Origin of the sequence: Burkholderia sp. TSV86 (assembly GCF_001522865.1) — a bacterium.
In the GTDB taxonomy this organism is placed as follows: domain Bacteria; phylum Pseudomonadota; class Gammaproteobacteria; order Burkholderiales; family Burkholderiaceae; genus Burkholderia.
The window spans coordinates 56,707-287,392 of record NZ_LOWB01000021.1; the positions used below are offsets into that span (position 1 = coordinate 56,707).

Consider the following 230,686-nt stretch of genomic DNA (forward strand, 5'->3'; position numbering starts at 1 on the left):
GGCGTCAGCGCCGCTGCGCGACCTCACAACCGGCTTGGTCTATCCAGCCAGCCGCGCATCCATCAAGAGATCACCAGATGCAGGGAAGCACATCCGGCGGCGGGCACTCGCGTGCGCCCGTCGTGACTCAACACGTCCATCGATCGCCAACGGGCGCGCGTGCCGCAACGGGCGCCGCGCTGACGGCCGTCGCACCGGCCACGGCGGGCCAGCGTGGCCGCGCCGCCGATGCGCGCGTCCCGCGTGCGCAAGCCGGCCGCACGACGTTCGCCGGGCTGCGCGTATGGCTCGCTGCGGCGGCCATGCTATGCGCGTACCTGCTGCCGGGCATCCTGGGTCATGACCCGTGGAAGCAGGACGAAACCTATACGTTCGGCATCATTCAGCACATGCTCGAAAGCGGCGACCTCGTCGTACCGACCAACGCCGGTCAGCCGTTCCTCGAAAAACCGCCGCTCTTCGATTGGGTCGCGACGGGCCTCGCGTGGCTGTTCGAACGCTATCTGCCATTGCACGACGCGGCGCGGCTCGCGAGCGCGCTGTTCGCCGCCCTCGCATTCGGCTTCGCCGCGCGCGCCGCCCGTGTCGCGACGGGCGAGCCACGCTGGCTTTCGCTGCCGGTCATCGGCGCCGTCGCGCTCGCCGCGGGCTCGCTCGTTGTCGTCAAACACTCGCACGATTTGATGACCGACGTCGCGCTGATGGCAGGCGCCGCGATCGGCTTTTGCGGGTTGCTCGAACTCGTGCACCGGCACGCAGGCGGCGCGGACGGTGCGCAAGACGGCCCGCGCCTGTCGAGCCAGCCGGGCCGCTCGAACGGCTTCGCGGCGGTGCTGTTCGGCGCGGGCGTCGGCATCTCGCTGATGTCGAAGGGATTATTCGTGCCGCTCGTGTTCGGCGCGACGACGGTCGCCATGCTCGCGCTGTACCCCGGTTGCCGCAGCCGTTCGTTCGCCCGCTCGCTCGGCATTGCCGCGCTCGCGTGCGCGCCGTTCGCGCTGATCTGGCCGATCGCGTTGTGGCTACGCTCCGAGTCGCTGTTCATGACTTGGTTTTGGGACAACAACGTCGGGCGCTTCTTCGGTTTTTCGGTGCCGACGCTCGGCGCCGAAAACGACAAGCCGCTGTTCATCTGGCGGGCGCTGCTGACAGTCGGCTTTCCGGCCGGCCCGCTCGCGCTCGCCGCGCTCGCGCTCGGCCTGTGGCGCGAATGGCGCGCTCCGCGCGTCGCGCTGCCGCTCATGTTCGCTGGCATCGGTCTCGTCGTGCTGCATCTGTCTGCCACCGCCCGGCAACTGTATATCCTGCCTTTCATCGCGCCGCTCGCGCTGGTCGCCGCGCAGGCGGTCGGGCGCCTGCCGCAGCGGCTTGCCACCGCGTGGGACTACGCGAGCCGGCTGCTGTTCGGCAGCGCGGCGGCGGCGGTGTGGATCGTTTGGTCGTTGATGTCCAGTCGCGACGCCTCGCATGCGGCCATCGCTTGGCTCGGGCGCTGGCTGCCACTGGACTGGACGATGCCGTTCGAGCCTGCGCTCGTACTGCCGGCGCTCGCGCTCACGATCGGCTGGCTCGCGCTGCTGCCGACGCTGCGGCTCGCGGGCAAGTGGCGCGGCGCGCTGTCATGGACGCTGGGCGTGATCGTCGGATGGGGGCTCGTGTTTACGTTGCTGCTGCCGTGGCTCGACGTCGCGAAGAGCTACCGGTCGGTATTCGACGATTTGAGCCAGCGGCTCGCGCTCGAATGGAACGACGGCGACTGCATGGCGAGCGTCGGCCTGGGCGAATCGGAAGCGCCGATGCTCTACTACTTCTCGGGCATCCTGCATCAGCCGGCCGATCAGCCCGACGCGAGCGCATGTACGTGGCTCATCGTGCAAGGCGCACGCGATCATCCGCCCAAACTCGACGACACCTGGCAGCCGTTCTGGTCGGGCGCGCGGCCGGCCGACACGCAGGAGATGTTGCGCGTGTACGTGCGCACGCCGCTTTTCGCGAAAACGGCAGCTGCGCAATCCGCGGCAGGCAACGGCCGGCCGTAGGCAGCGGCGGCGCTTCGGGCGCTTCGCAGCGGGCAACGAAGCGCCTGGGCATGTGCCAGCGGCGAATGGCGTATCCGCGCTGATTCAGCGCACGGCGCGGCGCGCCACGCGTGCCGCCCAGGCCTCGATCGAAGGCCGGAACGCTCGATTGCCCGCTTCAGTTCAACACCCGCGCCTCATCGCGCGAGCGCCCTGCCTGTCGGCTGCCATGATCGCGATGGCCGCGCCGCGACGGGCGCGGCATCGTCTCGATGAATGCCCGCCCGGCTCTGCCGGAAACACTGTTCGGTTTCTTCAGGCCCCGCCGCCGTTCACCGTTCGCCAGCCTGCCGAAATCCCTGTCGATCACGACACCGCCCGCCGTGCGAATACATCGCTTCAAAGCCTCACGGCGCAACCGGCGGTTGCCGGAAACGGCCTGCACCATCGCGCCCAGAGCCATCGATGGTTGAACCGCTCAGAATGACGAGTCCGGCGTCTTGAGAAACGAGATTTCGCCGTCGGTCGACGTGCGCCCGAGAATCGCGTTCCGATGCGGAAATCGCCCGAAGCGCTCGACCACGGCCGCGTGGCGCAGCGCATGGTCGTAATAGCTGCTGCATCCGGCCTCACGCCGGATCTGCGCGCACAGGCGCACCGCTTCGCGCTGACTGTCGAGCGATTCGTCGTGTTCGAACGGCAAATAGGCAAACGCGCGATGATGACCGGTCGGCAACGCGCGGTCGGCACCCGATGCGACAAGCACCTTCGCATGCGCAAGCGCGTGCCGGTCGGATGCGTATGCAAGCGGCGTGCCGCGATGGATGTTGCGCGAGAACTGATCGAGCACCAAGATCACCGCGAGCGCGCCGAGCGGACGTTGCGCCCAGGCATCGAGCGCGCCCGCCGTCGCGGCGCCGACCAGCGCGCCGTAGCGCTCGCGTATTTGCGCATCGAACGCCTCACCGCCGTTGAACCACTGTTTGCGCGCATGGCCGAATGCCGGATCGCCGGGGGCGCCGAACCAGAAATCGAGCACGTCGCGTGCGCGGGAATCGAGCGCCGCGTAATCATCCGGAGCGTCCGGCACGGCTTTGCCTGCGCGGCCGGGTATGCTGGCCTGCGCCGGCACGCCGCGCGCCGTGCATGCTTCGTCCGGCGAGTCTGGGCCGGGCGCTTCGAGATTGTCGGGTGATTGGGACATGGCGGCGTTCCGGGCTTGGGCGCGTCGAAATACTCGGCGCTTCAGACACTAAAGACCGATCGAACGCGTCAAACGTTCCATGCGCGCCGCACGCCCCGCGTATCCCACGCCCCCGGCACGGCGCGCCGCGTCATCCCAATTCCAGCACGAGACGGCGCGTGCGCGCGCTCTTCTTCTCGAGCTTCGCGACGCGCAACACGCCGATTTCCGCGGTATTGCGCACATGCGTGCCGCCGCACGGTTGCAGATCGACGCCTTCGATCCGCAGCAGCCGCACGCGTCCAAGCCCCATCGGCGGCTTCACGCTCATCGTGCGCACGAGTTCGGGGCGCGCGGCCAGTTCGTCGTCGGTGATCCATTCGGTGGACACCGCATGCGCACCGGCAACCAGCTCGGCCAAGCGCGCGTCGACCCATTCGCGCTCGATCGGCTCGGTCGTCGCGAAATCGATCCGCGCGTAATCGGCGCTCACGCTGCAACCGTCGACCGGATAAGGCAGCACCGCGCACAACAGATGGCTTGCGGTATGCAGCCTCATGCGCCGATGCCGCGGCGCCCAATCGATCGCGGCGACGATCCTGTCGCCCGGCTTCAGCGTCGCGGCGAGCGCGTGCTGCCCCGGCGCGGGCACATGCACGGCATCGTCGGGCGTCGCGCCGTCGAACTTGGCCTTGCGCGTGTCGGCGATCGCGAGCGTCGCGCCGCCCGGCAGCGTCAGCGTGCCGCTGTCGCCCGCCTGGCCGCCACCGAGCGGATAGAACACGGTCCGGTCGAGATGGATGCCGGCTTCATCGACGGCCGTCACGGTTGCGTCGCAATGGGTCAAATAGGCGTCTTCGCGAAACAAAGCATGGGTGGGCATCGGAAAACTCGGCTGGCGTATCGATGATGATCGGAGCGGGCAGTATGCAGCGCCGCGCATGCCGTTCGACAGAGGCGGTTGCGCCACGCGCGTGCTGCGGCGTACCGGCGTTTCAACCAGGACGGTTGCGCATCCAGTCGGCCGTATCGTAGAACGAATGCATCAACCGCTCGCGCAGCGGCTCGTCGATGCCGACGTCCTCCATCGCCCATGCGATGCAGCGCAGCCACTGGTCGCGCTCCGACGAGCCGATCGGAAACGGCAGATGCCGCGCGCGCAGCCGCGGATGGCCGAAGCGCTCGATGTAATGATCGGGCCCGCCCAGCCAGCCGCACAGAAACCAGAACAGCTTGTCGCGCGAGCCGTCGAGCGATGGCGGATGCAGTGCGCGAATCCCGGCGAACTCGGGCTCGAGATCCATCAGGTCGTAGAAGCGGTCGACAAGCTCGCGCACGCGCGCCTCGCCGCCCACCCGTTCGAACGCCGTCGGCTGCGACGGCGCATCATCGGTCACATCGGTCATGCAAACATCGATCCAGTCAAATGAAGGAAGAAAACCGGCCACCCATGGCCGGCCGAACGGCCCAGCGCGGCGTGCGGCTCAGCCGTCGCGCAACGATTGCAGCGCAGGCCGCCGCAGCACGCTGCGCAAACCGAGCCAGCCGGCCGCGCCCGCGCAGACAACGCCCGCCGCGATGCCGGCCGGCGCGAGCCACGGATTGAGCGCAAGCTGAAAATCGAACACGCGCGAGGCCAGCGCCGAGCCGATGCCCAGCGCGCCGCATGCCGCCATCGCGCCCGCCAACGCGCCGACGACAATGAACTCCGCGCGCTGCATCGCGGCGATCTGCGCACGGGAGGCACCGAGCGCACGCATCAGCGCCGCCTCGCGCATGCGTTCGTCGCGCGAGGCTGCCAGCGCCGTATACAGCACGAGCACGCCCGCGGCCAGCGTGAACGCGAACAGGAACTGCACCGCGCCGACCACTTGCAGCAGCACGCGCTCGAGCTGCGCGAGAATCGGCGCGACGTCGATCGCGGTCAGGTTCGGATAGCGGGCGATCAGCCCGTCGAGCACGCGCTGCCGGGCGGCCGGCAGGTGAAAGCTCGTGATGTAGGTCGCCGGAAAATCCGCGAGCGCGGCGCGCGGCATCAGCACGAAGAAGTTCACGCGGAACGTGCCCCAGTCGAGCTTGCGCACGCTCGTCACCGGCGCGTCGATCGTCAGGCCCGTCACGTCAAAGCGCAGCGTGTCGCCGGGCTTCACGCCGATGAGCTTCGCAAGCCCCGCCTCGATCGAGATCTGCGACGCGCTCGACGCGCCGTACCAGTCGCCCGCGACAATCCGGTTGTCATCGGGCAAGCGCGCCGTGTACGACAAGTTGAACTCGCGGTCGACGAGGCGGCGTGCGTCGTCGCTCTTGTAGTCGTCCGGATTCACCGGCTTGCCGTTCACCGCGATCAACCGGGCGCGCACCATCGGCGCCAGCGCCGGGTCCGCGATGCCGTTGGCCGCCAGATAGCGGATCACACCATCGCGCTGGTCGGGCTGAATATCGATCAGAAATTGGTTCGGCGCATCGGGCGGCGTCGATTGCCGCCAGCCGGCGACGAGATCATTGCGCGTGATCGCGATCAACAGCAGGCACATCAGGCCAAGCGCGAGCGCGGTGAGCTGAAGCGCGCTGGCCATGCCGCGCCGGTCGAGCGACGCGAGCGCATAGCGCCAGCCCAACCCTGCCGCGACGCGGCCGTCGCGCACGAGCCGCGCGGCCGCGAACAACACGAGCCGCGCGACGAGCGCAAACAGCACGAGGCTGCCCGCGAAGCCGCCCGCGACGATCGCGCCCAGCTTCAGCTCGCCAGCCGCGGCGACGATCAACGCCGCGAACAGCGCGATGCCCAACGCATAGCCGATCCATGCGACGCGCCCCGCGTCGCCCCAATCACGGCGCAGCACACGCACCGGCGGCACGCGCGTCAGCGGCGCGAGCGGCGGCAGCGCGAAGCCCAGCAGCAGCACGAGGCCGGTCGCGACGCCGATCGCCGCCGGCCATGCGGAAGGCGGCGGCAACGCCACGTCGATCAGGCTGCCGAGCGTGGCGAGCAGTGCCAGATGGCCGCCATAGCCGAGCACCGCGCCCGCGACGCCGCCCACCACGCCAACGAGCACGAACTCGATCGCGAACAGCGCGGACAGCGTGCGATGGCTCGCGCCGAGGCAGCGCATCGCCGCGCAGCCGTCGAGATGGCGCCGCATGTAACGCTGCGCGGCCATCGCGATCGCCACGGCCGCGAGCAGCGCGCTCAACAGCGCGACGAGGGTGAGGAAGTGGCGCGCGCGGTCGAGTGTCTGGCGCACCTGCGGCTGCCCCTGCTCGAGCGATTCGAGCGCGACGCCGCGCAGCTTGCCGCCGTCGACGCGCGTATGCGCGTAGCGCGCGAAGCGCGCTACAGCGGCAGCCTCGCCAGCGACGAGCAGCCGATACGTCACGCGGCTGCCGTAGCCGGTGAGGCCGGTCGATTCGAGTTCGTCGGCGCGCATCATCACGCGAGGCGAGAAGTTGACGAACGAAAAGCCGCGATCGAGTTCGCGCGTGATGACGGCGGCGATCGTGAACGTGCGGGTGCCGACGCGCAGCGTATCGCCGGTTTGCAGATGCAACGCGCCGAGCAGCGCCGGATCGGCCCAGACGGTGCCGGGGACCGGAATCGAACCGGCACGCTGGCCGGCCTCGTTCGCGCTGCGCGCGATCTGCACCGCGCCACGCAGCGGATAGCCGGCGGACACGGCCTTGAGCGCCGCGAGCCGCGACGCGGCCACGCTTGGCGTACCGGCCGGCGCGGCCGAAGCGCCCGCCGAGCTGGCAGCGGCGGCCGAACCGGCCGCCGCGCGACCTTGCCCCGCCACACCGACCATGCTCGGAAAAATCGCCGTCGTCGCGGTTTTCAGCCCGAGCGCCCGCGCCTCGTTGGCGAACGACGGATCGACCGGATGATCCGCCCTGACGACGAAATCCGCACCGAGCATCTGGCGGGCATCACGCTCGAGGCCCTGGCGCAGCCGGTCGGCAAGAAAGCCGACGCTCGTGAGCGCGGCCACGGCCAGCACGAGCGCGAGCGCGACGAGCGTCAGCTCGCCCGAGCGCCAATCGCGCAGCGTCATCCGCCCGGCCAGCCGCATGAGATCGCCGGCGCCGAAGCGGCGGCGGCCCGCCGGCGGCATGCCGTTACCCGCCGCCGTCAATCGCGCTTGCTCCCGATCGAGTTCAGCCGCGACACCATCTGGTTCGCCATCCCGCGAAAACCGCCCGACACGCCGCGCCAAAGGCGCGGCAGCGCCCAGGCCGCGCACACGAGAAAGCCGATCACCAGCACGATGAACGCGAGCGGCACGAAGAACGCAAGCGCGAGACCACCGACCGTGAGACCGTCCTCGGTGGTCGACGCGATCCAGTTCGAGATCGGCTCGGGCGACAAGTTGATCAGCGCGCGGGTGCCCGCCTTCGCGATGTGCGCGGAGCCGGCGAGCGTGCCGCCCGCGAGACCGGCGAGCGCGAGCAGCGTCGGATCGGCATGGCCGAGCGCGCCGGCTGCAAGCACCGCGCCCGCGGGAATCCGGATAAACGTGTGAACCGCGTCCCACAGCGAATCGAACGCGGGAATCTTGTCCGCGAGGAATTCGGCGAGCGCGAGCACGGCGGCCGCGCCGATTACCCACGACGACGTCAGCACGGCAAGCGTGTCGGGCAGCTGGATCAGGCCGATGCGCGCGCAAACGCCCGCGATCAGCACGGTCAGATAGAGGCGCAGGCCGCTCGCCCACGCGAGCCCCGCGCCGAGCGAAATGGCTTCAATCATAGCCGCCTCCTTGCGCGATACGCGCGGTTCGCGGGCGAGCGCCGCCCGGTGCCGGGCGGATCGGTCGATCGCCGCGGCGGTCCCGTCCGTTCGCTCGCGGCAGCGGGACATCGTCCGATGAATACCGCTCCATTATAGACGCGCGATACGCCGCCGCCGCGGCGCGTCAACCGGACAAACCGCGCCGCGCGGCCGCGGCGCTCAGCCGCCCGACGTCAGCTTCAGGCCGATCAGCCCGACGAGAATCAGCGCGGCGCTCGCGACGCGCGCCAACGTCACCGCCTCGCCGAGCATCACGATCCCGAACACGAACGCGCCGAGTGCGCCGATGCCCGTCCACACCGCATAAGCGGTGCCGAGCGGCAGCTCGCGCATCGCGACGGCGAGCAGCCCGAAGCTGCCGAGTGCGGTGACGATCGTGAAAACGGAAGGGCCGACGCGCGTGAAGCCTTCGGACGATTTGAGACCCGCCGCCCACGCGACTTCGAGCAGGCCGGCAATACAAAGCCACAACCAGGGCATGATGAGACGCTCCGCAAACCGATGGGGTCGTCCCCGTTGAATGTCGGCGGCCGGGGTCTGCGCACGCAGACAAAAGGCCAGGCTTGCGTGGGCCGCCCGCCCGGGGCCGTCCCCGGGCGGAGTCGATTATAACGAAACGCTTACGATACGGCCGGCCGCCCCTTACTTCGACGCGGGCTTCGCGCTGCGCGCCGCGATCGGCCAGCCTCGCGCGTCGAGCGGCACGCACCGGCCGTCGCGGTACAGCACCCATTCGTCGCACTCGCGGCCGTCCTTGAATACGCAAACGCCGTACTGGCCGTGCGCGCTGTCGTGAATCGCCACCTTGCCGCCGAGCTTCTCGCAATGAACCGATGCCGGATTCGCATGCGCGGCATCAGGCGCAGCCGGCTGCGGCTGCGCGAACGCCGGCGCGATGCCCGCGATCCACGCGAGGCGGCGCAATGAACGAGCGAACATGGCGGACCTCCTATCGGAATTGCCGAGTGTTCAGCATAGGCAAAAATCGGCGCAATGGCGCCCGGCGCGCTTGCCCCGCCGAGTCAGCCCCCGACACCGACGAGCCGATAACCGACCCCCGTCTCGGTGATGATGTGCTGCGGCTGCGCCGGATCGGTCTCGAGCTTCTGCCGAAGATGCGCCATGTAGATCCGCAAATAGTGATGGCTCTCGACATGCGACGGCCCCCATACGTCGCGCAGCAATTGCCGGTGCGTCAGCACGCGCCCCGCGTGGCGCACGAGCGTCGCAAGCAGCCGGTATTCGAGCGGCGTCAGATGGACGACCTCGCCCGCGCGCCACACGCGGCGCAGCGCGAGATCGACGCTCACGTCGCCGAAGCTCACCTGCGGCGTCTCGGCCGCGCCGCCTTGGTTGCGCCGCCGCAAATGCGCGCGTATCCGCGCGAGCAGCTCGGATACGCCGAACGGCTTGGTCAGGTAATCGTCGGCACCGGCGTCCAGCGCGGCCACCTTCTCCTCTTCGTGCGTGCGCGCCGACAGCACGATCACCGGCATTTCGGACCAGCCGCGCAGCTCGCGGATCACGTCCAGGCCGTCGCCGTCGGGCAGCCCGAGATCGACGATCGCGAGATCGGGCTTGCGCGTCGCCGCTTCGATCAGCCCCTGGCGGCCGGTCTCGGCGTCGAACACCGCGATTCCCTCTTCCTCGAGCGCGGTGCGCACGAAACGGCGGATTTGCTTTTCGTCTTCGATCAGAACGACAGTGATGGTCGGTTCACTCATGGGTATGCGGATGATCCGGAGAAACAGGCGCGGGCTCGGCGGCGCGGGATGCGGCCGCCGCGTCGGCGTCGGCGTCGGCGTCGGCAGCGTCGAGAGTACCGTCGTCCGCCGCGCCCGGCGCGGGCGGCGGCGCCTCGACGGGCAACGTAAACCAAAAGCGCGCGCCTTCGACCGCGCGCTCGGGCGAAAGCCGGTTGAGCGCGCCGATTTTACCGCCGTGCGCTTCGACGATCGCACGGCAAATCGCCAAGCCGAGTCCGATGCCGGGCTTGGCCGATTCCTTCTCGCCGCGCGTGAATTTCTCGAAGATCCGCGCCTCCATGCCTGCCGGCAGGCCAGGCCCGCGATCGTCGACGCACACGCGCACGAACGGCGCGCCATCATCGACAATGCGCTCGGCGCTGATCTCGATCGGCGTATCGGGCGGTGCGTACTTCGCGGCGTTCTCGAACAGGTTCGCGAACAGCCGCTCCATCAGCACCGCGTCCATCTGCAGCAGCGGCAGATCGGCCGGCAGCCGCACCTGCGCCGGATGGCGCGCCAGCACCCGCTTGCACGCGGCGAGCGCCGCGCCCACCGTCTCCTCGAGCAGCGACCACTGGCGCTTCAGTTGCAGGCTGCCCGCCTGCAACCGCGCCATGTCGAGCAGATTCGTGACGATTCCGGTCATGCGCAGCGCCTCGTCGTGGATCGATTCGACCAGCTCGTCCTCGCGCTCGCCCGCGTGGCCGGCGCCGCGCGCGGCCGCCGCACGCGCGTTCACGAGCATCGACGACAGCCCGACGATCGCCGTGAGCGGCGTGCGCAGATCATGCGAGATCGCCGACAGCAGCGAGTTGCGCAACCGCTCGGATTCCATATTGACGAGCGCGTCGCGCGCGATGTCGACATAGTGGACGCGTTCGAGCGCGAGCGCGATCTGCGCGGCGAATGCATCGAGCATGCGCTGCTGCTCCGGCACTTCGAGCTCGCGCGGATCTTTCGTGACGACGGCGAGCACGCCGCGCGTGCGCATCGGCGCCTTCAGCGGCAGATAGCGCGCGGCCGCGGCAGGCAGCGTGTCAGTGCCGTGGCCCGCGGGCTTTTGCTGGTCGTACACCCACTGACCGACGTCGACATCGAGCGCGCCGCCCGCGAGCGTTACTGCTTCGTCGGGGTTTTCGAGCTTCTGGCGGACCTTGTCCGCGCTGTCGGGCAGCAGCACCGCGACGCGCGCGCGAAACACCTCGGACACGTGGCGGCTGCCGATCTCGACGATCTGCTCGGTGGTGAGCGCCGCACCCAGCTCGCGCGCCATCGCATACATCGCGCCCGTGCGCCGCTCGCGGCGCTGCGCGATCTGCGCGCCGCGCGTAAGGCTCGACGTCAGATGGCTGATCACGAGCGACGTCAGCAGCATCCCGAAGAAGGTCAGCAGATATTGCGTATCGGATACCGAGAACGACATCCGCGGCGGCACGAAAAAGAAATCGAACGCGGCAACCGACAGGAACGACAGCAGCACGCCCGGCCCGCGCCCGAGGCGCACCGCCGAAAACACCACGCCGAGCAAATACAGCATCACGAGATTGGTCAGATCGAGACTGCCGTGCAGCAGATTCGCGACGCCGGTGACCGCCGCGCAGATCACCGCCGCGTATGCGTAGTTGCGCGGCGGCGAACGGCCGTCGATGACGGTGGACAGCGCGTCACGCCACGCGCGCGCGGCGGGATCGAGCATCGGGCGCGCGGCTTCGCCCGATGCGCCGCCGCCCGCGTGCGCGCGGATCAGCATCAGATCGATGTCGCCCGCGCGCTCGGCCAGCTCCTCGCCGAACGGGCGCGCAAGACGCCGCATCAGCCCCGTCTTCGACGAGCCGCCCGCGACGATCTTCGATGCATTGCGCACCTGCGCATAGCCGATCAGCGCGGCAACGGCGTCGGCGCCCGTGAGCGTCGCCGTCTGCGCGCCCAGTTCGGCCGCGAGCTTCAGCGCGTTCAACGTGCGCTGGCGCAGCGTGTCCGGCAGCCGCGCGAGGCGCGGCGTTTCGACGTATACCGCGAGCCAGTCCGCCTTCAGGCTCGCGGCAAGCCGCGCGGCCGCGCGCACGAGCGTCGGCGCCTCGGGGCCGGGGCCGACGCAGACGAGCAGCCGCTCGCGCGCCTGCCAGATCCGCTGGATCGAGCGGTCGGCGCGGTATTCACGCATCTGCGCGTCGACGCGATCGGCCGTGCGGCGCAGCGCCAGCTCGCGCAGCGCGATCAGATTGCCCTTGCGGAAAAAATTGCGCACCGCGCGCTCGGCCTGCTGCGCGATATAGACCTTGCCGTCGCGCAGCCGGCTCAACAGTTCCTCGGCGGGAAGATCGACGAGCGTGACTTCGTCGGCGGCGTCGAACACGCGATCGGGCACGGTCTCCCACACGCGGATGCCGGTAATCGCACCGACCACGTCGTTCAAGCTTTCCAGATGCTGGACGTTGACGGTCGTATAGACGTCGATGCCGGCATCGAGCAGTTCGTACACGTCCTGCCAGCGCTTCAAGTGCCGCGCGCCCGGCACGTTCGAATGCGCGAGCTCGTCGACCAGCACGAGCTGCGGCTTGCGCGCGAGCGCCGCATCGAGATCGAACTCGCCGATCGCGCGGCCGCGATAGACAATCTGCGCGAGCGGCAGCACGTCCAGGCCGTCGACGAGCGCGGCCGTCTCGCGGCGCCCGTGCGTCTCAACGATGCCGACCAGCACGTCGACGCCGTCTTGCCGGCGCGCACGCGCGGCTTGCAGCATCGCATAGGTCTTGCCGACGCCCGCCGACGCGCCGAAGAAGATCTTCAGCTTGCCGCGCTGCTGCTTTTCCTCTTCTCGCTGGATCTTGTCGAGAAGTTCATCGGGATCGGGGCGGTTCATGCGAGGCGGAAATTTCCGTAGCGCGGCGGACATTGAACCATTGTCGTTCCAAAACGCAAAAAAGGGAAAGGACGGCGCGAACACGCCGTCCTGACGTCATCGGACATGACGGAAGCGGCCGGTTCAGCCGTCCCTTCAATGGCCGACTGAGTGGCCGACCGAGCGGTCAACTCAGTGGCCAACCCAGCGGCCGGCGCGCCGCGAACGATGCGCGCGCCGCCCGCGCCGGTCAGTGCGCCGCCTGAGCGGCTTGAGCGGCGTCCAGCGCGAGGTTCAGCTTCAGCACATTCACGCGCGCCTCGCCGAGCACGCCGAACTGCCGGCCTGCGGTATGGTCGGCCACGAGCCGCCGCACGTCGGCTTCCCGCAGATGGCGCGCCTTCGCGACGCGCGCCACTTGGTAGTCGGCCGCGGCCGGGCTGATCTGCGGATCGAGGCCGCTGCCCGACGCCGTCACGAGATCGACGGGCACGGGCTTGGACAGATCGGTGCCGGCGGCCTTCAGCGCGTCGAGGCGCCCTTTCACCTGATCCTCCAGCGACGGGTTGAGCGGCCCCAGGTTCGAGCCGCCCGAATTGGCCGCGTTGTACGGCATCGGGCCCGTCGCCGACAAGCGGCCCCAGAAGTACTGCGGCGCGTCGAATTGCTGACCGATCAGCGCGGAGCCGACCACGCGGCCGTTCTTCTCGATCAGGCTGCCGTTCGCCTGCGACGCAAACACGGCCTGGCCGAAAGCCGTCATCACGGCCGGATACGCGAGCCCGGTCACGGCGCTCAGCACGGCGAACACGACGATGAGCGGACGAAACAATGATTTCATGGCGATATCCCTTTGAATTCCGACTTCAAACCCAGCCCAACGCGGCGAGCGCGACGTCGATCAGCTTGATGCCGACGAACGGCACGAGAATCCCGCCGAGGCCGTAGACCAGCAGGTTGCGGCGCAGCAGTGTCGCGGCGCCGAGCGGCCGGTATCTGACGCCCTTGAGCGCGAGCGGAATCAGCAGCACGATGATCAACGCGTTGAAGATCACCGCCGACATGATCGCCGACGCGGGCGTGGCCAGATGCATCACGTTCAGCGCGTTCAATTGCGGGTAGGTCGTCGCGAACGCGGCCGGGATGATCGCGAAGTACTTAGCGATGTCGTTGGCGATCGAGAACGTGGTCAGCGAGCCGCGCGTCATCAGCATCTGCTTGCCGATCTCGACGATCTCGATCAGCTTGGTCGGGTTCGAATCGAGGTCGACCATGTTGCCCGCCTCCTTCGCCGCCTGCGTGCCGGTGTTCATCGCGACCGCGACGTCGGCCTGCGCGAGCGCGGGCGCATCGTTGGTGCCGTCGCCCGTCATCGCGACCAGCCGCCCGGCCGACTGATGCTCGCGGATCGTCGCGAGCTTGGTCTCGGGCGTGGCCTCGGCGAGGAAATCGTCGACGCCCGCCTCGGCCGCGATCGCCGCTGCCGTCAGCCGGTTGTCGCCCGTCACCATCACGGTCTTGATGCCCATCTTGCGCAGCTCGGCAAAGCGCTCCTTGATGCCGCCCTTCACGATGTCCTTCAGCTCGATCACGCCGAGCACGCGCGCGGTGCGCGTAAGCGTCGCCACTGCGTCGCCCGCCGCCGCGTGCTCGCCGGCCGCGCGCTGCATCTCGGCGACCACGAGCGGCGTGCTGCCGCGCCGCGAGATGTCCGTCACCGCGCTCGTCACGTCGGCCGGAAAGCGCCCGCCGTGCGCCTCGACGTATTTCCTCACCGCGTCGGCCGCGCCCTTTCTGATTTCGCGGCCGGGCAGATCGACACCGCTCATGCGCGTCTGCGCGGAGAACGACAGGAACGTCGCGTGCAGCGCGCCCATGTCGCGCTGACGGATGTTGAAGCGCTCCTTCGCGAGCACGACGATGCTGCGGCCTTCGGGCGTCTCGTCGGCCAGCGACGAGAGCTGCGCGGCGTCGGCGAGCGCCTCCTCGGACACGCCCGGCGCGGGCACGAACGCCGACGCCTGACGGTTGCCGAGCGTGATCGTGCCGGTCTTGTCGAGCAGCAGCACGTCGACGTCGCCCGCGGCCTCGACCGCGCGGCCCGACGTCGCGATCACGTTCGCCTGCATCATCCGGCTCATCCCGGCCACGCCGATCGCGGACAGCAAACCGCCGATCGTCGTCGGAATCAGGCACACGAGCAGCGCGACGAGCGCGGTGATCGTCACCACGTGGCCCGCCTTCATCGCTGCCACCGAGAACATCGAGAACGGCAGCAGCGTCGCGGTGGCGAGCAGCATCACGATCGTCAGCGCGACGAGCAGGATCGTCAGCGCGATCTCGTTCGGCGTTTTCTTGCGCTTCGCGCCTTCGACCATCGCAATCATCCGGTCGAGGAACGCCTCGCCGGGATTGGCCGTCACCCGCACGACGATCCAGTCGGACAGCACGCGCGTGCCGCCCGTCACTGACGAAAAGTCCCCGCCCGATTCGCGGATCACCGGCGCGGATTCACCGGTGATCGCCGATTCGTCGACCGATGCGACGCCTTCGATCACCTCGCCGTCGGCCGGAATCGTGTCGCCCGTCTCGACGAGCACGATGTCGCCGCGGCGCAGGTCGCTCGCGGTCGTGATCCGCACCGACGCGTTCGGATTCGGCGCGGCGAGCTTCTTCGCGATCACGTCCCGCTTCGCGCTGCGCAGCGAAGCGGCCTGCGCCTTCGAACGCCCTTCGGCAAGCGCCTCGGCGAAGTTCGCGAACAGCACGGTGAACCACAGCCACAGCGACACCGCGAGAATGAACCCCGCGGGCGCTTCGGCCTGCCCCATCAGCGCGGCCGCCCACAGGATCGTGGTCAGGATGCTGCCGGCATACACACAGAACATCACCGGGTTGCGCAACTGCGTGCGCGGCGTGAGTTTCTTGAATGAATCGACGATCGCCGGGCGCACGAGCGCCGGGTCGAACATCGATCGCGTAGCGGAATGTTGAGTCATTGCGATCCTCAAACGCGCGGGTCCGGTTGTGGCGGACGCCGCGCCAAAATCCTCTTGTTTGCGCCGCGCACGCTCATCGCGCGCCGGCGAACATCATCAGCTGCTCGACGCCGGGGCCGAGCGCGAGCGCCGGCACGTAGGTCAGCGCGCCGACCAGCAGCACCGTGCCGAGCAACAGCACGACGAACAACGGCCCGTGCGTCGGCAGCGTGCCGGCCGTCGCGGCAATCCGCTTCTTCGCGGCGAGCGAGCCCGCGATCGCGAGCACCGGTACGATCGTGCCGAAGCGGCCGAACCACATCGCGATCGCCGTCAGCCAGTTGTAGAACGGCGTGCCGACCGACAGGCCCGCGAACGCGCTGCCATTGTTGTTCGCGGCCGAGCTGAGCGCGTACAGCACTTCCGAGAAGCCATGCGGGCCAGGATTGGCGATACCGGCGCGGCCCGCGACGGCAAGCACGGCGATCGACGTGCCGACCAGCACGAGCAGCGGCGTGAGCAGCACGACGATCGACACCATCTTCATCTCATACGATTCGATCTTCTTGCCGACATATTCGGGCGTGCGGCCGATCATCAGGCCCGCGACGAACACCGCGAGCAGCGCGAACACGAGCATCCCGTAGAGGCCGGAACCGACGCCGCCGAAGATCACCTCGCCCAATTGCATCAGCAGCATCGGCACGAGGCCGCCGACGGGCGTGAGCGAATCGTGCATCGCGTTGACCGCGCCGCACGACGCGGCCGTCGTCGCGACGACAAAGAGGCTCGTCTGCGCGATCCCGAAGCGAGTTTCCTTGCCTTCCATATTGCCGCCCGCCTGCTGCGCGCCCGCCGCCTGATCGACGTTGAGCGCCGCGAGCGCGGGCGTGCCCGCCTGCTCGGCGCCCGCCTCGACGCCGATCGCGGCCGCGAACGCGATCGTCATCGCCGCGAGCACCGCGAAACCCTGCTTGCGATCGCCGATCACGTGGCCGAACACGAGACAGAGCGCGGCAGGAATGATCAGGATCGCGAACATCTCCACGAAATTCGAGAACGGCGTCGGGTTTTCGAACGGATGCGTGGAATTGCCGTTGAAGAAGCCGCCGCCGTTGGTGCCGAGCATCTTGATCGCTTCCTGCGACGCCACCGGGCCCATCGCGAGCGTCTGCGACTTCGCCTGCGTCGGCACGCTCACCGGATTGCCCTGCGCGTCCTTGACCGGATTGCCCTGCGCGTCGAGCTTCGGCGCGGCGTAGGTGGTGGCCTGCAACGTCGGCACCTCCTGGTACGCCTTCAGGTTCTGAATCACGCCCTGGCTCATCAGAAGCGCGGCGATGATCGCCGCCATCGGCACCAACACGTACAGCGTCACGCGTGTCACGTCGACCCAGAAATTGCCGATTGTCTGCGCGCTGTGCCGCGCGAAGCCGCGAATCAGCGCGATCACGACGACGATGCCGGTCGCAGCCGACAGGAAGTTCTGCACGGTCAGGCCGAGCATCTGCGCGAGATAGCTGACGGTCTGCTCGGGCGCGTAATCCTGCCAGTTCGTGTTCGTGACGAACGACACGGCGGTATTGAACGCGCCGTCGGCCGTCATCGCGCCGAAGCCCTGCGGATTGCCCGGCAGCAGCCCCTGCACGCGCAGCAGCGCGTAAAGGAACAACACGCCGAGCACGTTGAACGCGATCGTCGCGATCGCATACTGCTTCCAGCCCATCTCCGCGGCCGGATCGACGCCCGCGAGCCGGTACAGCACGCGCTCGAGCGGGCCGAACACCCGCACGAGCGCCGACGAGCCGTCCATCACGCGCGTCAGGTAACGAGCGACCGGCACGGCCGCCGCCAATAAAACGGCGATGAACAGCGCCGCCTGCAGCCCATTGTTCGCGTTCATTCGATATCCTCCGCGCGCAGCAGCGCATAGACGAGATACGCGAACAGCAACGCGCTCGAGATCCCCGCCAGCCACAGCATCCAGCTCATGAGCGCCCCCCGCGACCGTATTGCGCAAGCTTTTCGCAACCGGCGATCAGCCCGAAGATCAGCACCGCGAAAAGTGCGAGACCCCCTATGTACACCGCATCCATTTCTTGTTTCTCCGTGCTCCAGATATAACCGGTCACACGTTAGAGGAATGCGCGTAAAGGGCGGGTCAAAGATTTCGAGATGGGTGTAAAAAACCCGTAAACGCAGACGGGGCGCGTGGCCTGCGGCCCGCGCCCCGTCGCTGGTTCGGCCCGGACTGGCGGCCGCCGGACGCTGCCCTAAGGGAGCAGAACCGTCGATCCCGTGGTGCGGCGCGCCTCGAGATCGCGATGTGCATCGGCCGCGCGCTCGAGCGCGTAACGCTGGCGGATACTCGTCTTCACGCGGCCCGAGGCGATCACGTCGAACAGCTCCGCCGCGCTGCGCTCGAGATCGTCGCGCTTCGCGATATACGAGAACAGCGTCGGCCGCGTGAAGAACAGCGAGCCGCGCGACGAAAATTCCTTCGAATCGATCAGCGGAAGCGGCCCCGACGCATTGCCGAAGCTGACGAACAGCCCGAGCGGGGCAACGCAGTCGAGCGAGCCGACGTAGGTGTCATGGCCAATCGAATCGTAGACGACGGGCACGCCCGCGCCGTTCGTGATCGCCTTCACGCGCTCGGCAAAGTTCTCGCGCGTGTAGACAATCGGATGGTCGCAGCCGTGCGCGGCCGCGAGTTCGGCCTTCTCGTCGGAGCCGACGGTGCCGATCACCGTCGCGCCGAGCGCCTTCGCCCATTGGCAGACGAGCAGGCCAACGCCGCCCGCCGCCGCGTGGATCAGGATCGTGTCGCCCGCCTTCACCGGATACGTGCGGCGCAACAAGTATTGCGCGGTCAGCCCTTGCAGCATCACCGACGCCGCGTCGTCGTAGCCGATCGCATCCGGCAGCTTGACGAGCTTGTCGGCGCTCAGCACGCGCTCCTGCGCATACGCGCCCGGCGGCTGCGTGACATACGCGACGCGATCGCCCGGCTTGAATCCCGCCACGCCGTCGCCGACGGCCGTCACCTCACCCGCTGCTTCCATTCCCAGCCCGCCCGGCAGCGGCTGCGGATACAAGCCGGTGCGGAAATAGACGTCGATGTAGTTGAGGCCGACCGCGTGCTGGCGGATACGAACCTCGCCCGGCCGCGGATCGCCGACGTCGACGTCGACCCACTTCATGACCTCCGGGCCGCCCGGCTGGTCGTATCGAATGGCTTTCGGCATGCTGTGCTCCTCTGTCGATCGGTGTATTGACGAATGCGACGGCCGGCGCGTGGCGAGGCAACCGCACTGCGCTGCATCGCAGCGCGCCGCACGATTATTGCGCGCGCCGCGTGTTCTTGCATCGCCCTGATTGCGTCAGGGATAACGGGAACAAGAGAGACGCGGCACCGGGCCGGCATGGCGCGATGCGATGCGATTGGATGCGGCGGCGCGGAGACGGGCGCTGTGATGTGATGCGGCGCGCCGCGATGCGGCAAAACACCGCCATACAGCCCGGCCATGCGGACGCACGCGGCATCGCAGCGGCTGCAATGCAATACGCCGCGCGCCACCTCGGCAAAACGCGGCGCAAAGCATCCGCCCCGCCAGCCGTCAGCCAGGCGTTCGCAGCCTGCGCGCCAACTCCGCGAGCAGCACGCGCGCGGTCGCGGCATTGGTTGCGCACGGCACGTCATGGACGTCGCAGGCCCGCACGAGCGCGGTGATATCCGGATCGTGCGGCTGCGCGGTCATCGGATCGCGCAGGAAGATCACGATGTCGACCTGCCCGTCGGCGAGTTCCGCACCGATCTGCAAATCGCCGCCGAGCGGCCCGGAACGCTTGCGCTCGACCTCAAGCCCGTGCGCGGCCGCGATCCGGCCGCCCGTCGTGCCGGTCGCGACGAGCCGGCATTGCGCGAGCGTGTCGCGGTATTCGCCCGCGAGCGCGACGATGTCGTCCTTCTTCGCGTCATGCGCGATCAGCGCGATGCGAGGTGTGCTCATCTCCAATCCTTCGGGTATTGCTTCGTTGCCATGTGCAATCGCCACGGCGCAACGCGGCGCCGGCGTCAGAACGTGCCGGGATACGCGCCGCCGTCGATCAGCCAGTTCTGCCCGGTGATGTAGCCCGCGTGCGCGCTGCACAGAAACGCGCACGCGGCGCCGAACTCGTCGGGCGTGCCGAGCCGCCGCGCGGGAATCTCGCTCGTGCGCCGCGCGCGCACCTCGTCGAGCGTCTTGCCGCTCGCTTTCGCCGCGGCGGCGAGCGTTGTCGCGATCCGGTCGGTATCGAAAAAGCCAGGCAGCAGGTTGTTGATCGTCACGTTGTGCTCGGCAACTTTGCGCGCGAGCCCCGCGACGAAGCCCGTCAGCCCCGAGCGCGCGCCGTTCGACAGTGCGAGCACGTCGATCGGCGCCTTCACCGCCGAACTCGTGATGTTGACGATGCGCCCGAAGCGGCGCGCGATCATCCCGTCGACGCTCGCGCGAATCAGCTCGATCGGCGTGAGCATGTTCGCGTCGAGCGCGCGAAGCCAGTCGTCGCGCGAGAAATCGCGAAAATCGCCGGGCGGCGGACCGCCCGCGTTCGTCACGAGGATATCGGGCTGCGGGCACGCGGCGAGCGCGGCCGCGCGGCCTTCGGGCGTCGTGATGTCGCACGCGACGGCCGTCACGTGCACGCCCGTTTTCGCGCGAATCTCGGCCGCGGTCGCGTCGAGCGTAGCCGCGGTCCGCGCGACGATCACAAGCTTCACGCCCTCGGCCGCAAGCGCCTGCGCGCACCCGCGTCCGAGCCCCTTGCTGGCCGCGCATACGAGCGCGGTCCGTCCTGCGATGCCGAAATCCATTGAATGGGCTCCTTGCCGACGTTTGACGAAAATCCGATGCAATCGGTGCCATCTGATGGCCAAACGCCGATAATATCCGGATCGCGCGGGCTCATTTCGGTAAACTTGCGGCTGTTTCGCGCGAGCGCCCAACCGGCCCGCGCGCCCCGGAATCCCCTTGAGCGCCGCCTTCATGAAACAGGACAGCCGTTTCCCGAATCTTTTCATCCTCGATCACCCGCTGATCCAGCACAAACTCACGCACATGCGCGACAAGGACACGTCGACGCGCACGTTCCGCGAGCTGCTGCGCGAAATCACGCTGCTGATGGGCTACGAGATCACCCGCAACCTGCCGATCACGACCAAGCGGGTCGAAACGCCGCTCGTCGAGATCGACGCGCCGGTGATCGCCGGCAAGAAGCTCGCGATCGTGCCGGTGCTGCGCGCGGGCGTCGGCATGTCGGACGGCCTGCTCGAGCTGATCCCGTCCGCGCGGGTCGGCCACATCGGCGTGTACCGCGCGGACGATCATCGCCCCGTCGAGTATCTGGTGCGGCTGCCGGACCTGGAAGACCGGATCTTCATCCTGTGCGACCCGATGGTGGCCACGGGCTACTCGGCCGCGCACGCGGTCGACGTGCTCAAGCGCCGCGGCGTGCCGGGCGAGCGGATCTCGTTTGTCGCGCTCGTCGCCGCGCCGGAGGGCGTGCAGGTGTTCCAGGACGCGCATCCGGACGTGAAGCTGTACGTCGCGTCGCTCGATTCGCATCTGAACGCCGACGCGTACATCATCCCCGGCCTGGGCGACGCGGGCGACCGCCTGTTCGGCACGAAAAACTGACCGCGGCCGGCACGCGCGGCACCTCGGCCACGCTCGCGCCGGTCACGCGCGTCTCAAGCGTCTCAAGCGTCTCAAGCGTCTCAAGCGGTGCAAGCCACCGCCCCCCAGCGCAGCCCGCTTCGCCGCGCAAAGGCAGCCGGCCTTCGCCCCGGCTTTGCGCACCGCGATCGTCATGGCACGGGCATCGGGCATCGGGCGTCGGGCGTCGGGCGTCGGGCATCGGGCGTCGGGCATCGGGCATCGGGCATCGGGCATCGGGCATCGGGCATCGGGCGTCGGGCGCTGAGCATCGGGCGCCAAGCACCAACGCGCCACGCGCTCGCGCAGCGCCGCCGTCAAAGCGGCAAGCGCCGCGTGATAAAATTTCGTTTTACTCGACGACGCGCGGCCCGCTCGATCTCGAAGCAGGCACTCGCCGCGCTTCGCGCGGCCGCCGACTCTCAACGACAGACACTTGGTTAAGCGCCGGCGCGCAACGCGCGCGGGCGAACGGAGAAAAGCATGGCTGGTCACTCGAAATGGGCCAACATCAAGCATAAAAAAGCAGCGGCCGACGCGAAGCGCGGCAAGATCTGGACGCGCCTCATCAAGGAAATCCAGGTGGCCGCGCGCCTGGGCGGCGGCGATCCTGGCTCGAACCCGCGCCTGCGTCTGGCGGTGGACAAAGCGGCCGACGCGAACATGCCGAAGGACAACGTCAAGCGCGCGATCGATCGCGGCGTCGGAGGCGCGGACGGCGCGAACTACGAGGAAATCCGCTACGAAGGCTACGGCATCGGCGGCGCGGCGATCATCGTCGACACGCTCACCGACAACCGCACCCGCACCGTCGCGGAAGTGCGCCACGCGTTCTCGAAATTCGGCGGCAACATGGGCACCGACGGCTCGGTCGCGTTCATGTTCGATCACGTCGGCCAGTTCCTGTTCGCGCCGGGCACGCCGGAGGAAAAGCTGATGGAAGCCGCGCTCGAGGCGGGCGCGAACGACGTCAACACGAACGACGACGGCTCGATCGAAGTGCTGAGCGACTGGCAGGAATTCTCGAAGGTGAAGGACGCGCTCGAAGCGGCGGGCTTCAAGGCGGAACTCGCCGAAGGCACGATGAAGCCGCAAAACGAAGTCGAATTCACCGGCGACGACGCCGTCAAGATGCAAAAGCTCCTCGACGCGCTCGAAAATCTCGATGACGTGCAGGAGGTCTACACCAACGCCGTGATCGTCGAGGCATAACGATGCCGCGCGGCCGCCCTTTCGCTGCGACCAGACGAAAGGCGGCCGCAGCCGTTTTTCGCAGCCGGCACGCGCATCGCGCGCCGGCCGCGCAAGCGGCCGCCCTATTTTCTAGTCTGCGGGGAATCCCATGAAATTACTCGTCGTCGGCTCCGGCGGCCGCGAACACGCGCTCGCCTGGAAGCTCGCCCAGTCGCCGCGCGTCCAGCTCGTCTACGTTGCGCCCGGCAACGGCGGCACCGCGCAGGACGAGCGCCTGAAGAACGTCGATCTGACTTCGCTCGACGATCTCGCCGATTTCGCCGAAGCCGAGCAGGTCGCGTTCACGCTGGTCGGCCCGGAAGCGCCGCTTGCCGCGGGCATCGTCAACCACTTCCGCTCGCGCGGCCTGAAGATCTTCGGCCCGACGAAGGAAGCCGCCCAGCTCGAAAGCTCGAAGGACTTCGCGAAGGCGTTCATGAAGCGCCACGGCATCCCCACGGCCGACTACGAAACGTTCACCGACGCGGCCGCCGCGCACGCATACATCGACGCGAAGGGCGCGCCGATCGTCGTGAAGGCCGACGGGCTCGCGGCCGGCAAGGGCGTCGTCGTCGCGACGACGCTGGACGAGGCGCATGCGGCCGTCGACATGATGCTGTCCGGCAACCAGCTCGGCGAAGCGGGCGCGCGCGTCGTGATCGAGGAATTCCTCGACGGCGAGGAAGCGACCTTCATCGTGATGGTCGACGGCAAGCACGCACTCGCGCTTGCCTCGAGCCAGGATCACAAGCGCCTGCTCGACGGCGACCGCGGCCCGAACACGGGCGGCATGGGCGCGTATTCGCCGGCGCCGATCGTCACGCCGCAAATGCATGCGCGCGTGATGCGCGAGATCATCATGCCGACCGTGCGCGGCATGGAGAACGACGGCATCCGCTTCACGGGCTTCCTGTACGCGGGCCTGATGATCGACCGCGACGGCAATCCGCGCACGCTTGAATTCAATTGCCGGATGGGCGACCCGGAGACACAGCCGATCATGTCGCGCCTGAAGAGCGATTTCTCGAAGGTCGTCGAGCAGGCGATCGCGGGCACGCTCGATACGGTCGAGCTTGACTGGGACCGGCGCACCGCGCTCGGCGTCGTGCTCGCCGCGCACGGCTATCCGAACGCGCCGAAAAAAGGCGACCGGATCAACGGCATCCCGGATGAAAACGCGCACGCGGTGACGTTCCATGCAGGCACGACGTTCGACGGCGACAAGCTCGTCACGTCGGGCGGCCGCGTGCTGTGCGTGGTGGGCCTCGCCGATTCGGTGCGCGGCGCGCAGCAGGCCGCATACGAAACGATCAACCAGATTCACTTCGAGGGCATGCAGTACCGCCGCGACATCGGCCACCGCGCGCTGAACCGCAAGCCGTGCTGAGCAATGCGCGCGCACGCCGGGCGTGTCGCGCGCCTGAAGCCTGCCCGCCGGCGGGCCGCGCCGCGGGCCGCATGCACGCCGCGCTGCGGCCCGCACGCCAGCCTGCCGTTGCGTTGCCCGCCGTTTGCCGTTACGCCGCACCGCGCCGCCGCTACGGACCGCTCCCGCACCGGGCGCTAAAATACCCGACAAGAAGCTATTTTTAGCGGCGTCCGCACGACGGAAGCCGCCTCTCATCCAATGACCGATTCGAACTACGACGTCAACCGTGTACGCGCGTATCTGCAAGGCTTGCAGACGCGCATCGCCGACGCGCTCGGCGCTTTCGACGGCACCGCGCTGTCCACCGACGCGTGGCGGCGCGGCCCCGGCGAGCGGCTGCGCGGCGGCGGCACGACGCGCATCCTCGAGGACGGCGGCTTCTTCGAGCGTGCGGGCATCGGCTTTTCCGACGTCGCGGGCGACGCGTTGCCGCCGTCGGCGAGCGCCGCGCGCCCGCAACTCGCCGGACGCGGCTTCGAGGCGCTCGGGGTGTCGCTCGTGCTGCACCCGCGCAATCCGCACTGCCCGACCGTGCACATGAACGTGCGGATGCTGATCGCGACGAAGCCGGGCGAGGAGCCGGTATTCTGGTTCGGCGGCGGCATGGACCTGACGCCGGTTTACGGCTACGAGGAGGACGCGCGGCATTTCCACCAGACCTGCCGCGCGGCGCTCGATCCGTTCGGCGCCGAGCTGTATCCGCGCTTCAAGAAATGGTGCGACGATTACTTTTATCTGAAGCACCGCGGCGAGGCGCGCGGCGTCGGCGGCATCTTCTTCGACGATTTCTCCGAGCCGGGCTTCGAGCGCGCGTTCGACCTGCTGCAAAGCGTCGGCAACGCGTTCCTGCCCGCGTATCTGCCGATCATCGAGCGCCGCCGCGACACGCGTTACGGCGAGCGCGAACGCGCATTCCAGGCGTACCGGCGCGGCCGCTACGTCGAATTCAACCTGGTGTTCGACCGCGGCACGCTGTTCGGCCTGCAAAGCGGCGGGCGCACCGAGTCGATTCTGCTGTCGATGCCGCCGACGGCAAACTGGCGCTACGATTGGCACCCCGAGCCGGGCACGCCGGAGGCGCGCCTCTACAGCGATTTTCTCGTACCGCGCGACTGGGCATGAACCGCTTCGCCGCCAGCCGCGACACCCGCGCCCAAGGACACGCGCGCCCCCCCGCCCCCCGCCTCGCCCCGCTGCCGCGCCGCATCGGCATTCTGGGCGGTACGTTCGATCCGATTCACGACGGACATCTCGCGCTCGCGCGCCGCTTCGCCGACGTGCTGCGGCTCACCGAACTCGTGCTGATGCCGGCGGGCCAGCCGTATCAGAAACAGGGCGTGTCGGCGGCCGGGCACCGGCTCGCGATGGCGCGCGCGGCGGCCGGCTCGCTCACGCTGCCGGGCGTGGCCGTATCGGTGGCGACCGACGAGATCGAGCACGCCGGCCCGACCTACACCGTCGAGACGCTCGCGCGCTGGCGCGCGCGTCTGGGCCCCAATGTGTCGCTGTCGCTGCTGATCGGCGCCGATCAGCTCGTGCGGCTCGACACGTGGCGCGACTGGCTGCGCCTGTTCGAGTTCGCGCACGTGTGCGCGGCGACGCGGCCGGGCTTCGATTTCGCCGCCGCGCCGCCCGCTGTCACCGCCGAGATCGCGCGCCGGCAAGCGAGCGCCGCCACGCTGCAGGCAACGCCCGCCGGCTGCCTGCTGATCGACACGGCGCTCGCGCTCGATGTCGCCGCCACCGATATCCGCGCGCACCTGCGCGAATGCATCGCGCGCCGCGCGCAGGTGCCCGACGCATCCGCCGAACACGTGCCCGCCGCCGTGTGGGCCTATATTCTTCAACATCGTCTCTACCATCCCTGACTCATGGATATCCGCAAACTCCAGCGCGTGATCGTCGACGCCCTCGAAGACGTCAAGGCGCAAGACATCAAAGTGTTCAACACGAGCCACCTGACCGAACTGTTCGACCGCGTGATCGTCGCATCCGGTACATCGAACCGCCAGACCAAGGCGCTTGCGTCGAACGTGCGCGACAAAGTCAAGGAAGCCGGCGGCGACGTCGTCAGCTCCGAAGGCGAGGACACGGGCGAATGGGTGCTCGTCGATTGCGGCGACGCGGTCGTCCATATCCTTCAGCCGGCGCTGCGCCAGTACTACAACCTCGAGGAAATTTGGGGCGACAAGCCGGTGCGCATGAAGCTCGGCGGCCCGGCCCCCCACGCGCGCGGCGCGAGCGCCGACGACGAAGCCGACGTGGACGACGATGAGGCCGACGAGCGCGGCGCCCCGCCGGCGCCCGTGCGCGCGCCGCGCAGGAGCGCCGTGCGGCGCCGCTGACGCGGCGCGGGCACGGCGTCGGCACCGTGCCGCGCGATCGTCTGCCTGCATTGCTTTCGCCCTCCTTTCAGCCTCTTCGCTCTTCATGAAACTGCATATCGTCGCGGTCGGCCACAAGATGCCGGACTGGATCGCGGCCGGCTTCGACGAATACGCGAAGCGCATGCCGCCCGAATTGCGCATCGAGCTGCGCGAAGTCAAGCCCGAGCTGCGCTCGGGCTCGCGCAGCGCCGACAGCGTGATGGCCGCCGAAAAGCAACGCATCGATGCTGCGCTGCCAAAAAACGCACGTGTCGTCGCGCTGGACGAACGCGGCCGCGACTGGACCACGATGCAGCTTGCGCAGGCGCTGCCCGCGTGGCAGCAGGACGGCCGCGACGTCGCGTTCGTGATCGGCGGCGCGGATGGCCTCGATGCGCAACTGAAGTCGCGCGCCGAACTGCTGCTGCGCGTCTCGAGCCTCACGCTGCCGCACGGCATGGTGCGCGTCCTGCTCGCCGAGCAGCTTTACCGCGCGTGGAGCATCACGCAGAATCATCCCTATCACCGTGCATGAGCGGGCGTCGTCCCGACGCGTCGCGCATGCGCTCGATAACACCAAGAACCATGCCCGAGCACGCTCCCCCACCCTACCTGTTCATTTACCTCGCATCGCAAAGCCCCCGGCGCCGCGAATTGCTCGATCAGCTCGGCGTGCGCCACGAACTGCTGCTGCCGCGCGCCGACGAGGACGCCGAAGCGCTCGAGGCCGAGCAGCCCGGCGAGGCGCCCGATCATTACGTGCTGCGCGTGTGCGTCGCGAAGGCGCACGCGGCGCGCGCGCGGCTCGTCGCGAGCGGCAAGCCGGCCGCGCCCGTGCTCGTCGCCGATACGACCGTGACGATCGACGGCGCGATTCTCGGCAAGCCCGACGACGCCGCGCACGCGCTCGCGATGCTCACGCGCCTTGCCGGGCGCACGCATCAGGTGCTGACCGCCGTGGCCGTGATCGACGCCGCAGGCGAACTGATGCCGCCCGCGCTGTCGCGCTCCGAGGTCTGCTTCGCCCCGGCAAACGCCGCCGCGCTCGAGCGCTACGTCGAAAGCCGCGAGCCGTTCGGCAAGGCGGGCGCGTATGCGATCCAGGGGCGCGCGGCCGAATTCATCGAGCGAATCGACGGTTCTCATTCAGGTATCATGGGTCTGCCCCTCTTTGAGACTGCGACGCTGCTGCGCGCCGCGCGCGTCGCCTTCTAAATTCATCATGAACGAAGAAATCCTGATCAACGTCACGCCGCAGGAAACGCGGGTCGCGCTCGTCCAGCAAGGCGCGGTGCAGGAGCTTCACGTCGAGCGCACGATGTCGCGCGGGCGCGTCGGCAACATCTATCTCGGCAAGGTGGTGCGCGTGCTGCCCGGCATGCAGTCGGCATTCATCGACATCGGCCTCGAACGCGCGGCGTTCCTGCACGTCGCCGATATCTGGCAGCCGCGCCCGGCGGGCGACGTGCCGTCGAACGCGCCGCACCAGCCGATCGAGAAGATCGTGTTCGAGGGGCAGACGCTGATGGTTCAGGTGATCAAGGACCCGATCGGCACGAAAGGCGCGCGGCTGTCGACGCAGATCAGCATCGCGGGCCGCACGCTCGTTTATCTGCCGCAGGAGCCGCATATCGGCATCTCGCAGAAAATCGAAAGCGAGGTCGAGCGCGAAGCGGTGCGCGCGCGGCTCACCGCCGTGATCCCCAGCGAGGAAAAAGGCGGCTACATCGTGCGCACGATCGCCGAGGACGCAACCGGCGAAGAACTCGCCGCCGACGTCGCCTATCTGCGCAAGACCTGGGCGACGATCGTCGCGCAAGGGCAGCGGCTGCCCGCGACGAGCCTGCTGTATCAGGATCTCGACCTCGCGCAGCGCGTGCTGCGCGATTTCGCGAATGACGATACGACGCGCATCCAGATCGATTCGCGCGAGACGCACGAACGGCTCGCCGAGTTTGCCGCCGCGTTCACCCCGGCCGTGAGCGTCAAGCTGCACCACTACACTGGCGAGCGGCCGCTGTTCGACCTGTACAACATCGAGACCGAAATCCAGCGCGCGCTGTCGCGGCGCGTCGATCTAAAGTCGGGCGGCTATCTGATGATCGATCAGACCGAGGCGATGACCACCATCGACGTGAACACCGGCGGCTACGTCGGCGCGCGCAACTTCGACGACACGATCTTCAAGACGAACCTCGAAGCCGCGCACACGATCGCGCGGCAGCTTCGGCTGCGCAACCTCGGCGGAATCATCATCATCGATTTCATCGACATGGAAAACGCCGAGCATCGCGACGCCGTGCTCGCCGAGTTGAAGAAGGCGCTCGCGCGCGACCGCACGCGCGTAACGGTCAACGGCTTTTCGCAGCTCGGGCTCGTCGAGATGACCAGAAAGCGCACGCGCGAATCGCTCGCGCACGTGCTCTGCGAGCCATGCCCGGTGTGCCAGGGCAAGGGACAGGTGAAAACCGCGCGCACCATCTGCTACGACGTGCTGCGCGAAATCCTGCGCGAATCGCGGCAATTCAATCCGCGCGAGTTTCGCGTGATCGCGTCGCAGCAAGTGATCGATCTCTTTCTCGACGAGGAATCACAGCATCTCGCGATGCTGATCGATTTCATCGGCAAGCCGGTGTCGCTGCAGGTGGAGTCGAATCTGAGTCAGGAGCAGTACGACATCGTGCTGATGTAGGGCCCGCGGCCTGCGCGATTCCGCAACGCCGCGCCGCCGACGCCGAGCGTGAAGACGTCGCCCACGCACACATCGCGCTCGGTGATGCCCGGCGTCGACAGGTTTTCGCCAAAGGCGCCCGGCCGGGCAAGCACATCGCGCAGGGCCGATCTGCGCGGCCCATCGCGGATAGTGGTCGGACGCATCGTCGGCGCGACGCAGGCGGAGGTGCTGGTCGTGGTGAGCAATGACGAAGGTATGCACGACGACGGCTCGCGATAGCGCGCGGAGGAAGCACGGCGGAATATACGCGCTCGCGATACGCGTCGCGCGCGGGCGTCCAGCATCGGCAGTGCCGCGCAGCACGCGTCATCCGGGGTTCGATCAGTCAGCCACGTGTGCCGTGCTGCCGCCAAAACCGGCCCGATCGATGAAAGCGGCCCCGCTCGGCCGTAAGCATTACAACAATCATAAAAAAATAGCGCTGCGCGCGTGCCGTGAAGCGGCATCACGAAATTTCCGAACGCAACTCGGATAACCCGCGAAGCCGCTTTCCGCCCCAGAAACCGGGCCGGTACATGCGGATTCAATCTTCTTCAATATTGATGCCCATTTGAATATTGATGCCCGCTGTCTGCCAGCGCGTCTCCTCTGCCGCTTCTGGGCTGATATAGCCCTCCCCGTCCCTTTGCAGCGTGGCGCGCATTACTTTTTCTTCGCGGGAAATCATCGATTCGGTAATCGAGCCCCTCCTGGCTCTGAACCCCCTTGGCGCAATGCTGGCGTCGCTCGGGGGTAATGCTTCGGCAGGCGGCATGGGTTGCGTCACGGACGGCGGCACACGATAGCTTGGGCTTGGGCCTGGGTTCGCGCCCGGCACCAGGAATGGATAATAGGCTGATTCCGGCAATGGCTGGGTGAATCTCGGGTTCGACGACGGTTCATACGATGCCTTTCTCCGCGCATGGAACTGAATGGACTCGGCCTCTTTTTCAGCATTGGCCCTCTCCAGCCGCGCTTGGTTTTCGGTTCCGATTTGATAAAAAAGCGACAATAAAGCACTCGTTACTGATACAGCGTCATTCGCCGCTTTAGAACCCATTGGCCGTTCGTTTGCATGCGCCGGCGCTGATGTGTGCGCGCCATTCGAGGCCCGGCCCTCGGCGGGCGCATCGCGCTCCGCCGCGAATGCCGCATCACTGGGCGGCTGGTTGTTGGTAGGCAACGGGAACGGCAGCGGCCATGCGTCTTTCGTCTTTTTTTTCCGGACCTGATCCGCAGCCTCGTCTTTTTTATCCTTTACCGGGGCCTTATCGATTAAAAACTTTCTAAGCCTTTCTTTCCTGATCTGCCCAGCCGATTTTTCCTGCCGCCCGAGAAGTTTATTCACCAACCCATACCTCGCGCTTGCCGCCGCCTCTCTTTCAGTGGCATCCCTCTCCATTTCCCTATTTATTTCCTTCACGGCATTCAAATTATTCAATTCCACGCGCTCATGAAAATCCATAATTTTTTCATGGGCAGTTTCCGTAAGGATCGGATTATTCTCCAAGGCCTTCCGATATTCGTTCATCACTCTTTTTTCAAATTCGTGAATCGGTAAATTTTTTTGACGATCAGGCATACCACGGAATTCGAATAAAACAAGTCCGTTTTCCTCGTCAACGCCTACCGCCCCCATTCCATAGTCTTTCTGATCTTTATTGCCGTTGTGCAGCCGATAGCCCCGCGGCGGCGACATCAGATCTTTAATCAATTCGCCTTCACCGCGACCATTTATAATGGACGCAAACCAATCCTTGATCGTGCTGCCCCGCTGCTTACTCTGGCCGTCCAGCGTTTCATATTCCATCGCGAAGACGCATTGCTCCGGGTTCTCGCACCCCAAAGCCTTCATCATGAGGGGTACTGTTTCGCCTTCACCCGGAAGAAGCAGCTTGCGCATGACACTTCGATCGCCGTCGTCCAGCAGCTTCGAAAATATCGAGCAAAAGTCGCTGCGCGCCTCCATCCTGAATCTCACATGAATCGTGCTGCCGGACGGAACTGCTTTACGCGACTGCGCCCTGGCCAAGTACATATTCAGCAGACTGACAAACCCTTCCGCCTTTTTGCTCAAAACCAAACCATGATGTTTGAGAACATAGTTTCTTACGTTCTCCGTCATGGCTTTGATGCCTCTGAAACGCGGGTCAATCTCATCGAAATCTTTCTGTACTTTTTTATATTTCGATCCACCGGCGTAATACAAGGGATCGACTTCCTCGATCATTTCCGGCAGTTTCTCGAGACTAACACCCCACGTCGTTTGCAGGACGGCCGTCATTTCCGTTTTCTTGGTCTGCAGCACGGGCAAATCGCGGCATCCGGTAGGTTGCAACGTATTCTGCGCCCCCGGCTTTTTGATCCGCAGTTGGCAATCGGCCACCAGATCCACGTTCATACCTTCAACCAATTTCTTGAGCTGTACCTCGACCGATTCGCGTTCTCTTTTCTTGTTGAGTTCTAATCCGCTCTGGCGGATTTTATTGCAGACGGCAGCGATTTCCTTTACGACCTCCCGCACCTCGTCCTTGCTCGCCAATGGCACTGTCACGAACTCGAGATCGAGCCCCGCCCTTGTCTCGTCACATACCAATTTCCATTTCTTATCCTTGGACTCGAGTAAAACGTCATGCTGGCGAAGCGGCCGACCGTCTCCGGTATTGCCCTCTACCAAGACGCTGTCGATTTCGATTTCCACTCCAAATCCAGCGCGGATCGGTTCGCTTGGCACTGGCGCAGCAGATATTGGCGCGCGAATCGACGAAGCGCCCGGCGTGGACCACTCCTTTCGCGGTAGCCCATTGAGAGACGCGAGTCCGCCCATCTGCGGCCAGCTTGCGCGCCTGACCACCTTGGTTGTGCACGACTGCTTATTGCTCGGTGAATCCGGTTCTCCGGACGGATGACTCGAAAGTGCGCAGGAAGCGCCATTAATCGAGGAGCTTTGCTTAGGCATCAGTGCGCTCCTCAAAGATCAATACAGAAAAATGCCGATACGATTGCGCAATCCGTTGCCGGAGGACGCCTGTCGGCCGAAGCCTCTGGCTTACCGACCTGAAGTGCCGGGCCGTGCGACGAAGCTGGCTCGTCACATTCCGATAGATTATCGAACGAATTCATTTACGTCTCCATTATTGTTGCTGGTTGCAGGTCGTTTCGAGCGTCACGCCGATATTTACGAAGTAATGATCCCACTCTCGTACCCGCCCGCCGGTCTTAACGTCGTCCGGCGCGCAGGATGCCGTTACTTTTAACCGACATCCGAGTTATTTCATAGGTCGCCGCCATCGCCCATACGGAAAATGCACGAAATAATATCCATACAAACGAAATAATCCGGCGAACCACTGTTTTCAAATCCCTCCATCTAAATAAATTAAGCGCCATCTCAATCGGAATAAGGCACGTATTTTTTCGCACGGCCCGGCCGCTTCGCCGTCGTTTCGAGTACCGCGTAACACCGGCGCGGCAGGTCTCGCCCCCGACCGATCATTCGTCGCCCGCAGCATTCCGCAGCGAGTCAAATGAATATTTTTTCGAAAAATTCAGGGATTTCGCGATGTATTTTTAAATCAAACCGAGATCCGATTACGGCAATGAATGCCATATCGATAAAAAATATTCGATGCTTGAAAACAAGGTTTGATTTCAAATCCACAAGAAAAACCACACATATGCCCCAATAATTCGGGGCATCGCATATCGATGCGAAGTCCGCCATGCAGTCAACACCGCCGCCGCCCATGTCGCCGAAGCCGGCGCGAGCCCGGCGCCGTTCGCGCGGGCGACGCTGTGCCGCCCGGCACGCGTGACGCTTCGCGCCGCGGACCATCCTTCCTCCGTCCCCTCCAGCGCAGACGCCGCAGGCACCTCAAACGCCGCCACCCCGCCCCCGTTTTCGCGGCCCTCATTCATCACAGGTTAAACTCTGGGCTCGCGCGAGGCCGCCGGGCCTGCGCCATCACCGACAGCAGCGCCGTGCCCGGCGGCCTGCCCCAGTCATGGAGTACGATCCCATGAGCGGCGGATTCCCGCGTTCAGCCCCCCGTCTCGTCCGTTGCACCGCTACCGCGGCCCCGTTGTTCATCGCGTTGCTCGCGCTGTCCGGCTGCGCCCTTTTTCGCGCGCCGCAAACGCCCGAGCCAATCGTCGAAGCCGTCGCCACTCCCGTCGAGCCGGCGAGCGAGCCCCCGGCCGCGCCGGAGCCCGCCAGCGCGCCCGAACCCGCCGAAGCGCCCGCGCCGAAAAAGCCGCACCGCGAGCCACCGCGTCCGCGCAAGCCCGCACGTGCCGCCGCGCCCCCGCCCGCGCCGCCCCCCGCGCCCGCGCCGCTGATCGCGACACGCGCGATCGACCGCGCCGCAGTACGCACGCTGCTCGACAGCGAGGTGCGGCGCGACAGCAAAACTGTCGGCCGCGCGGTCGACATGACCGCTGATGCAAGCGGCGCGCCGCGCGACGTGATCGTGAATCTGCAAGGCTTCATGGGCGTCGGCGACCGCAAGGTGATCCTGCCGTGGCGGCTGTTCCGCTTCACGCCGGGCGGCAAGGAAGCGCCGATCGCGCTCGACATGCCGAGCGCCGCGGCCCGCCCGAAGACGCTGCCGCTCACGGGCTCGGCCGACTTGCTGGCCGAAACCGGCCGCATGCGGATCATCGACGCCGATATCGAGCGCCCCGGCGGCGCGAGGATCGGCCGCGTCGTCGACGTGCTGATCGGCCGCGGCGGCAATCCGCAGGCCATCGTGCTGGAAGTCGGCGGCCTCGTCGATCCGAACCGGCGCACGATCGCCGCAAGCTGGTCGGCGCTGCGCTTCGCGCCGAAAGACAAACCGCCGCGCGCGTGGCTCGATATGAACGATGTGCAACTGAAGGCAGCGCCGCCGTATGCGGGCGACAAGCCGATCGTCGCCGTCTCGCCGCCCGTTGCTTCATCCACCGCGCCGCCTGCCGGCGCAAGCATGCCGGCCGCCGCCGCGTCGAGTGTGAAACGATGACGGTCCGGCATGTAGTCAGTGTACGAAGTCTGCGCGCCCTCGATTGGCTCAACTTCTTCGTCGCAAACGTTCAAACCGGTTTCGGCCCGTTCATCGCGTCGTATCTCGCGTCGCACAAATGGACGCAGGGCGAAATCGGCATGGCGCTTTCGGTCGGCACGATCAGCGCGATGGTCAGCCAGGTGCCGGGCGGTGCGGCCGTCGACGCGCTGAAGAACAAGAAAGGCGCGGCCGCGTGGGCGATCGTCGCAATCATCCTGTCCGCGGTGCTGCTCGCCGCGAGTCCGACCGTCGTGCCGGTGTTCGCCGCCGAAGTGTTCCACGGCTTCGCGAGCTGCATGCTGGTGCCGGCGATGGCCGCGATCTCGTTCGCGCTGGTCGGGCGCGAGAACCTCGGCGACCGGCTCGGCCGCAACGCGCGCTGGGCGTCGATCGGCAGCGCAATCGCGGCCGGGCTGATGGGGCTCACCGGCGAATATCTGTCCGCACGCGCGGTGTTCTGGCTGACGGCCGCGCTCGCGATGCCCGCGCTCGTCGCGCTCGCGATGATCGAATTGCCACGTCACGCCGCGCCGCCCCGCGCGCATGCGCCGCGCGCCGATGGCGGCGCGAATGCCGACGACAGCGAACAGCGCGAAACGCTGCGCGAACTGCTGCGTGACCGGCGCATGCTGATTTTCGCCGCGTGCGTCGTGCTGTTCCATCTATCGAACGCGGCGATGCTCAACCTCGCCGCAGGCGAAGTGACCGCCGGCATGGGCGAAAACGTCCAGCTCGTGATCGCCGCGTGCATCATCGTGCCGCAGGCGATCGTCGCGATGCTCTCGCCGTGGGTGGGCCGTTGCGCGCAGCGCTGGGGGCGCAGGCCGCTGCTGCTGCTCGGCTTCGCCGCGCTGCCCGCGCGTGCGCTGCTGTTCGCCGGCGTGTCGAGCCCTTACCTGCTCGTGCCGGTGCAGATGCTAGACGGCCTGAGCGCCGCGGTGTTCGGCGTGATGCTGCCGCTGATCGCGGCGGACGTCGCGGGCGGCAAAGGGCGCTACAACCTGTGCATCGGACTGTTCGGGCTCGCCGCGGGCATCGGCGCGACGCTCAGCACCACGCTCGCCGGCTTCGCCGCCGACCGCTTCGGCAACACCGCGAGCTTCTTCGGGCTGGCAGCCGCCGGCGCGCTCGCGACGCTGCTCGTCTGGCTCGCGATGCCCGAGACGCGCGACGCGGCGGCCGTCGGCGACGAGCAAGCCTCGTCCGCCGAACCGGTGCAATGACGACGGATTCGAATCAGATGGAAACGATCAAGTCCTTCAACAGCGCCCGCCAGCAGATCCAGCGCTCGGCGCTCGACCTGTTCAAGGGACTGCCGCTCGGCGAGCGTGCGCTGCAAGGGCTGCTGATGGCCGTGCAGGCGGCGAGCGGCGCGTGCCTCGCATACGGAATCGGCCGCGCGCTGCACACCGAACAGGCAGTATGGGCCGCGATCACCGCGATCGCGGTCACGCAGCATAGTTACGCGGATACGATCAGCCTGTCGCGCGACCAGTTCGTCGGCGCGATCGTCGGCGGCCTGGTGGGTTTTGCCGGCGCGGCGACGGGTATCGGACATGTCGCCGCCTATGCGATGACGATCGTGGCCGCGATCGTCTGCTGCTGGTGCCTGAACGTCGGCAGCGCGGCGCGGCTCGGCGCGATCACCGCGACGATCGTGCTGCTGTTTCCGGGCGGCGGCCCGCTGTGGGGCGTGCCGCTTGTCAGGCTCGGCGAGGTGACGCTCGGCACCGCGTGCGCGACCGTGGTGAGCTGGACGATTACGCAGATCGAGCGCCGCTGGCTGGCCAGGAATTGACGCGGGAAAGGGGAAGACTGGGCGGACGCTCCACGCAATCCTGCGGCAGGACTGGCGGCCGCCGCGCGCGGTGAACGGTGCGTCTGCGCCATGCGCCGCGCGCGACGAGCCATACGCGGCAAAGTCCGGCGAAAGCGTGCAATAAAGCAGCAAACATTGGTTGCGCTGCCGCGCAACCCGAACCCAGCGCCGTGCCGCTCAATGGCGGGCCCGCCGCATGCCGGCGCAGCGCACGCGTCGGCGGCGCCCCGGCGCGAGGCGGCGTCCACCCGCCGTGTCAAGCCGCCTGCTGCTGATACTGAATCCGATGCAGATGCGCGTAGAGGCCGCCGCGCTGCAGCAGCTCGCCATGGCTGCCCGCTTCGGCAATCCGGCCGCCTTCGAGCACGAGGATACGGTCGGCGCGCTCGATCGTGGACAGCCGGTGCGCGATCACGAGCGTTGTGCGCCCTTGCATCAGCCGCTCCAGCGCCGCCTGCACATGACGCTCCGATTCGGAATCGAGCGCCGAGGTCGCTTCGTCGAGAATCAGGATCGGCGCGTCCTTGTAGATCGCGCGCGCAATCGCAAGACGCTGGCGCTGGCCGCCCGACAGCCGCATCCCGTTGCCGCCGACGACGGTATCGATCCCGTCCGGCATCGCGGCCACCGCGTCCGCCAGGTTCGCCGCCTCGAGCGCCGCCTGCACGCGCGCACGCTCGGGCGTCTGCCCATAGGCGACGTTCGCCGCGATCGTGTCGTTGAACAGCACGACGTCCTGGCTCACCATCGCGATCTGAGCGCGCAGCGCATGCACGTCGTAATCCGAGGTCGGCACGCCGTCCAAATAAATCGCGCCGTCCGTCGGGTCGAAAAAGCGCGGCAGCAGGTTCACGAGCGTCGTCTTGCCGCTGCCGGACGGCCCGGCGAGCGCGACCATCTCGCCCGGCGCGACCTTGAACGAGATCCGGTCGAGCGTCGGCCGTTCGGTCGCGCCGTAATCGAACGACACGTCGCGGAACTCGATTTCGCCGCGCGCGCGCGCGAGCGGCCGGCCGCCGCCCTTGGGCTCGAGCGGCTCGTCGATCAAGCCGAAAATCAGCTCGGCCGCGGTCATCCCGCGCTGCAGCGGCTGGTTCACGTCGATCAGATGCTTGAGCGGCGAGATCACGAGCAGCATCGACGTGACGAACGCGACGAAACCGCCGACCGTGGTCTGATCGTTCGACGATTGCACGACCGCGATCGTGATCACGACGGCAAGCGCGATCGACGCGAGAAACTGCGTGAGCGGCTGCGCGAGGCCGCCGGACACCGCCATGCGCATCGCATAGCCGCGCAGGCGCTTGCTCATCGCGGCGAAGCGGTCGAGTTCGTAACGCTCGCCGTTATGCACCTTGACGACCTTGTAGCCGGCGACGGTCTCCTCGACCACGTAGGACAGCTCGTTCGTCAGCGTCTGATGCTCGCGGTTGAGTCGCCGCAGCCGCCGGTTGATCTTGCTGACGAGCCAGCCAATGCCGGGCAGGATCACCGCGACGATCAGCGTGAGCCGCCAATTCAAGTAAAACAGATAGCCGAGCAGGAAAATCACCGTCAACGAATCGCGCACGAGGGTGATCATCACGCCCGTCAGCACGTTGAGGATCTGGTTGACCTCGAAGACGATCGCGTTGATCACGGTACTGGCCGTCTCCCGCTGAAAAAACGACGCGCTCGTATGAATCATTCGCTCGAACATCGTCAACCGTAATTTCAGCAGGATCCGGTTCGACACGTAGTTCAGCAGGTAATTCGACGAATACTGCGCGAGGCCGCGCACGAGCGCCAGGCCGATCACGGCGGCAGGCACGTACCATTTCGCGCGGTCGCTGCCGTGCGAGCCGAAGCCATGATCGAGCAGCGGCTTGAGCAGCGCCGGAATCCCCGCCTCCGTCGCGGCGACGATGCCCATCGTCATGACGGCCAGCGCGATCGCGCCCAGCAGCGGCTTGATGTACGGCCACAGGCGCACGAGCACCGATTTCGCGGAGGTGCCCGCCGCGCTCGTCGGCTTGCGTAGAGTGTTCTGGGTTTCCAAGGCGATCCTTCTGAGGTTGCGGCCCGTGCTTTCTCATGCCGGCGCGCGGTCGTGCCGCAGGCGGGGAGCGCTGCCGGGGCCGCGCCACGCCACGCGCGGCGCCAATGCCGAAGCGGGCCGAATCCCGCATATCGGGATGGGCCACGGCGGCTGCCGGCGTGCGCCGGCGCGCGCATCGAGCCCAGGCCCGGCGGAAAACCCGCGGCGGCCGCCGGCATGCACACGGGGCCGCACATTATAGCCGCCCCGCCGTCACGGCCGACGAAGCGGCGGCCGGCCCGGCCGCCGCACAGGTATACTCTCGCGTCCGATACTCATCACGCAACGCGCACCCGTCCCGGCTTTCGATTCATGGCAGAACCCACCCTCGGCGTGGCCCTCATCGCCCTCAACGCATCGACTCGGCTCGCGCAGTGCCTCGACGCGCTGTCGTTCGCCGACGACGTCGTCGTCATCGACGGCGGCAGCACCGACGGCACCGCCGCCATCGCCCGCGCACACGGCGCACGCGTCATCGTGCAAACCGACTGGCCGGGATTCGGCCCGCAGAAAAACCGCGCGATCGCCGAGCTGTCGACCGACTGGATTCTGTCGATCGACACCGACGAAGTCGTATCGCCCGAGCTGGCCGCGTCGATCCGCGCGGCGCTCGCCGCGCCCGCCGCGTCCGTCTACGCGCTCGACCGGCTGTCGAGCTTTTGCGGCGCGTGGGTGCGCCACAGCGGCTGGTATCCGGACTGGGTGCCGCGGCTCTTTCGCCGCGGCGCGGCGCGCTTCTCCGACGATCTGGTCCACGAAAGGCTGATATTCGACGGCGCGCCGGCACGGCTGCCCGGTAAGCTGCTCCACTATTCATACGAGAATTTCGAGACGGTGCTGCGCAAGATCGACTCGTATTCGACCGCCGGCGCGCGCCAGCGGCACGCGGCGGGCCGGCGCGGCAGCCTCGCGCAGGCGCTTGCGCGCGGCGGCTGGGCGTTCGTGCGCACCTACGTGCTGCAACGCGGCTTTCTCGACGGGCGCACCGGCCTGATGCTTGCCGTATCGAACGCCGAAGGAACGTATTACCGCTATCTGAAGCTGATGCTGATGCACGACTCGCCGAGCGTGCCGCGCGAGGACCAGCCATGACCCGCGATCCGCTCATTACCGTGGTGATCACCACCTACAATCGTCCCGATGCGCTCGAACTGGTGCTGAACGGCTGCCTCGCGCAAACCGACCGCCACTTCGAGATCGTGATCGCCGACGACGGCTCGGGCGCGCCGACGCGCGAGACAATCGAACGGATTGCCGCGCGCGCTCCGGTGCCGATCGCGCACGTCTGGCAGCCCGACGAAGGCTTTCGCGCGGCGGCGAGCCGCAACCAGGGCATCGCCCGCGCGCGCGGCGACTACCTGATCTTTCTTGACGGCGACTGCGTGCCGCAGCGCGATTTCGTCGCGCGTCACCGCGCGCTCGCTGCGCCGCGCACCGTGGTGACGGGCAGCCGCATTCTGCTGTCGCCGCGCCTGACACAACAGGCGCTCGCCAGGCGCCTGCCGCTCGATGCCCAGCCCGCGTCGTTCTGGCTACGCGAGCGCGCGACGGGCGGAATCAACAAAGTGCTGCCGCTCGTCGTGAAGCTGCCCGATCTGCCGCAGCGACGCGTCAAGGGCTTCGTCTGGCGCGGTATCAAGACCTGCAATCTCGCCGTCTGGCGCAGCGACGCATTCGCCGTCAACGGCTTCGACGAAACGTTCACCGGCTGGGGCCACGAGGACGCGGACTTCGTCGCGCGGCTGCACAACGCGGGCGTCGCGCGCAAGCGCGGCTTCTGGGCAACCGAAGTGCTGCATCTTTGGCATCGCGAAGCCTCGCGCGAGCGCGAGGGTCCCAATCACGCGAAGGTGCTCGCGCGGCTCGCGAACGGCGGCGTCCGCGCGGAGTGCGGCCTCGATGAACTCGCGCCGACGCCATAACGCGCGTGCGTTGACCTACTCCCCCCTTTTTCCGGAGCGATGAATTGCAACTCTCGATGAAGCTCGCCCCTCACGACGCGTCATGGCGTCTGACGGCGGCGCGCGTCTGCGCGGTGGCCGCGCTGTGCAGCGTGCCGCTGTCGACGGCGCTTACCAACATCATGTGCGCGCTGTTCGTGCTCACGCTCGTCAGCTCGCCCGAATTCTGGCGCCGGCTGCCATCGCTACCGCGCCACCGGTCCGCGCTCGCCGCGCTGCTGCTGTTCGCCGCGCTCACCGCAAGCGTCGCCTATAGCGTCGCGCCGCAGCAGGAGGCGTGGTCATGGGTCGGTAAGTACGTGAAGCTGCTTGCATTGCCGCTCGCCGTCATCGCGTTCAAGGATTCGGGCTGGCAGAAGATCGCCTGCTGGAGCCTGTTCGTCACGCTCATCACGGTCACCGTGCTGTCGACGACCAATTATCTCGGGCTGACCGCGATCGGCCCCGCGCATATCGCGGGCGAGCCGCTCTCGCGTGCGTGGGTGTTCAAGAATCACATCGCCGCCGGCATGCTGGGCGCGCTGCTGTTCTATCAAGCCGCCGATTTCGCGCTCGCCGCCGGCAGCCGCCGCGCGCGCGCGATCTTCGCCGCGATCGCGCTGCTCACGCTCGTCAACGTGCTCGTGATGCTGCAAGGCCGCACCGGGCAAATCGTCGCGATTCTGTTCGTGTTCGCCATCGCCGCGCGCTATGCGCTGCAGCATCGCGACGCGCTGCGCCCCCGCCCGCTGCTGCTCGGCATCGGCATCGCCGCAGCGGCGGCGGCCGCGATCGTCGTCGCCTGCACGGTGCCCGGCGAGCGGATGATGAAGGTCGTCAGCGAAGTGCGCGAGTATCGCGAATCGAACGCGGTCACCTCGACCGGCCTGCGCGTCGAGTGGTATCGCAAGAGCCTGGAATTGATCGAGGCGCGGCCCGTGATCGGCTACGGCGCGGGCGGCCTCGGCACGGAATTCGAGAAATTGACGGCAGGCAAGACCGGCGCGCAAGGCGAACTCACGCACAACCCGCACAATGAATATCTACTGATGGCGGTGCAGCTCGGCGTGATTGGCACCGCGCTGTTCGTCTACCTGCTTGCCCGGATCGGGCGGGATGCGGCCACGCTCGAGCCGCGCTCGCGCCATCTGCTGCTCGCGTGGCTGTTCGCGTTCGCGCTCGGCTGTCTCGCGAATTCAATGCTCCTCGACTTCACCGAAGGGCATCTGCTCACGCTGCTCGCCGGCATCCTGCTCGGCTGCGGCTGGCGCGACCAGGCGGCCGGCGACCGCGATACGGTTACGGCGGGCACCCCAGCATCCGCGCCGCCACGCCAATGACGCGGCTCGCGGCCAGCTCCGTCAGGCACGCGCTCGGGCTGTCGAGACGGCGCTCGCACCCTTCGAGCTTGCACGGCACGCACGCGCCCTCGCCCTGCAACAGATAGACGTTGCCGTGCTGCGCTGAGCCGCGCAGCGGCCACGGATCGCTGCCGGGCGGCCAGCCGTTCGGCCAGGGCCCCCAGCGCACCGGGTCCGACGGGCCGAACAGCGCGATCGTCGGCACGCCCGTCGCGGCCGCGACATGCGTTGCGCCGGTATCCGGCCCGATAAAGAGCCGCGCGCGGCGATACAGCTCCGCGCTTTCGGCAAACGACAGCTTCCCGACCAGATTCAACACCGGCTCGCCCGCCATCTCGACGACGCGCGCCGCATAGTCGAGCTCGGCCTGCGCCGGCCCGCCCGACAGCGCAACCGCGAAGCCGCGCGCGCGCAGCCAGCGGATCAGCTCGGCCCAGCCGTCGATCCGCCAGCGCTTGTATTCGAACATCGGCACCGGATGCACGACGACGAGCGGCTGCCCCGCCTGCCGCGCGGCAGGCGCGACGAGACTCGCATCGAAGCGCGCATGCCGCGCCGGATCGTCGCCGAAACCGGGCGCGACAACCTGCGCATGTGGCTCGATGCCGAGCACGGCCGCGAGCGCCAGGCTGCTACTGACGGTATGCACCGACTCGTGCCGATTGACGGCGATGCGGTCGAGCATGAAGCGGTTGAGCAGCGTCACTCGGTCCGGATCGACGAGGCCGACGCGCTTCTTGCCGGCGAAAAAGCTATAAAAGCGCGGCCGGTCCGAACTGAGCGCCGCGCAGGCGAGATCGTAGCGGCGCCAGATCCTCGCCGCATCGCGCAAGCGCTCGCCGAACTTCGCACGCTGCGCGACGACAATCACCCGCCGCACGTCCGGATTGCCTTCGAGCACGCCTTCGGTGCCGCGAAACACCAGCATGTCGATCTGCGCGTCGGGCCAACGCGCCTTCAGCGAACGCACGAGCGGCGTGGTCAGCAAGACGTCGCCGATCCGGCGCGGGCTGCAAACGAGAATGGTACGGGGGGGACGATCGGGAGCAAACAAGGCGGCCAAGGGACGATCCATCAAGCAGGCGGTTGTGGCTGGCAATGTACCCGATTCCGCCACGCGGCGTGCAGCCGCGCGCGGAACCGGCGAATCGGATACGGCGCTGCGGACAGGCTTCGCGCCGCGCTCAGTACGCGATCTCGACCGTGCTCTCGCCGAACGCCGCGCGCAGTTCCGCGAGCAGCGTGTCGCTCGGCTTCACGCGCCACGCGTCGCTCAAACGCACTTCGCCCTGCGCGCGTTGATTACGGTAGATGATCTGCACCGCGAGGCCGTTCGGCAACGGCGGCTGCGCCCGCCGCCCGCCGTCGCCGTTGCGCGCACCTCGCGGCGGCGCGCTTGGCGCGCCCGGTTCGGCAGGCGCATCGGCCGTCGCGGCATGCGCTTCGAGCACGCGTTTGAGCGCGCCCGCATCCGCATTGCCGTTCATCGTCATCCGCACCGCCTGCGCATAGCGGCTGCGCGCGCGTTCGAGATCCATCACGCTGTCGGCGGTGAAACGGATGCCGCCCGTGAATGCGTCGTTGCGTGCCTGCCCCTGCACGATCAGCAGTTCGTCTTCCTTGAAGAGCGCACGGTTCGCATCGAACTGCTCGTTGAACACCGTCACTTCGCACTGGCCGGTGCCGTCGTCGAGCAGCGCGATCACCATCTTGCCGCGCTGGGTCATTTGCGTGCGCAGCGACGCGATCACGCCGGCCACGAGCTTATCGCGGCCTTCCTTCAATTCGCCGAGCTTGTGGCGCGCGAAGCGCCGCACCTCGTCGCGGTATGCATCGAACAGATGGCCGGACAGATAAAAACCGAGCGCGGTCTTCTCCTCCTGCAACCGGCGCTTGTCGTCCCACGCAGGCTCGTCGACGAGCGCGTGCGCATGCGCGGGCTCGTCGCCCATGTCGAAGAGCCCCGCCTGCAGCGCATTCGCTTCCGCCTGATCGGCCGCCTCCACCGCGAGCGGCACCGATGCGATCAGTTGCGCGCGATTCGCGTGCAGCGAATCGAACGCACCGGCGCGGATCAGCGCTTCGATCGTGCGACGATTGACCACACGCCGGTCGATCCGCGCGCAGAAATCGAACAGATCGATAAACGGCTTTTCTTCGCGCGCGCGCAGGATCTCCTCGATCGCGTTCTGCCCGCTGCCCTTCACCGCGCCCAGGCCGTAGCGGATCGTCTTCGAGCGCTTGCCGGACGCCTCCGCGACCGGCTCGAACCGGTAGCCGGAATGGTTGATGTCGGGCGGCAGCACCGCGAGGCCGTTCGCGAGACAGTCGTCGAACAGGATCTTCACCTTGTCGGTGTCGTCCATCGCGAGCGTCATGTTGGCGGCCATGAATTCGGCCGGATGATGCGCCTTCAGCCAAGCGGTGTAGTACGCGAGCAGCGCGTATGCGGCCGCATGCGACTTGTTGAAGCCGTAGCCCGCGAACTTCTCCATCAGGTCGAAGATCTCGTCGGACTTTTCGCGCGGCAGGCCGTTCTTCGCGGCGCCTTCGGCGAAAATCTCGCGGTGCTTGGCCATCTCCTCCGGCTTCTTCTTGCCCATCGCACGGCGCAACAAATCCGCGCCGCCGAGCGAGTAGCCGCCGATGATCTGCGCCATCTGCATCACCTGCTCCTGATAGACCATGATCCCGTAGGTCTCTTTCAGGACGGGCTCGACGCGCGGGTCCGGATAATCGACTTTCTCGCGCCCGTGCTTGCGCGCGCAAAAGCTCGGAATCAGGTCCATCGGCCCCGGCCGGTACAACGACACGAGCGCGATGATGTCCTCGAAGCGGTCGGGCTGCGCATCCTTCAACATCCCCTGCATCCCGCGGCTTTCAAGCTGGAACACCGCGACCGTGTTCGCTTTCTTGAGGATCTGGAAAGAAGCCGGATCGTCGAGCGGCACCTGCGCGAGCGACCAGTCGGCCTTTGCCGGATCGAGCCTGCGGATGTAGCGCTCGGCCCAATCGAGGATCGTCAGCGTCGTCAGGCCCAGAAAGTCGAACTTCACGAGGCCGACCGCCTCGACGTCATCCTTGTCGTACTGGCTGACCACGCCGCTGTCGTCGCCCTGCGTGTACAGCGGGCAGAAATCGGTGAGCTTGCCCGGCGCGATCAACACGCCGCCCGCATGCATCCCGACGTTGCGCGTCAAGCCCTCGACGCGCTGCGCGAGGTCGAGCAGCTGATGAACTTCGTCCTCGTTGTCGTAGCGCTCCTGCAAGAGCGGCTCTTCCTTCATCGCGTCGGCGATCGTCACGTGCTTGCCCGGCTTGAACGGGATCAGCTTCGCCACGCCGTCGGTGAACATATAGCCGAGATCGAGCACGCGGCCGATATCGCGCACGGCCGCCTTCGCGGCCATCGTGCCGAAGGTGGCGATCTGCGACACCGCGTCCGCGCCGTACTTCTCCTTCACGTATTGGATCACGCGGTCGCGGCCGTGCTGGCAGAAGTCGATATCGAAGTCGGGCATCGACACCCGCTCCGGATTCAGAAAGCGCTCGAACAGCAGGTTGTAGCGCAGCGGATCGAGATCGGTGATGCCAAGCGCATAGGCGACGAGCGAGCCCGCACCCGAGCCGCGGCCCGGCCCGACCGGCACACCATTGTTTTTCGCCCAGTTGATGAAGTCCGCGACGATCAGGAAGTAGCCGGGAAAGCCCATCTTCTTGATCGTTCCACACTCGAAATCGAGACGCCCGTAATACGTGGCGCGCTGCGCATCGCGTTCGGCCGGGTCCGGATAGAGCTGCGCGAGACGTTTCTCGAGCCCCTCCTTGGACAGTTGCACGAGATAATCGTCGAGCGACATCCCGTCGGGCGTCGGAAAGAGCGGCAGCTTCGGCTTGCCGAGTTCGAGCGTCAGGTTGCAGCGCTTGGCGATCTCGACCGTGTTCGCGAGCGCCGACGGCAGATCCGCGAACAACGCGGCCATCTCGTCCTGCGTGCGGAAATACTGGTCGGTCGTGAAGCGCTTTTGACGACGCGGATTCGCAAGGATGTCGCCTTCCGAGATGCACACGCGCGCCTCGTGCGCGGTGAAATCGTCGGCCGTCATGAATTGCAGCGGATGTGTCGCGACGACGGGTAGCTTCAGTTCGGCCGAGAGCGTCACGGCCTGCTCGATATATGTTTCGGCGCCCGGTTGGCCATAACGCTGCAGTTCGATGTAGAACCCGCCCGGAAACAGCTTCGCCCAGCGCTCCGCATGGCGGCGCGCGGCCGCGTCGTTACCGGCCGCGAACGCAATGCCGATGTCGCCCTGCTGCGCGCCCGACAGCGCGAGCAGCCCTTCGGCAAGGCCGCCTTCGAACCAACTCGCGTCAAGCTCCGCGCGGCCGCGGTATTGGTTCGTGAGCCATGCCTTGGACAGCAGTTCGCAAAGATTCAGGTAGCCGCGCTTGTTCTTGACGAGCAGCAGCAGACGCGACGGCTTGTCGCGATCGTCATGATTGGTAATCCAGACGTCGCAGCCGGCAATCGGCTTGATGCCCGCGCCGCGGGCTTCCTTATAGAAACGGACGAGACCGAACGCGTTGCCGAGGTCGGTCAGTGCGAGCGCGCCCTGAGCGTCGCTGGCCGCCGCCTTGACGATGTCGTCAAGGCGCACGATGCCGTCGGCGATCGAGAATTCGGAATGGACGCGAAGATGAACGAAGCGAGGATCTGACATGGCCGCTATTGTAGCCGCCCCATGACTGGACCATCGCGCACGCGGCGTAAAAATGCTGGCGTTGGCTATCCGGCCGAGGGTCGAAGCCGTATCGCGCGCGGCTGCGCAGCGCGCCAGCGCGCCGACGATCCCGCCCATTCGGCGTCGACGGTACGGCGCGCTGCGAGATCAAGCCGCCGGGCAGCCCTGGCGTGCCGGCCCCGTCCCGCGCGGCCGACGCGATACGAAAACGAAAGCGCGCGCCGCGGTCGCGCAACCGGCCGTTCGGCCGACTGCGGAAAGCCGCGCCATTTGCGGGATAATACGGTTTTTCCGTCTTCGTCTGCTCCGGCCCCGAGCGTCCCGCCGCGCGCGCACCGCACGGCGCGCCCGCACCGGCAAGCCGCAGCCGCTTTACCGTTTTCCGATCGACATGACCACCGTCAATCTCGCCGCCTACCGCTTCGTCTCGCTCGACTCGACCGAGCAATGGCGTCCGCTCGTGGCCGCGCGCTGCAACGAACTCGGCCTGCGCGGCACGATCCTGCTCGCGCCCGAAGGCATCAATCTTTTCATTGCGGGCTCGCGCGACGCCACCGACGCATTCGTGCACTACCTGCGTCACGATCCGCTGTTCGAAGGCAAGTTCGCCGACTTACAGTTCAAGGAAAGCCTGTCCGACTCTCAGCCGTTCAGGCGCATGCTGGTGCGGCTCAAGCGCGAAATCATCACGATGAAAAAGCCCGCGATCAAGCCGGAGCTGGGCCGCGCGCCGTCGGTCGACGCACGCACGCTCAAGGCGTGGCTCGACCAAGGCCACGACGACGCGGGCCGCCCCGTCGTGATGCTCGACACGCGCAACGCGTTCGAAGTCGACGTCGGCACGTTCGACGACGCGCTCGATTACCGGATCGACAAATTCAGCCAGTTCCCCGACGTGATCGAGGCGAACCGCGCGGATCTGGAAGGCAAGACCGTGGTGTCGTTCTGCACCGGCGGCATTCGCTGCGAAAAGGCGGCGATCCACATGAAGGAAATCGGCATCGATCACGTCTACCAGCTCGAAGGCGGAATTCTCAAATACTTCGAAGAAGTGGGCGGCGCGCACTATCACGGCGACTGCTTCGTGTTCGATTACCGCACCGCGCTCAACCCGAGCCTCGCACCGACGGCCGACGTCACCTGCTTCGCGTGCCGCGCGGTGGTGACGGCCGACGCGCAACGATCGCCGCTTTACGTGCCCGGCAAATCGTGCCCCGCATGCCATCCCGGTAAGCCCGCGAGCCCTTGCGCGCAACCGGCGCACGCCGCCTGAGGCCGCGCTGCGCCGCCTTTGCCGATCGCCGAGCAGGCCAGCCAGCGAATGACGAAAGCCTATCGAGGCCGCTTCGCGCCGTCGCCCACCGGGCCGTTGCACTTCGGCTCGCTCGTCGGCGCGCTCGCAAGCTGGCTCGATGCGCGTACATGGGGCGGCGCATGGCTCGTGCGAATCGAGGATATCGACGGGCCGCGCACCATGCCGGGCGCGGCCGACGCGATCCTCGCCACGCTGCGGCGCTTCGGTTTCGTCGCCGACGAGCCGCCCGTTTGGCAAAGCGCACGCGTCCCGCACTACGCGGCGGCGCTCGAGCGGCTCACGGCCGCGGGGTTGGTCTACCCATGCGGCTGCTCTCGCAAGGAAATCGCCGATTCGCTGCGCGCCGCTCACGAGCGGCACACGACACTCGCGTATCCCGGCACGTGCCGCACGGGCCTGCGGGGCAAACCCGCGCGCGCGTGGCGGCTGCGCGTGCCTGACGGCACGGCGGCCGTCGTCACGTTCGACGACCGTTGGCAGTGCGCGCAAACCCAGGATCTCGCAACCGAAGTCGGCGACTTCGTGCTCAAGCGTGCGGACGGCCAATGGGCGTATCAGCTCGCGGTCGTCGTCGACGACGGCGATGCCGGCATCACGCACGTCGTGCGCGGCGTCGACCTGCTCGACTCGACCGCGCGTCAGATCTACCTGCAACGCTGTCTCGGGCTGCCAACGCCGCGCTATCTGCACGTGCCCGTCGTCGTCGACGCGAACGGCGAAAAACTCAGCAAGCAAACCGGCGCGGCCGCGCTCGATGCCGCCGAGCCGCTGCCCGCGCTCGTCGCGGCCGCCGCGCATCTCGGGCTGGCGCTCGAACCGTCCGCGGGCCAATCGCTCGACACGTTCCATGCCGCCGCGATCGCCGCTTGGGCGGCGCGCTTCGGCCCTCACGCGCGCGGCTGACCGCGTCCGAGCGCCGGCGCTCAGCCGTAAGCGGCGGCGTCGAAACCGGCGGCCATCACCCGCGCAACGCCTGGCGCATCGGTACGCGCCGCGTAGCGCTCGCCGCCCCACTTCGCATGTGCGGCGCACGCCTTCCGCGGCCCGCGCGGCAGGCAAGCCACGCTTTGTGACCAAGCAAACGATTGAGTGATGTCGTCATGCCGGCATCCGAACGGTAATCGGTCGAATGCGGATATTGACTTGATGAGCCACGACGGCCGCATGGGCCGCGCCGAGTCATCCCCGCGCAAAGCGGCCCATTCGCGCCGATCAGCGCGCCGCGCCTCTGACCGGCGCCGAGCGGATCATCGTGCCGGACGCAGTGCTTTTCACGCGGAGAACCATTGGGCTTGCGCTCTCGAACCCGCGGCTGCTGCGGCGCTTGACGGAAAATTCGAGCGTATCCGCCGCCACGCCTGCGTGGGGCGCCCGGCCCATATCAAGACGACGTCTTGCGCGGCATCCCGAACCCGCCGAGCAGCGCGGCGAGCCGCTGCTTCGGCGCTTTCTTCTCCGGCTGCGCGGACTTCGTCTCTTCCGGCTGGCGCGCGGACGGCGACGGCTCGTATGGCTTCAGGAAGAACTCGTCGATCGGCGCTTCGCGGCGCGGATGATACGCGCGCTCGCCGCCCGCCACGCGGCGGCCGCCGATCGGCCCGCCGCGACGCTCGTCGCGCTCGCGCCGGCTGCTGCCGCCGCGATGATCATCGTGGCGATGGCGCGGCAAGTCGAGCGCCAGCGTCTCGAGCGGCAGCGTGCGCTTGATCAGCTTCTCGATGTCGGCGAGCTGCTTGCGCTCGTTCGGACTGCACAGCGACAGCGCGTCGCCCGACGCGCCCGCGCGGCCCGTGCGGCCGATCCGGTGCACGTAGTCTTCCGCGTTGAACGGCAAATCGAAGTTGATCACGGCCGGCAGCTCGGCGATGTCGAGCCCGCGCGCGGCAACGTCGGTTGCGACAAGCGCCTCGATCTCGCCGCGCTTGAACGCGTCGAGCGCCTGCATCCGCTCACTTTGCGAACGGTCGCCGTGGATCGCGGCCGCGACGATCCCGTCGCGCTCGATCTGCCGCGCGAGCCGGCTTGCGCCGAGCTTGCTGTTGCAGAACACGATCACCTGCTTCAGCCCGCGATCGCGGATCAGCTTGACGACAGCCGCCTGCTTGTCGCCCTCGGCGACGTCGTAGACGATCTGCGTGACCGTCGCGGCGGTCGCGTTGCTGCGCGCGACCTCGATCGTCTGCGGATCTCGCAGGTAGGTCGCCGCGAGCTTCTTGATCTCGGGCGAGAACGTCGCCGAGAACAGCAGCGTCTGACGTGCGTCGGGCAACAGATTCAGGATGCGCTGCAAATCGGGCAGAAAGCCCATGTCGAGCATCCGGTCGGCCTCGTCGAGCACGAGAATCTGCACCTGGCCGAGGTTCGCGGTCTTCTGCTGCACGTGATCGAGCAGCCGCCCCGGCGTCGCGATCAGGACCTCGACGCCGCGGCGCAGCTCGGCCATCTGCGGGTTCATGTCGACGCCGCCGAACACGACGGCGCTGCGCAGCGGCGTGTGTTTCGCATACGCATGCACGTTCGCGGCCACTTGGTCGGCCAGCTCGCGGGTCGGCGTGAGAATCAGCGCGCGCACCGGATGGCGCGCGGGCGACGCGCTCGTGTTCGCCTGCGGCAGCAGCCGCTGAATGATCGGCAGCGAGAAGCTCGCGGTCTTGCCGGTGCCGGTCTGCGCGGCGCCCATTACGTCGCGGCCGGACAGCACGACCGGAATCGCTTTCGCCTGAATCGGCGTCGGCGTCGTATAGCCCTGCTCGGCAATCGCTCTCAGAATCTCGGCGGCAAGGCCGAATTGGTCGAACGTCGCGTCGACAGGCTTGGCAACAGAATCGGACATAGTGGCGTTTCGCTCAAAAAGCGCGGCGGGACATCCAGCGCGGCCGGCTCGCCCGCGAGACGGGCCGCGCAAACCACTTCGGAATGAAGACGAAGCCGCGGCGCGCCGCGCGGCGCCGCCGGCGCCGGGCCCCGCAAAAAAGCAGGCGCGGCCGTGCGCGAGGCTTCGTCCGGCAGGCGTGCCGGCAGAAAGGGCAGTATTGTAGCATCGTTGCGGAGCAGCTTCGCCGGGGCGGGGCTAACGCCGTCGGCACGCAGGCCGCAGGCGGCCTGCGTGGGCAGGCGGGCGGCGGCGAGCCGCATCCGCTGATGAAATCGGACGGCCATCGCGCGGCGCGCGATGGCCTGAAACCGTTCGGTTTTCAGTTGCTTGCGGCCTTTTTCGGAATTTCGTTGCAATCGCCGAGCAACGGCGGCGCGTGATCGCCCGCGCTTTCATCGTATAAATTCGCGGTGCGCCCCTTCGTCCACCATACATATCGGCCCGCCTGATACCGCGCGCCCGATGCCGACACAGTGTCAACGAACAGCAAGCGCGCGCCATTGACGGGCACGAGCGCGAAGCTCTGCCCATTGCTCGCGTTCCAGTAGGACACGCGCAGCGGCCGCGGCTCGTTCGCGCATCGGTAAACGGCGGTCTGACGCGCGCCCGCGTCGATTTCCGCAACCGTCAGCCGCGCCGCATGCGCGGCGCCCGCGGCGAACGACAAACCGGCCACGCCGATCGCGATCCAGCTTGTATTGCGCTTCATCGATCATTCCTTTATTGAGCCGAGTCGAATCAAACCCGAACTTCGCGGCCTGGCTGCGCGCTCGCCATCAGGGGTCGATGACGTCCGCGCACGCGTCGGTGGGCGCCGCCGCGACATGGCCGACGACGGGCACGATCTTCAGCCCCGCCGAGGCCACCCGGCACGGTGCAGCCGCGAGCCCGCAGCCGGCGCTCGACAGGCACAACACGGCGATCAGCATCCACTTCATCGCAACCTCCTTTCTTCGCGCTCGCGCGCCGCGCGTGCTGAAACCGCGCGCCTGACGGCGCGCGATCCGGCGCGAAGCGCGCCGCCGGCACGCGCGGCATTGATGCAATGGACACACGCCGGCGCATTCCGTTCAGCGCGCGGACACCGGCCGCACCGCGCCGGCCGAGCGTTTCGCGCGCTCGCGCGCCTCGTCGACGCCTGCCGCGACCGCCACGGCCACGCCCATGCGGCGTTTCACGAAGCTCTCGGGCTTGCCGAACAGGCGCAGATCCGTGCCCGGCACCGCGAGCGCGTCGCGCACGCCTTCGAATGCGATGCCTGCCTCGTCGAGCCCGCCGTAGATCACCGCCGACGCGGCGGGCGTCGCAAGCGCCGTATCGACCGGCAAACCGAGAATCGCGCGCGCATGCAATTCGAATTCGGACTGACGCTGCGACGCAAGCGTGACGAGCCCCGTGTCGTGCGGACGCGGGCTCACTTCGGAAAACCACACGTCGTCACCGCGCACGAACAGCTCGACGCCGAACAGGCCGCGCCCCCCGAGAGCCGACGTCACGCGCTGCGCGATGTCGCGCGCGCGTTCGAGCGCCTTCGCGCTCATCGGCTGCGGCTGCCACGATTCCACATAATCGCCCGCCGCTTGCAGGTGGCCGATCGGCTCGCAGAAATAGGTGCCGATCTCGCCGGTGGCGGGATCGAGCGCGCGCACCGTGAGCTGCGTGATCTCGTAGTCGAAATGCACGAAGCCCTCGACGATCACGCGGCCGTGATTCACCCGGCCGCCCGCCATCGCATACCGCCATGCGGGCTCGATATCCGCTTCGGCGCGCACGACCGACTGCCCCTTGCCCGACGACGACATCACGGGCTTCACGACGCACGGCATGCCGATGCGCGCGACGGCTGCCGCGAATTCGTCGAACGATTGCGCGAACGCATACGCCGACGTCGGCAGCCCGAGTTCCTCGGCCGCGAGCCGGCGGATGCCTTCGCGATTCATCGTGAGCTGCGTGGCGCGCGCCGTGGGGATCACCTCGGCCACGCCGGCCGCCTCGATTTCGGCAAGCGCGCCGGTGGCGATCGCCTCGATTTCCGGCACCACGAGATGCGGCCGCTCGGCCTCGATGAGCGCGCGCAGCGCGGCCGGATCGGTCATGTCGATCACGTGCGCGCGATGCGCGACCTGATGGCCGGGCGCGTTCGGATAACGATCGACGGCAATCACCTCGACGCCGAGCCGCTGCAACGCAATGATGACTTCCTTGCCCAACTCGCCCGCGCCGAGCAGCATGACGCGCGTGGCGGACGGCGAAAGCGGCGTACCGAGCCGCTGACCGATCTGCATGAGATGTCCCGCTTCGTGGATGTGTGGTTGTGTGGATTCGATGGAGGATCGCGAAAGCGAGCTGCGATGTTAACACGCCCATACGCGGGGCCGTTGCGGCTGCGGTGAGGCTGCCGGCACGGCGCGCCAACGCCCAGGCGCCTCCCAGCCGGCAGGCGGCATATGGCGGCGCGTGATTGAAAGCTGAAAGCGCATGCCGATGTCGCAGCAAACGAGCGCCGCTCGATCTTGCCGGCCGCTGCGTATGTAGACGAATGTCACCAATGCGCCGCCCGAACGTGCGTCGATGGCCGGCACGGCAAAAAATAGGCGCGCGGCATGGAGAGCGCGACACGCCGAGCCCCGCTCGGCCATATCGAATCGAGCCAGCACGCCATCGCAGGCCGCCCCTTCCACTGCCCGCGCCACCGCATGCCGGCCATCGCAACCGGGCAACGAGCGCCGCCTCGAATTTATTTCTCACGCGAAGTATTTTCCTCCCTTATATTTCGCACACGAATTAAATGCGCGAGGAAGACGCGATGCAACCGGAGTCGATCGAATTCGCCGCCAGCGACGGCTATGCGCTACGCGGCACGCTCTGGCCCCCGGCGGGCGAAACGCATGCGGCCCTGCTCGTGCATCCGGCGACCGCCGTGCCGGAACGCCTGTACGCGGGCTTCGCGCAGTACGCCGCATCGCGCGGCTTCGCCGCGCTCACGTACAGCTATCGCGGCGTCGACGGATCGCGCCCGGCCGATCTGCGCGCGCTCGACGCACGCATGCGCGACTGGGCCGACTACGACGCCGAAGCGGCAACCGCCTGGGCCCAGCGGCGCTTCCCGCAGTTGCCGCTCGTCGCGGTGGGCCACAGCTTCGGCGGCCACGCGATCGGCCTCTGCGACGCGACGCGCCATTTACGCGCGGGCATACTCGTCGCATCGCACGCGGGCAGCACGCGCCTGATTCGCAGCCGTCTCGAACGGCTCCGGGTGCGAACGGTGCTCGGCGCGATCGCGCCCGTGGCTTGCGCGCTGTGCGGCTACGCGCCATGCCGGCGCTTACGCCTCGGCGAAGATCTGCCCGCCGGCGTGATGCGCGAGTGGGCCGGCTGGACCACGCTGCCCCGCTATTTCTTCGACGATCCGACGCTCGACGCCGCCGCGCGCTTCGCACGCGCGTCACTGCCCATCCTCGCGGTCGGCATCGACGACGATCCGTGGGCCACGCCCACCGCGATCGACCTGCTGGTCGGCTTCCTTACGCATGCGCGCATCGAGCGCCGCCAAATCGATCCGCGCGCGGCCGGTTGCGGACCGATCGGCCACATGGGCTTTTTCCGCAGCGCGCCGGGCAAGGTCTTATGGCCGGGCGTCGTCGATTGGCTCGCCTCAGCGCTGTCCGCCGCGCCCGATGCGGCCGCCGCAGCACCGTCGCCGAGCCTCGCGGGCCATGCCGGCTGAGCGTCGCTCGTCGCTCGTCGCTCGTCGCTCGTCGCTCGTCGCTCGTCGCTCGTCGCTCGTCGCTCGTCGCTCGTCGCTCGTTCTTCAATTATGCGGAAGCGTCCCGCCGTCTCGCGCAAGTCATTCCGCTCGTCGCCATCGAGGCGGTAAGCGCCCCATCGCTCGCGCCTCATGCCGGCGTGCCGCGCCGCCACGCGCGCCGCACAGCGTCCGGCAACGCACGCTGGCCGGACGGCAATTGGCGGGAACTGTCCCTCGTGCGTTACCCTTATGGCTTGTTCAGCCATATTGAAAAATTTGAAGAGGAACGAGGCCATGTTCATTTCATCCGCAACAGCACGCCAGCGCCTTCGTTTTGCCGGCTTGCTGCGCGCGCCGCTCGGCGCGCTGAGCGCCGCCGCGCTTCTCGCCGCTTGCACGATGCCGACCCATCCCGATTCAAACGCGCCCGCGCCCGATCCGTTCAACCCCGCGACGATCCAGCTCATCGACAACACGAGCTGGGAGCTCGTCAACTGGCGCAACGCCGACGGCTCGTCGCGCGAGATCCCGCACGGCGACAACGGCGAGCCGATCGCGCTCGCGCTGTCGTCCCAAACGGGCGTGCGGCGCGTTGCCGGCTTTTCGGGCTGCAACCGCTACATGGGCACCTACGACGTGAAGAACGGCGTGCTGAGCGTAGGTCCGCTCGCCGGCACGCGGATGGCTTGCATCGCGCCGGCGCGCGGCGCGCTCGAACGCGACTATCTCGCGGCGCTCGAGCACATCGCGAAGGCCGGCGTGCAGATGCGCGACCCGCAGCAGCTCATCATCGTCACCGACGAAGGCGCAACGCTGACGTTCGCGCGACGCAACGCCAAATAAGCGCCGCGCGGCGGCGAACCGGGTGCGCGGCCCCGCGCCCCGGCGCACCCGATACGGGCCGCCGGCCGCGCAACTGCGGCAACGGCGCGCGCGGCAGCGTGCGCCGTTCGCCAAACCTTCCTAGCCGACCGGTTAAACTCATCGGGATCGCGCATCGCGCGCCCACCCTTCTTCAGTTTCTGAGCTGTCTCTGAGCATGCAAACGGTAGTTCTCGGCTGGTTCGGCTTCTCGGCCGTCTGGTTCATTCCCCTTTTCTGGCGGCTCGTCAAGGCGATGCTGCCGGGCGGCAGCGGCCTCGCGGGCCCCGGCTCGATCCGGCTGTGGCTCGGCTTCGTATGCGTGCTTGCCGCGAGCTGCACGCTCGCGGCCGCGCTGCCCGGCGACGCGACGACGAACGCATTCGGCCATGCGCTCGCGGGCGGCTTCGAACACGTGCTCGGACGCATCGGCACGCCGCTCGCGATGATCGCGCTGTTTTTCGTCGGGCTGCCCTGGCTGCTCGACGTAAGCTGGCGGCAAGCGAGCGCGTGGCTCGACGCATCGCTCGGCATCCGCCTGACTCGCGAGCACGGCGCGGACGAACCGCGCAGTGCCGCCGAGTTGCCTCGCACCGCGCCGCATCGCGACGATGGCCGCGCCGATATGCAGCCGATGAGCGCGCATACGGTCAATTCGATGGCGCCGCGGCAAAACGGCCGGTACGCACGGCCCACGCCGTGGAAACCGAGCGACGCGCCGCACGAGCGCCGCGCGCAGGCCGCCGGCGCGCGAGCGGCAGCGCAGACAGCCGCGCCTGTCGGCTGGCCCAAGCCCGGCACGGCCGCACGCGGTGCAGCGGCAGCGGGCGCCGCGAGTGCAATCGCATCCGGTCACCTGGCCGTGGCGAAATCGGCAGGCCGGATGTCTTCCGCTGGTCTGCCCGCAACCGAAATCCGCCCGCCTGCGTTGACGAACGGTCCGGGCGAGCCGGCCATGATCGGCTCGCCCGGCGGTGCGCCGTCGACGCCCGCCATGCCAAATCCGCCATTCGCTTCCGGTCCGGCACGCCGGGCCTCGCCGGCCGGTTCAGCCCAATCTGTAACGGCAGCGGCCCGCGGCCCCTTTGCGACACGCTCGGCCACGGCCGAGCAGCGTTTCGCACCGCGCCGATCGCCGGCGCAGGCTGCCGTGGCCGCCGCACGCAATCGCCCGATGACGTTTACACCGTCGCGGCAAGCGGCCGCCGCGCCGCGCAATACCCTTGCGACGCCGCGTCCCTCCACTGCGCGCTCATCCGTCAAACCGGCCGCCGTCGAAGCCGCGCGCAAGCGGCCGGTGAACCCCGCTCGCGCGCCGCTCTATGCATGGTCGGAAAAGCCCGCGCAGCCGATCGAGCCCGCGCCGAGCGTGCACGAGACATTGCGTTCGATCGAAGCGAGCGCCGCGCAATGGGCGGCGCTCGCCGGCGCACCCTCCTCGGCGGCAAGAGAAGCGACGCGGGAGCTTGCCGCGCCAGCATCGGCATCGGCATCGGCACCTGCAGCGGCTGCGGCTGCGGCTGCGGAAACGGCTCCGGCATCGCCGTCGGCAGCCACATCGGCAACCGCCACGAACGCGAGCGAAGCCATCGGCACCGTGGCGGCCGTCACCGCGGATAGCGCATCGAACACAGGCGCTGCCGGACAGACAGATATCGAACGCCCGCGCGGCGGCGGCGTCGATGCGTCGGCGGCCAGTCCCGCTGCATCGGCGTGCGACGCCGTCGCCGGTATGCCACCGGCCGCGACAACCGAATCCGGCGCCCCTATCGATGATGCCGCCGGGATCGTGCCCACCGATGCGTCGGCCGGCATCGTTGCCCACGCGCAGGCCGACGCGCAAACCCAAGCCAGCGTCGAGACTGAAACGGAAATCGAGGCCGAAACCGGCACGGATCATTCGACCGTCTCCGAGGCAGCCGCCGTAGCTCAAGCCGCCGTCGGCGAGCGTAGCGACAAGCCCGCCGGCGAACCGACGCCAACTGCAATCCGCGCCACGGGCTCCGCCGCCGGCGCAACGGCGGCCCCTCTTGCCTCCTCGGCCGCGGCCACGGCGGCGGGCGCGCCCCGGCAAACGCTGCGTCAGTTCAGCGACGTGGCCGCCCCCGGCGCCATCGGTCCGAACGCCGGTGCGCACGCGGCCCCCGACGAAGCCGGCACGGCCGCATCCGCCGGCGAAACCGACGCACACGCCGAGCGAGCCGCTATCGACGCCGATACTGCCGGCCACGGCGCGCTCGCCGCGCAGGCCCGCGCAAGCACGGGCGGTCTGGTCACGCAAATCATCGCCGAACACAGCTTGCCTACTCGCGACGGCATCGCCATCCGAGCCCCCGCGTCCGCTCAGGCGGACGCCTCACTCATGCAACCGCCGGGCAACGATGCGCGCACCTCATGGGCCGCCGCAAGTGCGTCCATGCCGGGCATTGCCGTCCCTGTTTCAAATTTGGCGTCGAGCACGGCCCCATCCGCCGCTGCCGAGCGTGCCCACGGCGATCCGGTGCCGACGGCAGCCGCGCCCGCCGCGTCCACCGCCCAAGCCGCCGCGCCGGCTCAAGCGCCCCCGCACGCGCCTGCCGCACCGGCGGCCTCCGTAGCGCAGGCGGTCTCGGCAACGGCCCCGATAGCCCCGGCTGCTGCCGTAGTGCCGGCGCTCTCCGCCGCATCGGCACCTCGACCGGCATCGGCTCCGGCCACTGTCACGATTGCAACGGCGCAAGCGATGCCGGCCACTACGCCGCCACTGCCTGCCGCATCGAGTCCGCTCATCGCGCCAGCCCATTCAGCCGGCTCGGCGAACCTCGCGGCATCAGCCACGCCCGTTGTGTCAGCTCCTGTCGCCGCTGAGGCAATGCCCGTTGCGGCAACGCCCGCCGACGCCCCCGCTACCGAGCCCGCCCGTCCAGCCCGCCAGCCCGCCCCGAACGCGTTCGAGTTCCACGCGCCCGCCGCGTCGAACGTCGAGCTGCCGACGCTCGAACTGCTCGAACCCGCATCGGACGACGTCGAAACCATCTCCGACGCGCATCTCGCACAAACCGGCCAGGTCATCGAGCAGCGGCTGCAGGAGTTCAAGGTGCCGGTGACCGTGGTAGGCGCGTCGGCAGGCCCGGTGATCACGCGTTTCGAGATCGAGCCCGCGCTCGGCGTGCGCGGCAGCCAGATCGTCGGCCTGATGAAGGATCTGTCGCGCGGCCTCGGGCTGACGTCGATCCGCGTCGTCGAGACGATCCCCGGCAAGACCTGCATGGGCCTCGAGCTGCCGAACGCGAAGCGCCAGATGATCCGGCTGTCCGAAATTCTCGCGTCGCGCCAGTACCAGCATTCGGCATCGCATCTGACGCTCGCGATGGGCAAGGACATCACCGGCAATCCGGTCGTCACCGATCTCGCGAAGGCGCCGCACATGCTGGTGGCCGGCACGACCGGCTCGGGCAAGTCGGTCGCGGTCAACGCGATGATCGCGTCGCTGCTCTACAAGGCAACGCCCGAGGAAGTGCGGCTCATCATGATCGATCCGAAGATGCTGGAGCTATCGGTCTACGAAGGCATTCCCCATCTGCTCGCGCCCGTCGTCACCGATATGAAGCTCGCCGCGAACGCGCTCAACTGGTGCGTCGGCGAAATGGAAAAGCGCTACCGGCTGATGTCGGCGGTCGGCGTGCGCAATCTCGCGGGCTTCAACCAGAAGATCCGCGATGCCGCCGCCAAGGAAAAGAAGATCGGCAATCCGTTCTCGCTGACGCCCGACGATCCGGAGCCGCTCGCGCCGCTACCGCTCATCGTCGTCGTGATCGACGAACTCGCCGATCTGATGATGGTCGCCGGCAAGAAGATCGAGGAGCTGATCGCACGGCTCGCGCAAAAGGCGCGCGCGGCCGGCATTCATCTGATTCTCGCGACGCAGCGTCCGTCGGTCGACGTGATCACCGGCCTCATCAAGGCGAACATCCCGACGCGCGTTGCGTTTCAGGTGTCATCGAAAATCGACTCGCGCACGATTCTGGATCAGATGGGCGCCGAATCGCTGCTCGGCCAGGGCGACATGCTGTTCCTGCCGCCGGGCACCGGTTATCCACAGCGCGTGCACGGCGCGTTCGTCGCGGATGAGGAAGTGCACCGGATCGTCGAATATCTGAAGCAGTTCGGCGAGCCGCAGTACGAGGAAGGGATTCTCGACGGGCCGGCGGCCGAAGGCGGCGGCGCGCAGGATCTGTTCGGCGAGGCGCCCGATGCGGAAGCCGATCCGCTGTACGACGAAGCGGTTGCGTTCGTCGTGCGCACGCGGCGCGCGTCGATATCGTCGGTGCAGCGGCAGTTGCGGATCGGCTACAACCGCGCGGCGCGGCTCGTCGAGCAAATGGAGGCGGCGGGCCTGGTGTCGTCGATGGGCATCAACGGCAGCCGCGAAGTGCTCGCGCCGCCGCTGCCGGAGTAAGCGCGCCGATTCCGCGTGCGCGCGCCGCGGCGTCCGGTTTCGAGGCGGCACGGCGCGCGATTCGGCCGCCGGCCTTGCAAATCTCCACTCGGCGCACTCCGCCAAGCAGAGCAGGCCGGCCCCGCTCGTTGCCGCTGCGCTCGGGCGGCCCAGCCGTTGGGCGGCGCAATGGCGATCGAGGGCCAGTCGCAGCGCATTCGCATCCTGCACGCGTGCGCGCGGCCTGCGGCATTCGGCCCGCGTCGCATAGCCCGCCGCATTCACCCCGCCTCGCCCCGCCTATCGCGCGAGCGCCGCAACGCCGCTCGCGCGGCGGCGCCCCATCACCGCACCGGCACGAACTTGAAGTCGACCGGCTTGCTGAGCGTCAAGCGCGTCGGCTCCGGCATGAGCTTGCCGGTCGCGACGTCGCGCCGGAACACGATCACGCTGTCGCTATCCTGATTGCCGACGATCAGCCACTTGCCGCTCGGATCGATCGCGAACTCGCGCGGCGTCTTGCCGAGCGTCGACTGACGGCCGACCAGCGACAGTCTGCCGCTCGCCGCGTTCACCGTATAGATCACGATCTCGTTCGCATCGCCGCGATTGCTCGCGTACAAAAAGCGCCCGTCCGGCGACAAATGCAGCGCGGCGGCGCCGAGCTTGCCGGAAAAGCCCGGCGCCGCGAGGGCCACTGCCTCGATCGGCGTGAGCCGCCCGTCGTCGTAGCGATACGCCACGACCGTCGCATCCAGTTCGGTGATCGCATAGGCAAAGCGGCCGTTCGCACTGAAGATCAGATGGCGCGGCCCCGCGCCCGCTTGCGCGGCGGCGCGGCGCGTATCGTCCCGCGTGAACACCGTGGCGCCGCCATCCGGCGCGTAGCGGTAGCTCTCGATCCGGTCGCCGCCGAGATCCTGCACGAACAGGTACTTGTGATCCGGAGAAAACACGGCCGAATGGACATGCGCGCTATCCTGACGCCCCTTCACCGGCCCGGTGCCATCGTGACGCACGCTTTGCACGGCCGCGCCGAGCGCGCCCGTGCGCGCATCGACCGGAAACACCGAGAAGCTGCCGCCTGGGTCCGCCGCGACCGAATAGTTCGACGCGACGAGATACTTGCCGTCCGGCGACAAACTCAAATAACACGGATCGTTCCCTTCGGCCGGCACGCGATTGACGAACGTGAGCTTGCCCGTTTTCGCGTCGAAATCGAACGCGCTGACGCCGCCGTGCACATTCGCCGGCCCGTCGTCGCCCGGCAGTTCGTTGACCGCGTACACATGGCGGCCGTCGCGGCTCGCGACGAGATACGACGGGTTCTCGGTCTTCGCCGACGACAGCGGCGTGATGCGGCCGGTGCGGGTATCGAAGCGATAAACGTAAATGCCGTCGCTGCCCGCGCCCGTGTAGGTGCCGACGAGCAGATTGTAGAGGCCGCCCGCCGGCGCAGCGCCCGCTTCGTGCGCGAACGCATGAGCGCTCATCAGCGGCAGCGCCAGCGCGAAACCTTTCATCCAGTGACTGAGCCTAAGCGGGAACGCGAAAGGCGACAGCGCACGCATGCGATCGATCATCGGAATCTCCTCCTTGCATTGATTCGTCCCAAGTGTTGTGATGTGGCCAAGCGCGGGCGCACTGGCCGCCCGCGCCGCACCGTCCGCCGAGTATACCGGGCCGCCGCGTGCCGTCGTACAGCGCGGGAGGCGGTTGCTCGGATCGTGAACGACAAGCATTACGGAGATTGATCGCCCATGCCCGCCCTCATCGAAGACTACGCCCTCGTCGGCGACGGCCATACGGCCGCCCTGATTTCCCGCGAGGGCTCGGTCGACTGGCTATGCTGGCCCCGTTTCGATTCCGGCGCGTGCTTCGCCGCGCTCGTCGGCACGCCAGAGCATGGCCGCTGGCTCGTCGCGCCGGCCGACGGCGTGCGCGTAAGTTCGACGTCACGCCGCTACCGCGGCGACACGTTGATCCTCGAGACCGACTACGAAAGCGCCGAAGGCGCCGTCACCGTCATCGACTTCATGCCGCCCGGCAGCGGCTGGTCGGAACTGGTGCGCATCGTCGTCGGCCGGCGCGGCGAGATGCGCATGCAAATGGAACTCGTGCTGCGCTTCGACTACGGCTTCTCGGTACCATGGGTCACACGGCTGCCGCGCGAGGCGGGCGTGAAGGCGATCGCGGGCCCCGACACCGTCGTGCTGCGCACACCGGTGCCGCTCGCGGGCGAGAATCTGCACACGATTGCCGAATTCACCGTGAAGGCCGGCGAGCGCGTGCCGTTCTCGCTCAGCTACGCGCCGTCGCACCAGCGGCTGCCGCCCGCGCGCGAGCCGCTTTCGTTGCTCGCGCGCACCGAAAACCACTGGCTCGAATGGTCGGCGCGCTGCCCGGTGAGCGGCCGCTACGCGGCCGCCGTGCGGCGCTCGCTGATCACGCTGAAGGCGCTCGCCTACGAGCCGACGGGCGGCATCGTCGCCGCGCCGACAACGTCGCTGCCCGAACAACTTGGCGGCACGCGCAACTGGGATTATCGCTACTGCTGGCTGCGCGACGCGACGATCACGCTGCTCGCGCTGATGCGCGGCGGCTACTACGACGAGGCACGCGCGTGGCGCACATGGCTCGGCCGCGTGATGGCGGGCTCGCCGGAGCAGATCCAGATCATGTACGGCATCGCAGGCGAGCGCCGGCTGCCGGAAATGACGCTCGACTGGCTGCCCGGCTATCAGGATTCGAAGCCGGTGCGCATCGGCAACAACGCGGCGAACCAGCTGCAGCTCGATGTGTTCGGCGAGGTGATGGCGGCGCTGCATGTCGCGCGTGTGGGCGGCTTGCAGGCGGACGACACGGTCTGGTCTGTCCAGACCGCGCTGCTCACGCATCTCGAAAAAATCTGGCGCGAGCCGGACGAAGGAATCTGGGAGACGCGCGGCGGCCGCCAGCACTTTACGTTCTCGAAGGTGATGGCGTGGGTCGCGTTCGATCGCGCGATCAAATCGGCCGAGATGTTCCGGCTGCCAGCGCCGCTCGCGCGCTGGCGCGAAGTGCGCGACGAGATTCATGCGGACGTTTGCGAGCACGGCTGGAATCCCCGCGTGCGTGCGTTCACGCAGAGCTATGGCAGCGACGCGCTCGACGCGAGCGTGCTGATGCTGCCGCTCGTCGGCTTCCTGCCGCCGTCCGATCCGCGCATCGCGGACACGGTGAGCGCGATCGAGCACGGCCTGATGCATGACGGCCTCGTGCTGCGCTACCACACGACCGTATACGACGACGGCCTGCCGCCCGGCGAGGGCACGTTCCTCGCGTGCAGTTTCTGGCTCGTCGACAATCTTGCGCTGCTCGGCCGCATCGACGACGCGCACGCGCTGTTTCGCCGCCTGCTGTCGCTCGCGAACGATCTCGGGCTGCTCGCGGAGGAATACGATCCCGTCGCGCGGCGGCAGGTCGGTAATTTCCCTCAGGCGTTCTCGCACGTCGCGCTCGTTCACACGGCGTTCAATTTGATGCACCATGAAGAGGAAATGCTGCGCGCCGCCGGCCAGCCCGCGCCTGCCGATGCCGTCGCGGGACGCTGATCCGCACGGATCGCCGCCGAAGTGTCAGACAAGGTCAGACGCCGGTACACGAGATCGAAGCATGGTTATCTTGCAAACGTATGCTGCATTGCGGCACCCCTGATTGTTCGCTATGATCGGTCGCGGTTGATTCGATCCAGCGATCGAATCGGTTCGATTGCTGACAGATACGGTCCGTCGCGATGCATTCGCGCGCCGTCCTCCCAGGAGCACCCATGCTCTACCAACTGCACGAATTCCAGCGGGCCATGTTGAGCCCGCTGACCGCCTGGGCCCAGGCAGCCTCCAAGTCGTTCGCGAATCCGTCGAGTCCGCTGTCGCTGGTACCCGGCGCGACGCGGCTCGCCGCAGGCTATGAACTGCTGTACCGGCTCGGCAAGGACTACGAAAAACCCGAGTTCGGCATTCATCAGATCGTCAAGGACGGGCACAACATTCCGATCGTCGAGCAAACGATCATCGAAAAGCCGTTCTGCCGGCTGCTGCGCTTCAAACGCTACGCGGACGATTCGAGCGCCGTCGGTCAATTGAAGGACGAGCCTGTCGTGCTCGTGTGCGCGCCGCTGTCCGGCCATCACGCGACGCTATTGCGCGACACCGTGCGCACGCTGCTGCAGGATCACAAGGTCTACATCACCGATTGGATCGACGCGCGGATGGTGCCCACCGAAGTCGGGCCGTTCCATCTCGACGACTACATCGACTATATCCAGGCATTCATCCGGCACATCGGCGCACGCAACCTGCACGTGATTTCCGTGTGTCAGCCGACCGTGCCCGTGCTCGCGGCGATCTCGCTGATGGCGAGCCGCGGCGAGGACACGCCGCTCACGATGACGATGATGGGCGGCCCGATCGACGCGCGCCGAAGCCCGACGTCGGTGAATTCACTCGCGACGAACCGCTCGCACGCCTGGTTCGAGAACAACGTGATCCACACCGTGCCGGCGAACTATCCGGGCGAGGGGCGCAAGGTCTATCCGGGCTTCCTGCAACATACAGGCTTCGTCGCGATGAATCCGGAGCGTCACGCGCAATCGCACTGGGATTTCTACCAAAGCCTCGTGCGCGGCGACGAGGAAGATGCCGACGCGCACCGCCGCTTCTATGACGAGTACAACGCGGTGCTCGATATGGCGGCCGAATACTACCTGGACACGATCCGCATCGTGTTTCAGGAATTCCGTCTTGCCGAGGGCACGTGGGACGTGCATGGCGAACGCGTGGCGCCGGCCGACATCCGCACCACCGCGCTGATGACGATCGAAGGAGAACTCGACGACATTTCCGGCAGCGGCCAAACGCATGTCGCGCACGAACTCTGCACCGGCATTGCGCAAGCGCACCGCCGCAGCCTCACCGCCGAAAAATGCGGGCACTACGGCATTTTCTCGGGACGCCGCTGGCGCACGATCATCTACCCGCAGTTGCGCGACTTCATCCGCGAGCACAACATCGTGCAACCGCAGGAGCCGGCCCCGCAAGCAGCCGCGACGCCGACGTCCGCCCGTAGCGGCAAAGCCGCCGGCGGCAACGCGGCAGGCGCCGCTGCGGCAAAAGCCACGGCGCTCAGGCTGACCACGGCCAAACGCGCGGCACCGAAAGCGCGCGTGGCCAAAACGCTGCCGGCCAAAAGCGCGGCCGCCCAAGCAACGGCGAAACGCCCGGCGGCCAAAGCGGCCGCCGCGCGCCCGCCGCGCTCGCGCAAGGCTGCCTGACGCCCAGCGGCACTGCGCCGCTGCCGGCCCATTACCCCGCCTCGCTCCACGCGAAAACGGCGTAACGGCGCGCACGCAACTCAGCGCCTGAGCAGATACGCGAGCAGCAATTCGGTATTCGCCTTGATCATCTCGGCGCGCTCGTCGGGCGCGCTGAAATCGCGGTCGAAGATCGCCGACAGCGTGAAGCGATTCGATACGATGTAATAGCCGAGCCCCGAAAGCATCACGTAAAAACGCAGCGGATCGATGTCGGTGCGAAAAAGCCCGGCGTTGCGGCCACGCTCGAGCACACTGCTCAGCGTCGCGACGAACGGCGAGATCATCTCGCGAATGCGCGTCGATTTATGCAGATAGCGCGCCTGATGCAGATTCTCGTTATTGAGAAGCCGCAGCAATTCGGGATGGTCGCGGTAATAATCCCAAACGAAATGCGCAAGCCGCGTGATCGCCTCGACCGGCGCGACGCCATCGAGATTCATCGCGCGCTCGGCCTCCACCATCGCGGAAAAAGCATGCTCGAGCACGGCGGTGAAGAGTTGTTCCTTGCTGCCGAAGTAGTAATAGAGCATGCGCTCGTTGGTCTCGGCGCGCCGCGCGATCTGGTCGACCCTCGCGCCGAACAGCCCCCCGTTTGCAAATTCTTCCGCCGCCGCGAGCAAGATGCGGCGCCGGGTTCCCTCCGGATCTCTTTTGTTTTTGAGCTGATTCATGGTGGCGTTTTGCTTTGATATGCCGCACCGGCCCCACGCACCGACTGTATGACCGGGGCGCGCCATCGTTAAGGGACACCCTGCTATAGTCACGAAAAGGCGTTTTGATTATGGCACATGCATTGTTAAGCGCAATGCGAGAAATCAGCGATAATTATTGCTTGGCAAAAAATTCCGGCTGCCTTCGCGCGCGTGGCCATCGCGCCGCGCCCGCATGCTTCCTCACGTTGTCACTGTGACCGATTCCAAGACTCTCGCGGATCGTATCGAAGATCTGCTGCCCCAGACGCAATGCACGAAATGCGGCTACGACGGTTGCCGCCCTTATGCGGAAGCGATCGCGGCGGGCACCGCCGGCTATGACCAATGTCCGCCGGGCGGAGCCGAAGGCGTCGCGCGCCTCGCGAAGCTGCTCGGCAAGCCGGTGATTCCGCTCAATCCCGTGCATGGCGTGGAGCGACCGCGGCCCGTCGCGTTGATCGACGAGCAACTTTGCATCGGGTGCACACTTTGCATGCAAGCATGTCCAGTCGACGCAATCGTCGGTGCACCCAAGCAGATGCACACGATCGTCGCCGAGCTTTGCACCGGCTGCGACCTGTGCGTGCCGCCATGCCCCGTCGATTGCATCGCGATGATTCCTGTCACGGGTGAACGCACCGGCTGGGACGCGTGGTCGCAATCCCAAGCCGACGACGCGCGCGCCCGTCACGACGCGCGCACCGCGCGCCTGCGGCGCGCGCGCGAAGCAGCCGAAGCGCGCGCGGCGGCGCGGCGTGCGGGCAGCAGCCCGCCGGGCACGGCAGGCACCGCACCGGCCGCCGGCGCGAGCGCGGCGTCGCCGGCCGACGACCCCGAAGCGAAGAAGCGCGCAATCATCGCGGCCGCGCTCGAGCGCGCGCGGCAAAAAAAGGAAGCGCTCGCCGCCCAGGGCCTAGGGCCGAAAAATACCGAAGGCGTGAGCGCGGCCGTGCAGGCGCAGATCGACGCGGCCGACGCGCGCCGCCACCGTCTCGCCGAACGGCGCGATACGGCCGATCAGCCCGGCGACGCGGCCGATTCCGGCCAAACGCGCCACCCGGACGGCTCAACCGCACCGAATCACGCGAACGACGCAAACACGCCGCCGCCCCCGAAGCGATAACCGCATGAACGCCAATAAACGACGCGCAATCTACGAAACGCTGCAAAACCTCAATCCGCATCCGACTACCGAACTCGAATACACGACGCCGTTCGAATTGCTGATCGCGGTGATGCTCTCCGCGCAAGCAACCGACGTATCGGTCAACAAGGCGATGCGCAAGATGTTTCCGGTCGCGAACACGCCCGAGCAGATCGTCGCGCTCGGCGAGGAAGGCGTCGCCAACTATATCAAGACGATCGGCCTTTATCGGACGAAAGCGAAGAACGTCGTCGCGACCTGCAAGATCCTGCTCGAGCGCTACGGCGGTGAAGTGCCCGCCGAGCGCGAAGCGCTCGAAAGCCTGCCGGGCGTGGGCCGCAAGACCGCGAACGTTGTGCTCAACACCGCATTCGGCCATCCGACGATCGCCGTCGACACTCACATCTTCCGCGTCGCGAACCGCACCGGGCTCGCGCCCGGCAAGGACGTGCGCGCAGTCGAGGCCGCTCTCGAAAAGTTCACGCCGAAGGAGTTCCTGCACGACGCACATCATTGGCTGATCCTGCACGGGCGCTACGTATGCAAGGCGCGGCGGCCCGAGTGCTGGCACTGCGCAATCGAGCCGCTTTGCGAATTCAAGCCGAAGACTCCCCCGCCGATGCTGTAAAAGCGAAAGCGGTGCCCGCGCGCCAGCTCGGGCGGCCCGCGCCGCCTGTGCACGACCGCCGTCGATACCGGATGCAATCCCGCGCGGATGGCGGCCGAAAACTCGTCGTCGCCGTGCCCTCGGGAACCGCCGGCGCGCCGAGCACCCGGTAACGCGCGAGGTCGACCGGCAACGCCGCATGCCCGGCCAACAGCACGACGCACAACCTGCGGCATACAACAGGCACATGACGAGCGCGATTCGCGCAAGCGCATCGGCGGGTTTGGCGGACAAGCGCCGAACCCGCCGATGCGCTTGCGCGACAGCCCGCTCTGCCCACGCCGTATCGGCAAGCCTGCCTCAAGCGGCGTAAAATATGCCCTCACGTAGCCGCATCGCGGCCCGCCACCCGCCCCACGCTTTAATCATGTTCAATCCGAGCCGCGACGACGTGCGTCGCTTTTTCGTCGACACCTGGCGCAAGCAGCGTTCGGGCGAGATCCTCACACCGCTCGAAGCAATCGCGGCCGACTGGATCGTCGAACATCCCGAATACCATACGGCGCTCGCGGACGCCGATCATGCGCGTGCGCAAAACTACACGCCCGACGAAGGCCGCACGAACCCGTTCCTGCACCTGTCGATGCATCTTGCGATCAGCGAGCAATTGTCGATCGATCAACCGCCCGGCATCCGGGCCGCGCACGACAAGCTCGCCGCCCGCTTCGATTCCGCGCACGACGCGCAGCACGCGATCATGGAATGCCTCGGCGAGACGATCTGGGAAGCGCAACGCACGAACACGCCCCCCGATTCCGACGCGTATCTGCAGCGCATCCTGCAACGCGCGTCGCGCGGCTAAACGCGCGCCGCGCCCTGCCCGCGCCGCCGCCGAGCCTATCCCGCCGGCGCGGCAAGGCCGGCAAGACCAGCCCCGGCGGCGGCGCGCGTTGCCGGTCGTTCATCGCCGCACGGACAAAAAATACCCCGCACGAGGCGGGGCATGCTTGCGATTCGCACGCGGAGCGTGCCGCGCGCGACGCCGGCCGGCAAACCGGCCGTGCGTTATTTCTTGAACACGAGGCTGCCGGGCAGCGACTCGATATAGGCGGCGATGTCCTTCATATCGTTGACCGACAGGCTCTGCACCTGCGCCTGCATGATCGCGTTGTTGCGGCCGAGCAGCGGGTTCGCCAGCCCCATCTGATACTGGCGCATCGCCCAGACCAGATAGTCGGCGTGCTGGCCGGCAAGGCGCGGGTACTCGGCGTTGATCGGATTGTCGAGCTTCGCGCCGTGACAGGCCGCGCAATTATGCGACTCGGCGAGCGCCTTGCCCTTCGATGCGTCGGCCGCATGCGCGGTGCCGATCGCGAAGCCGGCCGCGAGCACGATCGCCGCCGCCGTCTTGAATGCCGTCTGAGACTTCTTCATGAATGCTCCTATCCCGGTGCTGATATCGACAAGCACACGCTTACTTGTAGGGATTGTTCTTCGAATCGGGCTTTTGCGCGGCATAGTAGGCCGCGAGATCGGCGATGTCCTGATCCGTCAGCGATTCCGCGATTGCGTTCATCGACGCGAAATGACGATCCTTTTTCCGATAAGCCTTCAGTGCGTTCTCGAGATAAGTCTGGTTCTGGCCGCCGAGGATCGGCACCCGGTAGACCTCCGGGTAGGCGACGCGATAACCGTCGATGCCGTGACAGCCGATGCACATCGCGGCCTTGCCTGCCCCGTCCTTCGGGTTGCCGACCACCCCGGCCGCCTGCGCGTTGGCCGCGAACACCGCGAGCGCCGCGACAACGATATGCTTGCCGACGAATTTGTTCATAGCTCTTGTAACCTAGCTTGAGGGGAAACTGGCGCGCGCATGGGCAAGCCAGCGTCGTTATACCGCCGTTTTATGCTGATGAGGCTGCCACGCAGGCCAAAAAAACCGGGGGATTGTACCGCGTCGCCGGGCCATGCGTCCACCACGCGGGCCGCGCCCCCATTTGGCACGGCCCGGGCCGGCCCGGCGGGCGGCCGCGCTTCTGACTTATACTGCCATTTTTCTTGCCGGAAGCTCGCCGCCATGCGTTTCGAAGGTTCCTCGCAATACGTCGCGACCGACGATCTCAAGCTCGCCGTCAACGCCGCCCTGACGCTGCAACGCCCGCTGCTCATCAAGGGCGAGCCCGGCACGGGCAAGACCATGCTCGCCGAGGAAGTCGCCACGGCGCTCGGCATGCCATTGCTGCAATGGCACATCAAATCGACGACGAAAGCGCAACAGGGACTCTACGAATACGACGCGGTATCGCGGCTGCGCGACTCGCAGCTCGGCGACGCGCGCGTGAAGGACATCTCGAACTACATCGTCAAGGGCGTGCTTTGGCAGGCGTTCGAGGCCGACCAGCCGACGGTGCTGCTGATCGACGAGATCGACAAGGCCGACATCGAATTCCCGAACGACCTGCTGCGCGAACTCGACCGAATGGAGTTCCACGTCTACGAGACCCGCGAGACGGTGCGCGCGAAACACCGGCCGCTCGTGATCATCACGTCGAACAACGAGAAGGAGCTGCCCGACGCGTTTCTGCGCCGCTGCTTCTTCCACTACATCCAGTTCCCCGACCCTTCGACGATGCAGAAGATCGTCGAGGTCCATCACCCCGGCATCAAGCAGACACTGCTGCGCGCGGCGCTCGAAAGCTTCTTCGAGCTGCGCGGCGTGTCGGGGCTGAAGAAGAAACCGTCGACGTCCGAGCTGCTCGACTGGCTGAAGCTGCTGCTCGCGGAAGACATCCCGCCCGACGCGCTGCGCTCGAAAGATCAGAAGCAGATCGTGCCGCCGCTCGCAGGCGCGCTGCTGAAGAATGAGCAGGACCTGAGCCTGTTCGAGCGGCTCGTCCAGATGAACCGCCACAACCGCTGAGCCCAACCCGGGCCCGCGAGGAGACGCCGACGATGAGCCGCTCGATCCATTGCGCCGCATTCGCGAGGGCCTGCTCATGCTGATCGATTTCTTTTACTCGCTGCGCGCGGCCAAGCTGCCGGTGTCGGTCAACGAATACCTGACGCTCGTCGAGGCGCTGAAGGCGCAGGTGATCGAGCCGTCGCTCGATGCGTTCTACTATCTCGCGCGCATGACGCTCGTGAAGGACGAGCAGTATTTCGATAAGTTCGACCGCGCGTTCGGCGCGTATTTTCATGGCGTATCCGCACTGCCCGCCGATGCGTTCGAAATCCCGCTCGATTGGCTCGAAAAGCGCCTGCAGCGCGAACTCACACCCGAGGAAAAAGCGCAGATTCAAGCGCTCGGCGGGCTCGACAAGCTGATGGAGCGCCTGAAGCAACTGTTCGACGAGCAGAAAGCGCGCCACGAAGGCGGCAACCGGTGGATCGGCACGGGCGGCACGTCGCCGTTCGGACACGGCGGCTACAATCCAGAAGGCGTCCGGATCGGCGGGCCATCGAACGGCAACCGGACCGCCGTCAAGGTGTGGGAAGCGCGCGCGTACCGCGACTACGACGATTCGGTCGAGATCGGCACGCGCAACATCAAGGTCGCGCTGCGGCGGCTGCGCCGCTTCGCGCGCGAAGGCGCGGCCGAGGAACTCGACCTGCCCGGCACGATTCGCAGCACCGCCGCGAACGCCGGCTGGCTCGACCTGCGGATGGTGCCCGAGCGACACAACAACGTGAAGGTGTTGATGCTGCTCGACGTCGGCGGCTCGATGGACGACCACATCAAGCGCACCGAGGAGCTTTTCTCCGCCGCGAAGGCCGAATTCAAGCATCTCGAGTTCTACTACTTCCACAACTGCGTGTACGACCATCTGTGGAAGAACAACCGCCGCCGCCACGCGGAGCGCACGCCGACCTGGGACGTGCTGCACAAGTTCACGCCCGACTACAAGCTGATTTTCGTCGGCGACGCGACGATGAGCCCATACGAAGTCCTGCAACCGGGCGGCTCGGTCGAGTACAACAACGCGGAAGCGGGCGCGGCGTGGCTGCGCCGGCTCGCCGACCAATTCCCGCGCCACGTGTGGCTCAATCCCGAGCCGCAGCGGCTGTGGGAATACCGGCAGTCGATCGCGATCATCCGCGACGTGCTCGGCGACCGGATGTATCCGCTCACGCTCGCGGGCCTGGAGACCGCGATGCGCGCGCTCAGCAAGTAGCCGGCCCGCCGCGGTCTGCGCATGCGCGCGTGCCGCGCGCGATGGCGCCGCCGCGTCAACCGCTTTCGTCTCCGAATCGCCCTCTCGCCGCTGCCAACGTTGCACCATGCATTGTCTGCACTGTCACTGTCCCGCTTCCAACGCACCGCCCCGCCGATGAGCCTTCCTCCGTCCGCCCCGAATCTGCCGCCCGCGATCGCCCGGCCGAACTTCTTCTCCGATACGTCCGCGTCCGCGCTCGTCGCCGGCTTCGTCGCGATGATGACCGGCTATACGAGTTCGCTCGTGCTGATGTTCCAAGCCGGCCGCGCCGCGCATCTGACCGATGCGCAGATCTCGTCGTGGATCTGGGCGCTGTCGATCGGCATGGCGGTGACGACGATCGGCTTGTCACTGCGCTTTCGCGCGCCGGTGGTCGTCGCGTGGTCGACACCCGGCGCGGCGCTGCTGGTCGCCTCGCTGCCAGGCGTCGCGTATCCGGAGGCGATCGGCGCGTTCGTCGTCGGTGCGCTGCTGCTCACCGCCATCGGCGCGAGCGGCCTGTTCGATACGCTGATGCGCAAGATTCCGTCTGGCATCGCCGCCGCGCTGCTTGCCGGCATCCTGTTCGAAATCGGCATCGAGATCTTTCGCGCCGCGCAGTTCCAAACCACGCTCGTGCTCGCGATGTTCTTCACGTACCTGATCGTCAAGCGCGCGGCGCCGCGCTATGCGATCGTCGCGACGCTCGTCGCGGGCGTCGCGCTTGCGCTCACGCTCGGCCTCGTCGATTTCAGCCGCTTCCATGTCGCGCTTGCGCGCCCGGTGTTCACGATGCCGTCGTTCTCGCTATCGGCGATCGTCAGCATCGGCATCCCGCTGTTCGTCGTCGCGATGGCTTCGCAGAACGTGCCGGGCATCGCGGTGCTGCGCGCGGACGGCTACGCGACGCCGTCGTCGCCGCTCGTCATGACGACGGGCGTCGCGTCGCTCGCGCTCGCGCCGTTCGGCTCGCACGGCATCAATCTTGCCGCGATCACGGCCGCGATCTGCACCGGCCCCGAAGCGCACGAGGATCGCGCGAAACGCTACACGGCAGCCGTCTGGTGCGGCGCGTTCTACCTCGTCGCCGGCGTGTTCGGCGCGACGATCGCGGCCCTTTTTGCCGCGCTGCCGAAGGCGCTCGTCGTATCGGTCGCGGCGCTCGCGCTGTTCGGCTCGATCGCCAGCGGCCTCGCCAACGCAATGCACGACGCCCGCCAGCGCGAAGCCGCGCTCGTCACGTTCATGGTGAGCGCCTCGGGCTTCACGCTGCTGTCGATCGGCCCGGCATTCTGGGGGCTCGTCGCAGGCGTGCTGACCCAGACGATTCTGAACGCGCGCCGGCCCGCATAAAACACTCGGTTCGGTACCGGTTCCCCGATTCGCGCCTAAAATAGCAAATTCCGGCGGTGCGCGCCGCAGCGCGCGCCGCCTCGCACAACCGCCGCGCGCCCCACGGCCCGGCCCTCGTTCACCGCATCCGGCGCGCCGCGCCACGCTCAAGACTCGACATGACTACCGCACTCGACCAGCTCAAGCAGTACACGACCGTCGTCGCCGATACGGGCGACTTCCAGCAACTCGCCCAGTATCAGCCGCGGGACGCGACGACGAATCCGTCGCTGATCCTCAAGGCCGTGCAAAAAGACGCGTACAAGCCGATTCTCGAGAAAACGGTACGCGATCACGCGGGCCAGCCGACTGGCTTCATCATCGATCGCCTGCTGATCGCGTTCGGCACCGAAATCCTGAAGCTGATTCCGGGGCGCGTATCGACCGAGGTCGACGCGCGCCTGTCGTTCGACGTGCAGCGCTCGATCGACAAGGGCCGCGAACTCATCAAGTTGTACGAAGCAGCCGGCATCGGCCGCGAGCGCGTGCTGATCAAGCTCGCCTCGACGTGGGAAGGCATCCGCGCGGCCGAGGTGCTGCAAAAGGAAGGCATCCGCTGCAACATGACGCTGCTGTTCTCGCTCGTGCAAGCCGCGGCGTGCGCGCACGCCGGCGCGCAGCTCATCTCGCCGTTCGTCGGCCGCATCTACGATTGGTACAAGAAGCAAGCGGGCGCCGATTGGGACGAAGCAAAAAATGGCGGCGCGAACGATCCGGGCGTGCAGTCGGTGCGCCGGATCTACGCGTACTACAAGCACTTCGGCTATCCGACCGAGGTGATGGGCGCGAGCTTCCGCACGACCAGCCAGATCACCGAGCTTGCCGGCAGCGATCTGCTGACGATCAGCCCCGAATTGCTGCAAAAACTCCAGGACAGCACCGAGACGGTCACACGCAAGCTGTCGCCGGAAACGGCGAAGGACGCGGCGCTCGAGCGCGTCGCGATCGACGAGCCGTCGTTCCGCTTCCAGTTGAACGATGATGCGATGGCCACCGAAAAGCTCGCCGAAGGCATCCGTCTGTTCTCGGCCGACGCGGTAAAGCTCGAAAAGATGATCGAAACCCTGCGCTGAGCGCGCACCGCATTCGCACGAGCGACGCCGGCGGGCGTCCTATCTGCGCCCGCCTTTTTTGGGATGCGAATCAACCGCCACCCACCCCGCTTTCTTTCGTTTCTTTCTGTCGATTTCCCGACATCCGTTGCGGCCCGGCCGATTATTCCTGCTGTCGCCACCCTGGCGCACTACAATCGTCGGCACGGGCGCATGATGCCCTGTTTCCGGTTGAAGAGATAAGGAGAAGACGATGCAAGTGCAAACGTATCTGCATTTCGGCGGGCGCTGCGACGAAGCGCTCAAATTCTATAGCGACGCACTCGGCGCGAAAGTGACGTTCCTGACCCGCTTCAGCGAAGCGCCGCCAAATCCCGAGCGGCCGATTCCGCCTGAGATGGCCGACAAGGTCATGCATGCGAGCTTCCAGATCGGCGAAACGACATTGATGGGTTCGGACGGCGGATGCGAATCCGGCAACGAGCAAGCGCACGAAGGCTATTCGCTGTCGATCAGCGCGGCGAGCGTCGAGGAAGGCAAGAAGCTGTTCGACGCGCTCGCCAATGGCGGCACGGTCACGATGCCGTTCGAGAAAACCTTCTGGGCGCTCGGCTTCGGCATGGTACGCGACCCCTTCGGCGTGCATTGGATGATCAACGTCGAAGATCCGAACATGAAGAAGTAGGCGCAGACGCTTCGGAAACCGAAATGGGCATGACGGCCCCCGAGCGTGGCGGCATGCGCAACGCCCGCGACGTGCGATGCGCCGCGGGCGTTTTCGTTCGGGACGGCCGCGCTCAACCCTCGACGACGTCGAGATAATCCTCCGGCCGCGTACGGTCTTCCGCATGCGCGCCTCCAAGCGCTCGCACGAGCACGCTTACGGCAACCGACACGACGAGATTCACGACGAGCGCCCACACCGCCGCATAGCCGGGAATCGCATAGCCAAACAGATGGATCGTGAAGATCGAACTGGCGAGCTTCAGCGAAACCGCCATCCACGTGCCGCAGACGAGCCCGGCGGCCCACCCCGCGAGCAGCCCCCGATAGTCGAGCACACGGGTATAGAGGCCGAGCACGATGGCGGGCAGCGTCTGGATGATCCAAATCCCGCCGAGCAACTGGAGTTGAATCGCATAGGTCAGCGGCAGCCCGAGAATGAATGCGATCGCGCCGACCTTGACGATCAGCGATACGAGCTTCGCAACGTGTGTCTCTTGATCGTGCGACATGTTGCGATTGATGAACTCGCGATGAATGTTGCGCGTATACAAGTTCGCGGCCGCAATCGACATGATCGCGGCCGGCACGAGCGCGCCGATCCCGATCGCGGCAAACGCGACGCCGACGAACCATGAAGGGAAGAAATGCAGGAACAGCGCGGGCACCGCGAAATTCGCGCCGTAAGCGTTGAAGTACGGCGCGAACTGCGGCATGTCCTTCACGCCGGAGGCGAGCGCCATGTAGCCCAGCAGCGCGAGCAGGCCGAGCACGAACGAATACGCCGGCAGCATCGCCATATTGCGGCGGATCGTGTTGCCCGACGCAGACGACAGGATCGCCGTCACCGAATGCGGATACAGGAACAGCGCGAGCGCCGAGCCGACCGCGAGCGTCGCATACGCGCTGTAGCCGTTCAGGCTCGATGCGTCCGGCGCCTTCAGCAGCAGCTTCGCAGGCGGCACCGAGCCGAAGATTTGCGCGAAGCCGCCGAGCTTGGCCGGGATAACGACGACCGCCGCCGCGATCGTCAGATAGATCAGGACGTCCTTGACGATCGCGATCATCGCTGGCGCGCGCAGCCCGGATGTATACGTGTACGCGGCCAGGATCGCGAACGCGATGATGAGCGGCAGATCGCCGACGAAACCCTTCGTATCGAAGCCCAGGCCGCCGATCACGACTTCGATGCCGACGAGTTGCAGCGCGATGTACGGCATCGTCGCGACGATGCCCGTCACCGCGATGGCGAGCGCGAGCGAGCGGCTGCCGTAGCGCGCGCCGACGAAATCGGCGGCCGTCACGTAGCCGTGGCGCTTCGCGATACTCCAGAGCTTCGGAAACACGACAAACGCGAACGGATAGACGAGGATCGTATATGGCAGCGCGAAGAAGCCCGTTGCGCCGGCGCCGAACACCAGCGCGGGCACCGCGACGAACGTGTACGCGGTGTAGAGATCGCCGCCGAGCAGAAACCACGTGACGATCGTGCCGAAACGGCGGCCGCCGAGCCCCCATTCGTCGAGATGCGCCAGATCGCCGCGCCGCCAGTGCGCGGCGAGAAAGCCCATGATCGTCACGCCGACGAACAGCAGCACGAAGACAAACGTCGCACTCAGATTCATTGACCGCTCCTCCGCGGGCCGCTCGTCCAGCAATGCTTCGTCTTCGTATAGACGAACGCGGTGATCACCGCGCTAATGAACACCCAGAGCAACTGATACCAGTAGAAGAATGGAAAACCGAGCCATTGCGGCTCGACACGGTTGTACGACGGCACCCAGGCCATCGCGACGAACGGCAGGACGAGCAACCAGAGCCATCGTTTGGCAGCGTGGTTCGCGGCCGGACTCGCGTTGGCATCGTGAGCCATGACGTCTCCTCTTCATTCGCGGTTGTCGACGTGTTCTGAACCGAAGGGTACGGCGCAGCGAAGGGAATCGCGGCGGCAGGCGTTCAGCGACGGCACGCCCCGGTGCGTGTGGATAGATCGGCCGCGGCTTGCCTGGCGTCAGTGAGTATAGAAGTCAGCCGTGCCCCGTCATACGAGGGCGAACCCGGAGCCGGCGGGCGCCAGCGAGTGGCGTGGCGCGGATTGAAACGCAACGGCCTGCTATCGGGACGACGAAGGGATGCGTTGTCCGGATGTCGGCCGCCGGAGAGGCCGGGCTGGTGGGTGGCGGCTCCCTCACGACAGGCGGCACTCGGCGCCTGATGCCCGAAGCGGGGCGTCGGGCGTCACGTGCCGAACGCCCGGCAATCAGATTTCGAAGAACTCGGCACGTTCGCCGACCGATGCTTTCAATGCTTTCACCCACGCACGGGCGGGCAGCCGCAGTTCGGTCTCGATCAGCTTCGCGCGCGCCGACAATTGCGCGAACGACACCCGCAGCGGCGGCCCGGAAAACGCAAGAGCGATCCGGTTGCCGTCATGCACTTCGGGCAGCGCAATCACACGTGCATCGAACGCGGCATTCAGATGCTTGATGTTGCGCACGAAGCTCGGGTGATCGCCGAACAGGTTGATCGTCGCGACCCCCGCATCGGCAAGGCATGCGCGCACCGCGCGATAGAACGCGACGCTGTCGAGCACCGGGCCGCGCGCGGTGGCGTCGTACAAATCGATCTGCAATGCGCCGGCCGTCCCGCGATTCTTAGGATCGTTAACGAAATCCCACGCGTCAGCTTCGTGAACCGCGAGGCGCGCGTCGTCAGGCGGAAGCTCGAACATCGAGCGCGCGGCAACGATCACGGCCGGATTCAATTCGACCGCCTCGACGCGCGCGCCCGGCAGGAAACGGTGTGCAAACTTCGTCAGCGCGCCGGTGCCGAGGCCGAGTTGCACGATCCGCTCGGGCGTCTGGAGAAACAGCAGCCACGCCATCATCTGCTGCGCGTATTCCAGCTCGATGTGATACGGCTTGGACAGACGCATCGCGCCTTGTACCCATTCGGTGCCGAAGTGCAGATAACGCACGCCCCGCTCTTCGGAAAACGTAACGGGCGCAAAGCGCGGCTTGCGCGGCGCGTCGAGGACGGGAACGTCGCGCGCATCGCCGTCGGGTTCGGCGCGATTGCGCACGGCCCGAGGCTGGCGGAATTTTTCGGTGCCGTCATACGACGACGGCCGGTTGCGCTTAAATGCGCGCGCCTCGGCAGACGCGCGCTTGATCAATCGAGTCATGGAGAAATATCGCGCTCGACGCGCGATGTCTAATCAAACGACGGGACCGAGAGCATAGCATTCGCCGGCACCGGCACGGCGAGGTTTGGCCGATGCGCTGGCTTGCCGGATCATTGCGGCATCGCTTGCGTGACGATCGGGATGGCGGCACCGGCGGCGGTGGCCGCTGCCGTCCGCCCCGCCGGCGCCTGACGAAAGAAATAAGGTGGAACGCCGTTCGCCCGCATGCGCACACACGCCAGACATCGGACGATATCGGTACCGACCGATACCTCAGCCGTCATGAAGCACATCGACGCGTGAACGGTCAACGCCCCAGCCGTCAAAGCGGCGCGTATGAGACGATCCAGGGCGCAATGCCTCCTGTCCTGGTAAGAATCGGCGATGGGTCAATCGGTAACGGCTTAGTTTCAAACGTACCAGGGCCAATCAACACGTTATCGACTCCACTCAGCCCAATGGAGCGGTTTCCATCGATGGCGATCCCCGCAATGCGGAAAACAACCGCGCTCGATTCGGACAGGCCAAGCGATGCGCTGCCCGTTGTTTGCAACATGCTGACATCTGCGAACAGGTTGAACGATCGACCGCTGACACTGTCGAGAAAACGTATGATCGAAATAAAATCCGGCCCTATATCATTGGCACTGGCAGGAAAGTTGTCGATCCGCCATATCGATGCCTGAGTACTGAAAATGGGCAGGAAACCACCCGCATCATCACCCTGAACCGAAAGAAAAAGTTGCGCACTCGGACTATAAAGATTAACCGCCGTCGACATATAGTTCCCCCGAATTACATCGCGCGACAATAATCGCACGCTCGATTTCAGATAAGCCATAAATCCACTGCTTTATGGCCGCAAATAATCCATCTCTTGAAAAATGACAATTGGGCACAGCGATTTTGAAAATACATCAAAATCGGCGATGGCGAAGATATTTCTTGAAATTAATCGAATCGACACTCACCAATTTCAACCATAGTGCAGCATCCTGAAATGACGAATACCATCGCCAACTGATGCGCATTCGCAAATAACGTTGTTCCGGGAAAATAGATTTTCGTGAATATTTCGGCAGCATTGCGCCAATGCCGATTTATTTATATCGAATGCCGTTTCGAGCCGCGCCTATTTCCGCGCCCGCCGCGCAGTTGCCGCGCAGTTGCCGCGCCCGCGCAAGCGCATCGCGCAGCGGCAACGCGCCGGAACAACCGCTCAGCCGACGATCCCCCGCCAGGCCGCCAGCTTCTGCTCGAACGACAGCATCGCATTCGCCGGGCTCGACGACGGCAGCACGAGCGTGTCGTAACCAGCCGCGGCAATTACTTTTTCGAAGCGCCCGGCCGTCTTGCCGTTGAAGCAGACCTTCGCGAGCTTGGGCGCGACTTCGCGCAGCGCGTCGAAATCGTTCGGCTGCGCATGGCGGATCGCCGCATCGAGGCTGCCCTCGCGCTGGCATGCGGCAAGCACGTCCCAAATGCCGAAGCCGTGCGCGAGCACACGCACAAGGCGCGCTTCGTATCGCAGATCATGCAGCCCGGGCTCGCCAAGCACCGCGCCGAGCAAACGCCAGAACTGATTGCGCGGATGCGCGTAATACTGCGCGGCGGCGAGCGACGCCTCGCCGGGAAAGCTGCCGAGAATCAGCGTATGCGTATCGGCAGACACGACTGGAGCAAACCCGCGCAGCATCAATCCGCCCTCGCGCCGCACGCACGCCGCTCGCCGTGCGCGTCGAGATGCCGCCACAACGCGGGCAACAGGCACTCCGTCACCATCAGCGCCGCGCCGTGTCGCTCGAATACCGAACGGCGCGCGGCGAACGCGTGCGGCGCCGCGACGATCGCGGCAGCCATCCCAGCGCTGCCGGCACGGTCGCAGACCGTGCCGGTCATGCGCTTGTCCGTGCCCGCGAGCGCACGCACCGACAGCATAAACAGCGGGTGCCGGGCGATCACGCGCCGGCTCACGAGCGGCGAGCGCGTCACCTCGGTATCGCTGTACAGCAGCTCCGCGAGCGGCCGCGTACGCAACCGGCGGATCGCCTGCCAGACACCTCTGCTCGCGGCAATCGGCGCGATGCTGTGCGCGGCGACGAACGGCACACCATCGACCGCGAGCACGACCTCGCGCACCCAAACGGGCACGCGCGCCGCGCACGCGAGCGCGGCATGCTCGTCGGCCCACGGCGTCGCGACGGCCTCGCGCGTCACGCGCACCGTCACGTCGCCGAGCCGCGCGAGATGCGCGGTCAGTGACCCGCCGCGCGTGAGCCAATCCTTCTGCGCGGCCGACGCGCCGGCGCGCGGCGTCTCGCGCCAATGCGCGTCGGCCGCATCGAACCGCACTCGCGCCATCAGAGCGCGCGCGACAACAGCAACGCGTTGGTCCGCTTGACGAAGCTCGCCGGGTCCTCAAGCGCGCCGCCCTCGGCAAGCATCGCCTGCTCGAACAACAGATGGCACCATTCGCCGAAATCGGCCGCATCGGTCTTCAGCGCCTTGACGAGCGGATGTTCGGGATTCACTTCGAGGATCGGCTGGAAGGTCGGCGCTTGCTGGCCGGCGGCCTTCAGCATCCGTTGCAGATAGCCGCTCATGTCGTTGTCGTCGGCGACGAGGCACGACGGCGAATCGGTCAGGCGGAACGTGACGCGCACGTCCTTGACCTTGTCGCCGAGCGTTTCCTTGATCTTGTCGACGACGGGCTTGAACGCCTCGCCGGTCTGCTCCTGGGCCTTCTTCTCCTCGTCGTTCAGCGCGCCGAGATCGAGATCGCCGCGCGCCACGCTCGCGAGCGGCTTGCCGTCGAACTCGTGCAGGAACGACAGCATCCACTCGTCGACGCGATCGGTAAGCAGCAGCACCTCGACGCCCTTCTTGCGGAACACTTCGAGATGCGGGCTGTTCTTCGCGGCCTGCCACGTATCGGCCGTCACGTAATAAATCTTGGTCTGCTCGGGCTTCATGCGCGCGACGTAATCGGCGAGCGACACGTTTTGCTCGTCGGTGTCGCCGTGCGTCGATGCGAAACGCAGCAGCTTCGCGACCCGCTCGCGGTTCGCGTGATCTTCGCCCACGCCCTCCTTGAGCACCTGGCCGAACTCACGCCAGAACGTGCGGTACTTTTCCCGACCGGCATCGTCTTGCGCATTCGCCAGCTCCTCGAGCATCGACAACGCGCGCTTGGTCACGCCTTCGCGAATCGCCTTCACGTCGCGGCTTTCCTGCAAAATTTCGCGCGACACGTTGAGCGGCAAATCGGACGAATCGACCACGCCCTTCACGAAACGCAGATATTGCGGCAACAATTGCTCGGCGTCGTCCATGATGAACACGCGCTTCACGTACAGCTTCAGGCCGCCGCGATAATCGCGGTTCCACAGATCGAACGGTGCATGCGACGGCACGTACAGCAGTTGCGTGTACTCGCTGCGGCCCTCGACACGGTTGTGCGTCCACGCGAGCGGGTCCTGATGGTCGTGCGCGAGATGCTGGTAAAACTGCTGATACTGCTCGTCGGTGATGTCGCTTTTCGCGCGGGTCCACAGCGCGCTGGCTTGATTGACGGTCTCGTCTTCGTCCTTCTGGACCATCTCGCCCTTTTCCTGATCCCACTCTTCCTTCTTCATCAGGATCGGCAGCGCGACGTGATCCGAGTATTTCTGCACGATCGACTTCAGCCGGTAGGCCGACAGCAGCTCGTCCTCGCCGTCGCGCAGATGCAGCGTGATCGTCGTGCCGCGCGCGGCGCGCTCGATCGTGTCGATCGAGAAGTCGCCCTCGCCCGCGCTTTCCCAGCGCACGCCGTCCGCCGCGGGCAGCCCCGCGCGGCGGGTCTCGACGGTGATCTTGTCGGCGACGATGAAGCCGGAGTAGAAGCCCACGCCGAACTGGCCGATCAGCGCGGCATCCTTCTGCTGGTCGCCGGAGAGCTTCGAGAAGAATTCCTTCGTACCCGAGCGCGCAATCGTGCCGAGGTTCGCGATCGCCTCGTCGCGGCTCATGCCGATGCCGTTGTCGTCGATCGTGATCGTCCGCGCGGCTTTGTCGAATGCGATGCGGATACGCAGGTTCGGATCGCTCTCGTACAGCGCGTTGTTTTCCAGAGCCTCGAAACGGAGCTTGTCAGCGGCGTCGGACGCGTTCGACACGAGTTCGCGCAGAAAGATTTCCTTGTTGCTGTAAAGCGAGTGGATCATCAGGTGGAGGAGTTGCTTGACCTCCGCCTGAAAGCTCATGGTTTGCTGAGTCATCTTGGTTTACCTGTTGATTGCGTCAGGGTGGACACGGTCTACATGGGTACGGCCGGTTAGGTACGGCCGGTTAGGCACGGCCGGCTTCGATGTAACGTTTTCGATTTACGACCCTATCGGGGCCGGCGCGCGGCGGCCCGCGCCGCTCGACCGCGAGCGCAGATAAGGGCGTTCGCGCGAATTTCAAGAGGCGCGCGCGCAATCTCACGGCGCACGGCGCCCTACGCTGTCCAGATAACGCGACAGGAACGCGGGCAGCGCCGGATCGCCGCAATTGGCCACATTGAAGCGCGTCCATGTCGACGGCGACTGCTTCGGCGAAAAAAGGCTGCCCGGCGTCAGCAGGAAGCCCGCCTCGTGCGCGGCCGCCGCGAGCGCGTCGGAATCGACGCCCGTGTCGGCCCACAGGAACATGCCGGCCGCCGGTGTCGCGAACAGCCGCATGCCGGCGCGCTCGATCATTCGCGCGGTCTTGTCGCGCACGCCGTCGAGCCGCGCGCGCAACCGCTCGACGTGACGCCGGTAATGCCCTTCGGTGAGCACCTTGTACAACACGCGCTCGTTCAACTCGGGCGTGGTCAGCCCGGCCAGCATCTTCTGATCGGTCAGCACCGTCGCACGCTCCGGCGCGCATGCGATATAGCCGACCCGCAGATTCGGCGCGAGCGTCTTCGAGTAGCTGCCCAGGAAAATCACGCGCTTCAACTGATCGAGGCTCGCCAGGCGCGTGGCCGAATAGTTCGGCGCGCATAGATCGCCATAGACATCGTCCTCGACGACGAGAAAATCATATGTTTCAGCAAGCTTGAGAATCCGGAACGCCTGCGCGGCCGACAGCGACGTGCCCGTCGGATTCTGCAACACGGAATTGATCACGAGCATCTTCGGGCGCCAAAGCTGCACGAGGTGCTCGAGCGCGTCGAGATCGGGGCCGTCGGGCGTATACGGCATCCCGACGAGCTGTGCGCCCTGCGACGCGAAACGGCCGAACATTTGGAACCACGCCGGGTCGCCGACAATCACCGCATCGCCGGCGCTGACATACTGACGCGCGATCAGATCGATCGCCTGCGTGATGCCGGACACGAGCACGATCTGCTCGGGCGTCGCGCCGATCTCGATTTCGGCAAGCCGCGTCTGCAATTGCTGGCGCAGCGGCAAAAAACCCTGCGCGGAGCCGAAGCCGAGCATCTGCGCGCCGGCCTGCCGGCCAAGCGCGCGCAACGCACCCCCGATCAATTCGCCGTCGAGCCAGCGGCTGGGCAGATAGCCCAGCCCCGGCCCCTTTTCCGGGCTGACCGTATGCAGCATGTTGCGCAGCAGCCAGACGACGTCGATCGTGTTATGCGCGGGCGGTGCATCCGCGCCGCCCGCGAGCGCGACGGCAGGCGGTCCGGCCACGCGCTCGCGCACGTAAAAGCCCGAGCCGCGGCGCGAATCGAGATAGCCCTGCGCGACGAGCCGCTCGTAAGCCTCGACGACCGTGAAGCGTGACACGCTCTTGTCGAGCGCGAGCTTGCGGATCGACGGCATGCGCATGCCGGGCCGGAACACGCGCTCGTCGATCCGGCGGCGCGCCCATTGAACCAACTGGTCGACAAGCGTGAGCGTCGCGGTATCGTGCGGCGCCGGGATCTGCTCAAGCGGGACGGTGGACATCGCGGCTCTCCAACCTGGAACTGTACAGAAAATTATTGCATCGATTGTACCGTTACTGTGCCGGTCAGCACGATTACAGTGTTTCGGGTCGATGGTATGCGCGGCCGCGGCCTGCTCACCCCAAAGACACCTGGAAGACGCGAGCCAAGCGCGGCACGGCGGGCTGACAAGATCGCGGCGCCGCGCCCGCAACGGCCTGGCAGACGCGACATCCGCCAAGCCGCGCGCCTATGCCGCGCGCATGTTCCAACCGGCATCCGCCAAACCGATTCCATTTTCCCGATTCCGTTTTCGACCCATGGCTGCTCATCCACTGACACTCGATCATCTCGTTGTCGCGGCGCGCACGCTCGACGAAGGCACCCGATATGTCGCCGACACGCTCGGCATCGAGCCCGCGGGCGGCGGCGCGCATGCGTCGATGCGCACGCACAACCGTCTGTTCGGCTTGTGGGGCGGCGCGTATCTCGAGGTGATCGCGCCCGATCCCGACGCACCGCCGCCCGCTGCCGGCGAAGCGCCGCGGCCCCGGCTCTTCGGTCTCGACGATCCGGGCACCCGCGCGCGGCTCGAGCACGGCCCGTATCTCGCGCACTGGGTGGCGCGCGTGGAGCGGCCATGCGAGCTGGGCCGGTGGCAGCGGCAATATCCTGCGCGCATTGCGCGCGTCGTGCCGATGTCGCGCGGCGATTTCCACTGGCGGCTGACGGTTCCCGACGACGGCGCGCTGCCCGCGTGGCAACACGCGGGCGACGGCGTGCTGCCGTCGCTGATCCAATGGCAAGACGCACGCCATCCGTCCGATACGCTGCCGCACGGCGGCATCGCGTTAAAGAAGCTCAACGGCGTGCACCCTCGGGCGCACGCGCTGCGCGAGCAACTCGCGTGGCTGCGCGCCGCGCATCTGATCGATATCGACGCGTGCGACACGCCCGCGCTCGTTGCCGAATTCGAAACCCCGGCAGGCATGCGCACGCTGCGCTGACGCGCGCCGCCCCGCAACCTGCCCGCCACAAGGACCCCGCCTCGATGGATTCACGCGAAACCCGCGGCATGCTGCTCGGCCTCATCGGCGTGATGATCTTCAGTCTCACGCTGCCGATGACGCGCATCGCCGTCACCGAACTCCACCCGCTTCTGAACGGCCTGGGCCGCGCGCTTGCCGCCGCCGTGCCGGCGGCGCTGCTGCTCGCGCTGCGCCGCGAAGCCCTGCCCACCCGCGCGCAGCTCAAAAGCCTGGGCATCACGTCGGCGGGCGTGATCATCGCGTTCCCGGTGCTGTCCGCGTGGGCGATGAAAACCGTGCCTGCATCGCACGGCGCGGTCGTCGGCGGGCTGCAGCCGCTCTTCGTCGCGGTGTATGCGGCGTGGCTGTCGCACGAGCGTGCGTCAAAAGCGTTCTGGGCATGCGCGCTCGCGGGCAGTGCGATCGTCGTCGCATTCGCGCTGCGCGACGGCAGCGGCACGTTCCAAGTGGGCGATCTGCTGATGCTCGGCGCGGTGGGCTTCGGCGCGCTCGGTTACGCGCAAGGCGCGCGGCTCGCGCGCGAGATGGGCGGCTGGCAGGTGATTTGCTGGGCGCTCGTCGTGTCCGCGCCGTTTCTCGCGCTGCCGGTCGGCTGGCTTGCGTGGACGCACCACGTCGCGCATCCGCAGCCCATATCGCCGCGCGTGTGGTTCGCGTTCGGCTACGTGACGCTGTTCTCGCAGCTCATCGGCTTCTTCGCGTGGTACGCGGCGCTCGCGATGGGCGGCACCGCGCGCGTGGGGCAAGTACAACTGCTGCAAATCTTCTTCACGATCGCGTTTTCGGCGCTCTGTTTCGGCGAAACCGTCGCGCCGTCGACGTGGCTGTTCGCCGCCGCCGTGATCGCAACCGTCATGCTCGGCCGACGCACCACGATCACCGCCGCACCGCTGCCGGCTCGCGCGGGCTGATCCGGCGAGCGATAATCGCTTCCTTGCATCCCATTCACTACGATACCGAACGAGGAGACACATGAATTCGAGCGATCTCAAGCCGCCCCGCTGGACCCTGTCCGAACGCGCACGCAAGCTCACCAGCTCGGCGATCCGCGAAATTCTGAAAGTAACCGAGCGTCCCGAGGTGATCTCGTTCGCAGGCGGCCTGCCCGCGCCCGCGACGTTCCCGGCTGAGCGCATGCGCGAGGCCGCCGATCGCGTGCTGCGCGACGCGCCCGGCGCCGCGCTGCAATACAGCGCGACCGAGGGCTTTCTGCCGCTGCGCGAGTGGATCGCGCAGCGCTACCGCGTGCGCACGACGCAAGTGCTCATCACGACGGGCTCGCAACAGGCGCTCGATCTGCTCGGCAAGGCGCTCGTCGATCCGGGCAGCCGCGTGCTCGTCGAGACGCCGACCTATCTCGGCGCGTTGCAATCGTTCTCGCTGTACGAGCCGGACTACGTGCAGGTGCCGACCGACGACGCCGGCCTGCTGCCCGACGCGCTGTCGCCCGAACTGACCCGCGGCGCGCGTCTTCTGTACGCGCAGCCGAACTTCCAGAACCCGACCGGCCGGCGGCTTCCCGTCGAGCGCCGCCGCGCGCTCGCCGCGCTCGCGCAGACAAGCCCGTTCCCGGTGCTCGAGGACGATCCCTACGGCGCGCTCAATTACGCGGGCGAGCCGCTGCCGACGATGCTATCGATGGCGCCCGAGCATGTCGTCCATCTCGGCACGTTCTCGAAGGTGCTCGCGCCGGGTTTGCGGATCGGCTATATCATTGCGCCCGAGGAGCTGCACTTCAAGCTCGTGCAGGCCAAGCAGGCGACGGACCTGCATACGCCGTCGCTCACGCAGCGCATCGCATACGAAGTGATCAAGGATGGCTTCCTCGACACGCACATCCCGGCCATCCGCCAGCTTTACGCCGCGCAGTGCGACGCGATGCTCGCGTCGCTCGCGCGGCATATGCCGCCAGGCGTGAGCTGGAACCGCCCGGAAGGCGGGATGTTCATCTGGGTGAAACTGCCTGCGCAGATCGACAGCATGCAGTTGCTCGACGCCGCGGTGGCCAATCATGTCGCCTTCGTGCCGGGCGCGCCGTTTTTCGCGAACGACGCGCAGCAGAACACGCTGCGGCTGTCGTTCGTCACGGTGCCGCCCGAGCGGATCGAAGAAGGCGTCGCGCGGCTCGGCAAGCTGCTGCGCGAACGCCTGTGACAGGCCGCTGGCGGCCGGCTTCACTCAGCCATTCACATTGTTACGATTGACAGAAAGGACAGCAACGCCATGGCGAACGTCTACGACAAACTGAAGGAACTCGAAATCGAACTGCCCGCCGCCGGCGCGCCGGCCGCCGCTTATGTGATGAGCGCGCAAAGCGGCAACACCGTGTATCTGTCCGGCCACATCGCGAAAAAGGATGGCAAGGTGTGGGCCGGCAAGCTCGGTCACGATCTGAGCACGGAAGACGGCAAGGCCGCCGCGCGCGCGGTCGCGATCGACCTGCTCGCGACGCTGCACGCGCACACGGGCGATCTGAACCGCGTGAAGCGGATCGTCAAGGTGATGAGCCTCGTGAATTCGACGCTCGAATTCACCGAACAGCATCTGGTCACGAACGGCGCGTCCGAGCTGATCGCCGAAGTGTTCGGCGACGCCGGCAAGCATGCGCGCTCGGCGTTCGGCGTCGCGCAGATCCCGCTTGGCGCGTGCGTCGAGATCGAGCTGATCGCCGAAGTCTCAGGCGACGCATAACGCGATGGCCGCGCGCACCGTCGCACCGGGCGCCATCGAGACGGTGCGCTTCAAGCAGGTCGATGTGTTCACGTCGACGCCGTTCAAGGGCAATCCGCTCGCCGTCGTGTTCGACGCCGATGCGCTCGACGATGCGGCCATGCGCGCGATCGCGCATTGGACCCACCTGTCCGAGACCACCTTCATCGTCGCGCCGACCGATCCCGGCGCCGACTATCGGGTACGGATCTTCACGCCGGGCGGCGAGCTGCCGTTCGCCGGCCATCCAACGCTCGGCACCGCGCATGCGTTCGTCGAAGCCGGCGGGCAACCGAAGACGCCCGGCAGGCTCGTCCAGCAATGTGGCGCGGGGCTCGTCGAGCTGGCCGAGCGCGACGGCGGCTGGGCATTCGCCGCACCGCCCGCGCGCGTCACGCCGCTGCCCGAGCGCGACTATCCGGCGCTCGCGGCCGCGTTGCGCACCGAGTCGGTCGATTACGCCGGCATGCCGCCGCAAGCGGTCGACAACGGCGCGCCATGGCTCGTCGTGCGGCTCGCATCGGCGGCCGATTGCTTGACGCTTGCTCCCGATTACGCGGCGCTCGCGCCGCTCGCCGCCGCGATGGACACGCACGGCGTCGCGGTATACGGGCCGCATCCGGCGGGCGGCCCTGCGACGTTCGAGGTACGCTGCTTGATGCTCGACGACGCATTCGGCACGGGCGAAGACCCCGTCACCGGCAGCGCGAACGCGGCGATCGCCGGCCTGCTCACCGATGCGGGGCGCCCGCCCGGCTCGCGCTACACGGCCCGCCAAGGCACCGCGATCGGACGAGACGGCCGTATCGGCGTCGCATACGAAGCCGGCAAGATCTGGATCGGCGGCGCGAGCGTGACGGTCATCGACGGCCGCATCCGCTTGCGTTGAAGCGCCGGCGCGCGCCGGCCGGCTAGCGATAGCTTGTCCGGGATAAATTCCAGCACGGTCATTCAGTAATATCGGACCTCATCGGCCATCTCAATTTTGGCCGTTCATCCCGTCATCCCGTCGAATCGACCATGCGCGAAAGGACACCTCCCGTCCGATGAGCCCGTTTCGGTCACATGCTTCCCGTACCGGGAGACCGGTACGCGTGCCGCGCATGTCGCGCCGCCGCGCGCTATTTGCGATTCCGTTGCTCGGCACGCTCGCGCTCGTGCTGCTGTGGGTCGTGATCATCGCGCGCCTGTCCGTCGAGAAAGACGGCGCCTATCGCGAGGCCACGGCGTCGGCCGCGATCCTGTCGGCCGCGCTCGAACAGCATACGGTCAAGGCAATCCATCAGGTTGACCAGATCACCCGCTTCGTCAAATACGAGTTCGAGAAATCGCCCACGCACTTCAATCTCGCGAACACGGTCGAAAAAGGCGTGGTGCCGAGCGACACGCTGATCCAGGTGTCGCTGATCGACGCACACGGAAAGCTCATCGCGAGTACGGCCGATGTGCACCCGAAACCCATCGACCTGTCCGATCGCGAGCACTTCAAATTCCACGCGCAACGCAACGACAATCAGCTCTATATCAGCCGCCCGGTGCTCGGCCGCGTGTCCGGCCGCTGGACGCTGCAGATGACGCGGCGCCTGAACCATCCGGACGGCACGTTCGCGGGAATCGTCGTTGTATCCGAGGATCCGAACTACTTCACGAGCGACTTCTATAACAACGCGGCAATCGGCAGGGATGGCGTGATCGCCGTGGTCTCCGACACCGGCGCCGTATTGGCGCGCCGCACCGGCACCAACGAGCGGGCGCTCGGCGCGTTCACGGCCTCGGGCGTGTATTCGTCGCCGGAGCGCGCGTCGGGCGCCTATGTCGATCCGATCGACGGCATCGCGCGAATCGTGTCGTATCGCCATCTCGACGGCTATCCGCTCGGCGTGCTGGTGGGGCTGTCGCAGGCCGAGGAATTCGCCGATTACCGCCACACGCGCAACATCTACCTGCTGATGACGGGCTTCATCACGCTCGCGATGCTGTCGTTCTTCGGCGTGGCGACCGGCTTGATCGGCAAGCTGCTCGGCCGCGAGCGCGAAATGACGCAACTGGCCGAATACGATCTGCTCACCGGCCTCGCGAACCGCTATGCGACGCTGCGCGGGTTGCGCAACGATGTCGCGCAGGCCTCGAGCTTGTCGCGGCTCGCGCTCCTCTTCATCGATCTCGACAACTTCAAAACCGTCAACGATACGCTCGGCCACAATGCCGGCGACATCGTGCTGCAAATGACGGCCGCGCGGTTATCCGACGCGGTCGGCAACGAAGGCGCGCTCGCGCGCATCGGCGGCGACGAGTTCGTCGTCGTGGTCAAGGGCGACCATGTCGAGCGGCGCGCCGAGCGCCTCGCAGCGGCGATCATCCAGATGTTCTCCGCGCCGTTCGACGTGCGCGGCAGCACGTTCGTACTGCACGCAAGCATCGGCATCGCGCTGCATTCGGTGGCGAACGAGAGCGAAATCGACCTGCTGAAAAAGGCCGACCTTGCGATGTACAGCGCGAAGGACTCAGGCAAGAACTGCTATCAGTTCTATGCGCCGCATCTGTCGCATCGCGCCGATCATTTGATGCGATGGGAGCAACAATTGCGCGTTGCGTTGTCGAATGAGCAACTCTTCCTCGCGTATCAGCCGAAGATCGATCTTGCGCAACGCTGTATAACCGGCTTCGAAGCGCTCGTGCGCTGGGATCATCCCGAGCACGGCGTGATTTCGGCGAATGAATTTATTTCGATTGCCGAATCAACCGGGCTCATCGTGCCGATCGGCGGTTTCGTGATCCAGAGCGCATGTGAGCAGCTCGCGCGCTGGCGCGACGAGGGCCTCGATACGCTGACGCTTGCCGTCAATATCTCGCCCGTCCAGTTCTGGCGCGGCGACCTGATCGAGACGATCGCGCACGCGCTCGCGCAGACGGGCATCGAAGCGCGACGCCTCGAAATCGAAATCACCGAGACCGCGATGATGGAATATCCGGAACTGGTATCGGAAAAAATCGCCGCGCTGAAAAAGCTCGGCATTCGCGTCGCACTCGACGATTTCGGCACCGGCTATTCGTCGCTGTCGTATCTGCAACGCTTCTCGGTCGATACGCTGAAGGTCGACCGCTCGTTCATTCAGGCGGTGCCGACCGACCGCAACGTCTGCGTCATGGTGTCGTCGATCGTGCATCTGGCGCACGCGCTCGGGCTCACGGTGGTTGTCGAAGGCACCGAGACGCAAGAGCAGATTGCGTGGCTCGCCGCGCTCGGCCAGATCGAGGCGCAAGGCTTTCTGTTCTCGCGCCCCGTGCCCGCGGACGGCATCGCCGCCCTGCTCGCGCGCTTCGGCGTCTGCGGCCGCACGACGCGGCGCGACGCGAGCACGGAAATGGCAAGCGTCGCTAAACAATCGATCGGTCGAAACTAAACAAACGATGCGCCGCGCGCCATGCGCGGTGATTGGCCAGGTAAACGGGCACCGCGGCCGTATCCGCCTAAAATTTTCGCGATCCTCAAAAATCCGAAAAAACGCGGCGTCCCGGTGGCACAATGACAGCCAAGTTTCGATGCATGCCAGGCCGGGCGTGCACGATCCATCCGAACATCATCATGCCAATGACAAACCTCAACGCCACGTTACGCGGCGAGCAGGAGCCGCTGTGGACACTGTTCAGGACCGTAGCCGGCGTGTCCGCCGTGTCCTGGGGCGGCTTGGCGATGATGGCCCAGCTCGAACGGCATTACGTCGAGCGGCAGCGGCGCATCGATGCGGCGTCGTTCGCGGATCTCGTCTCGCTTGCTTGGATGATCCCCGGCCCCGTCGGCTGCAATGTCGCGATTCAGGTCGGCCATGTGCTGCGCGGCCCTGCCGGCGCGTGGACCGCCGGCGCGGCGAGCGTGCTGCCGTTCTTCGCGGCGATGACGCTATTCGCGATTTTCTACCGGACGCCGTTCGTCCGCTCCCTCGCGTCGCCCGTGCTGCTTCATCACTTCGGCATGGTGCTCGCCGCGCTGATCGGGCTCACTTGGTTCAGGCAAGTTCGCACGCTCGTGCATGCGCCGCTCGAGCGCAGCATTGCCGCGCTCGCTACCGTACTGCTCGCGCTCGCGCATCGTCCCGCGGCGTTCGTCGCCATTCTCACCGCGGCATTCGCCACCGGCTGGCTTGCCACCGGGCGGTTGCACAGCGAGCCGATGCGGCTTGCGGTGCCCGCGCGCGAATTGCGGCTTCTGATCCTGTTCGCGATCCTGATTGCCCTCTTCGCACTGCCACTGCCCATCCGATATCAAATACCGCTGCTATGGCCGCGGCTGGCGGGCGCCGGCATGATGCTTTTCGGCGGCGGCTTCTCCGCGCTGCCGGTGCTGAAGTCGCTGTTCGTCACGAGCGCGACGGGCATCTCCGAGCAGGATTTCATGCTCGCGTTCACGCTGTCGCCGGTGTCGCCGGGGCCGCTGTTGAACGTCGTGCCGTTTCTCGGCTATCTCGAAGACGGCTGGCGCGGCGCGCTGCTGTCAACCATCGCGCTCTTCGTGCCGTCGGGCTGTCTGGTCGTGTTCGCGCGCCAGCACGTCGAGCGCCTGAAATGCCACCCGCGCTTCGCAAACGGCATGCGCGTGCTGCGCGCCGCCACCACGGCCTTTCTCGCGATCGCGTCCGCGCGCCTCATCGCGAAAACGCCCGCCGAGCCAATGTACTGGGCGACGGGCGCGCTCGCGTGGCTGTGCCTCGCGTGCTTCAAGATGCCCGTCTATGCCATATACGGCGCGGTTGCGGCTGGCTGCGGCGGCTGGCTGATTTTGTCCGCGCACGGCTGAGGCGGCCTGCGCCCTGCCGGCCGCGTTTTCACGGCAAAACACCGGCAGCCACGCCGAAAAAATCAGCGCACGAAGCATAAAAAAAGCCGGCAGTCACGCCGGCTTTTGTCTCGAACCCCTGCAATCGATTCGCTTCGCGTTCGTCATCAGGCCACCGCCCTTTGCGCAACCCAGCGCGTGCGCAGGCGATCGTAGCCCAGGTTGAACAGGAACGTGTACGGCAAGAAGAACAGCAGGATGCCGAGGTCGAGCAACAGTGCCTCGAACAAACTGATTTCGAGCCACCACGACGCAAGCGGCAGCGCCATCGCGATCAGGCCGAGTTCGAACACGATCGCATGAACCGCGCGCAACGCCAGCGTGCGCGTCAAGCGGTAACGACGCTCGATCCGCTCGAACAACGCGTTGAACCCCATGTTCCACGCCATCGCAATCAACGACACCACGGCAGTCAACGCACCGACATGCACGAGCGACAAGCCGAGCAACCAGCTCATGAACGGCGCACAGATGGCGATCGCGGTCGCTTCGAAGACGAGCGCGTGAATCAGGCGCTCGGTCAGGGTTTTTTGCGGGATTAGCTTTTGCATGAACATCTCCATCGGTCAACGACATGACACTATTTTTATCGGATTGACCGAAATTATCCAATTAAATAATATCGGTTTTTCCGATATAAAAAGGACGATGCGCCATGCGCCATTCCCCCGAAGCGCTGCTCGCGTTTGCCGAAGCGGCCGCCCTTGGGTCGTTCTCCGCCGCCGCGCGCAAGCTCGGCAAGCGGCAGTCGACCATCAGCGAGGCGATCGCGAATCTCGAAATCGACCTTGGCGTGACACTGTTCGACCGTTCGACCCGTCAGCCGACGCTGACCGACGCCGCCCGCGCGCTGCTTCCCGACGTGCATCGCGTGCTGGAGGCCAGCGAGGCGATCGATCAGGTCGCCGCCCGCTTGGCGGGCGGCGAGGAAGCGCGGCTGACGCTTGTCGTATCGGACACCTACCAATCGAGCCGGTACGAGCAAACGCTCGCGGAACTCGATCGCCGCTTTCCGACACTGGAATTCGAATGCCAGATCGCCGAACACGACGACGTGCTCGACCTGATCCAACAAGGGCGCGCGCAGCTCGGGCTGATGGCGGCACGCAGCACGTACCCGCCCGACATCGGCGCGGCGACGATCGCCGAACGCTCGGAAATCGGTCTCTACGTCGGCTTGCAGCATCCGTTCGCGGCGCACGGCAACGCCGAAGTGCCGCTTGCCGCGTTGCACGACGCCCGCGAGCTGCGGCTCAACACGTATGTGGCGCCACATGGCGAGCGCATCGAGACAGGGCTGGTTGCGGGCAGGCGCTACTGGTCGGCGCCGAGTTATCTGCTGCTGTTGGAAATGGCGGTCGCGGGATTCGGCTGGGCGGAACTGCCGCGTTGGATGGTCGAGCATTTCGCGCGCGAACGGCTCGTTGAACTCAATGCGCGCGGCTGGCCGCGGCGGGTGCCCGTCGACGCGGTATGGTCGCGCAGCAGGCCACTCGGGCCGGCCGGGTCATGGCTTTTGGACACGATGCTCGCTGCGTGACGCCCGGCGCATACCGGCCGTGCCCCAGCATTCGCGCGCGGCCCGAAGCGGCAACGAAGCGCGAAAGCCGGCGTGAAACCGGCTTGCCGTCGCGAATCGGCGATCAGAAGCCGCGCGACAACACTGCCGCCCCGGTCGTCACGACGCCGAGCACGAGATTCACGACGACGAGCAAACGCATCGCATTGACGGCGCGCGCGCCGTCCGGCCAGTTCTGCGCCTGCACCGCGCGGCGAATGCGCGGAAAAATCGCGAAGCGAACATGGCCGAAGATCAGCATCATCACGATGCCGAGTCCCGCCATCGCATGCAGCGGCCAACTCGCGTGCGCGCCGCCGAAGCTCATCAGCAAAACTCCGCCCGTCAGCAGGATCGCGATCACCGCGCCCGCAACCCAGTTGAAGAAGCGGCCGAACACCGCCTCGACGAGCGGCAGGCGAAGCTGCGGTGACAGATCGGACAACGCGGGACGTAGACAAAAGTGCGCGAACACCATGCCGCCGATCCATACCGCGACCGCGAGCAAATGGACGAACAAGGCGACGGCTATGGCGTGAGACATGTGAGGAACCCTGGTTGTTTTTCAGATTGCAGCGCCGCGCGGCGCGCGGCACGATGAGCGCGTTCGACAGCCGCAGCGCGCAACGGTTCAGCGCAATTGGCCACAATGACTCACGGTCGGCGCAAAACCCGCCGCGCCGCCGGCCCCCGAACCACCGCAGCCCCCGCTGGCGCCGAACGGCCACGGCCGAATAACCTCGTTGGCCATCCGAAGCCAGCCGCCGCCCGGCGCGAATGCGCATTCGCAATCCCAAACCGCCAGGCAAAGCCGGCCGCGCCGCTTGCCCTTCAGCCGAGCACCGGCCGCAACCCGGCGATCTTCAGCTTCGTATCCGGCGTGCGCCCTTTACGCGCGCGCTTGCCGATATGCGGCTCGAGCGCGCCGCCGGCGAGCGTTTCTTCCTGCACCTTGCCGCCGCGCCCCGTGCCGGTCAGCACCACGCCCGTCGCGCCGACGGCCAGCGCCTGCACGAGCGTCTCCTTCGGGTCGAGCGCCATCAGCGTCACGCCGCGCCCGCCGCCCGCGAGCGTCTTCATCTCGTCGATGCCGAACACGAGCAGACGCCCGCCGCTCGACAAACACGCGACCATCGCCGCATCTGGCGGCACCGGCATCGGCGCGAGCGGAGCCGCGCCATCGTCGATCGTCATGAACGCCTTGCCCGCCTTCACGCGGCTCACCATATCGCCGACCTTCGCGACGAAGCCGAAGCCGTTGCTCGATGCGAGCAGAAGCGGCTGTTCGGCCGGCGCGGCGAAGTAATGCAGCAGGTGCGAGCCCGATTCAAGCTCGATCAGCGACGTGACCGGCACGCCGTCGCCACGCCCGCCCGGCAACAACTGCACCGGCACCGAATAGACGCGGCCCGAGCTGCCCCATGCGATCAGCGTGTCCGGCGTGCGGCACTGGAACGCCGCGTACAGGCCGTCGCCCGCCTTGAACGAGAAGCTGGCCGGATCGAGCCCGTGGCCCTTCAGCGCACGCACCCAGCCTTTTTGCGAGACCACCACCGTCACCGGCTCGTCGACGACCTTCGCCTCGAACGTCGCGCGCTTTTCCTGCTGGATCAGCGTGCGGCGCTCGTCGCCGAATTGCTTCGCGTCAGCCTCGATCTCCTTGATCATCAGCCGCTTCATCGCGCTGTCGTTGGCGAGCAGTTCCTCGAGCTTGTCCTTCTCGGCGCGCAATTCGTCGAGTTCCTTCTCGATCTTGATCTTCTCGAGCCGCGCCAATTGGCGCAGACGAATTTCGAGAATGTCGTCGGCTTGCCGCTCGGTCAGCTCGAACGCTTTAATCAGCGCAGCCTTCGGTTCGTCCGATTCGCGAATGATGCGGATCACTTCGTCGATGTTCAAAAAGACGATCATCCGCCCTTCGAGGATGTGGATCCGGTCGTTCACCTTGCCGAGCCGATGGCGGCAGCGGCGCGTGACGGTGGCCTGACGGAACCGCACCCACTCGCCGAGAATCGACGCCAGCCCCTTCTGCGCGGGCCGCCCGTCCTCGCCGATCATCACCAGGTTCAGCGGCGCATTCGATTCGAGGCTCGTGTGCGCGAGCAGCGAGTTGACGAACTCGGTCTGGTCGATCGTGCGCGACTTCGGTTCGAACACGAGCCGCACGGGCGCATCCTTGCCCGATTCGTCGCGCACCGCGTCGAGCAAATCGAGCATCGCCTTCTTCGTATTGGCCTGCTCTTGCGTGAGCGTCTTCTTGCCGGCCTTGAGCTTCGGGTTCGTCAGCTCCTCGATTTCCTCGAGCACCTTCTGGCACGACGTGTTCGGCGGCAGTTCGGTGACGACCAGCTGCCACTGGCCGCGCGCGAGATCCTCGATCTTCCAGCGCGCGCGCACCTTGAGGCTGCCGCGGCCCGTCTCGTAAGCGGCCGAAATCTCGGCGTCGCTCGAGATGATCTGCCCGCCGCCCGGAAAATCCGGCCCCGGCACCAGTTGCATGAGTTCCGCGTGCGGCAACGCCGGCTGGCGGATCAGCGCGACGGCGGCGGCCGCGACCTCGCGCAGGTTGTGCGACGGAATCTCGGTCGCCAACCCGACCGCGATCCCGGACGCGCCGTTCAGCAGCACGAACGGCAGCCGGCTCGGCAGCAGCTTCGGCTCGTCGAACGAGCCGTCGTAGTTCGGCATGAAATCGACGGTGCCTTGGTCGATCTCGTCGAGCAGCAGCTTCGCGATCGGCGTGAGGCGCGCTTCGGTATAGCGCATCGCCGCCGCGCCGTCGCCGTCGCGCGAGCCGAAGTTGCCCTGGCCGTCGATCAGCGGATAGCGCATCGAGAAATCCTGCGCGAGCCGCACGAGCGCGTCATACGCGGACTGGTCGCCATGCGGGTGATACTTGCCGAGCACGTCGCCGACGACGCGCGCGGACTTCACGGGCTTCGCGCTGTCGCCGAGGCCCATCTCGTTCATCGCGTAGAGAATGCGCCGCTGCACGGGCTTCTGGCCGTCGCAGACGTCGGGCAGCGCGCGCCCCTTCACGACGCTCACCGCGTAGTCGAGATACTGGCGCTCCGCGTAGCGGCCGAGCGTCAGATAATCGCCCTCGGGCGCGGCCGGCTCGGCGAAAAGATCGGGAGTGTTGTCGTCCATCTAGATTCCGTGTCCGTATATGCGATGCGTGCAATGCCGGGCGCGCGCCCGGCTTCGCTCAGATATCCGCCTCGACTTCGTTGCCCTTTTCCTCGAGCCAGTTGCGGCGCGCGGCCGCCTCGCCCTTGCCCATCAGCATCGTCATCTGCCTGACGGTCGATTCGAAATCGAGCTCGCCGAGCGCGACGGGCATCAGGCGGCGCGTGTCGGGGTTCATCGTCGTGTCCCAGAGCTGCTCGGCGCTCATTTCGCCCAAGCCCTTGAAGCGGCTGATGCTCCACTGCGATTCGCGCACGCCATCCTTGCGCAGCTTGTCGAGGATCGCGTCGAGCTCGCCTTCGTCGAGCGCGTAGAGCTTCTGCGCGGGCTTCTTGCCGCGCGCGGGCGCGTCGACCCGAAACAGCGGCGGGCGCGCGACGAACACGTGGCCGCGCTCGATCAATTGCGGGAAATGCTTGAAGAACAGCGTGAGCAGCAACACCTGGATGTGCGCGCCGTCGACGTCCGCGTCCGACAGAATGCAGATCTTGCCGTAACGCAGGTTCGACAAATCGACGCTTTCGTCGGGGCTGTGCGGATCGACGCCGATCGCCACGGAAATGTCGTGCACCTCGTTGTTTGCGAACAGCCGGTCGCGCTCGGTTTCCCAAGTGTTCAACACCTTGCCGCGCAGCGGCAAAATCGCCTGGTATTCCTTGTCGCGGCCCATCTTCGCCGAGCCGCCCGCCGAATCGCCCTCGACGAGGAACAGCTCGTTGCGCGCGATGTCCTCGGTTTCGCAGTCGGTCAGCTTGCCGGGCAAAACGGCCACGCCCGAACTCTTCCTCTTCTCGACTTTCTGCCCCGCGCGCGTGCGCGCCTGCGCCTGCTTGATGACGAGATCGGCAAGCTTCTTGCCGTGCTCGACGTGCTGGTTGAGCCACAGCTCGAGCGCCGGGCGCGTATACGACGACACGAGCTTCACCGCGTCGCGGCTGTTCAGCCGTTCCTTGATCTGCCCCTGGAACTGCGGATCGAGCACCTTCGCCGACAGCACGAACGACACGCGCGCGAATACGTCCTCGGCGAGCAGCTTCACGCCCTTCGGCTGCAGGTTGTGCAGTTCGATGAAGCTCTTCACCGCCTGATAGAGGCCGTCGCGCAACCCCGATTCGTGCGTGCCGCCCGCGGGCGTCGGAATCAGGTTCACATACGATTCGCGCACGAGCGAGCCTTCCTCGCTCCATGCGACGACCCACGACGCGCCCTCGCCCTCGGCGAACGTGTCGTCGCCCGAGCGCGAATCGGCAAAGCGCTCGCCTTCGAACAGCGGAATCAGCAGCTCGCTGCCGTTCATCTCGTCGAGCAGATAGCCGCGCAGGCCATCGTCGTACTTCCAACTCTGCCGCTCGCCCGTCTTCTCGTTGACGAGCACGATCTCGACGCCGGGCAGCAGCACCGCCTTCGAGCGCAGCAGCCGCTGCAACTCGCCCATCGGCAGGTTCGGCGAATCGAAATATTTCGGGTTCGGCCAGACGGTCACGCGCGTGCCGGTTTTCTTGTCGCCGCGCGCGGCCGATTGCGTCGTCAGCGGCCGCACCACGTCGCCGTCGGCAAAACCGAGCGTGGCGAGCTTGCCGTCACGCCAGACGCTCACGTCGAGCCGCGTCGCGAGCGCGTTCGTCACCGACACGCCGACGCCGTGCAAGCCGCCGGAGAACGTGTACGCGCCACCCTTCGCCTTATCGAATTTGCCGCCCGCATGCAAGCGCGTAAACACGATCTCGACCACCGGCACGCCTTCGTCCGGATGCAGTCCAAACGGAATGCCGCGGCCGTCGTCCTCGACGGACACCGACTGGTCCGCATGCAGCGTAACCGTGATCAGCTTGCCGTAACCGCCCAACGCCTCGTCGGAGGCGTTGTCGATCACTTCCTGAATGATGTGCAGCGGGTTTTCCGTGCGCGTATACATGCCGGGCCGCTGCTTGACGGGCTCGAGGCCCTTCAGCACCTTGATCGATGCTTCGCTGTAGGCCGCTGCGGGCTTTTTCATGGACATAGATCAGTGTCGTCATTCACCGGGACCTTATCCCCAGCTCGTGTGGATAAGGTCGTGGACAAAACGTTGAATTCGATAAAAATTCGAGTCGAAACAAGAACGTGCGCGCCGTGCTCCGAAAGCGGGCGGCGCGCCGCGAACGGCCTGCCCGCGACGCGGCGTATTTTACTGGTTCCGCAACGCCGGATCACAAAGGCTTGCGTTTCGCCTCAAGCGCCTCCCAACGCTCGAGCGCCTCGAGCAGCGCGTCGTCGAGCGCGGCGAAGCGCTCGGTGAGCCGCGCGCCTTCCTGCGGGTCGGTCGCGAAAATCGCGCCGTCCTCGAGCCGCGCGCCGATCGCCTTCTGCTCGGCCTCCAGCGCGGCGATCTTGTCGGGCAGCGCGTCGAGTTCGCGCTGCTCGTTGAACGACAGCTTTACCGTGCGCTGCGCGTTGCGGCCTGCCGCGCTCTTCGGCGCATCGTCCTTCTGGTCTTTTTGATCCTTCGCGCCCGCGGGCTCCTTCGCCGCGTGCTTTGCCGCCTGTTCGTCGGCGAGCCGCTGCGCACGCTCGCGCTGCACCTGCCAGTCGGTGAAGCCGCCGACGTACTCGCGCCAACGGCCGCCGCCCTCGGCGGCGATCACCGACGTGACGACGTTGTCGAGAAACGCGCGGTCGTGGCTGACGAGCAGCACCGTGCCGTCGTAGTCGGTCAGCAGTTCCTCGAGCAGCTCGAGCGTGGGAATGTCGAGATCGTTGGTCGGCTCGTCGAGCACGAGCACATTCGCGGGCCGCGCGAACAACCGCGCGAGCAGCAGGCGGTTGCGCTCGCCACCCGACAGCGACTTGACCGGCGAGCGCGCGCGCTCGGGAGCAAACAGGAAATCGCCGAGATAGCTCATCACATGCTTTTTCGCGCCGCCGATCTCGACCCAGTCGCTGCCGGGGCTGATCGTGTCGGCCAGACTCTTTTCCGGATCGAGCTGCGCGCGCATTTGATCGAAATACGCGACCTGCAGGTTCGTGCCGGTGCGCACTACGCCTTCGTCGGGCGCCAACTCGCCGAGAATCAGCTTCAGCAGCGTCGTCTTGCCCGCGCCGTTCGGGCCGACGAAGCCGATCTTGTCGCCACGCATCACCGTCGACGAGAAACGCTCGACGACGGTGTGCGCACCGAAACGTTTCGTCACGTCGGTCAGTTCCGCAACGATCTTGCCGGACTTCTCGCCCTGCGCGACATCGAGCCGCACATTGCCTTGCGCGGCGCGGCGCTGCGCGCGCTCGCGGCGCATCTGCTCGAGCCGCGCAATGCGGCCGACGCTGCGCGTGCGCCGCGCCTCGACGCCCTTGCGAATCCAGACTTCCTCCTGCGCGAGCAACTTGTCGAATTTCTCGTTCTCGATGCGTTCGACTTCGAGCTGCTGCGCCTTGCGTGTTTGATACGCGGAGAAATTGCCCGGATACGACAGCAGGCGCCCGCGATCGAGTTCGACGATACGCGTCGCAACGCGGTCGAGAAACGCGCGATCGTGCGTGATGAACAGCAGCCCCGCGCGCTGCGCGACGAGCAACTCCTCCAGCCAGCGGATGCCGTCGAAGTCCAGGTGGTTGGTCGGCTCGTCGAGCAGCAGCACGTCGGGCTGCACGACGAGCGCCCGCGCGAGCGCCACGCGCTTTTGCATCCCGCCGGACAGCGCGCCGACCGGCAACTCCGCGTCGAGCCCGATTTGCGCGAGGGTCGTTGCAACGCGCGTGCGCCAATTCCACGCATCAGCCGCGTCGAGCGACGATTGCAGCGCGTTCATCCGCGCGAGCAGCGCATCGTGCTCCGCGCCTTCGGGCGTATCCGCGAGGCGATGCGCGATCGCATCGTAGTCGGCGAGCAGCCCGCGCGCGCCGGCAAGGCCGGATGCGACTGCGTCGAACACCGTCTGCCCCGCGTCGAATTCAGGCTCCTGCGGCACATAGACCGTCACGAGACCCTGCTGGCGCGTGACGAGGCCGTCGTCCGGCTTTGCCAGCTCCGCGACGATCTTGAGCAGCGACGATTTGCCCGCGCCATTGCGGCCGATGAGCCCAACACGTTCGCCGGCCTCGAGCGAAAAGTCCGCGTGATCGAGCAGCGCGACATGGCCGAACGCGAGTTGCGCGCCGGTGATCGAATAAAGCGACATGGGAAAGACAGCAAAGAGGAATCGGACGCACATTGTACCGGGGGCCGCACGCGCTGCCGACATGGCCGGACGGCCTGCCGTGCCGGCGCGCGCGGGGCCGGCGATTTTCCGATACGATCGGCCCGGCCGATTGGCCAGCGGCCGGCCCTGGAAAGGCCGGCCGCCGCGGCAGCCGCCAACACAGCGCGCCCGGGGGCCCGGCGGCTAGCGACTCGCGCGCGGCGTCAGGCCGCGCGCCGGGCGCTGGCTTACTTGACGTTGACCGTGATCGTCTGACTCAGCTCAGCCCCATATGAGCGGTGCATACCGTCGCCGAGCTGCAGCGTCAGCTTATGCGGGCCGGGCGGCAGCTTCACGTCGGCCTCGGTCTGTCCCTTGCCGTAGTGCAGCGAGTGTTCGTCCGCGGGGATCACGTCGCCCTTCGGAATCGGCTGTCCGTCGATCAAAAGATGATGGTGGCCGGTGTTCGCCGTCATGTCGCCCGCGGGCTTGATGGCCATATCGCCTTCGAGACCGAATTTCAGATGAACGGGGCTCGTGACCGTCGCACCATTGGCCGGCTCGACAAAATACACGTTGGCTTCCGCGTAAGCGGCGGCGGATGTGCCGAACGCGGCGGCCGCAAGCGCACCGGCCAGCCATTTGGTATTGAACATCGCTTTCTCCTATGGGGTTGAAAGGTTATCGAAGGATACACCGTGCGCCAAGCGCCGACGAACCTCTCCCGCAATTCCGGTACCATTGCGCCGTCCCGCCCCGATGCGCCGCGCGCCGGGCGGGCCGAATGCCATGTCATTTCCAGAGTGCAATATGAGTGAAGTCATCGAATACAAGAGCTGGGTCTGCCTGATTTGCGGCTGGATCTACCATGAAGCGGAGGGCTTGCCGGACGAAGGCATCGCGCCCGGTACGCGGTTCTCCGATATCCCGGACGACTGGCGATGCCCGCTGTGCGACGTCAGCAAGGAAGAGTTCGCGGCCGTGGAATTCTGAGCGTCGGACGCGCTGGCGGCGGCATTGGCCTATGTCGCCGCCAGCGCGCCCGCCCGAATCCGGCAAGAGGGCGCTGGCCGGCCCGCCTCGCCCGCCAGCGCCATGCGCTTCGCAACGCCCTTTCAACGAATGACGCGCTTCGACAGCGCCCCTCAACGGAGCGCAATGGAAGCGACCGTCGCCTCCGGCGCACGCCGGTTCGCGTAGCCGAGCACCTGCTTGCTCGGCTAACGCCGAAGTTCAAATTGGATAGGCGTCTTTGTTTCCGCCGAAATCACGCGGCCCGCGAAAAAAGTAGAAGGCCCGTCGACATGCGGCGATGCCCGTTTTGCTACGCGCGCAGACGCGCAGCGCAACTCCCGATGCGCGCGCGCCCGAGCTGATTTATTTAGGATAACTTGCACAGAAACGAACCGCGAGCAAGCCGCGCTCATGGCCGCGCGTCCGATTGGCGGTGGTCACGCCATTCGCGGCGGCTTAACGTGCTCTCGGCCCGCTCGCGGCGGCGTCGGTTCGCGCGGCGTCCGCGCCTCTCATCGAGCGGCGGTGCGTATGCCGTGGTCTTCACCGGGCCGCGGCGGGATACGCGATCGGCCCGCTCGGCGCTCCCGCGGGCGCATCCGCCCAAACCGCGGCAGCGCTTGGCAAACACGCTGCGCCGTTCAGCGCGGCGGCCGGCCGGTCACCGCTTTCGCGCCGCTCGCACCGCGTCTCACCCTCGGCGCATATGCGTACCGAAACCGCTCGCGCTTGTGCTCCTCATCGAAGTGCTTGAGCGCGGGCTTGACGAGATCGCTGCGCGATACGATGCCCACGACGCGCAAACTGCCGGAATCGGCCACCACCGGCAAGCGCTCCAGCTCACGCACGGCGAGCCGCGTCGCGACGAGCCGGCAGGTCTCGTGCGGCAGCGCATACGCGGGCGTGGGCGCGGCGGCGCGCACGGCTTCGCCGGCATTCGCGTGGCCGCCGAGGGGGGCGATCGCGCGCTCGAGCGCCGCCCGATCCAGCATGCCCACCAGCGTGCCGCCGTGCGTCACCGGATAAGCGCGATGACGCTGCGCGCTGCTGAAATATTCGGCTTGCACCTCCGCGAGTGCCGCATTTGCGTCAATCGTGACGGCCGGCTGCGCCATCACCTCATCGACATAGTGCCGCTCGAGCGGGTCGACACCGTACTCGCGGTAGATATGATGGCCCCGCCGCGCAATTTTCTCCGTCATGATCGAGCGCTTCATCACCGCAATCGAAAAACCGTGAGCGGCGAGCGTGGCGGCGAGCAGCGGCAATAGCGCGTTGACGTCGTGCGTGAGTTCGAGCGCGAACACAATCGCCGTGAGCGGCGCGCCCAGCGTGGCCCCGAGCGTCGCCGCCATGCAGACGAGCGGCCATAGCGCGGCCTCGCCGCCTGGCAGCACCGGCCCCAGCAACGTGCCGAGTCCGGCGCCAAGCATCAGCAGCGGCGCAAGCACCCCGCCCGACGTGCCCGAGCCGAGCGCGATGACCCAAATCACCGCCTTCACGAGCAGCAGCGCGAGCGCGATGCGCAGCGCCAGGTGACCGCGCAGCAGATCGCCGATCACGTCATAGCCGACGCCTAGCGCACGCGGCTCGATCAGCCCGCCGATGCCGACCGCGAGCGCGCCGAGCGCCGGCCACCACATCCAATGCACCGGCAGCTTTCCGAACCAGTCCTCGGTTTTGTAAAGCGCGGCCGACAGCCCGCACGCGAGCACGCCGGACAACAGCCCTGCGACGATGCATGAACCGAACGCAACCGGCGCCGGCGCGGCGCTCGTCAGTGGAAACAACGGCCCTGCGTCGAACCACGCCGCGCGCGCGAAACCGGCCGTCGCGCACGCGAGCGCGACCGGCAAGAAGCTGCGCGGACGCCATTCGAACAGCAGCAGTTCGACCGCGAGCAACACCGCCGCGACAGGCGAGCCGAACACCGCGGTCATGCCGGCGGCGGCGCCCGCGACGAGCAGGGTCTTGCGCTCGGCCGCGGTCAGTTTGACGAACTGTGCGATCAGCGAGCCGAGCGCGCCGCCTGTCATGATGATCGGCCCTTCCGCGCCGAACGGGCCACCGCTTCCGATCACGATTCCCGACGACAGCGGCTTCAGAATCGCGACTTTCGGCGACATCCGGCTCTTGCCGAACAGAATCGCCTCTATGGCCTCCGGAATGCCGTGCCCGCGGATCTTGTCCGAGCCGAAGCGCGCGATGCCCCCGACGATCAGCCCGCCCGCGACCGGCACCACGACCACCCACGCGCCAAGCGCATTCGTCGCGGGCGAGCGGTCCGCGAACGAAAACCGCTGGAAGAAAAACAGATTCGTGAACAGGTGAATCAGATTCAGCAGCACATAAGCGGCCAGCGTGCTCGTCAGGCCGATCACGAACGCCAGCGCGATGAGACGCGGCAGCCGCGCGCCCGGGGCGAAATCGCGCTTGTGCGAAACGGAAAGAGACATGATGGAGAAAAAGCGAGCGGTCAATAATCGATTTGAGGCACCTGGAATGCGCCGCGCAACGATTTCAGCTCCGCGCGATGCAACGCGGCGAGCCGCGCGAGCAGCTTCTCGCCGGTCTTCTCCAAATGGACTTCGACCTGCCGCCGATCGGCATCGCTCGTCTTGCGCTTGACGAGCCCGAGCTTCTCGCAACGCGACACCAGCGCGACGACGCCATGATGTTGCGCTTGCAACCGTTCGGCCAGCTCGCCGATCGTCGCCCACTCACGATCCGGATAGCCCTTGATATGCAGCAGCAGCAGATATTGCAGCGGCGTGACGCCTTCGCTTTGCGCGGCCTGTTCGGAAAAACGCTCGAAACGCCGCATCTGGTAGCGAAACTCCGAAAGCTGTTCGAAATCAGTTTTTTGTAGGACTCGGGAAGCGTCGGTCATCGAGATTCCATGGATCGGGGCACACACAAATATATCATAATGTGATGCAAATGCCGGAAAATGGTCCGTGCCTCGCAGGCCGGATCAAGCCACGCGCCGCATCCGCGTCTGCCGGTACAGGCCCGCGATCAGATCCGACTGCGTGACGATGCCGGCAAGCCGATGATCGGCGTCGACCACCGGAATATGGTGATGGCCTCGATCCGCGAACAGCGGCACGAGCGCCGCGATGGGCGTCGTCGTGCGAACCGTTTCGACGTGCTTGGCCATCAGCGAACGGATCTCCCGCGCAGAAGCGGGCCGGACGGCCCTGCGCCAGCGTGGGCGGCCGTGCGCGGCGAGGTCCGCGCGGGTGACGATGCCGACGACGCGCGACGCCGCATCGACGACCGGCAGCGCCTTGATCCGATGCCGGTTCAGCAGCGCGAGCGCGGCGGACGCCGGCGCTTCGGGCCGCACACTCAATGCGGGACGGGTCATCACGTCGGCGGCCGACAGCGTGTCGAATGTGCGCGCATACGCATGCATTTCGGCATCCTGAACCACCGCTTCGAGGTCGTCGGGCGCGATGTCGAGCCATTCGTCCCGTCGCCGCAGCGCCTCCTCGAGATCGGCCCGGGTGAAGCCCATCGCAACAGTCTGCGGGCCGCCGGGCTGCGCGCCCGGCTTCGCAAGCGCATTGCCATGCGGATAGCGGTGCCCGGTCAGCGCGTGATAGACGAGCGCTGCGCCAAGCAGCGCCATCGATTGCAACAGAATCGGGATGACGATGAAATGAAAACCCAGCGCATGAATCGCCGGCCCGCCAATGACAGCCGTCAGCGCAACCGCGCCCGATGGCGGATGAACGCAGCGAAGCGCGAACATTCCGGCGATGGCAACCGCGATCGCCACCGCCGCCGCGAACACCGGATCGCCAATCCACTGCGCGCATGCAACACCGACCGTCGCCGCAACGAAATTGCCGCCGATCAGCGACCAAGGCTGCGCGAGCGGACTGGCGGGCACCGCGAACAGCAGCACCGCGGACGCGCCCATCGGCGCGACGAGCAACGGCGCATGCGCGACCTCCCCCGGCATCACACGCATGATGCAACCAATAAATGCAATACCGACGAACGCGCCGATGCAGGAACGCAGCCGTTCACGCCGGCTCAGCGTGACCGGGAGCGGAACGAAATGGTGCAGCCACGTGCATAACTGCGCAAACGGGAAAGCGAAGCGAAACGGCATCGGAATGACGGAGTGATGGTCGACGTGCGCCGGCGAGCGGCGGGCGCGAAATTATATGTGATTGCGATATATTTTGCGACGACCTGCGGATGCGAAGACGTTTTCCGCCACGCGCTGGTTCGGTGTTGTGCGGTTTATGTTTTGTGCTTTGCGTCGCCTTAGTGTGGGGAAATCGGCAATCGCGTACTCGTCGGTGGCAACGCGCACCACACCCACATCTTTCGAACCCGGCGCATGCGACGATCAGCGTCCCAACTTCATCGATTCCCTTCGCTCATAACGCTTTGATATGCTCTGCCCTCGCTGGCGGACACCGAGTCGAGTCGGCCGGCATTTGCCGATCGGCAACATCGAAGCCTGCGTTGCTTCGTCTGCAAACTGTAGCCATGCAGCGGAGGCAATGCTGCGATACAGCCGGGACGAAGTCATGCGTCGCGCTTCATGACATATCAGCGCACGCTATTCACACACTCGCTGATATTCCGCCAAGGCAGTTGGAACAAAGCTTGGTTTGACCCGTTTTCATCAAGCGCCGCCCCATCCCACACCCTATCCGCTCCCCGTAGCTCAGGGGATGGAATGATAAGCGCAAGGCTTGTCCAGAAAGGCTCAATTTCGAGAGATAGCGACATAAATTGTATTTACTTACGCCGTTAAAGTCACAATCTAGCCTGTCTATCTCAATCCGCACTTTCGAGTTACCGCGCTCGCTCTGTGCGATGTAGTGCTATCCCTCATCGGCAGGGCGCCGGTGATGGTACCGACGGCGGGTCCGCCCGGTTCTGCCGCCTTGATGACCGCACCGGATGCCCTGGATGGTTACGGCCAGCAAGGCGGGCGTCTGGGCGATGTGCGACAGCATCCGTCTGGAGCTTCGCCATCTGGGAATCGGGGTTGGCAGCGCGCATCCGACGTTCTTCCCGACGCCCCTGATGGACGATGTCGTTGCCGATCCGGCAGGCCGGGCATTGTGGGGAGGCAACGATCAAGGCTTCTGGAAGATGATCCCGCGCGAGCAGGTCGTGCGGGACATCGTGGCAGGTATCGAGCGCCGCGCGGACATGATCGTCGTACCAAAGATCAACACGATCGTGGCCAAGGCACCCGGCTTCTTCAGGCGCTTCGTCGAGCGCACTGGCTTTCGCGGCGAGGACATTGAACGTGCCATCGGTCTGGCGTCGGCAACTGGCTGGAACGATTCGGCCGCGCACGCTCCGGCGAAATGAATGGCAATCGGTGGCCGCGGGAACCAATCGGCTTCGCATGATCAGCGGAGCCGATGGCCCGGCATCCATCGCGCCTTGTTTGCGCAGCAATGGAAATCCAATAGCAGAGGAGCAGTACAAAGTGGCTTACGATCTTCAGGGAAAAGTCGTGCTTATCACGGGTGCTGCAGGCGGCATTGGTGCTGCGACCGCGCGTGAGTTGCATGCATGTGGAGCACGAATCGTTCTAACCGATGTGACGCAGGCTTCAGTAGACCGCCTCGCCGCGGAGTTTGACCGCGAGCGCACGCTCGCCCTGGCGCTCGACGTCACTGATGCTGCCGCCACCAGGGCGGTCGTGCAACACGCCGTCGATAGATTCGGTCGCCTCGACATTGCGTTCGCCAATGCGGGCATCTCATGGCACGATGTGCCCGCCACCGTGTACAGCTGCGATGAACGGGAGTTCGAGCGAATCGTCGAGGTCGACCTGCTCGGTGTTTGGCGCACGATCAAGGCTGCATTGCCGGAGATCGTGCGCAATCGAGGCCAGGTCCTGGTCACCGCTTCGGTCTATGCGTTCGTGAACGGCATGGTCAACGCGCCTTACGCAGCGGCCAAAGCCGGAGTCGAGATGCTCGCGCGTTCACTGCGCGCCGAACTAGGCGGCACTGGGTCCACCGCGAGCGTGCTCTATCCGGGATGGGTGGCGACAGCAATTGCCAAGGTCGGCTTTGGCGGAAATGCGCTAGCGACGAAATTGATTGAAAAAGGGTTTCCTGCACCGTTGCGGCGACCGATACAACCGGATGACGTCGCTAAGGCCGTCATAAAAGGGCTGCGAACCCGCCAACCGCGCATCGTCGTCCCGTTCCGGTGGGTACCGCCTGCTCGCGCTCTGGATGCTCCGCGAACCACTCGAGAATCTTGATGATCTCATTGCGGGTTGGCCGTCGATCGCGATGCTTGCCGGGGCCAATGAGCTGCAGGGGACCAAGCGTCGGCCGTGCGATGCTCGGTGCATGCGGAAGGCAAAGAGCGAGCAGCGACGCCATATGCTTGAACACCGTGCCGAGCTTCGAGATGTCCATGTCGATCGTGTACTGGCCCGCGTCCTCTTTCTCTCTTGGGCGAACTGCACCAGTCGCTTTGTCGATAGCTTCGCCGCAACTTCGTCATCAAAGTAACTTTCCAGTCGGTTCAGCATGTAGTGCTTATTCGACTTGTCGACGACTGCCCGGCCCGAGTCTGCGCGAGCCTTGCGATACAGCCGGGTCAATTCGCCAACCGTGTCGTCTGCTCATCGACGGCGGCCTGCGCCTTGTCGATCCCGGCCTCGATTTCTCGCGCCCACGCGTCGGCCACCCCCTTGGTCCGAAATGTCTTTGATATACTCTCTCCCCGCTGGCGGACTTGTGCCCGCCAGCGCTCGCCGATCTTGAGGATCGAAGCCGTGCATTACCCCGTCTGTTGGCTGTAGCGATTCGGCCGCAACGCTCGCTGCTACAGGATCGATTTGTAGCAAGGTTGTAGCAGGCAGGGTATGAAACTATGCTTCACGGCCCGTCATTCCGCGTCATTCGCGAACGGGCTAGAATCCCGGAAAGGCAAGCGGGAAAAGGCTAAGAGCCTGATTCACAAAGGTTCGATCCATCCCGCTCACCCTATCCGCTCCCCGTAGTTCAATGGATAGAACAAGCGCCTCCTAAGCGCTAGATACAGGTTCGATTCCTGTCGGGGGGACCAGCCATGCCCCAAACCTCCCCCAAGATTCACAAGAAACTCCCCGCTCAAGCCCGTCTGGCGGCCTTCTCGCGCCCATCGTTACCCAACGTTGCTCAGTGACGGCCGGAGAAAGTGTTGGTATTTTTGTTGGTACCAGCAGATACCAACAATGCCTCTCACTGACATACAGGTACGGAACGCGAAGGCCAGCGCCACACCGTACAAACTCACGGACGGCAAGGTTTGCGCATTCGCCGGTAAAGCCCGCGCGCGTCACCGTGTTGACTGTCGCACCGCCATAGTTCGGCCCGAAGTACGCATCGCCGAGCGCGAGGTAGCGCAGATGAAACTTCGTGTTCATCAGATGCGGCTCCCACGCGAGAAACACGATCCACTTCCTGTCGCGCCCGGCGCGCTCGACCTGGGTCAGCATGCCGGTCTCACTCGACTCGACAATCGACCAGTTGCCGAGGCCAAATGCATTGTCGGCGATCATTTTCTTGATGTTCTGATTCGCGGGCGCGCCCGGCTCGATCCCGTAGATGCGGCGGCCGAACTGGTCCGCGTGCTTGGCAAGATCGGCGAAGGTTCGCACGCCCGCGTCCGCGACGTAATCGGGCACGGCGAGCGTAAACTTCGCGCCGCTCAGATTCGCATGCAGCACGTCGATCGCATGCTCGTCGGCGAACGGCTTCACGAGCGGGCCTTGCGCGGGCATCCAGTTGCCGAGGAACACGTCGATCTGCCCTTTTTTCAGGCCCTGGTACGTGATCGGCACGGACAGATTCGATACGTTCTGACGATAACCAAGCGCCTTCAGGATCACGCCGGCCACCGCGTTGGTCGCGTCGATGTCGGTCCATCCCGGCCCGGCCATGCGCACCGTCTCGCAGGTTTGCGGTTGCGCCGCGCGCGCGGGCCGCGCCTGCGCCAATGCCAGCATGCCTGCAAGCACGTACGTCAGCGCGGCAATCCAGCGGCTTTTCATCATGACCTCCGTATGGCGTGAGCGATCAGCGCGCCGCGCGCGGAAAACGTGCGAGCGCCTCCAGCGCATCGAGTTCGAGGTGATTGCGCATGTAGCGCTGGCTCGCATCGTTGAACGGCTGCCAGTCCCACGCGTGAATTCGCCCTTGCGTGGTCGCGGCGAAATGAAAGCGGCGCCGGCGCTGGCTCGCGATCACGTCGCGATGCAACGCGGGCAGATCCCAGCGGCGCGCGATCTCGGCGCGAAACGCATCTGCGAGCGGCGCGGCCTCGGGATCGGCCGCCAGATTGCGCAGTTCGTGCGGATCGCGCGAAAGATCGTAGAGTTGATCCGGATCGGCCGGCGAATGGATGAACTTGCATGCGCCGCGCCGAAGCATCACGATCGGCGCGACGGCCCCTTCCGCCAGATATTCGCCGATCGCCTCGTCATGCCCCGCGTCGCCCCGCAGATGCGCAACGAGGCTTTGCCCGTCGACCGGATCGGGCCACGCGGTGCGCCGCTCGCCCGTCGCAAGCTCGACGAGCGTAGGCAGCAGATCGACATGCGACACCGACGCCGCTACGCGGCGCGCGGCGAAGCGCCCCGGCGCATGCACGATCAGCGGCACGCGCACGCCGCCCTCGAAGAACGTCATCTTGTACCAGAGGCCGCGCTCGCCGAGCATATCGCCGTGGTCGGACGTGACGATCACGATCGTCTCGCCGGCCATGCCGGTTTGCGCGAGCGCATCGAGAATCGCGCCGAACTGCGCGTCGACATACGACAGCGCGCCGTAATACGCGCGGCGCGCGTGGCGGATCTGCTGCGTGCTCGGCGGCGTGCGGTCGGTCTCGCAAACGCGGCGCAGCCGTTGCGAGTGCGGATCGCTTTCGTCGAACGACAGCGACGTATGCGGCGGATCGATATCTTCGTCGCGATACCGGTCCCAGTATTCGCGGGTGATCGCATACGGATCGTGCGGATGGGTGAGCGAGGCGACCATGCAGAACGGCCGCTCGTCGCGGCCCGCGGCCCGCTCCCGTGCAAGGTCGAAAAGCTTCTGGCGCGACGTGAACGTGACCTCGTCGTCGAAATCGAGCTGATTGGTGCGCACGCAGGGGCCGGCATCGATTACCGAACTCATGTTGTGATACCAGCTAGGCCGGACGTCGGGACGCTCCCAATCGGGTACCCAGCCGAAATCGGCCGGATAGATGTCCGTCGTGAGCCGCTCCTCGAAGCCGTGGAGCTGATCGGCGCCGCAGAAATGCATCTTGCCGGACAGGATCGTCCGGTAGCCGGCCGCGCGCAGATAGTGCGCAAACGTCAGCGTTTGCGCCGGAAATTCCGCCGCGTTATCGTAAGCGCCGATGTGCGACGGCAGTTTGCCCGCCAGCATCGAGAAGCGCGCCGGCGCGCACAACGGGCTCGCGCAATAGGCGGAATCGAACACCACGCCTTCGCGCGCGAGCGCGTCGATGCGCGGAGTCGACGACACGCGGTGGCCGTATGCGCGCAACGCAAGCGGCGTCATCTGGTCGGCCATCAGAATAAGGATATTCGGCTTCTTGCTAAGGCTCATGGACCGGGGCGGCTAGAATCGTGACGGATTGCGCAGGAACGCCACGTTGTACGACACACCGCCCGCCACGCGATGAGCAATGCGCGGTGGACAGTTCTATGCGGGTAACCTGCGTGCGTTTCGTCGAGGAACCGACCCGCGTACTATCGCCGCTCGGATGTACCGTGTGAAGACGCCGGGCGCTTATGGAAACATAAGGTGAGCTTATGCTGGAACAGGATCGCCTGCCGCCGCTGCAAGCGCTGGCGGTATTCGAATCGGCCGCGCGCCTAGCCAGCTTCACGGCGGCCGCGCGCGAACTCGGCTCGACTCAGCCGGCGGTCAGTCAGCGGGTCGTTCAGCTCGAAACGGATCTGGGCGCACCGCTGTTCGAACGCGGATATCGCGGCGTCACGCTCACGCCCGAAGGCGAGCGGCTGTTCGAGGCGGTGCGGCACGGCCTCGATGCGATTCGCGTCGCGAGTGCCGATATTCGCGCACGCCGCGAGAGCGAAGCGCTGACGATCCTCACCGATTTCGGGTTCGCAACGTACTGGCTGATGCCTCGGCTAGCGCGGCTGAAAGCGGCGTTGCCCGATTTGAACGTGAAGATCGTCACGTCGCAGCATGCTTACGATCCACAGCACAACCGCGCCGATATCGCGATCGCGTTCGGCAACGGCGACTGGGCGCCATGCGCATCGACGCGGCTGTTTCAGGAAGCGGTAACGCCTGTCTGCTCGCCCACGTTTCGCGCCGCGCATCCGAACGCCGCGTCGCCGTCGGGCCTGGCCGGCCTGCCATTGCTGCATGTGCAGCCGACCGAACCCGAACGCTGGCTGTCATGGCGCGGCTGGTTCTCGGCCCAGTCGCTCGACGCCCCCGACGAGCGGTGCGGGATGATGTTCAACAGCTATGCGCTCGTCATCCATGCCGCGCTGATGAACCAGGGCGTCGCGCTCGGCTGGACGCCGCTCATCGACGAACTCGTCGCGGGCGGCCAGTTGGTCAGGCTGTTCGATGCGCCGGTCACCACATCGCGCGGATATTTTCTCGTCTGCCCGGCCGCGCGGCCCGAGGCGGCTGCGGCGCCGCGCTTCAGACGGTGGCTGCTTGCCGAATGCGGTTGATTGGCTCGGCTAATCGAAATGCCTGCAAGCGCGCCGACAGGCCGAGAAACCCGGCAAACCGCCCCGCAACGTCAGCATCGCATAGCGGCCCGATGAGGGCGCATCGCGCGGCTGAATCACACCGGCCGCTCACATACCGGCCACAGCCGCCCGGCACACACGCATCGCCTTCAATGCCGTCGCGGCATTCGGTCGGCATCACGACACGGCCAGCACCGTACCGGCACCGACCGACATACCGCCGTCGCCCGTCCAGCCCGGCGAAGCCGCCGGCACACGCGCCTGCCAATCAGCCGGATTTTGGCGTAGCCTGTTCCCGGCGGCGCGCTTTGCTGCGATGATCGGTATCGTGCTAAACCGCCGCAAGCGGCTTGCCGCATCCGACTCTTGCCCACCTTAGCGCGATGAACCCGAACCTGCCCGATCCGGTCAAGCCCAAACACCGGCGCCCTTCGAACCTTGCACTCAACGTGTTCGCCGTGCTGATCGGCATCGTCACGTTCGGCCTCGGCGCGGCCTGGGTGATTTATCGCTGGTACGTCGACCGTGAAGCGCCTTACTTCGCGATTCCGCTCGTCTTTTCAGTGCCGGTGATCGTCGCTGTCGCCGTGCGCGGCATCTGGGAGTGACGCGCATCCGGCCATGACGCCGCGCTCCGTTACGCGGTGCGCGGCCGAGGCCGTGCGGCACGGCGCGCGCAGCCCGAGCGGCCATGCCGCCCGGGCGATGCCTGCACCGGCTTGCGTGCCCGCCGACGGCATGCTTGCGCGCCGTCGTCCTGTATCGGCCGGCCGGAACGCCCGCGTCTATCGCTCGACGCCCCGCGCGACTTCATTCGATGCGTACCATAGCCGATAGCGCACGTCGAACCCGCTCGGCACATAGACGACGATCGGCAAACGGCTGTTGTAGCGCAGCAGATAACCGCTCCCCCTGACGGGCACGAAGTCCTCGCGCCCGGCCTGCGACGGACACGCCATCAGCGTGGCGGCCGGGCCCTTCGCATCGGCGAGGGAATAATACGAATAGCCCCAGCCTTGCACGGTCTCATGCTTGAGATCGCCGCCGAACCAGTGAGAATTGCAATCGACCTGCATCGTCTTGCCGACAATCAGCTCGACTCGGATGTCGTCCTCCTGACGCTCGGCCGGCAGCGCGATCACCACCCGCTTCTGGCCCGGCTTGGCAGCCGGAAACATCTTGATGTCGTTGGCCGACAGTTTCGGCGCCGATGCCGCATCGGCGGCCGTGTCGGGCGGCGGCTCACTCGCCGCGACCGCGAATCCGCAAAAGCCGGCGAATACCGCGGCGCAAGCCGCATTGGCGGCAAAACGAATGACTGACTTCATCCAGTACTCCCAAAAAAGTTGACCATGCGCGAAGCGGCACGCACGCCGCCTGCGTGCCCCAATTATCGCTTACGCGATTGTAATGTGCGGACACAATTCGTCTCGAACTTGGTATAGGCGTGAGCTTCCTAACTCAGTAAAACGACGGGGAAAACAGCAAACAGGGAGAACACCATGCTAAAACGGCTCACTGCGTTGGGGACCGCCGCACTGCTTGCCGGCTGCGTCGCCGTGCCGGACGGCGGCTACGGCTACGATTACGGACAGCCAGCCTACCCCGGCGGCTATGTGTATGACCAGGGCTACGCGCCCGTGTACGGGACAGTCAATATTTGGGGCGGCGGCGGCTGGCGTGACCGCGATCATTGGCGCGACGGCAACTGGCATGGCGATCGCGGTAACGGTTGGCAAGGCGGCCGTGGAAACGGCGGCGGCGGAAACAGCGGCGGCGATCGCGGCAACGTCTGGCAAGGCAACTGGCATAGCGATCGCGGTAACGGCTGGCAAGGCGGCCGTGGAAACGGCGGCGGCGGAAACGGCGGCGGCGATCGCGGCAACGTCTGGCAAGGCAACTGGCATAGCGATCGAGGCAACGGCTGGCAGGGCGGCCGCGGAAACGGCGGCAATGGAGCCGGCGGCGGCCGGCATTAAGGTCGCTCCGAGGGGTCAGTCCAAGAGGCCGGCCCGACGTCAATTTGCAACGAGTTGTATCGAAACGGCTGCCGATGCGCGCGATTCGAAACCGGCGATCGCGCGCCCCGCTACACCTCTGACGGAAGGCACCGATAAGCCGCGCATCGACGCCACCGTTGATGCGCCACATCCCTATTTCGGATGGCGAACCCTATTCATGCGCCGTTTCAGCATGTCCGTGCTACGATTTTTGGCATGAAGGAGACGCCCCGATGAGCCCGGACACCGCCTGCCGATTCGACACCGAGTTCGCCCCGCATATCGCGCGCACGATCGCCGGCTTGCTAGGCGAGCCGGTCAGCACCGAGGTCGTGCGCCACGGCGGACATGGTCATCCGACGCAAGTCAACATCGTCGCGCCGCGCGCCGAGCATCCGCGCGGCTATCCACACCCGCTGAACATCGTCCTGACATGGGACACCGACGAGATCGAGCAACTGATGGCCGCCGGCGGCACCGCGCGCTTCGAACACTATCTCGCGGCATTGCCGCGCAAACTGGCGGCATGGGAAAGCGCACGCGGCATCGATTTCGGCTCGCGCACGCAGGCCGATGCGCTCGTGCTACTCGGCGGACTCGACTTCGCCGCGTAACATCACCATCCCGCCCGCGCGCAAGCCGGCAACCACGGCCTGCCCCGGCCTGCGGCTGCGCCGTTTCCGGCCATCAATCCCGCCCGTTGCCTTTTCGCGGTCTACACGCACGCCGCATTGCCCTGCCGTAGAAAAACCCGCGCGCCACCAGTCTTCCTGTATCTCACACCGGGCACCGAGGTCCATGCATCAGCGTCGCGAGCGCTGCGCTTCCATAGTCGAGCCGCCATCTGCGCCGCGCTCGCCATGCTGTTCACCGCGGTGACGCTCGGGCTCGCCGACCACGCTCACACCGAACCGCCTCGTAAGATCGATCCGCCGAACCCGGTATGAAGCCCAAACGACATGCGATCGATACGACATACTCGCAAGGCAAACCGCACCGGCGCATGACAACGCCAACGCAGTCACGCCGTTGCGCCGCATCGACCATTCACTCGCCGGAAAAGCCGCGTCGATCGGCCCGGCCTCACACCCGCCCGACCACCTCGAGCACGAAGCGGCAGCGCTCGTCGACGCTCGTGCGCGGCAATTCGATCAGTCGATATCCATAGGCCGTATACGTGTGCACCATCGCCTCGTAAGTACGCACGGCCTGCGCGTAGTCCTGCCGTCGCTCGGCATCCTGTTCGTAGATCTGCGGCCAGGGCGGGGCGATGAACACGTCGCGGCAATAGCGGAACCGTTCTGCCGCAGCCGCGACATGCGCGGGCACATCGAGCGCCGTCAGCCGCAGATAGCCGATCACGTCCGGCACGCCGCGATCGAAGAAAACCGGCCCGCACGCGCGGCGCGCGACGCGATACGAGCGCATTTCCCAGCCGAGCATCTGCTCGGCAAACGCCAGCGAATCCAGCCACGGCAGCGCACGCCCGCCAATCGCGATTTGATCGCGGATCACGCCCCGCCCCGCTTCGTCCGAGCACGCATAGCCTCGCGCGTGCAGCGCATCGATCAACGTGCTCTTGCCCGAGCCGGGACCGCCGGTGAAGACGAACAAGCGCCCGACGTCCACGTCGACCTCGGCGCCGGCGCACAAGTCAGCGCTGCCCGCCGCGCAAGCGCCGCGCTCTTCACGCATTGGCGATGCGCCGCCCCGCGCGTTGCGTCACCGATGCCGCCGTCGCGACGCTGCGCAGATCGGTGAGGAACGACTCGCGCCATACCGACAGATCATTACCGCGCAGCCGCGCGATGTTGTCCGCGTGGCGCGCCTGCCGCTCGTCGAGCGGCATCGCGAGCGCGCGCTCGAGCGATTCCGCCATCTGCGACAGATCGTAGGGATTCACGAGCAACGCGCCCGGCAGTTCCGCCGCCGCGCCCGCGAACTCGGACAGCACGAGCACGCCCGGATTGTCGGCGTCCTGCGAGGCAACGTACTCCTTCGCGACGAGATTCATTCCGTCGCGCAACGGCGTCACGTAACCGACTTGCGACAGCCGGAACAACGCCATCAGCAAATTGCGCTCGTACTTGCGGTTCAGATACTGGATCGGCGTCCAGTCGAGCTGCGCGAAACGGCCATTGATGCGCCCCGCCTCGCCTTCGAGCGTCTGGCGAATGCGCTGATAGGTCTGCACGTCCGAACGCGTCGGCGGCGCGATCTGCACGAGCGATACGCGCCCCTGCCAGCCGGGCGCGTTCGCGAGCATCCGCTCGAACGCCTGAAAACGTTCGACGAGCCCCTTCGAGTAATCGAGGCGATCGACGCTGATCACGAGCTTGCGATCGCGCATCGAATCACGCAGCGCCTTGACCGCCTTGCGCGATCCATACTCGACGGCCGCCTTGCCGATTGCGTCCGGATAGATGCCGATCGGGTAGGCCGCGACCTTCACGACCCGGCCGTGCGCGTGCAGCATCCCGTCTTCGCTCGACGTGCCGAGCCCGCGCCGCTCGATGTAATCGACAAACGACTGCTTGTCGCCTTCCGTTTGAAAACCGACCACGTCATACGCGCACATGAATTTGATCAGTTCCTCGTGTGGCGGCACCGTGCGCAGGATTTCCGGCGTGGGGAACGGAATGTGCAGGAAAAAACCTATCGGATTTTTTATGCCGAGTTCGCGCAAGCAATGCGCAAACGGCAGCAGATGATAGTCGTGCACCCAAATGATGTCGTCGGGCTGAACGAGCGCGCTTAGCTGTTTGGCGAGCGCGGAATTCACGCGCAGATAGCCCGCATACTCCTGCCGGTCGAAACGCGCGAGATCGACCCGGTAGTGGAACACCGGCCAGAGCGTCGCGTTCGAGAACCCCCGATAGTACTGGTCGTAGTCACGCCGCGTAAGGCCGACGGTGGCGTAGGTGACCTTGCCGTCGCGCTCGATCACCGGCTCGCCAGCGTCCCCGACGATGTCGCCGCTCCAGCCAAACCAGATGCCGCCCGTTTCCTTCAGCGCGTCGAGCACCCCCACGGCGAGCCCGCCTGCTGTCGGACGCGCATCCTGGCCGGCCGCCACGCGATTCGATACCACGATCAATCTGCTCATTACGGCTACCCTCCTGTTTGCTGATTGCCCGGTCAACGGAAACCGCCTCCGTCGAAACGAGCAAGTCGCATGCCACTTGCGACATTTCAAACGTTAAACATGCAAACACATGTAACAACGACGCGTTCACGCATCCTGATCGATGCCCAAATCGCGTTGATAGTCGAGCCCTTCCGGGCGTGCGCCGCCCTGGTTGTGATCGCCGTCGGACGGATGTGCGGGTGCCGAGCCGGCGGGCGCGGGGGAAGTCGGTGCGTTGACCGGCTGCGACGAGCCGGTGCCGGCGTCGCGCACCCGTGGTTCGGGACGCTTGGAGCGGCGCATGGCAGGGTGTCTCATGATCAGAGCGGCGCGAAGCCGCTGTCGAAACAGTCCATGGTTAATTAGTGTAAAAGCCATTCAGTTAGTTCGCGGTAACAATGACATTCAATTTGTAACGATTCGACCCCTGCGCCCTGCTTTGCACCACAATGCCGAAGATTGCCCGCGCGATGCGCGCGGCATACGTTTGTCAATTTTTTGCATTTCTCGCCGGACAATTGCAGAACAATGGCGCTACGCTTGCGGGGCCTGCGCCGCAGCGCAGAAAGACAGGATCGCACTCAGGGATGAACCATCGCATCGCAACGCCCGCACGCAGTTGGGCGGTATGGGCCGCGCTTGGCGCCGCCGCATGCTCGGCACTCTTGTCGGGCTGTAACTCGCTGTATAGCGAAGGAGCGACGGCAGGCGCCGGCATCGCCGGCGCGGCCATCGCGTCGAAAGTCACCAACAACGCCTCCGTTGCAACCGGCATCGGCCTCGGAGCCGTCGCTGGCGCACGCGCGGGCGTCCAGTACACTCAGCGCGTCGCGCACCGCTACACGCAGGCGAAGATCGCCGAGGCGGCCGGACCTCTGGACGTCGGCGGCGTCGCCCCGTGGTCGGCGCATCATTCGTTCCCGATCGAAGACGACGAACACGGCCGCGTGACCGTCAGCCGGCTCATCAGCGTCGGGCCGCTCGACTGCAAGGAAATCGTTTTTTCGGTCGACACCAACGCGAAGCCGGGCGCGCCGACCCAATCGGGTTTCTATATCGCGACGCTTTGCCGGGACGGCCCAACGTGGAAATGGGCGTCGGCGGAGCCGGCAACCGAGCGCTGGGGAGCACTGCAATGAGCGCGGTCGCGCGCGCGGCGCTGCCGCTCGCGGCCGCCCTCGCGCTGGCCGCCGCAACGGCCGGGCTCACCGGCTGCGGCTCGGTCGGCGCGGCAAGCGGTGCGCTCGCGGGCACCGCGACGGGGCTGGTCACCGCGAACCCCGCGGTTGGCGTCGGCGTCGGCATCGCGGTGCAGGCCGCGACGGACGAAGCCGTCAATCGCACGATGAAGCAGTTGCACAAGAATCAGCAGGATGCGATCGCCCAGGCAGCGGCGGGCCTCGCGGTCGGCGAGACCCGCGCATGGCGGGTAAAGAACGTCGTGCCGCTCGAAAACGGCGAAGGCGAAGTACGCGTGACGCGCGCATTCACGACGCCGCTTGCACTCTGCAAGGAATTCGCGTTCTCGGTGAAGGATGGCGCACGAGCCGACTGGTATTTCGCGAGCGCATGTGAAAGCCAGCACGGCTGGCAATGGGCAGCGGCGGAGCCGGCGGTTGACCGCTGGGGCAATCTGCAATGATGCGGTGACCAAGGCGGTGCGGCCAAGGCGAGCCGCGCGCAAGCGCTACGATCCGAAGCCGCGCTCAGGTCCTTACCGGCCGACATCGCTGGCAGCGCCCACGCCCCGCCGCCAGCGGAAAACGTCACAACAAGCGGCGACAATCGGCAACAACCGGCGGCTGCGTCGCCCCCGCGCCGGATCAGGACTCAACGTCCTCGAGACTGAAGATCTCCGTTTGATCGTTGTACGAGAAGATCTCGCCATACCGGCCCCAGTCGATCACCGCGTCGAGCGTCTCCTCGGCCGCGCCGTCCGACAGGAAATCCTCGAGCTCCTGCTCGAAGCGCACGCGCGGCGCGCGATGCCCCGGCCGCTCGTTGAGCACCTTCTTGATCCGCGCGGCGAGCGGCACGTGGCGCAACAGATGCTCGGCGAACATGATCTTGCGCTCCTGTGTGCCGAACTCGGCGAACACGCGTCCGGGCGGCGTCAGGAACACGTCGCCCTCGCGCACGTCGGCAAACCCGAGATGCTGCAGCACCTCGGCGATCGGAAACAGATCGTCGACCTCCAGATGCAGCGTGCGCGCGATTTCCGGCATGTCCGCGCGGCCGTGGTACGGCGCCATCGCCAGCGTTTCGATCAAGCCGGCCATCAAGTTCGTCGACACTCGCGGCAGCCAGCTTCCAAGTTCCAGCCCCTTTTTCGTCGCCTCGCCGAGCTGGCGCGCGGTCATCTTCGCGTAGATGTCGTCGACGAGCCGGCGGAACGCCGGGTCGAGACGATTGCGCGGATGCTTGAACGGCACCTTGATCTCGGCGATCACGCGGCCCGGGTTCGACGACAGCACGAGAATCCGGTCGCACATGAACACCGCTTCCTCGATGTTGTGCGTGACGATCAGCACCGATTTGATCGGCATGCGGCCCTGCGTCCACAAATCGAGCAAGTCGGTGCGCAGCGTTTCGGCGGTCAGCACGTCAAGCGCGGAGAACGGCTCGTCCATCAAGAGCAGCGTCGGATCGACGACCAGCGCGCGCGCGAAACCCACGCGCTGGCGCATGCCGCCCGACAACTCGCGCGGATACGCGTTCTCGAAGCCGTCAAGACCGATCAGATCGATCGCGGCGAGCGCGCGCTCGCGCCGCTCGCGCGCGCCGACGCCGAGCGCCTCGAGCCCGGCCTCGACGTTCTGCAGCACGGTGAGCCAAGGAAACAACGCGAAGGTCTGGAACACCATCGCGACGCCCTCGGCCGGGCCAGACAACGGCTTGCCCAGATACGTGACCTCGCCGCCCGTCGGTTCGATCAGGCCGGCGATGATGCGCAACAGCGTCGACTTCCCGGAGCCCGAGCGGCCGAGCAAGCCGACGATCTCGCCCTCGCGCAGCGACAGGTTCGCGCCGTCGAGCACGAGCAGCTCGCCCTGGGTCTTGTTGAAGCCGCGACTCACGTTGTCGACGCGCAGGATTTCCTCGCCCAGGCGCGGCGGCGCACTCGGCGTCGGGGTCTGAACAGGGGCGTTCACAGCATTCGGGTTTTGCATCGCGTTTCGCTCTCGGTCGGTCTCGATAGGCAGACAGGCAGACAGGTTTCGAATCTCGCTCAATCGAGACGAAGCTTCGCTTCGGCGTACGCGTACAGCGGACGCCACAACAGACGGTTGAACAGCGTGACGAACAGGGACATCACGGCGATGCCGAGAATGATCTTCGGATAATCGCCCGCGGCCGTCGTCTGCGCAATGTACGCGCCGAGACCGTGCGCCTGGATCTTGGTATCGCCCCATTGGACGAACTCGGACACGATGCTCGCATTCCACGCGCCGCCCGACGCGGTGATCGCGCCCGTCACGTAATACGGGAAGATGCCCGGCAGGATCGCCTGGCGCCACCATTGCCAGCCGCGGATACGGAAATTGGTGGCCGCTTCGCGGTAATCGTTCGGGTACGAGGTCGCGCCCGCGATCACGTTGAACAGGATATACCACTGGGTGCCAAGCACGATGAGAGGCGACAGCCAGATGTCGGCGTTCAGGTGGTAGCGCGCGATCACGATCACGAACACCGGAAACAGCAGGTTCGCCGGAAACGCCGCGAGAAACTGCGCGAGCGGCTGCACCTTCTCGGCGAGCGCCGGCCGCAGGCCGATCCATACGCCGACCGGCACCCAGATCAGCGACGCGAGCGCGATCAGCAGCGTGACGCGCAACAGCGTGATGAGGCCCAGCACGAACACGCGACCCACTTCGTCGAGCGTCACCCCGGTTTTCACGTATGCGACCACGCGCCACACCACGTAGAGCGTGCCGGCGATCACGAGAATCGCCCAGCCGATATCGGCCAAGCGCGACGCCTTCTTCTCGACGCGCGGCATCGAGAAGCGGACCGCGTCGAGCGACGGCACGCGCAGCGGAATCCGCGCGGCCTTCGCGAAGAACCAGCCGGCCGGCACGAGAAGCTGATGGATCAGGCGCGTGCGGCGCACCAGATCGAGCAGCCACGATTCCGGCGCGTTGCCCGAACTCGTGTTTTCCATCCGGAACTTGTCCGCCCACGCGACGAGCGGACGGAACAGCAATTGATCGTAAGCGAGGATTACGACGGTCATCGCCAGAATCACCCAGCCGACCGAGCCCAGGCTCTTCTCGGCGATCGCCTGGGCGAGATACGCGCCGATCCCCGGCAGCGTGATCGTATGATTGCCGACCGTGATCGCCTCGGAGGCGACGACGAAAAACCAGCCGCCCGACATCGACATCATCATGTTCCAGATGAGACCCGGCATCGAGAATGGCACTTCGAGCTTCCAGAAGCGCTGCCATGCGGTGAGGTGAAAGCCGCGCGAGACCTCGTCGAGATCGCGCGGCACCGTGCGCAGCGACTGGTAGAAGCTGAACGTCATGTTCCACGCCTGGCTCGTGAAGATCGCGAAGATCGCGGCAAGCTCGGCGCCGAGCACGCGGCTCGGGAACAGCGCGAGGAAGAACGTGACCGTAAAAGAAATGTAGCCGAGCACGGGCACCGACTGCAGGATGTCGAGGATCGGCACGAGCACCATCCCCGCGCGGCGGCTCTTCGCGGCAAGCGTGCCGTAGACGAGCGTGAACACGAGCGAGGCGACCATCGCCGCGAGCATCCGCAGCGTCGTGCGCAGCGCGTACTCAGGCAGGTTCGCGGGATCGAGCGAGATCTTCTGCGTGTCGAGCGTCGTGATCGGCGCCATCGTCTCGTGAAAGCCGATCGACGCCATCGCGATCAGGCAGATGATCAGCGGAAACGCGACGAAATCCCAGCGGTTGGGCAATACGCGCCATGCGGACGCATTGGCGGTGCGGTTCGGATCGAAGAGTCCGAGATCCATCAGGCGCCCTCCCCGGCAAAGCCGTGCGAATCAATAAAAGAAGCCAGAAAGAGAATGTGACTCATGGCAAGGCGCACTTGCGCGGTAATTCATTTCGACTGCGACGACGCAAAAGCCGCTGCACGCGTACCGAGGCCGCCGGCTTTCACCCGCGAACGGAACCCGCCCGGTTTGGCGACGGCACGACACTACACCATCCGGTATTTCAGGCACAACCTTTTGGGCAACGAACCGAAAAAATCCGGCGCTGCCGCGCAACAATCGCTCGAAACCCGCGCACGGCAGGCGGACGACGAAACGGACGGCAAAGCGGACGACGGACGGATCGACGAGGAAGGGCGTGCGCCGGCTGACCGCGCTGCTGCGCCGCAACGCCGAATTATGCCGTGATCCGGTGCCGCCGTGAACCCGCACGGCAGGCGCCCGTGCGGCGGCGCGACGCATCCGGTGACACCTGACTGGCAGACGACGCGCCGAAGCAGGTTATGATGGGTGCTGGCTCCGAACGGAAGTGGCGGAAAACCGCGCGAGCCGGCAAGAGCCGATGGTCAATCAGCCGGAGGAAATGAATGGCAGGAAATCTGGTTATCGTATGCCGCGACCAGGACGCCGACGCGTTCGATCAACTGATGCACGAGTACGGCTCGTTCCAGACGCGGCTGTCGTCGACGGCTTGGTATCTGAACATGAACATCGTTCCCGAGACCCTTCAGGAGACGATCCTCGATCGGCTCGGCAAATACACGACGCTCTATATCTTCGAAGCAACGAGCGTGACCTACAACACGATCGACAGCAACGCCGCCGAAACACTCAGCACGCTATTCGGCGAATGACCGGCCCGCGGCGCCCGGCAAAGCCCGGGGGGCCGCCCCGCATGGCGCCCGGCCTTTGAGCCGCGGCGCGCATCAGGACGCCGCCGCCGGCTCCAACTTCGGCATCACGTCGAACGGGAACGTCATCACCACCCGCAGGCCGCCCTGCTCGCGGTTGCCGACCTCGCACGCACCGCCCGTGCGCGCCACCAGCCGATCGACTATCGCGAGCCCCAGCCCGCTATGTCCGTTGCCGCCGCGCGCCGGATCGAGACGCACGAATGGCCGGGTCGCATCGGCCAGATCGCGCGGCGCGATGCCCTTGCCGTGATCGCTGACCTCGAGGGTATAGCCGTCGGCGGTGCGCGCGGTCGAGATCACCACGGGCGGCGCGCCATACGCGTGTGCATTGTCGAGCAGATTCGACAGCACACGGTCGAGCGTCGCAGTGGGCAGCTTGAAGCCCGGCCCGGCCGCCAGCTCGGTCTGCACGGCCGGCGCATTCGGCGCGACCGCGCGGTAGGTGCGCGCGATCCGCTCGCACGTCTGATCGACGGGCACGATCTCGCTGCGATCGACGCCGCCGTGCGCGAATACGAGGAACTGGTCGACGATATGCGTCATCGAATCGACGTCGCGCACCACGCCATCGCGCAGCCGCGCGTCTTCCATCATCTCCGCGCGCAGCCGCATCCGCGCGAGCGGTGTGCGCAGATCATGCGCGACGCCCGCGAGCATCACGGCGCGATCGTTTTCCGCCCGCGACACCTGCTGCACCATCTGGTTGAAGCCCCGCGTGAGCTGGCGCAACTCGCGCGGCCCGCGCTCGGCAAGCGGCGGCGGCACCATCCCGCGGCCGAAACGCGCAACCGCGCGGGCGAGCGACCTCAGCGGCTGCTGCAATTGCCACGCGGCGAACAACGCGGCCATCACCGCGGCCGAAAAAATCATCGCGAGCCAAATCACCATTCGGTCGAACGAACGCGGCGGCCGCAACGGCTGTACCGGCACGACGATCCAGTTGCGGTCGTCCGGCTGCTTGACCCATACCACGGGCGGATGGCCGGGCGGGCCGACCCGCACTTGCGTGCCGGGCGGCAGACGCTCGCGCAGGTTTTCGGTAAAACGCTTGAGCGGCGACGGAAGATCGTCCTCGTTGCCGTCGGCCGGCACATCGCTGCTCTCCGGTGCGACGAGCCGCACGCGCGACGGCAACGGCTGATCCGGCGAGCGCTCGACATGCTGGCGCACCGCGTCGACAAGAAACGCGGCCTCCTCGACTGCATAGCGCGTCTGCACCCGGTTGCGCTCGAGCTTGATCGCGAAGAACCACGCGAAGTGCGACAGCAGCAGCACACAGACGACGAGCAGCGCAAGCCGGCCGAACAGCGAATCAATGGGCTTGCGCATGAGCCTCGCCGTTCGGCACGAACACGTAGCCGCGGCCTCGCACCGTCTGAATGAAACGCGGCGTCGACGGATCGGTTTCGAGAATCCGGCGCAAGCGCCACACCTGCACGTCGATCCCGCGATCGGTGCCGTCGTATTCGGGGCCGTGCAGCAATTCGAGCAGGCGCTCGCGGGTCAGCGTGCGCAGCGCGTGGCTGACGAAGATCTTCAGCAGGGCGAATTCGCTGCTCGACAGCGTCGCCGGCCGGCCGTCGACGGCAAGCGTGCGCGCCTGGAAATCGAGCACGAAACGGCCGAACGCGTAAGGCTCGCGCTGCTCCGGCGCGGCGGCCGACGGCGTCGCGCGGCGGCGGCGCAGCACCGCCTGCACGCGTGCGAGCAGCTCGCGTGGATTGAACGGCTTGCCGAGATAATCGTCCGCGCCGAGCTCGAGGCCGACGATGCGATCGACGTCGTCCGCGCGGGCCGTCAGCATGATGACCGGGATGTCGTCGCCCGCCGCGCGAAGCTGGCGCAGCGCGCTCAGGCCATCGACGCCCGGCATCATCAGATCGAGCACGATGAGATCGGGGCGCTCGCGTTCGAGGCGCTTTTCGAGCGTCGCGGCGTCGTGCAGCACCGATACCTCGATGCCTTGCCGGACGAGATAGTCGCGCAGCAAATCGCGTAGTTCTTGGTCGTCGTCGACGATGAGGATCTGGGTAGTCATGGCGTAAAGTTTACCGTGCAGGTGGGTGAGCGAACACGAAACAAATATCCAAAAGGGTTACTGCGGGTTACCGCGCAAGGCAAGCGTAATGCGGCGTAAACGCAGCTTGCTCATACGTAACACGACGGCGGCGGCGCTTGGCTACGCTGCAACTTACCGGATGCCGGCGGGCGATACGCCCCCAAGCCGGCCGCAATACCGGATTTCTCAGAATAGGAGTTGCTCGACATGCAGAAAAAGACTTCCCGCCTCGCTATTGCCGCCGCCGCGCTCGCGCTGTCGTTCAGCGCCGTGTCGCATGCCGCGCCTGCCGACGCGCCGGCGCCCGGCGGCCCTGGCGCGCACCACTCGATGGAGGGCGGCCCGTTCGGCGTGATCATGCGGCTGCACGACAAGCTGAATCTGACGGCCGCGCAAGAGCAGCAGTGGCAAACCGCCGTCAATACGATGAAACAGAACCGCGACGCGATGCGCAAGAGCCATGAAGCGCTGCGCGGGCAGTTCCAGGCACAGCAAAACCAGCCGATCCTCGACCTGAGCGCGCTGCACTCGGCGCGTCAGCAGGCCGAACAGCAAGATGCGCAACTGCGCGAGCAGACGGCATCCGCATGGCTCGCGTTCTACAACGGGCTGAACAATCAGCAGAAAACGACGGTCAGCACGGCGATCAAGCAGCAATTCGCGAAGATGGAGCAGCGTCGCGAAAAGATGAAGGAGCGCTGGGAGCAACGCCGCGCGGCGCAAGCCGCGTCGGCCCCCGACGCTGCGCCGCAACAGTGACCTGAGCCGGGCAACGGCGGCCCGGTGACGCGAACGGCGCGGCTGGCGCGGCCGGCCGCGTCGCCGCACGTTGAAGAAAAGCCGCGGGCGCACTTCTTATGTGCGCTCGCGGCGTTTCAGCTCCTGCCCGAAGCAACGGCCCGCGCGACGGACCGGCCCGCGCCGCCCGGTGCATCGCCCGGCCCGATATCACGCCAGATCGAACAACAGCACCTCCGCCGCGCTGCCGTGCTCGAACGTGACCGTCTCGACGTCGGCCAGCCGCGCGCCGTCCCCGGCGTCGAGCGCTTGGCCGTTTACCGTCACGCCGCCGCGCGCGACATGGACATATGCGCGCCGCCCGGGCGGTAACGCGAACTCGATGCGCTCGCCGCCATCGACGAGACCCGCATAGATCGACGCATCCGCGCGCATCGACACCGAGCCGTCGCGCCCGTCCGGCGATGCGACGAGCCGCAGCCGCCCGCGCTTGTCCGCATCGGTGAAGCGCACTTCCTCATAGCCGGGCTTGCCGCCGCGCTCGGTCGGAATCAACCAGATCTGCAACAGATGCAGCGTCGTGTCCCGCGACGCGTTGTACTCGCTATGAACGACTCCCGTGCCCGCGCTCATGCGCTGCACGTCGCCCGCCCGGATGATCGAGCCGTTACCCATGCTGTCGCGGTGCGCAAGCTCCCCGTCGAGCACATACGTGATGATCTCCATGTCGCGGTGCGGATGCATGCCGAAGCCGCGCGTCGGCGCGATGCGGTCGTCATTGAGCACGCGCAGCGGCCCGAAATGAACATGCTCGGCATCGTAGTACTCGGCGAACGAAAAGCTGTGCCGGGTATCAAGCCAGCCGTGGTTCGCATGACCACGATCGTTCGCGCGAAGGATCTGAAACATGGCGTCTCTCCCAGACAAAGTTGGCATGCCTTCAATATAAGGGCGCCACCCCCTCGCATCAATCGATCCGACCGCACCGATTTGTTGCATCTATCGCACCAATCGGCACGCAGACCATTTCCGCGAAATCACGGCCGACGTTCGGGTAAAATACCGCGCTTTTGGCCGCTCACGCCGAACACCGCCGCCGCGGCGGGCCGCATCAAGCCGACGAACGCGAATTTTGACCGCCTAGAATACGCCCGGCGCACGTGGCCCGACACCCGCGGCACGCCCCCGAAAGTCAGCAAGAGGAACGACATGAAGAAGCTCGCCCTGTGCGCGGCCCTCGCCTTCGCGGCGGGCGGCGCCTTCGCGAAAGAATGGAAGACCGTGCGGATCGGCGTCGACGCCAGCTATCCGCCGTTCGAATCGACCGCGCCGAATGGCGAGATCGTCGGGTTCGACGTGGATCTGACCAAGGAAATCTGCAAGCGGATCAACGTCAAGTGCGTTTGGATACCGCAGGATCTCGATGGCGTGATCCCCGCGCTCAAGGCGAAGAAGTTCGACGTGATCGTGTCGTCACTGACCGTCACCGACAAACGCCGCGAGCAGATCGATTTCTCCGACAAGCTGTACGACGCGCCCGCGCGGATGATCGCGAAGGCCGGCTCGCCGCTCGCGCCGAGCGTCGAGTCGCTAAAGGGCAAGCGCGTCGGCGTCGAGCAGGGTTCGACGCAGGAGACTTTCGTGAAGGCGCACTGGGAGCCCAAGGGCGTGACGATCGTGTCGTACCAGAATCAAGACCAGGTGTACGCGGATCTCGGCTCCGGCCGCCTCGACGCGACGCTGCAAGACGAGTTTCAAGCCGACTACGGCTTTCTGCGCACGCCGCGCGGCAAAGGCTTCGCGTGGGCGGGGCCGGCCGTGCAAGACCCGAAGACGCTCGGCGACGGCACGGCGATCGGCCTGCGCAAGGAAGACACCGAGCTGAAAGCGATGATCAACCGCGCGCTCGCGTCGATCCATCAGGACGGCACCTACGGCAAGCTGTCGCGCAAGTACTTCCCGTACAGCATCTATTCGGCGAAGTAACGGTCGATCGCGGCCGCAAGGCCGGCGCGGGCCGCACGGCGCAACCGGCGCGCGGCCCGCGCAGCAGCAACCGCCGGTCGCAGGACACCGCACGCCGCCCGTTGGGGCAGCGCATTACGCGAAAGCGAAAGCGGCGGGATATCGATATGCACGGCGCGCCGGGCGCAACACACGGTGCGCGCCCCCGTTGCGCCCGGCGCGTCGTCAAGGATTTCATATGTTTCTTCAAGGCTACGGCCCGCTGATACTTTCCGGCACCTGGCAAACCGTCAAGCTCGCGGTGCTGTCGCTCGCGCTGTCGTTTCTGCTCGGCCTCATCGGCGCGGCGGCGAAACTGTCGAAGAACCGGCTGTCGAACGGCGCCGCGACGCTCTACACGACACTGATCCGCGGCGTGCCCGATCTCGTGCTGATGCTGCTGCTCTTCTACAGCATCCAGATCTGGCTCAACCAGCTGACCGACGTGATGAACTGGGATCAGATCGACATCGATCCGTTCGCGGCGGGCGTGCTCGTGCTCGGCTTCATCTACGGCGCTTATTTCACCGAGACGTTCCGCGGCGCATTCCTGTCGGTGCCGCGCGGCCAGCTCGAAGCGGGCAGCGCGTATGGGATGACGAACTGGCAGGTGTTCTCGCGCATCATGTTTCCGCAGATGATGCGCTTCGCGCTGCCCGGCATCGGCAACAACTGGCAGGTGCTCGTCAAATCCACCGCGCTCGTGTCGATCATCGGCCTCGCCGACGTCGTGAAGGCATCGCAGGATGCAGGCAAGGGCACGCTGCGGTTCTTTTTCTTCACGCTGCTCGCGGGCGCAATCTATCTCGCGATCACGACGCTCTCGAACTTCGTGCTGATGTGGCTCGAGAAGCGCTATTCGACGGGTGTACGCAAGGCTGACCTATGATCGAGCTGATCCAAGAATACTGGCGCAACTACCTGTACACCGACGGGTATCGATTCACGGGCCTCACGATCACGCTGTGGCTGCTCGTCGTGTCGATCGGATTCGGTTTCTGCCTGTCGATCCCGCTCGCCGTCGCGCGGGTGTCCAAGCGCAAATGGCTCGCGGGCGCCGTGTGGCTCTACACCTACGTGTTTCGCGGCACGCCGCTGTACGTGCAGCTCCTGCTCTGCTACACCGGCCTCTATAGCTTGCAGATCGTGCGCGGCACGCCGATGCTCGACGCGTTCTTCCGCGACGGCATGCACTGCACGCTGCTCGCGTTCACGCTGAACACCTGCGCGTACACCACCGAGATCTTCGCCGGCGCGATCAAGGCGACATCTTACGGCGAGATCGAGGCCGCGCACGCCTATGGGATGTCGACGTTCACGCTGTATCGGCGCATCGTGCTGCCGTCGGCGCTGCGCCGCGCACTGCCGCTCTACAGCAACGAAGTGATCCTGATGCTGCATGCGACAACCGTCGCGTTCACGGCGACCGTGCCCGATATCCTGAAAATCGCGCGCGACGTCAATTCGGCGACCTATATGTCGTTCCACGCATTCGGCATCGCCGCCCTGCTCTACCTCGCGATCTCGTTTACGCTCGTGTGGCTGTTCCGCCGCGCCGAGCATCGCTGGCTCGCCTATCTGCGCCCGCAAGGCAAATGAACCCGGACCGCCTCGGATGAACTCCCAGATGCACAAGCTTTTCGTCGACGATCTCCACAAATGCTACGGCAACAATGAAGTCCTGAAGGGCGTATCGCTGCGCGCGCAAGCGGGCGACGTGATCAGCGTGATCGGCTCGTCCGGCTCGGGCAAGAGCACGATGCTGCGCTGTATCAATTTCCTCGAGCAGCCGAACGCGGGCCGCATCTTCGTCGACGGCGAGGAAGTGCGCACCGCGAAGGACAGGACGGGCGTGCTCAAGGCCGCCGATCCGAAACAGTTGCAGCGCGTGCGCACGAAGCTCGCGATGGTGTTCCAGCACTTCAATCTGTGGGCGCACATGAACGTGCTGGAAAACGTGATGGAAGCGCCGGTGCATGTGCTCGGGATTCCGAAGAAAGAAGCGCAGGAGCGCGCGCGCGAATATCTGGAGAAAGTTGGGCTCGCGCCGCGGGTGGAGAAGCAGTATCCGTCGCATCTGTCGGGCGGCCAACAGCAGCGCGTGGCGATCGCGCGCGCGTTGGCGATGCATCCGGACGTGATGCTGTTCGACGAGCCGACCTCGGCGCTGGACCCGGAGTTGGTGGGCGAAGTGCTGAAGGTGATGCAAAAGCTCGCGGACGAAGGGCGCACGATGATCGTGGTCACGCACGAGATGGGCTTCGCGCGCAACGTGTCGAATCACGTGATGTTCTTGCACCAAGGGCGCGTCGAGGAACAAGGCGCGCCCGCCGATGTATTCGGCGCGACCAAGAGCGAACGCCTCAAGCAGTTCCTGTCCGGCAGCCTCAAGTAATGCGCCGCGGGCGCCGTCCGGCGCCCGCCCAACCCTTCGTTTTCGTTACGCACTCGCCGCCCGATCCGCATCGGCGCGCTTTACCCCCACGCCTGCCCAGCGTCAATAGTGGCAATCCTTGACCCATCCCGCCCGAATCCTCAAATGCCTTGCACGGCAAGGGTTTCAGGTGCCTGTCCGAATGCCGGTGAGTGCGCTGCGGCACACGGCTATGGCAATTTGGCGACATGCGCTAGTCAAACAACGATTTCCATCGCCACAAAATTTTATTTTTGCTAAATTAGTAACCAAAGTAGCAAAACGAAAGCCATGAAATGTAGTTTTACTTCATGGCAACAGGAGACCCCGACAGGTCGCGTGCTTCGGCCGCACGGGTTCGCAAAACAGCGTTTTCACCCGCTCGCTCACGTGCGTGCCGCACCCTCGACCGGATGTGGTCTCCCTGGTTACCCCATTTTGCCCGGCCTGCAACGCCGGGCATGTCGCGTAGTTCCGGGTTAACTTTTTTGACAAAGGGTATGGAGGGGATGATGAAAAAAGCAATGCTCGCGGCGGTGCTGGCGACTGCCGGAGTGGCGGCTCACGCTCAAAGCAGCGTGACGCTGTATGGCCGTCTCGATGCCGGTATCGAGTACATCAACGGCCTCGCGGGCGCGAACGGCCAAAAGACCAGCCGCTGGCGCGCGGAAAGCGGCGATTGGGGCACGAGCCTCTGGGGCTTGAAGGGTACGGAAGACATCGGCGGCGGTAACAAGGTCGTGTTCCAGTTGGAAGGCAGTTTCAACACGATGGACGGTAGCGGCCCAGGCGGCGGCAGCATCTGGAATCGCTGGGCGACCGTCGGCCTCTCGAATGACGCATACGGTACGCTGCTGCTGGGCCGCGAACTCGCGATCGCGAACGGCGTGTGGGACTTCGACCCGTTCGGTCAATCCGCCTGGTCGACCGCCTCGCTCGTGCGCGGCCGTAACTGGAACAAGACGAGCAACAACATTTCGTATCAATCGCCGAAGTTCTACGGCTTCGACGTCTACGGCCAATATTCGCTGTCGAACGCGACGAACTGGAACGGCAACGGCACCACGGGCCAAGGCCGCAGCGCGGGCCTGCAACTCACCTACACGAACTCGCTGTTCCAGGTTCGCGGCATCTACGACGAAGCGCGTAATCCGGCAAACGGCAAGCTTGACGACGTGTTCAACTACTCGCGCGAATACTTCGCGGGCGTGAACGTGTTCCTCGGCCAATTCAAGCTGCAAGCGGCCTACCAGGCTTCGCACGCCGACGGCGCACCGCCGGCGAATCAAGGCATCACCGGCACCCAGCAAGTCTGGGGCGGCGTGACGTGGCAGGCAACGCCGGCCGCCGCGCTGATCGCTGCCGTCTATCACGTGAACGCGAACCACGGTGGGGGCAACGCGAACATCTACACGCTCGGCGGCACGTACAACCTGTCCAAGCGCACGCTGCTCGACTTCCAGGTCGCGACGGTACGCAACAGCAAGAACGCGAACTTCGGCCTCGAGGCGAACAACGCAGGCCCTGGCGGCCCGATCCAAGGCGGCGGCTACAACGACAATCCGCTGCCCGGCCACAGCCAGACGGGCTTCTATGCCGGCATCCAGCATCTGTTCTGATGCCGGGATGTCCGACAACTTGAATCGATAGTCTTTTACGCTGCTGCGAGAGGCGCGTACCGGCGCGTTGCCCACGGGCACCGCGCCGTTTTTTTGCCGGCCGCGAAACGGCTCTGCTTCTTCCGCACTCGCGCCTTGCCCGCGGCGGACACGATGCGGTACGACAAACCTGCCTGAGCGGGGCGACGAGATCAGCGCAAGCACGCAGCCGCCCCGCGCAGGCGGACGCGATGCGAAGCCGGATGAAGCGCGCGCCGCACGGCGCGCGCTTCATCCGCGGCCGCGACGGCCGTCGATCAGACTGCCGCCTCGTTTTCCTCGCCGGTGCGGATTCGTATCACGCGCTCGACGTCCGACACGAAGATTTTGCCGTCGCCTATCTTGCCCGTGCGCGCGGCGCCGATCACCGCGTCGATCACGCGATCGACGATATCGCTCGCGACCACCACCTCGATCTTGATCTTCGGCAGAAAGTCGACGACATATTCGGCACCGCGATAAAGCTCGGTATGGCCCTTCTGCCGGCCGAACCCTTTCACCTCGGTTACAGTCAGCCCCGTCAAGCCGACTTCGGCGAGCGCCTCGCGCACCTCGTCCAGCTTGAACGGTTTAATGATGGCAGTGATGCGTTTCATGGTGTCCCCCTTGCTTCGAATGAGTGGAAATCGCCGGTCGATTCTAGCCGCGCACCGCGTCAGTCGATACGCTCGGCGAAACGCGACGTGATCGGATAGCGCCAATCGCGCCCGAACGCGCGATGCGTGACGCGAATTCCGACGGGCGCCTGGCGACGCTTGTACTCGTTGATCTTGATGAGCCGCGTGACACGCTTGACGTCGTCCTGCGCATAGCCCGCCGCGACGATCTCCGAGAGCGGCCGGTCCTCCTCCATGTACATCCGCATGATCGCGTCGAGCACGTCGTATGGCGGCAGGCTGTCCTGGTCGGTCTGGTTCTCGCGCAGCTCGGCGGACGGCGCGCGGGTCAGGATCCGCTCGGGGATGACGTCGCGCACGCCATAATCGGCGCTCGCGTTCCGGTAGCGGCAAAGGCGGTACACGAGTGTCTTCGCGATGTCCTTGATGACCGCGAAACCGCCGGCCATGTCGCCGTACAGCGTACAGTAGCCGACTGCCATCTCGCTCTTGTTGCCAGTCGTCAGCACGATCGAGCCGAACTTGTTCGACAGCGCCATCAACAGCGTGCCGCGAATCCGCGCCTGGATATTCTCCTCGGTCGCATCCTCCGCAAGCCCCGCGAACTCGGCCGCAAGCGATGCGCGAAACGCATCGAACATTGGCGCGATCGCAATCTCGTCGTAGCGCACGCCGACGCGCCGCGCCATGTCGGCCGCATCGGTCGTCGAAATATCGGCCGTGTAGCGCGACGGCATCATCACCGCGCGCACGCGCTCGGGCCCGAGCGCATCGACCGCGATCGCCAACACGAGCGCCGAATCGACGCCGCCCGACAACCCGATGATCGCCCCCGGAAAGCCGTTCTTGCCGATGTAGTCGCGCACGCCAAGCACGAGCGCGCGATACACCTGCGCCTCGATCGGCAGTTCCGGCGCGATGCGCGCGGGCACCGGCCGCGCACCGTCGAATTCGACGATCGCATTGCCTTCGTCGAATTGCGGCATCTTCGCAACCAGCTCGCCGGCCCCGTCGAGCACGAACGAGCCGCCGTCGAACACCAGCTCGTCCTGCCCGCCCACCAGATTCACGTAGATCATCGGCAGGCCCGTTTCGCGAATCCGCGCGCGCAGAATGTCCACGCGCACCGCCTCCTTGTTCATGTGATATGGCGAGCCGTTCGGCACGATCAGCACCTGCGCGCCTGCCGCCTTCGCAAGCTGAGCGGCCGACGCATGCCACACGTCCTCGCAGATCACGACGCCGTACTTCACGCCGTTCAGCTCGAATACATACGGCGCTGCGTCGGTCGCAAAATAACGCTTTTCGTCAAACACCTCGGTGTTCGGCAAATCCTGTTTCCGGTACGTGCCGACCACTTCGCCGCCGACGATCAGCGACGCCGCGTTGTAGGTGTCGACCGGGTCGATGCCGCGCTCGATCGGGCGCTTTGCATTACCATCGGCGCTTGGCGCGCCCGCGCCGGCCGTGCGCAACGGATGGCCGACCAGCACCGCGAGCCCCGCGAGCGGCTTCAGTTGCGCGGCGAGATCGGCGAGCGCGTCGGCCGACGCCGCGTACAACGCCGGACGCAGCAGCAGATCCTCGGGCGGATAGCCCGACAGCGCAAGCTCCGGCGCGATCAGAAGCTGCGCGCCGGCGGCGTGCGCGGCACGCGCGGCGGCGACGATCTTGGCGACGTTGCCGGCGAAATCACCGACAGTGACGTTGAGTTGGGCAAGAGCAATACGGGTCTTCATCACGGAATCAACGCGGCCGGTTGGCCGCTGCACGAACGGCTTTGAGCAAACGTACCGGCTGGCGGCGCGCTACGGCGCGCGTGCCGGACGATACGAACGGGTACGAACAAGGTGCGAACGGGCACGAACGAGTACCGACGAAAAGGATTCAGATCGTTGAAACACGAACGTTGCGATTATCGCATGGGCCTCCTGTCATCACCGCTCGAGGCGAGCGCCGCCGAGTGGGACGCGCTCGTCGCGCGCGCCGCGCAGCCGACGCCCTTCCTGAAGCATGCGTTCCTGAGCGCGCTGCACCGCGCCCGCTGCGCGCTCGACGATACCGGCTGGGCGCCACGCTTCGTCACGCTGACCGACGCAAGCGGCGCGCTCGCCGCGGCCGCGCCCGTCTATCTGAAAGCTCATTCATACGGCGAATATGTATTCGACTGGGCGTGGGCCGACGCATACCAGCGCAACGGGCTGCCGTACTATCCGAAGCTCGTCTGCGCCACGCCGTTCACGCCGGTGCAAGGCAGCCGGCTGCTCGCCGTCGACGATCACGCGCGCCGCCGGCTGGCCGCGACGCTTATCGCGCTCGCGGAACAAAGCGACGTGTCGTCGCTGCATGTGCTATTTCCGACCGAAGACGAAGCGCGCATGCTCGCCGACATGGGAATGATGCAGCGCGAAGGCGTGCAGTTTCACTGGCTCAACGGCGGCTACCGCGATTTCGACGATTTCCTCGCGACGCTCGAACAAAAAAAGCGCAAGAACATTCGTGCGGAGCGCCGCAAGGTCGCCGACGCGGGCGTCACGTTCCGCCGCGTGCGGGGCGAGGACGCGACCGACGCCGATTGGCGTTTCTTCACGCGCTGCTATCGGCAAACCTACCGCGAGCATTTCTCGAGCCCGTACCTGAATCTCGACTTCTTCAAGGAAATCGGCGCGACGATGCCGCAGAACCTGCTGCTCGTGATCGCCGAGCGCGGCGGCAAGCCGATTGCGAGCGCGCTTGCGTTTTATCAACGCGACGCGGGGGCCGATGCGAGCGCGCATGCCGACAGCGATACCGGCGCGGCTCTCTCGAACAGGGGCGAAACGAAGCAGGACGCCACCGTCGGCCGTGCGCCGCGCGGCACGCTGTACGGCCGTTACTGGGGCGCGGTCGAACATGTGCAATGCCTGCATTTCGAAACCGCGTACTATCAATTGCTCGAATTCTGCATCGACGAGCGGCTCGCGACATTCGAAGGCGGCGCGCAAGGCGAGCACAAGCTGGCGCGCGGCTTTCTGCCGACCGTCACGCGCTCGGCGCACTGGCTCGCGCACCCGGCGTTCGCGGATGCGGTCGGCCGCTTCCTCGAGCACGAAACAAACCAAATCCACGCTTACGTCGACGAATTGCGCGAGCACGATCCGTTCAAGGCCGGCGGACGCTGACAGCAGCGGGCGCGCGCCAACGGCGCGCACCGTTGGACGGTACTGGCTGCGCCCCTCCCCCGAACATCGTACTGCGCAGCGCCGAAGCGCCCGCGCGTGAGCCAATCGAGAGCCGCCGGGGTACGAACCCGCACACGCGGCGGTCTTCCATGCCGCGAAGCAGCGTGCCGCTATCCGAGTTGCTTAACATACCGAATCATCCGGCGCTGTTTCGGATGGGGCGAGGTCATTTCGCGCCAGCACAATGTTATATCGGTGATTTGGATACCATTCATTCCCGTTTGGAAATCGAAAGATTATTCAGTTGCCATTTGGCAGGCAAATCCCTAGACTTTCGGTATGCTTAATAAAGTCTAATGAAACGGTTGAAATCAATTACATTCGGTTTCGGCCCTGTTTCCGGTTTCTCGAATTTCGGTTCGGGGAATTGAAATAAAAGCTTCATATTCCGAGGCGCATTTGCAGTTCCGTCCTTCGGTATACCGCGCGGCATGATTCATCGCGGCCGAAGAGGATGGGGAGACATTTTGATCTTTTGGTTGACGATCTCTTTTCAGATTATCAATTAGGAGTATTAAATGCATCTAATCTCTCCATTCACCGGAAATGGCAAAAATCGGCCGATTTCGCCAAATACTGCGCCGTTCAGTATCTGCCCGGATATGCGGCTCGAACCGGAAATTCCAGAAATAAAGCACAAATATCGGCCATTCGCGCCGCCACATCCGAGCAAGCCACCAGTTGCCCTCGCCAGGCATAGCCGTGGTTTGCCCATCACACGCGGCACGGCCCTCTCCCAATAAACCATGTTCTCCGCGAGCCCTGACCAGGGCTCGCGGGGCTTGCGTCGCGCGGCCACCCGCGACGCTCACTTTCAACGTCCGCGCCATGTCCAATACCACTTCTCGCACGACGCTGCTCTGGATCGTCGCCACGGCCTTTTTCATGCAGGCCGTCGATACGACCATCGTCAACACGGCGTTGCCGTCGATCGCTCACGCGCTGGGCCAAAACGCGCTCTCGATGCATAGCGTCGTCACCGCCTACACGCTGACGATGGCCACTCTCACCCCCGCGTCCGGCTGGCTCGCGGACCGCTTCGGCACGCGCCGCGTATTCTTCACCGCGATCGTCGTGTTCGCACTCGGCTCGCTGTGCTGCGCGGCTGCGCAAACCCCGACTCAACTCATCGTCGCCCGCGTGCTGCAAGGCATCGGCGGCTCGATGCTGCTGCCGATCGGACGGCTTGCGGTGCTGCGCGGCGTGCCCGGCGACGAATACGTAGCCGCGCTCGCGTTCGTATCGATCTTCGGCCAGATCGGGCCGATCCTGGGGCCCACGCTCGGCGGCTGGCTCACCCAATCGATGTCGTGGTACTGGATCTTTCTCGTCAATCTGCCGGTCTGCGCGATCGGCCTCGTGGCCGTTCACCGCTACATGCCGCAAGACAAACCGATCGATCCGCCGCCGTTCGACTACACCGGCTACACGCTGCTGTCGATCGCGATGATCGCCGGCTCGCTCGCGATTGATGCGTCATCGGACGGCAGCTACACGATATGGACGCTCGGCGTCGCCGCGATCGCGGCGGCCGCGGCGCTCGCCTACGTCGCGCATGCGCGCAAACGCGCGAATCCGCTCTTCCGGCTCGAACTCTTTCGCGAACCGAACTTTGCCGTCGGCCTGGCGGGCAATCTGGTCTCGCGCATCGGCATTGGCGCGACGCCGTTCCTGCTGCCGCTGATGATGCAGCTCGAGTTCGGCTATGCACCGCTGCGCTCGGGGCTGCTGCTCGTGCCGGCCGCAATCGCCGGCGTGGTCGCGAAGCCATGGATCACGCCGCTCGTTCGCCGTCACGGCTACCGGACTTTCCTGTTCGTCAACACGCTGATCGTCGGTGCGGTGATCACGTTGTTCGCGACGATCAGCCCCGACACGCCGCTCGTCTTCGAAATGGCGCTGATCGCGATCTTCGGTGCGACCAATTCGGTGCAGATCGCGGCGATGAACAGCGTCACGCTGAAAGGCCTGCCGCATCGCGATGCCGCGAGCGGCAACAGCCTCTATTCGATGGTGCAGATGCTGTCGATGGGGCTTGGCGCATCGGTGGGCAGCGGGCTGGCGGCGCTGTTTGGCACGCAAACCGGCTCGACGCTGCTCGGCTTCAAGCTGAGCTTTATTTGCGTGGGCGCGATCACGCTCGCGTCCGCGGCGATTTTCTGGCGCATTCATGAATCGCGCACGGCGCGCACCCCGCCCAATCACGCGGTCGCGCAGCGCTAGGCAGGCGCGCGCGGCGCGAACCCGGCGCGAACCGTACCGGCTTTCGCCGGCGGCTCGATCAGTTCGTTCGCACCGCGCGTTTTCTGCGACACTGGCGGCTTCGCATCACGCCGCCTCCCATGTCCTGGTATCTATATCTGATCGAATGCGCCGACGGCAGTGTCTACACGGGCATCACGACCGATGTTGCCGCCCGCTTCGCACAACACGTGCAAGGCAAGGGCGCGCGCTATACGCGCGCGCGCAAGCCGCGCGCCGTGCTCGCATCGTTCGAGCTGGCCGACCGGTCGAGCGCGTCGCGGGCCGAATATCGGGTCAAGCAACTGACGGCCGCGCAGAAGCGCGCGCTGGCGAGCGGCGCGCTGCCGCTCACGTCGGTGCTGCCGGCCACTGCGGGCGGCGGACGCGATGTCGATGCCGGGCATGCCGCAGGCGGAACGGATGCGGCTGAAAACGGCACGACGGCGGCGGCGGCCGATGAAGCTGCCGGCGGGGCTGCCGTAACACGGCGCACGCGCGCAAGGCAGGCTCGCCGTGCGTTGGAGCTATCGAAGCCGTCGAAGCCGTCGAAGCCGTCGAAGCACTCATCCGCCGCCAACGGAGCAAAACTCATCCGCGCCGCCGCCGCAAGCGAAACCGGAAACGAAAACGCACGCGCGGCCACCCCGCACCGCGTGCGCGCCAAACAAAACCGCGCGGCCTCATGACGAGGCACGCGCGGTTTCGGTGCAGCGAGCGGCGCATCGAGCGCCGCGACGGCGCTTACTTCTTGAAGTTCGCGACGCCTTCGGAAATTTCCTTATGCGCGGCGTCGATGCCGTCCCAGCCATCGACCTTCACCCACTTGCCCTTCTCGAGCGCCTTGTACTGTTCGAAGAAGTGTTTGATCTGGTCCTTCAGATAGCCAGGCACGTCGTCGAGCGACTGGATGCCGGCCGTCATCGGGCTGATCTTGTCGTGCGGCACGGCGATGAGCTTCGCGTCGACGCCCGACTCGTCGGTCATCTTCAGCATACCCAGCGCGCGCGCGCGCACGACCGAGCCTGCGAGCAGCGGGAACGGCGTGATGACGAGCACGTCGACCGGATCACCGTCGCCCGACAGCGTTTGCGGAATGAAGCCGTAGTTGACCGGATAGCGCATGCCGGTACCAATGAAGCGGTCGACCACGAGGAGGCCTAGCTCCTTGTCCGCTTCGTACTTGACCGGCTCGCTTTGCGCCGGGATTTCGATGATCACGTTGAAGTCGTGCGGCAGGTCCTTGCCCGCCGGGACATTGCTAAAGCTCATGAGCGTTCTCTTGCAGTGCGGATGGGAATCGGGACGGAAGGCGGCCCGCCGCCTGTCCGATGGAACGAGCATTATAGCCAATCGCCCGATGGCGCTCGCATCGCGATCGGCGCGATAATCCGGCAACGATGCAGCGCGGCGCATGCCGGCCCGGCCTCGATGGCGTATCGAGAGATCGCAGGCAATGCGCGCAACGAGCGGCCAAACGCCGGGAGCGAACATGGAAGAGGCGAAGCACTTCATCGCGGGCGCTTGGGCAGCGCCCGCCGGCGGGGAAACGATCACCGTCGTCGATCCGTCCGACGGCGAGCCATTCGCGCGGATCGCGCGCGGCACCGCGGCCGACGTCGACGCAGCGGTGCACGCGGCGCGCGCGGCATTCGACGGCCCATGGGGGGCGGCAAGCGCGGCCGAACGCGGACGCATGCTATACCGGCTGTCGATGCTCGTGGCCGCATGCCGCGACGAACTCGCGCTGATCGAATCGCGCGACACCGGCAAGCCGCTGTCGCAGGCCCGCGCGGACGCCGACGCGCTAGCCCGCTATTTCGAGTTTTACGCAGGCGCGGCGGACAAGCTGCACGGCAGCACGCTGCCGTACCGCGCGGGCTACACGGTGCTGACACTGCGCGAGCCGCACGGCGTTACCGGCCACATCGTGCCCTGGAACTACCCGATGCAGATCCTCGGGCGCAGCGTGGGCGCGGCGCTCGCGGCCGGTAATGCGTGCGTCGTGAAACCATCCGAGGACGCGTGCCTGTCGATCCTGCGGGTGGCGACGCTCGCCGCCGAAGCCGGGCTGCCCGCAGGCGCGCTCAATGTCGTGACAGGTTACGGCTTCGACGCAGGCGCAGCGCTCGCGCGTCATCCGGGCGTCAACCATCTGTCGTTCACGGGCTCCCCGGACACCGGCCGCGCCGTCGCGCAAATGGCGGCCGAGCACCACGCGCCGGTAACCCTGGAGCTAGGCGGTAAATCGCCACAGATCGTATTCGCCGATGCCGATCTCGACGCGGCCCTGCCCGTGCTCGTATCCGCGATCATCCAGAACAGCGGGCAAACCTGCTCGGCCGGCAGCCGCGTGCTGATCGAGCAGTCGATCTACGAGCCGCTCGTCGAGCGCCTGGCGGCCGCGTTCGGCGCGCTGAAGGTCGGCCCGGCCGGCGCCGATCTCGATTGCGGCCCGCTCATCAGCGCGAAACAGCAACAACGCGTCTGGGATTTCCTATCCGATGCACAGCACGACGGCGTCGCGATGGCCGCACATGGCGAAGTTGCGACGGATGCGCCCGAAACGGGTTTCTATCAGGCGCCCGTGCTGCTGCGCGACGTCCCGCATACGCACCGTCTCGCGCAGGAAGAAGTGTTCGGGCCCGTGCTCGCCGCGATGCGGTTTACAGACGAGGACGAGGCGCTCGCGCTTGCGAACGGCACGCGCTACGGGCTTGTCGCGGGCATATGGACGCGCGACGGCGCGCGCCAGTTGCGCCTCACGCGCAAGTTGCGCGCGGGGCAGGTTTTCGTCAACGATTACGGCGCGGGCGGCGGCGCGGAGTTGCCGTTCGGCGGCGTGGGCCGCTCCGGTCACGGCCGCGAAAAAGGCTTCGAGGCGCTGTACGGCTTCACCGTGCTCAAGACCATCGCGCTCAAACACGGCTGACGGGCGGCCGCGACACGTTTCGCCCTGTATCGCGGATCATGACACCCCACTCAGGAGACAACCGATGCGGCTGAGCGGCAAGACCGCCATCGTCACGGGCGCAGGCTCGGGATTCGGCGCAGGTATCGCGGCAACGTTCGCGCGCGAGGGCGCGAACGTCGTCGTCAACGATCTGAACGGCGCGGCCGCCGAGCGCGTCGCGAGCGAGATTGCGCTTGCCGGCGGGCGCGCGATCGCCGTCGCGGCCGACGTGTCGCGCGGCGACGACTGGCGCACGCTGGCGCACGCCGCATTCGACACGTTCGACAGCGTGCAGATCGTCGTCAACAACGCGGGCACCACCCACCGCAACCAGCCGGTGCTCGACGTGACCGAGGCCGAATACGACCGGGTGTACGCCGTCAATATGAAGAGCCTGTTTTTCTGCGTGCAAACTTTCGTGCCGCACTTTCGCCGCATAGGCGGCGGCGCGTTCGTCAACATCGCGTCGACGGCAGGCGTGCGGCCGCGTCCGGGCCTCGTCTGGTACAACAGCACGAAAGGCGCGATGATCACCGCGAGCAAGGCGCTTGCCGCCGAGCTGGGCGGCGACCGGATCCGCGTGAACTGCGTGAACCCGGTGCTCGGCGACACCGGGCTCACGGCCGAATTCATGGGGGCAGCCAATACGCCGGAAAACCGCGCGCGCTTCATTGCGACGATCCCGCTCGGGCGCCTGTCGACGCCGCAGGACGTCGCGAACGCCGCGCTTTACCTGGCATCCGACGAAGCGGCGTTCGTCACGGGCACGTGCATCGAAGTCGACGGCGGCCGCTGCGTCTGAGCGGCGCGGTGCGCGCCGCGCCGTTGCATCGGCCCGCATGCGGCGGCACCAGGCAGGCCATGGCGTGGCACGCTGCAAGCGCAGCCGCCCACGGCGCGCGGCACATGCGCAGCCCAGGCCGCGGCAAGCACGTTTGCGCACGGCGCACTGAAGTCCGAGGCACCGTCACTAGATAAGACACCAGAGGAGACATCATGGCAAGTCCGATACCGGCGATCACGCCGAACACGCCGTCCGCGTTCGAAGCGGCAACCTACCGCAAGGTCTCGTGGCGGCTCGCGCCGATGTTGCTGCTCTGCTACGTGGTCGCGTATCTCGACCGCGTAAACGTCGGTTTCGCGAAACTGCAAATGGCGGCCGATCTGCATTTGTCAGACGCTGTCTACGGGCTCGGCGCCGGGATTTTCTTCGTCGGCTATTTTCTGTTCGAAGTCCCGAGCAACATGATCCTGCACCGGGTCGGCGCACGGCTCTGGATCGCACGGATCATGATCACATGGGGCATCCTCTCGGCGCTCACGATGTTCGTGACCACGCCGGCCGCGTTCTACGCGATGCGTTTTCTACTGGGCGCGGCCGAGGCGGGTTTCTTCCCCGGCGTGATTCTCTATCTGACCTATTGGTATCCCGCGCATCGACGGGGCCGGATGACGACGCTGTTCATGACGGCCGTCGCGCTGTCGGGCATTGTCGGCGGACCGATCTCCGGCTACATCCTGAAAGCGTTCGACGGCGCGAACGGCTGGCATGGCTGGCAATGGCTGTTCCTGCTCGAAGGCATCCCGTCGATCGCCGTCGGAATGCTGCTGTTCGCCGCGCTCGACGACCGGATCGACGACGCGAGCTGGCTCGACGACGATGAAAAAGCGCTGCTTGCGCGCAACGTCGCGCTCGAAGCCGCGCGTAAGGAAGATCCGCCGCTCGCCGCCGTGTTCGCCAGCCCGCGCGTATGGCTGATGGGCGCGATCTATTTCTCGTTCGTGACGGGGCTGTACGGCGTCGGCTTCTGGCTGCCCACGCTGATCAAGTCGACGGGCGTGACCGACGCGTTCGCGATCGGGCTTCTATCGGCAATTCCTTATGCAGCGGCCGTCGTCGCGATGCTGGCCATCGCATCGAGCGCGGACCGCCGTCGCGAACGGCGCTGGCACATCGCGCTACCGGCCGCGGCAGGCGCGATCGGGCTCGTGCTGTCGGTCATCTGGGCGCACGATACACTGCTCGCAATGCTCGGCCTCACGCTTGCAACGATCGGCATCCTGAGCGCGCTGCCGCTCTTCTGGAGCCTGCCGACCGCGTTCCTCGGCGGCGGCGCGGCGGCGGCCGGCATTGCGATAATCAATTCGATCGGCAACCTCGCCGGCTTCCTGAGCCCTTATGCGATCGGCTGGCTCAAGCAGGCGACCGGAGCAAACGACGCGGGAATGATCATGCTCGCCGCATTCATGGTGCTGGGCGGCTTGCTGGTGCTATCGGTGCCGAAGGCGCTCGTCGATCGCTGAACCGCCGGCCGGCCGCTCAATGTAAAACGGCGGCCGCAAGGGCCGCCGTTTGCCGCGCCTGAATGCCAGCGCATCGAATAAACACAGCGCATCGAGCGCCGCGCATCGCAGCGATTCACACCACCGTGATCGCGAGCGCGCTTTCCCGATAGTGCTGCGCAGCCTTGTCGGTTTCACCCAACTGCTCGAACAGGCGCGCGAGCGCGCGGTGCGCGCGAATCTTCAGCGATTCCTCGTCGGCGAGCTTGAGCGCCGCCTCGAGGAACGACTGCGCCTTGCCCCACAGCTGCTGGCGCTGGCACAGGCGGCCAAGCGCGAACAGCAAATCCGCATCCTCCAGCCGATCCTTGCGCCACGCTTCGGCTTTCTGGATCAGTGGCAGCGCGTCGGCATCCGCGGTATCGGGATAGCGGCGCAACAGACGCGCATTCCAATTGTGCGCAAGCGCCTCTTCGACGATCCGCCGCGCCTCCTGCCTGCGCTCGAGCGCGATCAGCAGCTCCGCGGCAAGATCGGCAAGCCGCGGCGACTGCCGCTCGGCCACCGACAACGACTGCCACACCTCGAGCAACGCATCGGCATCGTGCCGACGTTCGCGCAACAGATGCTCGGCCGCCTGCTGACGCAGGCGCACCGCCGCGGCCGGATGCAGCGCCTCGCGCTTTTCGAGCGCCTTCGCCAGCTTGAGCACCTCGGGCCAGTTCTTCAATTGCTGCTGCGCGCGCAGCGCGATCTGCTGCGCATGAATCCGCTTGCCGCCCGACGCCTGCATTTCGGCAAGCGCGGCGAGCGCGCCTTGCGCATCGCGACCGTCCGCGCGCATGTCGGCGGTGGCGAGGAGCCGCGCGTCCTGCCAGTCCTGCCCGTCTACCTTCGCGAGCCATTCGTCGCGCCGCGCGTACTCGTGCATCCGGTGCGCGGCCGAGGCGGCGATGAGGCTCGCCGCGCTCTGGTTCGCATCGATCACAAGCGCGTCGCGCGCGGCCTTCTCGGCACGCGAGAAGCGGCCCGCGTACAGATTCGCGAGCGCGTCGCGCAGCGACGTCTGCGCCCGCTCCGCACGCATTTTCGCGCGATACGCGGCAACGCGCCGCGGCATCCGCCAGATATTGCGCACAATTCGCGTCAGCGCATACAGCGCGATGAAGACGACGATGATCGCCAGCACGAAGAAATTCAACGACAGGTCGATCCGGTAAGGCGGATAGACGATCAGCACCTGTCCGGTGTCGAAGCGGCCGAGCGTCGCGAGCGCTGCTGCGATCGCGAACAGCACGGCAAGCCAGATGATTCCACGCAACGTCATGTCGTCAACCCCGGCTCTTGAACTGTTGAACCGCGTTCAGGCTCGCGTTCAGGTTCGGCGTCGCGACCGCCAGCGACGCGGCATCCACCTGCTTGACGAGATCCTGAACGGTCTGGGTGTCCTTCGAGCTGCCGTCGAAGTAGCGGGAAAGCGCCGCCTGCGCCGCATGCAGATCGGATTTCATCGCGCTGTCGTTGCGCGCGAGCAGGGAAAGCCGCGCGCTCAGCAGCCGCAGCTTCACGTTCTCGCGCACGAAGTAGCCCTGCTCCGGCGACGCGAGCATCGCGTCCGCATGATCGATGCGGCGCACCTCGATGAGCGACTTCACCTGCTCGCCGATGCCCGCCGAAAAACCGCGCCACCACGCCTTCCAGCGCGGCTCGCCGGCCGCCTCGGCCGTGCGCAGCGCACTGAGCGCGGCGTCGGGGCGGGTGGATTCGTGCGGCGCGAGCACCTCGCCCGCCAGCGGCAGCCCGTCGATTTTCGCGATCGCATCGTCGAGCTTGATCGCGAGCCCCGTCAGATCGACGGACGGCGCAGCCTTCAATCGTTCGATATCCTGCGCAACCGCCTTGCGCACCGCGACCGCCTGCGCGCTCTGCGACGACGCAAGCCGCGAATCAGCGTTCTGCAGCGCGATCAGCGCGAGTTGCGTGTTGCCCGTCAGCAGAAGCTGCTGGCTCGCGCTCGACAGCATCTGGCCGACTTCCTCGATCATCCATGCGTCGCGGTTGCGCGACAGATCCTGGTATTGCTCTTGCAGCGCCTGCTGCGCGGCCCGCGCGTCGGCGAGCTTGCCGTCGAGCTGGGAAAGCTGCGCGCCGGTGTCGTGCACGCTCGCGAGCGCCTGGTCGGCCTTCGCGCGAAGCTCGGCCGTCTGCGCATCGAGCGTCTTTTGCCGTTCGGCCGCGTGCTGGTCGAGACGGTCGACCTTGCGGTTCAGCGCATAGCCTCCCGCGCCCGCCGCCGCCGCGATCGCGACCGTCACGAGCCACAGCGCCGCGGTCGAGCCCCCGCGCCGCGCCTTCGTTTCAAACGGCGTAAATGGCTGATTCGGTGGCGTGGCCGCCGTGGCCGGCCTGGAAGAAGTGTCTTTGGTATCGTTGGTGTCTGTCATGCGTGAAGGCATCGGTGCGGCGGTCGCCGGTTGATCGGCCTCTTCGGCCAACGTACGAAACGCGTGGACGATGCGCTCATCGCCCGCGCCGGACAGCGTAATCCTATCAAAACCGAGCGCCCTCGCGGTCTCGGCGATCCGCGGGTGCGGCGCAACGAACCGAGCGCGCGTCAGCGCGTCGATCTCCGCTTCGGTCAAATGCGCGTGCGCGAGTTCCTGCAGATTGCGCACGCCCTCCGAACTCGTCACGAGCCACGCGTGCGGCTCTCCCGACAGCAGCCCATGCACGCGTTCCCACGCGCGGATCGACGGCTCGGGCATGATGCGCCGGTACGCGGCGACCAGCTCGACTTCGGCGCCCGCTTCGCGCAACCGCTCGGCGAGCCACTCGCGGCCGCCGTCGCCGCGCACGATCAGCACGCGCTTGCCGGCAAGCGCGGCCGCGCCGCCGAACGCGCGCTCGATCTCCGCGAACAGGCTTTCGGAATCGTAGCGCGGCGTGCCGCCATTGCCTGGCTCGCGCGGCGCGATCACCCGGTGCGTGCCCGCGACGATCCCGTGCCGCGCAAGCGCGGCGACACTGCCCGGCCCGACGACGCCGATCGGCAGCGGATGCGGCCAGATCGCGTCGAGCCGCGCGAGCGCATGGTCGATCGCGTTCGGCGACACGAACACGACGAGGGCGTATGCATCGAGCCGCGCGAGCGCGCCGGCCAGCGGCGCATCATCGGCGAGCGGCGCGATGTCGATCAGAGGGAAGTCGAGCACGTCGATGCCCGCCGCCGCGAGCTGCGCGGCGAGCCCGGACGACTGGCCGTCGGGCCGCGTGAGCACCGCGGTGAACCCGCGCGGCGCGCGCGTCATTGCGCGCCGCCCTTTTGCGCGTTCGCCGCGACGAGCGCGTCGACGATTTCGCGTGCGCCCTGCTGCTCGAGCGCATCGGAGACCGTGCGCCCGAGCGCGAGCGCGTCGGCGGGCGTCGCGGCATGGGCGCTCGCGCTCGCGCGCAGCACGCGGCGGCCGTCCGTCGTCGATACGCTGCCCGTCAGATGCAGCGCGTCGCCGCGCCATACCGCATGCGCGGCGAGCGGCACCTCGCAACTGCCGCCAAGCGAACGCGACACCATCCGTTCGGCCTCGACCGCGAGCGCGGTGCGTGCATCGTGCAGCGGCACGAGCCAGCGGGCGACGTCCGCCCGGTGCGCGGCGATCTCGATGCCGAGCGCGCCCTGCCCGGCGGCGGGCAAGCTGTCGTCGACATCGAGGTGCGCGCGGATGCGCGCTTGCAGGCCAAGGCGCTTCAACCCCGCGGCGGCGAGAATGATCGCCGCGTAATCGCCGCGATCGAGCTTGGCAAGCCGCGTATCGAGATTGCCGCGCAGCGGCCGCACGTCGAGTTGCGCATAGCGTGCGCGCAGCATCGCCTCGCGGCGCAGGCTCGACGTGCCGACGATCGCGCCGGCCGGCAATTCGGCGAGCGACGCATACGTATTCGAGACGAACGCATCGCGCGGATCTTCGCGATGCAGCACGGCCGCGAGCGCGAAGCCGTCGGGCAGCACCATCGGCACGTCTTTCAGCGAATGCACGGCCAGATCGGCGCGGCCGTCGGCGAGCGCATGCTCGAGCTCTTTGACGAACAGCCCCTTGCCGCCCACTTTCGACAGCGCGCGATCGAGAATTTGATCGCCTCGTGTCGTCATCCCGAGGATATTTACGTCACAAGCTGGATATAATTTGCGCAGCGCATCACGCACGTGCTCGGCTTGCCACATGGCGAGGCGGCTCTCGCGCGAAGCGATCGTCAGCGTCGCGGGAAGCTCGGCCGAAAAGGTCTCGGAATTCATCTGACTGGCATATCACAGGTGGAACCAGGAGCAGGCAATGGTAGCACGCGGGCTTGGCCGGGGCGCTTGGTCAAGCGGGCGCGGCTTGGCTGGTTCGCTTGGCTGGTCTGATCGGCCGGTCCGCTCGGTTAGTCCGGCGGCTCGCAACCATCGCGAGGTTCGGCGTGCCAGCCAATCGCGCCCGCCCGCAGCATGGCCGCCGCGCCCGCGCATCGCCCGGCCGGGCTTGGCTGAGCACCGATCCATTGCGCGGGTCGCAACCGCCGGGCCAGTCGCACCGCCCGCCGGACAGCCCGCCCGTGCCGCGCGTCTGCGCGCCGCGGACGGATCGCGCATGACGAGACGAGCCGCGCGCCGATCGCGCTGTTGCAGGACCGCTGTTCCCGTTCACTCGTGCTTTCCCAAGGAAATCGATCGTGAAGTCTTCCGGATCGGCGCGCTCGACGCGCCGCAACGCAGTCTCGCCCTCCCCCGCGCCGGCATCCGCCGCCGTCCGCCCTCGCGGCCAGACGACCCCGCGCGAGCCGAAACGCGCGGCGCGCGCGAACGGCCATGCAAACGCCGCCGCCAAACCGAACGGCCGCACGCGCGAGGACAAGGACCGCCCGCTCTTCGAGGACATCCGCTATCTCGGCCGCCTGCTCGGCGACGTGGTTCGCGAGCAGGAAGGCGACGCCGTGTTCGAAGTAGTCGAGACGATCCGCCAGACCGCCGTCAAATTCCGCCGCGAAGACGACAACGCGGCAGCGCAAACGCTCGAGAAGATGCTGAGAAAGCTCACGCCCGAGCAAACCGTAAGCGTGGTGCGCGCGTTCAGCTATTTCTCGCATCTCGCGAACATCGCCGAGGACCGCCATCACAATCGCCGCCGCCGCATCCACGCACTCGCGGGCTCCGCGCCGCAGGCGGGCACCGTCTCGTATGCGCTCGCCAAACTGAAGGAAGCGGGCGGCGCGTCGTCGAAGGCCATCAAGCAATTCTTCGACGACGCGCTGATCGTGCCCGTGCTGACCGCGCACCCGACCGAAGTGCAGCGAAAGAGCATTCTCGACGCGCAGCACGACATCGCGCGCCTGCTGGCCGAGCGCGACCAGCCGCTCACCGCGCGCGAGCGCGCGCACAACGAGGCGCTGCTGCGCGCGCGCGTGACGACGCTCTGGCAGACCCGGATGCTGCGCGATGCGCGGCTGACGGTCGCCGACGAAATCGAGAACGCGCTGTCGTACTACCGCGCGACGTTCCTCGACGAGCTGCCCGCGCTCTACGCGGACATCGAGGAAGCGCTCGCCGAGCACGGCCTGCCCGCGCGCGTGCCGGCGTTTTTCCAGATGGGAAGCTGGATCGGCGGTGATCGCGACGGCAACCCGAACGTCACCGCCGCGACGCTCGACGAAGCGGTCAACCGCCAGGCCGCGGTGATCTTCGAGCATTATCTCGAGCAGGTGCACAAGCTGGGCGCGGAGTTATCGGTATCGAACCTGCTCGTCGGCGCGAGCGACGCGCTGAAGGCACTCGCGGCCGCATCGCCCGACCAGTCGCCGCACCGCGTCGACGAGCCGTACCGCCGCGCGCTGATCGGCGTCTACACGCGCGTGGCGGCGAGCGCGCGCGTGCGGCTCGGCGAAGGCGCGGTGCCGGTGCGCAGCGCGGGCCGCGGCGCGGCGCCCGTGCGCGCGACGCCTTATGCGGACGCCGAAGCGTTCGCCGCCGATCTGCGCGTGCTGATGGACTCGCTCGCCGAGCATCACGGCGAATCGCTCGCGGCGCCTCGCCTCGCGCCGCTCGTGCGCGCGGCCGAGGCGTTCGGCTTTCACCTCGCGAGCATCGACCTGCGGCAAAGCTCCGACATTCACGAAGCGGTGATCGCCGAGCTGTTCGCGCGCGCCGGCATCGAGCCCGACTACGCGGCGCTCGCCGAGCGCGACAAACTGCGCGTGCTGCTCGCCGCGCTCGCCGATCCGCGGCCGCTGCGCTCGCCGTATCTCGACTATTCGGATCTCGCGAAAAGCGAACTCGGCGTGCTCGAACGCGCGCGCGCGATCCGCGCGCAGTTCGGCCCGCGCGCGGTGCGCAACTACATCATTTCGCACACCGAGACGGTGAGCGATCTCGTCGAAGTCCTGCTGCTGCAGAAGGAAACCGGCCTGTTCGACGGCACGCTAGGCAGCCATGCGCGCAATGACCTGATGGTCATTCCGCTCTTCGAGACGATTGCCGACTTGCGCAACGCGCCCGACATCATGCGCGAATTCTTCGCACTGCCGGGCGTCGGCGATCTGCTCGCGCATCAGGACGACGAGCAGGAAGTGATGCTCGGCTATTCCGACAGCAACAAGGACGGCGGCTTCCTCACGTCGAACTGGGAGCTTTACCGCGCCGAACTCGCGCTCGTCGAGCTGTTCCGCGAGCGCGGGATCAGGCTGCGGCTATTCCACGGCCGCGGCGGCACGGTCGGCCGCGGCGGCGGCCCGACCTATCAGGCGATCCTGTCGCAGCCGCCCGGCACGGTCAACGGCCAGATCCGGCTCACCGAGCAGGGCGAAGTGATCGCAAGCAAGTTCGCGAACCCGGAGATCGGCCGGCGCAATCTCGAAACGGTGGTCGCCGCGACGCTCGAGGCGACGCTGCTGCCGCACACCAATGCGCCGAAGCAGCTTGCGGCGTTCGAGGCGGTGATGCAGACGCTGTCCGACGCCGCGATGGCCGCATATCGCGCGCTCGTCTACGAAACGCCCGGCTTCACCGACTATTTCTTCTCGTCGACGCCGATCACCGAGATCGCCGAACTCAACATCGGCAGCCGGCCCGCATCGCGCAAGCTGCAAGACCCGAAAAACCGCAAGATCGAGGATCTGCGCGCGATTCCGTGGGGCTTCTCGTGGGGTCAGTGCCGGCTGCTGCTGACGGGCTGGTACGGCTTCGGCAGCGCGGTCGCCGCGTACCTCGACGGCACGAAGGACGCAGCCGAGCGCAACCGGCGCGTCGCGCAGCTCAAGAAGATGAACAAGACCTGGCCGTTCTTCGCGCATCTGCTGTCGAACATGGACATGGTGCTCGCGAAAACCGATCTCGCGGTCGCGTCGCGCTACGCGCAGCTCGTCGCCGACAGGAAGCTGCGCAAGCACGTGTTCGAGCGGATCGTCGCCGAGTGGCATCGCACGTCGGGCGCGCTTGCCGAGATCACCGGCCACGGCGAGCGGCTCGCGGCGAATCCGCTTCTCGCGCGATCGATCAAGAACCGCTTCCCGTATCTCGATCCGCTCAACCACCTGCAAGTCGAGCTGATCAAGCGGCACCGCGCGGGCGACACGAACGCGCGGCTGCGGCGCGGGATTCATCTGACGATCAACGGAATCGCGGCTGGGCTGCGCAATACCGGTTGATCCGGCACGGCGCGGTGCGCGCGGTCAAGCCGCGTGCCGAGGCGGCGGGCGGCGGGCGGCAGCCGCTTGCCGGGGCCGCCGTTTCAATCGCGCATCGCCGCCGGCTCTTCGCCGGGCGGGGTCAGGCCGGGTCAGAAGTCGGAAACGAGACAAAAGGCCGCTGCGGCATTCACCGCAGCGGCCTTTTTGCATTGACCGAACGGCATTTGCTCCGCTGTCCTGCGCATGGCGCCGCGCCGACGGCCGCGGCCATCAACACGCGCCAATCATCAGCGCATCGAGCTTGAACGAACCGTCCCGCTGCACGTCGTAGTACGCCCTCACTTCGTCGGGCGCGCCGGCCCACAGCGCGCGAATCGCGTCCGCACGCACCTGCGGCGTGCGCATGCGCGCAATCCAGCCCGCGAATTCGATCGGCAAGCGCCAACGCTCGCGCACCTCGGCCGCCAAGCCCGCTTCGTCGAACATGCGCAGCCATTCATCGGCACGGTAATTGCGCACGTGCGACGCGTCGCGCAGCACCTCGGCCGCCTGCAAGTGCGTGTCGATGAGCGGATCGTCGGCACCCGCGACGTCGATGAACAACACCCGGCCACCCGGCTTCAGCACGCGGCGCACTTGCGCGAGCGCGCGCCGCACGTCGCGCCAGTGATGCGCGCTCATCCGGCTCACGACCCAGTCGAACGACGCATCGGCAAACGGCAAGCGTTCCGCCACACCCTGCTCGACGCGCACGCTGGACAAGCCGCGCTCGCGTGCGGCCGCCTCGACCGTGGCAAGCATCTGCGGCGCGAGATCGTATGCGATCACCTGCGCGGCGCCGCCGCGCGCCGCCGCGAAGCTCGCGTGCCCCGCGCCGCACCCGAGGTCCAGCACCTGCGCATTGGGCGTCGTGCCGATCTCGGCGGCGAGGGTATCGAGATCGGCGCCCGTCGCATGGACAGTGCTTGTCAAATAGGCAGCGGCCGTCGCGCCAAACGCGTCGGCGACCTTGTCGTGCTGTTTCATCGGCTGGGCTCCTTGTCGTGAAGCAAATGGCGCATCCAAATCGGGAATTCGTGGAAAAACCGCCGCCGCAACCGCGACGGCGCGGCGGCGGCAGCTACCGCGAACCGCTACAATAGAGCCCGACTTGTACCGGTACAAGTCAATCAATTATCCTGGTATCGGGTCCACCAGCCAGCCCGCTGCTTCGAACCCGCGCTTTACCCGCCACACCCGACGCAACATGAGCCATCCCGCCTCCCCGCCCCTGCTCGACACCACGCCGGCCCGCGCGCTCGGCGATTTCATCCGCGCCCACCGCGAGCGGCTGTCGCCACAAGCCGCGGGCCTGCCGCCCGGCCCGCGGCGCAGAACGCCGGGGCTGCGTCGCGAGGAGGTCGCGCAACTCTGCGGCGTGAGCGCCACTTGGTACACGTGGATCGAGCAGGGGCGCGAGGTGTCGGCATCCGCCGATGCGCTCGCGCGCATCGCGGTCGCCCTGCAACTGTCGCGCGCCGAGCGCGCGTATCTGTTCGAGCTGGCCGCGCAGCGCGACCCGGCCGAACCCGAACTCGCGGCCACCGACGTGCCCGCGACGCTCGTGGCCACCGTGAAGCTGCTCGCGACGCCCGCATACGTGCTCGATCGCCAGTGGAACGCGCTCACGTGGAACGACGCCGCGAGCACGCTGTTCGCCGGCTGGCTCGACGGCGAACGCGACGAGCGCAACCTGCTGCGCTTCACGTTCACGTCGCCTGCCGCGCGCGCGCTGATCGTCGACTGGCAGGCGCGCTCGCGCCGGCTCGTCGCCGAGTTCCGCGCCGACACGATCCGCCATCTGAGCGACGCGCCCACCCGCGCGCTGATCGACTCGCTCGTCGCCGCGAGCGACGCGTTCGCGCATTATTGGGCGTCGCAAGACGTGGTTGAACGGGAAGGCGGCGAGCGCGCGTTCGATCATCCACGCGACGGCCGCGTCGTCTATCAGCAGATGACGCTCAAGCCCGCTCAGCGCGACGATCTGAAGCTGGTGGTGCTGGTGCGCGAGTAACGCGGCGCGCAACGGGCGCACGGCACGCACGCGCCGGCGCGCCGCCGGCCGCAATCCGGGCGGGCTCGTGCGAATCGTTTGCCGGCCCGCCGTGGCGCTTCGCCACGCGCAACGCGACGCTGCGATCCGCGTCACGCACAACGCCACGGCGCTCCGCGCATGCGTCGGCAGGCAACGGCCCCCGGGCTCAGAACGCGATCGTCGCGGTAATCGTATCGCTGTAGCTGCCTGGCGCGGGCGTTGTCTGCGCGGGCACCTGCCCATAGATGGTCAACGTCTGCGCAACGCCGCTGCCTGTTCCGGTAGCCATCGACGTGCCGGCCGTGCCGTCGCCCCACGCCGCCGCATGGCCGGCATCCAGATAAAGCTGATAGCCGATCTGCGCGCCGCCGCCCGTGCGCTGCATCGCCCGCGCCGCCACGTTACCGCTCGCGCCGCCGTTCAACGCGATCCGGAACGCGTCGCCGTTCGTGCATTGCACCGTGAGCGTGCCCGTGGCCGTCAACGCGCCGCTAATCACGCCAGTCGCGCCGAACGCGACATTGGTCGCATTGATGAAGCAATCATTGACGACCGTGGCCGTCGCCGTGAACGCAAACGTGCCGGCCGATGTCTGCGATGCGCACGGCGTCGGCGCGAGCGTATAGAAGCTGTAGCTGAGCGAAGTCTGATTGCCGGCGAAGCTCTGCGCATACACGGTGTTCGCATTGCCTACCGTCGGCACGGTGGGCTGGTTCGCGGCGATCTGGCCATAGACCGTGACGGTCGCGTTCGCCGTCGTGCCGAGCAATGGCTTCACCAGCGTCGCGGAAATCGGCGTCGTGCCGGCGGAAACCGCTCCCCAGCTCTGCGTGTGGCCGGCATCCTGATACAGGTCGTACAGCATCGGGTTCGCGCCGTTCGTCAAATAGCGCGGCGTCGCGCCGCCGAGATTCAGGCAGACGAGCACGCTCGGCGTCAGCGTGATGGCCGACCACGTGCAGGTGATGGTCATCGTCGCGCTCGTCGGCACCGCCGTCAGCGCAATCGGATTCACCAGGCCGAAGTCCGGCGCGGGCGCGCTCACCGAACACGTCTCGGCGCGCGCGGCGACCCAGGGCCCCGCAAGCAGCAGCGCCGCGCATACCGCGAGCACGCATCGCCCGATGCGCCGCCATCTGATTTCGAATGTCATATTCGGTTTTGAAATCCTGATTGATTTCGCACGCGCACTTGCTCGCACGCGCCGGCGCCGGAAAAGCCAATGACTTATTGAAATTGAAACGCATCATGCTGCTTTTTATTCGATGCGCCCAATAAACGCAACTCGATGGCCCACGGCCGCGATTCCGCCTTCGCCCAATCCGGCCGCGACGCATCATTGCATTCACCGGCGCCGCATTGGCCCACCGGCATGTGAATTACACATGATCAAGCAACAAAGAATAGAGCCATTACTCTGATCAGGATTAACACTTAGGTTTATTTCCCCAGTGCATTCAGATATTTTCCCTTTGTTTCGCGCTGATTTATCGAGTAACTTTATTATCAAAAGCTAACGGACCCGGTCACCGTAAGCTCATCGGAAGCTGAGCCTCGGCAACTGTTCGGTATCCTGATCGTGCGGTCGCATAAAAAGCCCTCTACTACGGGAGTCACAACGCCATGCGCTTTCGCCTACGCATTCCGACGTCTGTTGCCGCCGCCCTGCTGCTCGCTGCCGCGCCGTCGTTCCGGCCCGCAGCGGCGGCCGTCTATTCGAACGGCACCGCCACGGCAACGTTCACCGTGTCGCTGACGATCCAGGCAAACTGCACGATTTCCGCGAACCCGCTGTCGTTCGGCACGAACGGCATACTCGCGTCCGCCGTCAACCAAACGACGACGCTGTCCGTCACGTGCTCGAATACGACGCCTTACAACGTCGGGCTCGACGCGGGCAACGTGAGCGGCTCGACCGTCGCCACCCGGCTGCTCGCCGGCACCTCGACCGGCAATACCGGCACGCTCGTCGACTTCCAGCTGTATCAGGACGCCGGCCACACGACAATCTGGGGCAACACCCAAGGCACCAACACGGTGGGCGGCACCGGCACCGGCTCGGCGCAGGCGCTGACCGTCTACGGCCAGGTGCCGCCGCAGGCAACGCCCAAGCCCGATCTCTATCAAACCACCGTTACCGCGACCGTCTATTTCTAAGCGGCCGTGACGACGATCCTCCGCCGACGCGTCGGCGCTCCTCTCGTCGCGCTCGTTGCCGTTGCCGCGCTGGCCGCTGCCGCGTGCGCCCGCGCCGCGACGCTGCAGATCTCGCCCGTCACCGTCGAGCTGAGCGCCGACACCCCGGCCGCCGGCATCACGCTGCGCAATCCCGGCGCACGGCCGATCTATGGGCAAGTGCGCACCTACCAGTGGAGCCAGGACCAGGGCGACGACGTGCTCACGCCCGCCCCCGGGCTCGCCGCGAGCCCGCCGCTCGTGCAGATCGGCGCGCACGGCGAGCAACTGGTGCGGCTCGTGCGGCTCGCGCGCGACAAGCCGCAGCGCGAAGAGAGCTATCGCGTGTTGATCGACGAATTGCCCACGCCCGATGCGCCCGTGGTCAACGGCATCGCGATCCGGTTGCGCTATTCGATTCCGGTATTCGCCGAGCCCGACGCCGCGCTCGCGCCGCCCAAGCTGACTTGGCACCTCATGCGCGGACCAGCCGGCTGGCTGCTGCGCGTGACCAACGACGGCGGGCGCCACGCGCAAATCGCAGCCGTGCAGCTCGTCGACGACGCGGGCCAGACCCACGACGTCGCGCCCGGCCTCCTCGGCTACGCGCTCGCGGGCAGCATGCGGCAATGGCCGTTGAGCGTCGACACGGCGCAGGCCGCGCCGCGCATTCGCCAGGTGCGGGCCACGGTCAACACGCAACCGACGCAGGCCGACGTGGACCCGCGCTGATTGACGCCGGCCCGGCCACGCGCACTCACCCGCCGCCCGAACGTGCCGACTGACCGCCCCGCGCACCGCTCGACGCAATCCGCACGGCATCGACGGCTCATCGAATTGGTGATCGCGCTCTGCACCATGGCGCCGGACCATGCGGCACGCGCGCAGAGCCGCAACGCGCCGCCGCAAGCGCGCGCACCGGACACAGCCGCCACGCGCGCCGCCTATGCGTATGCGTCGGGCGAATGGACGCCGCCAGCCGCGGCCGATACGCGACCCCGCGCGCAGCCGGACGCCCCGGCGCTCCCCCGTCGCACCGACGCCCCCGCTCCATCGCCGGCGAACGACCTGTATCTCGACGTATCGCTGAACGGCGAGCCGACGCATCTGATCGTCCATTTCGCGATCGTCGACGGCCGCGCCTTCGCGAGCGAGGACGACCTGAACGACCTCGGCATCGCAACGTCGCGCTTGCGGCAGCCGGCGAACGCACTCGTCGCACTCGATGCGCTGGACGGCCTGCGCTACCGCTACGACGCCACCCGGCAGACGATGGCGCTCGTCGTCCCCGATGCGCTGCGCATCCCGCACACGCTCGACACGCGCGCGCTCGCGCCAAGCGCGCCCGCGAGCGCCGGCCGAGGCGCCGTGCTGAACTACGATCTCTACACGCAGACGGCGGGCGGCGCGAGCGCCGCGCTCTGGCATGAGGCGCGCTACTTCGATCCCGCGGGCGTGTTCAGCAGCACGGGCGTCGCCGCGTTCCAGCACGCCGGGCAGCGCTATACACGCTACGACACGTCGTGGAGCCGGTCCGATCCGGCTTCGCTGAGCACGATGCAAATCGGCGACACGATCTAGTCGTCGCTCGCATGGACGCGCTCGCTGCGCATCGGCGGCTGGCAATGGCGCAGCAATTTCGCGCTGCGCCCGGATCTCGTGACGTTTCCGGTACCGGCCCTCGCGGGCACGGCCGTCGTGCCCTCGAGCGTCGATCTGTATGTGAACGGCGTGCGTCAATTCAGCGGCGACGTGCCGAGCGGCCCGTTCGTCATCAACAGCGTGCCCGGCGTCACCGGCGCGGGCAACGCGACCGTCATCACGCACGACTCGCTCGGGCGCACCATCGCGACGTCGCTGCCGCTTTACATCGATACGCGGCTGCTCGCTGCCGGCCTCGCCAGCTATTCGGTCGAGGCCGGCTTCCTGCGGCGCGCATGGGGGCTGCGCTCGTTCGACTACGCGAGCCGCCCGGCCGCGAGCGCCACCCTGCGCTACGGCGTGAACGACCGCCTGACGCTCGAAGCGTACATGCAAGCGACGCCCGGACTTTACAGCGCAGGCGCGGGCGTGCTCACGCGTGTGGGCGGCGCGGGTGTCGCGAGCGCGTCGCTCGCGCAGAGCACCGGGCGGCTCGCCGGCACACAGGTCGGCCTCGGCTATCAGCTCATCCAGCCGCGCTGGTCGATCGACGCCGCGACGCTGCGCGCGTTCGCGCACTACGGCGACCTCGCGGCGCGCGACGGCGCGCCGGTGCCGAGCGCGACCGATCGCGTCACGCTGTCGCTGCCGCTCGCGCATGCGCAGACTTTCGCGCTCAGCTACGTCGGCTTCAAGTATCCCGGCGCGCGGGCCTCGCGTATCGGCTCCGTAGCCTATTCGGCGAGCATCGGCGGCCTCTCGTCGATCAGCGTCAGCGCGTTTCGCGATTTCCGTCAGCACGACTCGAACGGCGTGTTCGTCAGCCTGAACGTGTCGCTCGGCAATCGCACATCGCTCAATGCGAACATGGGCCGGCAGAACGGCAAGGCCGCCTACAGCCTGAGCGCGACGCGCGCGCCCGACTATGGCGGCGGCTTCGGCTGGGCCGCGCAGGCAGGCGACGCGGGCGGCGCGCGCTACGCGCAAGCCCAGGCGCAGTACCTCGGCCGTGCCGGCGAAGTGACGGCGCTCGCGCAAACCGTCGCGGGCCAGCAAAATGCCGCGCTCGACGTAACGGGCGCGATCGTGCTGATGGACGGCAACGCACTTCTGTCGCGCCGCATCGACGACGGCTTCGCGCTCGTTTCGACCGACGCGTCAGCGGGCGTGCCGGTGCTGCACGAGAATCGCGTGATCGGCACGACGGACCGCAACGGCCATTTGCTGATTCCGGATCTGAACGCGTACCAGAACAACCGGATCGGCATCGATGCGCTCAAGCTGCCGCTCGATGCGCACGTATCCGCGACGACGCAAACCATCGTGCCGCAATCGCGCTCCGGCGTGCTCGCGCGTTTCGCGATCGCGCGCGAGCAGTCGGCGTCGATCGCGCTGCGCGATGCGGCCGGCGCGCCGCTGCCGCCGGGGCTCGCGGTCACACACCGGGAAAGCGCAACGCGCACGATCGTCGGCTATGACGGGCTCACGTTCGTCAGCGCTCTTGCGCCCGTCAATCATCTGGACATCGAGGCGGGCGGCAAGCGTTGCACGGTCTCGTTCGATTACACGCGCCCCGCCGACGGCGCGCCGCCGACGATCGGGCCGCTCACCTGTGAGCTGAAGTAGCGGCGCGGCCGCGCGCGCAGCCAAGCGCGCGATCCGTACCGGCCGCATGCGCGCCGCGCGCTCATGCCCCGGTCAGGCCGCGACGCGCATGCCGTGTGCAACGCGCACGCCATACACGCCACACGTGCTGCCCCCCTCGCGCACCGCGCCGCCGCGAGCGGCCACTGCGCCGCCAGGCCGCCGCCCGCGGCCGCTGCGCCGCCGCGCGAATGCTAGAATGGTCTATCGTTTTGTCTATCCAATCCCTGCGGCACGCGCCGTCTCATTCCGCTCTCTCACGATTCGCCATGACGTCCCAACTGCACAAAAAGGGCGAGGCCTGGTCGGCCCGCTTCTCGGAACCGATGTCCGAGCTCGTCAAGCGCTACACGTCGTCGGTGTTTTTCGACAAGCGTCTCGCGCTCGTCGATATCGCCGGCTCGCTCGCGCACGCCGGCATGCTCGCCGCGCAGAAGATCATCAGCACCGACGATCTCGCCGCGATCGAACGCGGCATGGCGCAGATCCGCGACGAAATCGAGCGCGGCGAATTCGAATGGCAGCTCGACCTCGAGGACGTCCATCTGAACATCGAGGCGCGCTTGACCGCGCTGATCGGCGACGCCGGCAAGCGGCTGCATACCGGCCGCTCGCGCAACGACCAGGTCGCAACCGACATCCGCCTGTGGCTGCGCGGCGAGATCGACCGGATCGGCGCATTGCTGACCGATCTGCGCCGCGCGCTGATCGATCTCGCCGAGCAGCACGCGGACACGATCCTGCCAGGCTTCACACACCTGCAGGTCGCGCAGCCCGTCACGTTCGGCCATCACCTGCTCGCGTATGTCGAGATGTTCTCGCGCGACGCCGAACGCATGCACGACTGCCGCGCGCGCGTGAACCGCCTGCCGCTCGGCGCGGCCGCGCTCGCGGGCACCAGCTATCCGATCGACCGCCACGCGGTCGCAAAAGCGCTCAGCTTCGACGGCATTTGCGCGAACTCGCTCGACGCCGTGTCCGACCGCGATTTCGCGATCGAATTCACGGCCGCGGCCGCACTCGTGATGACACATGTGTCGCGCTTTTCGGAAGAACTCGTGCTATGGATGAGCCCGCGCGTGGGCTTCATCGATCTCGCCGACCGCTTCTGCACCGGCAGCTCGATCATGCCGCAGAAGAAGAACCCGGACGTCGCCGAACTCGCGCGCGGCAAAACCGGCCGCGTGAACGGCCATCTGGTCGCGCTGCTCACGCTGATGAAGGGCCAGCCGCTCACGTACAACAAGGACAATCAGGAAGACAAGGCGCCGCTGTTCGACACGGTCGACACCATCGCGGACACGCTGCGGATCTTCGCGGAGATGGTGCCCGGCATCAAAGTGAAGCCGGACGCGATGCGCGCGGCCGCGCTGCAAGGCTTCGCGACCGCAACCGATCTGGCCGACTACCTCGTCAAGCGCGGGCTGCCGTTCCGCGACGCGCACGAGGCGGTCGCGCACGCGGTAAAGGTGTGCGAAGCGCGCGGTTGCGACCTCGCCGATCTGTCGCTCGACGAGATGAAGCGCGAGTTGCCGAACGTCGCGCATCTGATCGGCGACGACGTATTCGGCTATCTGACGCTCGAAGGCTCGGTCGCGAGCCGCAACCATCCGGGCGGCACCGCGCCGGATCAGGTGCGCACGGCGGCGAAGGCGGCGCGCGCGGCGCTCGGCGCGACCGGCGCAGTCGGCAAGTAGCCGGCACGGCCGCCGTCGCGGAGCCCCCCGCCTTTGTCGTTTATTGGTGCGCTTATTTTGTCTCTAATGCCGCCGGCCGACGCCGCGCTCACCGCATCGCGCAACGAACGCGCATCGCCGCGGAACCTCCGGCGTGCGTCGCCAAGATCATCTTGCCCGCCCCCGGCCGCGCCGACATAATTGACGCCGCCTCATCCACCAGCACAGAGACGCCATTCGCATCGAGCGTCCGGCATCCAACCACATCAAAGACCAGACGGGGCGCCATTGGCCAAACCACAACCCACGCCGCAGGAACTCGCTTGCGCGTTCATCAGCCTGCTTCTGATTCTCATCCTCTTCCCACTGGCCGAAACGATCCGCATTCACGCACCGGTCTGGGTCTACCGGGCTGTCGCGGGATTCCTGCTCGGCACCGTCGGCGCGTTCTCGTGGGCAACGTTGCAAAGCCTCTACGTCAAGGTCAAGCAAGGCGGGCTCGCGGCGATCGAAGACAATCCATGGCTGCGGATATTCTCGATCGTGCTTTACGTGATCATCGCGTTGCTGGGCGCCATCACCTGGGTTGCCGCGTGGGAGGGCACGACCGGCGTGGCCTACGGCGCCGGCGTATTCATCGGCGCCGGATTGATGGAGCTCGGCGCCGGCGAGATCATCAAGAAAGGGCTTTAAGCGCCGGGCGCGCCGCCCGGTCCCGCACTGGCCGGCGCCGACCGGTTGTTCACCGTCTCCGACAACCGCTTAAGCGTCGCGACGCGCGCGCCGATCAGATCGACGCGCTCGTCCGCGCCGATGAGCGGCGTCGTCGCATCGCGAAACGCGGCCCACGCGCGCTGCGCCGCCCCGAGCGTCGGCAGCGACGCGGCGGGCATCCGCGTGCGCAGCTTCGCGTAATAGCGGTTCATATCGAACAGCGCATGCTCGCACGCCGCATCGCGCGAGCACGGCTGCATGCGCCGCACGCCACGCTTGCCGCTGCCCGCTTGCGCGTGCCGGCTGGCCGCCTGCTGCGCGTAGCGCTCGGCCGCGTCGCGCAGCGCGAGCGCGCGGTCGCGTACCGGCTGTAACCGCATGTCGGCGCTCGCCATCAGGTACGCCGTGCCTTGCGTCGTCTCGTAGACGGCATGCACCAGATGCGATTCGTCCTTGCGCCATTCGAGCCAGCGGCGCTGGCTCTCCTGCCAGCCGCGCCGCTTGCCGGCAGGCGCGAGCTTCTCGACGCGAGCGTAAGCGTTATCGACTTCGACGAGCCATTTCTGCTGTGCGTCGTCCATGCATTGAATTTGACCGGCCGTCGACGAGCGATCGCGGCGCGCGAGACACTGCCGCATCGCGACGTCGATCGGATCGGCCGCGCTGACCTCCGCGCGCGCCGCGCCCGCCCCCGCGAGCAGCCATCCGGCCAGCGCGGCGGCGGCCCAGCGCGCCCATGTCCTGCCGATCCGGGCCATCATCAGGGGCGCACGCAGTCGACGTAGTACTCGGTGCGTGCGTTGACCTCTTCCGCAACGAGCCCGTGGATGTCGGTATGGAACCCTGGGAAGCGCGCGTTGAAATCGCGTGCGAAGCGCAGGTAGTCGACGATCGTCCGATTGAAGCGCTCGCCCGGAATCAGCAACGGGATGCCGGGCGGATACGGCGTGAGCAGAATGCTCGTCACGCGGCCTTCGAGTTCGTCGAGCGGCACGCGGTCGATCTCGCGGTGCGCGAGCTTCGCGAACGCGTCGGACGGCTTCATCGCCGGCTCCATGTCCGACAGGTACATCTCGGTCGTCAGGCGCGCGATATCGTTGGTGCGATATACGTCGTGAATCTGCGTGCACAGATCGCGCAGGCCGACGCGCTCGTAGATCGGATACTGCGCGACGAACTCCGGCAATACGCGCCAGAGCGGCTGGTTGTTGTCGTAATCGTCCTTGAACTGCTGCAGCTCGGTGACCATCGAGTTCCAGCGGCCCTTCGTGATGCCGATCGTAAACATGATGAAGAACGAGTACAGCCCGGTCTTCTCGACGATGATCCCGTGCTCGGCCAGATACTTGGTGACGATCGCGGCCGGAATGCCCGTCTCGCCGAACTCGCCGTCGACGTTCAGGCCCGGCGTGATGATCGTCGCCTTGATCGGGTCGAGCATGTTGAAGCCTTCGGCGAGCGTGCCGAAGCCATGCCAATGGTCGTCCGGGCGCAGCAGCCACGCCTCGCGCGAGCCGATCCCCTCTTCTGCGAGATCGTCCGGGCCCCAGACCTGGAAGAACCAGTCGTCGCCGTACTCGGCGTCGACCTTGCGCATCGCGCGGCGAAAGTCGATCGCCTCCGCGATCGATTCCTCGACGAGCGCGGTGCCGCCGGGCGGCTCCATCATCGCCGCGGCGACGTCGCACGACGCAATGATCGCGTACTGCGGGCTCGTCGACGTGTGCATCAGGTACGCCTCGTTGAAGCGGTGCTTGTCGAACGTGCGGTGCTCGGAATCCTGCACGACGATCTGCGACGCCTGCGAGATGCCCGCGAGCAGCTTGTGCGTCGAATGTGTCGCGAACACGAGCGCGCCGGTGCGCGGCCGGTCCGCGCCGATCGCGTGCATATCGCGGTAGAACGGATGGAATTCGGCGTGCGGCAGCCACGCCTCGTCGAAATGCAGCGTATCGACGAGATCGCCAAGCAGATCCTTGATCATCTCGACGTTGTAGACCACGCCGTCATACGTGCTCTGCGTGATCGTCAGGATGCGCGGCTTGGCGTTCGGATTCTGCCTGAGCGCCTCGCGCGCAAACGGATTCGCCTCGATCTTCTTGCGGATGTTCTCGGGCTTGAACTCGTCGCGCGGAATCGGGCCGATGATCCCGAAGTGATTGCGCGTCGGCGTGAGGAATACGGGAATCGCGTGCGTCATCGTGATCGCGTGCAGGATCGACTTATGGCAATTGCGATCGACGAGCACGATGTCGCCCGGCGCGACCGTCGCGTGCCAGACGATCTTGTTCGACGTCGACGTGCCGTTCGTCACGAAGAACAGATGATCGGCGCTGAAGATGCGCGCCGCGTTGCGCTCGGACGCCGCGACAGGCCCGATGTGATCGAGCAGTTGGCCAAGCTCGTCGACCGCGTTGCACACGTCCGCGCGCAGCATGTTCTCGCCGAAGAACTGGTGGAACATCTGGCCGAGCGGGCTCTTCAGAAACGCGACGCCGCCCGAGTGGCCGGGGCAGTGCCACGAATACGAGCCTTCGTCCGCGTACTTGACCAGCTCCTTGAAGAATGGCGGCGCGAGCGAATCGAGATACACCTTCGCCTCGCGGATGATGTGGCGCGCGACGAACTCCGGCGTGTCCTCGAACATGTGGATGAAGCCGTGCAGCTCGCGCAGGATGTCGTTCGGCAAATGGCGCGACGTGCGCGTCTCGCCGTACAGAAAGATCGGGATGTCCGCATTGCGGCGGCGCACTTCGGTCACGAACGCGCGCAGCGCGATGATCGCGCTCGCAAGCTCGGGCAGCTCGCCGTCCGGGCCGAGTTCGCCGAGCATCAGCTCGTCGTCGTCGAGCGACAGGATGAAGCACGACGCGCGGCTCGACTGCTGCGCAAACGACGTCAGATCGCCATAGCTCGTGAGGCCCAACACCTCGACGCCTTCTTTCTCGATCGCCTCGGCCAGCGCCCGGATGCCGGAGCCCGAAATGTTCTCGGAGCGGAAATCTTCGTCAATGATGACGACGGGAAAACGAAACTTCATCGGCGAATCTCCAAAAAGAACGACCGCGGCGCGATTGCGCAGCGGTCACCCGGTCACTGACTGACAGTAGGTAGGCGGTATCGAAACAGATCAGGTTTTCGGCAGCGTGACACCGCGCTGCCCTTGATACTTGCCGCCGCGATCGGCATACGACACGTCGCAGACCTCGTCGCTCTCGAAGAACAGCACTTGCGCGACGCCCTCGTTCGCATAGATCTTCGCGGGCAGCGGCGTCGTGTTCGAGAACTCGAGCGTCACGTAGCCCTCCCATTCGGGTTCGAACGGCGTCACGTTGACGATGATTCCGCAGCGCGCATAAGTGGACTTGCCGAGGCAGACGGTCAGCACGGTGCGCGGAATGCGGAAATACTCGACGGTGCGCGCGAGCGCGAACGAGTTCGGCGGAATGATGCAGACGTCGCCCTTGAAATCGACGAACGAGCCTTCGTCGAAGTTCTTCGGATCGACGATCGTCGAATTGATGTTCGTGAAGATCTTGAATTCGTCGGCGCAGCGGATGTCGTAGCCGTAGCTCGACGTCCCGTAGCTGACGATCCTGCGACCGTCCTCGGACGCGCGAACCTGATCGGGCACGAACGGCTCGATCATCTTGTGCTCTTCGGCCATGCGCCGAATCCACTTATCGGACTTGATGCTCATAAAAAGGCGCCGGAAACGCTGCGTAACAGGAAAAAACGTGGAAAAAGCGCGGGGAGTGCGCGGAACAAACGCCAAACGCCGCCGAACCCGCACGACGCCACGAAAGGCGCACATTTTACGCGATCGCGACCGGCCGCGCGCCTACTGCCTAACCACTCCGCACGCGAGTCCTGGCCCCGCGCCGTGCTGTGGGAACGCCGGATCGCCCGGATCGCGATGCACGAGCACCGAGCGGCCGAGCACCGAGCGCACGCCGTCAAGCGCGACGTCGGGCGCGACGATAAAGCCCGCGGCAACGCCGTTCGCGTCAGCGTGGATATTGCCGAGATCGCCGCCGACGCGCGCGCCCGCGCGCAACCGGTCGGCCGCGGGCGCGAACACGGGACCCGCGCTCGAGCCGTCGGTGGCGTTGCAGTCGCCGCGCTCGTGGATCTGCAACGCGTGATCGCTATTGGGCGGCAGGCCCGAGAAGTTGTACGTGACCTGCACGCCGTCCGGCCGCTCGACGAGCGTGACGGTGCCGCGCGCCTGGCTGCCGACCGCCGGCAAAAGCAACGCGTCGGCGCGCTTGTCGCGCGGCGAGCCAAAGGAGGTACAACCGGCCAGCAGGCCGCAAGCGACCAGGACAAGCGGCGCATTCAGCGCAAACCAGCCTGGCCCGCCGTCGAATCGTCGTTTCATGCGCTCCTCATGCCGGGCGGCATGCATCGACTGGCAAGACGCCGGACAGAAAAGGGGACCATCGGGAAAGCCGTCATCATACCGTGACTCGTCACGCTGCCAACATCCCCGGCCCCCAATCAGCCGGGCATTTTACGTATTTTGAACAACGATCGTCGGAAATTTCGACGTCATGTCGCGTGCCCGGTCGGCGATCGCGATCGCCACGCCCCGCGCGATCGCGCGGTAGCGCTCGGCGAGCTTGCCGTGCGGGTCCGCGGCGACGGTCGGCGCGCCGCGGTCCGCGTGCTCGCGAATCCGGATGTCGAGCGGCAGACTGCCGAGCACGGTCACGCCGTATTGCGCCGCCATCCGCTCGGCGCCGCCCGCGCCGAACACGTGTTCCTCGTGTCCACAATTCGAACACACATGAATGCTCATGTTCTCGACGATGCCGAGAATCGGAATGTTGACCTTCTCGAACATCTTGAGGCCCTTTTTCGCATCGACGAGCGCGATGTCCTGCGGCGTCGTGACGATCACCGCGCCCGTCACCGGCACGCGCTGCGCGAGCGTCAACTGAATGTCGCCCGTGCCGGGCGGCATGTCGACGACGAGATAGTCGAGATCGCGCCATGCAGTCTGGCGCAGCAGTTGCTCGAGCGCCGACGTCGCCATCGGGCCGCGCCAGACCATCGGATTGTCCTCGTCGACCAGAAAGCCGATCGAGTTGGCCTGCAGGCCGTGGCCGACGAGCGGGTTCATCGATTTGCCGTCGGGCGATTCGGGGCGCTCATGCACGCCCAGCATCGTCGGCAGCGACGGGCCATAGATGTCGGCGTCGAGAATGCCAACCGATGCGCCCTCCGCCGCGAGCGCAAGCGCGAGATTCACGGCGGTCGTGCTCTTGCCAACGCCGCCCTTGCCAGACGCGACGGCCACGATGTTCTTCACGTTCGGTAAAAGTTGCACGCCGCGCTGCACCGCATGCGCAACAATTTCCTGCGACACGCCGACGCGCGTGTCGCGCACGCCCGGCACCGCGGCAAGCGCGGCGGCAATGCGCGCGCGCGCATCGTCGAACTGGCTTTTCGCCGGATAGCCGAGCACGACATCGGCGGCGAGCACGTCGCCGTCGATCGTGACGTTGCGGATACCGCGGTGGGCCGCATACGGCCGACCGGTGTTCGGGTCGACGACTGCCGCGAGTGCGGCGTCGACGAGCGCCCTGTCGATACTCATCAAAACTCCGTGAAAATAACGCTTGAAGTGTCTTGAATGTAAAGAATATTCAAATAGCGGGGACGAAAGCGGAAAAAGTGAAAAAATTTATTGCCTGCCATTGCGTAAAGCCGGCTTGCGGCGCAATCTTCGCGGGCAGCACACTTCGGGGCCACATCGGCTTTATACCGCCTATATTGTAGAGGCTGGGGCGGACATGGTTCGAACAGCCATCCTGGCGAACGGGGCATGCCGCGAAAGCGGCCCGCCGCCGCGCCAAATGCCTGACCAACCATGGGACTCGCATGCTGCGCAGTTGGCAGGAACCGTCCCGCCGAAAGAGCAGTTCTTTTTTTGTTCTTGTCGAATCAATACAGAGAGGAAATCAACATGAATACCAAAATCGCGACGCGCTTGTCCGTCTTCGCCATCGCCGGCGCCTTGCTGGCAGGCTGCGCATCCCAGCAGGGCACTAACACGGCAGTCGGCACGGGCACCGGCGCGGCAGTCGGCGCGGGTATCGGCGCACTGGCGGGCGGCGGCAAGGGCGCGGCGATCGGTGCCGGCGTCGGGGCGCTCGTCGGCGGCGTGACCGGCTACAACTGGCAAGCGATCAAGAACAAGCTCGCGCCGTCCGCGCAGCAGACGGGCACGCAGGTCACCGAGCAGCCGGACGGCTCGCTCAAGCTGAACGTGCCGAGTTCGGTCACGTTCGCGACCAATCAGTACGCCGTGACGCCCGCGTTCACGCCGCTGCTGAACGACCTCGCGTCGACGCTGAACCAGAACCCGCAGATCACTGCGTCGGTCGTCGGCTATACCGACAGCACCGGCTCGGCCGCGTATAACCAAACGCTGTCGCAAAATCGTGCGCAGAGCGTCGTAACCGCGCTCGCGCAGCGCGGCGTCGCGGCGGGCCGTCTGTCGGCGCAAGGCATGGGCGCGTCGAACCCGATCGCGGACAACGCGACCGAAGCCGGCCGGGCGCAAAACCGTCGCGTCGAGATCTATCTGCGCGCGCCGCAAGCCCAGCAGTAAGCACGAACCCCGGAGAATGGCGCTCGAGGCCCGCCGGCCAAGGCGCTCGCGGCGCCCGGTAACAAATCGAAAAATTTTTCGAACTTCCTGGGCGTCGCGCAGTCTGTCTTTACGGTACGCGGCTGGTGCTGCCGGCGCGTCACCATTCTCCTCTTGTCGTTGTTGCTCCGGGGCCGCATTCGCCCCGGTTTTTTTTGTCCGCCGTTTTCACGGTGCCCACGGTGGCCCGCCGCTTGACCCGCGCGGCGCAATGGAGCCGCTGTATTCGTGCGGGTACCGCCGAACCGACGCTATCTTCTTGCATTCGTCCCGCTTTTCCGTTTCCATCACACATCGGCTGTCCGGTGCTGGCGCCGCTCCGCTTCATTACGCGCTTTATTACGCTTCGTAAGCGCATGGCAGTGCGCGGTCAGGCGTGCGCTGTTCAATGGCGGTTCGTTCCTGGCGGTTCGTTCCGGCCGATTATTGCGTCTCTTCCAACTCTATCTATCGACCGATTGCGATCGGCCGTGCCGCGCCGCTTATGCGTCACCGCTGAATGAAATCAATACCGGCTCGAGCATCGAAATCCAGCGCCCGAACCCAACGCGAGCCGGGCGTGTTCCGGACCTTCCGGAATACGATCTGATTGGAATCCGATCGCAGCCGGTACGCCACGCGGTCTCATTAGGCCGCCAGGACATGGCATCGCCCGTATCCACAACGGGTTCGCCCGCCGGCCGCCGGATGCGGCGCGCCGGTATCCGCTCCCGACGCTCCCGCCTCCCGCTCTCCGCCCCCCCGCCCTGCCAAACCACCAAACCGAGACTACGCACCAAAGCCGGCCCGCGCGCCCTCCCCCGCCATCGCGCCGCGCGCAGCCCGCGATGCGCCGGCCGCCACCCTGCTAGAATCGCTGCTTCCCGACGTTTTCCTCGCAGTCCTTTTACAGCCCCTATGTCCGCATCCGATCTCACTTCCGTGCAGGCCGGCGCGCCGCAACGCCGCCGCCAGATCCTCGTCACGTCCGCGCTGCCCTATGCGAACGGGCAACTCCACCTCGGCCATTTCGTCGAGTACATCCAGACCGATATCTGGGTGCGGGCGCTGCGAATGCACGGCCACGAGGTGTACTACATCGGCGCGGACGACACGCACGGCACGCCCATCATGCTGAGCGCGGAGAAGGCGGGCGTCACGCCGAAGCAGCTGATCGAACGCGCTTGGCAAGAGCACAAGCGCGATCTCGACAGCTTCGCGATCTCGTTCGACAATTTCTACACGACCGATTCGCAAGAAAACCGCGAACTCAGCGAAAAGATTTATCTTGCATTGAAGGACGCGGGCCTGATCGCCGAGCGTGAAATCGAGCAGGCATACGATCCCGTCAAGGAAATGTTCCTGCCGGATCGCTTCATCAAAGGCGAATGCCCGAAGTGCCACGCGAAGGATCAATACGGCGATAGCTGCGAGGTATGCGGCAGCACCTATCAGCCGACTGAATTGCTGAACCCGTACTCGGTCGTCTCGGGCGCGACGCCCGTGCGCAAGAGTTCCATTCATCACTTCTTCAGCCTGTCCGATTCGCGCTGCGAAACGTTCCTGCGCAAATGGGTGAGCGGGCTCGCTCAGCCCGAGGCGATCAACAAGATGCGCGAATGGCTCGGCGAGGCGGGCGACGCGAAGCTCGCCGACTGGGACATCTCGCGCGACGCGCCGTACTTCGGCTTCGAGATTCCCGGCGCGCCCGGCAAGTACTTCTACGTGTGGCTCGACGCGCCCGTCGGCTACTACGCGAGCTTCAAGCATCTGTGCGCGCAGCGCGGCATCGATTTCGACACGTGGGTGAGCAAGGGCGCGACGGCCGAGCAGTACCATTTCATCGGCAAGGACATCCTGTATTTCCACACGCTGTTCTGGCCCGCGATGCTCGAATTCTCCGGCTACCGCACGCCGACCAACGTGTTCGCGCACGGCTTCCTGACGGTCGACGGCGCGAAGATGTCGAAGTCGCGCGGCACGTTCATCACCGCGCAAAGCTACATCGACACAGGCCTGAACCCCGAATGGCTGCGCTACTACTTCGCGGCGAAACTCAACGCGACGATGGAAGATCTCGACCTGAACCTCGAGGATTTCCAGGCGCGCGTGAACAGCGATCTCGTCGGCAAGTACGTGAACATCGCAAGCCGCGCGGCGGGCTTCCTGATCAAGCGCTTCGATGGACGCGTGCAGGACAGCGCGATGAATCATCCGCTCGTCGCAACGCTGCGCGCGGCGATTCCTCACATCGCCGCGCACTACGAGGCACGCGAGTACGGCCGTGCGCTGCGCCAAACGATGGAGCTTGCCGACGCGGTCAACAGCTATGTCGATACCGCGAAACCGTGGGATCTCGCGAAGGACCCGGCGAACGCCGTCGCACTGCACGAGACTTGCAGCGTGAGCCTCGAAGCGTTCCGGCTGTTGTCGCTTGCGCTCAAGCCGGTGCTGCCGCGCGTCGCGGAAAATGTCGAGGCGTTCTTCGGCATCGCGCCGCTTGCGTGGGCCGATGCGCACAAACCGCTGTCGTCGGCGCAGCCGATCCGCGCGTATCAGCATCTGATGACTCGCGTCGATCCGAAGCAGATCGATGCGCTGCTTGCCGCGAACCGCGGCTCGCTGGACAGCGCCAACGCGGCAGCAGCGGTGGCGAGCGCAGCTGGCGCGAAAGGCAGCGCGAAAAGCGCGAAGGATGCCAAAGCCGCATCCGCCGGCGATGCATCGCCCTTCATCGCGATCGACGATTTCGCGAAAATCGATCTGCGGATCGCGAAGATCGTCGCGTGCGAAGCGGTCGACGGCTCGGACAAGCTGCTGCGCCTCACGCTCGACGTCGGCGAGGAAAAAACGCGTAACGTGTTCTCTGGAATCAAATCCGCGTACCGGCCGGAGGATCTCGTCGGCAAGCTGACGGTGATGGTCGCGAATCTCGCGCCTCGCAAGATGAAGTTCGGCGTGTCCGAAGGGATGGTGCTCGCCGCGTCGGCGGCCGACGAGAAGGCCGAGCCGGGCCTGTATATCCTCGAGCCGCATAGCGGCGCGAAGCCTGGCATGCGCGTGAGTTGAGCATCGGCGGCGGCCGCATCGCCGCGCCGGAAATAAAAAAAGAAGGGCCGCGCAAGCGCGGCCCTTCGCGTTTTTACGCGTCGGCACGCAAATACGCGCGCCTATCCTGTGCCATCACCGCTTCACACCGGTCACGAGGCTATAGTGGCCGAAGCTCGGAATCGTTTCGATCGATACGAAGCCCGCATCGGCAAGCATCGCTGACAATGCATGCGACGTGTACTGCTCGCCCTCCGCCCAACTGATCATCATCAGGCTGAATGCGGCGGCGGCGGGCGGCCCGCTCTTGTCGTCGCGATACAGCACCTCGTGCAATACGATGCGCCCACCCGACGGCAATGCATCGAAGCTTTTGCGAGCAAGGAACGCGTTCTTGTCGGCCGGCCAATCGTGAAAGACGTTCGAGTAGAAGTGCAGATCCGCGCGCGGAAACGGATCGCGCCACATATCGCCAGGATGAAATGCGACGCGCGCACGACACGATTCGTCGACGAGCGCGCGCCCTTGCTCGCAGACGGCGGGCAAATCGAAGATCGTTGCGCGCAGCGACGGCCAAATCGACAGCGCGCCAAGCGCCTGCGTGCCGGGGCCGCCACCAATGTCGAGCATCATGCGATGCGCGGCGAGATCGAGCTTGGCCGGCCAAACAGGCGCATGCGCGGCGCTGATGCTTTGCATCGCGTACATGAAACGCATGCCGAGTGCCGCGTCCTGTTGGTGCAGGTGAAAAATCCCGCCCTCCTCGCCATAGACACGCGGGGCATTGCGCTCCAACGCCGCATCGAGCCCGGCGATCGAAAACGTGCCGCTGTTGTCGTACATCAAATCCCAGAACGCGCCAAAGTATGTCGGACTGCCCGGCAGCAACAAATCCTCGCCGAGCGCCGTCAACGTGAAGCGCTCGGCATCGCGGCGCACGAAGCCCAATGCGACCGATGCGCTGACGAGCGCCTCGGCCGGCCGCCGTGCCAGCCCTAGCGACGCGCCGATTTCGTCGAGCGTGCACGCGCGCGCGGCGAGCTTGCGAAAAAGCCCGCGCCGATGTGCGATCAGCATTGCCGGATAGAGGAACAGATTGAGCGTGACGTCGAATGCGGCCGTATCGTCACGGCCTGAGCTTGCCGTCGTCATTAAAGGCCCCCTGCATGAAGCGGCGCATCTGCCGGCGCCGGTTGCTCACGCGACATGGCGCGCTCGATATGCCGTTGCGCCTCATGCGTCCAAGCGGCGAACAGGTCGAAAACATAATCGACGAGTTCGATGCAGCGCGCCCGTTTGTCATCGCTCAGCTCGATCGCGCCAAGCGCCGCGTGCTCACCGTGTTGCAGATGGCCGGATTCGAGCGCGAGGTGGTGCAGCCCCATGTAACGCAGTTCCCGATCGACGTCACCCTGCATACCTTGCGCGATGTGTGTCGTCAACGTGAACAATACATTGCCGGTTTCCTCCACTGCCTCGACGATCGCGAGCCGTTCGATGCCATCGGCCGCGCGCACGAGCGCGCAGAGGTCGTACATCAGCATGCGGCAGCGGCACGTATCGTCACGCCACAACGCACGCAGCGCGTCGGTTGCAGTGGTCGAGCCGCTCCAGCCAAGCGTTTCGATATCCTCAAGAAACCAGGACCAATGATGGTCATCCTCATACGTGTGCGCGTTCACTTGAGCTTGATGCGGATCGTCAGCGGGCTCTTTGCGCAGCACGTAGCGGTTCAGATCGCCGAAGGCCATGACGAAGAACGCGAATTCGGGCATGAAGCTGAGCCTCACGCGTGGTGGCAGATCGTCGTCGCGCAGCCGCTCGAACAGCGGCAGCCTCGCATATGCCCGCTTTCTGCGATTGATGCAAGCCAATACGGTTTTCATAGCACGACACTCCTCGTGAAAAACGCATAACGAAGGCGAAAGCGTATGCCCTGTATTTCCGGACAGGGGATATGCGTTCGATTCGAACTGCATGGAACGAGACAAGTGAAGCCCGCTTGCCGTTGCGGTGTGCGCAACATCGCCATGCTTTATCTCACATGCCCGAGTTGCAACGCCCGCAAGGTCTAGATCAATCTAGAACGCGCGAAAAGAATGTCAATGCCAATATATTTCTGGAGTCCTGCATCACCACCATCGATCAAAACGCCGCGTGTAGTTCAGATCGACGCCCTGGAACGTACCGCCGTATGCGGACACCGCCCAGAAACGCGTCAAGTTGATCGTCACCTTGAACGCATTGCTCGCCGACTGCAGCCCCTGCTCGTAACCGAGCACAAAGCGTTCGTTGATCGCCTTCGAGATCTGCACCACTTGCGGATCGGTCAAACCGACATCGCTGCGACCGATCGAGATTTCGTCAAGCCCGACGCTTTGCGCGACGCGCTTGCCGGTCGCGCTGCCGAGCAGCGCGAGCGCCGTCGTCATCGCGCTCTGCTGGCCGAGGTTGTTGCCCTGATCGGTGCCGTGGCCGAACAGCAACCACGACAGCTTCTCGTTGTCGGTCACGTTCGGCTCCGATACGAGCTTCACGCTCGGCGACTGCACCGTGCCCGTCACCTGCACGCCCGCCTCGACCTCCTGATTGCGTCGCATCGCGAGAATGTTGATGCCCGGGTTCGACACCGGCCCGTTGAACGTGAAAAAGCCGTTCTCGATGGCGAGCTTGCGGCCGAACGACGTATAGGTCGAACCCTCGGTCACGCGCACGTTGCCGACCGCGCGCAGCAGCGCGCCGGGCGCGCTCATCACCGTAACCGTGCCGCGCAGCCTGAGGTCCGCGCCGTGCCCCTTGAAACGGAAATCGTCGCCGAGCGAAATATCGATGTTCGCGCGCGGCGCGAGCGACGGCGCGGGCTTGTCGGCCGCCGATGCGGACTTCGCCGCCGCAGTGCCGGACTTCACGTCGCCGCGCTCGATGCTGCCCGGCCGCACGATCACCACGTCGTCGGACAGATGTGGCGCCGCGGCCTCCGGCAAGTCGAACAGTGCATGATCGACGGTGAACTTGCCGTTGATCGCGATGCCGCCGCGCGGCGCGTCGTTCCCGACGGTCGCATTGCCCGACAGCGACAGCTTGCGGTCGGGCGCCGCGAACAGCTCGAGCTTGTCGGCGACGATGCTCGCCGTCAGATCGGGTTCGCTGCCGTCGAGCCGCACGCGGCCGAGCGCGCGCAGCGTGCCGTTGCCGCCATGAAACTCCACCTGCTGGAACTCGACGAGATTCTCGGTCAGCTTCACGCGCACGATCCCGTCCTTCAACTGCACGCCCTGATCGACCAGCGTGGCCGACAGGTTGTCGCCCGTGAGCATGCCCGACAGATTCGGCTTGGCCGGCGTGCCGGCAAGCGTGAGCCGGAGCGACGCGCGCCCGTCGAGCAGATAGCTCGGCCCGAACAGGCCGCCCGTGACCTTGAGCGCGGGAATATCGGCATCGACGCGCCCCCCGAGCGGCGCGTCCTGCGCGACGCCGAACACGCCGTCGCGCAGCGCGAAAGGCACCGCGACGTTCGCATCGAGCGTGCCGATCCGGGTGGCCTGCGCATGCGCCGTCACGTTGAGCCGATTGCCCGGCGCGAACGCCGCGCGCGCCGATAGATCGGCAATGCCGAGCGCTGCGATCCCCCGGCCGGTTTCGAGCGTCACGTCGCCGCTCCTGCGCTTGATCTGCAGATGGCCGGACGCGGCGTCGGCGAGCGCGATATCCCAGTCGCCGTCGAGGATCAAATCGGTGCGCAACGGCGAGCGCTGGCCCGTCAGCTCCGCGCGGATTTCGAGCGCGCGCGCAACCGACAGGTTGGTGATCGAGCCGGCCGTGCGCAGCCTGCCGTGCTCGAGCGCGAACGACTTCAGATCGAGCAGCGCGCCCTCGATCGACAGCTTCGCCGCGGACAGCATCACGCGCTGCGCACCCGCCGACACCGTGACCGGCGCGTCGAGCGACACCGACGGCGTGCCACGGTTCGACAAGCGCGTGACGGCGCCGTCCCAGCGCACGCCGTCGCGCGTATCGACGAGGCCGCCGTTGGCCGCGACGGTGAGGTTGATCGCACGGCCGTCCGCGCTGCCGAGCGCGGACGCATCGAACGTGTGCTTCGCGCGCGTGCCATTGAGGCGCGCGGACAGCGTCTTCAGACCGATACCGCCGAATGCGAGATCGCTTGCGTCGGTGGTAAACACGAGTGCGCCTTGCGCGCCGTCGCGGATGTCCGCGCGGCCCTGCGCGGCGCCGATCCGGTTCGAGCCGAACACGACGCCGCTTGCCGTGTACTCCGCGCTCACGTTCGGGTGTGCGAACGAGCCGGTGAGATCGCCGTGCGCGCGCGCGAGGCCGGCAAGGCCGAAGCCGAGACGATCGAGCTGCGGCGCGTCGACGTCAAAGCGCAGCCGGTCGCCCGGCGCGCCGAAGCTGCCGCGCAGATCGACCTGGTTGCCCGCGATCGACAGATTCGCGTTGCTCGGCAGGATGCGCTCGCCTGCCACCTGCACCGTGCCCTCGCCCGTCATCGGCAAGCCGTCATAGACGCTATCGCCGAGCTTGAACTGCGCTTTCGTCGAGAAGCCGGGCGCAAGCGCGCCCGTCGCGGCAAGCGTGCCGTTCACGCGCGCGTGGCCCGCGCGCGAGCCGGCCGCGGCCTGCACGGGCCGGCTGCCGCGCCCCGCATCGCGCGCGCCCGCGGCCGGATTCGATCCGCGCGCGCTGCTGCTTGCGCTGCCGCTGCCGCGCGTCGCACCCGACGCCGGGCCTGCCGCGGCAAGCGCGAGCGGATCGAAATCGACGAGCTTCGCCTTCAGGTCATACGCCGAGCGCGCATCGTGCTTGAGCACGCCCGCGAGTTCGACGCGCCCCTTGCCGGCCGTTACGCGCGCATCGGAAATCGTGGTCTGCCGCGCGTCGAGCGCGACCTTCGCCTTTGCGCCGAGCGCGAGCTTCGCGTCGGCAAGATCGAAATCGATGTTCTGCTTGCCCGGCTCGAGCGCAACGCCGACCGGCCCCGCGAGCCGCATCGGCCTGAGCGCGGCGACGAACGCGTTCAGATCGAGATTGGCGACCTTCAGATCGAACCGCCCGCGGCCGTGCGCGAGCGCGCCGCCGCCCGTCACGCTGCCATCGCGGATTGTGCGCACGGCAAGCGCGTCGATGCGCTGCGCATTCGCGTCGAGCCGCAGGTTCGCGTGCGCGTCGACGAGCGGCAGCAGGCCGTCGCCAAGCGTGCCAGGCTTTGCATTGACGATCGACACCGGTCCGGCGACGGCAAACGCGTTCGGCGCCTTCGGATCGGGCGTCGCGGGCTCGAGCTGGGCCCGCACCGCGAGATCGGCAACGGGCGCGCCCGGCGACAGCGCGCGCGGGTTCACGTGATCGAACGCGGCGCTCGCGCGCTTGAGCGGCACGTCGGCGAACGGCGCGGCTTCGACATGCGCACGCCCCGCGAGCTTCATGCCCGACGCGTCAAGCTCGGCGACGAGCGCCTCGAGCGAGCCTGACACGCGTGCACGCACATCCACCGGCTCGCCCGCGAGCTTGCCGGCATAAGTTGCGTCGCCATCGATCGGGAACGGCCGCACACCGTCGAGCCGGGCCCGCGCGCTCAGCGCGCCGAACGGCGTATCGAGGCGCTCGAGCGTCGCGTCGTGGATGCGGCCGTCACTCCTGCCGTGCAGGATCAACCGGTCCAGTTCGGTCGTCGAGCCGGCGTCGTGGATCAACAGCTTGTCGAAGCGCAGATCGTCGATCGCGAGTTGCAGCGGCAGGCGCAGATCGCGCGGCGTGGCGGCGGGCGACGGCGGCGACGGCGCGATCCGCACGTCGATCGTGCCCGCGCGCAGCGACGCGATCGCGAGCCGCAACGGTGCGCGCGTGAGCGCCCAGCGGCCCGCGATCCGGTCGATCCGCACTTCGGTGCCCGAACCGTCCGGGCTCGTCCACGCGAATTGCGACAGCCTTACGCCGGTGGCAAGCGCGCCGCCGTCGAGCGTGCCCGACAGGCGCCCGCCGAGCAGCTTCACGGCCGCGTGCCACGCAAGCTGCGTGCCGCGCTCCGTCGTCGCGGCGGCAACGAGCGCCCCCGCTGCCGCGACGATGAGCGCGAGCGCGACGAGCGCCGTCCAGCCGAGCGCGGCGCACGCGCGGCGCGCGCGCGAGCGCTTCGGCCGCGGCGCGCGCGGGCCGCGGCCGCCGTCGGGCGTTTGCGCGTCGGGCGTCGAGCCGGCTGGAGCGCCGCTCGGCGCGTGGTCGGGAGTCGGTTCGGACACGTCCTTCGTCATGCGAAATCAAAAAATCAGAATGCGATGCCAAGCGTCAAATACGGACGCACGCTCTTGTTTTTCAGCCCATAGGCGAGATCGAAATTGACCGGGCCGACCGGGCTGCGCCAGCGCACGCCAACGCCCGCGCCCGGATAGAACACCTTCTCGCCCCATGCGTCGGTGGCGGTGCCGATGTCGAAGAACGTCGCGGCGCCCCAGTCGCGGTTGAACCAGTGCTGGTATTCGGCCGTGCCCGTCATCAGATATTTGGTCGGCAGCGTCGAGCCGTTGACGATGTTGCCGATGCTCTGATAGCCATAGCCGCGCACCGAGTTCGAGCCGCCCGCGCGAAACAGCAGCGACGCCGGCACGCCAGACGAGCTGCCGCTCGTAAACACGCCGCCCAGCTCCGCGCGGAACACGAACAGGTCGCGCTTGCCGATCGGCACGTATTGCTGGCCGCGCGCGTAGCCGCGGATGAACGTCTGATCGGCGAGCACGCCCTTCACCGCGAAGCCCGCTTCCGCGTGCAGCAGGTTGCCCGAGCGCGGAAACAGCGGATCGTCGACGTTGCGCCGCGTCCATGCCCACTGCGGCACGAGCGCGCGGCTCGTGGTTGGGCTGGCGCCGTTGCGGTCAAGCCGGTCCTGGTAGAACATCAGCGAATACGAATAATCGATGAACTGACCGTTGCGGGTGCGTTGCAGGCCCGCCCGCGCGCTGTAGATCCGCGTGTCCGACACATTGGTGTTCGTATACGACGCGAGCGCGCTGTTCGTCCACCCGCGCGCGCTCGGCGGCATCGACAGTTGGATCTGCCCGTACTGCTGGATCTGGTCGACCCGCCCCGAGAACGACAGCGGCCACGCGGCGCCGAACGTGTTCAGGTACGTGTACGAGCCTTGAACATGCGGGCCCGTGTCGGTCGCGTAGCCAATCCCGCCGCGCACGTTGTTGTACGGATATTCGCTGACCTTCACGTGAACCGGCGAATGTTGCGGATGCTCCACGTCGCTCGACACGTCGATCGCGACGCTCGCGTAATACGGCGTGTTCTGCACCTGCCGCTGCAGCTCGGCGATGCGCCGCGCATCGTAAATCTCGCCGGCCGCGAGCGGATTCACGTTGTGCACGATCTTCTCCGGATAACGGCGCGCACCGGACACGTCCAGTTCGCCGAGCGTAAACGTCGGGCCGCTGTCGAATGTCACCGCGAGCTTCGCGCTGCGCGTGCGCGGATCGATCCGTGCTTCGGACGAAGCAATCTTCGCGCCGAGATAGCGGCGCGACTGCAGTTGCTTGAGCGCCGCCTCCTTCGCGTCGTCCCAGCCGGATTGCGTGAACGCATCGCCCTGTCTCAGCGAAAACGCCCCGCGCGCCGCCGTCTCCTGCTTCGGGTCTTCTTGTTCGACGGGCCCGGCAAATGTCAAATCGACCGCCGACACGCTCGTCTGCGGCCCCGGATCGACCGCCACCGTCACCTTGCGCTTGCCGTCCGTGGTGCGCACGTCAGTACGCACCACGGGCGAAAAATAGCCGGCCGTCGCAGTGAGATCGCGCACTTGCTGCGGCGCGGCCGTCACGAGGAATTCGAACTGGTCCTCGCTCAAGTCGTCGCGTTTCGCGAAGCGGGCGATGTCGAGATGCTGCTTGAGCAAACGCTTGACCGAGCGCGGCGCATCGATTTCGACTGTGTATTTCGCGCAAGCCGGCATGGCGAAAGACACGGCCGCGCAGCCGGCGAAAAACACCCGCAGGCCGAGCCGCGCGAGCGGGCGCGGCGCGAAACGAAGCGCGAGGCCGCCGCCGGCGCGCCCCGCGAAATCCCGCCCCGGCACGCCGCGTGCGGCGCGCGAGAGCGCTTGCTGCCGTGATACCCGCCCAGCCAAACATGACCTCCGTGACAAGAATATTTCTTCGGACCCACCGCCATTTGACCACACTGCGACGCCCGCGAACCGTATGGCCGGCCGCGTTGCACCGCATCGCGAAATACGGCGGCCGCGCTTTCGACGCCGTTTTGCCGCCGACCGTTCCCCGCGTTGCGGTAGAATTCGACCGATCGTATTCGCGGGCGCCTGCCCGCCTTGAACGCCTGCCTTGAACGGAAAGCCAGCCATGCCGTACCAGTCCGACATCACGCAATTCCTGAATCAGTTGAAACAGCAAAAGCCGACGCTCGAAGAAGAGCAGCGCAAGGGGCGCGCGCTCCTGTGGGACAAGCAGCCGATCGATCTCGACGAGCGCGCCGAGCAGCAGCAATCGCGCGTGCGGCAGACCCCTTACGTCTACTATCAAAACTTCTGACGCCGTGAGCGCCGCCGACGAGGCCAGCGCGGGCGCGCCGCCCGAAGACGCGCTCACCGCGCCCGCGGGCGCCGATTCGACGCCGGACACGGTCGACGGCGTCGCGGCGTTCGCGCGCCTGTACGGCGAGCCGCTCTTCAAGCTGCCGCAGGATCTGTACATTCCGCCCGACGCGCTCGAAGTCTTTCTCGAGACGTTCGAAGGGCCGCTCGACCTGCTGCTGTACCTGATCCGCAAGCAGAATTTCAACGTGCTCGACATTCCGATGGCGGAAGTCACCGCGCAATATCTCGGCTATGTCGACCAGATCCGCGAGTCGAATCTCGAACTCGCGGCCGAATATCTGCTGATGGCGGCAATGCTGATCGAAATCAAGTCGCGCATGCTGCTGCCGGTGAAGAAGGCGGACACCGGCGAGGACGCGGAAGACCCGCGCGCCGAACTCGTGCGGCGCCTGCTCGAATACGAGCAGATGAAGCTCGCCGCTCAGCGGCTCGACCAACTCCCGCAGCTCGGCCGCGATTTCCTGCGCGCCGAGGTATACATCGAGCAGAGCATCACGCCGCGCTTTCCCGACGTGAACGCCGACGATTTGCGCGCCGCATGGGCCGATGTGCTCAAACGCGCGAAGCTCGTTCAGCATCACAAAATTTCGCGCGAGGAGCTGTCGGTGCGCGAACATATGAGCCTCATTCTGCGCAGGCTGCAGAACGCGCGCTTCATGGAGTTCGCCGATCTGTTCGATACGTCGCGCGGCGTGCCCGTCGTCGTCGTCAACTTCATCGCGATGCTCGAGCTCGCGCGCGAATCGCTCGTCGAAATCACGCAAGCCGAGCCGTTCGCGCCGATCTACGTGCGGCTCGCGTATCTGCCTGCCTGAGTGGGGTTCGGACGTCGGGCGCGGCGCGCGCGGCGTATGGCATGTGGCATGCCGCATACGGTCGCCCCGGAATGCCGATCGCCATCATTTGACGTGACGCAGTTGCCCGCCGCGTTTATCGTCGCGGCCATCCGCCTTGGTCCGTCGCCCTTTCTTTCGCCAATTTCCGCTCGCTGCCGCCGTTTGCCGTAGCCGTAGCCGTAGCCGTAGCCGTGGCCATAGCCGCTGCCGTTTGCCGCTTTCGTCTCGCGCGCCCGCCGCCGTCCGCTTGGCGGTTCGAAACGCGTCCTTCGTCACCGGCTCGCGCGCGATCCGCCCTGCGTCTACCGCCGCCGCAGGCCATTGCGCTAAGCGCCGAGCCGGACAGACGGTTTGGGCTCTTTCAATTCAACCCCATTTTCCATTCGCCGACCGCCATTGCCGCGCTCATCCATCCGATTAAAATGAACGATCGTGCTTTTATCGATGCGCTAAAACGGCAAATCCTCTACAATCGCCCACGCCCGACGCCCCGCCGGCGTCGCGCGACGTTTACCCTGCCTTGCCGCTCCCACGCGGCGCACGCACCGACCGCGCGAGGAACCGCGAACTCATGAAAGTCATCAGCTCGATCCAGGAACTGCGCGACCAGTTGCGCGGCCAGAACCGCACGGCCTTCGTGCCGACGATGGGCAACCTGCACGAAGGCCATCTGTCGTTGATGCGGCTCGCGCGCCAGCACGGCGACCCCGTCGTCGCGAGCATCTTCGTGAACCGCCTGCAATTCGGCCCGAACGAGGATTTCGACAAATATCCGCGCACGCTGCAGGACGACATCGAGAAACTGCAAAGGGAAAACGTCTACGTGCTGTTCGCGCCGACCGAGCGCGACATGTATCCCGAACCGCAGGAATACCGGGTGCAGCCGCCGCACGATCTCGGCGACATCCTCGAGGGCGAATTCCGCCCCGGGTTCTTCACCGGCGTATGCACGGTCGTCACGAAGCTGATGGCATGCGTGCAGCCGCGCGTCGCGGTATTCGGCAAAAAGGATTATCAGCAGCTCATGATCGTGCGCCGTATGTGCCAGCAGCTTGCGCTGCCCGTCGAGATCATCGCGGCCGAAACCGTGCGCGACGCCGACGGGCTCGCCTTGTCGTCGCGCAACCGCTATCTGAGCCCTGCCGAGCGCGCGCAAGCACCCGAGTTGCAGAAGACGCTCACGCGCGTGCGCGAAGCGGTGCTCGGCGGCGCGCGCGATCTCGCGACACTCGAACGCGCCGCGCACGATACACTTGCCGCGCGCGGCTGGCAGCCCGATTACGTGTCGATCCGCCGGCGCGCGAACCTCGTCGCGCCGACAGCCGCCGAAATCGACGCCGGCGAGCCGCTCGTCGTGCTCGCGGCGGCCAAGCTTGGCGCGACGCGCCTCATCGACAATCTCGAGATCTGACGCGCGCCTGCGCGAGCCCAGCCCAACGTTATATTGAGTGAGTTGCACCCAGGAGCCATCATGCAGCGCCACATGCTGAAATCGAAGATCCACCGCGCGGCAGTCACGCATTGCGAACTGCATTACGAAGGCTCGTGCGCGATCGACGAGGATCTGCTCGAAGCCGCGAACATCCTTGAAAACGAGCGGATCGACATCTGGAACATCAACAACGGCGAGCGCTTTTCGACTTATGCGATCAAGGGTGAGCGCGGCAGCGGAATGATCTCGCTGAACGGCTCGGCCGCGCGTCGCGCGCAACTCGGCGATCTCGTCATCATCGCGGCGTTCGCGATGATCGATGACGCGGAATTGAAAGCGGGCTGGAAACCGAATCTGGTGTTCGTCGACGAGCGCAACAAGATCAAGGGCAGCCGCGATCACGTGCCGACGCAAAGCTGGACGTAAGCATGCTGCCGCGCTCGGCGCGGCACGGGCCGATACCCGCCTTCGGGATAGCGCGCTTTTTGCGCTACACGGCACGCGGAGCGCCGCCCGCCGGTCCGCCGTTCGGGCGACGCGCAACGCGCCGCCGCGCATCCGGAGCAAACAAGCGCTGCTTTTCCCGGCGCCCGCCCGCACTGGCTGAGCGCCCCCGCGATCGCGCGGCGACTACGCGCTGATCGAACGCCCGAACGGGCATGCCGCATTCGATCCGTCCGCCCATCCCGCACCGCCGGCATGCCGCCCCGAATACGCCGCTATCGCGCCTTTTTCCGCTCCGCCCACTCGACGATCGGCAGCCACTGCTCGAGATCCTTGTCGACGCGGCTTTTTGCAACATCCCAAAGCGTCAGCCCATGTGCGGCAAGCTGGACATAATTCTGCGTGTCGCGAAGGTAGCCGAGCACGGGCAAATCGAGCCCTCCGACGAAACGATGAAGCTGCTCGGCCGAGCGCGTGCGTGCATCGACCCGCATCCCGACGACCCCGACTTCGATCGCCCCCTTTTTTACCGCCTTCTCGCTGGCGAGCCGCTGGAGGAATTGCTGCGTCGCGAGAATATCGAACATCGAAGGCTGTAGCGGCACGATCACCTTATCGGCAAACTCGAGCGCGACGTTCAAGCGGTTGCCGTGCAAGCCGGCCGGCGTGTCGACGATCGCGTATTCGAGGCCGCGCGGCGGCTTGGACGGAGTATCGGGATCGAGCGACCACGTCTCGATCACGGGCAGCGCCGCCGGGCGCAGGTCGAGCCACGTATGCGCGGATTGCTGCCGGTCAAGATCGGCCAGCGCGGTCCACGCGCCCTGCGCCGCGAAATACCCAGCCAGATTGGTGGACAGCGTGCTCTTGCCAACGCCGCCCTTCGGATTCGCCACCACGATCACCGTCATGAATTCCCCCGAGAAAACCGCGCGGCGCGGCGGCAAGCGTGCGCCGCCGCGCCGCGAAAAAAAACGGATACAGGGAGCGATGATATCGGCAAATGGCTCCATCCTGAAACCAGGCGCGGTCAAGCGCCGGAGACGATCGCCGACAACGCCGCTGCCGTCATGGCAGTTTTTTGCTCACGATAAAAGCGGTCCAGCATTAGAAAATTCCCTCCAATTAAAAGACGGATACCCTGCGATTAATTTCCCATCAAAATAGAAAGTCATGAAAAATAATTTGCAAGCATGAAATCTCCGCTGATCACAAATTAAAATTTAAACAAATCAGCATGCTCAGACTTTCCCATACCCTCAAAGAGATCCAACGGAAGATATGTATGCAATCGCTCGAGCAATTAAAATTTCCATCGCCAGCGGAAACCATTCAAATTTCCCAAAAATTCAATACACCAGCTTTCGTCCACGACGAGAATATAATCAAAAAATTATCTTTATTTTTCGGAAATCCCGAATGCCTATGGTCTGGATATTCGTTATTCCGTTAAAGCGAATCCAAACTGTGCAATCTTGAAGATTTTCGACCGCCTCGGCGCGCATTTCGACGTCAGTCCCACATGGGAGGCAAAACGAGCGATCCGAGCCGGTGCCTCGCCGTCAAAAATTCTAATGACCGCACAAGAAGCCGCAGACGGTTGGCAGGAATTATGCGCGGCCGGCATGGGTTTCGATGCCGGCTCATTACACCAACTCGACATGTACGGCCGTTTATTTCCCGGAACCGAGGTCTCGATCCGTATCAATCCAGGATTCGGCTCGGGGCTCGTGAAAAAATTGACGAGCGGCGGCAATCATTCCAGCTTCGGCATATGGCACGAGTATGTTGATCAGGCGCTGGAAATCATAGGCCGGCATCGGTTGAATCCAATTCGATTGCACTTCCATATCGGGTCGGGACACGAAACCACGGTGCTGGAAAAAACCGTCACGCTTGGACTCGCACTCAGCGAACACATTCCAAGTATCGAGATACTTGACCTCGGCGGCGGCTATCGCCTGGCGGCATTTGCTGATGAAACGCCCTACGATCATCACGCGATGGATGCGCGGATAAGCGAACAACTCGAGGGCTTCTATTCCCGCACGGGGCGGCGCCTGAAACTCGAGCTAGAACCCGGTACATACCAGATGGCACTGGCCAGCTCGCTGGTAACCCGGGTGATCGACATAACAGATACCGGCAGCGATGGTTTCCGTTTCATCAAGATCGACGGCGGTCTGACTGAGTTGATGCGGCCGCCGTATTACGGCGCGCGGCATCCGCTCGTCGTCGCCGCAAACGGCACATTGCGCTCGGAAACCGTGCCGTACATCGTATGCGGCCATTGCTGCATTGCAGGCGACAACCTCACCCCGGTCGCCGGCAATAGCGAAGATTTCACGCCCCAGCCACTCGCGCATGCGGAAATCGGCGACTTTCCAGAATCTCGATTCATGGCTCGGGTTCGCACGCTCGTTCTTTGCTCTCAGTCGTTATCGACGGATCGCGCGATTATCGTGGCTGTCGCTTGCATGGCGGCCGTTGCCCAACATCGACAAACGCAAATACAACCGAGATACCAAGCAGGAATATCTACTGAACCTCGCGGTGCTTGTAGCCAGCATCGGCTATACGATCCAGAGCGGATCGATGTTGGTTGCATTGGCATGGTGGATTCCAACCCTGCTGGTTGCGGAAGGCGTGCATTTCATGATTGGAATGCCCGAGCATTTTGGTCTCAATACGCAAACCGACCCGAATGTGTTGACTAATACACGCGTGATCCATACGTCGAAGTTCTTTGCCTGGTTTGTCAACGGCAACGATCTGCACACCGCCCATCATTATCATCATGGCGTGCCCATGTGCAATATCCGCCAATTGAACGATTTAATCGAACTTATACAACGGTCATCGAATCTTCTTACCTTTCTTTCTATCGACGGGTCATTAATGGAAATATCCGCCAATCGATCGATACTTCGTCGATGAAACGTTGACCCCACGCACACCGTGCTTTCCGCTTCACTCGACTCGACAAAAATACTGAAGCAAGCTATAAGCCTTTCATTGCCAAAATATTAAATACAGGGACAGGAGCAACGCATGAAAAAAGTGGGCTTGATCGGCTGGCGCGGCATGGTGGGCTCGGTGCTGGTCAAACGGATGCTCGACGAAGGGGATTTCAAGCGCGTTTCGCCTTATTACTTCAGCACGTCGTCGGCCGGCGCCGAGCACGTCGACGCGCTCGGCGTCCGGCGCACGTTGCTCGATGCCACGTCGATCCCGCAACTCGCCGACATGGACGTCATCGTCAGTTGCCAGGGCGGCGATTATACGAAGGCGGTCCACAACGATCTGCGCGGCGGCGGCTGGAGCGGCTACTGGATCGACGCCGCGTCGGCGAAGCGGATGGACGCGGATTCGATCATCGTGCTCGACCCGCTCAATCACGAGCAGATCCACGCGGGGCTCGACTCCGGCATCAAGAACTTCATCGGCGGCAACTGCTCGATCACGCTGACGCTGCTCGGCTTGGCGGGCCTATTCCGGGAAGGCCTCGTCGACTGGCTCAGCACGATGACCTATCAGGCCGCGTCCGGCGCGGGCGCCGCGAACGTGCGCGAATTGCTGTCGCAGATGGCGCATCTGTCGGACAAGGTGCGAAGCGCGCTCGACGATCCGGGCACGCCCGTCATCGACATCGTCGCGCAGGCGCGCGACGCGCTCGCCGATCCCGCGTTGCCGCGCGACGCGTTCGGCGGCGTCGCGCTGGCGGGCAGCCTGATTCCGTGGATCGACGCGGATCTCGGCAACGGCATCAGCCGCGAGGAGTGGAAAGGCGAAGTCGAAACCAACAAGATCCTCGGCCTGCCGCCCGGCACGATCGGCGTCGACGGCCTGTGCATCCGCGTGCCCGTGCTGCAAAGCCATGCGGCGGCCGTCACGCTGAAGCTGAAGGAGGATCTGCCCGTTCATCGGCTCGAGTCGATCATCCAAAACGCGCACGAATGGGTCGAGTACGTGCCGAACCTCAGGGCGGATACGTTGCGGCGGCTGTCGCCCGCGGCCGTGAGCGGCACGCTGAAGGTCGGCGTCGGGCGCCTGCGCAAGCTCGGGCTCGCTGACAATCTGTACAGCGTGTTTACCGTCGGAGATCAGCTTTTGTGGGGCGCCGCCGAGCCGCTGCGGCGAATGCTGGGCATTTTGCTCGAACGCTGAAATCGCGCTCGTTACCCGTGCGGCTCTGGCGGACACGCGCTCGCGCGCGAGCGGTGTCCGCCGCAATTGACGCATGGCCGAACACTGTACGACCTGCGTCGACTATCACCGATGAATTCGAATCAGCCTTCCATCGCGATCCCCTCGTCGATTTCCGGCACCGCGGCCGCCCTCATCACCGTCCTGCTCTGGGCCAGCGCATTCCCGTTCATCCGGATCGGTCTGCGCGGATTCGAGCCGATTCCGCTGGCCGCATTGCGCTTTAGCGTCGCCGCCGTGCTGATGCTTGCGTGGATCGCGTGGCGCAGGCCGCCTCTGCCAAGCGGCCGGCACATTCTGCGGCTCGTCGCCTGTGCGGCGTTCGGCGTCGCCGCCTACAACATGCTGCTCAACATTGGCCAGCAAACCGTATCGGCAGGAGCAGCGAGCTTCATCGTCAACACGGTTCCCGTCATCACCGCGTTGCTTGCGATTCTGTTTCTCGGCGAGCGTTTCCGGTTCTGGGCATGGGCCGGCACCGCGATCAGCTTTGCCGGCATTGCGGTAATCGCGTCCGGGCAACCCGGCGGGCTTCGCTTCGGCAACGGCGCGACGCTCGTGCTGGCTGCAGCCGCCTGTCAAGCGGTGTTCTTCATCTTGCAGCGTCCAGTCGCCATTGCGTACGGCGGGCCGGTCTGCGCAGCGCTGGTCGTATGCTTCGGCGCGGTCTGTCTCGCGCCATGGCTGCCCGTAGCACTGCGTCAAGCAGCAGCCGCGCCGACAAACGTCACGCTGGCCGTGGTCTACCTCGGCATCTTTCCGGCTGCAATCGGCTATGCGACCTGGGACAGCGCACAAGCGCACTTCGGCGCGAGCCGTGGCGAACTTGCTCTATTTGGTGCCACCGGTCGCAACCGGACTGGCCGTCGCGCTGACAGGCGAAACGCCGGGCTGGCTCACGCTCGCGGGAGGCGCGCTCGCGATCGCCGGCGTGGCGCTCGTCAATACGCTCGGTCGCCGCTGACGCATTCGTTCGGCCGTGCCGTCGCCGCCAGCGTCGGAACTCGGCTCAACGCCGCCGCGCCGATACCGCCGACTGTCGATACGACCGCCATCGCCAACGCCTCGCAGCAGCCATTGCGTCACTCAGGCCAGGAACGCATCGAAATTGCTGGCGTCGCGACGCCATGCCCGCTCGCCGCCTCGATGGCACTCAACCGCCTTCGCCCATCACGTCATGCCTGGCGCTGCACACTCGGCGGCTCAAACCGCCGGCCTTGAACTCACCATCGTCGACGTTACGGGATGCGGCGGCGTCCCCCGAGATCGCCCGTCCGGGTCGCCGTCCGACCCTGCGCTGCACCCTATCGGCTCGCCGCGCCCCGCCCTCACGCGAACGCGCCAAACACTCGCTCGATATCCAAATGCTCGGCAAGCGTATCCGCCAGCCGCTCCAGCGATGCGTCGCGCAGCGCCGGATAATCGACCGGCTCCGCGCCGCCCAGCCCCGCCCATTCGGCCAGCGCCGCGCACGCGTCGGGCGTGTCAAACAGGCCGTGCACGTAGGTCGCGAAAATCTGCCCGTCCGCCGACACCGCGCCGTCCGGCCGCTCGCCGCCGGGCCCGGCAAGCATGAGGGCGGGCGACGCGAGCGCCGGCCCGCGGGTCTGTCCCATGTGGATCTCGTAGCCCGCGACGCGCGCGGGCGCGCCGCCTAATGCAAGCCGCCCCGTCACGTTGACGAGCGTCTTCTCGCGCGTGAGCGTCGTTGCATAATCGAGCAAGCCGAAGCCCGCGCCCGTTACACCCGCCGCGCCCTCGACGCCGTGCGGATCGTCGAGCGTCGCGCCGAGCATCTGCATGCCGCCGCAGATGCCGATCAGCTTGCCGCCGTAGCGCAGATGGCGCTTGACGACGGTCTCCCACCCCGCCTCGCGCAACCACGCGAGATCGGCGAGCACGTGCTTCGAGCCGGGCAGGATCAGCAGGTCGGCGGCCGGCACCGGGCCGCTCTTCCAATACGTGAAGTCGATGCGCGGATGCGCGCGCAGCGGATCGAAATCAGTATGGTTGCTGATTCGCGGCAGCGCGGGCACGACGACGCGCAGCACGCCGGCGTCGCCGCACGCGGCGGCCGAGCGCGCGGCCTTCGGCAGCATGTCCTCCGCGTCGAGCATCAGCCCGTGCAGATACGGCAACACGCCGAGCACGGGCTTGCCCGTGCGCTGCTCGAGCCAGCGCAGCCCCGGTTCGAGCAGCGCGGGATCGCCGCGAAACCGGTTGATCACGAAACCGCGCACGCGCGCGCGCTCGCTCGCCGACAAGCACGCGAGCGTGCCCACGAGATGCGCGAACACGCCGCCGCGATCGATGTCCGCGACCAGCACGACCGGACAATCGACGGCTTCGGCAAACCCCATGTTCGCGATGTCGCCTTCGCGCAAATTGATTTCGGCGGGACTGCCCGCGCCCTCGACGATCAACGCGTCATAGCCGCGTTGCAGCCGGCGGTACGATTCGAGCACGGCTTGCATCGCGACGGGCTTGTAGCGGTGATACGCGCGCGCGTCGAGGTTCATGCGCGCCTTGCCGTGGATGATGACCTGCGCGCCGCGATCGCCGGTGGGCTTGAGCAGCACCGGGTTCAGGTCGGTATGCGCGTCGATGCCGGCCGCAAGCGCCTGCAACGCCTGGGCGCGGCCGATCTCACCGCCGTCGGCGGTAACCGCGCTGTTGAGCGCCATATTTTGCGGCTTGAACGGCGCGACGCGCACGCCCGCGCGGCGCGCGAGCCGGCACAGGCCCGCGACCAGCGTGCTCTTGCCCGCGTCGGACGTCGTGCCTTGGATCATCAGCGTGCCGCGCGGGCGCGCAAGCGAAGCGAAAGCGTGAGCGGTCATCGTATCGGTGCGGATGAAATGGGAATCGGCAAAATCGGTCGGTGAATCGGGTTGCGAAACAGGTTGACGAAACAGGTTGGTAAAACAGCGCGGCGAGCCGGGCCGCGGCCCCGGAACCGTCCGAACGGCATGCCGGTTCGATGCGCGGCGCTCGGGCGCGGGTTGCGCACGATCCGAGTGTGATCCGGGGCGATCGGGAGCAATCCACGTGCGGCCCAAGTGTGACCCAAGCGCGATTCGCCCACCGGTTGGGCGCGGATAGGGCTCGGCTTGAGCGCGACTTCGAGCATGGTTCGAACATAAACCAAGCGCCCACCAAGCGCGAATCGAAACGATCGACGCCTGCGTCAAAACATCACTCGACGATGGCGTCTGCCACCGCCTCGATCCAAGCGCACCCCGCAACCTCACCCGAAACGCCCCTCCGGCACGCCGCGCAAAGCGCCCTCGAACCCGTCCGCCTTCGTGCACGCCACATCGCGCAAGCCGCATTATCGCGCGGCCCGCTACAATCACGCGATGACTCCGCGCGACCTCACCTTCGTTCTCGGCGGCGCGCGCTCGGGCAAGAGCGCGCATGCCGAACGGCTCGCCGCCGAAAGCGGCCGGCCCGTCACCTATATCGCGACCGCCCGCATCGGCGACGACGAGTTCGCCGCGCGCGTCGCGCATCATCGCGCGCGCCGGCCGGCCAACTGGGCGCTCGTCGAAGCCCCCGTCGAACTCGCGCTGGCGATCGCGCAGCTCGACGCGCCGGATGCGTGCGTGCTCATCGACTGCCTGACGCTTTGGCTCACGAACCTGCTGTGCCCCGCCGACGGCCCAGGCGTCGACGACGCGCTCGCCGACGCGCGCATTGCCGAACTCGAATCGGCACTGCGCACGACACGCGCGCGGGTGATCGTCGTCAGCAACGAGATCGGTCTGGGCGTCGTGCCGCTCGGCGCGCAAACGCGGCGCTTCGTCGATACGCTCGGCCGCGTCAATCAGCGCATCGCCGCGCTCGCGACGCGCGTGACGCTGCTCGTCGCCGGGCTGCCGGTGTGCGTCAAGCCGGCGGGCGGTGCGCGATGCTGATGCTGTCGCCCGTTGCCGTCGCGCTGTTCGCGCTGGCCGGCTGCATCGTCGACCGGCTCGTCGGCGAGCCGCGCGCCGCGCATCCGCTCGTCGGCTTCGGCCGGCTCGCCGTACGCGTCGAACGCGCGCTGAACACCGGGCGGCGCGGCCGGCTTGCCGGCGCCGCCGCGTGGCTCGCGGCCGTCGCGCCGCCCGTCGCGCTCGCGGCCGCGCTCGTCACGATCCTGCCGTGGCCAATTGCCGCCGCGCTGCATGTCGCGCTGCTGTGGTTCGCGCTCGGCGCGCGCAGCCTTGCCGAGCACGTCGCGCCGATCGCCGCCGCGCTTGCACGGCGCGACCTCGCCGCCGCGCGAGCGTTGACCGCGCGCATCGTGTCGCGCGATACGAGCGCCGCCGACGAAGCGGCGCTGTCGCGCGCGGCAGTCGAATCGGCGCTGGAGAACGGTAACGACGCAATCTTCGGCGCGCTGTTCTGGTTCGCCGTCGCGGGCGGCCCCGGCGCGCTCCTCTTCCGGCTCGCGAACACGCTCGATGCGATGTGGGGCTACCGGACACCGCGTTTCGCCCGCTTCGGCTGGGCCGCGGCGCGCATCGACGACGCGCTCAACTGGCTGCCCGCGCGCCTGACCGCAGCGAGCTACGCGCTGCTCGGCGACACCGCGAACGCGTGGCGCTGCTGGCGCCGCCAAGCGCGGCTCTGGGACAGCCCGAACGCCGGCCCCGTGATGGCAGCCGGCGCGGGCAGCCTGAACGTCGTGATCGGCGGGCCCGCCGTCTATCACGGCCAGCTCGAAACCCGCCCGCTGCTCGGCGCGGGCGCACCCGCCGCACCCGCGCACATCGCCGCCGCACTGTCGCTCGTCACCCGCACGATGGCGCTCTGGCTCGCGTTGCTGATTATCGGCGCGGCGCTGTCGAACACGTTCAACCATGTCTGACACCCGGCCCGCGATCGTTCACGGCGGCAACCTGCACGAGGCCGCGCAGCGCTACGGCATCGCGCGCGACGCGTGGCTCGACTTGTCGACCGGCATCAATCCGCTCGGCTATCCCGTGCCGCCCGTGCCCGCTGACGCATGGCGCCGGCTGCCCGAGGACGACGGCGTGCTTGCCGCGCACGCGGCGCGCTACTACGGCGCGCCGAGCGCCGCGCACGTGCTGCCCGTCGCCGGCAGTCAGGCCGCGATCCGCGCGTTGCCCGCGCTGTTCGCGTGCGGCGTCGCGGGCGTCGCGCCGCTGACATACAGCGAATACGCGCCGGCATTCGAGCGTCACGGCCACGCGCTCACGCCGCTCGATTGCCGCGGCGACGCGCTGCCCGAATCGCTCACCTATGCGATCGTCGCCAATCCGAACAACCCGAGCGCCGAGCGCATCGAGCGCGCGCGGCTGCTGCGCTGGCGCGCGCAACTCGCCACGCGCGGCGGCGCGCTGATCGTCGATGAAGCATTCGCGGACGCCGATGCCGGCGCGCCCGTGTCGCTTGCCGCCGACACCGATATGCACGGCCTCGTCGTGCTGCGCTCGGTCGGCAAATTCTTCGGGCTCGCGGGAGTACGCGCGGGCTTCGTGCTTGCCGCGCCCGCGCTGCTGCACCGGTTGCGCGACGCGCTCGGCGCGTGGACGGTTGGCGGCCCCGCCCGTCACGCAGTGCTCGCGGCATTCTCCGACCGCGCGTGGCAGCATGCGGCGCGCGAGCGGCTCGCAACCGACGGCGCGCGGCTCGCGTCGTTGCTGCGCGCGCACGGCTTCGCGGTCCGCGCGACGCCGCTGTTCAGTTGGACCGACGATCCGCGCGCCCGCGCGCTGCACGAAGCGCTCGCCGCGCACGGCATCTGGACGCGCTTGTTCGCGCACGCGCCGAGCGTCAGAATCGGGCTGCCCGCGCACGAAAACGAATGGCGGCGGCTCGAAGACGCACTCGATGCCTGCGCGCCCACGCTGACAGCAGGAACTTCGACATGACCATGCCTGTGCGCGGCCGCACCGCCGCGCTGCGTATCGCCGCCGCGTGCGCGTGCGCCGGCGCAATCGCCGCTGCGCACGCGAGCATCACCGTCACCGACGATGCCGGCCGCGCCGTCACGCTCGCCGCGCCCGCGCGGCGCGTCGTGAGCCTCGCGCCGCACGTGACCGAGCTGATCTACGCAGCCGGCGGCGGCACGGCGCTCGTCGGCGCGGTGTCGTACAGCGACTATCCGCCCGCCGCGAAAGCGCTGCCGCGCGTCGGCTCGAATCAAGCGCTCGACCTCGAACGCATCGCGGCGCTCAAGCCCGATCTGGTCGTGGTCTGGCGGCACGGCAATGCCGAGCGCGAAACCGAGCGGCTGCGCGCGCTCGGCATTCCGCTTTTTTTCAGCGCGCCGCATCATCTCGACGATGTCGCGACATCGCTCGAAAAACTCGGCACGCTCCTCGGTACGCGCGACACGGCGTCGGCCGCCGCCGCCGACTATCGGCGGCAGATCGGCCAACTGCGTGCGCGCTACGCGGGCAAGCCGCCCGTTGCCGTGTTCTTCCAGATTTGGGATCGGCCGCTGATGACGTTGAGCGGCGCGCACATCGCAAGCGACGTGATCACGCTGTGCGGCGGGCGCAACGTGTTCGCGCAACTACAGCCGATCGCGCCCGCCGTCACCGACGAAGCGGTGCTTGCCGCCAACCCCGAAGCGATCTTGACGACCGCGCCCGGCGCGACCTCGACGCGCGACGCGCTGCCCGATTTCACCCGCTGGCGCGCGTGGCCCGCGCTCACCGCGGTCGCACGAGGCAATTTGTTTGCGATCAACGGCGATCTGCTGACGCGGCCCACTCCGCGTCTCGCGCAAGGCGCCGAACAACTGTGCCGCGATCTCGATATCGCGCGCTCGCGACGGCCGAAGCCGTGATGCACCACGGCATCGCGCCCGAGCAAAAGCGGCGCTGAGCCCGCCAATTTCCCCGGATGCCTGCCGCTGCGACGCACCCGACAATGGCGCACCGGCATCCAAGATGGCAACCCAGCAAAACAATGACCGATTTCGAAAGCAAACTTCTGCTGAACATCGCATCGGCCGTGTTCTCGTTCATTCTGGTGGAGTCCAGACATTTCCTGTCGAACAGGAAAAACGGCGGCGGCTTGAAGCGCGTCAGATACAGCGTCTGGAAACCGAATATCCCGCCGCAAAAAGCCAACGGCCACGCGTGGCTGCGCTCGGCATGGCGGCGCGTCGCGCGCAAGCCGGAGCACGGCGCGCCATGCGATCAGATCAAAATATTCTTCTGGAACAGCGGCTCCCAACCGATTATCCGCGACGATCTCGTCAAGAAAAAACCGCTCACGCTGCAATTGGTTCCGCCCGCCGCGATCACGAGCGTCGCGCTCGTCGAGAGCGCCCACGCGATAGGCGTGAAATTGACCGACGAGCGGCTCTTCAACCGCGACAAGAGCAAGAAAATCATCACGTTCGACCGGCTCGACCCTGGGCACGGCTTTGTCGCCACGCTCGGATTCGCGAGCGGGCACGAGCCGGCCGCGCGAATTTCCGGCCCGGTGCTCGGCTCGGCCGGCTTGGAATACGCGGGCCCGGTGTGGGCAATCGACCTCGCCGACACAACGCGGATCGGCAAGCAGCGATCGCGCGCGATCTGGGTGCGCAGGCTCAGCGGCCTGTCGTGCGCCGCCGGGGTCGCCGGACAATTCATCCCGATCGCCGGCCCCGCGCCGCTGGTCACGCACAGCCTGCTTTATTGGCTGTTCTTTGCCGTATTCGCGATCTCGTGGATGGTGTTTCTGATGAGTAACAACGTCTGCGAGCAATTCAAAAAGAAAATTCCGCCATCGCTGCATTACTGGGACGACAGCAAGAATTAGCCGGCCGGAGGTTTCGGTTTCGGTTTCGGTTTCGCATCATGCGTCCCAATGCGCGAGCCGCCAGCCGCATGCGCCATCGCCGCCTTCATCGCGGCGCAGCCACACGACGCCGCCCATTGCGATCGGCCGCGCGAGCAGCGTATCGAGCGGCACATCCAGCGCCTGCGCCGCGAGCACGCGTATCACCCCCGCGTGGGTCACCGCCCAGCTCGTCTGCGTCTGCGTCTGCGCCTGCAACTGCGAAGCAAACGCCGGAAATGCCGACAGCGCCGCCAGCATCGGCCGCACACGCGCGGCGAACTGCGCGGCGCTTTCGCCGCCATGCTCGCGCGCACCCATCGGATCGGCGCTCCAGCGTTCGATCGCGTCGCGCCCGATCGCGTCCCAGCTCCGCATCTCCCATGCGCCGAAGTCAATCTCGCGCAAGCGCGGATCGATTTCGACCGACGCGCGCACATTACGCGCAAGCACGCGCGCGACATCCGCGCAACGCGCGAGCGGGCTCGACCAGACCGCGCGTGCGCTGCCCACGCCGAGCGAGCGCAACCGCCGCAGGATATCGGCCGCGCCCAACGCCGCATCGGCCGCCAGCGGCACGTCGCTGCCGCCATAGCAAACGTGCGGATCGACAGCCACGGCCGGATGGCGGATCAGAACGAGATCCATCCGAGCACCGCCAGATAAATCGCCAACTCGAACACCTGCTGCGCGAAGCCGAGACAATCGCCGGTATAGCCGCCGATGCGCTTTACCAAATAACGCGCGATGCCGGCGCGCAGCACGAGCGTCACGGCAAGCGCCAGCGCGCCGGCGCGCCAATCCGGCCAAAACAGCCACGGCAGGCCGCACGCCGCCGCGAATGCGAACGCGCGCGCGCGCATGCGCTGCGCGACGGGCCGCGCACGGCCTTCGGCGCGCACGTAGTCGAGCGTCACGAGCAGGCTCGCCGCGAGCGCGCGGCTGCCCGCGTGCGCGGCGATCATCGTCCAGGCCGCGCGCGCGGGCGGCATCGCGGCGAGCGCCTGCCACTTCAACGCGAGCGCGACGACGAGCGCTGCCGCCCCGAACGTGCCGATCCGCGAATCGCGCATGATCCGCAGCACGTCGTCGCGCGTGTAGCCGCCGCCGAACGCGTCGCAACTATCGGCCAGCCCGTCCTCGTGCAGCGCGCCCGTTGCGGCAAGCGTCGCCGCGATCGACAGCAGCGCCGCGATGCCCGGCGGCCACACGCGCGACGCGGCCAGATGCACGAGCGCCGCGAGTACGCCCACGCACACGCCGACGAGCGGAAAATAGCGCGCCGCCTGCGCAAGCTCGACGCTCGCGCTGCTGATCGAGCGCGGCACCGGCACGCGCGTGAAATACCCGAGCGCGACGACGAAGTAGCGAAATTCGGCAAACGGATTCATCGCGCGTCACGCATCGCGGTTCGCGACGCCGGCCGCTTCGAAGCTCGCCATCTCGTTGACGAACGCGGCCGCCGCGCGCACCAGCGGCAGCGCGAGCGCGGCGCCCGTGCCTTCGCCGACGCGCAGATCGAGCGACAGCAGCGCGTGCGCGCCGAAATGCTCGAGCATCCGCCGATGCCCCGCCTCGTTCGATACATGCGAGAACACGCAGTATTCGCGCACCGCAGGCGCGAGCGCATCGGCGATCAACAGCGCGGACGTGGCGATGAACCCGTCGACGAGAATCGTCATGCGCGCACGCGCGGCCTCGACGAACGCGCCCGCCATCATCGCGATTTCGAAGCCGCCGAACGTCGCGAGCACGTCGAGCGGCTCGCGCGCATCCGGATGCCGCGCGAGCGCGCGTTCGAGCACCGCGCGCTTGCGCGCGAGCCCCGCGTCGTCGAGCCCCGTGCCGCGGCCGACGCACGCGTCGAGCGGCACGTTCAGCATGCGGCTCATCAAGCACGCGGCCGCCGACGTGTTCGCGATCCCCATCTCGCCGAAGCCGATCACATTGGTGCCGAGCGCCGCATGATGCGCGACGCGCGCGGCGCCCGCCTCAAGCGCCGCGCATACCTCGCCGCGCGTCATCGCGCGCTCGCGCGTGAAGTTGCGCGTGCCGCGCCCGATCGCCGCGCGCACGAGCGGCAGCGCGTCGGCCAACGGCGACGCGACGCCTGCGTCGACAATCTCCAGCACGAGCCCCGCGACGCCCGAAAACGCGTTGATCGCCGCGCCGCCCGCGATGAAATTCGCGACCATCTGCGCGGTCACCGCCTGCGGATACGGGCTCACGCCTTCGGCGGCGATGCCGTGATCGGCCGTGAACACGATCATCGCCGGGCGCACGATGCGCGGCGCGACGGTACGCTGAACGAGGCCGAGTTGCAACGCGAGCGCTTCGAGCCGGCCGAGGCTGCCGGGCGGCTTGGTTTTCTGGTCGATGACGCGCGCGAGCGTCGCGCGCAGTTCGGCATCGTCGAGCGGGGCGACATACGGCACGCAATAGGAACTCATCGGTTCACTCTGTCGAGTCTCAAGGGTGGAATGATGCGGCGCGCAACGCAACGCCGGCCGAAGATCGCGATCAACGCGCGCGGCTCCCGCCGTCGCGCGCATCGGGCCATGCGGGCACCAGCGCCTCGTGGCCATCACGCTCGATCAGCACGAGCGGATAGCCGAATGCGCGGCTCGCGAGCGCGGGCGTCAGCACATCGCGCGCCGGGCCCGCGTGCGCAAGGCCACGGCCGTCGAGCAGCAGCGCATGAGTGGCGAAGCGGCGCGCGAGGTTCAGATCGTGGCACGAGAAAATGACCGTGCGCTCGCCGGCGCGCAGCCAATCGGCAAGCGCGGCGAGGCAATCGATCTGATGATGCAAGTCCAGGTGCGCGAGCGGCTCGTCGAGCAACAACAGCGGCGCATCCTGGCACAGCGCGGCGGCCAGCGCGACGCGCTGCCGCTCGCCGCCCGACAGCGACAGTACGTCGCGCGTCGCGAACGCGGCCAGTCCGAGCCGCTCGAGCGCCGCCCATGCCGCCTCGCGATCGTCCGCGCGCTCCCATCCCCATCCTGTCAGATACGGGAAGCGGCCAAGCAGCACGGTATCGAACACGCTGGCGCTGAAGGCGTCGTGCAGCGTCTGCGCCATCCACGCACGCCGCCGCGCGAGCGCCTGCGGCCGCCATTCGGCGAGCGGCACACCGTCGGCATCGACCACGCCCGACGCGGGCGCCGCGAGCCCCGCGAGCGTCGTCATCAGCGTGGTCTTGCCCGCGCCGTTCGGCCCGGCGATACACCAAAGCTCGCCCGGACGGAACGTATGCGTGAAATCGTCGAGCAGCGTGCGCGCGCCCGCTCTCAGCACGAGGCGTTGCACGCCGTAGCGCGCAGCGTGCGCCCGCCGTGCGTCGATCCGAACGTTCGTCATCGCCCCGCCCTGCGCAACAGCATCCACAGGAACAGCGGCACGCCGATCAGCGCGGTCATCACGCCGACCGGCAGCTGCGCGGGCGCGATCGCCGTGCGCGCGAGCAGATCGGCGGCCATCACGCCCGCGCCGCCCGCGAGCATCGCCGCGGGCAACAGCATCCGTTGATCGTTGCCGAACGCAAGCCGCAACGCATGCGGCACGACGAGGCCGACAAAGCCGATCGTGCCCGCCGTCGTGACGGCCGCGGCGGCCGCGAGCGAAGCGATCAGATAAACCCGCAGCCGCAGCCGCTCGACCGGCACGCCGAGCGCGGCGGCGGCCGCGTCGCCGCGCAACAGCACGTTCAGTTGCGGCGCGGCCGGCAGTGCGGCAAGCGCGGCCACCGCGAGCGCGGCGAGCGCGAACCCCGGCGACGCCGCGCCGCCCAGATCGCCCGACAGCCAAAACAGGATGCCGCGCAGCCGCTCTTGCGGCGCGATCGACAGCAACAGCGTGATGAGCGCGAACCATCCGGCGGAAATCACAACGCCCGTGAGCAGCAGGCGCGGCGATGCGTCGCGCGGCTCGCCGCGCCACAGCTCCCGGCGCGCGAGCCCGAGCACGAACACGATCGACACCAGCGCGCCCGCGAACGACGCCGCATCGACGAGCCACCACGCGCCGCCCGCGATCATCGCGACGAGCGCGAACGCAGCCGCGCCGCCCGACACGCCGAGCACATACGGCTCGGCAAGCGGATTGCGCAGCAGCACTTGCAGCAGCGCGCCCGCGAGCGCGAGCAGCGCGCCGCAGCCGAAGCCCGCGAGCGCGCGCGGCAGCCTCAGCGTGCGGACGATGTCGGCCGCGAGCGGCGCATCGCCCGCGCGATGTGCGAGGGCCGCGAGCGCATCGGCGGGCGTCATCGGCACGCTGCCGAGCGTCAGCGACGCGACGAACACCGCGCCGGCGGCAGCCGCGAGCGCCGCCCAAATCGCCGCCGCGCGCCCCGCGCGCATGCCGGCGCCGCGCACGCCGCCCTTTCCGGCCGACGATGCCATCAAGCCGCCTCCCGCGCGCCGCACCCTTCAGCGCTGCTGCCAGCCGAGCGTGACATAGGCGCCGCGGCGCGGCGTGTTGTACGCATACGCAAGCTCATAGTCCTTGTCGAGCAGATTGTCGATGCGCGCGCTCACGTACCACGATTTCGTGATGTCGTAGCGCGCGGACACATTCACGATTCCATAGCCGCCGAGCCGGCTGCCGAAATCGGTGCGCGACCCGCTGACCAGCCACTCGCCGCCGACCCGCCAGCCGCCCATCGTGCGATGCGCGGCAAACGACGCGAAGCGCCGCGCGCGCCGGTTCAGATCCTGATGGGCGATTTCGTCGACCGGATTCTGCACCGTCGCCGAAATCCGCACGTCGGTCTTGCCGACCCGCCCCTGCCACGAGCCTTCGACGCCCTGCACCTTGGCGCGGCCGACGTTCTGCGCAACATAGAAAAACCCGCTCGCACCCGGCCGGTAATCGATCAAGTTCGTGTAGCGGGTCTGGAACGCGGTAACTCGCACGACGCCGATCGCCTCCGACGCGTACTGCACGGCGGCGTCGACCGAGTGGCTGCGCTCGGGCTGGATCGACAGATTACCCGAGTTGGGAAAGTACAGATCGTTGAAGCTGGGCGCGCGAAACGCGTCCGAGTAGCTCGCCGTCACCTTCCAGTGCTCGGTGACGTCCAATCCATAACCGAAATAGTAGCTGTTCGCGCCGCCGAAATCGGAATACTGATCGCGCCGCAAGTTCGCCTGGAACTGGCTCGAGCCGAGGCGGCCGGTATAGCCGAGCCAGCCGGAATTCACGTGGCGCGTGGGCGCCGCGTAGCTGTTCGAGTCGAACGACTGGTCGAGCCGCTCGTAGCCGGCCTGCAATTGGTGGCCGCGCGCGAGCGCGAAGTCGTTCTGCCAGGTGTACTGACGGTTGTCGGTGTTGAAGTGGTCGGTGTACGCGCCATTCAACGCCGACTGGTTGCGATCCTTGCCGCTCGACACGTTGACGTGCGTCGTCCACCAGCCGGTGATTCTGCCGTTCGCGAATGCCGAAATCTGCTGCACCCGGCTGTACAGATCGTTCAGATCGGTGGGCTTGCCGTATGCGTTGTCATAGCTGTTCCGGCCTGCGGTGTCGAAGTACGTGACGCCCGCGTCCCAGCCGCCGCCGAACCGATGCTTGAGCGATGCCGACACGCTCTCGCTCAGGTTGCCGTTCGCGTTCGAATTCGCCTGCGGCTTGCGCGCGGAATCGATCGACGAAAAGCCGCCGGTCTTCGCGCGCGCAAGCGACACGCTGAACGTCGTCCTGCCGTCCTGATCGAGCCGCCCCGACACGCCCGCGCTCTGCGTCTGCGTGTGATAGCTGCCGTAGCCCGCGGAGAAATCGAAGCGCGGCGGGTGATCGCCGCCGCGCTTCGTGAACACTTGCACGACACCGCCGATCGCGCCGGACCCATACAGCGACGATACGTTGCCGTTCACGACCTCGACCCGCTCGATCTGATCGAGCGGAATCCGGCCGATCTGCGCCTGCCCGAGGCTCGCCGAATCGACTCGCACGCCGTCGATCAGCACGAGCGATTGGGTCGGCTGCGCACCGCGCAGAAAAAGGCTCGCGCTCGCGCCCGGGCCGCCGTTGCGCACGATCTGCGCGCCCGGCGCGAGCGCGAGCAGGCCGGGCAGATCGGTCGCGCCGCTGTCGGCGATGTCCTGCGCATCGAAGCGGCTGGTTTGAGGAATGGCATCGGCAAGCTTCTGCGGACCGCGCTGCGCGGTGACGACGATCGGCTCGAGCTGCATGCCGGCGACGCCGGCGGCAGGCGCGGACGGCGCCGCGCCGGTTTGCGCGAACGACGCGCAAGGCAATCCGGACAAGGCGACGAGCGCCGCGCGGACGAATGAGGTTGGCATCGAGACGAAAATCCTGTGGCGCTACGGCGCCTGCTTCCCCGCGGGCGCCGCGTCATGAAGGCGGCCAAGCCGCCTCCCCGCCTCGGCCGGTATCCGGGCTGCGAAATCGCCGCCTCGCCTTCCCGCGCAATGCGCAGTGGCTTGCCGCGCACCGGCGGCCGGTCGATCACGACCAGCCGCCGGTGCGCGAAGAGGACGGCTTGCATCGAATGCGATGCGCTTCGCTTACCGTTGCGGGGGCAGCGCAGGTTGGCTCGATCCTGGCGGACCTCACACCCTGCTTCCCGTTTAACCGCGCGTGAAACGCGCGAGCACCGAGGCGGCGCCAGTTTAGGAGCGCGGCCGGCCGCGCGTCAAGAATGGCGGCGGCGCGCGGCGCGCGCGCATCGCGCGTGAGGCGGCACGCGAAAACATGCGCCGGCGCCGATGCCCGTCCGATAGTTCGCGGTGAGAAGCGTAGGTGTTACGTCTGGAAACGTTACAGATATCGGAATAACGGGTATTCCGCGCTAAAATGCTGGGTCTTTAGAGGACGCAGCAGATGCTCAACGAACTCGAAACCCTATCTCAAAACATTGGCCGTTTGATCGCGCTCAATCAGCGCTATCAAACGGAACGGCTCGCGCTCGAGGAGCAAGTCGCGCAATTGCGAACGGAAATGGACACACTGCGCACCGATCTCGCGCAGTTGCGTGACGAGCGCAATGCGCTCGCGGCGGAGCGCGATTCGCTGTCGGCGAAAATCGACGACGCGCAAGTCAAGCTCAACGCGATCCTCGAAAAATTGCCGCGCACGAAAAGCGTGCCGGATACGGAAAACCAGCTTGATCTGCTCGCTGCGCAGGCGAACGACGAAAGCCCGCGTGAAGGTGACGATGGCACGGCGAGCCACGGAGAACACGCATGAGCACGAAGCAGATCGAAGTCTCGATTCTCGGCCAGACATATCGGCTCGCCTGCTCGCCGGAAACGGAAGCGGCACTGCTCGAAGCCGTCGCGCGTGTCGATACCGAAATGTCGAACATCCGCGCGAACAGTTCGGTGCGCGGCACCGATCGCATCGCGGTGATGGCCGCGCTGTCGCTCGCATCGGAACTGCTGCGGCTGCAACAAAGCGTGCGTCACGGTGAAGCGTTCCCCGCGGAAGAAATCCGGCGTACAATGCGCCAAATGAATGAACAGCTCGGTGCGGTGCTCACACAGCACGAGCTGCAGTAAGTTAAAACAGTCGATTCGTTTCACCCGGTTCGGGCCATGCTTAGCCTTCCTGCCAAAGTGATTCGAACCGTTTAGTCAGCTTCCCTGCCTGGTTCGCCAAGGTCATATATTCCTTGAACCAATGCCATGTGCACGGTTGCGGAAATTTGTAGCACGGGCGCGCGCGTCACTCTGTCTGATGTACCCGAAGTGCTGCTAACTGCGACCAATTCTGAACCTCAGGTTCAGGATGCCGGCCTAGCGGCCAAGGCGGGGGCCTATTCCACGGCATCGGGTTCGTCCCGGTGCCGTTTCCTTATCCGCAGCCTTTTCATTGCGTCGATTCGATCCGATCCATGCGCTATTGGCTGATGAAATCCGAACCGGACGAGGCGAGCATCGACGATCTCGCCGCCGCACCCGGACAAACGTTGCCGTGGACCGGCGTGCGCAACTATCAAGCGCGCAACTTCATGCGCGACGCGATGCAGATTGGCGACGGCGTGCTGTTCTACCATTCGAGCTGCCCGGAGCCCGGCATCGCGGGGCTCGCCGAAGTGTGCTCGACGCCCTACCCCGATCCCACGCAGTTCGATCCGCAAAGTCCGTACCACGATCCGAAGGCGATGCCCGACACGCCGCGCTGGGTGCTCGTCGACGTGCGCTTCGTGAAGAAGACGCCGCTCATCGCGCTTGGCACATTGCGCGAACATGACGCGCTCGCCGGCATGCGCGTGCTCGCAAAGGGCAACCGGCTGTCGATCACGCCCGTCACGCCGGACGAATGGCGCTTCATCACGAAGCGGCTGATGAAGTAATCCGGCATCGGCCGTCAAACAATGTCAGATGCACGCGCGGCAGCCGGAACCTCGCAACGCTTTCATCTGCCTAACGGGCGCGCAACGGATGCGGCGCCCACTATGCTTGTATCCGTTGCTCGATCATTCAACGCGGCTCGCATCCGCGCCCCGCACGCCGAACGATGCGTGCGCGTTCTCGCTCAAGGAGTCAACAATGACGAAAAAATCCGCTCTGACTGCCGCCGTCGCCCTCGCGGCGGCGCTGCCCATCGCTATCGCGCTTGCGCCGTCCGCTGCGCGCGCGCAAAGCATTGGCGTGATGCCGCCGCCGTCGGGCGTGCTGTCGCTGTCCGCGCAAGCAAGCGCCGACGTTCCGCAGGACATTATCGACATTACACTGTTCTACGAACAGCAAGCGAAAGATCCCGGCAACCTGACCAGCGAGCTCAACAAGCGCGCGGATTCGGCGCTCGCGCAGGCGCGCGGCGTCGCGGGCGTGACAGCGCACACGGGCCAGTTTTCGGTATCGCCGAGCTTCGATCGCGACGGCAAGATTTCGGCATGGCGCGGGCGCACCGAGGTCGTGCTCGAATCGCGCGATTTCTCCGCTGCGTCGAAGCTCGCGGGCCAACTGAGTTCGATCATGCAGATCGGCAACGTGTCGTTCTCGCTGTCGCCGGACGCGCAGCGCGCGACCGAGCAGAAGCTCACGGCCGAAGCGATCAAGGCATTCCGCGCACGCGCCGAGGAAGCGACGAAGGCGTTCGGCTATAGCAGCTATTCAATCCGTGACGTGAACGTCGGCGGCGGCCACAGCGTGCAGCCGTTCCAGCCGAAGATGATGGCAATGGCTGCCGCGCCTGTCGGGGCAGACGCCGCGCCGATCGCGGTCGAAGGCGGCAAGGCGACCGTGACCGTCAACGTGAACGGCTCGGTGCAGATGAAGTGACGAAATCATCGCCGGCAGCGGCGTGTCGCAGCGCCGCCCGCCGCCGATAATCGCCAGACAAAACGCCGGCCGCGAGCCGGCGTTTTTGATGTGCGCCGCGCTCAGTTGCGCGGCGCCCGTTTTGCTTCGGTCCATGCATGCGGGCGACGCAAACGGCCTCGAATAGGAATGGCGCACCTTTGTTGCATCACACGCATCGCCGTTGCGGCGCGCGCCGAATTGCGAAATGCGCCACACCGGCCTCACGCGACGCCCAAGCCCGCGCGCGAGCGCATCCACCGCACCGGCCACCCGATCGCGCCACGCGCCGCGCTGCGCGCGACGCCAATCTCCGGCACGCATCGCCCGTGCCGGCCACACGGGTCGCGGCATCCGCCAAGCCGGCATGCCGGCGACGCCGCTTTTCATTCGATCGATGCGTGGCGGCCACGCGGCGCGATGCGCGAACGCTCAAGCCGTTTTCACCCCGCCGCGCCGGTATGCCCAAACCATCATCAGCACGCCGGCAACGATCATCGGCAGCGACAGCCACTGCCCCATCGACAACCCAAACGTCAGCAGCCCGAGAAAGTCGTCCGGCTCGCGCGCGAACTCGACCGTGAAACGCGCGAGCCCGTAGCCGATCAGGAACAGCGCCGACACCGCGCCCATCGGCCGGGGCTTGCGCGAGAAGAACCACAGCACGATAAAAAGCGCGATGCCTTCGAGCGCGATTTCATAAAGCTGCGACGGATGGCGCGGCAGCATCTGATGCGCGAGGAACACCTCGTTGAGATCCCACTTCGCGGCAATATCCTGATGCGCGGCAAGCCACGCGGCATCGTCGCGGGCCGCGCCCGGAAACAGCATCGCCCAAGGCGCGTCGGGGCTGGTCACGCGCCCCCACAGCTCGCCGTTGATGAAGTTGCCGAGCCGCCCGGTCGCGAGGCCCGTCGGCACCATCGGCGCGACGAAATCGGTCACCTGCAGCCAGTGGCGCTTGCGCTGCCACGCGAACAGCGCCATCGCGAGCGTCACGCCGAGAAAGCCGCCGTGAAACGACATGCCCCCTTCCCACACCTTGAAGATATCGAGCGGGTGCGACAGGTAGAAGCCCGCCTTGTAGAACAGCACGTAGCCGAGCCGGCCGCCCAACACGACGCCGAGCACGCCGTAGAACATCATGTCGTCGATGTCCTTCGCGCTCCAGCCTTGCGCGGCGACGTGCGGCAGCTTCAGCCGCACACGGCCGATGACGATCGCCGCGATGAAGCCGACGAGGTACATGAGCCCATACCAGCGCACGGCGAGCGGGCCGATGTGGATCGCGACGGGATCGAAATTCGGATGAATGATCATGGATTAGCGTTGAAGGTTTGAATCGAAGCGGCGCTCGCGCCGCGAAACGCGTTTCGACGGACGCGCCGCGCGAACGTTCACGGCCGCGCGCGCTGGCGCGGCGCCGCGCCGGCTTCCTCGCCCGCGTGCGCGCCGCAGGCATGGGCGCGCACGACGTCGATGAAGCCCGAGAGCACCGGGCTCACGTCGGCCGTGCGCCACACGAGCCCCGTTTCGACGACGGGCGCCGCCGTATCGGCAAGCGGCCGGTAGACGACGCCCGTGCGCCGCAGGTTGCGCAGCGATTGCGGCACGAGCGCGACGCCCAAACCCGCGGACACGAGGCTCACGATCGTCTGCATCTGGATCGCTTCCTGGCCGATACGTGGTGCAACGCCCGCCGCGCCGTAGCAGCCCGTAATGATGTCATAAAAGCCGGGCGCCAGACGGCGGGGAAAGATCACGAGCGGCAGCGACGCGATGTCCGCGATCCGCACCGGCGCGTCGGCGGCGACGCCGCGCGCGGCAAACGCAGCGGCCGCATCGGCCGACATCGCGACGACGAGCGGCTCGCGCAGCACCGGCAGATACGACAGCGACGCCGCGTGACGCGGCGGCACGGGCGCAATCACGAGCCCCGCGTCGATCCGGCCGGCCGCCAGTTCGTCGAGTTGCACGTCGCTCGTCGCCTCGGTCAACTGCAGGCGCACGTGCGGATGGCGCGTGCCGAACTCGCGCAACAACCGCGGCAGCAGCCCGTAATCGGCCGTCGAGACGAACGCGAGCGCGAGCGAGCCCGATTCGCCGCGCGCCAGGCGCTGCGCGAGCGGCGGCAGCGCGTCGGCGGCGGCAAGCAGCCGCCGCACGTCGGGCAGCAGCGCGGCGCCCACCGCGGTCAGCTCGACCGAGCGCTTCGTGCGCGCGAACAGCGCGACGCCGAGCGCGTCCTCGAGCGCGCGAACCGCCTGCGACAGCGGCGGCTGCGTCATCGCCAGGCGCGCCGCCGCCCGCCCGAAATGCCGCTCGTCGGCCACGGTCACGAAATAGCGCCACTGGCGCAGATCCGGGGTCACATCGGGTTCCTCGTTCGACTCGTCATTGATATGTCTTTCGACCTAATAGACGACGAATAATATATTGGACATTCTTGAACGGAAACTGCATTCTTGCCCACCTGAGCCGGCCTGCGCCCATGCAGCGCGCCGCCCCGCAATCAACCAGCCGATGGATGGAGTCCCCATGTCGTACAACCGCCGCTCGAAGAACATCACGCAGGGCGTGGCCCGCTCGCCGAACCGCTCGATGTATTACGCGCTCGGCTACCAGCAGGAAGATTTCGACAAGCCGATGATCGGCATCGCCAACGGCCACTCGACGATCACGCCGTGCAACGCGGGCCTGCAGCGCCTGTCGGACGCGGCCGTCGAGGCCGTCGAGCACGCCGGCGCGAATCCGCAGATCTTCGGCACGCCAACCATTTCGGACGGCATGTCGATGGGCACCGAAGGGATGAAGTATTCGCTCGTGTCGCGCGAAGTGATCGCCGACTGCATCGAGACCTGCGTGCAGGGCCAATGGATGGACGGCGTGGTGGTCGTCGGCGGCTGCGACAAGAACATGCCGGGTGGAATGATCGCGCTCGCGCGCCTGAACGTGCCGGGCATTTATGTGTACGGCGGCACGATCCGCCCCGGCCGCTGGAAGGGCCGCGATCTGACGATCGTGTCGTCGTTCGAGGCGGTCGGCGAATTCACAGCCGGGCGGATGACGCAGGAGGATTTCGAAGGGGTCGAAAAGAACGCGTGCCCGACCACGGGCTCGTGCGGCGGCATGTACACCGCGAACACGATGAGTTCGTCGTTCGAGGCGCTTGGCATGTCGCTGCTGTATTCGTCGACGATGGCCAACCCGGATCAGGAGAAGGTCGACTCGGCGGCCGAATCGGCGCGCGTGCTCGTCGAAGCCGTGAAGCGCGACCTGAAGCCGCGCGACATCATCACGAAGCAATCGATCGAGAATGCGGTGTCGGTCATCATGGCCACGGGCGGCTCGACGAACGCGGTGCTGCATTACCTCGCGATCGCGCACGCGGCCGAGATCGACTGGTCGATCGACGATTTCGAACGGATTCGCAAGCGCGTGCCGGTGATTTGCGATCTGAAGCCGTCGGGCCAGTACGTCGCGACCGATCTGCACGCGGCGGGCGGCATCCCGCAGGTGATGAAGATCCTGCTCGACGCGGGCCTCTTGCACGGCGATTGCATGACGATCACCGGCCGCACGCTCGCCGACGAACTGAAGGACGTGCCGAGCACGCCGCGCGCCGACCAGAAGGTGATCTACCCGATCGACCAAGCGCTGTACAAGGAAGGCCATCTCGCGATCCTGAAGGGCAATCTCGCGGAAAACGGCGCGGTCGCGAAGATCACCGGCCTGAAAAATCCGGTCATCACCGGCCCCGCGCGCGTATTCGACGACGAGCAAAGCGCATTGCAGGCGATCCTCGACGATAAGATCAACGCGGGTGACGTGGTCGTGCTGCGTTATCTCGGCCCGCAAGGCGGCCCCGGCATGCCCGAGATGCTCGCGCCGACGTCCGCGATCATCGGCAAGGGGCTGGGGGAATCGGTCGGCCTCATCACCGATGGCCGCTTCTCGGGCGGCACGTGGGGAATGGTGGTGGGCCACGTCGCGCCGGAGGCGTTCGTGGGCGGCACGATCGCGCTGGTGCAGGAAGGCGACTCGATCACGATCGACGCGCACAAGCTGCTTCTGCAGCTCAACATCGACGACGCCGAGCTTGCGCGCCGCCGCGCCGCATGGAAGCAGCCTGCGCCGCGTTACACGCGCGGAGTGCTCGCCAAGTACGCGGCGCTCGCCCGCCCTGCGGACCAGGGCGCGGTCACTGGCTAACGCCCGGCATCGGGCGGCAGCCGCGCCGGGTGGCGATCCGGCGCGGCTGCCGTGCGCGCATGTGTGCGTATGTGCACGTAGCGACAAAAAACCACAAGATCGCCGGCGGGCGCCACCTGTGCGGGCGCCCTTTGCTTTTATAATGCGCGCAACGCCAAACCGGACACCGCACCGGCGGAGACCAGCATGAACCGAATGACCTGGTGCGCGGTGCGTATTCGCACGGCGTGCCTGCGCGTGATGATCGTTTCGTTGACGGCCGCGAGCACAAGCTTGCATGCGCAGCCAGCCGACGGACTGTCGCTCGCGCAACGCAAGAACTGCATGGCATGCCATGCGACCGACAATACGCTGATGGGCCCATCGTTCCGCGCAATCGCCGACAAGTACGCCGCGCGCGGCGACGCCGTCAGCTATCTCGCGCAAACCATCGTGAAAGGCAGCGTCGGAGTCTGGGGCAACGTGCCGATGCCCGCGAACACGCAATTGACGAATGCCGAAGCGAGCACGCTCGCGCACTGGATTCTGTCGCGCAAATAAGGCCGCACCCAGCACCCGCAGCGCCTGCCGGCGCGACGCACCGAAAACGCAGCGGCGCGTCCGCAGCGCTATTTCGAGCCTTGCGAGCCGCCGCTCGAATCCGCTTGGCGATGGTGCGCCAGCGCCGCATCGATTTCTCGCGCCGCCCACCCTGCAATCTCGGTTTCGAGCGTACGCGAGACCTCGTCCGCGATCTGGCCGGCGAGCCGCGCAGTATGCGCTTGCAGCGCGTCGCGGCAACGTGCTTCGACGAGTTCGCGCCCGTCGCCCGCCAGATATGCGTGCAACCGGTCCCGCAGCCGCTCGGCGATGCGCTGCGCATCGGCGCTCGCCGCAGGCGGCTGCCGTGACGCGCCGGCGGCAGGCGGCCGCGCAAGCGCCGGATTGCCCGGCACGAGCACGTCGCTCAGAACGGGAATCGGCGCTTCGCCGGCTGGATCGACTTCGTTCGCTTCGGACACGCTGTTCTCCGTCCGGGCTCACGCCCCCTGCTTGTAATTGTTGAGCGCGTAGCCGCGATCGCGATAGAAACGATAACGCTCGCGCCCCGCCGTCAGCTCGTCGGGCGCATTGCCGACCACTTCGAGCAGGCGCTCGAAGCGCGCGAACTGCGCGGGCACATCGTCGCCCAGATTCAGCAGAATGCCGTGATGCGGTGCGCGCTCGAGATCCGCGGTCAGCACGATCGGCGTGGCGGCCGCGTGCGGACTGTCGAGCGCGCAGTGCGGAATGAAGTCGAGCGGCGAAAACGTCCAGAGCCGCTCGTCGAGCGTGCGCAGCCGCGCGGGCGAAGCGCGCACGACGACCGGCTGCCCCGCCTGATACGCCTTGCGCAGCAGCCGGCAAGCGTAGGCGAGCGAGTCGCCGACGTTCGTGTGGAAATCGATCCGCGTCATCGCGCGCCGCGCCCCGCCGGATTCGCCATCGAGCACCGCGCCATCACGCGCCGGCGCGATCGATCAGGAACTGCGCGAGCAGCGGCACGGGACGCCCCGTCGCTCCCTTCGCCGCGCCGCTCTTCCATGCGGTGCCCGCGATGTCGAGGTGCGCCCACGGATAGCTGTCGGTGAAACGCGACAGGAAGCACGCCGCCGTGATACTGCCACCGGGCCGTCCGCCGATGTTTGCGAGATCCGCGAAATTCGACTTCAGCTGCTCCTGATACTCGTCGTCGAGCGGCATCCGCCAGGCCGGGTCGGCCGCCTCGCGCGACGCGTCGAGCAACTCGCCCGCGAGCGCGTCGTCCTTCGAGAAGAGGCCGGTGTTGTGATGGCCAAGCGCAATCACGCACGCGCCGGTCAGTGTCGCGACGTCGATCACGGCCGCCGGCTTGAAGCGTTCCGCATACGTGAGCGCATCACAAAGTATCAAGCGCCCTTCCGCATCGGTGTTCAACACCTCGATCGTCAGCCCCTTCATGCTCGTGACGATGTCACCCGGCTTCGTCGCGTTGCCGGCCGGCATATTCTCGCAGGTCGGCACGATCGCCACGACGTTGAGCTTCAGCCCCATCTCGGCAACCGCGCGCATCGTGCCAAGCACGGCGCCCGCGCCGCACATGTCGTACTTCATCTCGTCCATCGCTTCGCCAGGCTTGAGCGAAATGCCGCCCGTGTCGAACGTGATGCCCTTGCCGACCAGCACGACGGGCGCCGCCTTCGCGGCCGTCCCCTGATAATGCAGCACGATGAACTGCGGCGGCTCGACGGAGCCCTTCGCGACCGCGAGAAACGAGCCCATCTTGAGCGCCTGGATCTGTTTCAGACCGAGCACATCGGCCTTCAGCCCCCAATCCTTCGCGAGTTGCTTCGCGACATTCGCGAGATAAGCCGGCGTGCAGACGTTGCCCGGCAGATTGCCGAGATCGCGCGTGAGATCCATTCCGTTCGCAAGCGCGCTCGCCTGTTTCACCGCAAGCTTCGCTGCCTTCTCGTCGGCCGGATCGACGCTGAACACGACGCGCTTCAACGCGCGCGCGGGCGCCTCCGGCTTGCTCTTCATCTGCGTGAATTGATACGTTTCGTTGCGCAGCGCGAGAATCGCCGCGCGCACGCCCCAATCAGAGCCGCGATCGGGCACCGGCGTCTGCGCGAGCGTGAATGTGACCTGGACTATTTTCGTGCCGAGCAGCGCGCGCCACGCGGCCTTGAGCGCGTCGTGATAGGCTTTCTGGCTGAAAGCATCCTGCTTGCCCAGCCCGACGAGCAGCACGCGCGACGCCCCGATGCCGGAAACCTCATGCAAAAACAAGGTTTTGCCGAGCTTGCCGTCCATGTCTCCCGCCTTGACCACGCGCGACACGAGGCCCTTGGCCGCCTCGTCGATATCGAGCGCCGCGCCGGACAAGGTTTGCGCTTCGAACACACCCAGCACGATGCAGTCGGATTTCCCGGTCAGGAAACCCTTCGCCGCGCCTTTGCTCCAATCACAGCCTTTTATGCTAAAGTCCATCGCGCTTGTCCTCGGGTAAAATCTGGGCTAAGGATGAAAGCCGCAATTATCCGCTATTTTTCCTGCGCGGCGTGAGCGCCCCCGCTCGTGCGCTCGTTCCCGCCCCGCAGTCTCACCCCGCAGTTTTGCCTGCTTCGCATCAATAATGATCTTCGAACGCTCCCTCCAACGCGAGCTTGCGTATACCGCCGGCGCCGTTTTCATGGTGCTGCTCACGATCATGCTGACATCGATGATGATCCGCATCGTCGGTTACGCCGCGTCCGGTGAGGTCAACCCGAAAGACGTGCTCGTGCTGATCGGCCTCACCGTGATCGGCTACTTGGCGATGATCCTCGTCGGCACGCTGTTCGTGTCGATCCTGTTCGTGCTCACGCGCTGGTACAAGGATTCCGAGATGGTCGTCTGGCTCGCCTCCGGCGTGAGTCTCACCCGCCTCATCAAGCCGATCGGCGTGTTCGCGACGCCGATCGTGATCCTGATCGCGTTTTTCGCGTTCGTCGGCTGGCCATGGTCGAACCAGCAAAGCAAGCTGATCCGCGCGCGCTTTCAGCAGCGCGACGAGGTATCGTTGCTCGCGCCCGGCCAGTTCCGCGAATCCGCCGCGAACAACCGCGTGTTCTTCATCGAGAAAATGTCGCCCGACCAGAGCAAGGTGCAAAACGTGTTCGTCACGACTACCGAACAGGGCAAGGTGAACGTCGTCGTATCGCAGACGGGCCACACCGAGACGATGAAGAACGGCGATCGCTTCATCGTGCTCGATAACGGCCGCCGCTATGACGGCGTGCCGGGCCAGCCGAACTTCAAGATCATGGAATTCGAGCGCTACGGCGTAAAGATCCAGAGCAAGCAGGTGGTCAGCCAGCCGAGCACGACAGGCACGCCGACGATCGACCTGCTGCGCAACCCGACCAACCAAAACCTTGCCGAATTCGCGTGGCGCGCCGGCCTGCCGCTGATCGCGATCAACCTGATGGTGCTCGCGATTCCTCTGTCATATCAGAACCCGCGCCGCGGCCGGACCGTGAACCTCGTGATGGCCGTGCTGATCTACCTGACCTACTCGAACCTGCTGAACGTCGTCCAGTCGCAAATGGAACGGGGCAAGATCCCGTTCGGCGTCGGCCTGATCGGCTTGCATTTGCTGATTGCCGCGATCGTCGCATTCCTGTTCTGGCTGCGCGTGCGCAACCGGCCGCTGTTTTCGCGCGCCGCGCTCGGCCGCTCGCAAGGAGCGTAAGCGATGCGGCTTTACGAAAAATACTTCGCGCGCCAGATCTATGTGACGTTTGCCTTCGTGCTGTTCGCGTTCTCCGGCCTGTTCTTCTTCTTCGACCTGATCAGCGAACTGAACTCGGTCGGCCACGGCAATTACAAGTTCGGCTATGCGGTGCTGCGCGTCGCGCTGCAAACGCCGTCGCGCTTTTACGAAATCATTCCGGTCGCCATGCTGATCAGCTCGATCTACGTGTTCGCGCAGATGGCCGCGAACTCGGAGTTCACGATCTTCCGCGTCTCTGGCCTCGCAACCAACCAGGCACTGCGTTCGCTGCTGAAGATCGGCGTGCCGATCGTCGTCGCGACCTACTTGATCGGCGAATTCGTCGGCCCGTACACCGATCAGTTGTCGGAGCGCGTGCGGCTCGAGGCGCTCGGCTCGTCGGTGTCGTCGAACTTCGCATCGGGCGTGTGGGTCAAGGACACGCTGACCGCGCGCGAGACGGGCGAGCCCGTGACACGCTTCGTCAACGTCGGCACGCTGTCGCCGGATTCGACGATCAGCGACGTGCGGATCTACGAGTTCGACTCGAAATTCAATCTGCAAAACGTGCGGATCGCCAAACGCGGCCGCTATCAGCCGCCCGGCCATTGGCTGCTGACCGACGTCACCGACACGCAATTGACGAACCTCTCAGGCCAGCCCAGCCAGCCGGCCGACGCGCTGAACCCGGTCTACCGCTCGCAGCAGGTCACGATGCCGCAATACTCGCTGCGCTCGGACCTAACGCCGCAGATCCTGTCGGTGCTGCTCGTATCGCCGGAGCGGATGTCGCTCTTCAACCTGTTCCGCTACATCCAGCATTTGAAGGAGAACCAGCAGGATACGCAGCGCTATGACATCGCGCTGTGGCGCAAGCTGCTGTATCCGTTCGCGGTGTTCGTGATGCTCGTGCTGTCGCTGCCGTTCGCGTATCTGCATACGCGCGCGGGTGTCGTCGGCGTAAAGGTGTTCGGCGGGATCATGCTCGGGATGAGCTTCCAGCTTTTCAACACGCTGTTCTCGCATATCGGCACGCTGAACACGTGGCCCGCGCCGCTGACGGCGGCGCTGCCCGGCTGCCTCTATCTGGCGCTCGGCCTGCTGTCGCTGAAGTGGGTTGACCGGCACTGAGCGCACCATCCTCGAAGGAACGAGCGATGAATCGTCGATCCGGCATCATTCTGTTCGGCCATGGCGCGCGCGATGCGCGCTGGGCCGAGCCGTTCGAGCGGCTGGCCGCGAAGCTGCGCGCGGCGCGCGGCGCGCATGCGCCCGTCGCGCTCGCGTTTCTCGAACTGATGGAGCCGTCGCTCGCGACGGCTGCGGCCGCGCTCGCCGCGCAATGCGACGTGATCACCGTGATACCGGTTTTCTTCGGCCAGGGCGGCCACGTGCGCCGCGACCTGCCCCAGCTCGTCGAGGCATGCCGCATCGCGCATCCGGGGATCGACATCCGCTGCGCGGCGGCGGCGGGCGAGGACGATGCGGTGCTCGACGCGATCGTCGAGTATTGCCTGCGCCAAGGCGGCGAGCCGATGCGGTGAGTGCCTGCGCGATGCCGCGGCAGGCCCGCGCCGCGTTCGTCGGCGCGCCGTCGCACAGCGGCGTGCCGACGGATCGTCCGAAATACAAAACGCCGGCTCATCGCCGGCGTTTTCGTCTATCCATACGCGTGTCGGCCCAAACCGGCCACCAACGGCACCGGATCAAGCCGCATCCCGCATCCCCGCGTTGCCTTCGGCCGGCTTTTCTCCGTCCTCCCGCTCGCGGGTGGCGAACGCATCGCCGATCATCAGCAAGCTCGGCTGAAGCGGATCGAGCCACGCATACGCCGCGCCCGCCGCCATCTCCGCGAGTGTCAGCGTGAGCGTGCGCTCACGCGGTGTGCTGCAAGCCTCGACAATCGCCACCGGGGTCGAACCGGCGCGGCCCGCGTCGATCAACCGTTGCGCGATGCCGGGCGCGCTGTCGCGGCCCATGTAATAGACGAGCGAATCGGCGCTGACCTGCTCGCGAATCTCTCCGCTGCCCGGCGCGCGGCTGTGCGTGGCGAATGCGACGCTGCGCGCGACGCCGCGCAGCGTCAGCGAGCGCTTGAGCGCGGCGGCCCCCGCGAGCGCGGCGGTAATACCGGGGACGATCTCGTAGTCGATCCCGGCCGCCTCGAGCGCGCGCATCTCTTCGTCCGCACGGCCGAACAGCATCGGATCGCCGCCCTTCAGGCGCACGACGAGCGCATGCTCGCGCGCCGCGTCGACGAGCTGCTTGTTGATGAAATGCTGCGCGCTCGAGCGCTGCCCGCAGCGCTTGCCGACCGCGATCTTGCGCGCACGCGGCGCGTGGTCGAGCATCGCCGGCTCGACGAGCGCGTCGTGCAGCACCACGTCCGCGCTGGCGAGCAGGCGCGCGCCGCGCACCGTGATCAGGTCCGCCGCGCCCGGCCCCGCGCCGATCAGATACACCTTGCCCATATGCGTCGATCCTCTTGTCGCGCACTCGCGCCGCGGGTGCGGCGCGATCCGTCACGCGGAAAACGCCCGAATCATACCCGCTGCGACCGTATGGTGGGTGGCCTCGTCGATCAGCACGAACGCGCCCGTGCCCGGATGCGCGTCATAGGTGTCGCAGACGATCGGTTTTTGCAGCGTCAGCGCGACGCGGCCGATGTCGTTCATCTTCAGTTCGTGGCGGTCGGTCGCATGCGACAGCGTATGCACGTCGAGCACCTGCTGGACCGCGCCGATCTTCGTGAACACCGTGTTCGTGGTCTGCTTGAGCAAATACTTGCGCTGCGGCGACAGCGGCGTCTCGTCGAACCAGCACAGGTCCGCTTCGAGCTTCTTGGCCGGCTCGACGGGCTGCGCGCTCGCCACGAACGTATCGCCGCGCGACACGTCGACGTCCTCGGCCAGCCGGATCGTCACGGTTTGCCCCGCAAACGCGCGCTCGACGGCCGCGGTGCCGCCCGGCACCGGCGCGATGATCTCGGCGACCGTCGCGACGCGGTTCGACGGCAGCACGGCAATCTCGTCGCCGACCGTCACCGCGCCCGCCTCGATACGGCCCATGTAGCCGCGGAAATCGTCGGCCGAGCTGCCGTCCTGGCGCGCGACCCATTGCACCGGAAAGCGCAGCGCGTCGCCCGCCTGCGTCTCCACGGGCAGCGCCTCGAGCACGTCGAGCAGCGGCTCGCCCGCATACCACGGCATGCGCTCGCTCGGCGCGACGATGTTATCGCCCTTGAGCGCCGACACCGGCACGAAGCGCACGTCGGCGAGCCCCAGTTGCTGCGCGAGCTTCACGTATGCGTCGCGGATCTCGTTGAAGCGCGCCTCGCTATAGTCGACGAGATCCATCTTGTTGATCGCGACGATCACGTGCTGCAGCGCGAGCAGCTTGACGATCGCGCTGTGGCGCTTGGTCTGCGGCAGCAATTGCGCCACGCCGTTCTCGAGCGTCACGCGCGTCGCGTCGATCAGGATGATCGCCGCATGCGCGGTCGACGCGCCCGTCACCATGTTGCGCGTGTACTGCTCGTGGCCCGGCGTGTCGGCGATGATGAACTTGCGCTTGGCCGTCGCGAAGTAGCGGTATGCGACGTCGATCGTGATGCCCTGCTCACGCTCGGCTTCCAGCCCATCGGTCAGCAGCGCGAGGTCGAGCTCGTCGCCGACCGTGCGCTTGTTCTTCGCGCGCGACAGCGCGGACAGTTGGTCCGACAGCACGGCCTTGCTGTCGTACAACAGGCGGCCGATCAGCGTGCTCTTGCCGTCGTCGACGCTGCCCGCGGTGATGAAGCGCAGCACGCCGAGGTCTTCGGTGGTGTCGATGGTGCTCATGTTGCTCGTGTCCTCGTCTGCGGTGCGTCAGAAATAACCTTGCTTCTTGCGCTGCTCCATCGCGGCCTCGGAGGTCTGGTCGTCCATCCGCGTCGCGCCGCGCTCGGTGATCTCGGTCACCGCCGTCTCGGCGATGATCTTCTCGATATCGTCCGCGTCGCTCTCGACCGGGCACGTGCACGAGATATCGCCGACCGTGCGAAAGCGCACCAGCGCGTGCTCGCTGGTTTCGCCATCGCGCATCGGCGTGAGCGGCGTCACGGGCACGAGCAGGCCGTTGCGGCGCACGATCTCGCGACGGTGCGCATAATAGATCGACGGCAATTCGAGCTGCTCGCGCGCGATGTATTGCCACACGTCGAGTTCGGTCCAGTTCGAGATCGGGAACACGCGCAGATGCTCGCCGCGGTGCAGACGCGCGTTGTAGAGGCTCCACAGTTCGGGGCGCTGCGATTTCGGGTCCCACTGGCCGAACTCGTCGCGAAACGAGAAGATGCGCTCCTTCGCGCGCGCTTTCTCCTCGTCGCGGCGCGCGCCGCCGATCATCGCGGTGAAGCCGTGCTGCTCGATCGTCTCGAGCAGCGTGACCGCCTGCGCGGCGTTGCGCGAATCGGTCTCGCGGCGCAGCACGACGGTGCCGCGCTTGATCGAATCCTCGACGTGCCCAACGATCAGCTCCGCGCCGATCTCGCTCACGCGACGGTCGCGGAAATCGATCACCTCGCCGTAGTTATGGCCGGTGTCGATATGCACGAGCGGGAACGGCAGCGTCGTCTTGCGGTTCGCGCCGAGCCCGAACGCCTTGAGCGCGAGATGCAGCACGACGACCGAATCCTTGCCGCCGGAGAACAACAGCGCGGGCTTGCTGCACTCGGCGACCAGCTCGCGCAGGATGTGGATCGACTCGGCCTCGAGCCAGTCGAGATGGCCCATCCGGCCGGACGCCGTGCCGGCGGGCGGTGCAAACGCGGATTGTTCGAGCGTCGTGCTCATGGTTTCGATCCTTCTTCTGGGTTCGTGCCGCCCAGCCCCCGGGCGGCACCATAGACAGTCTTGTTATCGACGATCACGACGCGGACGGCGTATTGGCCGGCAACGGCGTGATCGCAATGTGCAGCCCGCATTCCTTGGAGTCGCGCGACTCCCACCACCAGCGCCCGGCGCGGCTGTCCTCGCCGGGGCGGATCGCGCGCGTGCACGGCTCGCAGCCGATGCTCGGATAGCCGCGCGCGTGCAGCGGATTGACGGGTACGTCGAATGCGCTCAGATACGCCCAGACGTCGGCTTGCGTCCAATCGGCCAGCGGATTGTATTTCGCGATGCCGCGCGCGGCATCGCGCTCCTCGACGTGCAGTTCCGCGCGCGTGACCGACTGCTCGCGACGCTGCCCGGTCACCCATGCGTCGACATGCGCGAGCGCGCGATCGAGCGGCTCGACCTTGCGGATATGACAGCACCGCTTGCGCAATTCGACGCTGTCGTAAAACGCATTGAGCCCGTGCTCGGCGACATACGCGTCCACCGCATCCTGCCGCGGATGGAACTGCTCGATCTCGTAGCCATAACGCTCGCGCACGCGCTCGATCATGTCGAGCGTCTGCACATGCAGACGGCCCGTGTTCAACGAAAAAATGCCGATCGGCACGCCCTTCGACAGAATCGCGTGCGTGACGAGCATATCTTCCGCCGCGAGGCTGCTTGCGAACTTCACTTTCGAATGGCGCGCGGCGATCTGCGCGAGCAGCGCGTCGAGTTGCGCGATCTTCGCGGCAAGCTCAGGAGACAGCGCGTTGGCAGCGGCGGCGCTCATGCGCTCACCTTTGCGTCAGCCGCGCCCGCGCGCCGGCGAAACAGCGGCGACGGATTGTCGACCGCGCCCTGATAGCGCTGCGAGAATTCGCCGAACGCGTTCAGCGCGTCGCGAATGTCCTTGTCCGCGCGCACGGCGAACGCATCGAAGCCGCAACGCTCCATGTAATACAACTGATCGCGCAGCACGTCGCCGATCGCGCGCAGCTCGCCCTTCCAACCATATCGCTCGCGCAGCAGGCGCGCGATGCTGTAACCGCGGCCATCGGCAAAGCGCGGGAAATCGACGCCGATCAACGCAACTCGTTCGAAATCGGCGACCAGATCCGCGGGCTCGCTATCCGGCGCGAGCCACACGCCGAGTTCGTCGCGGCGCCTCGCGGCGACGAGTGCGTCGCGCGAGGCCCGCCACAGCGCGAGCGGCACGAGCACATTGCCGGCCGGCAGCGCGCCGACTTCGGGCAGCGCGCCGTCCTGGGCCGCGCGCACGACTTGCCATGCGTCGTCGATCACCACGCGATTCTTGATAATCAAAGCCATCTGCTGATTCCTTCTACGCTTGAGTTACGCGTGCGCGGTCTGGCGCGCCGCGTAGACGCGCTCCTTGAACGGCGCGATGCCGATACGGTCGTATGTGTCGATGAAGCGCTCGCCTTCGATGCGCGCATCGACATAAGTGTCGATCAGCTTCGCGATCACGTCCGGCACCTCGTGCGCGGAGAACGACGGGCCGATCACGCGGCCGAGCCGCGCGCCGTTCGCGCCCGTGCTCTGCTCGCCGCCGAGCGACACCTGGTACCACTCGGCGCCGTCCTTGTCGACGCCGAGGATGCCGATGTTGCCGACATGATGATGCCCGCACGAATTCATGCAGCCCGAGATGTTCAGCGACAGATCGCCCAGGTCGTACACGTAGTCGAGATCGTCGAAGCGCGCCTGGATCGCGGTGGCGATCGGAATCGACTTCGCGTTTGCGAGCGAGCAGAAATCGCCGCCGGGGCACGCGATGATGTCGGTCAGCAGGCCGATGTTCGGCGTCGCGAAGCCGACCGCCTTCGCCTTTTCCCACAGCTCGAACAGATCGCGCTTCTTCACGTTCGCGAGAATCAGGTTCTGCTCGTGCGACACGCGCAGCTCGCCGAACGAATACGCGTCGGCCCAGTCGGCGACCTGCTCCATCTGCGCATCGGTCGCATCGCCCGGCGCGACGCCGTGCTTTTTCAGCGACAGCGTGACGGCCGCGTAGCCCGGCACCTTGTGCGGCGCCACGTTGCGCTCGACCCAGCGCGCGAATGCCTTGTTCTCCAGCAGATGCTGCTCGAACGACGCGTCGGTATCCGGCAGTTTCTCGTAGACGGGCGGCAAGAAGCACCGCGACACGCGATCGACTTCCGCCTGCGTGAGCGTCGACGGGCCGTCCTTCAAGTGCTGCCATTCTTCGTCGACCTGCTGCGCGAACTTCGCCGGCGACAGCGCCTTCACGAGAATCTTGATCCGCGCCTTGTACAGATTGTCGCGGCGGCCATAGCGGTTATAGACGCGCAGCACCGCTTCGCAATAGGTCAGCAGATGCTGCCACGGCAGGTTCTCACGGATGAGCGCGCCGACGATCGGCGTGCGGCCGAGCCCGCCGCCCGCGAGAATGCTCGCGACCACTTCGCCGTGCTCGTTCTTCTTCAGATAGACACCGAGATCGTGGATCTGCACAGCGGCACGATCGACCTTCGCGCCCGACACGGCGATCTTGAACTTGCGCGGCAGCCACGCGAATTCGGGATGGAACGTCGACCATTGACGCAGAATCTCGGCCCACGGACGCGGGTCGACTTCCTCGTCTTGCGCGACGCCCGCGAACTGGTCGGCGGTGATGTTGCGGATGCAGTTGCCCGATGTCTGGATGCCGTGCATCTGCACGGACGCAAGCTTCGCGAGAATGTCGGGCGTCTCTTCGAGCTTGATCCAGTTGTACTGGATGTTCGAGCGCGTCGAAAAGTGTCCGTAGCCGCGGTCGTGCTCGCGTGCGATCCGCGCGAGCATGCGCAACTGGTCGCTGCGCAGATTGCCGTATGGAATCGCGATCCGGTGCATGTACGCGTGGCGCTGCATGTACAGGCCGTTTTGCAGGCGCAGCGGGCGGAATTCGTCTTCGCTCAATTCGCCGGACAAGCGGCGGCGGACCTGGTCGCGGTACTGCGCGACGCGCTCGTCGACGATCGTCTGATCGTACTGGTCGTACTGATACATTCGGGGACCCCAGGGTTGCTCAACGTGACCGCGCGACGTCCTAGCCACGCCGCGCCAGAATCTGCACCGCCCGCCGGATGCGGCCATCCGCCCGGCCGCTGCTTTGCTAATGACGATTACAGATATCGATATTTGAAAAACACGGGCAAATCGTAATAAACTCTCTTTATATTTCAAACGACTAAAAAATTCTGTCGATATGCACAGGGGTTATAAATGAACCTGCATCAGTTCCGCTTCGTGCGCGAGGCCGTGCGCCAGAATTTCAACCTCACCGAAGCGGCGAAGGCTCTGTACACATCACAGCCAGGGGTCTCGAAAGCCATCATCGAGCTGGAGGACGAACTTGGCGTCGAAATCTTCACGCGCCACGGCAAGCGCGTGCGCTCGCTGACCGAGCCGGGGCGCATCATTCTCGCGTCGGTCGAGCGGATTTTGCAGGAAGTCGAAAGCCTGAAAAGGGTCGGAAAAGACTATGCGGCACAGGATCAGGGCAACCTGACGATCGCGGCCACGCATACGCAGGCCCGCTACTCGCTGCCCGCCGCGATCGCCGAGTTCAAGAAACGCTTTCCTAAGGTCCATCTGTCGATCCTGCAAGGCAGCCCGACTCAGGTTGCCGAAATGGTGATCCACGATCAGGCCGATCTGGCCATCGCGACCGAGGCCATCGCCGACTACAAGGAACTCGTGTCGCTGCCGTGCTTTCAGTGGCACCACGCGGCCGTCGTCCCGGCCGACCATCCGCTTCTCGAACGCAAGCAGCCGTCGCTCGACGATCTGGCGCAATACCCGCTCATCACATACGACGATGCATTTGCCGGCCGCAAGAAGATCAACCAGGCGTTCGCGCTGCGCGGGCTGTCGCCCGACATCGTGCTCGAGGCGATCGACGCGGACGTGATCAAGACCTACGTCGAGCTTGGGCTCGGCGTCGGGATCATGGCCGACATCGCGTTCAACACCGAGCGCGACCGCAGCCTGCGCGCGATTCCGGTCGGGCATTTGTTCGGCAGCAACATCACGCGCGTCGCGCTCAAGCAAGGGGCATATCTGCGCGGCTACGTGTACACGCTCGTGGAGCTGCTGTCGCCGACGCTCAATCGCAAGCTCGTCGAAACCGCGCTCAAGGGCGTGGCCGAGAGCTACGAGCTGTGACGGGCAACGGTTATCGCGGCACTTGCCCGGCTGAGGGATTTCAGTGATAATCCTCGTTTCGCTAAGCGCTAACGGTTCGAATTGGTGAGCCATGTTAGCGGCGAGCGGATCAGTGCGGTTTGCCCAGGTGGTGAAATTGGTAGACGCAGGGGACTCAAAATCCCCCGCCGCAAGGCGTGCCGGTTCGATTCCGGCCCTGGGCACCAACCAAGCACAACGCAACACACTGCGCGCATTACGTTAAGTCGCCCTCCAAACGACCTCGTCATCTGCAGCGCCGCCAACCGGCCTTCGTGCGCAAAAAGCCGCCCCAACTGGTCCAACTCAGTATGGGGCTTTTTTATTTGCGCCTCGCCACTCGACACTGCCCCACACTCCTGCTGAAACCGCGGCCAACCCGCGCGCGCATGCGCGGACGCGCCGCGATCCAGATTAAATTGTTCGTTCGCAGCGCAACGTCCGGCTTGCATCACAGGCGCGTGCGATGCGTTGCTTCTCAGTACGCGGGCCGTCATCGCGCCGGATGACATGTGTGCTGCCCCCGTCTCAATCGCCTTATTCGCGCGGCCGCTCGAGCCGCCTCGTCAAAACGCTTGGCGAACCGCCCGCGCCAGCAAACCAATCCATTCCGATCAACCGGCGCGACGAGTTCAACCGCGCAGCGGCGTCCGTGTTTCAGCCTGCTTCGCCACAACGCCGATGCGCCCAACATCGAAGCGTTTGCATTTCATCACGCATGGCTTTTTCTCGTCCAAGCATCGCCGAAAACTCGCTTTCATCGCGGTCCGGCTTTAGAAATTTCATCTACCGCTTTTAAATTACCGCTCTCGCCCTCCGTTAATAATCGAATTGGCCAGGCGCCGACCGGTAATCGGCAATCGCGCAGCCGATACAGCCTTTACAACAAGCAGCACCTTCATCAGACCATCTTTCGATACCGATTGCGCCATGCGAATATCAAATTCGCAATCGGCGCATGCCGCCCGATCGATTTGGCACAGACTAATCATCAGCACGATTGAGGCGGTTCAATTTTTCAAAGAAAACCGCAACTCATTCAATAGACATTGAAATTCAATATCACCAGAAAATTTACGGCCAACCATCAACCCCAAAAAAATAACAATAAATAAATCAAATTTATAAATCCACAAAAATCCGCCACAAAACCAAAACCAAGCAATCAACCGCAAATCGATTACGGAGTTAATGCGAGTTCGTCCCGATGAAAAGTTGAATTTTTATTCCTCGAAAATATGAAAGAAATAACCCTTTCTCGGCCGCCCGGCGCGCTGCGCCGGAACTTCGCGCCGCCCAACGGCACGCTCTACCCGCGGCCGCACCGGCCGTCAGCCTCGGTGCGCTCAGCCGATCACTCGCCCGGCGCGCATCCGGCCGGCTAGCTCATTCGATGCGCTCGCTCGCGACTCTGCGCCGGCTATGCGCCGTTGCGCTCACCTGCGTCGTGTTGCCCTGCGCCACACAAGCCGCCACGCAGCCGCAGCGCTGCACCTCGGCGTTCGACACATATCGGCTCGGCCTCGCGGCAGCAGGTGTCGCGGACAAGCATTTGCCGTTCATGATCCTCCAGCCCGACGGCCGCACGGACACAGCCGTCTTATTGATTCACGGGCTGTACGAATCGCCGTACTTCCTGCGCGGCGCCGCGGCGCGCTTCGCGGCGGCTGGCTACAATGTCGTGTCGCTGCTGCTGCCGGGGCATTGGGACGCTGGTTGGCGCTCGATCGACACCGTCACGTATCGCGACTGGCTCGCCACGGCTGATTTCGGTCTGGACATCGCGCACTGTCTCGGCCAGCACGTGATCATCGCCGGGCATTCACTCGGCGGCACGCTCGCGCTGTACGCGGCGCTCGCGCGCCCGCGCGACGTCGATGCGCTCGTTCTATGGGCGCCCGCAACCGAACTACGTGCGCTGCCCACGCTCGGCGGCGTGATCGGCAAGGCGTCCGGCATTGCAGGCAACACGTTTACGCGCAAGCGCGCGGATGCGGACGAAAGCGCGAGGCTGTCCGGCAACCCGGCATTTCAGTTATACGAGATGATTCAATATCTCGGCCGCACTTACGGCGACGCGGTTCCACTCGACAACGGCAGGCGCCGCGATCTGCCGCTGTCTTACGTGCGGCTCGGCGCGCAAGTGCGTGCGCCGGTATTCGCGATCGTGCCGCAGCGCGATCCCGCCGTCGACGAACGCGAAACGCTGAGTCTGCTCGCGCAGATGCCGCAAATGTCCGAACTGATCGTCTATCCGGAGCAGAGCGCCGTGTGGCACGCGAACGTCGCGAAATCGTCCATGGATACCTACCGTTCCCAACCTGGCGACTACAACCCGTCATTCGACTGGATGATGGATCGGATTCTCGCATTCGCCGCCCGCGTTGCGCCAGCCAATCGCGCGATATCGGCCGAACGATGAAACCGCGCGCATTCGTTGCCGCGATCGCCACCGCGATTGCAATCGCCGCCTGGTCCGCGAGCGCCGCCGCGCAGTGCGTCGACTGGATCGCGCCCATCGACGACGGCACGCTGCAGCGCACGCGCGCCGACCTCGTTCGCGCGGCCATGCCGTCGGATGGCATTCGCATTCTTGCTTACATTTTCGATACCGACCGCGCGGGCCTCGACATGCTGCGCCGGCTCGTGCAGGCCGCGCAACGCGGCGTGCCGGTGCGCCTGCTGATCGACGGCATCGGCCCCGGAGCCGCTCTGCCGATCGAAGACGAGTTGATCGCCGCGCTGCACGACATCGCGCCGCGTTTCGAAATACGCGTGTTCCATCCGAAAGCCGATTTCACGAAACTCACGCGGCGCATGCACGACAAACTGTTCCTCGTCGGCGACACCGGCATCATCGGCAGCAGCTCGACGTGGAATGCAAGCGTCGACGGGTGGCTCATCGAGCGCGACTTGCTGGTGCGCGGCGATCCCGGCCGCCGCAATTCGGCGCTGCATGCGATGCGCGCGCACTTCGATGCATTCTGGCGCAGCAGCGCGGCCGTCGCGCAGCGCCCGGCGGAGATATTCACGCTCGCCTCGCCGTACCAGAGCGCACGCGGCTTCAAGACGCTCGAGCCGGCGCTCATCGAGCGCTGGCGCCGTGCGCTGTCCGCCGCGTCCGGCGACGAGCAAGGCAACAGCGCCGGCGCTTCGTCGATCGACGAAGCGCGGCCAGCCACCGCCTGGCTTGCGCTCGCGTGCGACCGCCTGCGCTACGTGCACGACGCGCCGGACAAACGCGCGCCCGGCACGCTCGGCGACATGCTCGCCGCGCTTGCCCGCGCGCGCGCGGAAATCGTCGTCGTGAATCCGTACCTGATTCTCGTGCCCGAGATGCGCGCGCTGCTCGAGCGCAAGCGGCGCGAAGGCGTGCGCGTCGTGCTGGTCAGCGCATCGCTCGAGCGGCTCGCCGCCGAGTTGCCGGCGATCGGCCGCGCCTACGCGAACGACTTGCCGGCGCTCGCGCGCGCGGGCCTCGAAATACGCGAATATCACGACGACGCAAACCGGATGCTGCACGCGAAGCTCGTTCGGATCGATAGCCGCCGCTATTATGTCGGCAGCTTCAATTTCGATCCGCTCTCAGCCTATTCGAATACTGAAAACGGCCTGTGGATCGATCCCGCCGACGAAACGGGCATCCCCCCGCTCGCGCAAACGGTGGCGCTCGCTCTCGCGCGTTCAGCCGCGGTAACCGACGGCAACGGTGGCCTGCTCGCCCCGCCCGATGCGCGTTGCGATGCGGCCGGGTGCGGCGGGGTCTGGCGATGGCTGACACCACTTTTGCGGCGGTTTCTATAATCGCGCGGCATTGCCGCGCACCGGCGCTGGCGCCGGATTAATTCCGTCCAATATATTAATCATATTTACACAATGCAATTTCCAGGATTCGAATTGCAATTTAATTAATCTAATTAAAATTTAAAAATAATCGTATGTCGTTAAATGTCAACAAGTGCGAAATGCGGGAAAATGCCATTGATAGTTTTTTCCGCCTTTGAGATGATGAAACGGCTGCGCGAATGCGAGTCAAGCGCAGCATGCGTGGTTCTGCGAAAAAGCGGAACTTTGAGCGTGCCGGCTTTACCCTGGGCCGGCACGCCTTTTTATTCACCGCGATGATGCGCATCAATTAATGCGCACATCTTTCCGATAGTTTGCGGCGATTTTCCGATTCGCGACGTAAATGACCGAAAGCCGGATCATTGATATACGGCTGGGCGCCGAACGGCTGAATATGCAGCCGTATTCAGCCAACCACGCGAGAGATGACCATGAAAATTCTGCTCAATATTGCGCTAATCGCCGTCTGCGGCAGCATTGTCTCGGCATGCGAAGATGGCGACAACGTGATCCCTAACGCAAATGGTGCCAATGTGTCATCGATTTCGGTTGCGCAACGCTTGAACGACGAACTCAGGGCCGTCGGCGTCGAACGGTTCACCGCATCGGATTACAAGCCGGGCGTCGTGCGTCACATCGTGCTGTTCCGCTATCAAGATTCGGTGACGGCCGCGCAAAGGCAGGAAATCACTCAGCGCTTTCTGTCGCTACAGAAAAGCCAGCGCAACGGTGCGCGTTATATCGCATCCATCGAGGAAGGCATGCAAAGCAGCGGCGAAAAAGCCGATCAGCAGCTACAGCAAGCATTCCTCGTGACGTTCCGCTCGGAAGGCGACCGTAACTTCTATGTCGGGCAACCGATCGTCACCGATCCGAATTTCTATGATGCGAATCATCAGGCTTTCAAGGATTTCGTCGGTCCGTTGCTAGCGCGCCAAGGCGTTCTGGTGTTCGACTATACCGTCGACCGGACTGCGTCCGGCGCATGAGCCGGCCGGCGGGCGCGGCATGACCGGCCGCGCCCGCCGGCAAACGGACCGGCGCGCCGGGCAAGCGCCGCGCCGCCGGTCCGAACGATGCTGAAGCATCGCCCGTGCGCCGTCACTTCGGCTGGAACGCGGGCTGGCCCATTTGCCACAGCGCGAACGCCCATTCGTCGGCGAGCAGATTCGCCCGCTGCGACACACTCGAGCCGATGCCGTGGCCGGCGTCGTAATCGATGCGCAGCAGCACCGGACGTGCGCTCGCCGTCGCCGCCTGCACCCGCGCCGCCATCTTCAGCATGTGCCACGGCGACACGCGTGGATCGTTCGCGCCGGTGGTGAACATTACCGCCGGATAGGGCGTGCCGTCATGAATGTGCGCATACGCGCTCATCGCATACAGCCCGTGAAAGCCCGCCTCGTCCGAACTCGAACCCATCTCGGGCACGTTCGGCGGCCCGTTCGGTTCGGTTTCGAAGCGCAGCGCGTCGGACAGGCCGACGTCGTCGAGCACTACGCGAAAGAGCCCTGGATCGACGCTCATCGCGCCTCCCATCACGATCCCGCCCGCGCTCGCGCTATTCGCGGCCAGATATTTCCGCTGCGTATAGCGCCGGTCGATCAGATGCTGCGCGGCCGCGACGAAATCGAGCATCGTATTGATCTTCCATTGCTTCTGGCCCGCGCGATGCCACGCGTCGCCATACTCGCCGCCGCCGCGCAGGTGCGCAACCGCGACGATGCCGCCCTGGTCGAGCCAAGCCTGCCACGACGGCCGGTAGACCGGGTCCATCGATACGCCGTAGCTGCCGTAGCCGGTCACGATGGCAGGATGCGAACCATCGCGCGCCGCGCCCTTCTTCGCGATGATCGATACCGGAATGCGCGTGCCATCGTAGCTCGTCGCGAACTCGTCGTGTGCTTCATAGGCGTCGGACTCGAGCTTCGACGGCGCGACGAGGCCGGTATCGACCGCGGCATTGCCCTGGCCGCGCGGATCGAACGCGATCACGCGCGGCGCCTTGACCCAGTTTTGCAGGGTGAACATCACGCCCGGCTCGCGCGGATCCGCGCTCAGATCACGCACGGCGCCTGCGAACGGCAGCGTGAGCGTTGTGTTGTCGCGCCCGTCGAACGACACCCGCCTGAGCTGAAAGCTCGCACCCGCGCGCTCGCCGGCATAGATCGCATCCTGCGCGATCGTGAACGCGTCGAGCACGTTCGGCCCCTGCGGCACGAGCGCAGCCGCATGCGCGATATCCGGCCGCGCCGCCGGTGTCGACAGGATCTGAAAGCGCGGCGCATCCTTTTCGGACAGCAAATATAAGCGCTCGCCGCGCAGCTTCACGTCGGTCACGCCGTCCCGAGGCTCGGCGAATTTCTGCCACGGCGTATCGGCGCCACTCACGCGCTCGAGCGGCGCGACGTAGAACGTATTCGGATTGTCGTCCATGTTGCGGTTGGCTACCGCAACCGCATACGGCGAATCGGGCGACACCAGCACGTAGGTGCCCTGCCCTTCAGGCACGTCGAGCTTGGCCGACACGCCGCGGCCGAACACGGCCTCGTCGCCGTCGGGATGCTCGCCGAGCGTGTGCACGAACGTCACCGCGTTGTACTCGGTGAGCGCAGGCGGCGTGTCAGGGCCGGCCTTCGGGTAGCGCAGATAGAAGAACGAACGGTTGTCGTTGCGCCACGACACGACGCAGCCGCTGGTGCGATCGATCGATTCGGCAAGCTGCGTGCCCGTGCTCAAATCGATCACGTGCAGCACGCTCTTTTCCGAGCCACCTTCGGATACGCCATACGCCACATAGCGGCCGTCCCAGGACGGCGAATACCAGTCGAGTGCGTAATGATGCGCGCTGCCGGGCGCGAGCTTCGCCGGATCGACGATCACATGCTCCGCGCCATTCACGCCGTCGCGCCACGCGAGCTTCGGCAAATTGCTGCCCGGCTCCATCAGCCGATAAAACAGGCGCTCGCCACGGCGCGTGAATTCGCCGCGCATCAGATCGCCCGCCATCAGGCGCTGAATCTGCTGGGCGAGCGCGGCGCGCCCGGCAATGCGATCGAGCGTGCGGCGCGTATAGTCGGCCTGCGCCTTCATCCAGGTCTGGACTTCAGGATCTTTCAGATTCTCCATGTAGCGATAGTTGTCGACGACCGGCGTGCCGAAATAGGTCGTCGTGACGGGGCGCACCGGTGCGACGGGCGGCCCGTCGGCCGCGAACGACGCGGCTGCCGCCACGCTCAAGCTCGTGGCAAGCGTCACGGTCGAAACGGCTTTCGTTGTTTTCATCTGGGAGTTCCCGGTAAGGAGGCGCGGCAAGCGTACTCCGGGTCCTCCCGACCGACAACGTCGCCAAAAATGTGATGCGCCAAACGAAGTTGCGGCGCCCGAAAAAATCGCTAAACGATCGATTCCAGACGCCGCGGCAACGCCCGGCATCGGCTCGAAACCGCGCCGGATCGCCGGCGCACGCGCTCGCTCATGTGCGCCGCGCGCAATGTTTCAACCGCCGCCAGCTTTCACACGGCCTTTCGAATGCCGCATCGTCGTGCCAGCCGCTTATGCCGACCGCTCACGCGCAGAATTTCAGAATCGCACCGGCTACCTGCGCCGGCGCCTCGCGCTGCGGAAAATGCCCGATTCCGTCGAGTACGATTCGCTCGTAACGCGCGGCGAACAGCGCTTCGCGTCCGGCGGAGCTGTCCGGATGCGTACAGGCGTCCGCGCCGCCGTGCAACACGAGCGTCGGCACCGACAGCACAGGCGCGGGAACCAGCCGCGCGTCATCGTCCGCGTAGGCCGGATCGCCGTGCGCAAGATTCCAGCGCTGCCGGTAGGAGTGCAGCACCACATCGGCCCAATCGGGCGAGTCAAACGCTTCGGCCGCCTCGTCGAACTCATGCGGGGCATACCAGCCGGCGGGCGACCAGGTGTCCCACATGAAGCGCGCAACCTCGCGACGCTCGTCGCGCACCGCGCGTTCGCCGCGCGGCGTCGCCATCCACCAGTGATACCAGTAGTTGCGCGTTTGCTGCAGCGACATCGTCTGATTCGGATCGTTGGTGCCATACCCGACCGACATCATCACGAGATGCGACGCGGCGCGCTCGCGCAACGCGCACGCGTTCGCCACCGCCCGCGCGCCCCAGTCGTGCCCGACGAGCACCGGCGCATCGAGCCGCAACGCGTCGATGAAATCCAGCAAATCGCGCGCCAGCGCGGCGAGCTGCCCGCTGCGCGGCGTCGCGGGATCGCGAAAACGGGTCGGCGCAAAGCCGCGCAGCGCCGGCGCCAGCACGCGGTAACCGGCGCCGGCAAGCGCCGGCGCGAGCGCCTTCCAGCAAGCCGGACTGTCCGGCCAGCCGTGCAGCAGAACGGCCGTGCGCACGCCGGCCGGGTTCCATTCGAGATAGGCCACGTCCAGCAACGGCGTCGCCACATATGCGTATGCAGACATCGGAATCTCCGTCGATCAATACGTTGCCGATGGTAGAGCGTCAGCCCATCGCGATTCATGAAGAATCATCGATTATTATTGGAGAATCTCGTTTAATCGCGGGAGCGGATCGCAATGGATACGCTGCTGGAGCCGTCGTCCGCGCCGCTCGACATCGGGCTGCTGCGCACATTTCTCGCCGTCGTCGAAAGCAACGGCTTCGCACTCGCCGCGGAGCGGCTCGCGCTGACGCCATCCGCGGTCAGCGGCCACATCAAGCGGCTCGAACGGGCCGCGGGCGTGACGCTGCTCGCCCGCACCACGCGCCGCGTCGAGCTGACGCCGGCCGGACAGACGCTCCACACGTATGCGCGCAATATCGTCGAATTGGAGCGCGATGCGCGCGCGCGGCTGCGCGGCTCACCGCTCGACGCACGGCTGCGCATCGGCGCATCGGAAGATTTCGCCGGCACGTGGCTGCCGCAGGTACTGCATGCGTTTGGCCGCCGGCATCGCCGCACGGCGATCGAACTGAAGGTCGGCATCACCGTGGATCTGCTGCGCGAGCAGGCGCGCGGCAAGATCGACGTCGTGCTCGGCAAGGCATGCGAGCGCGTCGACGCAGCCGGCGAATTGCTGTGGGAGGAGCCGCTCGTGTGGGCCTACACGTCCGCCGCCAGGCTCGAGCCGGCCGATACGTTGCCGCTCGCGCTCTTTCCCGAGCCGTGCGTCTATCGAGAGGCGGCAATGCGCGCGCTGAGCAGCGCGCAGCGGCCATGGCGCATCGTGTTCGAGAGCGCCAGCATGGCGGGCTGCGTGTCGGCGGCGCTCGCCGGATTCGCGCTCACGGTGCTCGCGCGCAGCCAGTTGCGCGACGGCCTGCGCGAATACGGGCCGAACGACGGCTTGCCCGCGCTGCCCGCGGCGCGCTTCTACGCGTTCGCACACCGGCCGACGCCCGCGAGCGAGGCGTTGATCGACGCGGTTCGCGACAGCGGCGCGCGCCGTCGATTCGGAACATGACGCGCTGACGCGCTGCGCGCGCATGCCTGGAGCAGCTGCGCGCGGCCCAGGCGCGCCGGACCTGCCCGACGCGGCCGGCCGCCTGCCGACATATCCCGCGCGCGGCCGACCGGCCGCGCC

The 230,686-nt window shown here is 66.3% G+C and carries 192 protein-coding genes, 2 tRNA genes, 1 other RNA gene, 8 pseudogenes and 1 riboswitch; of the genes and pseudogenes, 103 read left to right on the plus strand and 100 right to left on the minus strand.

Annotated elements, in window-relative coordinates; all coding sequences use genetic code 11:
* Positions 1-77: 77 nt before the first annotated feature.
* Positions 78-2,039, plus strand: a complete 1,962-nt coding sequence (locus WS68_RS02380) for an ArnT family glycosyltransferase (protein WP_059569276.1) — start codon at positions 78-80, stop codon at positions 2,037-2,039.
* 157 nt (positions 2,040-2,196) lie between these two features.
* On the opposite strand, the gene WS68_RS02385 is transcribed toward WS68_RS02380, so the two are convergent.
* From WS68_RS02385 to WS68_RS02470, 17 genes are all read right to left on the minus strand, one after another.
* Complete coding sequence (locus WS68_RS02385; protein ID WP_059569277.1) at positions 2,197-2,466, minus strand: hypothetical protein; 270 nt, start codon at positions 2,464-2,466, stop codon at positions 2,197-2,199.
* Between the two features lie 30 nt (positions 2,467-2,496).
* On the minus strand, positions 2,497-3,222 hold the full coding sequence (locus WS68_RS02390; protein WP_082709768.1) for a DUF924 family protein: 726 nt from the start codon (positions 3,220-3,222) through the stop codon (positions 2,497-2,499).
* A 130-nt stretch (positions 3,223-3,352) separates the two neighbouring features.
* Entirely contained in the window at positions 3,353-4,084 is a 732-nt protein-coding gene (locus WS68_RS02395; RefSeq protein WP_059569278.1) for an alanyl-tRNA editing protein, read from the minus strand.
* Positions 4,085-4,196: 112 nt separating this feature from the next.
* On the minus strand, positions 4,197-4,607 hold the full coding sequence (locus tag WS68_RS02400; RefSeq protein WP_059569279.1) for a group II truncated hemoglobin: 411 nt from the start codon (positions 4,605-4,607) through the stop codon (positions 4,197-4,199).
* A 78-nt stretch (positions 4,608-4,685) separates the two neighbouring features.
* Entirely contained in the window at positions 4,686-7,331 is a 2,646-nt protein-coding gene (locus WS68_RS02405) for an ABC transporter permease (protein ID WP_059569280.1), read from the minus strand.
* A complete protein-coding gene (locus WS68_RS02410; protein WP_059569555.1) occupies positions 7,328-7,945 on the minus strand; it encodes a DUF4126 domain-containing protein in 618 nt (205 codons plus the stop codon). Before WS68_RS02410 ends, WS68_RS02405 begins: the two co-directional genes overlap by 4 nt.
* A 201-nt stretch (positions 7,946-8,146) precedes the next feature.
* The gene (gene sugE / locus WS68_RS02415; RefSeq protein WP_059569281.1) at positions 8,147-8,467 is read right to left on the minus strand and encodes a quaternary ammonium compound efflux SMR transporter SugE; all 321 of its coding nucleotides are present in this window, start codon (positions 8,465-8,467) and stop codon (positions 8,147-8,149) included.
* A 162-nt stretch (positions 8,468-8,629) separates the two neighbouring features.
* Positions 8,630-8,926, minus strand: a complete 297-nt coding sequence (locus WS68_RS02420; protein WP_059569282.1) for a putative hemolysin — start codon at positions 8,924-8,926, stop codon at positions 8,630-8,632.
* 83 nt (positions 8,927-9,009) lie between these two features.
* Positions 9,010-9,711 (minus strand): two-component system response regulator KdpE, encoded by a 702-nt coding sequence (gene kdpE / locus WS68_RS02425; RefSeq protein WP_059569283.1) that lies wholly within the window; start codon positions 9,709-9,711, stop codon positions 9,010-9,012.
* Positions 9,704-12,598: a DUF4118 domain-containing protein gene (locus WS68_RS02430; RefSeq protein WP_082709769.1), complete on the minus strand. Its 2,895-nt coding sequence runs from the start codon at positions 12,596-12,598 to the stop codon at positions 9,704-9,706. The genes kdpE and WS68_RS02430 overlap by 8 nt, the downstream gene beginning before the upstream one ends.
* Before the next feature lie 229 nt (positions 12,599-12,827).
* A complete protein-coding gene (kdpC, locus tag WS68_RS02435) occupies positions 12,828-13,418 on the minus strand; it encodes a potassium-transporting ATPase subunit KdpC (protein ID WP_059569284.1) in 591 nt (196 codons plus the stop codon).
* A 25-nt stretch (positions 13,419-13,443) separates the two neighbouring features.
* Positions 13,444-15,576 (minus strand): potassium-transporting ATPase subunit KdpB, encoded by a 2,133-nt coding sequence (gene kdpB / locus WS68_RS02440; protein ID WP_059569285.1) that lies wholly within the window; start codon positions 15,574-15,576, stop codon positions 13,444-13,446.
* Positions 15,577-15,649: 73 nt separating this feature from the next.
* On the minus strand, positions 15,650-17,458 hold the full coding sequence (gene kdpA / locus WS68_RS02445) for a potassium-transporting ATPase subunit KdpA (RefSeq protein WP_059569286.1): 1,809 nt from the start codon (positions 17,456-17,458) through the stop codon (positions 15,650-15,652).
* Complete coding sequence (gene kdpF, locus WS68_RS02450) at positions 17,455-17,547, minus strand: K(+)-transporting ATPase subunit F (protein ID WP_059513110.1); 93 nt, start codon at positions 17,545-17,547, stop codon at positions 17,455-17,457. The genes kdpA and kdpF overlap by 4 nt, the downstream gene beginning before the upstream one ends.
* 281 nt (positions 17,548-17,828) lie before the next feature.
* Complete coding sequence (locus WS68_RS02460; protein WP_059569287.1) at positions 17,829-18,803, minus strand: quinone oxidoreductase family protein; 975 nt, start codon at positions 18,801-18,803, stop codon at positions 17,829-17,831.
* 372 nt (positions 18,804-19,175) lie between these two features.
* Positions 19,176-19,568, minus strand: a complete 393-nt coding sequence (locus tag WS68_RS02465) for a methylglyoxal synthase (protein ID WP_059569288.1) — start codon at positions 19,566-19,568, stop codon at positions 19,176-19,178.
* A gap of 65 nt (positions 19,569-19,633) precedes the next feature.
* Positions 19,634-20,413 (minus strand): SDR family oxidoreductase, encoded by a 780-nt coding sequence (locus WS68_RS02470; RefSeq protein ID WP_059569289.1) that lies wholly within the window; start codon positions 20,411-20,413, stop codon positions 19,634-19,636.
* Between the two features lie 172 nt (positions 20,414-20,585).
* Between WS68_RS02470 and upp the strand changes: the two genes are divergently transcribed.
* The 9 genes from upp to rng all read left to right on the plus strand — a co-directional run bounded on the left by upp (position 20,586) and on the right by rng (position 28,974).
* Positions 20,586-21,236, plus strand: a complete 651-nt coding sequence (upp, locus tag WS68_RS02475) for a uracil phosphoribosyltransferase (RefSeq protein ID WP_059513099.1) — start codon at positions 20,586-20,588, stop codon at positions 21,234-21,236.
* A 501-nt stretch (positions 21,237-21,737) separates the two neighbouring features.
* Positions 21,738-22,466: a YebC/PmpR family DNA-binding transcriptional regulator gene (locus tag WS68_RS02485; protein WP_059569290.1), complete on the plus strand. Its 729-nt coding sequence runs from the start codon at positions 21,738-21,740 to the stop codon at positions 22,464-22,466.
* Between the two features lie 130 nt (positions 22,467-22,596).
* Positions 22,597-23,874, plus strand: coding sequence for a phosphoribosylamine--glycine ligase (purD, locus tag WS68_RS02490; protein WP_059569291.1), 1,278 nt, complete (start codon positions 22,597-22,599; stop codon positions 23,872-23,874).
* A 240-nt stretch (positions 23,875-24,114) separates the two neighbouring features.
* Positions 24,115-25,038, plus strand: a complete 924-nt coding sequence (gene hemF, locus WS68_RS02495; RefSeq protein ID WP_059569292.1) for an oxygen-dependent coproporphyrinogen oxidase — start codon at positions 24,115-24,117, stop codon at positions 25,036-25,038.
* Positions 25,035-25,784, plus strand: a complete 750-nt coding sequence (locus WS68_RS02500; RefSeq protein WP_059569293.1) for a nicotinate-nucleotide adenylyltransferase — start codon at positions 25,035-25,037, stop codon at positions 25,782-25,784. The genes hemF and WS68_RS02500 overlap by 4 nt, the downstream gene beginning before the upstream one ends.
* 3 nt (positions 25,785-25,787) lie before the next feature.
* A complete protein-coding gene (rsfS, locus tag WS68_RS02505) occupies positions 25,788-26,261 on the plus strand; it encodes a ribosome silencing factor (RefSeq protein WP_059569294.1) in 474 nt (157 codons plus the stop codon).
* 85 nt (positions 26,262-26,346) lie between these two features.
* Positions 26,347-26,817, plus strand: a complete 471-nt coding sequence (gene rlmH, locus WS68_RS02510) for a 23S rRNA (pseudouridine(1915)-N(3))-methyltransferase RlmH (RefSeq protein ID WP_059569295.1) — start codon at positions 26,347-26,349, stop codon at positions 26,815-26,817.
* 50 nt (positions 26,818-26,867) lie between these two features.
* On the plus strand, positions 26,868-27,497 hold the full coding sequence (locus WS68_RS02515; protein WP_059569296.1) for a Maf family protein: 630 nt from the start codon (positions 26,868-26,870) through the stop codon (positions 27,495-27,497).
* Between the two features lie 7 nt (positions 27,498-27,504).
* Entirely contained in the window at positions 27,505-28,974 is a 1,470-nt protein-coding gene (rng, locus tag WS68_RS02520; protein WP_059569297.1) for a ribonuclease G, read from the plus strand.
* On the opposite strand, the pseudogene WS68_RS25600 reads toward rng, so the two are convergent.
* The 3 genes and pseudogenes from WS68_RS25600 to WS68_RS27180 all read right to left on the minus strand — a co-directional run.
* A pseudogene (locus tag WS68_RS25600) lies at positions 28,974-29,157 on the minus strand (MOSC domain-containing protein); the annotation flags it as partial. The gene rng and the pseudogene WS68_RS25600 overlap by 1 nt on opposite strands.
* 382 nt (positions 29,158-29,539) lie before the next feature.
* Complete coding sequence (locus tag WS68_RS02525) at positions 29,540-31,696, minus strand: hypothetical protein (protein WP_059569298.1); 2,157 nt, start codon at positions 31,694-31,696, stop codon at positions 29,540-29,542.
* 822 nt (positions 31,697-32,518) lie between these two features.
* Entirely contained in the window at positions 32,519-32,830 is a 312-nt protein-coding gene (locus WS68_RS27180) for a hypothetical protein (protein ID WP_156429316.1), read from the minus strand.
* 184 nt (positions 32,831-33,014) lie between these two features.
* Between WS68_RS27180 and WS68_RS02535 the strand changes: the two genes are divergently transcribed.
* The 3 genes from WS68_RS02535 to WS68_RS02545 are packed head-to-tail and all read left to right on the plus strand — an operon-like array spanning position 33,015 to position 35,835.
* Entirely contained in the window at positions 33,015-33,995 is a 981-nt protein-coding gene (locus WS68_RS02535) for a hypothetical protein (RefSeq protein WP_059569300.1), read from the plus strand.
* Positions 33,992-35,260 (plus strand): MFS transporter, encoded by a 1,269-nt coding sequence (locus WS68_RS02540; RefSeq protein WP_059569301.1) that lies wholly within the window; start codon positions 33,992-33,994, stop codon positions 35,258-35,260. Before WS68_RS02535 ends, WS68_RS02540 begins: the two co-directional genes overlap by 4 nt.
* Positions 35,261-35,277: 17 nt before the next feature.
* Complete coding sequence (locus WS68_RS02545; RefSeq protein WP_059569302.1) at positions 35,278-35,835, plus strand: FUSC family protein; 558 nt, start codon at positions 35,278-35,280, stop codon at positions 35,833-35,835.
* 277 nt (positions 35,836-36,112) lie between these two features.
* On the opposite strand, the gene msbA is transcribed toward WS68_RS02545, so the two are convergent.
* A complete protein-coding gene (gene msbA / locus WS68_RS02550; protein WP_059569303.1) occupies positions 36,113-37,894 on the minus strand; it encodes a lipid A export permease/ATP-binding protein MsbA in 1,782 nt (593 codons plus the stop codon).
* Between the two features lie 351 nt (positions 37,895-38,245).
* Between msbA and WS68_RS02555 the strand changes: the two genes are divergently transcribed.
* From WS68_RS02555 to WS68_RS02565, 3 genes are read left to right on the plus strand one after another with little or no spacing between them, the layout of a single operon-like run.
* Positions 38,246-39,025, plus strand: coding sequence for a glycosyltransferase family 2 protein (locus WS68_RS02555; protein ID WP_059569304.1), 780 nt, complete (start codon positions 38,246-38,248; stop codon positions 39,023-39,025).
* Complete coding sequence (locus WS68_RS02560; protein ID WP_059569305.1) at positions 39,022-39,855, plus strand: glycosyltransferase family 2 protein; 834 nt, start codon at positions 39,022-39,024, stop codon at positions 39,853-39,855. Before WS68_RS02555 ends, WS68_RS02560 begins: the two co-directional genes overlap by 4 nt.
* Positions 39,856-39,911: 56 nt before the next feature.
* A complete protein-coding gene (locus WS68_RS02565; RefSeq protein ID WP_059569306.1) occupies positions 39,912-41,213 on the plus strand; it encodes an O-antigen ligase family protein in 1,302 nt (433 codons plus the stop codon).
* Here WS68_RS02565 and WS68_RS02570 read toward each other — a convergent pair.
* Together WS68_RS02570 and dnaE are read right to left on the minus strand one after the other, a co-directional pair.
* Positions 41,173-42,309 carry a glycosyltransferase family 9 protein gene (locus tag WS68_RS02570; RefSeq protein ID WP_059569307.1) on the minus strand — a complete coding sequence of 379 codons (1,137 nt, stop codon included), beginning with the start codon at positions 42,307-42,309 and terminating at the stop codon, positions 41,173-41,175. The genes WS68_RS02565 and WS68_RS02570 overlap by 41 nt on opposite strands.
* Before the next feature lie 109 nt (positions 42,310-42,418).
* Positions 42,419-45,955: a DNA polymerase III subunit alpha gene (gene dnaE / locus WS68_RS02575; RefSeq protein WP_059569308.1), complete on the minus strand. Its 3,537-nt coding sequence runs from the start codon at positions 45,953-45,955 to the stop codon at positions 42,419-42,421.
* Positions 45,956-46,367: 412 nt separating this feature from the next.
* Between dnaE and WS68_RS02580 the strand changes: the two genes are divergently transcribed.
* Positions 46,368-47,249: a sulfurtransferase gene (locus WS68_RS02580; RefSeq protein WP_059569556.1), complete on the plus strand. Its 882-nt coding sequence runs from the start codon at positions 46,368-46,370 to the stop codon at positions 47,247-47,249.
* A gap of 48 nt (positions 47,250-47,297) precedes the next feature.
* The gene (gene gluQRS, locus WS68_RS02585; protein WP_059569309.1) at positions 47,298-48,194 is read left to right on the plus strand and encodes a tRNA glutamyl-Q(34) synthetase GluQRS; all 897 of its coding nucleotides are present in this window, start codon (positions 47,298-47,300) and stop codon (positions 48,192-48,194) included.
* Between the two features lie 478 nt (positions 48,195-48,672).
* Here the strand turns inward: gluQRS and WS68_RS02595 are convergent, their stop codons facing one another.
* From WS68_RS02595 to purT, 5 genes are all read right to left on the minus strand, one after another.
* The gene (locus WS68_RS02595) at positions 48,673-50,124 is read right to left on the minus strand and encodes a DEAD/DEAH box helicase (protein ID WP_059569311.1); all 1,452 of its coding nucleotides are present in this window, start codon (positions 50,122-50,124) and stop codon (positions 48,673-48,675) included.
* Positions 50,055-50,450, minus strand: coding sequence for a hypothetical protein (locus tag WS68_RS28200; protein ID WP_197419511.1), 396 nt, complete (start codon positions 50,448-50,450; stop codon positions 50,055-50,057). The genes WS68_RS02595 and WS68_RS28200 overlap by 70 nt, the downstream gene beginning before the upstream one ends.
* 35 nt (positions 50,451-50,485) lie before the next feature.
* Positions 50,486-50,875, minus strand: a complete 390-nt coding sequence (locus tag WS68_RS02605) for an MliC family protein (protein ID WP_059569313.1) — start codon at positions 50,873-50,875, stop codon at positions 50,486-50,488.
* Between the two features lie 67 nt (positions 50,876-50,942).
* The gene (locus tag WS68_RS27185; RefSeq protein WP_059513272.1) at positions 50,943-51,104 is read right to left on the minus strand and encodes a DUF6726 family protein; all 162 of its coding nucleotides are present in this window, start codon (positions 51,102-51,104) and stop codon (positions 50,943-50,945) included.
* Between the two features lie 132 nt (positions 51,105-51,236).
* Positions 51,237-52,451: a formate-dependent phosphoribosylglycinamide formyltransferase gene (purT, locus tag WS68_RS02615; RefSeq protein WP_059569314.1), complete on the minus strand. Its 1,215-nt coding sequence runs from the start codon at positions 52,449-52,451 to the stop codon at positions 51,237-51,239.
* A gap of 521 nt (positions 52,452-52,972) precedes the next feature.
* Here purT and WS68_RS02625 point away from each other — a divergent pair.
* The 3 genes from WS68_RS02625 to WS68_RS29235 all read left to right on the plus strand — a co-directional run bounded on the left by WS68_RS02625 (position 52,973) and on the right by WS68_RS29235 (position 59,213).
* Positions 52,973-53,893 (plus strand): alpha/beta hydrolase family protein, encoded by a 921-nt coding sequence (locus WS68_RS02625; RefSeq protein WP_059569557.1) that lies wholly within the window; start codon positions 52,973-52,975, stop codon positions 53,891-53,893.
* A gap of 315 nt (positions 53,894-54,208) precedes the next feature.
* Positions 54,209-54,757 carry an META domain-containing protein gene (locus WS68_RS02630; RefSeq protein ID WP_059569316.1) on the plus strand — a complete coding sequence of 183 codons (549 nt, stop codon included), beginning with the start codon at positions 54,209-54,211 and terminating at the stop codon, positions 54,755-54,757.
* 196 nt (positions 54,758-54,953) lie between these two features.
* Complete coding sequence (locus tag WS68_RS29235; RefSeq protein ID WP_059569317.1) at positions 54,954-59,213, plus strand: FtsK/SpoIIIE family DNA translocase; 4,260 nt, start codon at positions 54,954-54,956, stop codon at positions 59,211-59,213.
* 323 nt (positions 59,214-59,536) lie between these two features.
* On the opposite strand, the gene WS68_RS02640 is transcribed toward WS68_RS29235, so the two are convergent.
* A complete protein-coding gene (locus WS68_RS02640) occupies positions 59,537-60,715 on the minus strand; it encodes a lactonase family protein (RefSeq protein ID WP_156429329.1) in 1,179 nt (392 codons plus the stop codon).
* A gap of 237 nt (positions 60,716-60,952) precedes the next feature.
* Between WS68_RS02640 and WS68_RS02645 the strand changes: the two genes are divergently transcribed.
* Complete coding sequence (locus WS68_RS02645; protein WP_059569318.1) at positions 60,953-62,785, plus strand: glycoside hydrolase family 15 protein; 1,833 nt, start codon at positions 60,953-60,955, stop codon at positions 62,783-62,785.
* 215 nt (positions 62,786-63,000) lie between these two features.
* Entirely contained in the window at positions 63,001-64,503 is a 1,503-nt protein-coding gene (locus tag WS68_RS02650) for a polyhydroxyalkanoate depolymerase (RefSeq protein WP_059569319.1), read from the plus strand.
* An 80-nt stretch (positions 64,504-64,583) separates the two neighbouring features.
* On the opposite strand, the gene WS68_RS02655 is transcribed toward WS68_RS02650, so the two are convergent.
* Positions 64,584-65,216, minus strand: coding sequence for a TetR family transcriptional regulator (locus WS68_RS02655; RefSeq protein ID WP_059569320.1), 633 nt, complete (start codon positions 65,214-65,216; stop codon positions 64,584-64,586).
* Positions 65,217-65,451: 235 nt separating this feature from the next.
* Between WS68_RS02655 and rsxB the strand changes: the two genes are divergently transcribed.
* The 3 genes from rsxB to WS68_RS02670 all read left to right on the plus strand — a co-directional run bounded on the left by rsxB (position 65,452) and on the right by WS68_RS02670 (position 67,850).
* Complete coding sequence (gene rsxB, locus WS68_RS02660; RefSeq protein ID WP_082709787.1) at positions 65,452-66,360, plus strand: electron transport complex subunit RsxB; 909 nt, start codon at positions 65,452-65,454, stop codon at positions 66,358-66,360.
* A gap of 4 nt (positions 66,361-66,364) precedes the next feature.
* On the plus strand, positions 66,365-67,009 hold the full coding sequence (nth, locus tag WS68_RS02665) for an endonuclease III (RefSeq protein WP_059569321.1): 645 nt from the start codon (positions 66,365-66,367) through the stop codon (positions 67,007-67,009).
* 406 nt (positions 67,010-67,415) lie between these two features.
* The gene (locus WS68_RS02670; protein WP_059569322.1) at positions 67,416-67,850 is read left to right on the plus strand and encodes a DUF1841 family protein; all 435 of its coding nucleotides are present in this window, start codon (positions 67,416-67,418) and stop codon (positions 67,848-67,850) included.
* Between the two features lie 203 nt (positions 67,851-68,053).
* On the opposite strand, the gene WS68_RS02675 is transcribed toward WS68_RS02670, so the two are convergent.
* Both WS68_RS02675 and WS68_RS02680 read right to left on the minus strand, forming a co-directional pair.
* Positions 68,054-68,422 (minus strand): c-type cytochrome, encoded by a 369-nt coding sequence (locus tag WS68_RS02675; protein ID WP_059569559.1) that lies wholly within the window; start codon positions 68,420-68,422, stop codon positions 68,054-68,056.
* 40 nt (positions 68,423-68,462) lie between these two features.
* A complete protein-coding gene (locus WS68_RS02680; protein ID WP_059569323.1) occupies positions 68,463-68,822 on the minus strand; it encodes a c-type cytochrome in 360 nt (119 codons plus the stop codon).
* Between the two features lie 243 nt (positions 68,823-69,065).
* Here WS68_RS02680 and WS68_RS02685 point away from each other — a divergent pair, with 243 nt between their 5' ends.
* From WS68_RS02685 to WS68_RS02705, 5 genes are all read left to right on the plus strand, one after another.
* Positions 69,066-69,908 carry an AAA family ATPase gene (locus WS68_RS02685; RefSeq protein ID WP_059569324.1) on the plus strand — a complete coding sequence of 281 codons (843 nt, stop codon included), beginning with the start codon at positions 69,066-69,068 and terminating at the stop codon, positions 69,906-69,908.
* Between the two features lie 76 nt (positions 69,909-69,984).
* Positions 69,985-71,160 carry a vWA domain-containing protein gene (locus tag WS68_RS02690; RefSeq protein WP_059569325.1) on the plus strand — a complete coding sequence of 392 codons (1,176 nt, stop codon included), beginning with the start codon at positions 69,985-69,987 and terminating at the stop codon, positions 71,158-71,160.
* Positions 71,161-71,316: 156 nt separating this feature from the next.
* Positions 71,317-72,534 (plus strand): benzoate/H(+) symporter BenE family transporter, encoded by a 1,218-nt coding sequence (locus WS68_RS02695; RefSeq protein ID WP_059569326.1) that lies wholly within the window; start codon positions 71,317-71,319, stop codon positions 72,532-72,534.
* 158 nt (positions 72,535-72,692) lie between these two features.
* Positions 72,693-73,646, plus strand: a complete 954-nt coding sequence (gene tal, locus WS68_RS02700; protein WP_059569560.1) for a transaldolase — start codon at positions 72,693-72,695, stop codon at positions 73,644-73,646.
* Between the two features lie 232 nt (positions 73,647-73,878).
* Positions 73,879-74,310, plus strand: coding sequence for a VOC family protein (locus WS68_RS02705; protein ID WP_059569327.1), 432 nt, complete (start codon positions 73,879-73,881; stop codon positions 74,308-74,310).
* 112 nt (positions 74,311-74,422) lie between these two features.
* Here the strand turns inward: WS68_RS02705 and mctP are convergent, their stop codons facing one another.
* The 8 genes from mctP to WS68_RS02750 form a co-directional block, all read right to left on the minus strand.
* Positions 74,423-75,973, minus strand: coding sequence for a monocarboxylate uptake permease MctP (mctP, locus tag WS68_RS02710; RefSeq protein WP_059569328.1), 1,551 nt, complete (start codon positions 75,971-75,973; stop codon positions 74,423-74,425).
* Complete coding sequence (locus WS68_RS02715; protein WP_059569329.1) at positions 75,970-76,221, minus strand: DUF3311 domain-containing protein; 252 nt, start codon at positions 76,219-76,221, stop codon at positions 75,970-75,972. Before WS68_RS02715 ends, mctP begins: the two co-directional genes overlap by 4 nt.
* Before the next feature lie 387 nt (positions 76,222-76,608).
* The gene (locus WS68_RS02720) at positions 76,609-77,532 is read right to left on the minus strand and encodes a spermidine synthase (protein ID WP_059569330.1); all 924 of its coding nucleotides are present in this window, start codon (positions 77,530-77,532) and stop codon (positions 76,609-76,611) included.
* Between the two features lie 322 nt (positions 77,533-77,854).
* A complete protein-coding gene (locus WS68_RS02730; protein ID WP_059569332.1) occupies positions 77,855-78,373 on the minus strand; it encodes a hypothetical protein in 519 nt (172 codons plus the stop codon).
* Positions 78,374-78,751: 378 nt separating this feature from the next.
* A complete protein-coding gene (locus tag WS68_RS02735) occupies positions 78,752-79,228 on the minus strand; it encodes a DNA-deoxyinosine glycosylase (protein ID WP_059569561.1) in 477 nt (158 codons plus the stop codon).
* Positions 79,228-79,893 (minus strand): chorismate--pyruvate lyase family protein, encoded by a 666-nt coding sequence (locus WS68_RS02740; protein WP_059569333.1) that lies wholly within the window; start codon positions 79,891-79,893, stop codon positions 79,228-79,230. The genes WS68_RS02735 and WS68_RS02740 overlap by 1 nt, the downstream gene beginning before the upstream one ends.
* Positions 79,893-81,791 (minus strand): molecular chaperone HtpG, encoded by a 1,899-nt coding sequence (gene htpG / locus WS68_RS02745; RefSeq protein ID WP_059569334.1) that lies wholly within the window; start codon positions 81,789-81,791, stop codon positions 79,893-79,895. The genes WS68_RS02740 and htpG overlap by 1 nt, the downstream gene beginning before the upstream one ends.
* 204 nt (positions 81,792-81,995) lie before the next feature.
* A complete protein-coding gene (locus WS68_RS02750; RefSeq protein ID WP_059569335.1) occupies positions 81,996-83,450 on the minus strand; it encodes an aminotransferase-like domain-containing protein in 1,455 nt (484 codons plus the stop codon).
* Positions 83,451-83,748: 298 nt separating this feature from the next.
* Between WS68_RS02750 and WS68_RS02755 the strand changes: the two genes are divergently transcribed.
* The 7 genes from WS68_RS02755 to WS68_RS02785 all read left to right on the plus strand — a co-directional run bounded on the left by WS68_RS02755 (position 83,749) and on the right by WS68_RS02785 (position 91,981).
* Positions 83,749-84,435: a VOC family protein gene (locus tag WS68_RS02755; protein WP_059569336.1), complete on the plus strand. Its 687-nt coding sequence runs from the start codon at positions 83,749-83,751 to the stop codon at positions 84,433-84,435.
* Positions 84,436-84,479: 44 nt separating this feature from the next.
* Positions 84,480-85,388 (plus strand): DMT family transporter, encoded by a 909-nt coding sequence (locus tag WS68_RS02760; RefSeq protein ID WP_059569337.1) that lies wholly within the window; start codon positions 84,480-84,482, stop codon positions 85,386-85,388.
* 61 nt (positions 85,389-85,449) lie between these two features.
* Positions 85,450-86,631, plus strand: a complete 1,182-nt coding sequence (locus tag WS68_RS02765) for an aminotransferase-like domain-containing protein (protein WP_059569338.1) — start codon at positions 85,450-85,452, stop codon at positions 86,629-86,631.
* 69 nt (positions 86,632-86,700) lie between these two features.
* A complete protein-coding gene (locus WS68_RS02770; protein WP_059569339.1) occupies positions 86,701-87,168 on the plus strand; it encodes a RidA family protein in 468 nt (155 codons plus the stop codon).
* A 4-nt stretch (positions 87,169-87,172) separates the two neighbouring features.
* Positions 87,173-88,075, plus strand: coding sequence for a PhzF family phenazine biosynthesis protein (locus WS68_RS02775; RefSeq protein WP_059569340.1), 903 nt, complete (start codon positions 87,173-87,175; stop codon positions 88,073-88,075).
* A gap of 157 nt (positions 88,076-88,232) precedes the next feature.
* Complete coding sequence (locus tag WS68_RS02780; RefSeq protein ID WP_059569341.1) at positions 88,233-90,590, plus strand: bifunctional diguanylate cyclase/phosphodiesterase; 2,358 nt, start codon at positions 88,233-88,235, stop codon at positions 90,588-90,590.
* A gap of 182 nt (positions 90,591-90,772) precedes the next feature.
* Complete coding sequence (locus tag WS68_RS02785) at positions 90,773-91,981, plus strand: chromate transporter (RefSeq protein ID WP_059569562.1); 1,209 nt, start codon at positions 90,773-90,775, stop codon at positions 91,979-91,981.
* A gap of 146 nt (positions 91,982-92,127) precedes the next feature.
* Here WS68_RS02785 and WS68_RS02790 read toward each other — a convergent pair whose 3' ends face one another.
* A complete protein-coding gene (locus tag WS68_RS02790) occupies positions 92,128-92,583 on the minus strand; it encodes a multidrug/biocide efflux PACE transporter (protein ID WP_059569342.1) in 456 nt (151 codons plus the stop codon).
* Between the two features lie 92 nt (positions 92,584-92,675).
* On the opposite strand from WS68_RS02790, the gene WS68_RS02795 reads away from it, so the two are divergent.
* Positions 92,676-93,560, plus strand: a complete 885-nt coding sequence (locus tag WS68_RS02795) for a LysR family transcriptional regulator (protein WP_059569343.1) — start codon at positions 92,676-92,678, stop codon at positions 93,558-93,560.
* A gap of 103 nt (positions 93,561-93,663) precedes the next feature.
* Here the strand turns inward: WS68_RS02795 and WS68_RS02800 are convergent, their stop codons facing one another.
* From WS68_RS02800 to WS68_RS02820, 5 genes are all read right to left on the minus strand, one after another.
* Complete coding sequence (locus WS68_RS02800; protein WP_059569344.1) at positions 93,664-94,122, minus strand: CopD family protein; 459 nt, start codon at positions 94,120-94,122, stop codon at positions 93,664-93,666.
* 287 nt (positions 94,123-94,409) lie between these two features.
* The gene (gene parC, locus WS68_RS02805) at positions 94,410-96,728 is read right to left on the minus strand and encodes a DNA topoisomerase IV subunit A (RefSeq protein ID WP_059569345.1); all 2,319 of its coding nucleotides are present in this window, start codon (positions 96,726-96,728) and stop codon (positions 94,410-94,412) included.
* A gap of 58 nt (positions 96,729-96,786) precedes the next feature.
* Entirely contained in the window at positions 96,787-98,769 is a 1,983-nt protein-coding gene (gene parE, locus WS68_RS02810) for a DNA topoisomerase IV subunit B (RefSeq protein WP_059569346.1), read from the minus strand.
* 187 nt (positions 98,770-98,956) lie between these two features.
* Complete coding sequence (locus WS68_RS02815; protein WP_059569347.1) at positions 98,957-100,921, minus strand: ATP-binding cassette domain-containing protein; 1,965 nt, start codon at positions 100,919-100,921, stop codon at positions 98,957-98,959.
* Positions 100,922-101,169: 248 nt separating this feature from the next.
* Complete coding sequence (locus tag WS68_RS02820) at positions 101,170-101,577, minus strand: DUF4399 domain-containing protein (protein ID WP_059569348.1); 408 nt, start codon at positions 101,575-101,577, stop codon at positions 101,170-101,172.
* A 154-nt stretch (positions 101,578-101,731) separates the two neighbouring features.
* Here WS68_RS02820 and WS68_RS02825 point away from each other — a divergent pair, with 154 nt between their 5' ends.
* Positions 101,732-101,914 (plus strand): rubredoxin, encoded by a 183-nt coding sequence (locus WS68_RS02825; protein WP_059569563.1) that lies wholly within the window; start codon positions 101,732-101,734, stop codon positions 101,912-101,914.
* Positions 101,915-102,576: 662 nt separating this feature from the next.
* On the opposite strand, the gene WS68_RS02830 is transcribed toward WS68_RS02825, so the two are convergent.
* The 3 genes from WS68_RS02830 to WS68_RS02840 all read right to left on the minus strand — a co-directional run bounded on the left by WS68_RS02830 (position 102,577) and on the right by WS68_RS02840 (position 106,058).
* Positions 102,577-104,391 (minus strand): chloride channel protein, encoded by a 1,815-nt coding sequence (locus WS68_RS02830; RefSeq protein WP_059569349.1) that lies wholly within the window; start codon positions 104,389-104,391, stop codon positions 102,577-102,579.
* A 20-nt stretch (positions 104,392-104,411) separates the two neighbouring features.
* A complete protein-coding gene (locus WS68_RS02835; RefSeq protein ID WP_059569350.1) occupies positions 104,412-104,825 on the minus strand; it encodes a MarR family winged helix-turn-helix transcriptional regulator in 414 nt (137 codons plus the stop codon).
* A gap of 84 nt (positions 104,826-104,909) precedes the next feature.
* The gene (locus WS68_RS02840) at positions 104,910-106,058 is read right to left on the minus strand and encodes an HPP family protein (RefSeq protein ID WP_059569351.1); all 1,149 of its coding nucleotides are present in this window, start codon (positions 106,056-106,058) and stop codon (positions 104,910-104,912) included.
* Positions 106,059-106,873: 815 nt separating this feature from the next.
* Between WS68_RS02840 and WS68_RS02845 the strand changes: the two genes are divergently transcribed.
* Together WS68_RS02845 and WS68_RS02850 are read left to right on the plus strand one after the other, a co-directional pair.
* Positions 106,874-107,284 carry a hypothetical protein gene (locus WS68_RS02845; protein WP_231752930.1) on the plus strand — a complete coding sequence of 137 codons (411 nt, stop codon included), beginning with the start codon at positions 106,874-106,876 and terminating at the stop codon, positions 107,282-107,284.
* A 121-nt stretch (positions 107,285-107,405) separates the two neighbouring features.
* A complete protein-coding gene (locus tag WS68_RS02850) occupies positions 107,406-108,194 on the plus strand; it encodes an SDR family NAD(P)-dependent oxidoreductase (RefSeq protein WP_231752931.1) in 789 nt (262 codons plus the stop codon).
* Here WS68_RS02850 and WS68_RS28665 read toward each other — a convergent pair.
* Positions 108,142-108,709: pseudogene (locus tag WS68_RS28665) on the minus strand (site-specific integrase); the annotation flags it as partial. The gene WS68_RS02850 and the pseudogene WS68_RS28665 overlap by 53 nt on opposite strands.
* A 225-nt stretch (positions 108,710-108,934) precedes the next feature.
* Between WS68_RS28665 and WS68_RS02860 the strand changes: the two are divergent.
* Positions 108,935-109,009: transfer RNA gene (locus WS68_RS02860), tRNA-Arg, on the plus strand.
* 148 nt (positions 109,010-109,157) lie between these two features.
* Positions 109,158-109,226, plus strand: a pseudogene (locus WS68_RS29345) (Arm DNA-binding domain-containing protein); the annotation flags it as partial.
* On the opposite strand, the pseudogene WS68_RS02865 reads toward WS68_RS29345, so the two are convergent.
* Together WS68_RS02865 and betC are read right to left on the minus strand one after the other, a co-directional pair.
* Positions 109,224-109,976: pseudogene (locus WS68_RS02865) on the minus strand (glycine betaine ABC transporter substrate-binding protein); the annotation flags it as partial. The pseudogenes WS68_RS29345 and WS68_RS02865 sit on opposite strands and share 3 nt — an antisense overlap.
* 25 nt (positions 109,977-110,001) lie before the next feature.
* Complete coding sequence (betC, locus tag WS68_RS02870; protein WP_059569352.1) at positions 110,002-111,540, minus strand: choline-sulfatase; 1,539 nt, start codon at positions 111,538-111,540, stop codon at positions 110,002-110,004.
* A 206-nt stretch (positions 111,541-111,746) separates the two neighbouring features.
* Here betC and WS68_RS02875 point away from each other — a divergent pair, with 206 nt between their 5' ends.
* Positions 111,747-112,649 carry a choline sulfate utilization transcriptional regulator gene (locus WS68_RS02875; RefSeq protein ID WP_059569353.1) on the plus strand — a complete coding sequence of 301 codons (903 nt, stop codon included), beginning with the start codon at positions 111,747-111,749 and terminating at the stop codon, positions 112,647-112,649.
* A gap of 404 nt (positions 112,650-113,053) precedes the next feature.
* Positions 113,054-113,278, plus strand: a complete 225-nt coding sequence (locus WS68_RS02880) for a hypothetical protein (protein ID WP_059569354.1) — start codon at positions 113,054-113,056, stop codon at positions 113,276-113,278.
* Between the two features lie 177 nt (positions 113,279-113,455).
* Here the strand turns inward: WS68_RS02880 and eco are convergent, their stop codons facing one another.
* The gene (gene eco / locus WS68_RS02885; protein WP_059569355.1) at positions 113,456-113,998 is read right to left on the minus strand and encodes a serine protease inhibitor ecotin; all 543 of its coding nucleotides are present in this window, start codon (positions 113,996-113,998) and stop codon (positions 113,456-113,458) included.
* A gap of 174 nt (positions 113,999-114,172) precedes the next feature.
* On the opposite strand from eco, the gene WS68_RS02890 reads away from it, so the two are divergent.
* Both WS68_RS02890 and WS68_RS02895 read left to right on the plus strand, forming a co-directional pair.
* A complete protein-coding gene (locus WS68_RS02890) occupies positions 114,173-114,649 on the plus strand; it encodes a hypothetical protein (RefSeq protein WP_059569356.1) in 477 nt (158 codons plus the stop codon).
* Positions 114,650-114,903: 254 nt separating this feature from the next.
* Positions 114,904-115,284, plus strand: coding sequence for a DUF5594 family protein (locus WS68_RS02895; RefSeq protein ID WP_059569357.1), 381 nt, complete (start codon positions 114,904-114,906; stop codon positions 115,282-115,284).
* 469 nt (positions 115,285-115,753) lie between these two features.
* Here WS68_RS02895 and WS68_RS02900 read toward each other — a convergent pair whose 3' ends face one another.
* The 3 genes from WS68_RS02900 to WS68_RS02910 form a co-directional block, all read right to left on the minus strand.
* On the minus strand, positions 115,754-116,365 hold the full coding sequence (locus tag WS68_RS02900; RefSeq protein WP_059569358.1) for an AAA family ATPase: 612 nt from the start codon (positions 116,363-116,365) through the stop codon (positions 115,754-115,756).
* The gene (gene otsA / locus WS68_RS02905; protein ID WP_059569359.1) at positions 116,358-117,776 is read right to left on the minus strand and encodes an alpha,alpha-trehalose-phosphate synthase (UDP-forming); all 1,419 of its coding nucleotides are present in this window, start codon (positions 117,774-117,776) and stop codon (positions 116,358-116,360) included. Before otsA ends, WS68_RS02900 begins: the two co-directional genes overlap by 8 nt.
* Before the next feature lie 126 nt (positions 117,777-117,902).
* Positions 117,903-118,100 carry a hypothetical protein gene (locus tag WS68_RS02910; protein WP_059569360.1) on the minus strand — a complete coding sequence of 66 codons (198 nt, stop codon included), beginning with the start codon at positions 118,098-118,100 and terminating at the stop codon, positions 117,903-117,905.
* A gap of 284 nt (positions 118,101-118,384) precedes the next feature.
* Here WS68_RS02910 and WS68_RS02915 point away from each other — a divergent pair, with 284 nt between their 5' ends.
* Together WS68_RS02915 and WS68_RS02920 are read left to right on the plus strand one after the other, a co-directional pair.
* Positions 118,385-118,936: a hypothetical protein gene (locus WS68_RS02915; RefSeq protein WP_059569565.1), complete on the plus strand. Its 552-nt coding sequence runs from the start codon at positions 118,385-118,387 to the stop codon at positions 118,934-118,936.
* Complete coding sequence (locus WS68_RS02920; protein WP_059569564.1) at positions 118,933-119,439, plus strand: hypothetical protein; 507 nt, start codon at positions 118,933-118,935, stop codon at positions 119,437-119,439. The genes WS68_RS02915 and WS68_RS02920 overlap by 4 nt, the downstream gene beginning before the upstream one ends.
* 181 nt (positions 119,440-119,620) lie before the next feature.
* Here the strand turns inward: WS68_RS02920 and WS68_RS02925 are convergent, their stop codons facing one another.
* Together WS68_RS02925 and WS68_RS02930 are read right to left on the minus strand one after the other, a co-directional pair.
* Positions 119,621-120,967, minus strand: coding sequence for an ABC transporter ATP-binding protein (locus WS68_RS02925; protein WP_059569361.1), 1,347 nt, complete (start codon positions 120,965-120,967; stop codon positions 119,621-119,623).
* 59 nt (positions 120,968-121,026) lie between these two features.
* Positions 121,027-122,784 carry an ABC transporter permease gene (locus WS68_RS02930; protein WP_059569362.1) on the minus strand — a complete coding sequence of 586 codons (1,758 nt, stop codon included), beginning with the start codon at positions 122,782-122,784 and terminating at the stop codon, positions 121,027-121,029.
* Between the two features lie 569 nt (positions 122,785-123,353).
* On the opposite strand from WS68_RS02930, the gene WS68_RS02935 reads away from it, so the two are divergent.
* Positions 123,354-123,620: a double-stranded DNA-specific endonuclease gene (locus tag WS68_RS02935; RefSeq protein ID WP_059520359.1), complete on the plus strand. Its 267-nt coding sequence runs from the start codon at positions 123,354-123,356 to the stop codon at positions 123,618-123,620.
* Positions 123,621-123,692: 72 nt separating this feature from the next.
* On the opposite strand, the gene WS68_RS02940 is transcribed toward WS68_RS02935, so the two are convergent.
* Together WS68_RS02940 and WS68_RS02945 are read right to left on the minus strand one after the other, a co-directional pair.
* The gene (locus WS68_RS02940; protein ID WP_059569363.1) at positions 123,693-125,009 is read right to left on the minus strand and encodes an ATP-binding protein; all 1,317 of its coding nucleotides are present in this window, start codon (positions 125,007-125,009) and stop codon (positions 123,693-123,695) included.
* Entirely contained in the window at positions 124,993-125,718 is a 726-nt protein-coding gene (locus tag WS68_RS02945; protein WP_059520361.1) for a response regulator, read from the minus strand. Before WS68_RS02945 ends, WS68_RS02940 begins: the two co-directional genes overlap by 17 nt.
* A 228-nt stretch (positions 125,719-125,946) precedes the next feature.
* Between WS68_RS02945 and WS68_RS02950 the strand changes: the two genes are divergently transcribed.
* The gene (locus tag WS68_RS02950; RefSeq protein WP_059569566.1) at positions 125,947-126,498 is read left to right on the plus strand and encodes a periplasmic heavy metal sensor; all 552 of its coding nucleotides are present in this window, start codon (positions 125,947-125,949) and stop codon (positions 126,496-126,498) included.
* A gap of 189 nt (positions 126,499-126,687) precedes the next feature.
* Here the strand turns inward: WS68_RS02950 and WS68_RS02955 are convergent, their stop codons facing one another.
* On the minus strand, positions 126,688-127,386 hold the full coding sequence (locus WS68_RS02955) for a pirin family protein (protein ID WP_059569364.1): 699 nt from the start codon (positions 127,384-127,386) through the stop codon (positions 126,688-126,690).
* A gap of 300 nt (positions 127,387-127,686) precedes the next feature.
* Between WS68_RS02955 and WS68_RS02960 the strand changes: the two genes are divergently transcribed.
* The 5 genes from WS68_RS02960 to WS68_RS02980 all read left to right on the plus strand — a co-directional run bounded on the left by WS68_RS02960 (position 127,687) and on the right by WS68_RS02980 (position 132,513).
* Positions 127,687-128,463, plus strand: coding sequence for an ABC transporter substrate-binding protein (locus tag WS68_RS02960; protein ID WP_059569567.1), 777 nt, complete (start codon positions 127,687-127,689; stop codon positions 128,461-128,463).
* 217 nt (positions 128,464-128,680) lie between these two features.
* Entirely contained in the window at positions 128,681-129,370 is a 690-nt protein-coding gene (locus WS68_RS02965) for an ABC transporter permease (RefSeq protein WP_059569365.1), read from the plus strand.
* On the plus strand, positions 129,367-130,080 hold the full coding sequence (locus WS68_RS02970) for an ABC transporter permease (protein WP_059569366.1): 714 nt from the start codon (positions 129,367-129,369) through the stop codon (positions 130,078-130,080). Before WS68_RS02965 ends, WS68_RS02970 begins: the two co-directional genes overlap by 4 nt.
* Positions 130,081-130,096: 16 nt before the next feature.
* The gene (locus WS68_RS02975) at positions 130,097-130,876 is read left to right on the plus strand and encodes an ABC transporter ATP-binding protein (RefSeq protein WP_059569367.1); all 780 of its coding nucleotides are present in this window, start codon (positions 130,097-130,099) and stop codon (positions 130,874-130,876) included.
* Between the two features lie 530 nt (positions 130,877-131,406).
* Positions 131,407-132,513: a porin gene (locus tag WS68_RS02980; RefSeq protein WP_059569568.1), complete on the plus strand. Its 1,107-nt coding sequence runs from the start codon at positions 131,407-131,409 to the stop codon at positions 132,511-132,513.
* Positions 132,514-132,809: 296 nt separating this feature from the next.
* Here WS68_RS02980 and WS68_RS02985 read toward each other — a convergent pair whose 3' ends face one another.
* A complete protein-coding gene (locus WS68_RS02985) occupies positions 132,810-133,148 on the minus strand; it encodes a P-II family nitrogen regulator (RefSeq protein ID WP_059520367.1) in 339 nt (112 codons plus the stop codon).
* A gap of 59 nt (positions 133,149-133,207) precedes the next feature.
* Positions 133,208-134,908, minus strand: coding sequence for an NAD+ synthase (locus tag WS68_RS02990; protein ID WP_059569368.1), 1,701 nt, complete (start codon positions 134,906-134,908; stop codon positions 133,208-133,210).
* Positions 134,909-135,064: 156 nt separating this feature from the next.
* On the opposite strand from WS68_RS02990, the gene WS68_RS02995 reads away from it, so the two are divergent.
* The 3 genes from WS68_RS02995 to WS68_RS03005 all read left to right on the plus strand — a co-directional run bounded on the left by WS68_RS02995 (position 135,065) and on the right by WS68_RS03005 (position 139,320).
* Positions 135,065-136,330: a GNAT family N-acetyltransferase gene (locus WS68_RS02995; RefSeq protein ID WP_059569369.1), complete on the plus strand. Its 1,266-nt coding sequence runs from the start codon at positions 135,065-135,067 to the stop codon at positions 136,328-136,330.
* 888 nt (positions 136,331-137,218) lie between these two features.
* Positions 137,219-138,613, plus strand: coding sequence for a DHA2 family efflux MFS transporter permease subunit (locus tag WS68_RS03000; protein WP_059569370.1), 1,395 nt, complete (start codon positions 137,219-137,221; stop codon positions 138,611-138,613).
* Positions 138,614-138,732: 119 nt separating this feature from the next.
* Positions 138,733-139,320 carry a GIY-YIG nuclease family protein gene (locus WS68_RS03005; protein ID WP_059569371.1) on the plus strand — a complete coding sequence of 196 codons (588 nt, stop codon included), beginning with the start codon at positions 138,733-138,735 and terminating at the stop codon, positions 139,318-139,320.
* Positions 139,321-139,375: 55 nt separating this feature from the next.
* Here WS68_RS03005 and ppa read toward each other — a convergent pair whose 3' ends face one another.
* Positions 139,376-139,903 (minus strand): inorganic diphosphatase, encoded by a 528-nt coding sequence (gene ppa, locus WS68_RS03010; protein ID WP_059569372.1) that lies wholly within the window; start codon positions 139,901-139,903, stop codon positions 139,376-139,378.
* 220 nt (positions 139,904-140,123) lie between these two features.
* Between ppa and WS68_RS03015 the strand changes: the two genes are divergently transcribed.
* The 3 genes from WS68_RS03015 to WS68_RS03025 all read left to right on the plus strand — a co-directional run bounded on the left by WS68_RS03015 (position 140,124) and on the right by WS68_RS03025 (position 143,888).
* Entirely contained in the window at positions 140,124-141,563 is a 1,440-nt protein-coding gene (locus WS68_RS03015; RefSeq protein WP_059569569.1) for an aldehyde dehydrogenase family protein, read from the plus strand.
* A gap of 64 nt (positions 141,564-141,627) precedes the next feature.
* Positions 141,628-142,386, plus strand: coding sequence for an SDR family oxidoreductase (locus tag WS68_RS03020; RefSeq protein WP_059569373.1), 759 nt, complete (start codon positions 141,628-141,630; stop codon positions 142,384-142,386).
* Between the two features lie 194 nt (positions 142,387-142,580).
* Positions 142,581-143,888, plus strand: a complete 1,308-nt coding sequence (locus tag WS68_RS03025) for an MFS transporter (RefSeq protein WP_059569374.1) — start codon at positions 142,581-142,583, stop codon at positions 143,886-143,888.
* 115 nt (positions 143,889-144,003) lie between these two features.
* On the opposite strand, the gene WS68_RS03030 is transcribed toward WS68_RS03025, so the two are convergent.
* Genes WS68_RS03030 through hemC form a run of 3 tightly spaced genes read right to left on the minus strand, consistent with a single transcriptional unit; the run spans position 144,004 to position 148,158 of the window.
* Positions 144,004-145,194 (minus strand): heme biosynthesis protein HemY, encoded by a 1,191-nt coding sequence (locus WS68_RS03030; RefSeq protein ID WP_059569375.1) that lies wholly within the window; start codon positions 145,192-145,194, stop codon positions 144,004-144,006.
* Between the two features lie 4 nt (positions 145,195-145,198).
* Positions 145,199-147,175: a fused uroporphyrinogen-III synthase HemD/membrane protein HemX gene (gene hemDX / locus WS68_RS03035; RefSeq protein WP_059569376.1), complete on the minus strand. Its 1,977-nt coding sequence runs from the start codon at positions 147,173-147,175 to the stop codon at positions 145,199-145,201.
* Entirely contained in the window at positions 147,172-148,158 is a 987-nt protein-coding gene (hemC, locus tag WS68_RS03040; RefSeq protein ID WP_059569377.1) for a hydroxymethylbilane synthase, read from the minus strand. The genes hemDX and hemC overlap by 4 nt, the downstream gene beginning before the upstream one ends.
* 554 nt (positions 148,159-148,712) lie before the next feature.
* Here hemC and ppc point away from each other — a divergent pair.
* Positions 148,713-151,541, plus strand: a pseudogene (gene ppc, locus WS68_RS03045) (phosphoenolpyruvate carboxylase); the annotation flags it as partial.
* A 252-nt stretch (positions 151,542-151,793) separates the two neighbouring features.
* Here ppc and WS68_RS03055 read toward each other — a convergent pair.
* A complete protein-coding gene (locus tag WS68_RS03055) occupies positions 151,794-152,549 on the minus strand; it encodes a class I SAM-dependent methyltransferase (RefSeq protein WP_059569380.1) in 756 nt (251 codons plus the stop codon).
* Between the two features lie 220 nt (positions 152,550-152,769).
* Between WS68_RS03055 and WS68_RS03060 the strand changes: the two genes are divergently transcribed.
* Entirely contained in the window at positions 152,770-153,576 is an 807-nt protein-coding gene (locus WS68_RS03060; RefSeq protein WP_059569381.1) for a helix-turn-helix transcriptional regulator, read from the plus strand.
* Between the two features lie 187 nt (positions 153,577-153,763).
* Here the strand turns inward: WS68_RS03060 and WS68_RS03065 are convergent, their stop codons facing one another.
* Positions 153,764-154,750: a Csu type fimbrial protein gene (locus WS68_RS03065; RefSeq protein WP_059569382.1), complete on the minus strand. Its 987-nt coding sequence runs from the start codon at positions 154,748-154,750 to the stop codon at positions 153,764-153,766.
* Positions 154,751-155,220: 470 nt separating this feature from the next.
* On the opposite strand from WS68_RS03065, the gene WS68_RS03070 reads away from it, so the two are divergent.
* The 5 genes and pseudogenes from WS68_RS03070 to WS68_RS03095 all read left to right on the plus strand — a co-directional run bounded on the left by WS68_RS03070 (position 155,221) and on the right by WS68_RS03095 (position 161,426).
* On the plus strand, positions 155,221-155,754 hold the full coding sequence (locus tag WS68_RS03070) for a Csu type fimbrial protein (protein WP_059569383.1): 534 nt from the start codon (positions 155,221-155,223) through the stop codon (positions 155,752-155,754).
* A gap of 15 nt (positions 155,755-155,769) precedes the next feature.
* Positions 155,770-156,504, plus strand: coding sequence for a fimbrial biogenesis chaperone (locus WS68_RS03075; protein ID WP_059569570.1), 735 nt, complete (start codon positions 155,770-155,772; stop codon positions 156,502-156,504).
* A 42-nt stretch (positions 156,505-156,546) separates the two neighbouring features.
* Positions 156,547-159,039, plus strand: a pseudogene (locus tag WS68_RS03080) (fimbria/pilus outer membrane usher protein).
* A 287-nt stretch (positions 159,040-159,326) separates the two neighbouring features.
* Positions 159,327-160,754 carry an argininosuccinate lyase gene (argH, locus tag WS68_RS03085; RefSeq protein WP_059569384.1) on the plus strand — a complete coding sequence of 476 codons (1,428 nt, stop codon included), beginning with the start codon at positions 159,327-159,329 and terminating at the stop codon, positions 160,752-160,754.
* A 267-nt stretch (positions 160,755-161,021) separates the two neighbouring features.
* Positions 161,022-161,426, plus strand: coding sequence for a hypothetical protein (locus WS68_RS03095; RefSeq protein WP_059569386.1), 405 nt, complete (start codon positions 161,022-161,024; stop codon positions 161,424-161,426).
* Here WS68_RS03095 and WS68_RS03100 read toward each other — a convergent pair.
* The 5 genes from WS68_RS03100 to apbC form a co-directional block, all read right to left on the minus strand.
* Positions 161,423-162,205, minus strand: coding sequence for a lysozyme inhibitor LprI family protein (locus WS68_RS03100; RefSeq protein WP_059569387.1), 783 nt, complete (start codon positions 162,203-162,205; stop codon positions 161,423-161,425). The two genes, WS68_RS03095 and WS68_RS03100, sit on opposite strands and share 4 nt — an antisense overlap.
* A gap of 2 nt (positions 162,206-162,207) precedes the next feature.
* Positions 162,208-164,487: an arginine/lysine/ornithine decarboxylase gene (locus WS68_RS03105; RefSeq protein WP_059569388.1), complete on the minus strand. Its 2,280-nt coding sequence runs from the start codon at positions 164,485-164,487 to the stop codon at positions 162,208-162,210.
* A gap of 90 nt (positions 164,488-164,577) precedes the next feature.
* On the minus strand, positions 164,578-165,147 hold the full coding sequence (gene dcd / locus WS68_RS03110) for a dCTP deaminase (RefSeq protein ID WP_006398615.1): 570 nt from the start codon (positions 165,145-165,147) through the stop codon (positions 164,578-164,580).
* 141 nt (positions 165,148-165,288) lie between these two features.
* A complete protein-coding gene (locus WS68_RS03115) occupies positions 165,289-165,828 on the minus strand; it encodes a superoxide dismutase family protein (protein WP_059569571.1) in 540 nt (179 codons plus the stop codon).
* Between the two features lie 132 nt (positions 165,829-165,960).
* Positions 165,961-167,049 (minus strand): iron-sulfur cluster carrier protein ApbC, encoded by a 1,089-nt coding sequence (apbC, locus tag WS68_RS03120; RefSeq protein WP_059569389.1) that lies wholly within the window; start codon positions 167,047-167,049, stop codon positions 165,961-165,963.
* Between the two features lie 369 nt (positions 167,050-167,418).
* Here apbC and WS68_RS03125 point away from each other — a divergent pair, with 369 nt between their 5' ends.
* Together WS68_RS03125 and metG are read left to right on the plus strand one after the other, a co-directional pair.
* Positions 167,419-168,066, plus strand: coding sequence for an OmpA family protein (locus WS68_RS03125; RefSeq protein ID WP_059569390.1), 648 nt, complete (start codon positions 167,419-167,421; stop codon positions 168,064-168,066).
* 936 nt (positions 168,067-169,002) lie between these two features.
* A complete protein-coding gene (gene metG, locus WS68_RS03130) occupies positions 169,003-171,153 on the plus strand; it encodes a methionine--tRNA ligase (RefSeq protein ID WP_059569391.1) in 2,151 nt (716 codons plus the stop codon).
* Positions 171,154-171,267: 114 nt separating this feature from the next.
* Here metG and WS68_RS03135 read toward each other — a convergent pair whose 3' ends face one another.
* The 4 genes from WS68_RS03135 to WS68_RS03150 all read right to left on the minus strand — a co-directional run bounded on the left by WS68_RS03135 (position 171,268) and on the right by WS68_RS03150 (position 179,275).
* Positions 171,268-172,284, minus strand: coding sequence for a methyltransferase (locus tag WS68_RS03135; protein ID WP_059569392.1), 1,017 nt, complete (start codon positions 172,282-172,284; stop codon positions 171,268-171,270).
* Positions 172,284-173,018: a hypothetical protein gene (locus WS68_RS03140; protein ID WP_059569393.1), complete on the minus strand. Its 735-nt coding sequence runs from the start codon at positions 173,016-173,018 to the stop codon at positions 172,284-172,286. Before WS68_RS03140 ends, WS68_RS03135 begins: the two co-directional genes overlap by 1 nt.
* 246 nt (positions 173,019-173,264) lie before the next feature.
* Positions 173,265-177,404, minus strand: coding sequence for a translocation/assembly module TamB domain-containing protein (locus tag WS68_RS03145; RefSeq protein WP_059569394.1), 4,140 nt, complete (start codon positions 177,402-177,404; stop codon positions 173,265-173,267).
* A gap of 14 nt (positions 177,405-177,418) precedes the next feature.
* Positions 177,419-179,275: an autotransporter assembly complex protein TamA gene (locus WS68_RS03150; protein WP_059569395.1), complete on the minus strand. Its 1,857-nt coding sequence runs from the start codon at positions 179,273-179,275 to the stop codon at positions 177,419-177,421.
* Positions 179,276-179,504: 229 nt separating this feature from the next.
* Here WS68_RS03150 and WS68_RS03155 point away from each other — a divergent pair, with 229 nt between their 5' ends.
* The 4 genes from WS68_RS03155 to panD all read left to right on the plus strand — a co-directional run bounded on the left by WS68_RS03155 (position 179,505) and on the right by panD (position 182,452).
* Entirely contained in the window at positions 179,505-179,693 is a 189-nt protein-coding gene (locus WS68_RS03155) for a DUF3460 family protein (protein WP_059569572.1), read from the plus strand.
* Positions 179,694-179,697: 4 nt separating this feature from the next.
* Positions 179,698-180,573, plus strand: coding sequence for a segregation and condensation protein A (locus WS68_RS03160; protein WP_059569396.1), 876 nt, complete (start codon positions 179,698-179,700; stop codon positions 180,571-180,573).
* Positions 180,574-181,165: 592 nt separating this feature from the next.
* Entirely contained in the window at positions 181,166-182,005 is an 840-nt protein-coding gene (panC, locus tag WS68_RS03165) for a pantoate--beta-alanine ligase (RefSeq protein WP_059569573.1), read from the plus strand.
* A gap of 60 nt (positions 182,006-182,065) precedes the next feature.
* Positions 182,066-182,452 (plus strand): aspartate 1-decarboxylase, encoded by a 387-nt coding sequence (gene panD / locus WS68_RS03170; protein WP_059569397.1) that lies wholly within the window; start codon positions 182,066-182,068, stop codon positions 182,450-182,452.
* Positions 182,453-182,745: 293 nt separating this feature from the next.
* Here the strand turns inward: panD and WS68_RS03180 are convergent, their stop codons facing one another.
* On the minus strand, positions 182,746-183,381 hold the full coding sequence (locus WS68_RS03180) for a ParA family protein (RefSeq protein WP_059569574.1): 636 nt from the start codon (positions 183,379-183,381) through the stop codon (positions 182,746-182,748).
* Between WS68_RS03180 and WS68_RS27215 the strand changes: the two genes are divergently transcribed.
* The 5 genes and pseudogenes from WS68_RS27215 to WS68_RS28675 form a co-directional block, all read left to right on the plus strand.
* Positions 183,380-183,637: a hypothetical protein gene (locus WS68_RS27215; protein ID WP_156429320.1), complete on the plus strand. Its 258-nt coding sequence runs from the start codon at positions 183,380-183,382 to the stop codon at positions 183,635-183,637. The genes WS68_RS03180 and WS68_RS27215 overlap by 2 nt on opposite strands.
* Before the next feature lie 269 nt (positions 183,638-183,906).
* Positions 183,907-184,776 (plus strand): annotated as a pseudogene (locus tag WS68_RS28670) (hypothetical protein); the annotation flags it as partial.
* A gap of 58 nt (positions 184,777-184,834) precedes the next feature.
* Positions 184,835-185,407 (plus strand): fatty acid desaturase, encoded by a 573-nt coding sequence (locus WS68_RS29510; protein ID WP_059569400.1) that lies wholly within the window; start codon positions 184,835-184,837, stop codon positions 185,405-185,407.
* A gap of 114 nt (positions 185,408-185,521) precedes the next feature.
* On the plus strand, positions 185,522-186,637 hold the full coding sequence (gene asd / locus WS68_RS03195) for an aspartate-semialdehyde dehydrogenase (RefSeq protein WP_059569401.1): 1,116 nt from the start codon (positions 185,522-185,524) through the stop codon (positions 186,635-186,637).
* 111 nt (positions 186,638-186,748) lie between these two features.
* Positions 186,749-187,129 (plus strand): annotated as a pseudogene (locus tag WS68_RS28675) (DMT family transporter); the annotation flags it as partial.
* An 875-nt stretch (positions 187,130-188,004) separates the two neighbouring features.
* Here WS68_RS28675 and WS68_RS03205 read toward each other — a convergent pair.
* Entirely contained in the window at positions 188,005-189,516 is a 1,512-nt protein-coding gene (locus tag WS68_RS03205) for a cobyric acid synthase (RefSeq protein ID WP_156429322.1), read from the minus strand.
* A 519-nt stretch (positions 189,517-190,035) separates the two neighbouring features.
* Here WS68_RS03205 and cobU point away from each other — a divergent pair.
* The 5 genes from cobU to WS68_RS28205 all read left to right on the plus strand — a co-directional run bounded on the left by cobU (position 190,036) and on the right by WS68_RS28205 (position 194,446).
* Positions 190,036-190,593 carry a bifunctional adenosylcobinamide kinase/adenosylcobinamide-phosphate guanylyltransferase gene (cobU, locus tag WS68_RS03210; protein ID WP_059569576.1) on the plus strand — a complete coding sequence of 186 codons (558 nt, stop codon included), beginning with the start codon at positions 190,036-190,038 and terminating at the stop codon, positions 190,591-190,593.
* Complete coding sequence (gene cbiB, locus WS68_RS03215; RefSeq protein WP_059569402.1) at positions 190,587-191,531, plus strand: adenosylcobinamide-phosphate synthase CbiB; 945 nt, start codon at positions 190,587-190,589, stop codon at positions 191,529-191,531. The genes cobU and cbiB overlap by 7 nt, the downstream gene beginning before the upstream one ends.
* Positions 191,524-192,558 (plus strand): threonine-phosphate decarboxylase CobD, encoded by a 1,035-nt coding sequence (cobD, locus tag WS68_RS03220; protein WP_059569403.1) that lies wholly within the window; start codon positions 191,524-191,526, stop codon positions 192,556-192,558. The genes cbiB and cobD overlap by 8 nt, the downstream gene beginning before the upstream one ends.
* 2 nt (positions 192,559-192,560) lie before the next feature.
* Positions 192,561-193,481, plus strand: coding sequence for a cobalamin-binding protein (locus tag WS68_RS03225; RefSeq protein ID WP_156429330.1), 921 nt, complete (start codon positions 192,561-192,563; stop codon positions 193,479-193,481).
* Between the two features lie 122 nt (positions 193,482-193,603).
* The gene (locus WS68_RS28205) at positions 193,604-194,446 is read left to right on the plus strand and encodes a hypothetical protein (protein ID WP_059569405.1); all 843 of its coding nucleotides are present in this window, start codon (positions 193,604-193,606) and stop codon (positions 194,444-194,446) included.
* A gap of 36 nt (positions 194,447-194,482) precedes the next feature.
* Here the strand turns inward: WS68_RS28205 and cobC are convergent, their stop codons facing one another.
* The 6 genes from cobC to WS68_RS03260 all read right to left on the minus strand — a co-directional run bounded on the left by cobC (position 194,483) and on the right by WS68_RS03260 (position 200,766).
* A complete protein-coding gene (cobC, locus tag WS68_RS03235; protein WP_059569406.1) occupies positions 194,483-195,112 on the minus strand; it encodes an alpha-ribazole phosphatase family protein in 630 nt (209 codons plus the stop codon).
* Positions 195,097-195,855, minus strand: coding sequence for an adenosylcobinamide-GDP ribazoletransferase (locus tag WS68_RS03240; RefSeq protein WP_059569407.1), 759 nt, complete (start codon positions 195,853-195,855; stop codon positions 195,097-195,099). Before WS68_RS03240 ends, cobC begins: the two co-directional genes overlap by 16 nt.
* A 6-nt stretch (positions 195,856-195,861) precedes the next feature.
* Positions 195,862-196,914 (minus strand): nicotinate-nucleotide--dimethylbenzimidazole phosphoribosyltransferase, encoded by a 1,053-nt coding sequence (cobT, locus tag WS68_RS03245; protein WP_059569408.1) that lies wholly within the window; start codon positions 196,912-196,914, stop codon positions 195,862-195,864.
* Positions 196,915-196,984: 70 nt separating this feature from the next.
* Positions 196,985-197,824, minus strand: a complete 840-nt coding sequence (locus WS68_RS03250; protein ID WP_059569409.1) for an ABC transporter ATP-binding protein — start codon at positions 197,822-197,824, stop codon at positions 196,985-196,987.
* Positions 197,821-198,822 (minus strand): FecCD family ABC transporter permease, encoded by a 1,002-nt coding sequence (locus tag WS68_RS03255; RefSeq protein WP_059569577.1) that lies wholly within the window; start codon positions 198,820-198,822, stop codon positions 197,821-197,823. Before WS68_RS03255 ends, WS68_RS03250 begins: the two co-directional genes overlap by 4 nt.
* A gap of 69 nt (positions 198,823-198,891) precedes the next feature.
* Complete coding sequence (locus WS68_RS03260; RefSeq protein WP_059569410.1) at positions 198,892-200,766, minus strand: TonB-dependent receptor plug domain-containing protein; 1,875 nt, start codon at positions 200,764-200,766, stop codon at positions 198,892-198,894.
* Positions 200,767-200,833: 67 nt separating this feature from the next.
* A riboswitch (cobalamin riboswitch) is annotated at positions 200,834-201,100 on the minus strand.
* 207 nt (positions 201,101-201,307) lie between these two features.
* On the opposite strand from WS68_RS03260, the gene WS68_RS03265 reads away from it, so the two are divergent.
* From WS68_RS03265 to WS68_RS03285, 5 genes are all read left to right on the plus strand, one after another.
* Positions 201,308-201,673 carry a hypothetical protein gene (locus WS68_RS03265; RefSeq protein WP_059569411.1) on the plus strand — a complete coding sequence of 122 codons (366 nt, stop codon included), beginning with the start codon at positions 201,308-201,310 and terminating at the stop codon, positions 201,671-201,673.
* Positions 201,670-201,984, plus strand: coding sequence for a cell division protein ZapA (locus WS68_RS03270; RefSeq protein ID WP_059520409.1), 315 nt, complete (start codon positions 201,670-201,672; stop codon positions 201,982-201,984). The genes WS68_RS03265 and WS68_RS03270 overlap by 4 nt, the downstream gene beginning before the upstream one ends.
* A 78-nt stretch (positions 201,985-202,062) precedes the next feature.
* Positions 202,063-202,244, plus strand: a non-coding RNA gene (ssrS, locus tag WS68_RS03275) — 6S RNA.
* Between the two features lie 75 nt (positions 202,245-202,319).
* Positions 202,320-202,781, plus strand: a complete 462-nt coding sequence (locus tag WS68_RS03280) for an EVE domain-containing protein (protein ID WP_059569412.1) — start codon at positions 202,320-202,322, stop codon at positions 202,779-202,781.
* A 196-nt stretch (positions 202,782-202,977) separates the two neighbouring features.
* The gene (locus WS68_RS03285; protein WP_059569578.1) at positions 202,978-203,712 is read left to right on the plus strand and encodes an SIMPL domain-containing protein; all 735 of its coding nucleotides are present in this window, start codon (positions 202,978-202,980) and stop codon (positions 203,710-203,712) included.
* Positions 203,713-204,162: 450 nt separating this feature from the next.
* Here WS68_RS03285 and lgt read toward each other — a convergent pair whose 3' ends face one another.
* A complete protein-coding gene (gene lgt, locus WS68_RS03290) occupies positions 204,163-205,050 on the minus strand; it encodes a prolipoprotein diacylglyceryl transferase (RefSeq protein WP_059569413.1) in 888 nt (295 codons plus the stop codon).
* A 77-nt stretch (positions 205,051-205,127) separates the two neighbouring features.
* Positions 205,128-206,102 (minus strand): LysR family transcriptional regulator, encoded by a 975-nt coding sequence (locus WS68_RS03295; protein WP_059569414.1) that lies wholly within the window; start codon positions 206,100-206,102, stop codon positions 205,128-205,130.
* A gap of 166 nt (positions 206,103-206,268) precedes the next feature.
* Here WS68_RS03295 and ilvD point away from each other — a divergent pair, with 166 nt between their 5' ends.
* Positions 206,269-207,942, plus strand: a complete 1,674-nt coding sequence (gene ilvD / locus WS68_RS03300; RefSeq protein WP_059569415.1) for a dihydroxy-acid dehydratase — start codon at positions 206,269-206,271, stop codon at positions 207,940-207,942.
* A gap of 240 nt (positions 207,943-208,182) precedes the next feature.
* Entirely contained in the window at positions 208,183-208,482 is a 300-nt protein-coding gene (locus WS68_RS03305; RefSeq protein WP_059569416.1) for a c-type cytochrome, read from the plus strand.
* 68 nt (positions 208,483-208,550) lie between these two features.
* Here the strand turns inward: WS68_RS03305 and WS68_RS03310 are convergent, their stop codons facing one another.
* From WS68_RS03310 to WS68_RS03320, 3 genes are read right to left on the minus strand one after another with little or no spacing between them, the layout of a single operon-like run.
* The gene (locus tag WS68_RS03310) at positions 208,551-208,943 is read right to left on the minus strand and encodes a DUF2486 family protein (RefSeq protein WP_059569417.1); all 393 of its coding nucleotides are present in this window, start codon (positions 208,941-208,943) and stop codon (positions 208,551-208,553) included.
* 18 nt (positions 208,944-208,961) lie between these two features.
* A complete protein-coding gene (locus tag WS68_RS03315; RefSeq protein WP_059569579.1) occupies positions 208,962-209,378 on the minus strand; it encodes a DNA polymerase III subunit chi in 417 nt (138 codons plus the stop codon).
* Positions 209,379-209,421: 43 nt separating this feature from the next.
* Positions 209,422-210,933, minus strand: a complete 1,512-nt coding sequence (locus WS68_RS03320) for a leucyl aminopeptidase (RefSeq protein WP_059569418.1) — start codon at positions 210,931-210,933, stop codon at positions 209,422-209,424.
* A 145-nt stretch (positions 210,934-211,078) separates the two neighbouring features.
* On the opposite strand from WS68_RS03320, the gene lptF reads away from it, so the two are divergent.
* From lptF to WS68_RS03335, 3 genes are read left to right on the plus strand one after another with little or no spacing between them, the layout of a single operon-like run.
* On the plus strand, positions 211,079-212,176 hold the full coding sequence (gene lptF / locus WS68_RS03325) for an LPS export ABC transporter permease LptF (RefSeq protein WP_059569419.1): 1,098 nt from the start codon (positions 211,079-211,081) through the stop codon (positions 212,174-212,176).
* Positions 212,177-212,179: 3 nt separating this feature from the next.
* Positions 212,180-213,328 carry an LPS export ABC transporter permease LptG gene (gene lptG / locus WS68_RS03330; RefSeq protein ID WP_059569420.1) on the plus strand — a complete coding sequence of 383 codons (1,149 nt, stop codon included), beginning with the start codon at positions 212,180-212,182 and terminating at the stop codon, positions 213,326-213,328.
* A gap of 26 nt (positions 213,329-213,354) precedes the next feature.
* Positions 213,355-213,741 (plus strand): sirohydrochlorin chelatase, encoded by a 387-nt coding sequence (locus tag WS68_RS03335; RefSeq protein WP_059569421.1) that lies wholly within the window; start codon positions 213,355-213,357, stop codon positions 213,739-213,741.
* Between the two features lie 162 nt (positions 213,742-213,903).
* On the opposite strand, the gene cobA is transcribed toward WS68_RS03335, so the two are convergent.
* From cobA to WS68_RS03365, 6 genes are all read right to left on the minus strand, one after another.
* On the minus strand, positions 213,904-214,668 hold the full coding sequence (gene cobA / locus WS68_RS03340; RefSeq protein WP_059569422.1) for a uroporphyrinogen-III C-methyltransferase: 765 nt from the start codon (positions 214,666-214,668) through the stop codon (positions 213,904-213,906).
* 51 nt (positions 214,669-214,719) lie between these two features.
* A complete protein-coding gene (locus WS68_RS03345; protein ID WP_059569423.1) occupies positions 214,720-216,036 on the minus strand; it encodes a sulfate adenylyltransferase subunit 1 in 1,317 nt (438 codons plus the stop codon).
* 27 nt (positions 216,037-216,063) lie between these two features.
* Complete coding sequence (gene cysD / locus WS68_RS03350; protein ID WP_059569424.1) at positions 216,064-217,029, minus strand: sulfate adenylyltransferase subunit CysD; 966 nt, start codon at positions 217,027-217,029, stop codon at positions 216,064-216,066.
* Between the two features lie 73 nt (positions 217,030-217,102).
* Positions 217,103-217,846 (minus strand): phosphoadenylyl-sulfate reductase, encoded by a 744-nt coding sequence (locus tag WS68_RS03355; protein ID WP_059569425.1) that lies wholly within the window; start codon positions 217,844-217,846, stop codon positions 217,103-217,105.
* The gene (locus WS68_RS03360; RefSeq protein ID WP_059569426.1) at positions 217,843-218,385 is read right to left on the minus strand and encodes a DUF934 domain-containing protein; all 543 of its coding nucleotides are present in this window, start codon (positions 218,383-218,385) and stop codon (positions 217,843-217,845) included. Before WS68_RS03360 ends, WS68_RS03355 begins: the two co-directional genes overlap by 4 nt.
* Before the next feature lie 24 nt (positions 218,386-218,409).
* Entirely contained in the window at positions 218,410-220,089 is a 1,680-nt protein-coding gene (locus tag WS68_RS03365) for a nitrite/sulfite reductase (RefSeq protein WP_059569427.1), read from the minus strand.
* Between the two features lie 216 nt (positions 220,090-220,305).
* Between WS68_RS03365 and WS68_RS03370 the strand changes: the two genes are divergently transcribed.
* The 3 genes from WS68_RS03370 (at position 220,306) to WS68_RS27225 (ending at position 222,269) form a co-directional block, all read left to right on the plus strand.
* Positions 220,306-221,247, plus strand: coding sequence for a CysB family HTH-type transcriptional regulator (locus tag WS68_RS03370; protein ID WP_059569428.1), 942 nt, complete (start codon positions 220,306-220,308; stop codon positions 221,245-221,247).
* A gap of 121 nt (positions 221,248-221,368) precedes the next feature.
* A tRNA-Leu gene (locus WS68_RS03375) sits at positions 221,369-221,453 on the plus strand.
* A 387-nt stretch (positions 221,454-221,840) separates the two neighbouring features.
* Positions 221,841-222,269 carry a hypothetical protein gene (locus tag WS68_RS27225; protein WP_156429323.1) on the plus strand — a complete coding sequence of 143 codons (429 nt, stop codon included), beginning with the start codon at positions 221,841-221,843 and terminating at the stop codon, positions 222,267-222,269.
* A 382-nt stretch (positions 222,270-222,651) separates the two neighbouring features.
* Here the strand turns inward: WS68_RS27225 and WS68_RS28685 are convergent, their stop codons facing one another.
* Complete coding sequence (locus WS68_RS28685; RefSeq protein ID WP_231752933.1) at positions 222,652-222,828, minus strand: hypothetical protein; 177 nt, start codon at positions 222,826-222,828, stop codon at positions 222,652-222,654.
* Here WS68_RS28685 and WS68_RS03380 point away from each other — a divergent pair.
* The 3 genes from WS68_RS03380 (at position 222,827) to WS68_RS03390 (ending at position 226,100) form a co-directional block, all read left to right on the plus strand.
* The gene (locus WS68_RS03380; protein WP_231752934.1) at positions 222,827-223,687 is read left to right on the plus strand and encodes an alpha/beta hydrolase; all 861 of its coding nucleotides are present in this window, start codon (positions 222,827-222,829) and stop codon (positions 223,685-223,687) included. The two genes, WS68_RS28685 and WS68_RS03380, sit on opposite strands and share 2 nt — an antisense overlap.
* Positions 223,684-225,069, plus strand: a complete 1,386-nt coding sequence (locus tag WS68_RS03385; protein ID WP_059569430.1) for a phospholipase D-like domain-containing protein — start codon at positions 223,684-223,686, stop codon at positions 225,067-225,069. Before WS68_RS03380 ends, WS68_RS03385 begins: the two co-directional genes overlap by 4 nt.
* 473 nt (positions 225,070-225,542) lie before the next feature.
* Positions 225,543-226,100: a Dabb family protein gene (locus tag WS68_RS03390; RefSeq protein WP_082709793.1), complete on the plus strand. Its 558-nt coding sequence runs from the start codon at positions 225,543-225,545 to the stop codon at positions 226,098-226,100.
* A 112-nt stretch (positions 226,101-226,212) separates the two neighbouring features.
* Here WS68_RS03390 and WS68_RS03395 read toward each other — a convergent pair whose 3' ends face one another.
* Both WS68_RS03395 and WS68_RS03400 read right to left on the minus strand, forming a co-directional pair.
* A complete protein-coding gene (locus WS68_RS03395) occupies positions 226,213-228,396 on the minus strand; it encodes a prolyl oligopeptidase family serine peptidase (protein ID WP_059569431.1) in 2,184 nt (727 codons plus the stop codon).
* A gap of 283 nt (positions 228,397-228,679) precedes the next feature.
* Positions 228,680-229,564 carry an alpha/beta fold hydrolase gene (locus WS68_RS03400; protein WP_059569432.1) on the minus strand — a complete coding sequence of 295 codons (885 nt, stop codon included), beginning with the start codon at positions 229,562-229,564 and terminating at the stop codon, positions 228,680-228,682.
* 114 nt (positions 229,565-229,678) lie between these two features.
* Between WS68_RS03400 and WS68_RS03405 the strand changes: the two genes are divergently transcribed.
* Positions 229,679-230,566 (plus strand): LysR substrate-binding domain-containing protein, encoded by an 888-nt coding sequence (locus tag WS68_RS03405; RefSeq protein ID WP_059569433.1) that lies wholly within the window; start codon positions 229,679-229,681, stop codon positions 230,564-230,566.
* Positions 230,567-230,686: the final 120 nt, after the last annotated feature.

What these genes read in the sequence shown, in the direction of transcription:
- parE (WP_059569346.1), bottom strand. Translation starts at nt 98,769, where the DNA reads ATGTCCATGAAAAAGCCCGCAGCGGCCTACAGCGAAGCATCGATCAAG.
- WS68_RS02765 (WP_059569338.1), top strand. Translation starts at nt 85,450, where the DNA reads ATGAATTCGAGCGATCTCAAGCCGCCCCGCTGGACCCTGTCCGAACGC.
- WS68_RS02650 (WP_059569319.1), top strand. Translation starts at nt 63,001, where the DNA reads ATGCTCTACCAACTGCACGAATTCCAGCGGGCCATGTTGAGCCCGCTG.
- WS68_RS02540 (WP_059569301.1), top strand. Translation starts at nt 33,992, where the DNA reads ATGACGGTCCGGCATGTAGTCAGTGTACGAAGTCTGCGCGCCCTCGAT.
- WS68_RS02980 (WP_059569568.1), top strand. Translation starts at nt 131,407, where the DNA reads ATGAAAAAAGCAATGCTCGCGGCGGTGCTGGCGACTGCCGGAGTGGCG.
- WS68_RS02965 (WP_059569365.1), top strand. Translation starts at nt 128,681, where the DNA reads ATGTTTCTTCAAGGCTACGGCCCGCTGATACTTTCCGGCACCTGGCAA.
- WS68_RS02605 (WP_059569313.1), bottom strand. Translation starts at nt 50,875, where the DNA reads ATGAAGCGCAATACAAGCTGGATCGCGATCGGCGTGGCCGGTTTGTCG.
- WS68_RS02955 (WP_059569364.1), bottom strand. Translation starts at nt 127,386, where the DNA reads ATGTTTCAGATCCTTCGCGCGAACGATCGTGGTCATGCGAACCACGGC.
- WS68_RS02645 (WP_059569318.1), top strand. Translation starts at nt 60,953, where the DNA reads ATGCCCGCCCTCATCGAAGACTACGCCCTCGTCGGCGACGGCCATACG.
- WS68_RS03305 (WP_059569416.1), top strand. Translation starts at nt 208,183, where the DNA reads ATGATCGTTTCGTTGACGGCCGCGAGCACAAGCTTGCATGCGCAGCCA.
- WS68_RS02915 (WP_059569565.1), top strand. Translation starts at nt 118,385, where the DNA reads ATGAACCATCGCATCGCAACGCCCGCACGCAGTTGGGCGGTATGGGCC.
- WS68_RS02755 (WP_059569336.1), top strand. Translation starts at nt 83,749, where the DNA reads ATGGCTGCTCATCCACTGACACTCGATCATCTCGTTGTCGCGGCGCGC.
- hemDX (WP_059569376.1), bottom strand. Translation starts at nt 147,175, where the DNA reads ATGACGCGCGCGCCGCGCGGGTTCACCGCGGTGCTCACGCGGCCCGAC.
- WS68_RS02385 (WP_059569277.1), bottom strand. Translation starts at nt 2,466, where the DNA reads ATGGTGCAGGCCGTTTCCGGCAACCGCCGGTTGCGCCGTGAGGCTTTG.
- mctP (WP_059569328.1), bottom strand. Translation starts at nt 75,973, where the DNA reads ATGAATCTGAGTGCGACGTTTGTCTTCGTGCTGCTGTTCGTCGGCGTG.
- WS68_RS03345 (WP_059569423.1), bottom strand. Translation starts at nt 216,036, where the DNA reads ATGAGCACCATCGACACCACCGAAGACCTCGGCGTGCTGCGCTTCATC.
- ilvD (WP_059569415.1), top strand. Translation starts at nt 206,269, where the DNA reads ATGTCGTACAACCGCCGCTCGAAGAACATCACGCAGGGCGTGGCCCGC.
- kdpE (WP_059569283.1), bottom strand. Translation starts at nt 9,711, where the DNA reads ATGAGTGAACCGACCATCACTGTCGTTCTGATCGAAGACGAAAAGCAA.
- WS68_RS02535 (WP_059569300.1), top strand. Translation starts at nt 33,015, where the DNA reads ATGAGCGGCGGATTCCCGCGTTCAGCCCCCCGTCTCGTCCGTTGCACC.
- lptG (WP_059569420.1), top strand. Translation starts at nt 212,180, where the DNA reads ATGCGGCTTTACGAAAAATACTTCGCGCGCCAGATCTATGTGACGTTT.
- WS68_RS03020 (WP_059569373.1), top strand. Translation starts at nt 141,628, where the DNA reads ATGCGGCTGAGCGGCAAGACCGCCATCGTCACGGGCGCAGGCTCGGGA.
- cysD (WP_059569424.1), bottom strand. Translation starts at nt 217,029, where the DNA reads ATGAGCACGACGCTCGAACAATCCGCGTTTGCACCGCCCGCCGGCACG.
- WS68_RS03390 (WP_082709793.1), top strand. Translation starts at nt 225,543, where the DNA reads ATGAAAATTCTGCTCAATATTGCGCTAATCGCCGTCTGCGGCAGCATT.
- WS68_RS02780 (WP_059569341.1), top strand. Translation starts at nt 88,233, where the DNA reads ATGAGCCCGTTTCGGTCACATGCTTCCCGTACCGGGAGACCGGTACGC.
- WS68_RS03315 (WP_059569579.1), bottom strand. Translation starts at nt 209,378, where the DNA reads ATGACGCGGATCGATTTCCACACGAACGTCGGCGACTCGCTCGCCTAC.
- rng (WP_059569297.1), top strand. Translation starts at nt 27,505, where the DNA reads ATGAACGAAGAAATCCTGATCAACGTCACGCCGCAGGAAACGCGGGTC.
- WS68_RS03335 (WP_059569421.1), top strand. Translation starts at nt 213,355, where the DNA reads ATGAATCGTCGATCCGGCATCATTCTGTTCGGCCATGGCGCGCGCGAT.
- WS68_RS02675 (WP_059569559.1), bottom strand. Translation starts at nt 68,422, where the DNA reads ATGAAGAAGTCTCAGACGGCATTCAAGACGGCGGCGGCGATCGTGCTC.
- WS68_RS02990 (WP_059569368.1), bottom strand. Translation starts at nt 134,908, where the DNA reads ATGAAGACCCGTATTGCTCTTGCCCAACTCAACGTCACTGTCGGTGAT.
- WS68_RS02875 (WP_059569353.1), top strand. Translation starts at nt 111,747, where the DNA reads ATGCTGGAACAGGATCGCCTGCCGCCGCTGCAAGCGCTGGCGGTATTC.
- WS68_RS03000 (WP_059569370.1), top strand. Translation starts at nt 137,219, where the DNA reads ATGTCCAATACCACTTCTCGCACGACGCTGCTCTGGATCGTCGCCACG.
- WS68_RS02820 (WP_059569348.1), bottom strand. Translation starts at nt 101,577, where the DNA reads ATGTTCAATACCAAATGGCTGGCCGGTGCGCTTGCGGCCGCCGCGTTC.
- WS68_RS02580 (WP_059569556.1), top strand. Translation starts at nt 46,368, where the DNA reads ATGACCACCGTCAATCTCGCCGCCTACCGCTTCGTCTCGCTCGACTCG.
- WS68_RS02815 (WP_059569347.1), bottom strand. Translation starts at nt 100,921, where the DNA reads ATGTCGCTTTATTCGATCACCGGCGCGCAACTCGCGTTCGGCCATGTC.
- WS68_RS03180 (WP_059569574.1), bottom strand. Translation starts at nt 183,381, where the DNA reads ATGACGGTGATCGTGGTGGCGAATCCGAAGGGCGGCGTTGGCAAGAGC.
- betC (WP_059569352.1), bottom strand. Translation starts at nt 111,540, where the DNA reads ATGAGCCTTAGCAAGAAGCCGAATATCCTTATTCTGATGGCCGACCAG.
- WS68_RS03320 (WP_059569418.1), bottom strand. Translation starts at nt 210,933, where the DNA reads ATGGACTTTAGCATAAAAGGCTGTGATTGGAGCAAAGGCGCGGCGAAG.
- WS68_RS02830 (WP_059569349.1), bottom strand. Translation starts at nt 104,391, where the DNA reads ATGTCTCTTTCCGTTTCGCACAAGCGCGATTTCGCCCCGGGCGCGCGG.
- WS68_RS29235 (WP_059569317.1), top strand. Translation starts at nt 54,954, where the DNA reads ATGCAAACGGTAGTTCTCGGCTGGTTCGGCTTCTCGGCCGTCTGGTTC.
- WS68_RS02785 (WP_059569562.1), top strand. Translation starts at nt 90,773, where the DNA reads ATGCCAATGACAAACCTCAACGCCACGTTACGCGGCGAGCAGGAGCCG.
- WS68_RS02560 (WP_059569305.1), top strand. Translation starts at nt 39,022, where the DNA reads ATGACCCGCGATCCGCTCATTACCGTGGTGATCACCACCTACAATCGT.
- WS68_RS03365 (WP_059569427.1), bottom strand. Translation starts at nt 220,089, where the DNA reads ATGTATCAGTACGACCAGTACGATCAGACGATCGTCGACGAGCGCGTC.
- WS68_RS03140 (WP_059569393.1), bottom strand. Translation starts at nt 173,018, where the DNA reads ATGAAAACCGTATTGGCTTGCATCAATCGCAGAAAGCGGGCATATGCG.
- nth (WP_059569321.1), top strand. Translation starts at nt 66,365, where the DNA reads ATGAACGCCAATAAACGACGCGCAATCTACGAAACGCTGCAAAACCTC.
- WS68_RS03380 (WP_231752934.1), top strand. Translation starts at nt 222,827, where the DNA reads ATGATCCTCCAGCCCGACGGCCGCACGGACACAGCCGTCTTATTGATT.
- WS68_RS02670 (WP_059569322.1), top strand. Translation starts at nt 67,416, where the DNA reads ATGTTCAATCCGAGCCGCGACGACGTGCGTCGCTTTTTCGTCGACACC.
- WS68_RS03135 (WP_059569392.1), bottom strand. Translation starts at nt 172,284, where the DNA reads ATGACGACGGCAAGCTCAGGCCGTGACGATACGGCCGCATTCGACGTC.
- WS68_RS02930 (WP_059569362.1), bottom strand. Translation starts at nt 122,784, where the DNA reads ATGGATCTCGGACTCTTCGATCCGAACCGCACCGCCAATGCGTCCGCA.
- WS68_RS03280 (WP_059569412.1), top strand. Translation starts at nt 202,320, where the DNA reads ATGCGCTATTGGCTGATGAAATCCGAACCGGACGAGGCGAGCATCGAC.
- WS68_RS02395 (WP_059569278.1), bottom strand. Translation starts at nt 4,084, where the DNA reads ATGCCCACCCATGCTTTGTTTCGCGAAGACGCCTATTTGACCCATTGC.
- WS68_RS02940 (WP_059569363.1), bottom strand. Translation starts at nt 125,009, where the DNA reads ATGCGCAAGCCCATTGATTCGCTGTTCGGCCGGCTTGCGCTGCTCGTC.
- gluQRS (WP_059569309.1), top strand. Translation starts at nt 47,298, where the DNA reads ATGACGAAAGCCTATCGAGGCCGCTTCGCGCCGTCGCCCACCGGGCCG.
- WS68_RS03015 (WP_059569569.1), top strand. Translation starts at nt 140,124, where the DNA reads ATGGAAGAGGCGAAGCACTTCATCGCGGGCGCTTGGGCAGCGCCCGCC.
- htpG (WP_059569334.1), bottom strand. Translation starts at nt 81,791, where the DNA reads ATGACTCAGCAAACCATGAGCTTTCAGGCGGAGGTCAAGCAACTCCTC.
- WS68_RS03055 (WP_059569380.1), bottom strand. Translation starts at nt 152,549, where the DNA reads ATGAAACAGCACGACAAGGTCGCCGACGCGTTTGGCGCGACGGCCGCT.
- otsA (WP_059569359.1), bottom strand. Translation starts at nt 117,776, where the DNA reads ATGAGCAGATTGATCGTGGTATCGAATCGCGTGGCGGCCGGCCAGGAT.
- WS68_RS02470 (WP_059569289.1), bottom strand. Translation starts at nt 20,413, where the DNA reads ATGGATTTCGGCATCGCAGGACGGACCGCGCTCGTATGCGCGGCCAGC.
- WS68_RS02570 (WP_059569307.1), bottom strand. Translation starts at nt 42,309, where the DNA reads ATGGATCGTCCCTTGGCCGCCTTGTTTGCTCCCGATCGTCCCCCCCGT.
- kdpC (WP_059569284.1), bottom strand. Translation starts at nt 13,418, where the DNA reads ATGAAATCATTGTTTCGTCCGCTCATCGTCGTGTTCGCCGTGCTGAGC.
- WS68_RS02515 (WP_059569296.1), top strand. Translation starts at nt 26,868, where the DNA reads ATGCCCGAGCACGCTCCCCCACCCTACCTGTTCATTTACCTCGCATCG.
- ppa (WP_059569372.1), bottom strand. Translation starts at nt 139,903, where the DNA reads ATGAGCTTTAGCAATGTCCCGGCGGGCAAGGACCTGCCGCACGACTTC.
- purD (WP_059569291.1), top strand. Translation starts at nt 22,597, where the DNA reads ATGAAATTACTCGTCGTCGGCTCCGGCGGCCGCGAACACGCGCTCGCC.
- WS68_RS28200 (WP_197419511.1), bottom strand. Translation starts at nt 50,450, where the DNA reads ATGGCCGTCCGATTTCATCAGCGGATGCGGCTCGCCGCCGCCCGCCTG.
- cobC (WP_059569406.1), bottom strand. Translation starts at nt 195,112, where the DNA reads ATGGATCTCGTTCTGATCCGCCATCCGGCCGTGGCTGTCGATCCGCAC.
- WS68_RS02460 (WP_059569287.1), bottom strand. Translation starts at nt 18,803, where the DNA reads ATGCCGAAAGCCATTCGATACGACCAGCCGGGCGGCCCGGAGGTCATG.
- kdpF (WP_059513110.1), bottom strand. Translation starts at nt 17,547, where the DNA reads ATGAGCTGGATGCTGTGGCTGGCGGGGATCTCGAGCGCGTTGCTGTTC.
- WS68_RS02895 (WP_059569357.1), top strand. Translation starts at nt 114,904, where the DNA reads ATGAGCCCGGACACCGCCTGCCGATTCGACACCGAGTTCGCCCCGCAT.
- cobU (WP_059569576.1), top strand. Translation starts at nt 190,036, where the DNA reads ATGACTCCGCGCGACCTCACCTTCGTTCTCGGCGGCGCGCGCTCGGGC.
- WS68_RS03145 (WP_059569394.1), bottom strand. Translation starts at nt 177,404, where the DNA reads ATGACGAAGGACGTGTCCGAACCGACTCCCGACCACGCGCCGAGCGGC.
- WS68_RS02630 (WP_059569316.1), top strand. Translation starts at nt 54,209, where the DNA reads ATGTTCATTTCATCCGCAACAGCACGCCAGCGCCTTCGTTTTGCCGGC.
- WS68_RS02735 (WP_059569561.1), bottom strand. Translation starts at nt 79,228, where the DNA reads ATGCTGCGCGGGTTTGCTCCAGTCGTGTCTGCCGATACGCATACGCTG.
- WS68_RS02775 (WP_059569340.1), top strand. Translation starts at nt 87,173, where the DNA reads ATGGCCGCGCGCACCGTCGCACCGGGCGCCATCGAGACGGTGCGCTTC.
- WS68_RS29510 (WP_059569400.1), top strand. Translation starts at nt 184,835, where the DNA reads ATGCGGAAATCGGCGACTTTCCAGAATCTCGATTCATGGCTCGGGTTC.
- WS68_RS02380 (WP_059569276.1), top strand. Translation starts at nt 78, where the DNA reads ATGCAGGGAAGCACATCCGGCGGCGGGCACTCGCGTGCGCCCGTCGTG.
- lptF (WP_059569419.1), top strand. Translation starts at nt 211,079, where the DNA reads ATGATCTTCGAACGCTCCCTCCAACGCGAGCTTGCGTATACCGCCGGC.
- WS68_RS02430 (WP_082709769.1), bottom strand. Translation starts at nt 12,598, where the DNA reads ATGAACCGCCCCGATCCCGATGAACTTCTCGACAAGATCCAGCGAGAA.
- WS68_RS02910 (WP_059569360.1), bottom strand. Translation starts at nt 118,100, where the DNA reads ATGCGCCGCTCCAAGCGTCCCGAACCACGGGTGCGCGACGCCGGCACC.
- WS68_RS03370 (WP_059569428.1), top strand. Translation starts at nt 220,306, where the DNA reads ATGAACCTGCATCAGTTCCGCTTCGTGCGCGAGGCCGTGCGCCAGAAT.
- WS68_RS02840 (WP_059569351.1), bottom strand. Translation starts at nt 106,058, where the DNA reads ATGCCGTTTCGCTTCGCTTTCCCGTTTGCGCAGTTATGCACGTGGCTG.
- WS68_RS02925 (WP_059569361.1), bottom strand. Translation starts at nt 120,967, where the DNA reads ATGCAAAACCCGAATGCTGTGAACGCCCCTGTTCAGACCCCGACGCCG.
- tal (WP_059569560.1), top strand. Translation starts at nt 72,693, where the DNA reads ATGACTACCGCACTCGACCAGCTCAAGCAGTACACGACCGTCGTCGCC.
- WS68_RS03270 (WP_059520409.1), top strand. Translation starts at nt 201,670, where the DNA reads ATGAGCACGAAGCAGATCGAAGTCTCGATTCTCGGCCAGACATATCGG.
- rsfS (WP_059569294.1), top strand. Translation starts at nt 25,788, where the DNA reads ATGGATATCCGCAAACTCCAGCGCGTGATCGTCGACGCCCTCGAAGAC.
- cbiB (WP_059569402.1), top strand. Translation starts at nt 190,587, where the DNA reads ATGCTGATGCTGTCGCCCGTTGCCGTCGCGCTGTTCGCGCTGGCCGGC.
- WS68_RS28205 (WP_059569405.1), top strand. Translation starts at nt 193,604, where the DNA reads ATGACCGATTTCGAAAGCAAACTTCTGCTGAACATCGCATCGGCCGTG.
- WS68_RS02410 (WP_059569555.1), bottom strand. Translation starts at nt 7,945, where the DNA reads ATGATTGAAGCCATTTCGCTCGGCGCGGGGCTCGCGTGGGCGAGCGGC.
- WS68_RS02685 (WP_059569324.1), top strand. Translation starts at nt 69,066, where the DNA reads ATGCGTTTCGAAGGTTCCTCGCAATACGTCGCGACCGACGATCTCAAG.
- upp (WP_059513099.1), top strand. Translation starts at nt 20,586, where the DNA reads ATGAAACAGGACAGCCGTTTCCCGAATCTTTTCATCCTCGATCACCCG.
- eco (WP_059569355.1), bottom strand. Translation starts at nt 113,998, where the DNA reads ATGAAGTCAGTCATTCGTTTTGCCGCCAATGCGGCTTGCGCCGCGGTA.
- WS68_RS03360 (WP_059569426.1), bottom strand. Translation starts at nt 218,385, where the DNA reads ATGGCTTTGATTATCAAGAATCGCGTGGTGATCGACGACGCATGGCAA.
- WS68_RS03100 (WP_059569387.1), bottom strand. Translation starts at nt 162,205, where the DNA reads ATGGCCCGGATCGGCAGGACATGGGCGCGCTGGGCCGCCGCCGCGCTG.
- WS68_RS03030 (WP_059569375.1), bottom strand. Translation starts at nt 145,194, where the DNA reads ATGACGTTGCGTGGAATCATCTGGCTTGCCGTGCTGTTCGCGATCGCA.
- lgt (WP_059569413.1), bottom strand. Translation starts at nt 205,050, where the DNA reads ATGATCATTCATCCGAATTTCGATCCCGTCGCGATCCACATCGGCCCG.
- WS68_RS02715 (WP_059569329.1), bottom strand. Translation starts at nt 76,221, where the DNA reads ATGGCTCACGATGCCAACGCGAGTCCGGCCGCGAACCACGCTGCCAAA.
- cobA (WP_059569422.1), bottom strand. Translation starts at nt 214,668, where the DNA reads ATGGGCAAGGTGTATCTGATCGGCGCGGGGCCGGGCGCGGCGGACCTG.
- WS68_RS02960 (WP_059569567.1), top strand. Translation starts at nt 127,687, where the DNA reads ATGAAGAAGCTCGCCCTGTGCGCGGCCCTCGCCTTCGCGGCGGGCGGC.
- WS68_RS02935 (WP_059520359.1), top strand. Translation starts at nt 123,354, where the DNA reads ATGGCAGGAAATCTGGTTATCGTATGCCGCGACCAGGACGCCGACGCG.
- WS68_RS03355 (WP_059569425.1), bottom strand. Translation starts at nt 217,846, where the DNA reads ATGAGCGCCGCCGCTGCCAACGCGCTGTCTCCTGAGCTTGCCGCGAAG.
- WS68_RS02690 (WP_059569325.1), top strand. Translation starts at nt 69,985, where the DNA reads ATGCTGATCGATTTCTTTTACTCGCTGCGCGCGGCCAAGCTGCCGGTG.
- WS68_RS02465 (WP_059569288.1), bottom strand. Translation starts at nt 19,568, where the DNA reads ATGAGCACACCTCGCATCGCGCTGATCGCGCATGACGCGAAGAAGGAC.
- WS68_RS03125 (WP_059569390.1), top strand. Translation starts at nt 167,419, where the DNA reads ATGAATACCAAAATCGCGACGCGCTTGTCCGTCTTCGCCATCGCCGGC.
- WS68_RS03260 (WP_059569410.1), bottom strand. Translation starts at nt 200,766, where the DNA reads ATGCCAACCTCATTCGTCCGCGCGGCGCTCGTCGCCTTGTCCGGATTG.
- hemF (WP_059569292.1), top strand. Translation starts at nt 24,115, where the DNA reads ATGACCGATTCGAACTACGACGTCAACCGTGTACGCGCGTATCTGCAA.
- WS68_RS02760 (WP_059569337.1), top strand. Translation starts at nt 84,480, where the DNA reads ATGGATTCACGCGAAACCCGCGGCATGCTGCTCGGCCTCATCGGCGTG.
- WS68_RS02945 (WP_059520361.1), bottom strand. Translation starts at nt 125,718, where the DNA reads ATGACTACCCAGATCCTCATCGTCGACGACGACCAAGAACTACGCGAT.
- panD (WP_059569397.1), top strand. Translation starts at nt 182,066, where the DNA reads ATGCAGCGCCACATGCTGAAATCGAAGATCCACCGCGCGGCAGTCACG.
- WS68_RS03400 (WP_059569432.1), bottom strand. Translation starts at nt 229,564, where the DNA reads ATGTCTGCATACGCATATGTGGCGACGCCGTTGCTGGACGTGGCCTAT.
- WS68_RS02625 (WP_059569557.1), top strand. Translation starts at nt 52,973, where the DNA reads ATGCAACCGGAGTCGATCGAATTCGCCGCCAGCGACGGCTATGCGCTA.
- WS68_RS02770 (WP_059569339.1), top strand. Translation starts at nt 86,701, where the DNA reads ATGGCGAACGTCTACGACAAACTGAAGGAACTCGAAATCGAACTGCCC.
- WS68_RS02720 (WP_059569330.1), bottom strand. Translation starts at nt 77,532, where the DNA reads ATGACTCGATTGATCAAGCGCGCGTCTGCCGAGGCGCGCGCATTTAAG.
- WS68_RS02890 (WP_059569356.1), top strand. Translation starts at nt 114,173, where the DNA reads ATGCTAAAACGGCTCACTGCGTTGGGGACCGCCGCACTGCTTGCCGGC.
- WS68_RS27215 (WP_156429320.1), top strand. Translation starts at nt 183,380, where the DNA reads ATGAATTCCCCCGAGAAAACCGCGCGGCGCGGCGGCAAGCGTGCGCCG.
- WS68_RS02970 (WP_059569366.1), top strand. Translation starts at nt 129,367, where the DNA reads ATGATCGAGCTGATCCAAGAATACTGGCGCAACTACCTGTACACCGAC.
- cobT (WP_059569408.1), bottom strand. Translation starts at nt 196,914, where the DNA reads ATGAGTTCCTATTGCGTGCCGTATGTCGCCCCGCTCGACGATGCCGAA.
- dnaE (WP_059569308.1), bottom strand. Translation starts at nt 45,955, where the DNA reads ATGTCAGATCCTCGCTTCGTTCATCTTCGCGTCCATTCCGAATTCTCG.
- WS68_RS02705 (WP_059569327.1), top strand. Translation starts at nt 73,879, where the DNA reads ATGCAAGTGCAAACGTATCTGCATTTCGGCGGGCGCTGCGACGAAGCG.
- WS68_RS02880 (WP_059569354.1), top strand. Translation starts at nt 113,054, where the DNA reads ATGAACCCGAACCTGCCCGATCCGGTCAAGCCCAAACACCGGCGCCCT.
- kdpA (WP_059569286.1), bottom strand. Translation starts at nt 17,458, where the DNA reads ATGAACGCGAACAATGGGCTGCAGGCGGCGCTGTTCATCGCCGTTTTA.
- parC (WP_059569345.1), bottom strand. Translation starts at nt 96,728, where the DNA reads ATGGACGACAACACTCCCGATCTTTTCGCCGAGCCGGCCGCGCCCGAG.
- WS68_RS02500 (WP_059569293.1), top strand. Translation starts at nt 25,035, where the DNA reads ATGAACCGCTTCGCCGCCAGCCGCGACACCCGCGCCCAAGGACACGCG.
- WS68_RS02950 (WP_059569566.1), top strand. Translation starts at nt 125,947, where the DNA reads ATGCAGAAAAAGACTTCCCGCCTCGCTATTGCCGCCGCCGCGCTCGCG.
- WS68_RS02545 (WP_059569302.1), top strand. Translation starts at nt 35,278, where the DNA reads ATGGAAACGATCAAGTCCTTCAACAGCGCCCGCCAGCAGATCCAGCGC.
- WS68_RS03285 (WP_059569578.1), top strand. Translation starts at nt 202,978, where the DNA reads ATGACGAAAAAATCCGCTCTGACTGCCGCCGTCGCCCTCGCGGCGGCG.
- WS68_RS02985 (WP_059520367.1), bottom strand. Translation starts at nt 133,148, where the DNA reads ATGAAACGCATCACTGCCATCATTAAACCGTTCAAGCTGGACGAGGTG.
- WS68_RS03255 (WP_059569577.1), bottom strand. Translation starts at nt 198,822, where the DNA reads ATGCGCGCGGGGCGCGCGGCGGCGATTTGGGCGGCGCTCGCGGCTGCC.
- WS68_RS02750 (WP_059569335.1), bottom strand. Translation starts at nt 83,450, where the DNA reads ATGTCCACCGTCCCGCTTGAGCAGATCCCGGCGCCGCACGATACCGCG.
- WS68_RS02400 (WP_059569279.1), bottom strand. Translation starts at nt 4,607, where the DNA reads ATGACCGATGTGACCGATGATGCGCCGTCGCAGCCGACGGCGTTCGAA.
- WS68_RS02565 (WP_059569306.1), top strand. Translation starts at nt 39,912, where the DNA reads ATGAAGCTCGCCCCTCACGACGCGTCATGGCGTCTGACGGCGGCGCGC.
- WS68_RS02835 (WP_059569350.1), bottom strand. Translation starts at nt 104,825, where the DNA reads ATGACCGACGCTTCCCGAGTCCTACAAAAAACTGATTTCGAACAGCTT.
- WS68_RS02790 (WP_059569342.1), bottom strand. Translation starts at nt 92,583, where the DNA reads ATGGAGATGTTCATGCAAAAGCTAATCCCGCAAAAAACCCTGACCGAG.
- kdpB (WP_059569285.1), bottom strand. Translation starts at nt 15,576, where the DNA reads ATGACTCAACATTCCGCTACGCGATCGATGTTCGACCCGGCGCTCGTG.
- WS68_RS03250 (WP_059569409.1), bottom strand. Translation starts at nt 197,824, where the DNA reads ATGACGAACGTTCGGATCGACGCACGGCGGGCGCACGCTGCGCGCTAC.
- WS68_RS02680 (WP_059569323.1), bottom strand. Translation starts at nt 68,822, where the DNA reads ATGAACAAATTCGTCGGCAAGCATATCGTTGTCGCGGCGCTCGCGGTG.
- purT (WP_059569314.1), bottom strand. Translation starts at nt 52,451, where the DNA reads ATGCAGATCGGTCAGCGGCTCGGTACGCCGCTTTCGCCGTCCGCCACG.
- metG (WP_059569391.1), top strand. Translation starts at nt 169,003, where the DNA reads ATGTCCGCATCCGATCTCACTTCCGTGCAGGCCGGCGCGCCGCAACGC.
- WS68_RS02795 (WP_059569343.1), top strand. Translation starts at nt 92,676, where the DNA reads ATGCGCCATTCCCCCGAAGCGCTGCTCGCGTTTGCCGAAGCGGCCGCC.
- WS68_RS03105 (WP_059569388.1), bottom strand. Translation starts at nt 164,487, where the DNA reads ATGAAGTTTCGTTTTCCCGTCGTCATCATTGACGAAGATTTCCGCTCC.
- WS68_RS02740 (WP_059569333.1), bottom strand. Translation starts at nt 79,893, where the DNA reads ATGGCGCGAGTGCGGTTCGATGCGGCCGACGCGCATTGGCGCGAGACG.
- WS68_RS03060 (WP_059569381.1), top strand. Translation starts at nt 152,770, where the DNA reads ATGAGCCATCCCGCCTCCCCGCCCCTGCTCGACACCACGCCGGCCCGC.
- WS68_RS03065 (WP_059569382.1), bottom strand. Translation starts at nt 154,750, where the DNA reads ATGACATTCGAAATCAGATGGCGGCGCATCGGGCGATGCGTGCTCGCG.
- WS68_RS02825 (WP_059569563.1), top strand. Translation starts at nt 101,732, where the DNA reads ATGAGTGAAGTCATCGAATACAAGAGCTGGGTCTGCCTGATTTGCGGC.
- WS68_RS02800 (WP_059569344.1), bottom strand. Translation starts at nt 94,122, where the DNA reads ATGTCTCACGCCATAGCCGTCGCCTTGTTCGTCCATTTGCTCGCGGTC.
- WS68_RS03115 (WP_059569571.1), bottom strand. Translation starts at nt 165,828, where the DNA reads ATGAAACGACGATTCGACGGCGGGCCAGGCTGGTTTGCGCTGAATGCG.
- WS68_RS28685 (WP_231752933.1), bottom strand. Translation starts at nt 222,828, where the DNA reads ATGAACGGCAAATGCTTGTCCGCGACACCTGCTGCCGCGAGGCCGAGC.
- rlmH (WP_059569295.1), top strand. Translation starts at nt 26,347, where the DNA reads ATGAAACTGCATATCGTCGCGGTCGGCCACAAGATGCCGGACTGGATC.
- WS68_RS03070 (WP_059569383.1), top strand. Translation starts at nt 155,221, where the DNA reads ATGCGCTTTCGCCTACGCATTCCGACGTCTGTTGCCGCCGCCCTGCTG.
- asd (WP_059569401.1), top strand. Translation starts at nt 185,522, where the DNA reads ATGAAAAAAGTGGGCTTGATCGGCTGGCGCGGCATGGTGGGCTCGGTG.
- WS68_RS27185 (WP_059513272.1), bottom strand. Translation starts at nt 51,104, where the DNA reads ATGAAGTGGATGCTGATCGCCGTGTTGTGCCTGTCGAGCGCCGGCTGC.
- argH (WP_059569384.1), top strand. Translation starts at nt 159,327, where the DNA reads ATGACGTCCCAACTGCACAAAAAGGGCGAGGCCTGGTCGGCCCGCTTC.
- WS68_RS03405 (WP_059569433.1), top strand. Translation starts at nt 229,679, where the DNA reads ATGGATACGCTGCTGGAGCCGTCGTCCGCGCCGCTCGACATCGGGCTG.
- apbC (WP_059569389.1), bottom strand. Translation starts at nt 167,049, where the DNA reads ATGAGTATCGACAGGGCGCTCGTCGACGCCGCACTCGCGGCAGTCGTC.
- WS68_RS03205 (WP_156429322.1), bottom strand. Translation starts at nt 189,516, where the DNA reads ATGACCGCTCACGCTTTCGCTTCGCTTGCGCGCCCGCGCGGCACGCTG.
- WS68_RS02655 (WP_059569320.1), bottom strand. Translation starts at nt 65,216, where the DNA reads ATGAATCAGCTCAAAAACAAAAGAGATCCGGAGGGAACCCGGCGCCGC.
- WS68_RS02485 (WP_059569290.1), top strand. Translation starts at nt 21,738, where the DNA reads ATGGCTGGTCACTCGAAATGGGCCAACATCAAGCATAAAAAAGCAGCG.
- WS68_RS02420 (WP_059569282.1), bottom strand. Translation starts at nt 8,926, where the DNA reads ATGTTCGCTCGTTCATTGCGCCGCCTCGCGTGGATCGCGGGCATCGCG.
- dcd (WP_006398615.1), bottom strand. Translation starts at nt 165,147, where the DNA reads ATGAGCATCAAGTCCGATAAGTGGATTCGGCGCATGGCCGAAGAGCAC.
- panC (WP_059569573.1), top strand. Translation starts at nt 181,166, where the DNA reads ATGAAAGTCATCAGCTCGATCCAGGAACTGCGCGACCAGTTGCGCGGC.
- WS68_RS02975 (WP_059569367.1), top strand. Translation starts at nt 130,097, where the DNA reads ATGAACTCCCAGATGCACAAGCTTTTCGTCGACGATCTCCACAAATGC.
- WS68_RS03005 (WP_059569371.1), top strand. Translation starts at nt 138,733, where the DNA reads ATGTCCTGGTATCTATATCTGATCGAATGCGCCGACGGCAGTGTCTAC.
- WS68_RS03025 (WP_059569374.1), top strand. Translation starts at nt 142,581, where the DNA reads ATGGCAAGTCCGATACCGGCGATCACGCCGAACACGCCGTCCGCGTTC.
- WS68_RS27180 (WP_156429316.1), bottom strand. Translation starts at nt 32,830, where the DNA reads ATGGTCCGCGGCGCGAAGCGTCACGCGTGCCGGGCGGCACAGCGTCGC.
- sugE (WP_059569281.1), bottom strand. Translation starts at nt 8,467, where the DNA reads ATGCCCTGGTTGTGGCTTTGTATTGCCGGCCTGCTCGAAGTCGCGTGG.
- cobD (WP_059569403.1), top strand. Translation starts at nt 191,524, where the DNA reads ATGTCTGACACCCGGCCCGCGATCGTTCACGGCGGCAACCTGCACGAG.
- WS68_RS02845 (WP_231752930.1), top strand. Translation starts at nt 106,874, where the DNA reads ATGGTTACGGCCAGCAAGGCGGGCGTCTGGGCGATGTGCGACAGCATC.
- WS68_RS02900 (WP_059569358.1), bottom strand. Translation starts at nt 116,365, where the DNA reads ATGCGTGAAGAGCGCGGCGCTTGCGCGGCGGGCAGCGCTGACTTGTGC.
- WS68_RS03265 (WP_059569411.1), top strand. Translation starts at nt 201,308, where the DNA reads ATGCTCAACGAACTCGAAACCCTATCTCAAAACATTGGCCGTTTGATC.
- WS68_RS03155 (WP_059569572.1), top strand. Translation starts at nt 179,505, where the DNA reads ATGCCGTACCAGTCCGACATCACGCAATTCCTGAATCAGTTGAAACAG.
- WS68_RS03385 (WP_059569430.1), top strand. Translation starts at nt 223,684, where the DNA reads ATGAAACCGCGCGCATTCGTTGCCGCGATCGCCACCGCGATTGCAATC.
- WS68_RS02730 (WP_059569332.1), bottom strand. Translation starts at nt 78,373, where the DNA reads ATGGCTTATCTGAAATCGAGCGTGCGATTATTGTCGCGCGATGTAATT.
- WS68_RS03395 (WP_059569431.1), bottom strand. Translation starts at nt 228,396, where the DNA reads ATGAAAACAACGAAAGCCGTTTCGACCGTGACGCTTGCCACGAGCTTG.
- WS68_RS02640 (WP_156429329.1), bottom strand. Translation starts at nt 60,715, where the DNA reads ATGAAAGGTTTCGCGCTGGCGCTGCCGCTGATGAGCGCTCATGCGTTC.
- WS68_RS02595 (WP_059569311.1), bottom strand. Translation starts at nt 50,124, where the DNA reads ATGTCCGATTCTGTTGCCAAGCCTGTCGACGCGACGTTCGACCAATTC.
- WS68_RS02390 (WP_082709768.1), bottom strand. Translation starts at nt 3,222, where the DNA reads ATGTCCCAATCACCCGACAATCTCGAAGCGCCCGGCCCAGACTCGCCG.
- WS68_RS02920 (WP_059569564.1), top strand. Translation starts at nt 118,933, where the DNA reads ATGAGCGCGGTCGCGCGCGCGGCGCTGCCGCTCGCGGCCGCCCTCGCG.
- WS68_RS02555 (WP_059569304.1), top strand. Translation starts at nt 38,246, where the DNA reads ATGGCAGAACCCACCCTCGGCGTGGCCCTCATCGCCCTCAACGCATCG.
- WS68_RS03225 (WP_156429330.1), top strand. Translation starts at nt 192,561, where the DNA reads ATGCCTGTGCGCGGCCGCACCGCCGCGCTGCGTATCGCCGCCGCGTGC.
- WS68_RS02695 (WP_059569326.1), top strand. Translation starts at nt 71,317, where the DNA reads ATGAGCCTTCCTCCGTCCGCCCCGAATCTGCCGCCCGCGATCGCCCGG.
- hemC (WP_059569377.1), bottom strand. Translation starts at nt 148,158, where the DNA reads ATGAATTCCGAGACCTTTTCGGCCGAGCTTCCCGCGACGCTGACGATC.
- WS68_RS03240 (WP_059569407.1), bottom strand. Translation starts at nt 195,855, where the DNA reads ATGAATCCGTTTGCCGAATTTCGCTACTTCGTCGTCGCGCTCGGGTAT.